Genomic DNA, 230,686 nt, shown 5'->3' with positions numbered 1-230,686 from the left:
AACATTGCAACTTTGTCTAAAAAACATACAATAAATGTATCTTATAGATACATTGGCATATTTATCAACTTGAAATATATAGAAAAAATTATTCTCCTTGCTAGTGTGCTGAGTGATCCTGTACTGCCTTCCACTGAGTTCCCTCGGCTTTTTATTGGTGCTAAAGGGGGCTATCAATGGGCTTCAGATGACACTTATAATCACTCATACCCCAATGGGTCTATTTGGGGGATCTATAGTGGATTGCAGCTTTCTCCTGCTTGGAATTGGGATGTAGGCTATCAATATCATGATGACTTAAAGACGGGTATCACATCGTTCAATGCTAAAACTTGGTTGATTGAAAGTGCCCTACGTTACGATTGGCATCTACAAGACAACCTGAGTCTGTATGGTCGACTTGGTGCTGTTTATTGGGATATGGAAAAAACGCACCTTTCGTCAGGTAAGCTCGATGCGACGGACTTCTCTCCTCTTGGTGAGGTGGGGGTGAGTTATAACCTTACTCCTAGTCTTCGGTTATCAGCAGGCTACCAATATATTGATAGTATAGGCAAATCAAACACAGGAAAATACGATAGCTACGTTGCTTTGATGAGTTTTGCTTATACCTTTGGGCATACAGTTCAATCAGCGCTAGCCGAAGCTGATCCTGTTGTTGAAAATATTTCAGCATCTGGTGAAAAAGCAGTCGATAGTGAGTCATTACCTCAAACATGGATCTTTGCTACAAAAAATATCGTGGGCGGTTTTGATTTTGATGTTATCAAGCTCAGCGATGATTTTGTCCAATCATTAACCTTGGTTGCTTCAGTACTAAACACTTACCCTCAAGCTCAAGTGGTTATTGTAGGGCATACCGATTCAACAGGTTCTGAAGTTTATAACCAAGCTTTATCAGAACGACGTGCTCAATCGGTGGTGAGCCAGCTTATTGATTTAGGAGTGGCTCCGGAGCGGCTTGAGTGGCGGGGTGAAGGTGAATCTCATCCAGTTGTTGATAACACAATAGCGGAGGGAAGAGCTCAAAATCGCAGAGTTGAAGTCACTATCCCTAGTTTTCAGTTTAACTAAATAGAGGTTATTTTATCGTAAACAAAATGAATAAAAGTATCTTTGTATTAATGGCATTGATGCTGTTAGCTGGTTGTAATTCAGAAGGGGCATTCAGTTCGGTACCAGTAGACACAACAGTGACTGAAATTGTGGTGACACCCTCACCTGTTTCTGTGTTAAATGGTAGAACGCAGCAGTTGGTCGCGATGGCAAAATACGATGATGGAAACGAAGAGGATGTGAGTAATTCAGTTACGTGGGAGATAGTTGGAGACCCAACAATCGCAGACGTGTCCTTTTCTGGTTTACTAACTGGTAATGTTAAAGGTGGTACCGAGCTTACAGCCACCAAGGATGGCATCACCAGCAATACAGTAAATGTTACTGTTTGTGACTTAGCAGGCGCATGTATTGATATCTTTGATACAGGTAGTGGGAAATTATTTACCAACTCTCCATCAGTGGCTTACGTAGATAGTATCGGTGGAAGTGCAAACAATGGTACCAATAATGAAAACGGAAGTTTCGGCCCAGCTGGTACTTTCTACCTATTCAACTGGGCTAATGCAAACGCACTGTGTACCACCTATAATGCTCAGAGTATTGAAGGGCGAAATAACTGGCGCCTAGCAACGAGAGATGAGTTAAAAGTGGAGCTGTTCGATGTATACGGCAATATGTTTTCCGCGCGCGGTTGGCCGACCTTCGTCTATTACTGGTCGGTGACACCTAATGGTGTTGACTATTACGCAGTGAGCCTTCTTGATGGTCTCATCGGCAGCAATGGTCCTACTATCACGTTATACGCGTCCTGCGTCTCGGATCCTTAATGTTTAAATTTTAATTTTAATTTTGAAGAGTCAGAGTCACATCCGGCACTTTTTAAGAGCAGGCAAGTGAATATTGAAGATAAATTATCATTGTTTGCAAATAGTCAAAGTGTTGTTGGCAGTCAAAGAGGGTATGTTCGTGTGTTTCTAAGAGTAATCGCTCAATAGGTATCCAAACAGGACCAATGACCGACATTGAAGGTGTTAAGGAAAACGGTCAAAAAGTTGAACGGAAGAGAGGTGCTGTATGGGGGACTTCCTATTGAATCATTAAAAAAGGCCGGAATCGATGTGGGTACTGACTCCGCTGTTTTACTTGAGCAGAGCATCACTCGAATTTACAACCTTGACCATACTAGCCTCCAATGCTTTTGATCTACATTGAGGCTAGTAGGTTATTCAGAGCTTATAAATCTATAGTCTAGCTTTCCATAAAAAGATCTACATGGTAACAAACTCTTCTGAGCCTGTTGGGTGGATGGCGACAACAGAATCAAAGTCTGCTTTGGTCGCGCCCATTTTCATAGCCACGCCAAAGCCTTGTATCATTTCATCAACCGTAAAGCCGATACCATGTAAACCAACGACTTTTTCATTGTCACCAGCACAAATGAGCTTCATCTTACATGGCTGACGATGCTTAGTGACAGCCGTATACATGGCAGTAAAGCCCGATGTGTATACCTTGATATTGTCTTTACCATATTTTTGCTCGGCTTCTTGAGTCGTAAGGCCTATAGTACCAATCGGTGGGTGGCTAAATACTACGGTAGGGACTAAATCATAATCCATCTTAGCGTTAGGCTTGTTATTAAATAGACGCTCTGAAAGCTGTCTGCCTGCCTTGACCGCAACAGGGGTAAGCTCTATGCCTCCTTCCATAATATCGCCAACGCAGTAGATACTCGGAACATTGGTTTGTTGGTATTCATCTACCTTAATGTAACCAGCTTGGTTGGTTTCTACACCTGTTGCCGCAAGGTTAATTGCATCTGTTGCTGGATGGCGACCGATTGCCCAAATCAGAGTATCGACATTGTGTGTTTTACCGTTCTCTAGGTGTAATGTTAGGCTGCCATCGGCTTCTTTAACCACTTCTTTAGGCACAGAATGAGTATGTAGAGTAGGCCCCTCAGCTTGCATGACCTCTACTAAAGTTTCTATGATCATAGGGTCAAAGCTTCGTAGTGGAGACTCTTTACGACAGAAAAGGTGAGTCTCGGTGCCAAGAGCATGCAAGACACCTGCAATCTCTACTGCAATATAGCCAGCACCAATAACAGCAACACGCTTAGGTTGCTCATTTAGCTCGAAGAAACCATTGGAGTCGATGCCATGCTCTGCTCCTTGAATATTAGGGATGGTTGGGCGACCACCAACTGCAATAAGAATGTGATCGGCGGTGTAATGCTCACCATTAACTTCTACGGTTTTTGCATCAACAAACTTTGCAAACCCTTTGATGACTTGGATTTTGTTATTGCCCAGAACGCGATCGTAAGACTGATGGATTCGGCCAATATACGCTTGTCTGTTTTCAACTAGTTTACTCCAGTTGAAGCCTTTAACATTGACATCAAAGCCATAGTCTTCAGCGTAGAGGTTGATTGCTTCAGCGACTTGGGCGCCATGCCACATAACTTTTTTCGGCACGCAGCCAACGTTGACGCATGTACCGCCTAAATCTTGAGCCTCTATAAGTGCAACTTTGGCACCATGCATTGCTGCTCGGTTTGCTGATGCAATGCCACCACTACCACCACCGATACAGATATAATCAAAATGAGTCGCCATTTATTTCTCCAATTATTGCGGGAGAGGTGCTTAGTAAAACTTATGTTCACTGCTTAGTGCCCGCATTTTTTCATTATCTATGATATGGAGGATAGATTGGCTGAACTCAATCTATCCAGTCTAAATTTTCTTCAGCCATGAATGTTGAAGAGAGGTAAACTGCCTAATATTACTCTGGCACAATCCAATTTACCTTGAAGTGACCAGTTACCGGTGCAATGGATTCTTTAAGGAAGGGAAGAATAGCCTGCATTTGACTTTCAAGTTTCCATGGTGGATTAATGACAATCATACCTGATGCTGTCATACCATGTTCGCTAGTGTCCGCTGCTACGCCCAGTTCAATTTGTAGTATCTTACGAATCCCCAAGCCTTCAAGAGCATCTATCATATCTTCAATATCACAACGATTGACTACTGGATACCAGATAGCAAATATACCTGTTGCCCAGCGCTTGTAACTGTGATGAATTGCTTGTACTACGTCGCGATACTCTTTGGCTAACTCATAAGGTGGATCGATGAGTACTAGACCACGACGTTCTTTAGGGGGAAGGCTCGCTTTAAGACGTTTAAAGCCGTCTTCTTTATAGATGCTGACTTGTCGGTCACGAGCAAACTCTTGTTCAAGAAGTGGGTAATCACTTGGGTGAAGTTCGCTTAATACCATGCGATCTTGCTGGCGAAGGTGCGTGCGTGCGACGCATGGTGAGCCTGGGTAATAACGAAGATTTTGGTCGTTATTAAGGACCTTGATTGCGTCGAGATAGCTTTGCAGTTCTTCTGGTATATCGGTTTGCTGCCAGATTCGTGCGATACCATGTTTATATTCCCCTGTTTTTTCCGCCCATTCGTGGGTTAAGTCGTAGCGCCCAACACCAGAATGAGTATCATGGTATACAAAGGGCTTATCTTTTTGCTTGAGGGCATTGAGAATTAGGCTTTGAACGATATGCTTTAGGACATCGGCATGATTGCCAGCGTGAAAACTGTGGCGATAACTTAGCAAAATAACACTCTCTAATGGGTCAAGGTTCGGAATATTTTAATCTTGCTAGTATACGTTACTATTGAAAATTGCTGAACCTACCTATATTTACTATTTTATACCCAGTCAGAGCTCAATATGACAGAGCCGTCAGTCCGCTTTTGCCAATAAAAAAGGAATACTTATGCCTAATCCTCTTCTCAGTTTTACTGATTTGCCACCTTTTTCCCAAATCAAGCCAGAGCATGTTAAACCCGCAGTTGAGCAAGCTATTGTAGATTGCAGAGCAAAAATCGAGCAAGTATTAGCAGGTAATAGTTCTCCAAGTTGGGAGAATATTGTTGAACCAATTGAGGAAGTGGATGATCGCCTAAGCCGTATTTGGTCTCCTGTGAGTCATATGAATTCTGTAGTTAACAGCGATGAGTTACGCGAAGCTTATGAAAGTTGCCTGCCCCTTTTGTCCGAATACGGGACATGGGTCGGTCAGCACAAAGGTTTATTTGATGCTTATAAAGCGATCAAGGCTAGTGCCGAATTTTCTGGGCTTACTCAAGCGCAGAAAAAAACTGTGGTAGATTCTTTGCGCGATTTTGAGTTATCAGGTATTGGGTTGCCTGCTGATGAGCAGCATCGCTATGGCGAGATAAGTAAGCGTATGTCTGAGCTAGGGTCTAAGTTTTCCAACAATGTGCTTGATGCGACTATGGGATGGACAAAGCACGTAGTGGACGAACAAGATCTAGCGGGTATGCCTGAGTCTGCCCTTGCTGCGGCTAAAGCGGCTGCACAAGCTAAAGATTTGGACGGTTATCTACTAACACTAGATATTCCTTCTTACCTACCAGTGATGACCTATTGTGATAATCAGGCTTTGCGTAAAGAGTTGTATGAAGCCTATGCGACGCGCGCTTCAGATCGTGGTCCAAACGCAGGTGAATGGGACAATACAGAAGTTATCAATGAGCAGTTAAAATTGCGCTATGAGATTGCGCGTATGTTGGGTTTTAATACTTTCAGTGAAAAATCTTTGGCGACAAAGATGGCGGAAAATCCTGCTCAGGTCTTGAGTTTTCTTAATGATCTTGCCAATAAAGCTAAACCCCAAGGTGAGCGAGAAGTTGAAGAATTGCGCCAATTTGCCAAAAACGAATACGGTGTAGAAGATTTTGAACTGTGGGATATTACTTATTACAGTGAAAAACAAAAGCAGCATTTGTTCCAGATTTCTGATGAGGAGCTACGTCCTTACTTTCCTGAGCATAGAGCGATCAGTGGTCTCTTTGAAGTCTTAAATCGTGTGTTTGGCATGAAAGTGATAGAGCGCGAAGGGGTCGAAACTTGGCATGAGTCAGTGCGTTTTTTCGACATATTTGATGCGAATGACAAACTGCGCGGCAGTTTTTATCTCGACTTATATGCACGCGAACATAAGCGGGGTGGAGCTTGGATGGATGAGTGTCGTGTCCGTCGTATTAATTCACAACAAGAATTACAATCCCCTGTTGCTTATTTGACTTGTAATTTCAGTCGTCCGGTGGGGGATAAGCCTGCATTATTCACTCACAACGAAGTCGTAACGCTCTTTCATGAATTTGGCCATGGAATTCACCATATGTTGACTCAGGTTGAAACAGGAGCGGTGTCAGGGATTAATGGTGTGCCTTGGGATGCGGTCGAGCTACCAAGTCAGTTTTTAGAAAACTGGTGTTGGGAGCAAGAGGCATTAGCATTTATCTCTGGTCATTATGAAACAGGTGAGCCGTTACCTAAAGAGATGCTCGATAAGATCTTAGCAGCGAAAAACTTCCAATCAGCGATGTTTATTTTGCGTCAATTAGAGTTTGGTCTGTTTGACTTTACGCTTCATACCCAGTTTGATCCAGACGTCGGTCCTAAGGTTCTAGAAACATTGGCTGAGGTGAAAGCTAAGGTCGCTGTTTTACCGAGTTTGGAGTGGAATAGGTTCTCGCACAGTTTTAGCCATATCTTTGCTGGTGGTTATAGTGCGGGGTATTATAGCTATCTATGGGCAGAAGTGCTTTCGTCAGATGCTTTCTCTCGCTTTGAAGAAGAGGGAATATTTAACACTGAAACTGGTCAGAGCTTCCTTAGTAATATTTTAGAGATGGGAGGTAGTGAGGAACCTATGGAGCTATTTAAGCGCTTTCGTGGCCGAGAGCCACAAATTGATGCCTTGCTCCGCCACTCAGGTATTGAAGCGTAGTTTTTAATTTGGCAAACAACAACGCCCTCCAGTTGAGGGCGTTATTGTTTTTAGCACTTATTCCTGAAATTTGTTTTTGATCAGCTTGTCGGCAGAAATTGGGCCGGGGCCCCAAACCACCACCACTAATATCATTAACCCCCACAGTTGATGATCATAGAAACCTTTTTCCCATAACAGTGGATAAGAGACGACCGCAATGATATTGAATACAAATAATATCGATGCCATTGGGCGAGTTAGTAAGCCTAAAGTGAGGAAGGTGGGTAGAATTAGCTCGGCGGCAGTTCCCATATAAGCGGCTAATTCCCATGGTAAAATGGGAACCTGATATTCGTATTCAAACAAATAAAGCGTGCTATCCCATGAAGCAATTTTTGTTAGACCAGAGTTGAAAAACACCCATGCTACCCATAGCCGGCAAAATAGAAGTAGGAGAGGAACAAACAGATACTGTGCTCTGGCGACTAGTGTATCGTAGTGCTTGATTATTTTGCTTATAGACTCGGGCATAGTCGTTATCCTTACTAGTATGGTGCGAGCGTAAACCCGCTAATCAATTGGTTCTCAAGTAGTGCCTCTAGGTAGGCAAGATGTGTTTGTGGGATCCGCTCTAATGTGTGGCCTGTTCTCAGATATTCAACAAGTTCAAATGACGTTTTATCGAGTCCCATTGTCCAGCATTGTCCATCGTATTGACTAATAATGATTCCTTGCTCTGCCTGATTGATATTCAGTTGTGTAAAATTGTTAGCGCTAATGGCTAGGCGTAGTGAGAAAACAGCATATTGCGATTGAAAGGTTAGGGCGCTTGGTGAAAGCCGAAGTCGGACATTAGCTTGTTGCTTTGCAGTGAGATTTGCTAATTGTGCTATTGGTTGTGAGTGCTTGTCTGGGTCTGTTTGAGCCAAGGTTTGAGCAGAAGCATCAACCTGCCACTCAAAACAAGCGACATCTTGGATATACGGCACTGCCTCTATAACCTTGGTGAATTTTGCTATGCTGGTTGAGAAATGTTCGCCATAGTGACTCACGTCGCCTGAATTTAGTGGACACTCGAGAATATGATGACGAGCAAGTTGGGCGAAACATTCTTCTCCCACCAAAGCATGTACCATTGGGTAGGTGGCTTGAAGTACATCACTTAAACCAATTATAAAGTTGTTGCGATAGATTTGGATATATTCATCAGCAGTGAATTTATCACTGCTGATATGGCATCTATCACTAGATGCCTGATATTGAAGTGCTTGGGCAAAGCTTTGTTGTAAGTCAGCAAGAGTTGGCGTCATGAAGCTTTTCTCCCTGCTGGTGTGTCGATCTGCATCAACCTATGACTGGCTTTTTGACACTCATTTAATAAGGTTTCGGGCTCGGGAATATCTAGATCCCACTCAATTAGGGTGTGACGTTGACCGTGAAGAGCTAGCCAGTGTTCAAAAAGTGCCCATACATCGTCACACACAGGTTGGCTATGGGTATCTATCCAAATTTCACCTTTTGCAAGTTGTTTGATAGTAAATCCAGCCAAGTGAATTTCATCGACTTTATCTGCTGGGATACCTTGAATGTATTCTAGGCTATCAAAACCATGGTTAAATGCTGAAACATGGATATTATTTAGGTCAAGTAAAAGCCGACACTCTGTGCGTTTTTGTACTTCAGCAAGAAACTCCCATTCGGCAATCGTGGAGTGGGAAAATTTGACATAGCTTGATGGGTTTTCGATCAGTAATGGCCGTTTAATATATTCTTGTACATCGAGTACATTACGACAGAAGATCTCCAGAGCTTCCTCAGTATAGGGTAAAGGAAGCAGATCATTGAAGTAATGGCCTCCACGTTGACTCCAGCTAAGATGATCGGAGACCAGAAAGGGCTGCGTTTCATCAATGAGCATTTTAAGTTGCTTGAGATGATGTGAGCTGACAGGCTCTATACTGCCAAGGGATAACCCTATGCCATGGCAGCTAATTTGATAGCTATCCATAAGTGTACGTAGGTGTTGCCTAGCTGGAGAATGAGGCTGAAAATAGTTTTCACTATGGATTTCCAGCCAAGATAAGGTTGGTTTGTTGGAAATAAAGTAATCGATATGAGGTGAGCGTAATCCCACCCCTACCTTGTGATGGTAGTTGTCTTTATTCACTCATCCTTCCTTTGTGAGCGGATAAGGTTAAGGCGACTCGCTAATGCTTGCTTTAGTCGCCCCTAGTGATTAAGAAGACTGGGTACTGCTACCCACAAGTTTATCGCACAGACCTTTTGGAACCACTATAAAGGCGTCTTTCTGGTTGTCTTCTTTCGAGGTGCCTGCACACGAACTAGATTTGGTTGCACAATCGTTCTTTCCGGCTTTTGATACGCCGTAGCACTTCTCTTTTTCTGCTGCAATAGCAGGGGTCGCTGTCAATGCAGTTGCACCTAGAGCAACAAGGCTAGTTACTGCAGCAGTGATGGCAAAATTTGTTTTCTTCATAGTATTTTCCTCAGACTTTTCCTTTCTCAGTGAATACCTAAGTTACCCTGTCTAAAACATCCTTTAGTCGTGGGTTAAGATATTTTTCATAAGCTAATTCATAAGCTTGCTCAACTTAAAGGATAGAAAAAACATCGTAAAACTTTCAAAAAAACGTCAAAAAAAAACATCTGCATCATATTTTTTTATTAAGTCATTGTTTTTGATGGTATTATTTGAATCTGTTTTTGTGGTTAATATTCTGAACTCAATATGATGTTTAGGTTATAATTACTTTTCATGTATAGATAACCAGTGGCTGAACTCTAATGGACCCCTCTTTACTTCTCGATGGCCTTAATGATAAGCAGCGCCAAGCTGTTGCTGCTCCACTTGAAAACTTATTGGTTCTTGCTGGAGCCGGAAGTGGTAAAACTCGAGTATTGGTACACCGAATCGCGTGGCTAATGTCGGTTGAGCAAGTTTCACCTTTTTCAATTATGTCGGTAACTTTTACCAACAAAGCAGCTGCTGAAATGCGTGGTCGTATCGAAGACTTAATGATGGGTAGTGCCACGGGGATGTGGAATGGTACTTTCCATGGTATCTGCCATCGAATTTTGCGCGCGCATTATCTTGATGCTGAGTTACCGGATGATTTTCAGATTATGGACAGTGATGATCAGCAGCGCCTTCTTCGCAGGTTAATAAAAGCACAAAACTTGGATGAGAAGCAGTGGCAGGCAAGACAGGTCGCTTGGTGGATAAACGGTAAAAAAGATGAAGGTTTGCGACCCAGTCATATTGATACATACCGCGATCCTGTTACTCAAACTTATCTTCAGCTTTATAGTGCGTATCAAGAAGCATGCGACCGTGCTGGTTTAGTTGATTTTGCTGAGATTTTGCTGCGATCTCATGAGCTCTTACGTAACAAAAAACATATACGTGAGCACTATCAGGCACGTTTTAAACACATTCTAGTCGATGAGTTTCAAGATACCAATAATATCCAGTATGCATGGTTGAGAATGATGGCAGGGCCAGAATCGAACGTTATGATAGTGGGTGATGACGACCAATCCATCTATGGTTGGCGTGGGGCAAAAATCGAAAATATTGAAAAATTTACCCGTGAATTTTCAAGTGTTAATACGATACGTTTGGAGCAAAATTACCGCTCGACTAAAACTATCCTCCAAGCCTCAAATGCTTTAATTGCCAACAATACTGAGCGCATGGGTAAGGAATTGTGGACAGAGGGTTTGGCGGGAGAGCCTATTTCAGTTTATTCGGCATACAACGATCTGGATGAAGCTCGCTTTGCAGTTAATAAGATTAAAGATTGGCAAGAAAAAGGCGGGGCGTTGAATGATGCAGCTATGTTGTATCGTAATAATGCGCAGTCACGAGTGCTGGAAGAGGCACTCATTCAGGTGGGCTTGCCTTACCGTATCTATGGTGGAATGCGATTCTTTGAACGCCAGGAGATCAAAGATGCATTGAGCTATTTACGTTTGATGGCTAACCGTAATGATGACGCAGCATTTGAAAGAATAGTGAACACACCGACTCGTGGCTTGGGTGACAAGACGTTAGAGACATTACGTTTTGCGGCTAGAGACAGAGGTTGTACTATGTGGGATGCTAGCGTTGCTCTGTTAGAAGAAAAAGTGCTTGCAGGTAGGGCTGCTATCGCACTTGGGCGTTTTGTCGAACTGATTAATGCACTGGAAGATGATACTTGTGAAATATCACTTCATATTCAAGCCGATCATGTAATCAAATATTCTGGCTTATATGCTATGTATGAGCAGGAAAAAGGTGAGAAGTCCAAAGCTCGTATCGAAAACTTAGAGGAGTTAGTAACAGCGACTCGTCAATTTGAAAAGCCCGAAGAAGCAGACGATATGAGCTTGTTGACGGCATTTCTAACTCATGCTGCATTGGAAGCTGGTGAGGGGCAAGCTGATGAATTTGAAGATGCGGTTCAGTTAATGACTTTGCACAGTGCCAAAGGGTTAGAGTTTCCACTGGTATTTATGGTTGGAGTGGAAGAAGGGATGTTTCCAAGTCAAATGTCAGTTGAAGAGGCTGGCCGGCTGGAAGAGGAACGCCGCTTATGTTATGTAGGTATGACACGGGCCATGCAAAAGCTCTATATCACTTATGCTGAAATGCGTCGTTTATATGGCCAAGATAAGTTCCACAAACCATCACGATTTATTCGTGAATTGCCAGAAACCTGTGTGGATGAAGTTCGGATGAAGGCGCAGGTGAGTCGTCCTACTAGTTCGGGCAGATTCAGCTCTAAAATAGTGAAAGAAAGCTTTAATGAGACTGGCTTTAGTTTGGGGGCGCGTGTCAAGCATCCAAAATTTGGAGAAGGGACCATCATCAATTTTGAGGGGAGTGGTCATCAAGGTCGTGTACAGGTTGCCTTTAATGGTGAAGGCATCAAATGGCTGGTAACGGCATACGCTAAACTAGAACAATTATAATACTAAAAGAAAAACCCCGAGGGCTTTCGCCCATCGGGGTTATAGTCTTACTCGCAGCAATCCAGCTACTAAAAGGTGCTCCATGCATCAAATCCTTGATAGTATGCTGATGTCCTTCAGCTCAGTCCCTTCATCGCCATCCTAGCGGTGTCCTTGACCCTATCCTGGTCCGCTAACTATCCTAGCTAGCTCGCATCGCCTATTCCTTAAGCGGTATCCATTTTCTTTCCCTAGTAGTAACCATCCTAGTTACTATTTTGAGTCCGTTCAATGTCCAATTTGCTATCCATGCCGACTGCTTATCTTAAGTAGCCGAATCTTCATCCTGAAGATAACCAATTCCTTGGTGTTTCCTGTTCCGTGTCAGCATCCTTCCGACAGAGTTCATATTACGACGCCCAAAATATTCCTCAAGGTTAACTTGTCTATTCTCTGCTAATGGAAAGTGGTTAAAAATAGAGCAAATTCTTTTCTAACAGCTAGTTATATTACTCTAATTTTAATAATCTCATTAAAAAATAGATGTTAGCTCACTGCCTTGTAAGAAATATCTCACAAGGTGGCGGGCAGATTATTGCTACTGCCCGATTGCTGTTCCTTCGCGTCTTGGGTCGGCGGCCCCCTCTAATTGTCGGCTATTGATTAAGATGGCATGAAGGCCCGAATTTAAGTCTCCAATACTGACATCAAAGCCCATCCTTTCTAGATCTGATTTCATCTCCTCTGCCGAGGTGCCTTGTTCAATATCAAGCGTGCCAAAACGGTTCAATATGTGAGGTTGATTAATTGCTTGCTGAATATCCATGCCCCATTGAGTATGAGCAATAATGGCTTGGGCAACGTAACCTATAATGCGACTTCCGCCTGGGGAACCAATGGCCATATAGGGTTTGCCATTTTCCATTATTATGGTGGGAGCCATAGAAGATCGAGGGCGTTTACCGGGTTCGAGGCGATTTGCGATAGGGTTGCCGTCATTGTGGGTGCTGAATGAGAAATCGGTTAACTCATTATTGAGTATAAAGCCGTTAGTCATGAGACGTGAACCGAAGGCATTTTCGACTGAAGCTGTCATGGATACTACATTTCCGTCTTTATCGACAATATTGAAGTGACTTGTCGAGGGGAGTTCAATGGATTCATCAGGGCTTTGTTGACTTGCGTAGTTCCAAGGAGGAGAGCCTGCTGATGCTCTTTCTAATGCTTTCCCAGGCGTTATTAATTGGGCGCGCTTTTTTAGATATTCTGCATCAACTAAACCTTGGGTTGGCATAGGGACAAAGTCTTCATCTGCCATATACATACCCCTGTCAGAAAATGCTAAAAGGGATGCATCAGCAATGACTTGCCAGGATTTAGCATTGTTTGGTCCCCATCCTTTTAGGTCAAATTCTTCTGTCATGGTTAAAATCTGATTGACCGTTAGTGCGCCAGAAGCTGGTGGGCCCATACCACAAATCTCGTAGCTTTGGTAAGTGGAACAGACTGGCTGGCGTTGCTTAACTTTATAAGTTTCGAAGTCTTCTTGGGCAAGCACCCCAGGGTTACCTTGAGCTGATTTGACGATATTCACAATATCTTCAGCAATTTTGCCTTTGTAGAAAGCGTCAGCACCTTTTTTTGCAATGGCGGTCAGTGTATCGGCATAAGCTGGATTTTTTAGCAATACACCTTGTTTTTTCGCTGAGCCGTCAGGGTTAAAAAAATAAGCTTTTGTCTCGGGGAAGCGAGAGAGACGTTTGGCATCTTTAGCGATTAGAGTGGCAAGCCTTGGACTGATAGAAAAACCATCCAAGGCTACTTTAATTACAGGCTCAAATAGTTGTTCCCATTTTAGCTTTCCATATTTTTGGTGTGTTTCCCACATCAGTTTTACTACGCCAGGAGTTCCGACAGAGCGCCCGCCGACTACTGCGTCATAAAATTGCAGCGGCTTGCCATTTTTATCTTGGAACAGTTGTGGTGTGGCCGCGAGAGGTGCGGTTTCACGCCCATCATAAGTGGTAAGTTTCTTTTTCTTTGCATCCCAATATACAAGAAATGCACCACCACCGATCCCTGATGACTGTGGCTCAACTAGGCCCAGCATGAGTTGAGTGGTGATCATGGCATCGATGGCGTTACCACCTTGTTTGAGAATATCAGCGCCAGCTTGAGTTGCGAGTGGGTTCGCAGTCGTTACCATCCAGTCTCTGGATTTAACCAGCTGTTTTTGTTCTAAACCACTACTTTCTTCGGGAGCAACAGAGTCCGCTGCTTGATCAGCAATGGCAGAAATAGAGGTGAATAATAGACATGTCGCTAGAAATGGGTGTTTCCACTGCATCTTGTACTCCTTGTAAACTATGCGGTGACAGAGTGGCAGTGGAACAGTTTGGAGTCTAAGGATTTGTTACAAAAATGTAATCTCGAATCAATTTTTTTATTAAATTAACATTAAACCAGAGATGGACTGCCAAAGAATACTAGTGCCTATTACTGTGAATATCACCCCACATAACCCATCAATATAAAAGGCCATCGCTTGCACTTTACCTTGCATGCGTTTGGTTGATAGCGCCCATGCAAGCAATGAAAACCATATTAAAGATAGCCCCCACAATATGACCAGTGCCATTCCTTTACCCGTAAGAGACATATGAGGCGGAACTAAGCTGGACATCAGGCTAATAAAGAAAACCAGTGCTTTAGGGTTGAGTATATTGGTTGATAGACCTTGAGAGAATGCTTGGCGTTTATTGCTCAGTAGTACACCTTTGTTTGCTTGCCTTGGGTGAGGTTTAGGATTATTTTTTGCTCTCCAACATCCATTAAGAGCACTGTAACCAAGATAAACTAAGTAGCTACCTCCGATTAACTGTAATCCAGCAAATAAGTCTGGCTGTTGGTGGACCAGATAGCTAATTCCAGTCAGGCTCAAAATCGAATGAAGGAGTATGCCAAATGAAAGTCCTAACGCTATATAGAGTCCTGTCTGGCGTCCATGGCGTGCAGCATTTTGGACCACCAAAGCAAAATCAGGCCCAGGGCTCATTAGGGCGATAAAATGAACACTAGCGAGTGTTGTGAGGATAGTGATTTCGTTCATTGTGATACTCATTGATTAATATGAGCTCATTTTGCCTTGAGGAGAATAGTAATGATTGTAAATTATTAACACTGAAGCTTAGAAGGTGAAATGCCATAAGTTGATTTAAAGGTCTTGCTAAAATGTGCTTGATCATAAAAACCAATTTGGTGAGCGACTTTGGTGCCACATACGCCAGTTTTAAGTAGTTTTAATCCATGTTCGAGCCTTAAACGACTGAGCCAAGCATAAGGTGTTAAACCCATTTTAGCTTTAAAGTGGCGCTGAAACTGAGTGGGGCTGAGTCGGCATAACTGAGATAAATCTTCAAGCCTTACGGGTTGCGCTAAATTTTCCAGTAAATACTCCTTTAGTGATGAAATTGATTGATTTCCAAGTAGTACGACGTTTTTTTGCCGTACCGCACCATAATGACTAAATAACTGCTCAAAACCTTCATAAGGCAAACAGTCTTTTGCCAACTGGCTTAGGTCATTTTTGCTCAGTAATTGATGGAGTTTAACGAGATGTGTGAATAAGCCTGAGTCAGAGATTACGAATTGGTTAAATCGAACTTGGTCACTGTCATTCTTGAGTTCTGCGAGATCATTAAACCATTTGGGTTCAATAGAAAACACCCTAACTTGATAACCATTATCATGAATTGACCTCCCGTCATGCAATTCATCGGGTGGCATAATAACGACCTGGCCATGGCCAACGGTATGATTTGTGCCGTGATAGCAAAACTTTTGTTGACCGCTAGTGATTAAACCAATGTGAAAGTCGAGGTGGTAGTGCCTTCGAAAGGCGAACTTTTTATAGTGGGCTTTAATTAGGCCTATCTTTTCATTTTGTGTTGTGAGGTAATTTACCTTATCCATGATGACGACCTGTATCAAACTTAACCGACTTTATATTTATTCTTATCATTTGTCTTGTAAAAAAAGATCACTAGTATGATTCGACGCTGGCGAAGTTTAAGGTTTTGTTACGCGTGAGCGTTTATTATTTGTTAGTCCATCGAAACTGAAGACCACTAAAGCACCCCAGATGAATGCAAAGGTAATGGCTTTATCAGTGGTAAAAATTTCGCCGTATACTAGGACAGCAAGCAAAAACATTAGGCTGGGGCCGATGTATTGGAAAAAACCTAGAGTTGACAGTTTGAGCCTAGTCGCGGCGCCAGTGAAACACAGCAGAGGCAGTGTGGTGACGATTCCTGCCGCGATTAGTAATATATTTAAAGTTAATGAATTGAGTGCAAAATCAGAAGTGGGAGAATCTGCAATCCACAACAGATAAATTGCAGCTGCGGGTAGCATTACTAGGGTTTCAATAAATAATCCTGTTTGTGCATCTAGGCTAACCTTTTTGCGCAGTAGTCCATATAGACCAAAGGTAAAGGCGAGTGCAATGGCGACCATGGGCACAGATCCAAAGGCGATCAACTGAACTGCAACACCGCAAGTCGCCAATGCGACTGCAAACCATTGTAACTTGCGCAGGCGCTCTCCTAAAAATAACATTCCAAGTACCACATTGAGTAGGGGGTTGATGTAATACCCTAGACTGGCATCTAACATATGGTTGGAATTGACTGCCCAGATAAAAATCAACCAATTAACTCCAACAAGCAAAGCCGTAGAAATTAAATACAACATTTTACTCTTGGAGCGGCTTACATCCCTTACACCACGCCAGCGACGACCGAAGTGCAGTAAGACAGTAAGAAGAACGAATGACCAAACGACACGATGACTGAGGATTTCTAGCGGTGAAACTTGGCTGATGGCTTTAAAGTAAATAGGTGCAATGCCCCACATGGTATAGGCACCGATGGCGAGAAGCACGCCTTGCCTTGATTGCTGTTCTGTTGTCATTGATGTTCGTCCAGCTACTGATTCTTATTATAGTAATCATTCAGTATACGAGTGGTAGTGTCTATCATCTAGTGTTGGATTATCTTTTGCACTGATTTGGTAGTAATTTGCAGTTTTATTCGTATTCGAACACTACTACAATGTGCGCTTTACATTTCGCTATATTTCCTAACTGAGACTCCAATGACCGCGACGCTGTTTGCTCAACAATCTGATCCTGCAATCACACCTGAAAAGGTCTTAGAGGATGTGTTTGGTTATAAATCATTTCGTGATGGTCAAAGGGAAGTCATTGATGCTGCTGCCGCAGATCAAGATTGCATTGTCATTATGCCGACCGGGGGAGGTAAGTCACTTTGTTATCAAATTCCAGCTTTGGTACGTGAAGGGTTAACTTTGGTGATATCACCTCTGATTTCATTGATGAAAGACCAAGTTGATCAGCTGAAAGCCAATGGGGTAGTGGCGGAATGTATTAATTCGACTATGCCACGGGAAGAGCTGATTAATGTCTATAATCGGATGCAATCTGGCGAGCTAAAGTTGGTGTATGCCTCGCCTGAGCGAGTTCTGATGCGTGACTTTGTTGAGCGACTTGGAGCTCTATCATTATCAATGATCGCTGTTGATGAGGCACATTGCATTTCCCAATGGGGGCATGATTTTAGACCAGAATACGCTTTGTTGGGGCAATTAAAACAGCAATTTCCTGATGTGCCATTTATGGCTCTCACCGCGACAGCCGATGAGGCAACTCGCAATGACATTACGCATAGATTACAACTTCAAGAACCTCATATTTATTTGGGCAGTTTTGATCGCCCTAACATTCGCTATACCTTGATAGAAAAACACAAACCTATCTCACAGATTATTCGTTTCGTTGCTGGACAAAAAAATCAGTGTGGCATCATTTATTGTGGTAGCCGTAAAAAAGTAGAAATGGTGACCGAAAAACTGTGTAACAACCATGTTCGTGCTGCGAGCTATCATGCAGGTTTGGATACCGATGAGAGAGCCTATGTTCAGGAGGCTTTTCAGCGTGATGATATACAAATAGTGGTTGCCACAGTGGCTTTTGGTATGGGTATCAATAAGCCGAATGTACGTTTTGTTGTTCATTTTGATATTCCGCGCAATATCGAGTCTTACTATCAGGAAACTGGCCGAGCAGGACGAGATGGTTTGCCAGCAGAGGCTATGATGCTGTATGACCCGGCAGATATGAGCTGGTTGAGAAGGATGCTGGATGAAAAAGACGAAGGCTCGCAAAAACAAGTCGAAAGTCATAAGTTAAATGCGATGAGTGCTTTTGCTGAAGCGCAGACATGCCGACGTCAAGTGCTACTTAACTATTTTGGTGAATACAGTGATATGCCATGTGGTAATTGTGATATCTGCCTTGATCCACCTAAACATTTTGATGCAACCGAACAAGCACGTAAAGCAATATCTTGTGCTTACCGAGTGAATCAGAATTTCGGTATTAGCTATGTAGTTGAAGTGTTACGTGGTATGCAGAATATTCGAATTCGAGAAAATGGGCATGATAAACTTTCGACCTATGGTATTGGTCGTGAAAATAGTCATGACTATTGGGTCAGTATTATTCGTCAATTAATACATAAAGGTATGTTGTCGCAAAACATTACTCGTAATTCGACTCTTCAATTGACTGAAGAGGCTCGCCCACTATTACGTGGTGATATGAACTTAGAGTTGGCCGTTCCAAGGCTTGATACTGCTGCGAGAACGGCTAAATCAGAGAAGCTGACGAGTAAGAATTACGATAAGAAGTTATTTGCTAAATTGCGTAAATTACGTAAGTCGATTGCAGATGAAGATGGGTTGCCTCCATATGTTGTATTTAGCGACGCGACATTAATCGACATGGCGGAAATTTTACCCACGTCATACGGCGAAATGTTGGCTGTTAATGGTGTTGGTCAGCGTAAGCTGGAGAAATATGCCGATCCATTTTTAGATTTAATTCAGGAGCATGTGTCCTACCATGGCTAACGTAAAAAATGAATTTGGTCTACTGGAATACCAGCAACAACAAGGGCGACTTATTCTTCGAGTGCCGAGTTTTGACTTCGATAGCTTCCCTTTAGTGGGAGAGCGTTTATTGAAACAGCTTTCTGCAACTTTGATAGAAAAACAGTGGGATGCAGATATTCATTCTTGGTTAATTGATTTTGAAGGTTGCCAGTTATTGCTAAAGTCTGAGCATTATAGTGAGAGTGTGTGGATGGAAGCTTTGGTTATTCAAGATAGTAAAGAAGAATTGGATTATCTTGCCAGCTTATTTAAGTGCGGTTTCTAAATTGACTAACGAAGCTTTTGCTAACTATTGCAGCATGAGGTGGTTAATGTATAATCCTCCGCCGCGATAATTATCAAGTTTAATACCTTTAAATATTAATATAGCAGCGGCTTATTTTTATTATTGAAGGTGTTTTATTTAATAACTGTCGGAGTTGATTGTTAATATTATTGGTAAGAGTCCAAAATTATTGGGTTCTATTTGGGTTCCCTCACCCCAAAATCAAATTAAAAAGGTATCTTATGAGTAGTTTTTCTGTAGCTCAGCAGCGTAAAGCGCTTCTTCTGTTGGTTTTATTTCATCTAGCCATTATTGCTTCTAGTAATTATTTGGTTCAGCTTCCATTTACCGTTTTTGGCTTCCATACAACTTGGGGGGCATTTACTTTCCCATTTATTTTCCTAGCTACAGATCTGACGGTACGTATTTTTGGTGCCCAGTTAGCACGTAAGATTATCGGCTGGGTAATGCTACCGGCTCTTGCGGTTTCTTATGGGTTATCCGTGCTTTTCTTTGAAGGGCAGTTCCAAGGTTTTGCCCATTTGGGTGAATTTAATTTGTTTGTTGCACGTATTGCGATTGCCAGCTTTATGGCGTATTTACTTGGACAAATATTGGATATCTACGTTTTTAATCGCTTGCGCCAGATGAGGCAGTGGTGGATAGCGCCTACCTGTTCAACATTACTTGGTAATGCTCTCGATACAGTAGCCTTTTTCTCGATAGCCTTTTATCAAAGTCCTGATCCTTTTATGGCAGAGCACTGGGTAGAAATTGCACTTGTGGACTACGGTTTTAAATTGGTTATCAGTTTAGGGCTGTTTGTGCCTATATACGGTGTGTTATTGAACTACTTGGTAAAGAAGATTACTGCTATTCGGCCCGAATTTAGAGTTGTTGGTGCGAACTAAGAATAGGTAGAAATTGAAGGGCCCAGTCATATTGTACTGGGCTTTTTAATTTTTAGTCAGTGATAATGGTTAGTGGCCAGCTAAGATCGCTTTGCCTATTGGCTTCCATTTCGAGTTCAGCAGCGGTCAGGGGGTTAGCCTTACACCATTGAGAAGATAGCGTAATCGTTATTTTATCCCCTCGTGACTCAAGTGAAATACTAGGTTCTAAGTCAGGGCTGCGTCGATGTGAAAGTAAGATCGACAAACGTAGTATGCGTAGTATGCGCTTTGCACTGCTATCTGACACAGCGTGCTGCTGTGGCAAAGTAGTCAGATTATCTCGATAGCGGCGCGTTATTTCGCTGAGGAGTTGTTTTTGTGCGCGTGTATAACCTGGTAATTCCAAGTGCTTTAACAAGTATGCACTGTGCTCTCCACCCTCTTTGAAGTCAATAGTTAGGCCGATTTCATGTAACCTTGCGGCCGTTTCTAGTATTGCGATTCCGAGGGCCTCGGGGATCCAGTTTTTCTCACATTGACTCAGTAATTTATTGGCCAAATTAGCTACCTGTTCACCATATGCAGTATCCAGCTGGTAACGACTTTGCACACTGGCTATGGTGCGAGCTTGAATGTTATCTTGCTTGAGCTCATCAAGCATTTCATACACTAAACCTTCACGCAATGCCCCGCCAGATAGCGTCATAGAATCAATGTTAAGTAACTCAAAGATGGCGATAAGAATCGAAAGCCCGCTTGGGAAAACTAGCGCTCTTTCTAGTGTGAGGCCTTCAATTTCTAGTTCTTCTAAATGATTCGTCAGCATGGCTTGTTTTTGTAGGCGCTTGAGCTTGGTATGAGTGATTACTTCATCCATGCCTTGTGCGAGCATAATTTCTTGTAATGCTTGCACTGTACCTGAAGCTCCGACACATACATCCCAGCCAATTTTTGTATATTGCTTTAGTACAGGCTTTAGCTTTTTTTTAGCTGCTGCTATAGCACTCTCAAAGTTTTCTGCAGAAAGTTGGCGATCTTTAAAGTGACTTTCTAACCAAGTTACACAGCCCATTTTTAAACTATGGAGTACTTTAGCTTCAAAACCTTGTCCTATTATTAGCTCGGTACTAGCCCCACCAATATCAACGACTAAGCGACGTCCACAACCACCGGAGGTGTGGGCAACACCTTTATATATAGTGGCAGCTTCCTCCTCTCCATTAATGACATCTATGTGATAACCGAGTATTTGACTGGCATGATCAAGGAAAACGTCTGCATTAGTTGCGGTTCGCAGAGTAGCGGTAGCGACAATACGAATGTTTTGTTGGTGAATATCTTGAAGGCGTTCAGCAAAAAGATTCAGACAGTCCCATCCCCTATGCATTGCCTCTTGGCTCAAACGGTTGTTTTCGTCTAACCCTGCAGCTAGACGTACTTTACGTTTAATTTTTGCCATAGTTTGTATGCTGCCATTTATATGACGCACAACCAGCATATGAAAACTGTTCGACCCTAGGTCAATGGCTGCATAAAGTGGGGATGAAGCTTCTGGTCTCATAGACGGCCCTAAGAATCTTTATTTTGATGCTGACGAGAGCGGTTATTTGAACGGCGATTGTTTGAGCGTGAACCACCTGTATTAGTGCGGCGTTGCTGTGTTCGATTTGAACGCATGCGAAGTGGTGCCGGCAGATCTTGAATCAAGGCTGATGCGTCATATTCAGAAACAGGGATCGTATGATCTATGTATTCTTCGATTGCAGGAAGGTTGATAGCGTATGCTTCACAGGCGAAGCTGATCGAATGGCCACTTTCACCAGCACGGCCAGTACGACCAATACGGTGGACATAATCTTCACAATCGTCAGGTAAATCATAATTAAATACATGAGTTACCAGCGGAATATGAAGTCCCCTAGCGGCTACGTCAGTTGCTACAAGTAGATCAACTTCACCACGTGTGAATTGGTCAAGAATTCTCTCACGCTTTTTCTGTGGTACATCACCAGTAAGCAATCCCACTCGATGCTGATCAGCAGCAAGATGCCCCCAGATGGATTCACATTTGTGTTTGGTGTTGGCAAACACTATGGCACGCTCAGGCCAGTCTTCTTCAATCAGTGTTTGTAGAAGTGGCATTTTATCTTCATTTGATGGATAGAAGAGTTCTTCTTGAATACGATGTCCTGTTTTTTGTTCTGGCTCCGCTGCCAGATGTTCAGGATTATGCATGTGTTCAAAGGCGAGTTCTTGAACTCGATAAGATAGAGTCGCTGAAAACAGCATATTAAGGCGTTCTTTAGGCTCTGGCATTCCACGGAATAGAAAGCGTATATCTTTAATAAAGCCAAGATCAAACATGCGATCGGCTTCATCAAGGACAACGACCTGAATGTTCCTCAGATTAAATACGCGTTGCTTATAGAAATCGATAATACGACCTGTGGTGCCGATTAGTATGTCAACACCCTGTTCGAGTTTGGACAGTTGTTTGTCGTAACTTTCGCCGCCATAAGCCAATGCAGCTTTGATGCCCGTGGTCGCAATCAAGGACTCGGCATCGTTATATATCTGTATAGCAAGTTCTCGAGTCGGAGCCATGATGATAGCTCGCGGTTGTGTTGCCTTGCGTCCTTCATGTTCAGGGGTGTTGAGTAAGTGGTGGAAAGTAGCAGCCAGAAAAGCTAGAGTTTTTCCTGTTCCAGTTTGAGCCTGACCTGCGATGTCTTGGCCGGTGAGCAGTACCGGCAACGCCAAAGCTTGAATAGGGGTACAAAACTCGAACCCTTTTTTATCCAAACCTTCAATAACTTGGGGGTGTAAACCCAAATCGGCGAATTTTTGCTCTGTGATGTGCGTCTTTTTCATAGCTATAGAATATCAGCTTAAGCTTGCAATACGAAGGTAAATACATTCCAATAGGACATCTAAATACTGGTTATCATCTAACCAAGCTTAAAAAACACATTGGAGTGTAAGATGAGTGATAAGATTTTGCAGCTAACTGATGACGAATTTGAAAACGATGTGATCAAGGCTGCAGGCCCAGTTCTTGTTGATTTTTGGGCAGAATGGTGTGGTCCATGTAAAATGATTGCACCTATTTTGGACGAAATCGCAGATGAGTACGAAGGCAAACTCACTATCGGTAAACTAAATATCGACCAGAATGCAGGTACTCCACCCAAATTTGGTATTCGTGGTATTCCGACCTTATTACTTTTTAAGGATGGTGGAGTGGCAGCAACTAAAGTGGGTGCATTGTCTAAAACTCAGCTTAAAGAATTTTTAGACGCAAACCTTTAAGCGGTTCCTGCGATAAGGCCGTGCATTGTAACTGATGCACGGTTTTGGTTTTGAATATCAACAAAATCTAGACTAGGCTAGTATTTAGTGTTAAATTGTTGCACGTTAAATAAACAAGTTTCTCTTCTTGGTCGATCCTGTGACCAAATTCATCTTAACTAAATAACAGATCCTATTTTGACTAAACAAGTATCCACCACCATGAATCTAACAGAACTTAAGAATAGACCTGTGTCTGATCTTGTAAAACTGGGCGAAAGCTTGGGCCTTGAAAACCTAGCCCGCTTGAGAAAACAAGACATCATCTTCGCTATCCTAAAAGCACACGCGAAAAGCGGTGAAGATATATTTGGCGACGGGGTTCTGGAAATACTTCAAGACGGCTTTGGCTTTTTGCGCAGTGCAGATAGTTCCTACTTGGCAGGCCCAGATGACATTTATGTTTCCCCGAGTCAGATCCGTCGTTTTAACTTACGTACTGGTGATTCAATCGCCGGTAAGATTCGTCCACCTAAGGATGGTGAGCGATACTTTGCTTTATTAAAAGTCAACACGGTTAATGATGACAAGCCAGATAACGCTCGCAACAAAATTCTGTTTGAAAACCTAACACCATTGCATGCTAATGAGCGTATGGTGATGGAGCGTGGTAATGGCTCGACAGAAGATATTACAGCGCGTGTGCTAGATCTTGCTTCACCTATCGGGAAAGGCCAGCGTGGATTGATAGTCGCTCCGCCAAAAGCTGGTAAGACAATGCTGTTGCAAAATATCGCTCAGAGTATTGCTTATAATCATCCTGAATGTGAACTCATGGTGCTTCTAATTGATGAGCGTCCAGAAGAAGTTACTGAAATGCAGCGTTTGGTAAAAGGTGAAGTTATTGCTTCCACTTTTGATGAGCCGGCATCACGCCACGTTCAAGTTGCAGAGATGGTGATTGAAAAAGCTAAACGTCTTGTTGAACATAAGAAAAATGTGATCATTTTGCTAGACTCAATTACTCGTTTAGCTCGTGCATACAACACGGTAGTCCCTTCGTCTGGTAAAGTCTTGACGGGTGGTGTGGATGCCAATGCGTTGCATCGACCTAAGCGCTTTTTCGGTGCGGCTCGTAATGTTGAAGAGGGTGGCAGTCTAACGATTATCGCAACAGCCTTAGTAGACACTGGTTCTAAGATGGATGAGGTTATCTACGAAGAGTTCAAAGGCACAGGTAATATGGAGTTGCATTTGAATCGTAAGATTGCGGAAAAACGAGTATTCCCTGCTATTGACTTTAACCGTAGTGGTACTCGTCGCGAAGAGCTTCTTACCAAGACTGATGAGCTACAGAAAATGTGGATTCTGCGTAAAATTGTTCACCCTATGGGAGAAATTGACGCAATGGAGTTTCTCATTGACAAGCTTGCGATGACAAAAACCAATGATGAATTTTTTGATGCGATGCGGCGTCAATAATAATTAGTAACCTTAAACGCCATCGACATTGTCGGTGGCGTTTTTGTTTGCATTATCGTTTGATAAGTCGCACAATGAGGGAGAATGTTAAGAGGAGGTTAACATGCAACAAGGAATGTTGTCTTCGGTTCTCCTATGTACATCTTTATTTATTGGAGCTCCTAGTGCATTTGCAACGGAAATGCAGCCAAAACAAGTCGAGCTGTTAATTGATAATCAACAGATTAATCAAAAGGTGGCCGAACTGCTTCAGTCTGCCACCCAAGGCAATGCCGACTCACTCAATTTTGCTCTTGAAAGAATGGCCCTCCCCCAACAAGAGGTTGCCAGATACCTACTCTTAAAGAAAATGGAAGCTCAGAATGTTCCTTTGACACCTAGTATGTCTTTGTTTGTCGAGCAGCAAAAAAGTATGGCTCCTGCCTATCAGGTATTGGACCGAGGTGAAGGGTATGAATTTTCAATTCCAGCCTTTAACTATCCAGCGATCGCTAGTCGTATACTTAAACGGTGGAAGCAAGATGCTTTAGCTCTAGACTTTGTGCATCATGCAGAGCGAGGAGAGCTAAGTTTGAAATCCTGGTTATCAGGTGATGAATATCAACTCCAAGTAAGAGAAGCTTTATTTTTACGTGAGCTTAGTAGCTTATCTTCAGAAGCAGTTGAGGGCTTAGTATCCCAATTGACCGATGAAACGATCACCAGTTGGCTCCCGTCCTCCCAGATTATGGTCCATTTAGCACAGACAAGTAGGAGTCCAGAAGTCTATAAATTGTTGTGGCAAATGAGAGCGGATTATCACAGCCAAGTTGAGCTAAGTAGACTAGCGGAGCTTGGCGATGCATTTTCTGTTTCGCAGATTATGAGTGCATCTTATAACCCTAGCCTAAAAGAACAAGCAATTAAGGAATTGGCTCGTATCAAGCCAATGACAGAGAAAGTAAAAAAATTTTTAGTGGCTAGAATGACCTTACATGATGAAGTGTCTTTGGTCGCTACTGAGCTAGCCAACCAAGGTTATTCACCTTGGCTTAAGGAGCTTGCTAATCGTAACCCTCAAGTCCGAAGCCATGCTATTTTGAATGCTTTATCACAATAGTATTAACCTTATTAAAAAGAGGGATCGTCATATCCCTCTTTTTGTTATACTGCCTTCAGTTTAATCAAATCACAGCAGTTCTATGATTTTAAGGGATTTACGCGATTTTATTGTTTACCTTGAACAGGAAGGAAAGCTCAAACGTATTTCTGAGCCTGTTGATCCACATTATGAGATGACCGAGATTAGTGACCGCACTTTGCGTTCTGGTGGGCCAGCGCTACTGTTTGAAAATCCAATTGGTTATAACATCCCCGTACTAACAAACCTTTTTGGCACAGCTGAGAGGGTGGCAATGGGTATGGGCAGAAAAGATGTTATGGATTTGCGGGACGTGGGTAAATTGCTGGCTTATTTAAAAGAGCCAGAGCCTCCAAAAGGTTTTAAGGATGCCCTGAAAAAAATTCCCGTTTTCAGGCAGGTTCTTAATATGCCAGTGAAAAGGTTACGTAACGCTAAGTGTCAGCAAGTAATTTGGCAAGGTGATGAGGTTGACCTTGATAAAATTCCAGTGATGAGCTGTTGGCCGGATGATGTAGCACCTTTATTAACTTGGGGATTGACTATCACCCAAGGACCACTTAAGAAACGACAAAATCTTGGTATTTATCGCCAGCAAAAACTTAGTAAGAACAAAGTGATTATGCGTTGGCTTGCTCATCGTGGCGGAGCGCTTGATCTTAAAGATTGGGTGTTATCGAATCCAGGTGAGTTTTTCCCCGTTTCTGTGGCTTTTGGTGCTGATCCTGCCACCATCTTAGGCGCTGTGACACCAGTACCTGATACCTTATCGGAATATGCATTTGCTGGCTTGCTGCGTGGAAGTAAAACCGAGGTTGTGAAGTCTGTTAGTAATAACCTGGATGTTCCTGCAAGTGCAGAAATTGTGCTTGAGGGATACATAGACCCAAATGAATATGCAGATGAAGGTCCGTATGGAGACCACACCGGTTACTACAATGAAAAAGAAAAACATCATGTCTTTACCGTTACCCATATGACTATGCGTAAAGAACCGATATATCACAGTACTTATACTGGTCGCCCTCCTGATGAACCTGCAGTACTAGGCGTAGCATTAAACGAAGTTTTTGTCCCTATTTTACAAAAGCAATTTCCTGAAATTGTGGACTTTTATCTGCCACCTGAAGGTTGCTCCTATCGTATGGCTGTAGTGACAATGAAGAAACAATACCCAGGGCATGCAAAGCGCGTGATGATGGGTGTTTGGTCTTTCCTTCGTCAATTTATGTATACCAAATTTGTACTTGTCTGTGATGAACATGTTAATGCTCGTTGTTGGGATGATGTAATTAATACCATGTGTGAACATATGGATCCTGTTGGTGATACGTTAATAATAGAAAACACTCCAATAGATTCGCTTGATTTTGCTTCGCCTGTTGTCGGATTAGGTTCAAAAATGGGGTTGGATGCCACCGTCAAATGGGATGCAGAGAGTTCTGACTGCTCAGAATTACAATCTTCAGTACAAGAAGTCATTACACAAGAACAGTTATTTCAACTACGAGAAGCTTTCCCTGAAATCGTAGACATTGAGATGCCCGATTCCGGTGGTGTAGGTCGCTTTGTGATTGTTTCCATGCATAAGACACACGCGATGCAATCTCAAACTGTTCTCAGTGGAGTGTGGAAATTTCTTCAACAATATACGGATGCTAAGTTTGTCATCCTTTGTGATGATGATGTTAATGTTCGTGATTGGAACGATATTATATGGGCTATTACAACTAGAATGGATCCAGCACGCGATACTTCACTTGTTGATGCGCAAAATGGGCTTAGTTCAAAATTAGGCTTAGATGCAACAAAAAAATTTATAGGTGAGGTTCAGCGAGAGTGGGGGATTCCAATTCAGAAGGATCTTAGCTTGGTAGCGCAGGTTGATGCAAAATGGAGTAAGCTCGGTATATTGTGATGATGGTTTTATCATTAACTTTCTATTTTGTGAGTACTGATAGACAAGTATGATCAGAGTTTCGCTAGTTCGAGAGTCAGCATAAAAATAAAAAATGGCGTGTAACTTGTTAAAACTATGCGCAGAGTAATTAAGAGACCTACTTAGACAGGTAGGTTAGAGGAATATTATGACTATCCAATGCAAAGTAAAGTCTATTGAGCCTTTAGCTTGTAACACTTATCGAATTCTTTTACACCCAGAAACCCCTGTAGCGTTTAAAGCTGGACAATATTTAACAGTGGTGATGGGAGAAAAAGATAAACGTCCGTTTTCTATAGCAAGTAGCCCTTGCCGTCATCAAGGTGAGTTAGAGCTTCATATTGGTGCCGCTGAACATAACGCGTATGCGATTGAAGTTGTCGATGAGATGAAAAAAGCACTGGATAATGACACGGAAATTAATATTGAAGCGCCACATGGTGAAGCTTGGGTAAGAGAAGACAGCGAGCGACCACTGCTTTTAATTGCTGGAGGGACTGGCTTTAGTTATGTACGTTCAATCTTAGATCATTGTATTGCGCAAAATAAGGTTAATAATATCTATCTCTACTGGGGAGCTCGTGATGAGTGTCAGTTATACGCAATGGAAGAGCTTAATGATATTGCAAGTAAGTATGTGAATGTTCAATTTGTTCCAGTTGTTGAGCAAGCTAATTCTAACTGGACAGGGAGGCATGGAAATGTCTTGGCTGCAGTTGTTGAAGATTTTGAGTCCTTAGCTAACTATGATATCTATATTGCGGGTCGTTTTGAAATGGCAGGAGCAGCGCGAGAGCAGTTTACCCAAAATAAAGGAGTAAACAGAGAGCGGATTTTTGCTGATGCTTATGCCTTTATATAGTGTTGAACTATTTTTGAGCGTGATTATAAGGTTTTAGCCTTTTTTTTTATGGTTTTGGTGGTAAAATAACCGAACGATTCATTTTGCCTATTTTTAGGATAATAAATGCTTGCGTGACAGCTATATCTCCCTATAATGCGCATCCACTGACACGGCATGAGCTACGGCGATTTTAGCCAGTGTCGGTGAGGTAGAAATCAGCAAAAAAAATTAATTTAAAAAAGTGTTTGACTCTTTAAATTATATCGCTAGAATTCACCTCCGCTTTGAGAAGTTAATACATCAAAGCGCTGCTCTTTAACAATATAAACCTATCAATCTGTGTGGGCACTCGTTGATGATAATCCAAAAATGATTCTATTGAATCACTTTAGGTATCAATGAACTGAGTGACCAATACAAATAACGACTTTCTCTTGTAGAAAGGCATTATTTGGCACAGTCAATTCATTATCGTTCTGTTCCTATTTATTTAAGAAGAGAACGATAATAGCTTTAGAATTACATGTTTCTGTTTATTTTCGAATAAGCGGTAAATATTAGTTTTGAAGTCAGTATTCATTGAGCCCAATCCTATTTAGTTAGGAAATCAAAACTTTAAATTGAAGAGTTTGATCATGGCTCAGATTGAACGCTGGCGGCAGGCCTAACACATGCAAGTCGAGCGGAAACGAGAAGTAGCTTGCTACTTCGGCGTCGAGCGGCGGACGGGTGAGTAATGCCTGGGAAATTGCCTTGATGTGGGGGATAACCATTGGAAACGATGGCTAATACCGCATAATGCTTTTGTTTGTAATGAACGGAAGCCAAAGAGGGGGACCTTCGGGCCTCTCGCGTCAAGATATGCCCAGGTGGGATTAGCTAGTTGGTGAGGTAATGGCTCACCAAGGCGACGATCCCTAGCTGGTCTGAGAGGATGATCAGCCACACTGGAACTGAGACACGGTCCAGACTCCTACGGGAGGCAGCAGTGGGGAATATTGCACAATGGGCGCAAGCCTGATGCAGCCATGCCGCGTGTATGAAGAAGGCCTTCGGGTTGTAAAGTACTTTCAGCAGTGAGGAAGGTGGATGTGTTAATAGCGCATTCATTTGACGTTAGCTGCAGAAGAAGCACCGGCTAACTCCGTGCCAGCAGCCGCGGTAATACGGAGGGTGCGAGCGTTAATCGGAATTACTGGGCGTAAAGCGCATGCAGGTGGATGATTAAGTCAGATGTGAAAGCCCGGGGCTCAACCTCGGAATAGCATTTGAAACTGGTCATCTAGAGTACTGTAGAGGGGGGTAGAATTTCAGGTGTAGCGGTGAAATGCGTAGAGATCTGAAGGAATACCAGTGGCGAAGGCGGCCCCCTGGACAGATACTGACACTCAGATGCGAAAGCGTGGGGAGCAAACAGGATTAGATACCCTGGTAGTCCACGCCGTAAACGATGTCTACTTGGAGGTTGTGGCCTTGAGCCGTGGCTTTCGGAGCTAACGCGTTAAGTAGACCGCCTGGGGAGTACGGTCGCAAGATTAAAACTCAAATGAATTGACGGGGGCCCGCACAAGCGGTGGAGCATGTGGTTTAATTCGATGCAACGCGAAGAACCTTACCTACTCTTGACATCCAGAGAAGCCAGCGGAGACGCAGGTGTGCCTTCGGGAGCTCTGAGACAGGTGCTGCATGGCTGTCGTCAGCTCGTGTTGTGAAATGTTGGGTTAAGTCCCGCAACGAGCGCAACCCTTATCCTTGTTTGCCAGCGAGTAATGTCGGGAACTCCAGGGAGACTGCCGGTGATAAACCGGAGGAAGGTGGGGACGACGTCAAGTCATCATGGCCCTTACGAGTAGGGCTACACACGTGCTACAATGGCGCATACAGAGGGCGGCCAACTTGCAAAAGTGAGCGAATCCCAAAAAGTGCGTCGTAGTCCGGATTGGAGTCTGCAACTCGACTCCATGAAGTCGGAATCGCTAGTAATCGTGGATCAGAATGCCACGGTGAATACGTTCCCGGGCCTTGTACACACCGCCCGTCACACCATGGGAGTGGGCTGCAAAAGAAGTAGGTAGTTTAACCTTCGGGAGAACGCTTACCACTTTGTGGTTCATGACTGGGGTGAAGTCGTAACAAGGTAGCGCTAGGGGAACCTGGCGCTGGATCACCTCCTTATACGATGATTATTTTTGATGAGTACCCACACAGATTGATGGTTTATAGATTTTAAAGACGATACTGGGTCTGTAGCTCAGGTGGTTAGAGCGTTCGCCTGATAAGCGAGAGGTCGGTGGTTCAAGTCCACTCAGACCCACCAATCTTCATCCCAGAAGAGTTGGCATACAGTATCACACCTGATGGGGCTATAGCTCAGCTGGGAGAGCGCCTGCCTTGCACGCAGGAGGTCAGCAGTTCGATCCTGCTTAGCTCCACCATCTTTAAATGCATTTGCAATAGTGCACTTAAACATGGTTCTTAATTAGAATCTTGCTCTTTAACAATTTGGAAAGCTGACGAACAATAACCGTGATTGGTTGTTGTTCAAATAAAAGTTCTCAAATCCTAATGATTCTTTTTAACGAAAGAATGATTGGGTACCAACACACATTCAAGTGTTCTTGGAAACACCACAATTCGTTGTGGCGTTTATATTTGAGTCCGGCAAAATCGAACGCTGTCTCGCTCATTCAAATAATGAGACAGCAACTTTGGTTGTTTAATTAACAACACCAACTGAGCAAGACTCTTTGGGGTTGTATGGTTAAGTGACTAAGCGTACACGGTGGATGCCTTGGCAGTCAGAGGCGATGAAAGACGTAGTAACTTGCGATAAGCCCAGATTAGGTAGTAACAACCGTTTGAGTCTGGGATGTCTGAATGGGGAAACCCACGTGCATAAGCACGTATCATTAACTGAATACATAGGTTAATGAGGCAAACCGGGGGAACTGAAACATCTAAGTACCCCGAGGAAAAGAAATCAACCGAGATTCCGAAAGTAGCGGCGAGCGAAATTGGATTAGCCCTTAAGCTTTACACGCGTTAGACGAACAGCCTGGAAAGGCCGACAATAAAGGGTGATAGTCCCGTAGTCGACGACGTGTGTTCAGTGAAATCGAGTAGGACGGGACACGTGATATCCTGTCTGAATATGGGGGGACCATCCTCCAAGGCTAAATACTACTGACTGACCGATAGTGAACCAGTACCGTGAGGGAAAGGCGAAAAGAACCCCTGTGAGGGGAGTGAAATAGAACCTGAAACCGTGTACGTACAAGCAGTAGGAGCACCTTCGTGGTGTGACTGCGTACCTTTTGTATAATGGGTCAGCGACTTATATTCAGTAGCAAGGTTAACCATCTAGGGGAGCCGTAGAGAAATCGAGTCTTAACTGGGCGTCGAGTTGCTGGATATAGACCCGAAACCAGGTGATCTAGCCATGGGCAGGTTGAAGGTTGAGTAACATCAACTGGAGGACCGAACCGACTAATGTTGAAAAATTAGCGGATGACTTGTGGCTAGGGGTGAAAGGCCAATCAAACCTGGAGATAGCTGGTTCTCCCCGAAATCTATTTAGGTAGAGCCTCGGACGAATACTACTGGGGGTAGAGCACTGTTAAGGCTAGGGGGTCATCCCGACTTACCAACCCTTTGCAAACTCCGAATACCAGTAAGTACTATCCGGGAGACACACGGCGGGTGCTAACGTCCGTCGTGGAGAGGGAAACAACCCAGACCGCCAGCTAAGGTCCCAAAGTATAGCTAAGTGGGAAACGATGTGGGAAGGCTTAGACAGCTAGGATGTTGGCTTAGAAGCAGCCATCATTTAAAGAAAGCGTAATAGCTCACTAGTCGAGTCGGCCTGCGCGGAAGATGTAACGGGGCTAAGCTATACACCGAAGCTGCGGCAATACAGTTTACTGTATTGGGTAGGGGAGCGTTCTGTAAGCCGTTGAAGGTGTGCTGTAAGGCATGCTGGAGGTATCAGAAGTGCGAATGCTGACATGAGTAACGATAAAGGGGGTGAAAAACCCCCTCGCCGGAAGACCAAGGGTTCCTGTCCAACGTTAATCGGGGCAGGGTAAGTCGACCCCTAAGGCGAGGCCGAAAGGCGTAGTCGATGGGAAACGGGTTAATATTCCCGTACTTCTTACAATTGCGATGGGGGGACGGAGAAGGCTAGGTGAGCCTGGCGACGGTTGTCCAGGTTCAAGTGCGTAGGCTTGAGAGTTAGGTAAATCCGGCTCTCTCCAAAGCTGAGACACGACGTCGAGCACCTACGGGTGTGAAGTCATTGATGCCATGCTTCCAGGAAAAGCCTCTAAGCTTCAGATTGTAAGAAATCGTACCCCAAACCGACACAGGTGGTCGGGTAGAGAATACCAAGGCGCTTGAGAGAACTCGGGTGAAGGAACTAGGCAAAATGGTACCGTAACTTCGGGAGAAGGTACGCTCTTGTCGGTGAAGTCCCTTGCGGATGGAGCTAACGGGAGTCGCAGATACCAGGTGGCTGCAACTGTTTATTAAAAACACAGCACTGTGCAAAATCGTAAGATGACGTATACGGTGTGACGCCTGCCCGGTGCCGGAAGGTTAATTGATGGGGTTAGACTTAGGTCGAAGCTCTTGATCGAAGCCCCGGTAAACGGCGGCCGTAACTATAACGGTCCTAAGGTAGCGAAATTCCTTGTCGGGTAAGTTCCGACCTGCACGAATGGCGTAATGATGGCCACGCTGTCTCCACCCGAGACTCAGTGAAATTGAAATCGCTGTGAAGATGCAGTGTACCCGCGGCTAGACGGAAAGACCCCGTGAACCTTTACTACAGCTTGGCACTGAACATTGAGCCTACATGTGTAGGATAGGTGGGAGGCTTTGATATGTGCACGCCAGTGTGCATGGAGCCATCCTTGAAATACCACCCTTGTATGTTTGATGTTCTAACTTAGACCCATTATCTGGGTCAAGGACAGTGCCTGGTGGGTAGTTTGACTGGGGCGGTCTCCTCCCAAAGAGTAACGGAGGAGCACGAAGGTGGGCTAAACACGGTTGGACATCGTGTGGTTAGTGCAATGGCATAAGCCCGCTTGACTGCGAGAATGACAATTCGAGCAGGTGCGAAAGCAGGTCATAGTGATCCGGTGGTTCTGTATGGAAGGGCCATCGCTCAACGGATAAAAGGTACTCCGGGGATAACAGGCTGATACCGCCCAAGAGTTCATATCGACGGCGGTGTTTGGCACCTCGATGTCGGCTCATCACATCCTGGGGCTGAAGTCGGTCCCAAGGGTATGGCTGTTCGCCATTTAAAGTGGTACGCGAGCTGGGTTTAGAACGTCGTGAGACAGTTCGGTCCCTATCTGCCGTGGGCGTTGGAAGATTGAAGGGGGCTGCTCCTAGTACGAGAGGACCGGAGTGGACGAACCTCTGGTGTTCGGGTTGTCATGCCAATGGCATTGCCCGGTAGCTAAGTTCGGAATCGATAACCGCTGAAAGCATCTAAGCGGGAAGCGAGCCCTAAGATGAGTCTTCCCTGACCCCTTGAGGGTCCTAAAGGGTTGTTCAAGACTAGAACGTTGATAGGCAGGGTGTGTAAGCGTTGTGAGGCGTTGAGCTAACCTGTACTAATTGCCCGTGAGGCTTAACCATACAACACCCAAAGGGTTTTGTTGTGGACTCAAAGTAGAACATTGAATGTGTAGAGAACGCTCTTTAAAGAGTAAGCAGCTTTCCAGATTTTGACCGGTTGCGAGTGCGCAGCGGGTCACCTAATTTGCTTGGCGACCATAGCGTTGTGGACCCACCTGAACCCATGCCGAACTCAGAAGTGAAACACAATAGCGCCGATGGTAGTGTGGGGTCTCCCCATGTGAGAGTAGGACATCGCCAGGCTTTTATTTCGACTTGTCTTTATAGACGAGTCACCATAAAGCTTTTAAAACTAAGAGTTTTATGTTGACTTCAATAGTCAGTCGCGTATTATACGCGTCCTGCTTATGACCCAAAAGGAACTAAGCAACGCTCTTTAACAAACTAAACCTATCAATCTGTGTGGGCACTCGTTGATGATAATCCAAAAATGATTCTATTGAATCACTTTAGGTATCAATGAACTGAGTGACCAATACAAATAACGACTTTCTCTTGTAGAAAGGCATTATTTGGCACAGTCAATTCATTATCGTTCTGTTCCTATTTATTTAAGAAGAGAACGATAATAGCTTTAGAATTACATGTTTCTGTTTATTTTCGAATAAGCGGTAAATATTAGTTTTGAAGTCAGTATTCATTGAGCCCAATCCTATTTAGTTAGGAAATCAAAACTTTAAATTGAAGAGTTTGATCATGGCTCAGATTGAACGCTGGCGGCAGGCCTAACACATGCAAGTCGAGCGGAAACGAGAAGTAGCTTGCTACTTCGGCGTCGAGCGGCGGACGGGTGAGTAATGCCTGGGAAATTGCCTTGATGTGGGGGATAACCATTGGAAACGATGGCTAATACCGCATAATGCTTTTGTTTGTAATGAACGGAAGCCAAAGAGGGGGACCTTCGGGCCTCTTGCGTCAAGATATGCCCAGGTGGGATTAGCTAGTTGGTGAGGTAATGGCTCACCAAGGCGACGATCCCTAGCTGGTCTGAGAGGATGATCAGCCACACTGGAACTGAGACACGGTCCAGACTCCTACGGGAGGCAGCAGTGGGGAATATTGCACAATGGGCGCAAGCCTGATGCAGCCATGCCGCGTGTATGAAGAAGGCCTTCGGGTTGTAAAGTACTTTCAGCAGTGAGGAAGGTGGATGTGTTAATAGCGCATTCATTTGACGTTAGCTGCAGAAGAAGCACCGGCTAACTCCGTGCCAGCAGCCGCGGTAATACGGAGGGTGCGAGCGTTAATCGGAATTACTGGGCGTAAAGCGCATGCAGGTGGATGATTAAGTCAGATGTGAAAGCCCGGGGCTCAACCTCGGAATAGCATTTGAAACTGGTCATCTAGAGTACTGTAGAGGGGGGTAGAATTTCAGGTGTAGCGGTGAAATGCGTAGAGATCTGAAGGAATACCAGTGGCGAAGGCGGCCCCCTGGACAGATACTGACACTCAGATGCGAAAGCGTGGGGAGCAAACAGGATTAGATACCCTGGTAGTCCACGCCGTAAACGATGTCTACTTGGAGGTTGTGGCCTTGAGCCGTGGCTTTCGGAGCTAACGCGTTAAGTAGACCGCCTGGGGAGTACGGTCGCAAGATTAAAACTCAAATGAATTGACGGGGGCCCGCACAAGCGGTGGAGCATGTGGTTTAATTCGATGCAACGCGAAGAACCTTACCTACTCTTGACATCCAGAGAAGCCAGCGGAGACGCAGGTGTGCCTTCGGGAGCTCTGAGACAGGTGCTGCATGGCTGTCGTCAGCTCGTGTTGTGAAATGTTGGGTTAAGTCCCGCAACGAGCGCAACCCTTATCCTTGTTTGCCAGCGAGTAATGTCGGGAACTCCAGGGAGACTGCCGGTGATAAACCGGAGGAAGGTGGGGACGACGTCAAGTCATCATGGCCCTTACGAGTAGGGCTACACACGTGCTACAATGGCGCATACAGAGGGCGGCCAACTTGCAAAAGTGAGCGAATCCCAAAAAGTGCGTCGTAGTCCGGATTGGAGTCTGCAACTCGACTCCATGAAGTCGGAATCGCTAGTAATCGTGGATCAGAATGCCACGGTGAATACGTTCCCGGGCCTTGTACACACCGCCCGTCACACCATGGGAGTGGGCTGCAAAAGAAGTAGGTAGTTTAACCTTCGGGAGAACGCTTACCACTTTGTGGTTCATGACTGGGGTGAAGTCGTAACAAGGTAGCGCTAGGGGAACCTGGCGCTGGATCACCTCCTTATACGATGATTATTTTTGATGAGTACCCACACAGATTGATGGTTTATGTAGTTTAAGAGAAAGAAGATATCCCAATATCTTCAACTTAGTGTCCCGTTCGTCTAGAGGCCTAGGACACCGCCCTTTCACGGCGGTAACAGGGGTTCGACTCCCCTACGGGATACCATTGGGTCGTTAGCTCAGTTGGTAGAGCAGTTGACTTTTAATCAATTGGTCGCAGGTTCGAATCCTGCACGACCCACCATTCTTCACCACGAAGAAGTAAAACTCTGTGGGCGATTAGCTCAGTTGGGAGAGCACCTGCCTTACAAGCAGGGGGTCACTGGTTCGAGCCCGGTATCGCCCACCATTCTCTAAGTATTTTTGCGTTTCAATTTCTATTACCGCCACCGTTAAACGTATGTGGTTGTAATTATTGACGTCGATAGTATTTAGACAATGTAGTTTCCACTAGGAAGATACATCGCTCTTTAACAATTTGGAAAGCTGACGAACAATAACCGTGATTGGTTGTTGTTCAAATAAAAGTTCTCAAATCCTAATGATTCTTTTTAACGAAAGAATGATTGGGTACCAACACACATTCAAGTGTTCTTGGAAACACCACAATTCGTTGTGGCGTTTATATTTGAGTCCGGCAAAATCGAACGCTGTCTCGCTCATTCAAATAATGAGACAGCAACTTTGGTTGTTTAATTAACAACACCAACTGAGCAAGACTCTTTGGGGTTGTATGGTTAAGTGACTAAGCGTACACGGTGGATGCCTTGGCAGTCAGAGGCGATGAAAGACGTAGTAACTTGCGATAAGCCCAGATTAGGTAGTAACAACCGTTTGAGTCTGGGATGTCTGAATGGGGAAACCCACGTGCATAAGCACGTATCATTAACTGAATACATAGGTTAATGAGGCAAACCGGGGGAACTGAAACATCTAAGTACCCCGAGGAAAAGAAATCAACCGAGATTCCGAAAGTAGCGGCGAGCGAAATTGGATTAGCCCTTAAGCTTTACACGCGTTAGACGAACAGCCTGGAAAGGCCGACAATAAAGGGTGATAGTCCCGTAGTCGACGACGTGTGTTCAGTGAAATCGAGTAGGACGGGACACGTGATATCCTGTCTGAATATGGGGGGACCATCCTCCAAGGCTAAATACTACTGACTGACCGATAGTGAACCAGTACCGTGAGGGAAAGGCGAAAAGAACCCCTGTGAGGGGAGTGAAATAGAACCTGAAACCGTGTACGTACAAGCAGTAGGAGCACCTTCGTGGTGTGACTGCGTACCTTTTGTATAATGGGTCAGCGACTTATATTCAGTAGCAAGGTTAACCATCTAGGGGAGCCGTAGAGAAATCGAGTCTTAACTGGGCGTCGAGTTGCTGGATATAGACCCGAAACCAGGTGATCTAGCCATGGGCAGGTTGAAGGTTGAGTAACATCAACTGGAGGACCGAACCGACTAATGTTGAAAAATTAGCGGATGACTTGTGGCTAGGGGTGAAAGGCCAATCAAACCTGGAGATAGCTGGTTCTCCCCGAAATCTATTTAGGTAGAGCCTCGGACGAATACTACTGGGGGTAGAGCACTGTTAAGGCTAGGGGGTCATCCCGACTTACCAACCCTTTGCAAACTCCGAATACCAGTAAGTACTATCCGGGAGACACACGGCGGGTGCTAACGTCCGTCGTGGAGAGGGAAACAACCCAGACCGCCAGCTAAGGTCCCAAAGTATAGCTAAGTGGGAAACGATGTGGGAAGGCTTAGACAGCTAGGATGTTGGCTTAGAAGCAGCCATCATTTAAAGAAAGCGTAATAGCTCACTAGTCGAGTCGGCCTGCGCGGAAGATGTAACGGGGCTAAGCTATACACCGAAGCTGCGGCAATACAGTTTACTGTATTGGGTAGGGGAGCGTTCTGTAAGCCGTTGAAGGTGTGCTGTAAGGCATGCTGGAGGTATCAGAAGTGCGAATGCTGACATGAGTAACGATAAAGGGGGTGAAAAACCCCCTCGCCGGAAGACCAAGGGTTCCTGTCCAACGTTAATCGGGGCAGGGTAAGTCGACCCCTAAGGCGAGGCCGAAAGGCGTAGTCGATGGGAAACGGGTTAATATTCCCGTACTTCTTACAATTGCGATGGGGGGACGGAGAAGGCTAGGTGAGCCTGGCGACGGTTGTCCAGGTTCAAGTGCGTAGGCTTGAGAGTTAGGTAAATCCGGCTCTCTCCAAAGCTGAGACACGACGTCGAGCACCTACGGGTGTGAAGTCATTGATGCCATGCTTCCAGGAAAAGCCTCTAAGCTTCAGATTGTAAGAAATCGTACCCCAAACCGACACAGGTGGTCGGGTAGAGAATACCAAGGCGCTTGAGAGAACTCGGGTGAAGGAACTAGGCAAAATGGTACCGTAACTTCGGGAGAAGGTACGCTCTTGTCGGTGAAGTCCCTTGCGGATGGAGCTAACGGGAGTCGCAGATACCAGGTGGCTGCAACTGTTTATTAAAAACACAGCACTGTGCAAAATCGTAAGATGACGTATACGGTGTGACGCCTGCCCGGTGCCGGAAGGTTAATTGATGGGGTTAGACTTAGGTCGAAGCTCTTGATCGAAGCCCCGGTAAACGGCGGCCGTAACTATAACGGTCCTAAGGTAGCGAAATTCCTTGTCGGGTAAGTTCCGACCTGCACGAATGGCGTAATGATGGCCACGCTGTCTCCACCCGAGACTCAGTGAAATTGAAATCGCTGTGAAGATGCAGTGTACCCGCGGCTAGACGGAAAGACCCCGTGAACCTTTACTACAGCTTGGCACTGAACATTGAGCCTACATGTGTAGGATAGGTGGGAGGCTTTGATATGTGCACGCCAGTGTGCATGGAGCCATCCTTGAAATACCACCCTTGTATGTTTGATGTTCTAACTTAGACCCATTATCTGGGTCAAGGACAGTGCCTGGTGGGTAGTTTGACTGGGGCGGTCTCCTCCCAAAGAGTAACGGAGGAGCACGAAGGTGGGCTAAACACGGTTGGACATCGTGTGGTTAGTGCAATGGCATAAGCCCGCTTGACTGCGAGAATGACAATTCGAGCAGGTGCGAAAGCAGGTCATAGTGATCCGGTGGTTCTGTATGGAAGGGCCATCGCTCAACGGATAAAAGGTACTCCGGGGATAACAGGCTGATACCGCCCAAGAGTTCATATCGACGGCGGTGTTTGGCACCTCGATGTCGGCTCATCACATCCTGGGGCTGAAGTCGGTCCCAAGGGTATGGCTGTTCGCCATTTAAAGTGGTACGCGAGCTGGGTTTAGAACGTCGTGAGACAGTTCGGTCCCTATCTGCCGTGGGCGTTGGAAGATTGAAGGGGGCTGCTCCTAGTACGAGAGGACCGGAGTGGACGAACCTCTGGTGTTCGGGTTGTCATGCCAATGGCATTGCCCGGTAGCTAAGTTCGGAATCGATAACCGCTGAAAGCATCTAAGCGGGAAGCGAGCCCTAAGATGAGTCTTCCCTGACCCCTTGAGGGTCCTAAAGGGTTGTTCAAGACTAGAACGTTGATAGGCAGGGTGTGTAAGCGTTGTGAGGCGTTGAGCTAACCTGTACTAATTGCCCGTGAGGCTTAACCATACAACACCCAAAGGGTTTTGTTGTGGACTCAAAGTAGAACATTGAATGTGTAGAGAACGCTCTTTAAAGAGTAAGCAGCTTTCCAGATTTTGACCGGTTGCGAGTGCGCAGCGGGTCACCTAATTTGCTTGGCGACCATAGCGTTGTGGACCCACCTGAACCCATGCCGAACTCAGAAGTGAAACACAATAGCGCCGATGGTAGTGTGGGGTCTCCCCATGTGAGAGTAGGACATCGCCAGGCTTCAAATTACCTTATTTAAGACAAGTATCTTAGATAATACTACGCTGATATAGCTCAGGTGGTAGAGCGCATCCTTGGTAAGGATGAGGTCCCCAGTTCGAGTCTGGGTATCAGCACCAAAAGAATTTTGCTTGGCGACCATAGCGTTGTGGACCCACCTGATTCCATGTCGAACTCAGAAGTGAAACACAATAGCGCCGATGGTAGTGTGGGGTCTCCCCATGTGAGAGTAGGACATCGCCAGGCTTTTAAATTTAGATGTAGAGTCTAACCAGTGTGGAGCGGTAGTTCAGTTGGTTAGAATACCGGCCTGTCACGTCGCGGGTTCGAGTCCCGTCCGCTCCGTCAATTTTTCTCAACCCCAGCAGCAATGCTGGGGTTTTTTGTATCTTCCATCTTAAACTAGTATGTACTCGAATATGAGACTTTTATCTTTCAAGTCGCCTTTGTACTTTAAGGTCATAGCTAACTTGAAAGTATCCTTTGTCTGCGTTTAGTCAGCAGCTTCTATATACATAATCACGGTTTAAACCTTTTTGTACTGAACCGAATATTGCACCGCTATAACTATATTTAGTACAAAAAGCCGGCCATATGGTCGGCTGAAATTATCTTAGATAAATAGAATTAAGCTTGTACTAATGTGAGTGCTTTTTTGGAAACTTCCCGGGCTGCTTGAGGCATGTTTTGTTTCTCCAGTGCGTCAGCTAGATAGGCGTAGTCAGATAAACTAGAACGAATTGATAGTGCTCTCTCAAGGTGCTGCTGTGCTTTAGACCAGTTTCCCTTTCTTAAATGAAATTGTGCAAGAGCACTATGAGCAGAGGCGTTACCAGCATCTTTTTTTAATATATCATCTAGAAATGTCATGATCGGGTGGGGATCTGATAAGTTCATATCCGGTAACAAGGTATAAAGACTGCTGTTAGGGTGTTTCTTCAAATGTTCTTTTACTAGAGTAAAAGCATTGCTGTCAGACTTACGAGATATAAGCTGTTTAGCACAACACTCAACCAGATGAGTATCGTTTTTTAACTTACGTGGCAAGCTGTTCCAGTATGAAGTCACACCGTCGCTACCTTGTTGCTGCGATATTTGTTCAATTAATCCGCATTGAGCTTGACGGGTGAGAAGCATGCGCTCTTCTTTTGAGATGACGTTGTTTTTTTCTAGCTCAGGTAAACTGTCAAGCAACGGCTGCCACATATTAAGTTCAGTACGTATTGTTTTGAGTAAAGTCAGAGCAACTTGGTTATTGGATTGATTGGATTTTAATTCACAAAGAGTTTCAAAAGCAGCACTGAAGTTTTTTTCTGCGACTTGCTGTTTTGTATATGTGAGGGCAACCGCCAGCTGTGAGTTTTCTTGTTCAGAAGCGAGCTTCAGATACTGTTCTCGCTTTTGCTTATCGCCCATCCCATGTGCGGCTTCAGAAGCAACTAAGTAGCACAATAGAGGCATGTCATGATGGTTAGCCCAGTGAATTACCTTTTTCTCTGCTGATTTAAAATCCCCCTCAAGCAGCTTTATTATGCCTTCATTCGTAAAACGACGAGCTCGTCTTACTTTCCGAACTGAAAAATAGTTCCAAGTTGCAAAGCTGGTATATAGCGTTTTTTTTATCAGAAATTCTAAGCCAAAGAGTATACCTATACCAGCAAGTACCAAGATAATCAGTGTAGTTACGCTCATTTCTATGGTTTTATCTGCGATGGAAATCAGCACGTACCCTTGTTGGCCTGTGTATTGTGTCCCTACGAAAAGTCCTGACCCTAAAATAACGAACAGAAAAGCCAATCTAAACATTATTTACCCTCCGTTATCAAAGTGGTAACTTCTCGACGAAGACGTTCACGAATCACATCTGATAGAATTTTCTGAGTTTCTAGTTTAACAGGGTAATCCACTTGAATGTTTTGTTTGCTCAGCAGCTCTAGTGCATTGTTAAATTCAGTAACTGTATTGGACTCCTGATTGAAGAAAGTAATGGACCATGTGTCAGCAGTGGCCAAAGCTATTGAATAGATTTCTTGTTGCTCTATATAAACGGCTTTGATGGCGGTCTCAAGTTTAGATTTGATATTTTCTTTCAGATAAAAGTGCTGCTGTGGTGAAAGTAGAGGAATAACATTTCCATCTCGGACGCGGAATGTAACAAAATTTTGTGAAAAGTCTTTAAGTGATGTAGTTAGGTTGCTTTTCCAGTCATTAATATCTTTTGAGACGTCAGGCTGCTGTTTTTTTGCAGAATCTGGAAGAATAGCATTAGCCAGAGGTAGATTATCTACTTGTTGCTGTAACGCAGTAATCCTTAATACTAGGCCATCCCTATCTATTATCGGGATGGCTTTCAGCTTTATTATATCATTTGCAAGAGATTGCCGAAGTGGAACCAAGTTGGGATCATTAAGTGTTGCTATGCGTTGGTCTGCACTTTCCATTAGTTCAGTTGCACTAACAACATCGTGTTCTAGGAACAACTTACGGCCAGCCAACTTTACTAGGTAATCAGATTCTGCAAGTAACCAGTCATCAGGTCGTCGCCCTTTTACTTCAGCCAATGCTAGTTGCAAGCTATCAATACTTCTTTGTTGCTGAGCTAAGCGAGTCTCAGTTTTGTGCGAGGCTGCTTCTGTGTTTGATTCTGCAGTTTCTTTACTAGCAAGGATCTCTTGCTTTATTGATGATTTAGTCTGCTGTAATTCAGTTTGCAAGGTGCTGATTTGTGTTTGATATTGAGTGCTCTGATGCTCTACATATAAAAGAACGCTACTTGGCAATAATATGGAAAGAGCGATGGCTAGGAGGCCAAGCTTTGCACCATGCTGGGTTGTTTTCTTGGGTTTGGTGTTACTTGTTATTGCTTCTGTTACCGGCTCCTCTTTGATATCTTTTCTATCCTCTTGTTGTGATTGAGGGTTTGTTTCAGGTTCAATGGAGTTATTTTTATTCTTGCTTGTCATTGCATGTGGTCCTGTTCTATTTTGGTTGCAGAGCAGCCAGTAAATCCTTATTAGAAGCACTACCTGTATTGATTACATCGAGAAAACCTAACAGTTTAGCTTGGTTTGCAATTCGTTGACTTGGAACAAAGAGCCGCAGCTTAAATATCCAGTCTGTTTGTGGCTGAGTCAGTTGAGATACAAAGTGGTTTAGTTGACCTAGGCTGGTAATCACTATCTGTTTGATATGGTTACTTTGCCAGTTAAGTAGTTCAACATTGGGGTCAAAAGCCAGACTATCTCTTTTATATACTTCGAGATAGCTAACGTGCGCAGCTCGCTTTAACAGTGTGCTATAGATAAGTTCACGACCACCATTACCTCGAAGAATAATAATATTCTTATTTTTTGTGCGTTTAAGTTGTTTAAGTTGAAGCAGGTGCTCGCTATCTGCAACATCAGGGTAGTGTACGTTTTGTTGGCTGAGTTTGCTTAATACATGTGCTGTTTTTTGACCGATCGCAATGTAGGTTGCTGTATTGGGCCACTCACCATTGAGCGCTTGTTGAGAAAATGTGACGGCGTGCTGGCTAACAGCGATGATAATATCGACATTGGCCAGACTTTTTCTAATACAGGAAAAATCATTTCCAGGTGAAATTTTTAATAGAGGGAAGTGAAGAGCCTTTATACCAGTGGCGTTTAACTGCTGGCAAAGAGCTTGACCTTGTTCACCTGGGCGAGTGATCAATACGGCCATGGTTTTACTCTTGTTCCGCGTATAATTTGGTTAGAATACCACGAGCCCCACGGTCTAATAACTGATGCGCGAGTGTAACACCAAGTGTTACTGCCTCTTTTCGTGAACCTCTGATTTCACCACGTACTATTTTTGAACCATCAGGTTCTCCGACTAAGGCTCTTAACCAAAGTTCATCATCCTCTAGCAAAGAATAACTGCCGATTGGTACTTGACAGCCTCCTTCTAACGTTAAGTTCATTGCACGCTCACACATGACCTTGTCATAGGTGTCTTGGTGATTTAGTGGTTCAAGAAGTCGTATCAGTCGCTCATCGTTCAAGCGGCATTCAATACCGACGGCTCCTTGACCAACTGCTGGTAGAGACTGTTCAGGTTCAATTAAATCGCGGATTCGTTCCTCTAGATTCAGACGTTTTAGGCCTGCAGCAGCTAAAATGATTGCATCATACTCGCCAGAATCGAGTTTACTTAATCGGGTGCCTACGTTGCCTCTTAATTCGTTAATGTTTAAATCAGGGCGATATTCCTTGATTTGGCATTGACGGCGTAAACTACAGGTACCAACAATCGCTCCTTGAGGAAGTTGGTCTATATTGTCGTATTTATTCGATACAAAAGCATCTCTGGCATCTTCACGCTCACAAATGGTTACCAATCCTAAACCTACAGGAAACTCTACAGGGACATCTTTCATTGAGTGTACGGCGAGATCAGCACGATCTTCTAAAATGGCAACTTCGAGTTCTTTTACAAATAAGCCTTTACCACCAACTTTTGCTAAAGGAGTATCTAAAATTACATCACCTTTAGTTACCATAGTGATGAGTTCAACCTCTAATCCCGGATGTGCGGCTTGTAGGGCGTCTCTTACATAGTGAGCTTGCCAAAGTGCAAGTGGGCTCTTTCGTGTGGCTATTCGAATGGGAGTTGATTGTGTCATATTGGTTTTTGGTTCGAAGTTTAGATGTTTTAATCCTACCACTCTAAGGTAAAAAGTCTTACTGCTAGATCTTGGAATTATTGATTCGTTTTCGGCTAGCATATTATATTCAATATAGTGTGACTTTGATCTCATTTATAAGTTGAGCTATTGTTACTAAAGAGAGATGCGTACCACACTATGACGCAAGTATATTGATTAACAAAACAATGTTAATGAGGTCATACCTTTCTTTACCTATGGGAATAAAAATGTTAAATTGATCACGTTTTGTTAGTGCTATAGAATACTTTGTCGTCAAGGCACCGTTAGGAATTAACAAGGATTTTACCTTGCAGGCTTACACAAAGACACTTATTGATAGACTTGATATTTCAAACCAGCAGCGCGTAGAGCGGGCTCTGGCATTAATGGATATACAAAGTCAGCACGTGTTTCATTTAATTCCAACGTTACTGCATTTCAATCATCCCTCCATCCCTGGTTACTGCGATTCTGATGTCCCTTTTGGTGTTTATGATCTTGAGTTCAATATGGTTCAGCAACAGTTTGTTGAAGATACTGAATTGACCATAGGTCAGGTTTTAAGCACATGTTGTGAACCTGCAATCTTAGCGCTATATACTATGGGTAGCACCTCGTCCATCGGCCAAAGCACTTCCAGCGATTTGGATATTTGGGTTTGCGTTTCACCTGATATGAACTGTGAAAATAGAGGACTCTTAGCAAATAAATGCTTGCTAATTACTGAATGGGCTCAAAACCAGGGCGTTGAAGCAAATTTCTTTGTTATGGATGAAAAGCGTTTTCGCACTAACCATTCCGAAGTAATGACGGGTGATAATTGTGGTTCATCTCAACACTTATTACTTCTTGATGAGTTTTATCGTTCAGCTGTTCGTCTCGCAGGGCAAAAGCTATTATGGCAAATCGTGCCTCCTGAAATGGAAGAAAGTTACGATGAATACGTTAGTGACCTTTGTCGGCAAGGCTGCATTGACTGTGCTGAGTGGATTGACTTTGGACAGTTAAACCGTATTCCAGCTGAGGAATATTTTGGTTCAAATTTGTGGCAGTTATATAAAAGCATTGATTCGCCATATAAGTCTGTTTTAAAAGCTATTCTACTTGAGGCTTATTCATGGGAATACCCACAGACCCAACTGCTAAGTATTGATACAAAACGCCGATTCTTTACTCATGAGCCTGATCTGTATGGTATGGATGCCTACTATCTGATGCTAGAAAAAGTTACCCGATATCTTGAACGTATTGGTGATGATGCTCGACTTGATTTGGTTAGACGTTGTTTCTATCTTAAAACACATGAAAAACTATCACGTGAACCTGGAGTTGGTTCTGTAGTTTGGCGTCGAGAGGTACTAAGTGATCTTATTCAGCAATGGGGGTGGGATAACGATGTGCTCATTGAACTCGATGATCGTCGTAACTGGAAAGTAGAGCAGGTACAGGTCGTACATCATGCATTACTTGATGCACTTATGTTGAGCTATCGCAACCTCATTCAGTTTGCCCGTCGAAATGACATTACTTCTGCTATCAGTCCGCAAGACATCAGTATTCTAGCTCGAAAGCTTTACGCTGCTTTTGAGGTATTGCCAGGTAAAGTGACCTTGCTTAACCCTCAAATTTCTCCTGACCTGCATGAGCCTGATTTAAGTTTTATTGAAGTGCAACCAGGGCGGACAAATAAAGCTGGTTGGTATTTGTACAAACAGCCGCTGCAACCAGAGCGCATTATTGGCCAGTCATTTCTTGAGCATAATGAGTATCTCAGTAAGTTGGTTGCTTGGTCATTCTTTAATGGCTTGATTACGGAATCTACTCGCTTACATTCTGTAGTTCGTGATGCTCATCTTGATATAGACAAGTTTTATCAAATGGTGAGTGATTTACGTAATACGTTTTCGTTACGAAAACGTTGGCCGACTATGCAGGCTTTAGCTAGTCCGTGTGAGATTAGTCAGTTGGCAATGTTCATTAATTTGGAGGATGACCCTACAGCTAAACTCAGCGGCCGTTCACTTAAAGTTGATTTGAAATCAACCGATATTTTTAGCTTTACAGATGAGCAAATATGTCTCGTTGGTAGCGTGGACTTAGTATATCGTAATTCTTGGCATGAAGTCCGTACCTTGCACTTTAGGGGCGAAACTGCCATGTTGGACGCGCTCAAGACCGTTCTAGGAAAGATGCATCAAGATGCACTGCCACCTGAGTCTGTCGATGTTTTCTGTTATAGCAAGAACTTACGTGGAGTAATGCGCAATATGGTTTATCAGCTGCTAGCTGAGTGTATTGACTTACGCCTTAAACCGATTGAGCAAGAGAAGCGTCGTCGCTTTAAGACATTGCGTATTGCTCAACAAACGTATGGGCTATTCTTTGAGCGCCGAGGTGTGTCAGTACAGATGCTTGAAAACTCTGTCGATTTTTATCGAAGTATATCAATTAGTAAACTCAAGGGCTCACCGTTGTTGGCGCTGGATAAAGAACAAGATTTTCAGTTACCGCAAATTGTTGATTGTTATGCGAGTGAAGGTTTAATTCAGTTCTTTTTTGAAGATAGTGACCTGGGTTTTAATATCTACGTACTGGATGAAGTAAATCGTGTCGAAGTTTATCATCAATTTAGTGGTCTGAAGGATGAGATGATTGCTAGCGTTAATAGCTTTTACACATCGATAAAAGATGATAATCAGTTACCTACTCAACTTATTAATTTTAATCTCCCACAATACTACCAAATTGTTCATCCACTCGAAGGTGAGTCTTACATTGTGCCTTATCGTAATGATGGGACAAACTATTCTAAACCTAGCCGGGCTGTCAACGCGTAGTAGCCTGCTGGTATTCTGAATCAAACTCCAGAAATGCCAACAGACTTTAACTTGCTAGATCCACTCTATTTCTTCGCTGCAGTGTTTTTCACATTCTTGTCTCACCATAGTGATAAGCTCTTCGCCTGTCCTTGAACAGATCCAATTACTGTCAACTAGAGAGAAATGAAAACCTCCCGATTTGGAAGCTATCCATATTTCTTTCATCGGTTCTTGACGGTTGATGATTATCTGGCTTCGATCTTCAAATTCTAGAGTCATCACATTGCCGGAGGCTTCATAGTCAATGTCTGCCCCTGAATCATCTATCATTTCTTCGATGATTTGCATTTGAATATCTACTAACTGATGAAATTCAGTATCGTTCATCTTGTTACCCTATTGCTTTTCTAGAATGTGGTGCGATTATAGGGGGCATTGAAAGATTAATCACGACACAATGCATGAAAAAATTACTAGTTGCTTTATTTGTTTTAACTGTTCTTGGCTTGACTGCTTGTGGTCAAACTGGACCTCTTTATATGCCTGAAGATGTGCCTCATAATGAGCAGCCTTCACAACAATAATTATTTTAATAAGGGATCTCATTTTGGATTACTTTAACTATCAAGATGATGGCCAGTTATGGGCCGAAGGTGTACCACTGACGAAGTTAGCAGAGCAGTATGGGACTCCTCTCTATGTTTACTCGCGGGCGACATTTGAACGTCATTGGAATGCGTTTGATAAGTCTGTTGGAGAACATCCACATCTGGTCTGTTATGCCGTGAAAGCTAATTCGAATATAGGAGTTCTTAATACTCTAGCGCGTCTTGGCTCCGGATTTGATATTGTATCGGGTGGTGAATTAGAACGTGTTATTGTAGCAGGTGGAAACCCTAATAAGGTCGTTTTTTCGGGAGTAGGTAAGACTGCTGACGAAATGAAGCGTGCCTTAGAGCTGGGTATTAAGTGCTTCAATGTTGAGTCTGAGCCAGAGTTAGAAAAACTTAATCAAGTTGCAGGTGAGTTAGGGGTCAAAGCGCCTATCTCGCTACGTATTAACCCAGATGTTGATGCGAATACTCACCCTTATATATCGACGGGTTTGCGTGATAACAAGTTTGGTATCGCTTTTGACAGAGCTCCAGCAGTGTATAAATTTGCCCAAAGTCTTGAACACTTAGACATCAAAGGTATTGATTGCCATATTGGTTCTCAGCTCACAGATATTGAACCTTTTATCGACGCAACAGATCGCTTACTGGCATTGATTGATGATCTTAAGGCTCAAGATATACATATTAAACATCTTGACGTCGGTGGTGGCTTAGGCGTTATTTATCGTGATGAATTACCACCTCAGCCATCAGATTATGCGAAAGCACTGTTGGGAAGACTGAAAAATCACCAAGATTTAGAGCTGATATTTGAACCTGGTCGAGCAATTGCTGCTAATGCGGGTGTATTGTTAACTAAAGTGGAATTCCTTAAGCACACTGAACATAAGAATTTTGCCATTATCGATGCAGCGATGAATGACCTAATGCGTCCAGCCCTATATCAAGCATGGCAAGATATTGTGCCTGTTGTTCCACGAACTGGTGAAGCAGTAAATTATGATTTGGTTGGCCCAATCTGTGAAACAGGAGATTTCCTTGGTAAAGACAGGTCTTTAGTCCTAAAGGAGAATGACTTATTGGCAGTGCGCTCAGCGGGTGCTTATGGTTTTGTTATGTCTTCCAATTATAATACCCGAGCGCGAGCTGCTGAAATTATGGTTGACGGCGGCAATATGCATTTGGTGCGTCAGCGTGAGGAGTTATCGAGCTTGTGGGCACTAGAGAATATTCTTCCGGAGTAATTTAAGTCTTATGCATTTCCATTTTTCTAAAATGCATGGTTTGGGTAATGACTTTATGGTTGTTGATTGTATTACCCAAAACATTTTCTTCTCTCCTGATTTGATCCGTCGTTTGGCTGATCGCAATACAGGAGTTGGTTTTGATCAGCTTTTGATAGTCGAAGCACCTTACGACCCAGAAACTGATTTTCACTATCGAATCTTTAATGCCGACGGCAGTGAAGTCGAGCAGTGCGGTAACGGTGCCCGCTGCTTTGCTCGTTTTGTGCGCATGAAAGGATTGACCAACAAGTTCAGCATCAGTGTTAGTACCAAAAAAGGCAAGCTGACGCTAAATATTGAAGATGACGATCAAGTGACGGTAAATATGGGAGTGCCTGAGTTTGAACCGGGCAAGATCCCTTTTAAAGCGAAGCAAGTTGAGAAAACTTATATATTGCGCCTAGATGATCACACGTTATTTTGTGGTGCTGTCAGTATGGGGAATCCACATGTCGTGACAGTTGTACCAGACACTGAGACAGCAGACGTGGAAACTCTAGGCCCATTACTAGAGTCACATGAACGCTTTCCAGAGAAAGTTAATGCGGGTTTTATGCAGGTTGTGAACCGCAATGAAGTAAATCTGAGAGTATTTGAACGTGGTGCAGGGGAAACTCAGGCTTGTGGTAGTGGGGCATGTGGTGCAGTTGCAGTTGGGATTATGCAAGAGCTACTTGATGAAACGGTGCAAGTGAATCTGCCAGGTGGTTCATTAAAAATCAGTTGGAAAGGACAGGGTAAACCATTGTTTATGACAGGTCCTGCCTGCCATGTTTTCGATGGTCAGCTAAGCTGTTAAGAGAATAAACTGTTAAAGGTATCAATGTGTCACAGTTTGAAGCGGATGCACTAACCTCTGAGGTTGTTGCAAACTACTTACGCGAACATCCTGATTTTTTTACTAAGCGCGGCGACTTAGTCGATAGTCTTGCTTTACCTCATCACGAGGGTCAGGCAGCCATCTCTCTAGTTCATTTGCAAATGAAAAGGCAACGTCAGCGTATTGATGAATTGGAAGAAGAAATTAGCACTTTAATGTCGTTGGCAAAAAGTAATGATCGTACTTTTCACGAATTTATGTCGCTTGAGGAGAGTATTCTCAAGTGTGATTGCTTAATATCTGTTATCAAAACGATCGAAGATGCGGCGAAGTTGATGGGTTTAGTGGCCTATTTTCGTTTGTTAGGGACGCAGCCGGGATATTATTCACTCGACAAAAATGGTTATCAACGTTTTGCTACTAACTACCTTAATGGTAAAAGTGCTTATTTAGGTCGTTTACGTAAAGCGGATCAAGTTTTATTGCTAGGTGATGGAGCACGAGCTCCCGAGATGGGATCTTATGTAATTTTGCCTCTGAAAAAGAAGTCACTCCAAGGTATTTTAGTGTTCTCTAGTAGTGATGGTGGGCATTTTCAACCCGATATGGATACCTTATTTTTGAGACACCTTACTTTAGTGCTGTCTCACCTAGTTGATACACTACCATGGAAAGGCCAGACGTATGAAAGAGTTAGTCACTCCTCTTCCCAGTAGTTTACAGAGCCCATTAGATCGCTTCTACGAGTATTTAAGAAGTGAAAAAGGGTTGAGTCTTCATACCCAACGTAATTATAAACAGCAACTTGAAACCATGGCGCAGCACCTAGTTTCTATGGGGATAAAAGATTGGGATCAAGTTGATGCTGCTTGGGTTCGACAGCTTGCAAGTAAGGGTATGCGTAATGGCATGAAAGCGAGTAGTCTTGCGACTAGGTTATCCTCGCTACGGAGTTTTTTTGATTTTTTGATTTTACGTGGTGAACTGACTGCCAATCCGGCCAAAGGTGTTTCAGCGCCTAGAAAGCAAAGGCCATTACCGAAAAACCTTGATATTGATGAAGTGAGTCAACTACTTGATGTAAATGAAGATGATCCATTGGCTATTCGTGATCGAGCCATGATGGAGCTTATGTATGGCTCTGGTCTTCGATTAGCAGAGGTGGTCGGTATTAACATCCGCGATCTGAGTTTGTCGTCGGGTGACATTCGCGTTATGGGTAAAGGAGATAAAGAACGTAAAGCTCCATTTGCGGGCATGGCCAAAGAATGGGTAACTAAATGGCTCAAGGCACGTGGAGCGATAGCAAATGCTCAAGAACCTGCCCTATTTGTTTCTAAACTTGGGGGCAGAATTTCTCATCGTAGTGTACAAAAGCGTTTGGCTGAGTGGGGACAAAAGCAGTCTGTTGCTAGCCATATTAGCCCACATAAATTACGTCATTCATTTGCGACTCATATGCTCGAGTCGAGCCAAAATCTGAGAGCGGTTCAAGAATTATTAGGTCATGAGAATATTTCAACCACTCAGATATACACCCATCTCGACTTTCAGCACTTAGCTGATGTTTACGATCAGGCCCATCCAAGAGCCAAGAAAAAAGAGGGCAATTGATGAGGTTTTTTCGCCCATTAGCTGCTATTCATGCCATGACTTTCGATTTGGATGACACATTATACGATAATCGTCCAGTTATTAAACGGTTAGAAACCGAGTTTGCTTTATGGCTACATAAGTTTCACCCGATTTCCACTACCCAGCCAATGAGCTGGTGGCGTAAGCTTAAAAACGAGCTTGTTAGAGCAGATAGTTGGTTAGCCAACGATCTCTCGCTATGGCGCTATAAGCAGATTGAAACTGGCCTGTACCGCCTTGGATATAAAGAAGAACAAGCAAAACAGGCGGCGGAAGAAGCAATGCAGCAAGTACGTCACTTACGTAGTGACTTTGAAGTACCTTGGCAAACTCATCAGGTCATGGAAGAGCTTGCCAAATGTATTCCCTTAGTGGCGATTACTAATGGCAATGTTGATGTGGAACGTATTGGCTTAGCAAACTATTTTTCTCTCATACTTAAGTCGGGGCGAGATGGTTATGCCAAACCCCATTGTCAGCTGTTTGATAAAGCAGTTGAACATCTTCAACTACCACCTAGTATGGTGCTGCATGTTGGTGACCATTTACTTAGTGATGTACAAGGAGCGAAAAATAGTGGTCTAAAGGCCTGCTGGTTTAATGATCAATGTAGTTTGCTAACAAAGCATGGCAGTGCTCGAATTCTACCTGATGTCGAGATATCGAGTTTGACTGAGCTTTCTTTACTAATTAATCCTCACTCTAAATAGTTCAAACGAGTTAAAGCGAAGTCTACCCAGTACGCAAATTTATTATTTGAGCTGGTGGCCGCTTTTGTCTGCGTAGAAAGCCTTGCTGTAATGGATGAGAAACTGATGTAGCTGAACAGCAGATTCTGCATAACCTAAGCATCGAATAATTTCTGCACCTACCTCGAGAGTGCATAGATTGCCGAACTTTTGATTGCGACGAAGGTGGTAGCTCGATGCTATGTCAGCATCCAAACTAACCTTTGGTATATCCTGTAGCCAAGGGCTTTTACGCAACATTTTATTAGCTTCTTGCCATGTACCATCGAGAATTATAAATAAAAGAGTAGTGTTTTTTATTTGACCTCCGTTGTGGATAGCTTTGTTTATTAATTGACTCTGTTGCCCTGGAAATAGCACAAATGCTTGATAGCTAGGATCCGATATCAACGCCGACAACTTGGAGCAGGGCTGTTTTCTTTTCCAGATATGCTGGCTGGCAGACTTAGTAGATTTGAGTAACCATTGGCCGGTATTTGTTTCTCGCCCCTGCTCATTTTCATGCATTAAGAGTGCAATGTGAGCATTAATCTCAATCAATGGTATGTGGTCACATATGCAGTTATATTTTAGCCCGCACTCTAGACAAGAGGAGATCATATTAAAGTGTGATGCCTCCTTGGTGGGGTGTCAGGCCATCAGAGAAAAGTTGAATTGGACTGATCTCATCATAGCTGGCAACAGGTGCATTACTTGGGTTGAGAGGGTAATGGCTACCATCAAATTTTAAAGTGTGTTGATTAGGGGTCGCACCACCACCACTGACAAACATTACGAAATCGCGCCAATCATGATGACTTTTCACTCCTAAGTTTAAAGGGGTTTGTACCAATGTTATCCGGCTATTGAATTGCCATTTTTGATTGATGTTGCTGAAAATCAATAGAGTGCATCCACCTGAACCGCACCAATCTAGTTGTGCTAATAACTCTTTTTGTCCATCAGCGTTGAGATCATAAGTGAGCCAGCGGTAACGAGTACCGGAGGAATCTTGATTGGTATTTGCAAAGTATGTTCTCAACGCTTCATCAACCATAGGATTAAATTCAGCACTGGAGCGGATTTTGTTGATGTCTGGTGAAATTTGTTTAGTAGGGTTTGTTGCTACTACTTTGTAAAGCTTCAGTCCACCATTAGTAATGTCGTAGATTATGTTGCCAACTTTTTCTTGTGTTGCACTTAACTGGTTTACCCCATCCTTGGTATAAATACGCTCAGAACGTAGTGATTGACCTTGTAAGTGAGTGCTCACAACTTGAACTTGCTGGTTATTAATTTGTTGCCAAAAGCCTTTCTCTACCGTGTCTTCAGTGCCATTTTGGTAGCTATAAATTGTGTTAGCAGTATGGTCGGGGCTTAATCTTAGTGTGACACTAAAAGGCGCGCCAGTATTTGATTCTGCTTGATAGGTGGATGCCCAATTTAAGGATGTATCCTGATTTGAAAGTGTCGCGCAGCCGTGAAGGTTCTTATCATGATGTTTGAGCGTTGAAGTCCAGCCATAGAGGCTATCACTCATGTTATCGGTACAGCTTTGCTGGTTAAGTTCTAGCTCCCCATTGCTTAATGTGTAGCGACGACGATCATCTTGCAGTTTGCTTGATAGTAAATCTAGGTTTTCCGGTTGGGTATTTATTCCACTGAACTTCAATGTATTTTTTTGAAATTCTATTGACCAAAAAGGCTCATTACCAAATGCTCTAGTGGGTTGAGTTGGCTGATTACAGCGTTTGGGATTTTCAGCTGTTAGAAGATTAATTTTTTCGACTACAAAGCGTGCGCCATAGTTTGCAGCAAATCCTTTATTGCCAGTAGTTTCAAGGTGACCTATTACTTCACCATATAAGGGCGCATAAGGGGAACGGACTAGCGTCATTCCTTGTTGAAAACGGTCTTCTGGCATATCTAGCCAATACTGTTGTTGACTTCCACATGGTGTAATAGAGCGGACTTCTTTACCAAGAACAACTTCACCACGAATAACAAAGGATTGAGGTTGGATTGAGGAAGGATTACTTAGTGAAGCTAATGGTGCACTCGGGTGGCTAGATTGGAAACTGGAACAAGCTTGCAGTAGCAAAGCTATAGTGAGTACCACTGGGTTTCTTAACGCCTTCATGGTATATCTTCCTCATAGTAAATCATTTGGGCGTCATTATGTCATATTGGCTATTCAAAACTGAACCAGACACTTTCTCTATTGACACACTTCGCACACAAACTACTTCTTGTTGGGAAGGCGTACGGAATTATCAAGCTCGAAATATGATCCGAGATCAAGTCAAAGTTGACGACTTAGTCCTAATTTATCACTCTTCATGTAAACATGTAGGGGTGGTTGGTATTGCCAAAGTAATTAAGCAGGCCTATCCGGATCATTTTGCTTTTGATCCTGAGAGTGCATATTTTGACCCTAAATCGTCTGTCGATAATCCACGCTGGTTTATGGTGGATATTGAGTTTGTTAGGAATATGGAGCTTTTTATCCCTTTATCTGAAATGAAAGCAATGCCAGAACTTGACAATATGCCTTTAGTAAAACGTGGTAACCGCCTATCAATCATGCCTGTAAGTGAGCTTGAATGGCAGGCGATATTGAGCAAAGAGAAGAGCTCTTCGTAATCAGTAGCAGTACAGGACTTTTTATTTTAGAACAAATGTGTATGAAGATAGTGAGCTACAGCATCATTTGCATTACTGCCGATCACTTCGTTGTCAGGTAGTGCCTCTTTCACCTTATCATGAGCGGTTTCCATAACAAGGCCTTTTCCAGCCATAGAAAGCATTTCGACGTCATTCATACCGTCACCAAATGCAATACAGTTCTCAAGAGTTAGGTTGAGAGAGTTTGTGACGACTTTGAGTGCTTCACCTTTAGAAACTTCTGCCGCCATGACTTCTAAGCACCATGGTGTAGAAAAGGCAATATTGAGTTTTCCTGCAAATTTCTCATTCAGTTGCTGTTCAAATTTAACTAAATGTTCATGATCTTTATCTGGATGAGTGAAGAAGACTTTTGCAATGCCATCAGTGGGTGCTGTTTGAGAATCAAAACTTTTGAAAGCAAAGCCTGACTCGTTATGGAATGCTGCAAGAGCGTCGTTATCACGATCTAGCAGCCAACTTTCATCTTTATACATGTTGATGAAAATATCAGGGTCCTGACGTATCACATCAATCACTGGTTGGATTAGAGTGGAAGGAATATTATTACTGTACATCAGGTTGTCGTTTTTATCATGGACTCGAGCACCGTTAGAAGTGATCATATAGGCTGGTATTCCGACTTGGCTGCGAATACCAGCAACATCGACATGATGACGGCCTGTTGCAAAAATAAAGGTGTAGCCCTTGTGATGTAGCTCTTTTAATGTTCTTTTGGAGAACTCGCTTAGTTTATGATTTGGGGCTAGCAAGGTGCCATCTAAATCAGAGGCGACGAGTTGAAAAGGGTTCTCTTTGCGTATTTCTGTCATATCATCCTCATGATTTATTCGATACTACGAAAGTTTAAGGTCTCCATTCTATCCCAATGTTTAAGATGAAAAGAGGGTAAAGATAAGTTTGAGTTTTTTCCTAGTTTATCAATAGAGGTCGAAGAAAGTGAGCATTGTGTCTAGCGCTTGGTTTCTGTATTCATCTTTTTCAAATAAAATTTCGTGACGCGAGTGATTAATATGTTTTAACACGCAGTTGAAATTATTTTTGGCCAGCTTTTTGAAGAATGTGCTCTGATCATGATTTGAAACGATTTTGTCATTGCCTGCTTGTAGCAGCAGCAGTGGGATCTTAATGTGCCTGGCCATAAGATGACATTTCTTAGCTGCCATCAGTCCTTGCCAGACCCAACGATTACTGGCTCCACCAATTTTAAGTTCTGGCTTTTGCTCGTAAAGATTTCTGAACCATTGATAGCGCGTATAACTTTGAGTGAGAAAGTTGTTTTCAAAGGGTTTGGGGTAATAATCTTGTTGGCCAGGTGCAAAAGAAGGCTGCGTTGATAGTGCTGTCATAATCTGAGCAAAAGGAATGGCAATAAGTTTAAGATGCCAAGGTAAATTAATGCCAAACATAGGTGCACTAAGTGCAACTGCAGAAAATGGATGGTTTGGATAAGTTTGTAGGTAACGGGTCGCTATGTTTCCTCCCATCGAGTGCCCCATCAAATAGCAACGTTCGTACGGTTCTAGATTGAAGTGCTGCATTAGGTGATGTAAGTCATGAACATAGTCGTCAAACTCTTCTACATAACCCATTTGTATGTCATCAATCAAGCGATCAGATAAGCCCTGACCTCTATGATCGAACGAGTAAATATTATAGCCCTGTTGGAAAAGATCATAGAAAAGTTCCTGATATTTCCAAGTACATTCAATACGACCATTTACTAGCACGATTGCTTTGTGATGCTTAGCGGATGTGAGTTTTATCCAAAACAGTTGAGTTTTATCAAAGGATTGAACGAAACCTTCCTCACGTCTTGACCAAAATTGAGCAATATGGCTATTGATTGCTTGCTCAAAATTCAACTCTTGGGTATAAGAGGATTGAATATTTAAGACTGATTTATTCATGATCTTGGGCCTACTATCGATACGAATAAAATGGATAAGTCTAAATTATGTGTGGCCAAGGCCGTTTAGTCGAGGAGAAAATACAGTGGATATGCATGTTTGGTTCGCCTATGTAGTAACAGCGGTTGTGTTTAGTCTGGCTCCAGGTTCAGGTACAGTAAATTCTATCAGTAACGGTATCTCATATGGAACTCGTAAGTCACTATTAGCGGTTGCTGGATTACAAGTTGGTCTAGCGATACACATTATGCTGGTAGGTATAGGTATTGGTACTTTAGTTGCACAGTCAGCAGCAACTTTTGCTGTTATAAAATGGTTTGGAGTAGGATATCTGATTTGGCTTGGAGTACAGAAATGGCGAGATACATCTTCGTTGGTTGCTCAGGCAGGTGGCGAAGTCCTACCTGCCCATGTGCTAATGCGCAAGGCCGTACTGATCAATCTAACTAATCCTAAATCTATAGTTTTTTTAGTAGCACTTTTTCCTCAGTTTATTGATCCTGCAGGAGATCAGCTTGGTCAACTATTAGTGTTAGGTGTAACGACTGTAATCATCGACTCGATTGTGATGATAGGATATACCTCTTTAGCTGCACAGATGGCACGCTTTATTCGCTCTGATAAAATCATGCGCAAGCTTAATAAATTATTTGGCTCCATGTTTATATTCTGTGGAGCATTATTAGCTGTTGCGAAAGCCTAAGTGGCTCTGGGGTAAGTAGCTAATGCGTGATACTTATGTGGCCCGTCAGCCCATTTTTAATGCAAAAAGACAAACTTTAGGGTACGAGCTGCTGTTTCGTGATGGTGAACAGAACTCTTATCCTGCTCATATTGAGTCCAACCGAGCGACGTATCGGTTAATCGTCGAGAATTTTTTGTCCCTCGGGGTTAACCCCGCGCTGGTTCAATCGCGAAGTTTTATTAATTTTCCTCATAAAAGCTTGTTAAGGCGCTTGCCTCTAACTTTGCCTAGAGACAAAGTTGTGATTGAAGTTTTGGAAACGTGTTCTCCTACTGATGAATTATTTGAAGCGATTAAAGAAATTAGTCTCGCTGGGTATATCATTGCTTTGGATGATTTTGTTTACAGCCAAGACTGGGAGCGCTTTCTACCGTTTATTCAGATTATCAAACTTGACATTATGGCAATGGGCTTAGAGGTGGCGTGTGAGTTTGTTAAGCTGCATAAATCTCGTGGCAGTAGGCGCAAATTTTTGGCCGAGCGAGTTGAGACTGAGCAAGATTTTTTAACCGCTCGCTCTGCAGGTTTTACCTTTTTCCAAGGCTATTTTTTTAGTAAACCTGAGATGATAAAGCAGCGCTACATCAGTCCTGAGCAGATTATTGCGATGGAGCTACTGAGTGAGGTTTGTAAAACAGATGTCGACTTCCAAAAAGTTGAAGCAATCGTTGCAAAAGATGTCGCTTTATCTTACCAGTTACTGCGCTTTGTTAATACAATGTCTGAAAGGCTAGAAGTGACAATATCTTCGTTTCGTCAAGCTTTAGTGTATCTTGGGGAAGATAAGCTGCGTATTTTTGTTTCACTCGCTGTGGCCTCTTTTATTTCATTACAAAAGCCTAAAGAGCTTTACAATGTATCTCTTCAGCGCGCGCAATTTTGCCAACTTATGGCTCGTGATAACCCGTTCAATCAGTTTCAAGAACAAGCATTCCTGATTGGTCTTTTCTCAACATTAGATGCTTTACTGGATCTTCCTTTGGAAGAGTTGGTTCGACAACTTCCTCTTAACCATTCGATAGAAAAAGCCTTATTAGAGCGGCAGGGGCCATATGGGATTTTGCTCAACCTAGAAGAGTGTTATGAGAAAGCGGATTGGCTTGGAATGCAGAAAGCTTGTCAGCAACTTAATTTATCAGTTGATGAGGTTATGCCTCGTATTTCTGAGGCTCAGCGCTGGAGTAGAGACATCCACCGCCTCATCTAAAGAACCAACGATATTATTCCGTGAACTTTTTATGACACTGCTACTCTATGATTGATCTTTGTTGGATTTTAAATAAATATATTCGCATATTCATATAAGGTTATATTTGTATGTTGCCGCATCAATTTTTTAAATTGCTCTCTGATGAAACTCGAGTGCGTTGTGTATTGTTAATTGAACGTGAGCAGTGCTTGTCGGTGGGTGAGTTGACAGAGGCTCTTCAGGAAAGTCAGCCAAAGATTTCTCGCCATCTTGCTCAATTGCGCTCGAATGGAATTTTAGTTGATATTCGTCAAGGGCAATGGGTTTTTTATCGATTCAGCAAGGACCTACCAGGTTGGATGAGAAAGTTAATAGACAATCTGGTTGCTTCTCAGTGCTTAGCAGACATGTACCAGAAAGATGTTGAGAGACTTAATGCAATTTCTGGGCGACCGGTTTGCTGTCAGGGGATGTAATATTAAAAAGGATAGAGTAATGACAATTAAGGTTGGAATTAATGGATTTGGCCGGATTGGACGTTTGGCTTTACGTGCTGCATTTGATTGGAAAGAAATTGAGTTTGTACTGATTAATGATATTGCGGGTAATGCACAAACACTGGCACATCTATTGGAGTTCGACTCAGTACAAGGTCGATGGCATCATGAAGTGAAAGCGCAAGATGATCATATTGTAGTCCAAGGGCAAAGTATTAAATCAAGGCAAGAGGAAGATATCGATGCCATTGATTGGTCTGGTTGTGATGTTGTTATTGAAGCGACAGGTAAGCATCGCAATGCTTCCTTTCTCGATAAATATTTAGCCCAAGGTGTAAAGCGAGTTGTTGTTTCGGCCCCGGTAAAGGGTGGGGATGTTGCCAACATTGTGGTTGGTGTTAACGATCACATTTTTGATCCAGAAAAACACCGAGTGGTTACTGCTGCGTCATGTACGACCAATTGCATCGCTCCTATTGTAAAAGTGATTCATGAGACGTTGGGTATAGAGAGGTCCTCCTTTACCACTATTCACGATTTGACCAATACCCAGACGATACTTGATGCACCGCATAAAGACTTACGGCGTGCAAGAGCTTGCGGTATGAGTCTAATCCCGACGACCACTGGTAGTGCTACGGCTATTATTGAAATATTTCCAGATCTGAAAGGTAAAATTAATGGTCATGCTGTTCGGGTTCCACTTGCGAATGCATCATTGACCGACATTATCTTTGAGGTCAATCGTGATACAACCCCTGAGGAAGTGAATGGCCTACTAAAAGATGCATCTAAGGGAGAATTGAACGGTATTTTAGGCTTTGAAGAGCGCCCTCTTGTGTCGATAGATTATAAAGGTGATCAGCGTTCTAGCATAGTTGATGCCCAATCTACAATGGTGGTCGGTAAGCGGATGGTTAAAATTTATGCTTGGTATGATAACGAAATGGGTTATGCGACTCGTACTGCTGAGTTAGTGCGCAAAGTCGGCCTTGTGTAAATGAAACTTAGATGAGGCATTTTCTATGATTGTAAATTTATCCAAGAATGTACGTCAGTACATCTTGGTGACGTTTAACTACTGGAATTTCACCATTACAGATGGAGCATTAAGAATGCTGGTGGTGCTATATTTCCACGATTTAGGATATAGCACACTAGAAATTGCCTCCTTGTTTCTCTTCTACGAGTTTTTTGGTGTTGTAACTAATTTAGTTGGTGGTTTTCTAGGGGCTAGGCTTGGTTTAAATAAAACCATGAACCTTGGGCTAGCGATGCAGATAATTGCTTTGAGTATGCTTGCTGTGCCCAATGCCTGGCTAACTATCTCTTGGGTTATGTTGGCTCAAGCTTTGTCTGGCATTGCTAAAGATCTTAACAAAATGAGCGCAAAGAGTTCTATCAAGTCGTTGGTACCTGATGAACAGCAAGGTGCGTTATATAAGTGGGTAGCGATTCTGACTGGCTCTAAAAATGCCTTGAAAGGTGTTGGTTTTTTTATGGGTGGCCTGTTGCTTTCTCTGATTGGCTTTAAATATGCTGTGATCTTGATGGCAAGTGTCTTAGCTCTGGTTTTGATGGGTAGTTTGTATGGTCTAGAAAGTGATTTGGGTAAGGCGAAGAGTAAACCTAAGTTTAATGAAATTTTTTCCAAATCACGTTCGATTAATATTTTATCTGCTGCTCGGATGTTTTTATTCGGTGCAAGAGATGTTTGGTTTGTTGTGGCTTTACCTGTTTATTTAGGAAGTGTATTTGGTTGGGATCACTTATGGGTTGGTGGTTTTTTAGCAACTTGGGTGATCGCCTATGGTTTCATGCAAGGTTTAGCGCCAAAAATTACCGGTCGAGCTCACCATAAGGCTCCGGATGGTACCTCAGCGTTGTTTTGGGTTAGTTTATTGGCACTGATTACTGCAGGCGTTGCGTTTGGGGTGGAAATGAATTGGCAGCCAGAGCTGGTTATAGTGGTTGGTTTGTTGATATTTGGTGCTGTGTTTGCCGTCAATTCGTCTCTTCATTCCTACTTGATAGTAAGTTATGCCAAAGGTGATGGCGTGTCTTTGGATGTTGGTTTTTACTATATGGCCAATGCGATGGGTCGGTTAATTGGCACAGTGCTTTCTGGCTGGATATTCCAAATATCAGGCTTGGCGGCTTGTTTGTGGGTTTCGTTTGTTTTTATTGTTTTAGCAACGTTAATCTCTATTCAGCTGCCGACAAAAAATAAGGAAGTAGCTGCTTAGGAGAAATACAGTTCTATGACTAAAAGCTGACTTAGGCTATATCTTAGGCCACTGCTTTATTGCTAAATTGAAAGTCTCAAATGGTTAATCTGAACAATAGGGTTTGAGTATGAGTAGAAAATGGCTAAGAAGAATATGCTACAGGTGGTCAAATAATGAGCTAATGCTTGGTAGTAAAGTGGAGGAACTTATCACCTTGGTAGGTAAGTACGCCCCTATCGCCAGGATTTATGGCGTGGAAGTAGTGGGCTCCAATCTGAAACTCACGTCTTGGTCCTATGAGCCCTTTCTGTACATATATCCAATATTGTTGTTCCTCTAGTCCGACATCGTGTACTGATGGATAAAATACTTGCTTGTCGATAACCACAACATGAGCTGTTTGTTCTGGTGCATTGTATTCTTGAATATGCTTGATGTAGAACCGACTAAATAACCAGCCGCTGGCGATAATGCCTGTAGCAAGGATACAAAACAAAATTAGTGGCATAATCTTTTCCTATTGTAGCTTAATCCTTTGAATTATCAGGTTAGTGTAATTCTAATTCGATGTTAGGTTTGTACCTTTCATGAGACAGCGGTTTGCTTTATCTGTTTATGTGGAATTCTTCGAGGTATATCACATGCTGACAACTTTTTTTTCCGTATCCTGATATGGTTAACCTTTGATTCATATGGATTATTTGCTTGTGTAAGAGATGTTGGGTTATATGTAATGGTGGTTACTGGTCGTTTGAGTTGGTTGGATGCTGATTTTGTGCGCTAAATTTATTGGCGATGGAGGGAGTTATGTCTGATATCGAGAAAGTAGTAACACGGACACGGAAAATTGAAACGCTGCTTCGCATACAATATCACGCTGAAGGTAAGGGTTTGCACCAGTTGGTTACGAGTTGTGAGGAACGTTTACCACATGATGTGATTGGAAAATTGCGTTATATCGCAACTATCCGTAATAAAATAGTACATGAAGAAGATTATAAGCTGGAGAGTTGTAGAGATTTTCTAGTTGTGTGTGATGAATGTGAGAAGGAACTGACACCGAGAAGCAGTCGTTTTATTTGGAGGGCTGCGATTACCTTAATGACACTGATTACGTTAGCTGCGTTATTTTTCTATTATGCCCACTGGGATACTTTGTCCAAGCATCTATAGTTAAAGCCATGAATTTGCAACTTTTCACCCTATGGTAAAAGTGTGTTGTCTGTTGAATAAATGGCCTATGTTTGGTTGTAAAATTATCATAAAACAAAAAAGGGACGCTTTGCGTCCCTTTTTTGTTTTATGATATGGTTTAGTACATCATCGGCAGCGTCATTAGGCCAACAACAACCGCGATCATTACAAGTCCTTGTTTTTGTGAGGAAGTAATCATAACCCTGCTCCTTTAAATTGATGTTTTAATCTATACATTTAAGAATAGCAGTATTTTTGCACTTTGATCAAGTATTTATTTTCATAAAGCTCAAAAGTTAATGTTTATGTGGCCAAAAATAACAATATAAAACGTATTTTAGGGATTTTGGTTGTTATTTTTAAGCTGTTCGTATCTTGTTCAGTTTGATGATTTTTGTTTTTATCTATATGTTTTTATGTGATTTTTTATTATTACATTGTTGGGTTTTTTTAGGTTTATAGTGGTTTATGTGTGATATATTCAATTAAATGTCAGAGTTGAGTAAATGATATGATTACACTGGTTTTTGTCTGATTTTCTTCACTATAGTTTATTATTTTGTTTTAAAAGTGTTTTAAAATACTAGCCAATACATTTCTGGCTAATAATTATACAGCGTAATTTATTTTAAGTATATGATTTTTAATGTGATTTATTTCCTTCTTGGTGATTTTATAATGATTCCATAATGCTTTGTTTGTTTCGTTAGATAATTGTGTAGAACTAATAAAACATTAAGTTATCTACTCTCTGATTCAAAGTGGTATATCGTAAGTGGTATAAGCTAAGCCTAATCAAGATCGAAATTTTGCTTTTCATTTCTGGACATCTTTGCGCTCCTGCCTAAACTGGCGTCTCAGTTTAGAATAGGGGGAAGCATGTGGAGCTGGCTTTCAGTTGCGTTATCAGGGTTTATTAGCATTAGTGCTAATGAAGGCAGTCAGTACAGGCTCGCGGCAGTATTTAAAGCATTATCCCTTCTTATGCTAGCGCTAATACTCTGGACTCAGAGCGGTGTGGATAGTGTGTCTGTATGGTGGGTAACGCTTGGCATAGGGGTTTCTATCCTTGCAGACGTTCTCTACATTTATAAGCAAAAGAAAAAACTGTGTTTTTCTGCGTTTATCTTAGCGCAGCTTTGTTACAGTACTGCTTATTGGCTGATGCTTTCGGGTGGAATGGTTTGGTGGTTACCCGCTATGTTGTTAGCCATTGGTATTGTTGTGTTCTTTCTCATGCTACCAAAAATTGATCGTGTAATCTTTCCTGTTGTAATCATGGGGATGGTTTTGTTTCAATTTAATTGGGCAGCAGGAGAGGTATGGTTAATGGCAGGAACCATCGCTAGTATTATGGGTTTTATAGGGACGCTGACATTAACACTTTCTGCAGTTTTACTGGCAATACACGATTACAAGCACTCTTTTCTATATGGCCGTTATCTGATCTCTGGCAGTTACCTGTTGGCCCACTCATTAATTGTCTCTTCTTTGATCTCGTAAAATCAATGATTTAGCTATCAATACTAGATGTTACTTTTGACAGGTTTTTGGTTGAATGATATTGGCAGTGCCATAAATTGTAGTGGAGTAATAGTATTGAAAATATCAATATTCTATGGTGATTTTCTTGCAATAAATATAGTGCTCAGGCTAAATAAGTGCGCTTTCACTACTTTGCCTTTGGAGACTAATTAATGGAAATTCTTTCTGCTGCGACCATGTTGTTCCTCATTATGGATCCGCTTGGCAATCTTCCTATTGTGTTATCCATACTAAAGCACCTAGACCCGAAGCGTAGGCGCAAAGTTTTGATGCGAGAGCTGTTTTTTGCGCTAATTATACTGATGCTGTTCCTGTTTGCAGGTAAGGCTATTTTGAGTTTCCTTCATGTTCAGCCTGAGACTTTAAGTATCTCTGGAGGGATCATTTTATTTATCATTGCGATTAAAATGATTTTTCCAAGTGCAGGGAGTATTACAGGGTTAGCTGCTGGTGAGGAGCCGTTCATTGTACCCATGGCTATTCCTATGATTGCTGGGCCTTCTGTTATTGCGGCTTTGCTACTTTTGTCAACACAACACCCTAATAAATTAATAGAGTTGTCAGCCGCTGTGATGCTAGCTTGGGGAGCAACATTTTTAATTCTTATGTTTTACGGTTTTTTCCACCGTATTTTGGGAGAGCGCGGGCTTAAAGCGATAGAGCGCCTGATGGGACTAATGTTGGTGATGATTTCTACACAGATGTTTCTCAACGGAGTGAAAAGTTACCTCGGTTAATATTTAATCCGCCGCTCTATATAAGCGGCGGTTTTAATTTTATCTACATCATGTGCTTGCGACGAATATCTAGCAGAGCGAATATTCCAAATATCAAAATTGACCATTTTTCCCAGCGAGTCATTTCAATCTTGTCACCAAATGCGCCTATGAAGATAGCTGATTGTAAGCCATGCATCATGAACAAAAAGGCAGTTAAAATATACAGGGCAATTGCTGCTTTACCTGGAAATGGCATAAAAAAGTTTAGCAGCAGGATAAACCATACAAAGCCAATCGCGGCTTTGGCCAATAGTAGTAGTACTTTCATAGCATTCTCTTTTCGTCTTGTATTCTTGTATATAGTCGATAGCTTACTTGCCCCGCATATTTCTCGCGGTGTAAATGCCAATTGCTTGGAATTCCTTCTAATATAAGCTCTTTTTCTGTTTCAATGTAAATCATGGCATCACTTGCCAGCCAACCATTATCTTCTAGAAGACAGACTGTCTGTTTAAGTAGATTTTTATGAAATGGAGGGTCAATAAATACTATATGATGTGGTATGCCTGGCTGTTGTAGGTACTGAATAGTATCACTTTGTACGGCTTTAAGGTTGGTTGCATTTAGCGATGAGATGTTCTTATTTAATTGTTCGAAAGTGCTTTGGTTTAGCTCGATCATGGTGACTTCTTTTGCCTGTCGTGATGCCGCCTCAAAGCCTAAGGCGCCTGAGCCTGCATATAAATCTAGGCATTTTGCCTGGGGGATATCCTGGGCTATCCAGTTGAACAGAGTTTCTTTTACTCGGTCAGTGGTCGGGCGTAGCCCTTCTGCATTATGAACTGGCAATTTGCGCCCTCTCCATAATCCACTAATGATCCGAACAAAGCCGGATGAAGACTTTTTTTGTGATGTGTTTTGCTGGCGACGTTGTACCATAGATTTTTTGACCGCTAATAAAGTGATACTATACCCAGTCGCTCAGTGAGTTCGAGCTGAGTAAAACCCAAATTTGTTGATGACAAAGTGTATACCATCACCATGGTGCTGAAAACTTTTCACTTTGTTGTCATTTTTCTTTTCGTAATCGGGACAATACCCGATGAAAAGTGTCAGAGTAAATTAAGACAATCTAGGATATCCCCAGATGACGGAAAAAAAGAAACGCGGATTACTTTCTTGGCTTGGTTTTGGTGAGGAAGAGCAAGATAACCAGTCGCTCCATCAACACAAGTCACAGGACGTTGCTGAAGCCGTTGAAGAAGTAAAGGTTATTGAAGAATCTGTGCAAGATACCCAGATTCCATCAGCAGAAGAGTTTGAGTCACCACAAGAGAATAAAGTGATTGAGCAACAAAAGCCTACAGAAAGTTTTTTTGCTCGCTTAAAACGTAGTTTGGCTCGTACTAAAGCAAACATAGGAGCTGGTTTTTTTGGTTTATTTAAAGGAAAGCAGATCGATGATGAGCTATTTGAGGAACTGGAGGAGCAGTTGCTGATTGCTGATGTGGGTATGGATACCACACTAAAAATCATTGCAAATCTAACTGAAAAGGCTTCTCGTCAAGAGCTTAAAGATGGTGAAGCATTGTATAGCTTGCTTAAAGATGAGATGGCTGGAATTTTATCAAGTGTTGAAAAGCCACTTGAGATTGATACTGAAAAAACACCGTATGTGATTTTGATGGTAGGCGTCAATGGGGTCGGCAAAACGACAACAATTGGCAAGCTAGCGAAGCAATTTCAGTCTCAAGGTAAGAAAGTGATGCTTGCTGCAGGAGATACGTTTCGTGCCGCGGCTGTCGAGCAGCTACAAGTATGGGGTGATCGTAACCAGGTCCCCGTTGTGGCTCAGCATACAGGTGCCGATAGTGCTTCGGTGATTTATGATGCTATTGAGTCTGCCAAAGCAAAAGGGTTTGATGTAGTTATTGCTGATACGGCAGGACGATTACAAAATAAAGCTAACTTGATGGAAGAGTTACGAAAAATTGTTCGTGTAATGAAGAAAGTTGATGAATCTGCACCTCATGAAATTATGCTGACATTGGATGCTGGTACAGGCCAGAATGCGATCAGCCAAGCAAAGCTGTTTAGCGATGTGGCACCCCTGACAGGTATTGCCTTAACTAAGTTAGACGGCACAGCAAAAGGAGGCGTTATTTTCGCTCTTGCGGATCAATTTCAGATTCCGATTCGATATATTGGTGTGGGAGAAAATATTGATGATTTACGCCCATTTGAGACTCAGGAGTTCATAGAAGCATTATTTAGCCGCGAAGATTAGGTTTAGTAAGAGGAATGACGAGTGATAAAGTTTAAGCAAGTAAGTAAAGCATATCGCGGCGGTAGACAAGCCTTGCAGAAAGTTGATTTCCACTTGCGTCGTGGGGAGATGGCGTTTCTCGGTGGCCATTCTGGTGCTGGTAAAAGTACCTTACTTAAACTGATTTGTGCTATTGAGCGTCCAACCGATGGAAAAATCAGTTTTAATGATCACGAGATCACTCGCATTCCTAGCAAAGATATTCCTTTTCTACGCCGTAATATTGGCATCGTTTTTCAAGATCATCGGTTGCTAATGGATCGTTCTGTGTTTGATAATGTTGCACTGCCGATGCGTATAGAGTCTATTTCTGAAACAGATATTAAGCGGCGGGTATCAGCGGCTTTAGATAAAACAGGTTTGCTTGATAAAGTCAAATGTTTACCAAGCCAGTTATCTGGCGGTGAACAGCAGCGAGTTGGTATTGCGCGAGCGGTGGTCAATCGTCCTACTTTACTTCTGGCTGATGAGCCAACAGGTAATTTGGATCCTGATTTATCCAATCGTGTCGTAAAGTTATTTGAAGAGTTTAATCGTGCTGGTGTGACAATATTACTCGCCACGCATGATACTGGACTAGTTAATACTCGTCCTCAGTATCGCCATCTTGAGCTGAATCAGGGTTTTCTTAGTGAGGTAGAAGATTATGCCTAACGTACGCAATAGGAAAGCCGTAAAAGTTCGTGCTCAAAGCCGTATTAAGCGTGATAGCTTTTTTGCGGTACATATTAAGCAGGCCAGAGCATCATTTTCTCTGATGTGGTCTCGTCCGTTAGGTAATGTACTCACGCTGGCGGTGATTTCTATGGCCCTAGCCATGCCTACAGCATTGTATGTGTTGGGTAAGAATTTATCCGCAGCTTCTGTTAATGTCACCAGTCCATCTAAAGTTAGTGGATACATACGCGAACAGACTCCTGAAGCTCGGGTTATGGTACTGAAAGATAAACTGGAAAGTATGGATCAAGTTCTTACGGTGGAATACATATCTCCTCAGCAAGGCCTTGAGGATTTGAGTCAGTATTCTGGTTTTGAGCAAGCTATTTCGTTATTAGATGATTATGCTTTACCGGGTGTATTAATAGTGACGCCCAGTGTTAAAGAAAATTATGAGATTAAGCAGTTGGCCGCTGCAATTGCGCAAGAAGAGGAAGTGACAGACGTTCGCTTAGACGAAGACTGGTTAACTCGACTTGATGCGATAAAGAACCTTGTTTGTGGGATTGTGATTACTTTATCGGTACTCATGTTGGGCTCGGTGTTTTTAATTGTTGGAAATACCCTTCGTTTCAATGTGCTGGCTAATAAAGAGGAAATACAGACCATGAAGCTGATAGGGGCAACTAACAGTTTTATTTTGAGGCCGTATTTATATTCTGGTATGTGGTTTGGTTGTTTAGGTGCATTGACGGCTTGGATTTTAACCGTGATTATTACCGTTGTTCTTAATAGTAGTGTTGAAAAATTAGCCCTATTGTATGATAGCCAATTTAGACTCGTTGGTTTGAGTTGGGACGAAAGCCTATTACTATTAATGCTGGGTGCTTTTCTTGGCTGCTTGGCTGCAAAGGTGTCAGCTCTGCGTCACCTCAAAGAAATTGAACCTGTTTAAACCCTTGCTGTCTCATGAAAAGGAAGGCACAGAGTGCCCCTTTTACTTGTATCAATGAAAGGTTTATGCATAATAGCTCTGATATGCTTGAATATTACGCATATCAGATTCAAAATAGTGGATTTAAACCAACCCCCAGATCCTGTGTTAATGAGGAAATGAATGACTAACCAAGCGTATCCAATGGCTGTAGTTACACAAGATAGTTTAGATAGTTATATCCGTACAGTGAACAGTTATCCCATGCTGACTGCTGAAGAGGAACGTGAACTTGCAGAGCGACTACATTATGACGGTGAAATCGAAGCGGCTAAAGGCCTGATTCTTTCGCATTTACGTTTTGTTGTGCATGTAGCTCGAGGTTATTCTGGTTATGGCCTACCAATGGCAGACTTAGTTCAGGAAGGAAATATTGGCCTGATGAAAGCGGTTAAGCGTTTTAACCCTGAAGTTGGTGTTCGTCTTGTATCATTCGCGGTACACTGGATTAAGGCAGAAATTCACGAATATGTCTTGCGTAACTGGCGTATAGTGAAAATAGCAACGACTAAAGCCCAACGTAAGCTTTTCTTTAATTTGCGCAAATCTAAAAAGCGTTTGGGGTGGTTTAATAATGGTGAGGTGGAAACTGTCGCCAAAGAGCTCGGGGTTGAGCCTTCAGAAGTGCGAGAAATGGAATCTCGTCTTGCTGCTCAAGATGCCGCCTTCGAAATGCAAAACGACGATGATGATACTGGTATCTCTTATACAGCACCTATGTTGTACCTTGAAGATAAGGCATCAGATGTGGCAGATAATGTCGAAGCTGCAAATTGGGAAGCGCATACCAACCACAGATTAAGCTTAGCTTTATCCAGTCTTGATGAACGTAGTCAGCATATCGTGCGGTCTCGTTGGTTAGAAGATCACAAGTTAACACTGCAGGATCTGGCAGAAACATACAATGTTTCTGCAGAGCGCATTCGTCAGTTAGAGAAGAATGCGATGAAAAAGCTTAAGGTTGCTGTCGGAGATTTCTAGGCAAGAATAGGCAGTTACTTTAAATTAGCTGAGATCGTAAGGTCTCGGCTTTTTTGTTTTTTTGGGATCAATAAATCATTTAGAGGTGAGGTTACTGGATCGAATTTTGCCGACCTTCCTGTGGGTAACTCTGTGATGAATTTATTCGCTTGGTGTAAAAAAGGCGTGTGAATAAAGGCTTCATGGCCAATTTCAGAATGGGGATATTTATATGATCCACACAGAAAGGTAAGGATCATCACTATATGTTGTGGATCGAACCTTTGCCAGATACCTTATCAACGCAATCCACAGATTTATCCACAATCGATAAAGAAACGATCAATAGTGGATAACCATATTGACATAGTGTACTTGTTTAACACTGGATAGGTTACAATGGATTGCAAAATTGATGTTTTAAAAGAGGCAGTAAAATGGATCAGTTTCAGCATATCGATGTCCTAGGAGCTCAGGCGCTATTAGAGCAGGGCGAGACACGATTGGTAGATATTCGCGATCTTCAGTCTTTTTCTGTCGCTCATCCACAGAAGGCCTATCACTTGACCAATGAAACTATGGGTCAGTTTATGGATGAAGTAGAGTTTGAGCAGCCTGTGTTAGTTATATGCTACCACGGAGTCAGTAGCCAGGGAGCTGCGCAATATTTAGTTAATCAAGGCTTTGAGCAGGTATATAGTGTTGATGGCGGATTTGAAGCTTGGCAACGTGCCCTGTTACCTGTTGAATCTAATTTATAGTAGTAGTAAACATGATAAGACTCACAGCACTTTCCAGCCCTCGTATGGGGCAAGCTTTTATTGATTACATGGCTTCTCGTCAAATTAATATTCAGATGATGCCAGAAGGTAATGATTACTTTTCCTTGTGGCTTGCAGATCCTCAACACCAAGTAGAAGTTGAGTCAGAGTTACAACGCTTTCTGAATAACCCTAATGACAGCCGCTACCAAGCTGCATCTTGGGATATGGCAGAAAGCCGCACCAATCGTTTTCATTATCAGTCACCCTCAATGATATCAATGCTCAGGGCAAAAGCAGGCCCAATTACTTTGTCTGTAATGGCTCTTTGCGTTGTGATTTTTTTCTTGCAGCAGTTTGGTGCGGGACGAATGATTTTTTCGGCGCTTCACTTCCCGGCTTTAGCGGGGCAGGAATGGCAATTGTGGCGTTGGATTAGCCATGCCCTATTGCATTTTTCCATTGTCCACATTGCTTTTAATTTACTCTGGTGGTGGCAGCTAGGCGGGGACATTGAACAGAGGCTTGGCTCGGGTAAATTGATCCAGCTATTTTTTGTATCCGCAGCACTTTCTGGTGCTGGGCAATATTGGATGGAGGGGGCTAATTTTGGAGGCCTGTCAGGAGTCGTTTATGCGCTAGTTGGCTATCTCTTTATCTTAGGGTACAAAGCGCCTCACCTTGGACTAAGCATACCTAGGCCTATTGTCGGGTTTATGTTGGTATGGCTAGTATTAGGTTTTGTTCAACCTTTTATGGCAATAGCCAACAGTGCACATTTGGTTGGCTTGGTTTCAGGTGTTCTGCTTGGCTTAGTTGATTCCCAGCGAATGAAAACGTCAAGTGACTAATGCTGCTCTGAAGTTTTCGTGGCTACTGGTAAAGATACTTAGTGAATAGTAAATCGGCAATCACTGTACGCCCTGTTTCGGGTAATAAAATCGCATTTAAGCGCTCAACTAAGGTTTTACGTAAATCCTCGCGTCCTGCCAGAGATGTGATGGTATCGGCAGATTGCTTACCTAGTAGCTCTATTACAGCATCGCGTATGAGCGGTTGGTGCTGCTCTATTACTGACAAATCAGTGCTATTGGCTACCATTATATCAATGCGAACCTGAATATAACCGAGCTTTTTCCCCTTGGTATAGAAATTAGTGGTGAGGTCTGGCTCAAGAGTAAAATAAGCTAACTTGTCTTCACCTGATTCTTCCGCTAGTAAAGGAAGGCTGGACAATATGCTCAATGTGAAAAATAATTGGAATAAGCAACGTTTAATCATATGTCTGTCTTTTCTTTCTTCGAATCATGATACTAGAATCGCCTGACTCTTGTTACAATGGAAATCTTTTTGAGAATTATGTACTGAGCACTCACCGAGTGGCTTACAACAAAGTCATATTCTCTAGTGACTGGCGATAAAGCTACTTATTGAATACTAGTATGAATCAATCTACTTCGCTTTATTTATCTGCTCTTAGTCAAGTAAATTGGCAGGATTGTGATAAATTTAACTTTCCGACTCAAATTTCAAAAAATTGGTTGTTAGAGCAGGGCTCACTATCGCGTTTATTGGCACAACATTGCCAAACATTGAGTGTCGATTTACAGCACAATAAATTTGTTAGGGCTGAAAAACTCAATGTTCAAGAGGTTGAGCTTCTTGAGCGAGAGCCTTGTTTATTAAGAAAAGTGGTGCTCAAGGGAGACTCTTGCCCTTGGGTGTTGGGTCGAACCCTAATTCCGCAATCATCAATGGCGGGACAACCATTTAATTTAGAGCACCAAGGTGAGACGCCTCTTGGACTGACGATATTTAGTGCGAATGATGTTAAGCGCGATGCTCTAAAGGTTGGCTGGGCAATAACTAAATATGGTGACTTCTTAGCCCGCCGATCTCGTTTGTGGATAAACCAGAAGCCTATTTTAGTTGCTGAGTTATTTTTACCAAGTGCGCCAATATACGATGAGGAGATAAAGTAAATGATGTCTGCAAGAGCACATGCCTATTGGCAGCTCATGCGTATGGACAAGCCGATTGGAACATTGCTTTTGTTATGGCCAACACTTTGGGCTCTTATTGTTTCAGCGCAAGGACTACCAGACCTTAAGGTTTTGTTGGTATTTATGCTTGGTGTAATATTTATGCGTTCAGCCGGATGCGTTATTAATGACTTTGCTGATCGTAAAGTAGATGGTCATGTGAAACGGACTCACCAAAGACCGTTACCTTCAGGTCGAGTGAGTTCTAAAGAGGCGTTAGGGTTATTTATAGCGTTGTCTATATCGTCTTTTTTATTAGTAATGACGATGAACACACTCACTATAAAACTTTCTTTTATTGCTCTGTTACTTGCATTTATTTATCCTTTTATGAAGCGCTATACCCACTTCCCTCAGTTATTTCTTGGGTTGGCTTTTAGCTGGTCAATTCCTATGGCGTGGGCAGCTCAAGCTAATGAATTGCCTGTTATGGTTTGGTATATCTTTTCTATCAATGTAGTTTGGACTATTGCGTATGACACTCAGTATGCAATGGTTGATAGAGATGACGATCTGAAGATTGGTATTAAATCAACGGCAATTTTATTGGGTCACTTTGATAAGTTAATGATTGGCCTATTGCAATTGATTACTATGGCGATGTTGATTGCTTTGGGTTGGTGGTACGAACTTGGTATAAGCTACTGCTTGGGTTTGGTGGTGGCTGGAGGCTTGTTTATTTTTCAGCAATACCTGATCCATAACCGTCAGCGTGATGAGTGCTTTCGAGCTTTTTTGAACAACAATTATGTAGGTATGGCTATTACAGTGGGTCTATTGATTGAGCTTTGGTGAAGGCTTTTAAATGAAAGAAGGCAACCTGCTAAGGAAGCCTTCTTTGATCACTTAATTAGATGAGTATTTACTGTGTTTGATTTACCGAGGCTTGGCAAATACTCTCTTTTATTGTTAAGCATACCTCTGGAGAAAGCATTGAATACAGCAGCTCAGCCAAAATTTTGCTCTTTTCTTGATCACAGTGACCGTTGCTATCTAAATAGGCGTGCTGCTTTAGAGTTGTAAACATGGATGTAAACACACCTTTATCGAAAAACTCAGGGGCATTGATACCATGTAGGCGTCCTAATCTTTGGGCGATTTCCTGACTCTTTTTCTCCAAATCTCCCTTGTTGAGGCCAGAGTAAGCAGGCAGTAGGTTGAGTGTAATTGCGTAACGTTGTAGGGTTTCTGTAATGGTACGACCTAGTAGCATTAGCATCTGAATATTATCTTGCCTTAGCGACACGTTTTGTTTGCCATCGACCATTACCAAACCCAAACGAGCAATTTCCTCAATATAAGACTCAGTAATATCACCTAACTGAACCTCTTCCAAACTAAGAAACAATTCTTGCTTTAAAAATGGATAAATTAATCCTACGTTAGTTTTTATTTTCTTTAAACTCAGTTTCTGATGACGGATGAGCATCTGAGCAATCAAAGATGGAATCGCAAATAAGTGGATAATATTATTGCGGTAATAGGTCATCAGAACTGACTGGTTACGATCGAGAGAGACCACATCCCCCATACTGTCAGAGTCAATAACAAATTTATCTAATGACTCGGCATGGCAAACTAACTCTTCAGCATCCTCATCTGGCATGGTGAAGGTTGAAGAATAAGGCACATTTTTTAGTAGTGCTAAGTAGCAATCTACTTGTTTGATCAAGCTATCTCTTGATAGAGCGCGTTGACGTGAAGCAAGCAAAGCTGTGGCACAGAGAGTCAAAGCGTTTGTTGCAGCTGCGTCGTTGATATGTGTCATCACTTTATTTGCAAGTACATTGACGATAGGATTTATCCATTGTGGTTTATTACTTCCTATCGGGTCTATATCTTGCGTCCATTGTGGAACATTATCATTGAGGTACTGATTTAAGAGAATTGGCTCGCCAAAATTTACGTAACCTTGACCAAAGTTGCGTAGCTTTCGGATGGTTCGCAATACCAGACCTGCATTCTCCTTTTCTTTACGCTTTCCCCTCAGCTCCTTAGCATAAGTACTGACCTCCATGACATGCTCGTAGCCAATGTATACAGGCACAAGAGTAACAGGACGATTTAAACCGCGAAGCATGGCTTGAATTGTCATGGCCAGCATTCCTGTTTTGGCTTGTAATAGGCGGCCTGTTCGTGAACGTCCTCCTTCGCTGAAATACTCTACCGAATATCCTTTCGAAAATAATTCAGCCAGATATTCACGAAAGATAGTTGAGTAGAGTTTATTACCCTTAAAGCTACGGCGAATAAAGAAAGCCCCCCCACGGCGGAATATGGGGCCCGCTGGAAAGAAATTTAAATTAATACCTGCAGCAATATGTGGTGGGACCATCCCCTCTTGGTACAAGACGTAAGAAAGTAGTAAATAATCCATGTGGCTGCGATGACATGGTACATAGACGATCTCATGGCCATCTTGAGCAAGTTTACGTACTATTGAAGCATTGTTGATATTTAAACCCTGATAAATACGGTTCCATAGCCAACTGAGTATGCGATTGCTTTTTTTTATGACTGAGTATGAGAAGTCTGCGGCAATTTCATCCATTATCCCCTGTGCTTCTTCTCGAGCCTTTTCGAGTGAGATGTTTTTGGCTTTAGCTGTATCCTCAATTGTTTTGATTATCGCTTTTGAGCGCATGAGGCGGTTAAATAGTGCTTGTCTATTGGGTAAGTTTGGCCCAGATGTAGCCAATTTTTGGCGTGAAAAGTGAATACGGGCGACCCGAGCTAGTTTGTGAGCAATTGATTCATCGGTACCGTGTGAATCTGCCATGTAGCGAAGAGATACGACAGGGCTAATGCGAACAAGACAGTCACGACCGTATTTTATTACAGCAAGAGCTTTCTCTGGTCCATTTAATGCCTGTAAATAAGGGGTCCGCTGAGATTCTTTACCAGGTTTTCTTCCCCATAATACTGACGTGGGAATAACCTGAACATCTAGCTCACTATCAAATTTATGTTGCTCTAAAAGTTCAGAAAAGAGAGAAATAGATTCGTTGGGGACATTATGATCGTTACCCATCACAGTTTGACGCGAAGAGATAAACACATACCTTCTGAACGATTTACCATTGATTTCAACTGGTGTGAATAGATTAGGTAAACCTAAATGGGTAATTTGAGTATGTAGGGTGAGCAAATCAACACTGGAGCGATAAGGCAGCGCGTAAATAATGGGTTTTTCTAGATCAATTCCGTGATCTTCAACGGGATTAGATGGAATCGTTGTTCCTCTTACCAGCATTGATAAAGGCAATTTTAATAATGCACTTGATAGTGATTGTCTTGAAGACATAAGGTTTTTAGCCTCTAAAAACAGATAAATCGCATAAGCCGTGTTCAACTTCAATATCTGAAGTTGAGGTTTTGCCAACGCTGACTTTTTTGGGGCAGTAAGGATACCAGAAACTGGTCGAACCTTTTACCGTAAATTGAACGTAAACTCGCCGATGTCACTTAATATTTTACCTGCTAAATATTTACGGTGAGCTTTGTTACCAATGCCATTATGGCTTGATGCTTTAAGAAAGCGCGAACCTTATTTTATTGCACCTACTATTTTTGAAGGGGAAGTCTGTGCCACGAAAAACGCTCCATGGGTTTAAACGAATTAGAAATGCTACTCGTTACTCTTGCCAGGGATTACGCGCAGCCTTTAGTGATGAGCCAGCTTTTCGGGAAGAGGTGGCTTTAAGTGTTGTTATGATCCCAATAGCACTGTTACTCGATATTACTCAACTTGAGCGCATTTTACTGGTGGTAAGTGTCGTCTTAGTTCTAGTGGCCGAGCTTTTTAATAGTGCTATCGAAGCGGTAGTTGATCGGATTGGGCAAGAACATCACCCTTTATCTGGCCAAGCTAAAGATATTGGATCTGCAGCCGTGATGGTGACCATGCTATTGACAGCTTACGTGTGGGTAGAAGTATTGTTTTTGTAGTCAAAAGGTTAACTCAATCAAAAAAACATCAATTGACTTTTCATTTAAGCAGTTACTGGATATACTCACAGTTAACTGTATAAAAAGACAGGTTACTTATGAAGCCACTAACGCCACGCCAGCAACAAGTATTTGATCTTATTAAGAGCAAAATTGCAGACACGGGTATGCCCCCAACACGTGCTGAAATTGCCCGAGAACTTGGTTTTCGTTCGGCTAATGCAGCAGAGGAGCACCTCAAAGCTTTAGCTCGTAAACAGGCTATTGAAATTATCCCTGGAGCGTCTAGAGGTATTCGTATTTTACTACAAGCTGCTAATGAAGAAACTGGATTGCCTCTTATAGGGCAGGTTGCAGCTGGAGAGCCAATTCTCGCTCAGGAGCATGTTGAGACACACTACCAACTGGATCCAACGATGTTCAAGCCACAAGCAGATTTTTTATTGCGTGTTAATGGTGAAAGTATGAAAGATATCGGAATTATGGACGGTGACCTATTAGCCGTTCATAAGACGCAGGATGTCCACGATGGTCAGGTCGTTGTTGCCCGTGTGGATGATGATGTCACCGTCAAGCGTATTGAGCGTAAAGGTTCTACGGTACTATTGCATGCAGAAAATGAAGAGTTTGCGCCAATTAAGATTGATTTGACTTGTCAACACTTAGCTATTGAGGGTTTGGCGGTAGGTATCATTCGTAATACTGACTGGATGTAGTCACTTCTGTATTAGCCTGCATTCATGTATGAATAAATACTTATATGTATACTTTGTGGTTTTGCTTTATTAATTTTAACTGAGACTTATTCTCAATTAGTTGAGTTTGTGATTGATATTCATTATCATCTATATTCTAGTAATGGAAGGAAGATGATCATGGTTGCTAAACAAAAAGCTACAACGCATCGTTACCAAATTCCAGCTCATCTGCTTCAGCCACTGTGGCTGCGTAGTCGAGAAAGCTTGATTGATAATGGTTTAGTGTATGATCCGATAGCAGCCATTGCTTGTAAGCGTTGTCAGCTTGCCCCTGAGTGTATGACTGGTGATATTGATCAAAAGCAGCTTCTTCATGCCACTCTAACTCAGATCTGTGATGAACGAGTAAAACATTTTATTTCTCAGTACCCCGATGGTTGGATTATTAACGTTGGCGCGGGTTTAGATACGCGCTTTTATCGTGTAGATAACGGCCGCTGCCATTGGATTGAGTTGGATGTAACAGAGAACTTAATTTGGCGTCAGAAGTTGTTCCACAAAAGTGAACGTTACCAGCATATTTGCGGTCATGTTGATGATTTGTCTTGGCTTGAACAACTTCCTATATCAGAGCAGTGCCCCGTTTTGATTGTGTGTGAACAAGCATTACTTGATTGCAGTGAAAAGCAAGTTGGAAAATTTATTCAGGCTTTGGGTTGCCATTTTTATTCGGCAATGGCCTGTGTGGTTTTAGCAGGAGATAGGACGTCGACTAAGTTAGGAAAAAAAATGGGCTCAGCTGGATACAGTCACGGCTATGTGTCGCCGGGAGACTCGGCAATAAATTATCTTCCTTGGGCCCGTTGGGTAAAAACCTTCTCTCCGTTAGACAGATATTGTGGTCGTTGGAAGTTTTGGCAACGCTGGTTGACCAAGTTTAGTACTCTTAAACACAGATTAGTGCCTGTTGTCGTTCAGCTCCGTTGGTAATCCAGCTACAATTCCCACTCTTCATTTTTGATGAGTGGATGACATGCGACTATTAAACATACTTTCCGATAAGAGCCTACATAAGCAAGTGCTATTACTTGCTATTCCCATGGTGCTTTCCAATATTACAGTTCCCTTACTTGGATTAGTTGATGCCGCTGTTATTGGCCATTTGGAACATGCTTGGTATCTAGGTGGAGTCGCTCTTGGTAGCACAATGATCAGTGTGACTTTTTGGCTTCTGGGCTTTTTGCGTATGTCTACTACAGGGCTTACGGCCCAATTTTATGGAGCTCAAAATACTAAGCAGCTTGCTTTAGTTCTTACCCAAGGTCTTTTTATGGCCTTAAGCTTTGCTTTAGTTTTTATCATTATTCATCCGTTTATTGCTGATTTTGTTTTTTCAATGAGTAGTGCTAGTGACCAAGTGAAATACTATGGTGAGCAGTATTTTTCAATTCGAGTATGGAGTGCTCCCGCTGCCTTAGTTAATTTTGTATTATTGGGTTGGTTGTTGGGTACCCAAAATGCTCGATCTCCAATGTGGATGGTAATTGTTGTTAACTTAACTAATATTTTTTTGGATGTGTTTTTTGTCATTGGATTGGGCTGGAAAGTTGAGGGGGCTGCTCTAGCTTCGGTCATTGCAGACTACAGTGGTATGATGTTTGGTCTTTGCTGTGTTTGGAAAACTTGGCATAAAAAACAGCTACCTGCACTTTCGTTATTACTCAGAGATACTTCTCATGGCCTGAGTCGATTCGTCAGGTTAAATCGTGATATTTTCCTACGATCTCTGTGTCTACAAGCGGCTTTTACCTTTATGACTTTTCGAGGCGCAAGCTTTGGTGATGATATTGTAGCGGCTAATGCGGTATTGATGAGCTTTCTAATGATCATTTCCTATGGAATGGATGGCTTTGCTTATGCTATGGAAGCTTTAGTGGGTAAAGCGATAGGCGCAAAAGATAGATTACAGCTGAGTCGTTCTTTAGTGGGGACCTTTTTCTGGAGCTTGCTCATTTGTATTGGGCTCACCATGTTGTTTGGTTTTTTTGGCGCTTCAATGATTGGTTTTATTACTGATATTCCTGAGGTGGTTGATATCGCTAAGGTATACCTTCCTTGGCTGGTGGCTATGCCGTTAATTTCCATGTGGTGTTTTTTGTTTGATGGGATTTTTATTGGTGCTACAAAGGGTAGAGAGATGCGCAATAGTATGTTTGGTGCCATGTGCGTTTTTTTTGGTTGCTTTTATTTATTTTCAGATATTGGCAATCATGCTTTGTGGTTGGCGATGCTGAGCTTTATGGCAATGCGAGGAGCTACTTTGGCCGTGATTTTTTATCATCAATGGCGGCAACAACATTTTTTAGTTGTATAAATAACAGCCGCAACAATTACTGCGGCTGTTATTAACCAGCATCTAGAATAAGCGATTTAGACCATTAAGTGCAGCTACGCGATAGGCCTCAGCCATAGTCGGGTAGTTAAAGGTGGTGTTAACGAAATACTCGATAGTATTTGCTTCGCCTTTTTGTTCCATGATGGCTTGACCGATGTGGATAATCTCAGCCGCGCGCTCACCAAAGCAATGAATACCTAAAATTTCTTTGGTTTCTCGATGAAATAAAATCTTCAAGCTACCTATATCTTTACCTGCAATTTGTGCTCGTGCTAGGTGCTTGAAAGAAGAGCGTCCTACTTCGTAGGGGATCTTAGCGGTAGTTAGTTCTTGCTCTGTTTTTCCGACAGAACTTATTTCTGGAATGGTGTAAATACCGGTAGGGATATCTTCAATAAGGTGGCTATCTGCTTGTCCTTTCTCAATCGCTTGTGCAACAAATCTTCCTTGGTCATACGCTGCACTGGCAAGGCTTGGGTAACCAATAACATCACCAACAGCGTATATATGTGCGACATCGGTCTGGTAATTACTGTCGACATTTAATTGGCCTCTCGAATCGGCATTTAGTCCTGCTGCTGATAAATTTAGTTTATCGGTATTGCCTGCACGCCCATTGGCAAAAAGCAAGCAATCTGCTCGCATTTTTTTACCTGATTCCAAGTGGATAATCACGCCTTGGTCAGTTCCCTCGATTTTCTCGTAAGTTTCGTCATTTCGGATCACGACACCGCTGTTCCAGAAATGGTAGGACAGGGCGTCGGACACTTCATTATCAAGGAAAGACAGTAGTCGATCCCGGGTATTAATAAGGTCCGTTTTCACTCCAAGTCCACGGAATATAGAGGCATACTCACAACCGATTACACCTGCTCCATAAATGATAATATGGCGTGGGTCATGACTTAAACTCAGGATGGAATCACTGTCGTAGATGCGGTCATGCATAAAATCAACATCTTTTGGCTGGTACGGGCGCGAGCCTGTAGCGATAACAAATTGATCTGCACTGTAGAGTTCTTCCGAGCCATCTAATTGAGTGACAGCAATAGTGTGTTTATCCGTGAAACGTGCGGTGCCAAAGATTAATGAGCATTGGTTGCGGTCATAAAAACTTTGTCGTAGGCGGGTCTGCTTATCAATTACAGACTTAGCATGGCTTAGGATATTAGAAAATGTGGAGTGGAGACTGGTGTTGTTATGACAAAAAAGTGGGTTACTATTGAATTCAATAATTCGACTGACAGCATGGCGAAGCGATTTTGAGGGTATTGTTCCCCAATGCGTACATCCGCCTCCGACGCTGGTTTCTTTTTCGACTATGGCGACATTGAGCCCCGCTTTGGTGAGTCCCATTGCAGCCCCTTCTCCTCCAGGGCCACTACCAATAACAATTACGTCAAAGTGGTTACTTTCCGCCATAACTTTTCCTTGGTTATACTGTTTTAACATTGCTCTATCGAGATTTTAACTGATTTCTCGATAATGCACACGTATTGAAGCCTTTGAGTAGAGGTGAAGAGCAGAATATGGCACTTTTGACATTTGTATATAATTATATCGCTAAATTAGTGTTAAATAATTGAAAAAACGAAATAACTGGGTTTAATTGTCCTGCAGTGATTAAAGGTAGTGATTTTGGTTTATGCCTTTGTACTAATCATTGTATATTTGATAACGAGCAAATAAATCAATAACAAGTAGATGATAATCATGGGAATCCGAGCACAGCAAAAAGAAAAAACGCGTCGTTCATTAATTGATGCTGCGTTTAGCCAGCTTAGCGCTGAGCGAAGTTTTTCAAATTTAAGCTTACGAGAAGTTGCCCGTGAAGCAGGGATTGCTCCAACCTCCTTCTATCGCCATTTTAAAGATATGGATGAGCTAGGCTTAACTATGGTTGATGAGGGCGGTCTATTACTTCGTCAGTTGATGCGCCAAGCTCGGCAAAGGATTGTAAAAGAGGGGAGTGTCATACGGACTTCTGTGGAGACTTTTATGGAGTTTATTGATAACTATCCCAATGTATTTCGTCTACTACTGCGAGAGCGGTCCGGGACGTCTTTTGAGTTTCGTGCTGCTGTGGTAAGAGAAATTCAGCATTTTGTTGCTGAGTTGACGGAGTATCTTATTGGCACTCGAATGTCTCGTGATGAAGCTTATGCTCAGGCTGAGATGTCAGTCACGCTGGTATTTAGCTCAGGTGCTGAGGCTTTAGATTTAGAGCATGATGAGCGTGATGAATTAGCGGAGCGACTTATCGTGCAGTTGCGTATGATAGCCAAAGGTGCTTTATGGCACCGTAAAGAACGAGAACGTAACCGATTAAAAGGTGGAATAACTTAATGTCGAATGAAATAAATCAATCTGATCGTGGCTCTGAAAAGAAAACACTGGTCTTAGCCCTTATTGCGGGGATGTGTGGTGATGCTCTATTGTCTTGGATGACAATGAGTGAGGTGCCTTTCTCTATTTTCCCGCTGGTTGCACTAGTGCTTTCTGTGCAGGCGTTATATCAAGAGTACCTCCGCAGTCCGGTCTCTGAGGATATTCCACTCGTCGGGCTAGCGTGTTTTTTCGTTGGAGCTTTTGGCCATTCTGCGTTTATCAAAGCTCAGTACCCTGATGCAGGGTCTAATTTCTTTGCCATTGTTATATCATTACTACTATTACTCTGGATTGGTAAAAAATTGGGTTTTATGGAGCGCTCTACCCGGGCTGAGTAATGCTATAAAAATAAAAACGAGCTCAAATGGCTCGTTTTTCTTGGGTATGATGCAGTTAATCAAGCTTTTCGTTCAAGCATGACTCCCGCTTCCATATGATGAGTGCATCGAACTGTGATACCTTTAGGTGATTGGTGAACGCCTTAAGCCAACTAATAAAGAGCGACTGCACCTCAGGCCGATTGAGCTCGCATCGTTGGATGTCAGGTTGGTAGAACTATTGATGCTTGAAGTTGAAATACAAAGCCACATCAACACTCTCAGCTTCTGGTGTGGGGTAATCAAAAGAAGCGATAAACCGCACTTCCCAAGGCTCATTAGTGTTAGCTCGTTCAAGCTGTACCTCTATGGGCTGTATCCCGCTTCGGTTGCGATAGAAGCTTGCGACCTTTAGATTAAGCGCCACTCGTTTTGTTTCGGTGGGAATGTCATATTGCTCAATCAAGAGCTCGACAAGCTGGTGGAATAGGTCGAGTACTCGCAAATCAACCAGTGCTAAAGCATCCTTTAAACGCTCTGTAATGCGTCTATCAGCTTGTGATGGGTTGGAATCACCCGATGGATGGTTATGAGTAAAAATCACTGCTGAGACGTTTTTCTCAAGTACCAGCTTTACCACTTCTCGTGGATACACTGAAGCACTGTCCACCGTGCCAAAGAACAACTCATTGAATTCAATCATCTGATGTTGGTTATTAAGCAACATCACCCCAAAGACTTCCCTCTCATATTCTCCTAGCTTGCAGCTTAGAAAGGCTTTCGTGTCATTCGGACGTGTAAAGGCATCCCCGCTTACTAATTGATCTGCTTTATGCCATTTTTAGGACACTTGAACCTCTGCCTCTGCCAGATTGTTTACCAGTAGGATATTAGTCTCTTTTCCCACAAATAGCGCTTGCCTCAAGTTAGTGTTTTAGCTAATTTATATAAATTAGCTAAAAGTATGTAACTGTATGCAAATCAAAGGCACAACAACATGACCGAGCAAGCCATTTTCGACAGCATCAAGCAAGCCTTAAATGATGCCCCTCGCAATCAATATACCGCAGAAATGCACCTGCAAATGATCAAGTATGCTGATGACTTAAAAAGCATCACTGCGAAAGAATTCTGTGAAGGCGTAGGCTTAAAAAGTAGCTTCGGGACTGAATTTTCCAAAATGCGCAACCTAACTACTCGCTTAAAAGCGGCTGGCTTAAATACAACACAACTGTAACTGCCCAATTCTCATCAAGGTTTTCAACTAAGGTTTCTAAAGTAATGGCCATTAAAAAAACAGAACTCTATTCATCTCTTTGGGCAAGCTGTGACGAACTGCGTGGTGGTATGGATGCCAGCCAATACAAAGATTACGTACTGACCATGTTGTTTATGAAGTACGTATCAGACAAATACAAAGGTGACCCTTACGGCATGATTGTGGTGCCAACAGGTGCCAGCTTCGATGATCTGATTGCGCTTAAAAATGATAAAGAAATTGGCGACAAAATTAACAAAATCATTGCCGCCCTTGCCGAAGAGAATGATTTAAAAGGCGTGATAGACGTAGCCGACTTTAACGATGAAGATAAACTTGGCAAAGGCAAAGAGATGGTTGACCGTCTTACTAAGCTGGTGGGTATTTTCCAAGGCTTAGACTTGTCAGATAACCGCGCTGATGGTGACGACCTACTAGGCGATGCTTACGAATATCTAATGCGTCACTTTGCGACAGAATCGGGTAAATCTAAGGGCCAGTTCTATACGCCTTCAGAAGTATCTCAAATTCTAGCTAAAGTGGTAGGCATCACTAAGGACACCCCACAAGATGCGACAGTGTATGACCCTACTTGTGGTTCAGGCTCTCTACTATTAAAAGCCAGTGATGAGGCACCACGCGGTTTATCTATCTTTGGTCAAGAGATGGATAATGCCACCAGCGCATTGGCGCGTATGAACATGATTTTGCATAACAATGCGACGGCTAAAATCTGGAAAGGTAACACCCTTGCTGACCCGCAATGGAAAGACGCCGCAGACAAGTTAAAAACATTCGATTTCTCCGTTGCCAACCCTCCGTTTTCTAATAAAAACTGGACTAGCGGTTTAAACCCAAAAGACGATCTGTTTAAGCGCTTTTTTTGGGGGACACCACCAGAAAAAAATGGTGATTATACTTTCTTGCTGCATATACTTACCAGTCTAAAAAGCACAGGTAAAGGTGCGGTGATCTTGCCGCATGGGGTGTTATTCCGTGGTAATGCTGAAGCTGATATTCGTGAAAACCTAATCAAGCAAGGCTACATAAAAGGTATTATTGGTTTACCTGCAAACCTGTTCTACGGTACGGGCATTCCTGCTTGTATTATTGTTATCGATAAAGAGCATGCTCGAAAAGTGACCGCAGATCCTGAGGGGGCAATGCAAGGCCGTTCAATCTTTATGATTGATGCTAGTAAGGGCTTCATTAAGGATGGCAATAAAAACCGCCTGCGTAGCCAAGACATTCACAAAATCGTAGATGTGTTTAATAAGGGCTTAGAGCTAGAGCGTTTTAGCCGCTTAGTTAGCGTTGATGAAATCGCCAGCAATGACTATAACCTCAATATCCCCCGTTATATTGACTCAAGTGAGCCAGAAGATCTACACGATTTAAGTGCCCACCTACAGGGCGGTATCCCAAATACAGATATCGATGCCCTAGAGCATTTTTGGCAGGTATTCCCTAATATTCGCGCCACCTTGTTTGAATCGGCCCGAGCTGGCTATAGCCATGGCCTAGTGGAAGCGAGCAAGGTTAAAAGTAGCATTCTGGCTCATCAAGAATTTAAAGACTTCGCTAATAGTAGCTTACTACCGTTTAAAGCATGGGTTAAACAGGCAGCGTTAACGGAGATATCTCTAGGTGACAGCCCTAAAGAATTGATTCATGAAATTTCAGAGCAACTACTAACGGGTTACGCCAACAGCGAACTGCTGAGTAAATACGATATTTATCAAATATTAATGGATTACTGGGCAGAGTCCTTTCAGGACGATGTCTATGTGTTGGTACAAGATGATTGGATTGCGGGTAAAGTACTGCGTGAACTGGTGGCCGTTCAAGGCGAAAAGCTCAAAGAAACACCAGATTTAGTTATCACCAAGAAAAAATATAAAGCTGAGCTAATCCCGCCAAGCCTCATTGTGGCCCGCTATTTTGCTGATAAACAAACAGCGATTGACGAACTACAAGCCAAACAAGACGCGGCGACTCAAGCGCTAGAAAGTTACCTAGAGGAACAAGGAGCAGAAGACGGTTTATTGGTGGAAGCTATTAATGATAAAGATAAAATCACCAAAGCGAGCGTAGCCGCAAGAACCAAGCTCGCAACTGATAGCGAAGAGCTCTTAGTACTGAAGCAAGCGACTAAACTGTTCAATGCCGATACTGCCGCTAAGAAGGCAATGAAAACTGCGCAAGAAGCGTTAGATTTAGCTGTATTTGGACAATATCCAAAACTAAGCATTGATGAAATAAAAAGCCTGATAGTGGATGATAAATGGTTATCTACCCTGCAAGCTAATATTGTTGCTGAGATTGAGCGCGTAACCCAGCAAATGGCTAACCGTGTTAAACAGCTAGAAGAGCGTTACAGCGCACCATTGCCAACACTCACGAATTCGGTTGATGAATTGAGCGATAAAGTAGCAGGCCACCTCAAAGCCATGGGATTGGAGTGGACGTTATGAGTTCACTTCAAGTAATACCTGAAGGGTATAAACAGACTGAAGTAGGGATCATTCCTGAAGATTGGGATGTCAAAATATTTGGTCAGGTAATGAATATAAGGCACGGTAAAGATCAAAAATCAGTGCAAGTTACAGATGGCTTGTATCCAATTTTTGGAACTGGTGGGCAAATGGGTACCACGAATACCCCTCTTTATGACAAGCCTTCTGTATTAATTGGTCGAAAAGGAACAATCAATAAGCCAAGGTTTATGGATACTCCATTTTGGACAGTTGATACATTATTTTATTCAGAAGTATCTAGTAAAGACTCTGCAAAGTTTATTTATTATAAATTCTGCATGATTGATTGGATGCAATACAATGAAGCTTCAGGTGTGCCAAGCTTAAATGCAAGTACTATCGAGAGTGTTTTCAATTCATTTCCTAAACTAGAAGAACAAACTGTCATCGCCAATGCTTTGTCTGATGTTGATGCGCTATTAGCCGAGTTGGAAAAGCTCATCGCCAAAAAACAAGCGATTAAAACTGCCACCATGCAGCAACTGCTGATAGGCAAGACTCGTTTGCCACAGTTTGCGACTTATACTGATGGAGAAAAGCAAGGGCAGACTAAAGGTACTAAACCAAGCGAGCTAGGTGAAATTCCTGAGGACTGGGATGTTGCTAGGATGGGAGATATTTCAAATGTTAACCAAGGGTTACAGATAGAAATTGAACAAAGAAAATCATACCAGTCAGAAATATCTAAGCCTTATATAACAATTCAGTCACTAAAATTAACAGAGCCGACAGAGTTCATTGATGAGTACTCCTCAGCCGTCTGCTGTGTGGAAGATGAAATTCTCATGACTAGAACAGGTAATACAGGAATAGTTGTAACTGGTGTTACAGGTGTTTTTCACAACAACTTTTTTAAGATTGTTTACCAAAAATCCAAATTAAATAAGGATTTTTTTGTATGCTTTTTACGTTCTTCAGATTCAAAAAAACGTATATTGGATAAAGCAGGGACAAGTACAATCCCTGACTTAAACCATAATGATTTTTATTCATTACCAATTATATTACCCTCGAAAAACGAACAAACCGCCATCGCCACTATTCTCTCCGATATGGATGAAGAGATTCAGGCACTAAAGCAACGCTTATCTAAAACCCGTCAAATCAAACAAGGCATGATGCAAGAGCTTCTGACGGGCAAAACTCGCTTGCCGTTTGAAAAGACTAATATGAAATCGCAAGGAGAGCCCCATGCCGACTGAGCAAAGCCTAGCGCAGCTACAAGCGCTATTGCGTGAGCTGTGCCACTTGCCAAACGAAACTGAGTGGGTGGAGTTTAAACATAATAATGCCGATGCGCCGATGGTGGGGGAGTATATCTCTGCTTTGGCCAATTCGGCAGCCTTGCTCGGTAAGCAGTCTGCTTACATTGTGTGGGGAGTAGATGATAAGACTCAAGAAGTTATTGGTACGGACTTTAAGCCTGCTAGCGCGCGTCATAAGCAGCAAGAATTAGAAAGCTGGTTGCTGCAAAAAACCGCCCCTAAAATCCATTTTCAGTTTTATACGTTCGAAAGCGCCAATGAAAAACCCGTAGTGATTTTAGAAATACAAGCCGCCAGCCATACTCCGGTGCAGTTTGATGGCACCGAGTACATTCGCGTGGGCTCGTACAAAAAGAAACTGCGTGAGTTTGCTGAGAAAGAGCGCGAGCTATGGCGTGTTTTTGACAAAGTCCCGTTTGAGCAACAAGCGGCAACTGAAAATAGCAGCGCTGAAGAAGTGTTGCAACTGCTCGATTACCCTGCTTATTTTGAGTTAACGGGTCAGCCATTACCGGAAGGACGCGATGGTATTTTAGCGGCCTTACAAGCAGATAGATTGATAAGTAAAACCGACAGTGGTCACTGGAGCATTGCTAACGTAGGGGCTATTTTGTTTGCTAAAAAGCTACAAAGTTTTCAGCACCTTGGCCGCAAAGCCGTTCGCCTTATTCATTACCGTGGCAATAGCCGTGTTGAAACCGTGCGAGAGCTGGTGGGTAATAAAGGTTATGCAGCAGGCTTTGAGGGCTTGATTGACACCATTAAAACGTTACTCCCTGCCAATGAAGAGATAGGTAAAGCCTTTCGCAAAGAAGTACCAATGTATCCAGAGCTGGCTATTCGTGAGCTGGTGGCCAATGCCATTATTCACCAAGACTTCTCACTAACGGGCACAGGCCCAATGATAGAGCTATTTGATACTCGTATGGAGATAACTAATCCGGGCATACCGCTGGTGGATACAGATCGGTTCATAGACTCACCGCCACAAAGCCGCAATGAAATGCTGGCCTCGTTTATGCGCCGTATCAATATCTGCGAAGAACGCGGCACGGGTATTGATAAAGTTATATTTCAAACTGAGTTGTATCAATTGCCCGCCCCCATTTTTGAAGTTACTGACAGGCATACACGCACAGTGTTATTTGGTCATAAGCCGTTTGCAGAGATGGATAAAGAAGATCGTATTCGCGCTTGTTATCAGCATTGTTGTTTACGTTATGTAAGCCGTGAACATATGAACAATGCCTCTTTAAGAGAGCGCTTTGGTATCGAAACCAAAAATAGCGCCACAGTGAGTCGAGTGATTAAAGATGCAGTAAGTAGCGGACTGGTTAAGCCTTATGATCCTGAAGCAGGAGCAAAAGCGATGCGTTATGTACCGCATTGGAGCTAATTTGCTTGATCGTTGCTTGATAAAATAACAATAACTTCTCGATTACTTGCTTTATTCTTGCTTAAGTGGTTGATTTGTAGGGTTGTAATTTGCTTGATCGTTGCTTGATAGCCATTTGCTAGAAAGGGTTTGATAGAAAGGAATGAATGGATGAGTACTGTAGGCCAAAAAGAGCGTGCAACCCAAGATCGCGTAGTTCGATTTTTTCGGGACCAGTTAAAGTATGACTACCTAGGAAACTGGGAGTACCGCGAAGGTAACCGCAACGTTGAAACTAATCTACTAAGCAGTTGGTTAAAAAAGCGTGGCATACCTGAAGCATTGATCGCACGTACTTTACGTAAGTTGGATATGGCCGCAGCACTGGGTGAAGGTAAAAAGCTTTACGACGCCAATAAAGAAGTCTATCGGTTACTCCGTTATGGCGTTAAAGAGAAAGAAGGTGCAGGTGAGCTAAATCAGACGGTATGGCTAATTGACTGGGAAGACATCGAAGCGAATGATTTTGCTATAGCAGAAGAGGTGACAGTAAAAGGCGAACATAAAAAACGACCTGATATTGTACTGTATGTAAATGGTATTGCCTTGGGTGTGATTGAGCTTAAGCGTTCGTCTGTAACTGTGAGTGAAGGCATTCGACAAAACCTCGATAACCAGAAAAAAGCCTTTATTCGTAACTTCTTTACCAGCATGCAGCTAGTCATGGCAGGTAATGATACCCAAGGTATTCGTTATGGCACCATCGAAACCACAGAGAAATACTATCTAGAATGGAAAGAACCAAGCAGTGATACCGCTCTACCACAGGGTGGTATTACGGCTGATACCATCTTAGATACTCATCTAGCACAACTGTGTGACAAGAAGCGCTTCTTACAGCTAATTCATGATTTTATTGTGTTTGATGCAGGGGTTAAAAAGACCTGTCGCCACAATCAGTTCTTTGGAATTCAAGCGGCTAAAAAGCATGTGAACTCCCACTCAGCTAACAAGCAAGGTGGGATTATTTGGCATACCCAAGGTTCAGGAAAAAGCTTAACCATGGTGTGGTTGGCTAAATGGATTAGAGAGAACGTTAGTGACTCTCGTGTACTTATTATTACTGACCGTACAGAATTAGACGAACAGATTGAGACGGTATTCTCTGGTGTTGATGAAGAGATCTATCGTACTAAAAGTGGCCGTGATCTTATTGCCACCTTAGGTGAGCCTAATCCATGGCTGCTGTGCTCGTTAGTGCATAAATTTGGTCGTAATGGTGAAGACGATAACGAAGAAAGTGAAGCAGCTACGACTGAATATATTGAATCGCTATCTAGTAGCGTGATGAGTAACTTTGCCGCTCAAGGGAAGTTATTTGTGTTTGTGGATGAATGCCATAGAACTCAGTCAGGCAAGCTGCATTGCGCGATGAAAACCATTTTACCTGATGCGATGTTTATTGGTTTTACCGGGACACCGCTGATGAAGAAGGATAAGAAAAAGTCCTTAGAGGTATTTGGCCCTTATATTCACACCTATAAATTTAACGAAGCGGTAGAAGATGGTGTGGTACTCGATCTACGTTATGAAGCGCGTGATATTGATCAGCATTTAACGTCACAGAAAAAGGTCGACCAATGGTTTGAAGCTAAGACTAAAGGTATTTCTAACCTCGCGAGGATGCAGCTTAAGCAGAAGTGGGGCACCATGCAGAAGGTGCTGTCGAGTAAATCTCGCTTAGAACAGATTGTTAGCGATATCTTGATGGATATGGAGTTAAAACCAAGGCTAATGGATGGCCGAGGCAATGCAATGCTGGTGTGTGCCAGTGTGCATCAAGCTTGTGTAGTGTATGACTTATTTAGCAAAACTGATTTAGCGGGTAAGTGTGCCATTGTTACCAGCTATCAGCCAGTAGCGGGCTCAATTAAAGGTGAAGAGTCGGGAGAAGGCTTAACCGAGAAATTATTTAAGTACGACACCTACCGGAAGATGTTGGCAGATTATTTTGAACAAAGTGAAGACGATGCGGCAAAACGTGTAGAAGAGTTTGAAAAGTTGGTGAAGAACCGATTCATCAAAGAGCCCGGACAAATGCGTTTGCTTATAGTTGTAGATAAGCTGCTAACGGGTTTTGATGCGCCTTCAGCTACCTACCTTTACATTGACAAAAGCATGGCTGATCACAACCTGTTCCAAGCTATTTGCCGCGTAAACCGTCTTGATGGTGAAGATAAAGAATATGGCTATATTATCGATTATAAAGATTTATTCCGCTCTTTAGATAAAGCGATTAAAGACTACACCGCAGAAGCGTTTGATGGTTACGACCAAGATGATGTCGCAGGTCTGCTTAAAGATCGTCTAGTGCAGTCTCGTGAAGATTTAGACAATGCGTTAGAAATGGTTCGTGCCTTGTGTGAACCTGTAAAAACGCCACGTGATACAAAAGATTTTATCCATTACTTTTGTGGAGAGTCGGGTGTTGAACCCACTGATATCGATGAGCGATCAGAAAAAGAAGCACTCCGTTTAACCTTGTATCAAGCAGTAGCTAAGCTTTTAAGGGCATACGCCAACTTGGCTAATGAGATGGAGCAAGCGGGTTATTCACCTACTGAGGCCAACAGTATCCGGCAAGAAGTTATCTACTTTGAGAAGGTACGTGACGAGGTTAAGTTAGCCAGTGGCGACTTGCTGGAAATGAAGCGCTTTGAACCTGCGATGCGCCATCTTCTGGATATGTACATTCGTGCTGATGATAGTGAATTACTCATGGACTTTGAGGAATTAGGCCTCATTGATTTAGTGGTGAATAACAACGGTGAAGGGTTAGATTCATTACCTAAAGACCTACGCGAGAATGAAGAAGCGATGGCTGAGGCTATTGAGAACAATGTGCGCAAAACGATTGTGGATGAAAACCCAATCAACCCGAAATATTACGATCAAATGTCGTCATTGTTAGATGAGATTATTAGACAGCGCCGCGAAAAAGCGCTGAACTATCAAGAATACCTTGAGCAGATCAGAGAGTTGGCGAAAAAAGTGGTAAACCCTAGCGGTAATCGTAGCGCAAGTTATCCTGATTCTGTTGATACAGCAGCTAAGCAATCACTGTATGACAACTTGGGTAATGATGAAGTGCTGACAGCCAAAATTGATACGGCTGTACGCTACACTAAAAAAGCCGATTGGTTAGGTGACCGCTTTAAAGAGCGTGAAATAGCTAACGCTATTCGCGAAGAAACCAAAGGCTATGACGTTGATATTGTGGAAGTGATGGAGCGAGTGAAAGCACAGAAGGAATATCATTAATGTCGGTAACAGGCAGTGAAGATATTCTTATTGGCGGTATAGAGGTTCAAGTCAATCGTAAGGCGATTAAAAACTTACACCTAAGTGTATTGCCTCCTCAAGGGCGTGTACGTTTGTCCGTTCCACACGGGACAGGTGAGCAAGCAATCCGTCTGGCCATTATTAATAAGTTAGCTTGGATAAAGCAACAGCAGGCCGATTTTGCTGCCCAGCCTCGCCAATCAACTCGAGAAATGGTGAGCGGTGAAAGTCATTACCTTTGGGGTAAACGCTATCGACTGAATATTGTTGATACCTTGGGTAAGCATGCTGTGATAGAAAAAGGCGTAACTAAACTAGAGCTAGCGGTAACAAAAAATACCAGTGTTGATAATCGCCTTAAGTTGCTTAATGGTTTTTATCGCAAGCGAATGCAAGAATCTATCGCTAGGCTACTCCCTCATTGGCAAGCGAAGCTAGGAGTTGAATCAAATGATATCGGCATTAAGAAGATGAAGACCAAGTGGGGAAGCTGCAACATACAAGCAAAAAGGTTGTGGCTTAACCTAGAGCTGGCTAAAAAGCCACCAGAGTGTATGGAGTACATATTGGTGCATGAGCTAGTCCACTTAATTGAACGCCACCATAACGAGCGCTTCAGAGCCATTATGGATAAAAATATGCCTGACTGGCGTGAGCGCAGAAACTTACTTAATAGCTTGCCTTTGGCTTATGAGGATTGGAGTTATTAGTAGCAGAGTTCAAGTCAGAGTTCGTTGTTCGGTCTTAGTGGTAGTACTAGGAGTTACTATGATCACTTATCAGACAGGTAATACTTTGCATGTTCAGCCGTCATTAACACCGCAAATACGGTAGGCGTGATGGGGAAAGGTTTAGCTCTGTAATTTAAAAAAGCACTTCCTGATAACTTTAAAGTTTATAAGAACGCATGTGATGATAAATCTCTCGTAATAGGGCAAGTATTATTCGTACCTCTAAACTCAATCAATACACCATTTTATGTGATTAATTTTCCAATCAAAACACATTGGAAAGGTAAATCGAAGTTTGGAATTATCTAAATCAAGAAGGCTGCCAAAGGCAGCCTCTTTTATATACCCACTTAACTTTACCCTTTTCGGGCTTTAATCTGTATGTAGAGATCTCTTTATTACTTCAGAATCTTTGAGCGTTTAAATTGTCCCCGTACCCAGAGTGGTTTTTGGGATGTTAAGGCTTGCAATTATCCCTTATTTAATGCGCTCTAAGAATACACCCGCTTCCATATGATGAGTGTATGGGAACTGATCAAACAGTGCAAAACGCGTGACTTTGTGTGTGGTGGACAAGACATCTAAATTATCTTTCAGAGTATCAGGGTTACAGGAAATATAAATAATACGCTGATAACTTTGCACCATTTTACAGGTGTCTACATCCATGCCAGCTCTTGGCGGATCGACAAAAATCGTATTGCAGTCGTAGCTTTTTAAATCCACTCCTGCATCTTTGAGGCGGCGAAACTCTCTTTTTTCTTCAATGGCTTGTGTGAATTCTTCTGCCGAAAGGCGCAAGATTTGTACGTTATCAATTTTATTTGCCGCAATGTTATATTGGGCTGATTCAACGGACGGTTTGGCAAGTTCGGTCGCCAGTACACGTCTAAAGTTTTGCGCTAGAGCCAATGAAAAATTACCGTTGCCGCAATACAGTTCAAGTAGGTCACCCTGACTGTTATTGGTGCAATCTATCGCCCACTCCAACATTTTCTCTGCCACCTTACCATTAGGTTGAGTAAAGCTGTTTTCTACTTGTTGATATAGATATGGCTGCCCATTTACGTTTAGCTTTTCGATAACATAATCACGATCGAGGACAACTTTCATTTTTCGTGCTCGTCCAATGATATTTAGTTGGTAGCCTTTGTCGATTAAGTGTTGTTTGAGTGCTTTTGCGTTTTCAGTCCACTTTTCATCAAGTTGGCGGTGATACAGAAGCGATACTAGGATTTCACCGCTCAGCGTTGATAGGAAGTCAACTTGAAATAGCTTACGACGCAGGGAATCATTCGCTTTCATGGCGTCAATTAGTAATGGCATCACATCATTAATCAAACGACTGGCGGCTGGAAACTGATCAACACGATACTTTTCACGAGTTTCCTGATTGAACATGATGTAGTAAAGATCATCACCCTCATGCCAAACACGAAATTCAGCGCGCATTCGATAATGCTGGCTTTCAGATTCAAACACCTCTAGCTTTGGCATTTGGTAACAAGCGAACATTTGTTGAAGACGCGTTTTTTTTTCAATCAATTGTTCTTGGTAGCCTTGTGGGTTTACGTCAAGATTCGCCATGCTTTTTACCTTAGGTTGTTGCCCGTTGAGGTTGTATTTCATTTAAGAGCGCAGATTTTATTCAATCTCAGCGTTATGTCCAGTCTCATTCCAGATATGCTTTAAACATTATGGGTCAATTGCTTTTTATCTTAGGGGATTAGCGGGTGTTATAAATCGATAATATAAGTGGACAAAATATCAATTGATTAATAACATCATCGCCAAGCTGGTGCTTTCTAGATGTATAGATGGCTGAGAAAGGGAATCTGGTGCAAATCCAGAACTGACGCGCAGCGGTAAGAGAGAACGAAAACTCCAATGACACTGAATGAGACATCATTTGGGAAGTCGAGTGATTAGGTAGCATGTCCATGCTCTTGAGTCCGAATACCTGCCAGCAGCTGAGCAGTGGTATTGGAGTGTAATACTTCAAGCTCGGTAGGACTTACGCGATTTAGGAAATATAACAATGAACCGAACGATTTTAGCGATGGCAATAGCATCGCTGCTTCCCCATGCCTCCCTTTTATCTGCCCAAGAACAAGCTGTTGATGACACTATGGTTATTTTGGCAAAAAGTGACTTTAACAACTCGATAGAAGACATCCCTTCTAATATAACGGTTATTAACTCAAATGATATAGCGGCGAGTGGAGCTAAGAGCCTTGATACTTTATTGCGAGCTAGAGCTGGCATTCAAATTTCTGACACAAATAGTGGACCTTCATTTGCTATGCGAGGTTTTAGTGGTGGCCAGGCTTCAAGTAATACCCTTATCCTTGTCGACGGCCGTCGTTTAAACAAACTAGATCTCTCAACGCCGCAAATTAGCTCTATTCAAGTCTCTCAGATTGAACGGATAGAAATTTTGTCAGGCAGTGCAGGTGTATTATATGGCGATCAAGCGGTTGGCGGGGTTATTAATATCATCACTAAAGAGAACAAGGAAGATGAAGGCAATATTTCGCTAAGTATGGGAAGTTTTGATTCTTTAGCTGGGGCAGTCGATATATCTAAAAAATTAACTGATAGATGGAGCTTATTTCTGAGTGCTAATCAGGACAATACTGACAATTACCGCGAACACAATCGGCGGGAATCTGGCATGTTACTGGCCCGCATTAATTATGCTAAAGATGATACAAAGTTTTACACAGAAGCAAGTTATTACGACAATAACCGCGAGACCCCAGGATCTCTAACCAAAGAGCAATATGATCAAGATCCAACCCAATCCATCTCGTTTTCTCCGACAGATTACAGCCATGAAATAACGAAAGCTTTACGTATCGGCTATCAATTTAATCCAAGTGACTCTTGGCTATTTAGTACAGACATTATATATGACAACACCACAGGTTCTGGTATTGCTTGGGGAGGCGAGAAAAGTAGCTCAGGCAAGCAATTGGTAGGTTCAGTCACCGTAGAAAAGCAATTACTAAATGACTCTGGTCAGGGGAACATTCTCATCGGGTTTGAAGGAGCTGAACGAGACCTGGCTTATAAAGTTTCTAGTACAGATCGAGAACTTGAACAACAGATGTTAAGCGCTTATGGGCAGCTTAACCTGCCCATTGTCGTAAATCTTACCCTAACAACAGGTGCGCGCTATAGTCGTGTAACCGACAGCATTTACGATGTGGCTGTTTACCCGGATGAAGAGAAGTTACCTGAAAGTCAAGATGCCTATGAGCTAGGCTTTAACTATAAGCTTAGTGAATCACAGCGATTGTATCTGAGAGGTGAGAGTAACTTCAGGTTTGCCAAGATTGATGAACAAGCTTATACCTCTCCTGGTGTCATGGGGCTAAAGCCTCAAACTGGCAAATCTATCGAGGCTGGCTGGGGGTTAATCAAAAATGATTTTAGTGTCAAGGTAGATGTATTTAACCTTCGATTGGAAAATGAAATAGTATATGACCTCAGTGCCCCGAAACCAATTGGTGGTTCATTCGATGGTGCTAATGTTAATGCTGATAAATCCGAGCGTAATGGTGTGAGTGTCAGTGGTGATGTGTATATTCAGCAAGATGTCCAACTCGGCATGGAATACAGTCTAGTTGACGCTGAATTTACCGCTGGTGAGTATGAGGGGAATAAACTTCCTTGGGTTTCTCGCAGCAGTGGTCGTATTTTTGCGACTTATGATATTAACTACAATTGGCAATTCTTTGTGGAGGGCGTTTATACCGGCACACGTTACAAAGATGGCGATAAATCGAATAGTCTTGATAAGTTGCCTGCATATTGGCTAGGAAACACTGCGCTTAATTTTACGCAAGATGTTTGGTCAGCAAGTCTTCGAGTCGATAATCTGCTTGACGAAAAGTTTCCTGTCAGTGTTAACAGTTCGGGAGCATATTACCCTGGTGATGGCCGTAAAGTGATACTGACTGGTACCTACAAGTTTTAATAAAACTGGAAACCGCTTTCGGGTGGTTTTGTTTAGTTATTACTAGCCAAATCGACGATACCTATTCTCACCCATTTAACGAAAAGATTGCCAAATTAAGCTTAGTGAGTATGATTGGCCAATCGAATAGTGTGGGTTACAAAGTGTCGCAACAAACAAAAATCCTAATTTTTGACTCTGGGGTCGGCGGGCTTTCTGTATTTAAAGAGATAGAAGCAAAACTGCCAGCGCTCAACTACTTCTACATTTTTGATAATGCCGCTTACCCATATGGCGAGCTAGGGCATGATACCCTCATTGCGCGTGTTGAGACGCTGGTGTGTCAGTATGTGGAAAAGCTCGCTATCGATCTGGTTGTTATTGCTTGCAACACGGCTAGCACTATTGTTTTACCTACTTTACGGGCTAAATTATCCATTCCTATAGTGGGTGTTGTGCCAGCTATAAAACCTGCGTCTAATCTTGCCAATAAAGCGGTTGGTCTGATTGCGACACCAGCAACTGTTACTCGTGAGTATACCCAAGACTTAATCAGAGATTTTTCTAAAACTAAACCAGTGGAGTTGTTAGGCTCGACTTTATTGGTTGATATGGCTGAGGAAAAACTGCGTGGGCGAGAGTTATCACACCTTGAGCTACAACAAGCTCTAGAGCCAATAGCAGGTAAGATAGATGTTGCAGTCTTGGGTTGTACTCATTTTCCTCTTATTAAAGAAGAAATCCAAAATGTATTGGGCGAGCACGTATTACTTGTTGACTCGGGAGAGGCAATAGCTCGTCGAGTACTAGAATTACTTGGGCAAAGAGCAGAAAGGGATTATAGAGGGCAACGTGAAATTTATTCAACAGCTCCTCCGTATGAAGAAGGAGCGCTGAATATTATGCTGAAAAAACTAGGGTTTAGTCCAGTTCAGCTTGAGATTTTGGATCGTTAGCGACTCGCACTTTCAAAGTGCGTTGCATATAATCCTTTTCATTCAATCCTTCTATAGTTTTGGCAACATCAGTTGCTGCCATTACAACAAAGCCGAAGCCTCGTCTTTTACCGGTCCTCTTATCCTTCATAAGGCGCACAGCAAAGACTTCGCCATGTTTGGCGAATAAGTCTTTAACGTGTGACTCATTGGCCTTGTATGGCAAATTACCGACATATAAGGTTTTGGTTGTTGCGTCATGACTGATTGCTGCTTCAGCTGAGGTGTTTGAAAACCTAATAACAAGAATGGAAACAAAAACACCAACAACAAAGCTGAGTGCAGGGTGAATATCAACCTGTGAAAATATGATTCCACCCAATATAACTAAGGCGACAATCATTAACATTGATTTATTTGAACTCATATTGGGATACAACTTCGTAAATTAAGAATTAAATGCCTAAGCATTATTGACATAGACACACAGATCTTACGTATATGGTTGCTGTTTTGCCAACCTATTGGTGTGACGTGATTCAAATGTTGCAATTTTATCCTAAGCAAATGGTGACTTGGTCTATTTTTGACCAAACGATCAACAAGTGATAAAAAACACTTGTGATATTTATTATCACCCATATAATGCCGCCTCACCAACTAGGAGTGCAAGCAGTACTTCAAATTGGTAAAACTAGAGCAAAAATTATGAAAAAAATCTTGACTCTAGATAATGGAAGCGTATTATACGCATCCCTAACGACAATGCTTAACAGGTTGTTAGTAAAGCTCTTTAACAATATAAACCTATCAATCTGTGTGGGCACTCGTTGATGATAATCCAAAAATGATTCTATTGAATCACTTTAGGTATCAATGAACTGAGTGACCAATACAAATAACGACTTTCTCTTGTAGAAAGGCATTATTTGGCACAGTCAATTCATTATCGTTCTGTTCCTATTTATTTAAGAAGAGAACGATAATAGCTTTAGAATTACATGTTTCTGTTTATTTTCGAATAAGCGGTAAATATTAGTTTTGAAGTCAGTATTCATTGAGCCCAATCCTATTTAGTTAGGAAATCAAAACTTTAAATTGAAGAGTTTGATCATGGCTCAGATTGAACGCTGGCGGCAGGCCTAACACATGCAAGTCGAGCGGAAACGAGAAGTAGCTTGCTACTTCGGCGTCGAGCGGCGGACGGGTGAGTAATGCCTGGGAAATTGCCTTGATGTGGGGGATAACCATTGGAAACGATGGCTAATACCGCATAATGCTTTTGTTTGTAATGAACGGGAGCCAAAGAGGGGGACCTTCGGGCCTCTTGCGTCAAGATATGCCCAGGTGGGATTAGCTAGTTGGTGAGGTAATGGCTCACCAAGGCGACGATCCCTAGCTGGTCTGAGAGGATGATCAGCCACACTGGAACTGAGACACGGTCCAGACTCCTACGGGAGGCAGCAGTGGGGAATATTGCACAATGGGCGCAAGCCTGATGCAGCCATGCCGCGTGTATGAAGAAGGCCTTCGGGTTGTAAAGTACTTTCAGCAGTGAGGAAGGTGGATGTGTTAATAGCGCATTCATTTGACGTTAGCTGCAGAAGAAGCACCGGCTAACTCCGTGCCAGCAGCCGCGGTAATACGGAGGGTGCGAGCGTTAATCGGAATTACTGGGCGTAAAGCGCATGCAGGTGGATGATTAAGTCAGATGTGAAAGCCCGGGGCTCAACCTCGGAATAGCATTTGAAACTGGTCATCTAGAGTACTGTAGAGGGGGGTAGAATTTCAGGTGTAGCGGTGAAATGCGTAGAGATCTGAAGGAATACCAGTGGCGAAGGCGGCCCCCTGGACAGATACTGACACTCAGATGCGAAAGCGTGGGGAGCAAACAGGATTAGATACCCTGGTAGTCCACGCCGTAAACGATGTCTACTTGGAGGTTGTGGCCTTGAGCCGTGGCTTTCGGAGCTAACGCGTTAAGTAGACCGCCTGGGGAGTACGGTCGCAAGATTAAAACTCAAATGAATTGACGGGGGCCCGCACAAGCGGTGGAGCATGTGGTTTAATTCGATGCAACGCGAAGAACCTTACCTACTCTTGACATCCAGAGAAGCCAGCGGAGACGCAGGTGTGCCTTCGGGAGCTCTGAGACAGGTGCTGCATGGCTGTCGTCAGCTCGTGTTGTGAAATGTTGGGTTAAGTCCCGCAACGAGCGCAACCCTTATCCTTGTTTGCCAGCGAGTAATGTCGGGAACTCCAGGGAGACTGCCGGTGATAAACCGGAGGAAGGTGGGGACGACGTCAAGTCATCATGGCCCTTACGAGTAGGGCTACACACGTGCTACAATGGCGCATACAGAGGGCGGCCAACTTGCAAAAGTGAGCGAATCCCAAAAAGTGCGTCGTAGTCCGGATTGGAGTCTGCAACTCGACTCCATGAAGTCGGAATCGCTAGTAATCGTGGATCAGAATGCCACGGTGAATACGTTCCCGGGCCTTGTACACACCGCCCGTCACACCATGGGAGTGGGCTGCAAAAGAAGTAGGTAGTTTAACCTTCGGGAGAACGCTTACCACTTTGTGGTTCATGACTGGGGTGAAGTCGTAACAAGGTAGCGCTAGGGGAACCTGGCGCTGGATCACCTCCTTATACGATGATTATTTTTGATGAGTACCCACACAGATTGATGGTTTTGAAGCGCAAGCTTCGAGCTATTTTGCTCTTTAACAATTTGGAAAGCTGACGAACAATAACCGTGATTGGTTGTTGTTCAAATAAAAGTTCTCAAATCCTAATGATTCTTTTTAACGAAAGAATGATTGGGTACCAACACACATTCAAGTGTTCTTGGAAACACCACAATTCGTTGTGGCGTTTATATTTGAGTCCGGCAAAATCGAACGCTGTCTCGCTCATTCAAATAATGAGACAGCAACTTTGGTTGTTTAATTAACAACACCAACTGAGCAAGACTCTTTGGGGTTGTATGGTTAAGTGACTAAGCGTACACGGTGGATGCCTTGGCAGTCAGAGGCGATGAAAGACGTAGTAACTTGCGATAAGCCCAGATTAGGTAGTAACAACCGTTTGAGTCTGGGATGTCTGAATGGGGAAACCCACGTGCATAAGCACGTATCATTAACTGAATACATAGGTTAATGAGGCAAACCGGGGGAACTGAAACATCTAAGTACCCCGAGGAAAAGAAATCAACCGAGATTCCGAAAGTAGCGGCGAGCGAAATTGGATTAGCCCTTAAGCTTTACACGCGTTAGACGAACAGCCTGGAAAGGCCGACAATAAAGGGTGATAGTCCCGTAGTCGACGACGTGTGTTCAGTGAAATCGAGTAGGACGGGACACGTGATATCCTGTCTGAATATGGGGGGACCATCCTCCAAGGCTAAATACTACTGACTGACCGATAGTGAACCAGTACCGTGAGGGAAAGGCGAAAAGAACCCCTGTGAGGGGAGTGAAATAGAACCTGAAACCGTGTACGTACAAGCAGTAGGAGCACCTTCGTGGTGTGACTGCGTACCTTTTGTATAATGGGTCAGCGACTTATATTCAGTAGCAAGGTTAACCATCTAGGGGAGCCGTAGAGAAATCGAGTCTTAACTGGGCGTCGAGTTGCTGGATATAGACCCGAAACCAGGTGATCTAGCCATGGGCAGGTTGAAGGTTGAGTAACATCAACTGGAGGACCGAACCGACTAATGTTGAAAAATTAGCGGATGACTTGTGGCTAGGGGTGAAAGGCCAATCAAACCTGGAGATAGCTGGTTCTCCCCGAAATCTATTTAGGTAGAGCCTCGGACGAATACTACTGGGGGTAGAGCACTGTTAAGGCTAGGGGGTCATCCCGACTTACCAACCCTTTGCAAACTCCGAATACCAGTAAGTACTATCCGGGAGACACACGGCGGGTGCTAACGTCCGTCGTGGAGAGGGAAACAACCCAGACCGCCAGCTAAGGTCCCAAAGTATAGCTAAGTGGGAAACGATGTGGGAAGGCTTAGACAGCTAGGATGTTGGCTTAGAAGCAGCCATCATTTAAAGAAAGCGTAATAGCTCACTAGTCGAGTCGGCCTGCGCGGAAGATGTAACGGGGCTAAGCTATACACCGAAGCTGCGGCAATACAGTTTACTGTATTGGGTAGGGGAGCGTTCTGTAAGCCGTTGAAGGTGTGCTGTAAGGCATGCTGGAGGTATCAGAAGTGCGAATGCTGACATGAGTAACGATAAAGGGGGTGAAAAACCCCCTCGCCGGAAGACCAAGGGTTCCTGTCCAACGTTAATCGGGGCAGGGTAAGTCGACCCCTAAGGCGAGGCCGAAAGGCGTAGTCGATGGGAAACGGGTTAATATTCCCGTACTTCTTACAATTGCGATGGGGGGACGGAGAAGGCTAGGTGAGCCTGGCGACGGTTGTCCAGGTTCAAGTGCGTAGGCTTGAGAGTTAGGTAAATCCGGCTCTCTCCAAAGCTGAGACACGACGTCGAGCACCTACGGGTGTGAAGTCATTGATGCCATGCTTCCAGGAAAAGCCTCTAAGCTTCAGATTGTAAGAAATCGTACCCCAAACCGACACAGGTGGTCGGGTAGAGAATACCAAGGCGCTTGAGAGAACTCGGGTGAAGGAACTAGGCAAAATGGTACCGTAACTTCGGGAGAAGGTACGCTCTTGTCGGTGAAGTCCCTTGCGGATGGAGCTAACGGGAGTCGCAGATACCAGGTGGCTGCAACTGTTTATTAAAAACACAGCACTGTGCAAAATCGTAAGATGACGTATACGGTGTGACGCCTGCCCGGTGCCGGAAGGTTAATTGATGGGGTTAGACTTAGGTCGAAGCTCTTGATCGAAGCCCCGGTAAACGGCGGCCGTAACTATAACGGTCCTAAGGTAGCGAAATTCCTTGTCGGGTAAGTTCCGACCTGCACGAATGGCGTAATGATGGCCACGCTGTCTCCACCCGAGACTCAGTGAAATTGAAATCGCTGTGAAGATGCAGTGTACCCGCGGCTAGACGGAAAGACCCCGTGAACCTTTACTACAGCTTGGCACTGAACATTGAGCCTACATGTGTAGGATAGGTGGGAGGCTTTGATATGTGCACGCCAGTGTGCATGGAGCCATCCTTGAAATACCACCCTTGTATGTTTGATGTTCTAACTTAGACCCATTATCTGGGTCAAGGACAGTGCCTGGTGGGTAGTTTGACTGGGGCGGTCTCCTCCCAAAGAGTAACGGAGGAGCACGAAGGTGGGCTAAACACGGTTGGACATCGTGTGGTTAGTGCAATGGCATAAGCCCGCTTGACTGCGAGAATGACAATTCGAGCAGGTGCGAAAGCAGGTCATAGTGATCCGGTGGTTCTGTATGGAAGGGCCATCGCTCAACGGATAAAAGGTACTCCGGGGATAACAGGCTGATACCGCCCAAGAGTTCATATCGACGGCGGTGTTTGGCACCTCGATGTCGGCTCATCACATCCTGGGGCTGAAGTCGGTCCCAAGGGTATGGCTGTTCGCCATTTAAAGTGGTACGCGAGCTGGGTTTAGAACGTCGTGAGACAGTTCGGTCCCTATCTGCCGTGGGCGTTGGAAGATTGAAGGGGGCTGCTCCTAGTACGAGAGGACCGGAGTGGACGAACCTCTGGTGTTCGGGTTGTCATGCCAATGGCATTGCCCGGTAGCTAAGTTCGGAATCGATAACCGCTGAAAGCATCTAAGCGGGAAGCGAGCCCTAAGATGAGTCTTCCCTGACCCCTTGAGGGTCCTAAAGGGTTGTTCAAGACTAGAACGTTGATAGGCAGGGTGTGTAAGCGTTGTGAGGCGTTGAGCTAACCTGTACTAATTGCCCGTGAGGCTTAACCATACAACACCCAAAGGGTTTTGTTGTGGACTCAAAGTAGAACATTGAATGTGTAGAGAACGCTCTTTAAAGAGTAAGCAGCTTTCCAGATTTTGACCGGTTGCGAGTGCGCAGCGGGTCACCTAATTTGCTTGGCGACCATAGCGTTGTGGACCCACCTGAACCCATGCCGAACTCAGAAGTGAAACACAATAGCGCCGATGGTAGTGTGGGGTCTCCCCATGTGAGAGTAGGACATCGCCAGGCTTCAAATTTAGACATACAGTCTAACCAGTGCGGAGCGGTAGTTCAGTTGGTTAGAATACCGGCCTGTCACGCCGGGGGTCGCGGGTTCGAGTCCCGTCCGCTCCGCCAATTCTTCTCAACCCCAGCAGCAATGCTGGGGTTTTTCTATTTTGCCTTACAAAAAGCTAAGATTATTCTAAGTTCTTGTGAACATATTTTTGGATAAAAGGCACAACTTCAGATTCAAACCATGGATTACGCTTTAGCCAAAGAGTATTGCGAGGTGAAGGGTGAGGTAGGGGTAGGTAATCCGGAGCCCATTTATGCCATGAACGAACGGTTTCAGTCAGGGTTCTTGGCTTATCTTTTAAGTAATGAGCTTGAGCATATTGCCCGACTAGTAGTGTCATACTGATATTGGGCAATAGCTTTAAAACATCATCGTGCCATAGTGGGGCGCATTCTTTTCGGGGTGGAAGGTCACCACCTTTGCCCTTACCTGGGTAACATAGCCCCATCGGCATGATGGCAATTTTATTTGCGTCATAGAAAGTCGATGCTTCAATATTCAGCCAGCTCCTTAACCTATCGCCACTTGGATCATTCCATGGTATTCCCGTCTGGTGAACTTTTGTACCAGGCGCTTGGCCTATGATCAGTAGTTTTGCCTTGCTACTGGCTTGAATAATAGGTCTAGCACCAAGAAGTAAATCTGGCTCACATAATCTGCATTGACGAATTTCGTTTAGAAGTGCTTCAAGCATTAATAGCCTTTTGTTAAATCAACTTGGTTAATTAATGCGAAACCATCACGCCAGCGTTGATAATTCTCCGCAAAAATCCCTATAACCTTGTCGGGAAAGCTAAGGGCGGCAATGTGTGGTGTGATTGTGATATTTGGATGGTGCCAGATTGGATTGGATTCATCTAATGGTTCTTGTTCGAATACATCAAGAAACGCGTGTTGAACTGAGCGGTTTTGAAGTGCGCCAATTAGCCCATTTTCGCAGACAGCATTGCCACGTCCGACATTAAATAACAAAGCAGAGGTACATTGAGATAAGCTGTTTTCATTCAATATATGGTATGTTTGAGGTGTACTGGGTAGTGTATTAACTATGATATCAGTCCGCCTCAGTACACTATTTAACTCTTGGATGTGATAGGTTTCATCAAATGGAGAGTTAATCGCGGGTATACCACTGCGATTGATGCCGATAATCTTAATGCCAAACGCTTGAGCTACTTTTGCTAAATGACTTGCTATAGAGCCGGTACCGAGTGTCAGCATGGTTAGGCCGTCTAGGGTACTATAGTTTTTGGGCTGCCAACGAGAATGACACTGCGCTTCTCGATAATGGGGTAAATGACGAAAGTGCTGAATCAAATAACCGAACACATATTCTGAAATTTGTTGGCCAAATATTCCTTTAACATTAGTGAGCAAGAAGTTATCACTTGTAGTTGATGCTAGTGCATCAACACCAGCATATACAGATTGAATCCACTCAAGAGATGGGAAATCATCTAGAATATGAACGGCCAGCGGCGGAGAGGCGAGTAGGATGCTCGCCTCGCAAGGTTTGTCTGTTATTTCTAACTCTGGCAGGTCTAGCTCAGCCATTAGCTTTTGGTAAACCTCGTTATGTTCAGTAAGTAAATAAACTTTATTGGTCATTTTCTTCATCAGCTTGGCTTTTTTCCACTTTGGTTATCAAGTAAACTTCGACAGTCCATTTCTGAACCAATGAGTCCTTATGCTACAGAACCCTCTCCAACTTCGACTTGAGAAGTTAGAACCATGGAAGCAGATTACCTTTATGGCGTGTCTGTGTGAACGTATGTACCCTAATTATGCGATGTTTTGCGACAGTACACAGTTTTCAGAATCTCGAATCTATCGGGATATTCTTGATAGCGTTTGGGAGCAGCTAACGGTAAAGAGCGCTAAGGTTAACTACGAACGTCAATTGGAGAAGCTAGAAGAGATCATTCCTAGTTCAGAAGATTTTGAGTTTTATGGTGTTTTTCCTGCCATTGATGCTTGTGTGGGGTTATCTACGCTACTACATGGCTTGCTTGATCGTGATGATTTATTTGAGAGTATGCAAAAGGTGAGTCAGCTGTCTGTACAAACAGTTGCCGATCTTGAACAGGCTCAAACTAACATTGAAGTGACCAATGAAAACCAAAAGGATAATCAGGCAGTCAGTGATGAATGGGATGTGCAATGGGCTATTTTTCGGCCATTGAAAGATGCACAGGAAAGAGATATTGATCTAATTAAAGACTTGCGACTTGAGCTGAGAGAAGAAGGCATCAGTAATATTGGCTTGTCCGTTTAAAAGTAAATAGGGGCTCTCAAGCCCCTTGCAACTACCTTTCGGCATCGTTTTTGTCATTTAAGGAGGTGGTGTAGTCATCCTCATCTTTATTTTCGATAACACCATGTTCGGTTTTCCACTTTTCCCAGCGTTCAAAGGCAAGCTGCTGCATGTTTGGTGCCCTATCTGCTTCATCAATGATTTGTTCGCCAACTAGATGCTCGAAAATGTCTTCTAAAGTTAATATACCTTGAACTGTGCCATATTCATCGACAATCATCGCTAGATGAAGTCTTCTGGCCATCATCTGTTCAAAGGCTTTCGGTAATGACAAGGTGTTGAGAAGGACGTGGACAGGTCGCATTACAGACCCTAATTGTTTATTACCACCGCCAATTTGTTGTAATTTAAACATCTCTAAGCGATGAACAAATCCCAGGATGTTATCTTTTGATTGACTGTATATCAGAGGTCGAGAGAATGGTGTGTCATTATACTGAGAGAGAAATTGATCAATCGTTATTTCTGCCTCTACGCGAAACACAACTGGTCTAGGTGTCATTACTTGGGTAACCAGAACGCCTTGAATGCCGAGTAAATTACTTAGGATTTTAGTTTCACCTTCAGCAAACTCACCGCTCTCTTTGGCTAGAATCGCCATAGCTGATAGCTCTTCTCGCATTTTTGGTATCTGATGGCCACTTGCTAAACGCTTGGTGATTTGTTCAGAGAACCAGACAAATGGTGTTAGAACCCAAATCATCCAGCGCAGCATTATGGCTGTTAAAGGAGCTAATTGACGCCAGTATGTAGCGCCCAAAGTTTTGGGGACAATCTCTGAAAATATGAGAATTCCTAGAGTTAAAACACCAGAGAATACGCCTAACCACTCACTTCCAAAAACTACTGTCGCCTGAGCGCCAGCACTGGCTGCTCCAATAGTATGAGCAATTGTATTGAGAGTTAGAATGGACGCTAGAGGTCGATCGATGTCTTTCTTTAATTTAGAAAGCTTATCTGCGGTTGGATGTTCTCGCTGGCGTAGCTGTGCGATGTAGCTGGGTGTAATACTAAGTAGAACCGCTTCAAGTACTGAGCAGATAAAAGATATGCCAATTGCAATTGAGACATATATGGTTAGCAGTAACATAAATTTCCTATGGTGATTGATATAGTCAAAAGACCATAAAGTGATGGTTCAAGATTTTAGTTTTCTATTGGTATAAGTTTTATCCGCATATAGTGACTTCAATTGTGAAGTCTAATAACAATTTCCAGAAAATCTTACAGTATCTAATGATTTTTCTGTAAATATCGAAAGGTATTTCCTATGTGAGTATTTTATATTCGTCTCAGCCCCCACCATGTCAGGCTTTGTAAGGAGCTTTTATTCTATAAATGAGACTGTCTAAGCTCGAAAACAAGTAGTGTAAAAGGAGACGAAGGTAACAAATTGTGAGTTAATACTCATATTATGGTTAAAAGTACGTCATTAAAGCGAAAGATCGCTTACAAACCTTTGCCAGATAGGGCATTTATGTTTTAGAGTGAGCTGAATTCGATAACCTATAAGAAGGGAAACCTAATGAACAAGACCCAATTAATCGACTTTATTGCAGAGAAAGCAGATTTATCTAAAGCTCAAGCGAAAGCTGCTCTTGAAGCAACTCTCGATGGAGTGACCGATGCGCTTAAAGAGGGTGACCAAGTTCAACTAATTGGTTTTGGTACATTTAAAGTAAACCACCGTGCAGCTCGTACTGGCCGCAACCCTAAAACTGGTGCTGAGATTCAAATCGCTGCGGCGAACGTTCCGGCATTTGTTGCAGGCAAAGCCCTGAAAGATGCTGTAAAATAATTTATAATGCGCCAAGGTAGTCTTCTGTCTTGGCGCAACATAGTCATGAAAAATTTTTTACTCACTTCTCTAATCACTTCTCTAATTCTTGGGTGCTCTTCTAGTTCGCCGGTGCCTAATCAAGACCAATACTCGTATTATACTGGCGGAAAAAGTGCTGGAGATGCAACTAGCTTATATTGGTACACTGAAAAGACAGCTTCACCGAGCTCTGCCGCTGATTATGTTACAGCGGGAGATTACGGTTGGTATCATAGTGATTATCGTTGGTCTCAGGGTAAACTCAGAGAGATGATTCGAGAGGGCGAGCAATTAAAAGATGGTAGCCTAGTAAAATATCGTGTTCATATCCGCTTTAATAAAGATGGAGAGGCTATTTATCAGCAGTACCGTCTTGATGGAAAAATATTGCCGATTAAGCCTGAAGAACTGATGCGCTATGTAGATGAAGCGCAAAGAGCCGCGAGTGTGGCCAAAGCCCAAGACAAAAAAGGTTTTAGATTGATTCAAGGGTTTTGGGACGGTGCTCATTTTGAGACATGCGCTGGCAAAAGCTACGATCACTTAGAGTTTAATCAGACATTACCATCATTTGTGGTGAATCGTTTAGCTGATGTAGAGAACTATGTTGCATTTGTTGGCTCTAGAAGAAAAGACCTGGTGGTGGTCGAAGAGCTATTGCTTTTATCTGGTGAAGAGCATGCCTGTATTGAACGTCCTAATTTGTTGGAAGACTAGCATTGCGTATATTTAAAAAGGCGCCCGCGGCGCCTTTTCAGCTCAGTTGTGAGCTATGAATTTTCGCGATCTATCGCTCTGTAGCCGATATCACTGCGATAAAACATACCTTCCCAGCTAATTCCCTTTGCTAGTTCGTATGCTTGCCTCTGAGCCTCTAAGACGCTATTTCCTAATGCAACAGCGCAGAGGACTCTCCCTCCATTAGTGACGATTTCACCTGCATCATTTCGGGCTGTGCCAGCGTGAAATACTTTCTGGCCCACAAGCTGTTCATTTGGTAAGCAAATGACATCACCCTTCGCATATTCTAGTGGGTAGCCACCGGCGGCCAAGACGACGCCAATTGATGCGCGAGGGTCCCACTTAGACTCAGCTTCATTGAGTTTTTCATTGATAGCGGCTAGACATAGCTCGACTAGATCTGACTCCATTCGCATCATAATGGGTTGTGTTTCTGGATCACCAAAACGACAGTTGTACTCAATCACTTTTGCTGTGCCTGCCTTATCTATCATCAAACCTGCATATAAAAAACCAGTGTATGGATGCCCCTCTTCCTTCATTCCATGTACGGTTGGGTAGATAACTTCTTGAAGAATACGCTCATGGATTTCTGGCGTGACAACGGGGGCAGGAGAATAAGCGCCCATACCACCAGTATTAGGGCCAGTATCTTTTTCACCGACACGCTTGTGATCTTGGCTGGTTGCCATTGGTAGAACATTCTTACCATCGACCATGACAATAAAGCTTGCTTCTTCGCCATCGAGAAACTCTTCGATAACAACGCGGCTGCCTGCTTGACCAAAGGCATTGCCAGCGAGCATGTCTTTAATGGCATTTTCAGCCTCCTCCAGAGTCATGGCAACAATGACCCCTTTGCCAGCAGCAAGTCCGTCTGCTTTTACCACAATAGGAGCGCCTTGTTGACGTACATAATCTAGTGCTGGCTCAATCTCTGTAAAGTTTGCATAGGCTGCTGTTGGGATGTTATGACGAGCAAGGAAGTCTTTGGTGAAAGCTTTAGAGCCTTCCAGCTGAGCTGCTGCTTGGGTTGGGCCAAAGATAGGTAGGTGAGCTTCACGAAAAGCATCGACGACACCAATGACTAAAGGTCCTTCAGGTCCGACAATGGTGAGTTCAATTTTTTTCTCTTGCGCAAAGGCGACCAACTCAGAAATGCTTTCGACGTCAATATTCACATTTTCTAGCTTTGGTTCTTGTGCTGTACCTGCGTTGCCGGGTGCAACATATACGACTTCAACACTTGAATTTTGTGCTGCTTTCCAAGCTAGAGCGTGTTCACGCCCACCTGAACCAATAATTAAAACTCGCATATTCAAAATTCCTTAATCTCAAAATATCGTTTATTTAAGTCGAGGCGCTAAAGCTAGATTAGATATATACCCAGAGTATTGCCATAGCGCCAATCTTAACGAGAAACTAGTGGCGGAAGTGACGCATTCCAGTGAAAATCATCGCCATTTCGTGCTCATCCGCAGCGGCAATTACTTCATCATCACGCATGGAGCCACCGGGTTGTATCACACATTTAATGCCAGCTTCTGCTGCGGCATCTATACCATCACGGAATGGAAAAAAGGCATCTGATGCCATAACACAGCCTTCTACTTGTAGGTTTTCATCAGCGGCTTTAATTCCAGCAATTTTTGCAGAGTAAACACGGCTCATTTGTCCTGCGCCAACACCTATGGTCATATCGCCTTTGGAATAAACGATCGCATTTGATTTTACATATTTGGCGACTTTCCAGCAAAACAGTGCGTCTTTGAGTTCTATATCAGTTGGTTGGCGCTTAGAAACTACTTTTAGGTCATCTAGGTTTACCATCCCTTGGTCCCTGTCTTGAACAAGCAAGCCACCATTGACGCGCTTAATGTCAAGGCCTGTTGTCTTGGATGACCACTGACCGCATTCAAGTAAACGAACGTTTTTCTTTGTTGAAATGACTTCAATAGCTGGTGCGGAAACGGAAGGTGCGATGATAACTTCAACAAACTGACGCTCAACGATAGCAGCTGCGGTATCGGCATCTAACTCTCGATTAAATGCTATGATGCCACCAAATGCTGATGTTGGATCTGTTTTATAAGCACGGTCATAAGCTTCCAGAATATTGCCACCTAATGCTACACCGCATGGATTGGCGTGCTTGACGATAACACAGGCTGGTTCATCGAACTCTTTTACGCACTCAAGAGCTGAGTCTGTGTCCGCGATATTATTGTATGACAGTGCTTTACCTTGGATTTGATGAGCAGTTGAAACTGAGGCTTCTTCAGGGGTTGCTTCTATATAGAAAGCGGCTTCTTGGTGGCTGTTTTCCCCGTAACGCATATCTTGTTTCTTAATTAACTGTTGATTGAAAGTTCGTGGGAATTTTGATTTTTTGTCAGCTTTTTTTCCTTCATCATCAAGCGTGGAAGCGCTGTGAGATGGAACCATAGTGCCAAAGTAGTTGGCAATCATGCCATCGTATGATGCGGTATGCTCGAATGCTGCAATGGCGAGATCAAAACGTGTATCAAGCGTTAGAGATTTGTTGTTGGCATCCATTTCTGTGATAACACGTCCATAATCATGAGCATTAACTACAATGGCTACATCTTTGTGGTTTTTAGCCGCTGAACGGACCATGGTAGGGCCACCAATGTCGATATTCTCAACAGCGTCAGCGAGAGTGCAGCCTTGTTTGGCAACGGTTTCAGCGAACGGGTAAAGGTTGACGACAACAATGTCGATAGGTTTGATGTCGTGTGTTGCCATTACGTCATCATCTTGGCCGCGACGACCGAGTACGCCACCGTGAACTTTTGGGTGAAGCGTTTTAACACGACCGTCCATCATTTCTGGAAAGCCCGTGTAATCTGATACTTCAGTTACAGAGATGCCATTTTCTGTTAATAGACGAGCAGTGCCGCCAGTTGATAGTAGGTCAATACCTCGGTCTGTAAGAGCTTGGGCAAACTCAATAATACCGGTTTTATCTGATACGCTGATTAATGCGCGGCGAATCGGACGAGCGTTAGTCATGCTTCTACTTCCTCAAAATCACAGAGTTAATACGTTTGGTAAAGATATTTGCCAAAAGTGAATGTGTTCTTATGCTTTTCTTACAATCAGGCATTAAATTCAAGCGTTAAGATAGCAGTCATTTTTGGTAAAAACCTTACCCAAATTAGTTTTTATCCTTTCCAAGTTGAAGTGCGCATATTCTAACTAATTTATTACAAAAAAGCTCGCGCAATCGTTTGGCATGGGTGAGATTATTATAAAAATGACGTACTTTTATATGAAAATTAATTGAATAGTTAATAAGGGTCGCTATGTTTCAGATAGGAGAGCTTGCAAAACGCTGTAGTGTGACAACAGATACACTGCGCTTTTATGAAAAGAATAACCTCATTAAACCGATTGGCCGCAGTGAGTCTGGCTATCGCTTGTATAACGAAGAGAATCAGAAGCAAGTTGGATTCATACTGAAGGCTAAAGATTTGGGCTTGAGTCTTGATGAGATTCGGGAGTTGCTTGAGATTAATTTGGAAGCGACGGAGCACAGCTGTGCTGAAGTGAAAGCGATTACTACGGCTAAACTCATACTCATTGATGAAAAAATTGCTGAGTTAACCCGGATCCGTGGTGCTCTCAAGAAAATCAATGATGCGTGCTGTGGTCATGTGGATGATGATGCGAGTCATTGCTCGATTTTAAGTGCCTTAGCCAGTGAGAAATAACCTTAGTAAGCTACTAAACAGCTGGCTGATTTTGGAAACTATTCAGCTCACTTAGCATTGTTTTCATCCAACCTTTTTTGCAAAAGATTCCTACACTTTTAGTTAGTTGTGTCAATTTAAACGTTACAGGAGTGTTGGTTGAGTAGGATAAAAAATCGAGGGGGTAAGGATGAACCTTTATGGCAAACTATTGAATTCGAATGTATATTTTTGTGTATTGTTGGTGACTTTTATACTGGCTGGGTGTACAGGTAGCAACGGTCAATTAAGGGTTGTTGAAGAGCATCCGGATCTTGATTACGAATTAACAGGTGTGCCGTTATTGTTTTTTGGCTTCGGAACAAGTACGCCGATTACCCCTGAGCTTAGCCTTACCGCTGCTCATGTTGCTAAACTCAATTATGACAAGGTGGTTGCCTATCACCCTCAATGCGACATTGCGCTAGTTGAGTCGAGAAATACACTTAGTCATCAGCCTAAGTTTGGCTTGGTCTATCCACGTCAAAGTGTTGAAACATATGGTATGAGCCCGGGTGGTAATGTGCTTAAAGGAGAGGGTTTTTATCGCCTAGATTTGACGTTAGTCGACTCGCGCTATTTTGATAACTGCCCTGCAAGTGTTATGGATGCACCTGTTCAAGATGGGATGAGTGGTGGTGGAGTATTCAATCAAGATGGTGCATTGGTTGGGATTATTGCAGCGAGAGCAAATCCGTCAAATATTCAGTTGGTAAACGGTGAGCCTCACGGGCTGGATAGGATTAGTATTTTCGTGGCATTAAATTTTGTTCGAGGCTGGCTCGACAGCGAAATAGAAAATTACTACGGTGAGAACTATGTAGCTATGGAATGGCAAGAGTCACAAGATACGCTTTTAGTTAAAGGAAACTGATCTTGTTTGGTAAAAAAACCGCGAATACATCGCGGTTTTTGCATATTCTAATCAACATAACGAACGGATTAGTTCATGCCGTATTTTTTTAGTTTCTTGCGAAGAGTGCCGCGGTTGATGCCCATCATAGTTGCCGCGCGAGTTTGGTTACCACGAGTGTACTGCATGATGGTGTCCAATAGGGGTTGTTCAACTTCGGCTAGAACTAATTCGTATAGCTCTGTGACTTCTTGACCATTGAGCTGGGCCAAGTAGTTTTTGAGAGATGCTTTAACAGAGTCGCGTAAAGGCTTCTGAGTAATCTGGTCTTGGGATGTTACTGTAGTTACTGTTAAGGCTTCTGAAGTCAGATTTTGTTCGAACATATTCGGTCTAGCTCTTCTCTAATTATGATGCAACGTTATCAAAATAACCTTCTAATGCTTCAAGTTGTAGCTGTGCTACATCGATAGCATTGAAGGTACGGCGAAACTCACCTGCTTGTTCATGTTCTTTTAGGTACCAACCTACGTGCTTTCGCGCGATACGTGGACCTAAATACTCACCATAGAATGTATGTAGAGCATTAACATGACCAAGCAAGATGCCTTTAACTTCCGAATTTGGAAGCTCAGGTATCGTGGTGCCGCTTTCCAAAAAGTGTAGGATTTCCTGAAAAATCCATGGTCGTCCTTGGGCTGGACGTCCAATCATTAATGCGTCTGCGCCAGTGTACTCCAGCACATACTTTGCTTTCTCAGGGCTATCGATATCACCGTTAGCGATAACCGGAATTGAGATTGCTTGTTTAACCGCTTTAATGCTGTCATATTCGGCCTGACCTTTGTACATACAGACTTTAGTGCGCCCATGGAGCGCTAGAGCTTGTATGCCGCAGTCTTCGGCTAATTTCGCGATTTGGACACAGTTTTTGTTATCTGGGTCCCAGCCAGTACGGGTTTTTAGTGTCACAGGGACATCTACTGCATTGACTACCGCTTTGAGAATATCTTGAATGATATCTGGATGGCGAAGCAATGCAGATCCGGCTAGCTTTTTATTCACTTTTTTAGCAGGGCAACCCATGTTGATATCAATGATTTGTGCACCATTTTCAACACTGAACTGAGCAGCATCAGCCATCAGTTGAGGATCTGCTCCTGCAATTTGTACAGAGCGAATGCCCGATTCGCCTTGATGTACCATACGCTGTTTCGATTTAGATGTTTTCCATAGCTTGGGGTTTGACGACATCATTTCACTGACAGCCATTCCCGCACCATAGCGGAGGCATAACTCACGAAAGGGCCTATCAGTCACGCCAGCCATCGGGGCAACGATAAGATTATTCTTGAGTTGATGAGTTCCGATTTTCAAAACACTTAATCACAGTTCTAAACCAGCAAGGGCGCGCATTTTACGCATTTTTTCACGCTGTGAAAAGACTAATATTTGAGCATTTACAAATTGTTTTTGCAAATTGCCTAAAAATCAATCAATTAACCCTCAAAGTCTTATTTAAACGAATTTTTGACCAGAAATACGGCACCATTCATTTTGTTCTTTTATAGGTTCAATAGCGAATGAATCATGGTAGTAGGTAGCTACGTCTTGAGCTTGAGTATCAAGTACGCCAGACATGGCAAGTTTTCCGCCTGATTTCACGAGAGAAGTAATCACAGTGGAAAGCTCACGCAGTGGTGTAGCTAAAATATTTGCCACAACCACATCGGCCACTAAACCTTGTGGCTGCTCTTGGGGAAGAAAGACTTCTAGTTTATCTGCAACTCCATTGCGCTCAGCGTTATCTTTTGAGGCAAGTAGGGCTTGTGGGTCGATATCAATCCCAATGACTTTTTCCGCGCCTAACTTTATTGCCGCTATAGCGAGGATCCCTGATCCACAGCCAAAATCAATCACAGTCTTGCCTGATAAATCTAGGTTTTCTAACCACTCAAGGCATAGAGCAGTGGTAGGGTGGGTGCCAGTACCAAATGCAAGCCCTGGATCTAACATGACATTCACCGCGTTGGGTTCAGGGACTTCACGCCAGCTTGGACAAATCCATAGCCGCTGACCAAACTTCATTGGATGAAAGTTATCCATCCATTCGCGTTCCCAATCTTTATCTTCAAGTTGCTCGATTTTGTAGGCGAAATCTTCTGCTAGAAGGTCACTTAGCTTGATTTGTTTAAGAATCTGCTTGGTGTCGGAGTTAGCATCATAAAGGGCTAGGATATCGGTATCTCCCCAAAGACGAGTTTCCCCTGGAAGCGGTTCAAATACAGGGGTGTCTTGTGCGTCTAAGAAAGTTACAGATAGCGCTCCCGTATCTTCCATTAACATATCACCAATTTGTTCCGCGTTATTATTGGTCGCGTTGAGCTTAATTTGAATCCAAGGCATGGGCTGTCCGATATGATTAGCTGTGGTCTAAGAAGACGGAGTCTATCACGATCTTCCATTGGTATAAAAAAGTAGTATTTAATAAGCTCTTTGATTGTTTTTGGTTGATTCGGATAGGCTGCCTAGCACGAAAGTGACGAAACCGACTATTAATGTTGGGACGATAGCGTGAACACCAAATAGGTTAGGTTTTAAGGCAGACAAGCTGATGTAGCATGTCAAACCACTTACCATTGAAAAAAGAGCTCCTCGAGCTGATGCTTTTTTCCAATATAAACCAAGTACCAATGGCCACAGGAAGACCACTTGCATGCCACCAAATGCAAGTAGATTAAGCCAAATGATCATATCCGGCGGATTGGTTGCAGCAACAAAAACCAAGGTAGAAAAAATACCAGTGATCCACAATGATAGTCTAGATAATTTTCTGTCTGAGTGTGGCTCTTGAGTAGCGTTAGGATTGATGTAATTGAGATATAAATCTTTTAGTAAAGTAGCTGAAGCCTGAATCAATTGGGAGTCAATTGTTGACATGATGGCAGCCATAGGACCGGCTAAGAAAACACCTGCAACCACTGGAGGTAATACCGTTATCATCAAGGTTGGCATAATTTGGTCAGGGCTTGCAATATCTGGTACTAAGGCTCTGCCAAGTGCTCCTGAAAGGTGCATCCCGAGCATAAGGAATGCCACCATGGCAGTGCTGATTACCATGCCACGATGAAGAGATTGGCTAGAGCTATAAGACATGCACCTAACTGCAGCATGCGGTAAGCCGATTACGCCAAAACAAACTAATATCCAGAAGCTGAGCATAAAAGGTTGATTGAGAAAATTATCGGGTCCATAAGGGGTGATGAGGTTAGGATCGATGTGGTGTAAATCGGTGACCAACTCACCTAGGCTGCCACCCGCGTGGATAATGCCGACAAGTAAAGCGATTGTACCAATGATCATCATGATCCCTTGTACCGCATCTGTCATTACTACGGCACGAAAGCCTCCAATAGTTGTATACAAACCTACAGTGATTGCAAAGATAGTCAAACCTTGTAAGTAACTCAGTCCTGTAACGGTTTGAAGTAAGCGGGCTGCACCGACAAACTGCACCACCATGATGGCAAAAAAAGCGAGTAATAGTGTCAATGAGGCTAATATAACTACAGCACGATTACGATAACGAGCATATAACATATCGTTGAGAGTTAGCGCATTGTGACGCCTTGCTTCAATAGCAAATTTTTTGCCCAACACGCCTAATGTCAACCATGCTGCGGGTAGTTGAATCATGGCGAGTAAAACCCAGCCAAGGCCCATTTTATAAGCGGCTCCCGGTCCACCAATAAATGAACTTGCACTTGCGTAGGTTGCCGCGAGAGTCATGGCTAGGACAAAGCCACCCATACTTCGGTTGCCAAGGAAGTAGTTACTGAGAAAGTTCTGTTTATTTTTGCTCTGGGATTGGCTATAGAAAGCAAGAGCAAAGACACTAACAAGATAGATGACTAGTGGGATAATCAGCTCACTATTCATGGTTTTCTTCCTCTTCGGTACTAAAAGACATATCTTGATAGATGTATCTAACCATCAATGCGCACAACGCAGTAAAAATGAGCGGCCCAATGACACAAGAAAATAGAAACCACAAAGGTAACCCCCAGTAGAGATCAGGTAGTGTCGCTTTAGGTAGATTAGGAAAAATGAGATAAGCAGATGCGTACCACCAAACAAAATAAGCTAAGGCAAGATATACTGCCCACCTAGCTTCTCTGTAAGCCTGTTGGTAGCGATCAGACAAGGTTTTCATCACTTTAATCCAGTTGAGTTAACAATTTACGCTAAGAATTGGAGTATAAGTTGCTTGTTAAAGCATTATACAAAGGCGGTATTGTGGCAAAACTGGCAGTGGAGTTCCACCAAGTAAAGAAGAAATAAAAATAGGCAGCATCTGCTGCCTATTTTACGAACTAGAGACTTACTTTGTGCTTATTGTAGGCCGAGTTTCTTTTCTAGGTAATGAATGTTGGCGCCACCATGCTGGAAGTTCTCATCATTCATGATACTTTCTTGTAGAGTAACGTTGGTTTTAATGCCTTCAACAATGATTTCACCTAATGCATTCTTCATCCGGGCAATCGCGACATCACGATTTTCACCGAAGGTGATCAACTTCCCGATCATTGAATCGTAGTGTGGAGGTACAGTATAACCACTATATATATGAGATTCCCAACGCACACCCATACCGCCAGGTGCATGGAAGCGTTCGATTTTACCTGGTGATGGTAGGAAACGTTCAGGATCTTCCGCATTAATACGACACTCTATAGCATGACCTCGAATTTTGATGTCATCTTGAGTAAATGATAGTGGTTGACCTGCGGCAACACGCAATTGTTCTTTGATAAGGTCAACACCAGTAACCATTTCGGTAACTGGGTGCTCTACCTGAATACGTGTGTTCATCTCAATGAAATAGAACTCACCATTTTCGTATAGGAACTCAAATGTGCCAGCACCTCGATAGCCAATCTCAAGACAAGCTCGAGTACAGCGCTCACCAATGTATTTGCGCATTTCCGCAGTAATTCCAGGTGCTGGTGCTTCTTCAACGACTTTTTGGTGGCGACGTTGCATAGAGCAATCACGTTCACCCAAGTGAATAGCGCCACCTTGGCCATCGGCAATAATCTGTACTTCAACATGACGTGGGTTTTCAAGGAATTTCTCCATATAAACAATGTCATTGTTGAATGCAGCTTTCGCTTCAGCTTTGGTCATTGCAATGGCTTCGACTAGTTCACCTTCTGAACGAACAACTCGCATACCACGACCACCTCCACCACCAGAGGCTTTAATGATTACGGGATAACCGATGCGTTTAGCATGTGCTTTGTTAGCCGATTCATCCTCATTCAGAGGACCATCGGAGCCCGGAACACATGGCACGCCAGCTTTTTTCATTGCAGTGATCGCAGAAACCTTATCTCCCATAATGCGGATAGTTTCAGCTTTTGGGCCAACGAATATAAAGCCGCTACGCTCAACTTGCTCGGCGAAATCTGCATTCTCCGATAAGAAGCCGTAGCCTGGGTGGATTGCCACGGCACCGGTAACCTCAGCGGCTGAAATAATACGTGGAATATTTAGGTAGCTGTCGATACCACGAGCAGGGCCAATACAGATAGCCTCATCGGCAAGAAGAACGTGTTTTAGATCACGGTCTGCTGTTGAATGTACGGCAACAGTTTTGATACCTAGCTCTTTACATGCGCGAAGAATACGCAGGGCGATTTCGCCTCTATTCGCGATGACTAATTTATCTAACATAAGAGATAGCCTCTATTATTCGATAACAACAAGTGGTTGGTCGAATTCAACTGGTTGACCGTCTTCGACTAGAATCGCAGTAACGACACCAGATTTGTCGGCTTCAATTTGGTTCATCATTTTCATCGCTTCGACAATACATAGTGTCTCACCTGCTGAGACTGATTGACCAATTTCGATGAATGACTTCGCATCAGGACTTGGAGCTCGATAGAAAGTACCAACCATTGGAGAAAGGACATGATGCCCTGTAGGTATTGCAGCTTCTGGAGTAGCAGGTGCTGGTTGAGCCGGTGCTGGGGCTGCTGGCATTGCAACAGGTGCTGGAGCTGCATATTGCATCGGAGCAGGTTGAAAACCTACGCCATTGCGACTAATGCGTACCGACTCTTCACCTTCAGAGATTTCTAGCTCAGCAATGCCAGATTCTTCAACTAACTCGATAAGCTTTTTGATTTTACGGATATCCATCTTTTCTTTCTCTTTCTTTCATCTTGTGAATAAGACAGCTCATTTAGAGCTGCAGAGTGTGTTATGTAAAGTTACTTTGTTTGTAGAGCTTTTATTGCTGCAGACAAAGCAAATTCATAGCCCTGTGCACCTAAGCCACAAATCACGCCTTGTGCCTTATCGGATAGATAAGAATGATGGCGAAAAGGCTCTCGAGTGTGCACATTGGACAAATGTACTTCAATGTATGGGATTGAAACGCCGAGCAAGGCATCTCTTAGCGCTACACTGGTGTGTGTAAAAGCGGCAGGGTTGATAATGATGAAATCAATCTTGTCCAAAGACTCATGAATTTTCTCTATCAACTCATATTCTCGATTTGATTGCAGATGCTCCAGCTCAATGCCAACAGAATGAGCTTGCTTGACCAATGTGTCGATAATTTGTGATAGGGTTTGAGAACCGTAGTGATTTGGCTCACGTAGTCCTAACAGGTTCAAATTTGGACCATTTAAGACAAGAATGCGTAATTTGGCTGTCATTGTGCTGCTATCTTCCTACTTCATGAGATTAAACGGAATTTTCCCATAATATTGTCGATTCAGTATGAATATTTTGTAAAAAATCATACTGAGTCTTTAAAATAGAAACAGATTATAGCTAATTCAGAGCATTTAGCAGCAAATTACTGGTCTAATCTCCTAATGTGAAATCGATGAACTGTTATCAAGCTAACAAATTTTACTACTTTGATTTGGACTTCAATGTAATAGATAGGTTCCGATGAATAAAAAACCGCCACAATTGTGACGGTAGTAACTTATTTGAATGTATTCTGATACAAAAATACAAACTCATGTAGGTAGGGTATATAAAATAAGCGTTCTACGTATCAATCACGACCCAATTCATGCAATTTGTGCTTTTTCAGCGATCAACTTGTCAACAACGCTAGGGTCGGCGAGTGTTGAGGTGTCACCGAGGTTGTTGGTATCTCCTGTTGCTATTTTACGTAGTATTCGTCGCATGATTTTACCGGAGCGAGTTTTAGGTAAAGAATCTGTCCAGTGTAATACATCTGGAGTAGCAATTGGCCCTATCTCTTTGCGAACCCAATCTTTGACTTCTTTATGCAATTGCGCACTTGGAAATTCCCCATCATTGAGGGTGATATAGGCATATATTGCTTGGCCCTTTATGTCGTGTGGTATACCTACAATGGCTGCTTCAGCAATCTTATCGAATGCCACTAGAGCTGATTCGATTTCTGCTGTTCCCATTCGGTGTCCCGACACGTTCAAGACATCATCGACACGGCCTGTTATCCAGTAGTACCCATCTTCATCACGTCGTGCGCCATCACTGGTAAAATACATCCCTTTAAATGTTGAGAAGTAAGTCTGTTCGAAGCGATCATGGTCGCCATATACGGTACGCATTTGGCCAGGCCAAGAATCTAGGATCACCAGATTACCCTCCGCAGCGCCTTCGATGATATTACCTATGTTGTCTACTAAGGCTGGCTGAACTCCAAAAAATGGGCGGGTAGCCGAACCGGGTTTGAGTTTAGTGGCCCCAGGTAGTGGGGTAATCAAAATTCCCCCAGTTTCGGTTTGCCACCAGGTGTCGACAATTGGAGATTGGCTATTGCCAATGGTTTTGTAGTACCACTCCCAAGCTTCGGGGTTTATTGGTTCACCGACAGAACCCATAATACGCAAGCTGCTACGCGAGGTGTCTTCTATCGCCCCATTACCTTTTGCCATTAGTGCACGAATCGCTGTTGGCGCGGTGTAAAGGATGTTTACTTGGTGTTTGTCGACAACTTGGCTCATACGATTGGTATTTGGGTAGTTAGGTACACCTTCAAATAGGATCGTTTTAGCGCCATTGGCAAGTGGTCCATATATGAGATAGGTATGACCTGTTATCCAACCAATATCTGCGGTACACCAAAAATTTTCGCCTGGCTGGTAGTCGAACACATACTTGAAAGTCATGGTGGCATAAACCAAATACCCCCCAGTCGTGTGAAGAACGCCCTTGGGTTTGCCTGTTGAACCAGATGTATAAAGGATAAATAGTGGATCTTCGGCATTCATTTCTTCAGGAGGGCAGTGATCAGAAACGGCCGCGGTTGCTTCGTGCCACCACACGTCGCGATCGTGGTGCCAATCAATTGCTCCTCCCGTTCTTTTCAGCACCAATACTTTCTCTATAGTTTTTACGTTGGGGTTTGCTAACGCCTGATCAACATTTTTCTTGAGAGGGACCGCTCGCCCGCCACGAACCCCCTCATCAGCAGTAACGACCACTTTAGCATCTGAGTCTATAATTCGGCCTGATAGTGCTTCGGGTGAAAAGCCACCAAATACGACAGTATGTACGGCGCCAATACGTGTACAAGCTAGCATGGCAACTGCCGCTTCTGGTACCATTGGCATATAAAGACACACCACATCTCCTTTGCCAACTCCTTGTGCTTTTAGAGCATTAGAGAAACGGCATACTTGCTGATGTAGTTGATTGAATGTCAGTGATGTGTCTTCGTAAGGGTCATCACCTTCCCATATAATGGCAATATCGTTCCCACGTTTGGCAAGGTGGCGATCGATACAGTTTACTGAGACATTAAGTGTGCCGTCTTCAAACCATCTTATATCTACGTGACCAGTATCAAATGATGTGTTCTGTACTTGAGTGAAAGGTTTTATCCAATCGACGATTTTACCATGCTCTCCCCAAAAGGCCTCTGGATCTGCCACTGACTGCTGGTACATAGAGAGATAGGTATCATTATTCGCATGGGTTTTTTTCTCTATGTGCTCTTTTACCGGATAAATGTGGGCTTCACTCATGGTTATTCTCCTTGGGCTCAGTTCATTTCGAATTGAGCAAATGTCCGTTTAAAATGCTATCTAGTCGCTGAAAACCACTATAGCTATCACTTTCTAGTAGTTGGGCTAATTCGACAATTAGACTTTAGGATGAGAAATTAGACACTAGAGCTGATAGTTTTTGATGTTTGATTCTGGCTTTGAATACAAATGTACTTGTTGTAGTGAATATGAGTAAACGGCGCTCAATATGGAGAGTGCTTAAGAATAAGTCATATATACGGAAGTATATCCTAGCAATATTCCCTTTTATTACATGGATAAACAGGGATAATGTCGCATCAGTTTTTATATGCTTTGCGAGGTTTTCATGTCGACCACTTCTCCTTTCAACTGGATATCTCAGTATTTTGCCGGATTTTTCTTTGCTTACGGTGTGTATTTGCCTTTTTGGGCACTATGGTTTGAGGATCAAGGAGTTTCTGCAACCGATATAGGTTTGTTGGTCGGTATTGGTTTTGCCACTCGTTGTGTTGCTAACATTTTGATTACCCCACGTATCCACAAGGTTGAAGATCTCATGCCTGCACTGCGTTGGTTAAGTGTGGCTGCGCTCATATTTGTTGTATTCCATTTCTTTGCCACCGGTAGCTTTTGGCTAATGGCACTGGCTACAGTGTTATTCAACTTATGTTTCGGGCCAATAGTGCCGCTTTCCGATGCAATGGCTAATTATTATGCTCGCATAAAAATGATTGACTACGGCCGGACTCGACTTTGGGGTTCCATTGCTTTTATTGTTGGCTCAACGGTTGTCGGATATCTAGCGGCTGAGTTTGGCAGTGAGATGATTTTGTATACCGCAGCAGTGGGAATGTTATGTTCAATTTTACTTGGAATGCGCAATATTCATCCTACACCGAAAACGGTAGAAGAAGGAGCCACATCTCGACCTAAGCTAGGAGAAGTGCTTAAAGATAGCTCGGTTGTTAAATTTTTGACCTTAGTTGCGCTGATTCAGGGCAGTCACGCTGCGTACTATGGTTTTAGCGCTATTTACTGGAAAGAAGTTGGGCATGCTGAAGATATGATTGGCTATTTATGGAGCCTAGGAGTAGTCGCAGAAGTGGCAGTTTTTGCTCTGAGCAAGCGACTTTTTACTGGTTGGTCACTGAGAACTCTTTTTGTTGTTGCTTCAATTGGTGTAGCTGTTCGATGGGGGCTTACTGCCTCAACGACAGCACTTTCATGGCTTATTCTAATTCAGCTTTTGCATGGCGTGACCTTTGGTATCGCACACATTGCCGCCATTCAATATATCCAACACTCTGAAGTGAATAGAATGGTCGCATTACAGGCTTTGTACAATGCAATTCCACTTGGTGCCGTAATCGCTTTATTGACTGCTTTGTGTGGCTGGGGGTATGAATATTGGGGGCCTAATGTTTTCTGGGCCATGGCTGGAATGGGAATTGTTGCGTTATTTATACGTGTGGAGCCTACTCGTGGCCACTGTTCAGTTATGGAGACTAAAACACACAATTGAATCACAATGAATTGAGTTAAATTGCTATACCGAGTTAAATAGAACCTCGCCCTTAGGGGGAGGTTTTTAATTTTTGGTATTTAACTGGATAATCAGATACGTAAGGAAAGCAGATGCAAGGCTGGCAGGTGATCACAGTATCATTGATGTACCTCGGGCTCCTATTCATCATTGCATGGTATGGTGACCGCAAGTCCAATTGGTTGTCTGGTTGGCGCCCTATAATCTACAGCCTATCAATTACAGTATATTGCACCTCTTGGATTTTTTATGGCACGGTTGGACAAGCGAGTGTTAACCCTTGGTCTTTTATACCGCTTTATCTTGGGCCTATCCTCGTTTTTACTCTTTTATGGCGAGTATTAGCTCGTCTTTTGATTACTGCTAAACGCGAAAATATTACTTCAATAGCCGATTTTATCGCTGCTCGTTACGGTAAATCTCAAAAGTTAGCAATAGTGGTTACCCTTATTGCTGTGATCGGTATTTTGCCTTATATCGCTCTTCAATTTCGAGCGATTACTATGGGGCTTGAGCTTATTTCTCCTCAACTATCTAAAGCCATTGAAAATCAAGGAGTGGATATATCTTGGTTTGTTGTAGCTGCTTTGGCTGTGTTTACTATCTTGTTTGGTACTCGTTATATAGATAATACCGAGCATCATCGTGGTTTGATGAAGGCGATTGCTTTTGAATCTGTGATAAAACTAGTTGCTTTTCTCACTGTTGGTTGTTTTATTGTATTTATCTCTCTCGAGCGTAGTGATATCCAATTGCTCTCTATTGCAGAGAAAACTTATCATTCGCCAAACTTTGCAACGTTTCTGATTCATACCTTACTTACTATGCTGGCAATACTTTGTTTACCACGTCAGTTTCATAGCATGGTGGTGGAAAATGAACGAGCTAAAGATTTAAAAACGGTTCGCTGGGTTTTCCCTATTTATTTGCTGCTTATGGCTGTATTTGTTTTACCGATAGCATGGGTTGGACAAGGCGTTATTAGTGGTATAAGTCCAGATACCTACATGATTAGCTTACCAATGGCATTAGGCGCTGAACATATTGCTCTAATAGCATTTCTTGGTGGAACTTCAGCCGCTTGTGGGATGGTGATTGTTTCAATGATTGCTTTGGCTATTATGATGTCGAACGATCTGGTTATTCCACTTATGCTTCGTTGGACAAAATTGGCTCAGCGCAGGCATCACCATTTTTCTAAGTTGTTATTGATGATCCGGCGTGTTCTCATCGTGGTACTTTTTCTTGGTGCGTGGGGGTTCTATCATGTTCTAGGAAATACGCATTCTTTGTCGACGATTGGTTTTCTGTCATTTGCTGCTGTTGCTCAGTTTGCTCCTGCAATATTAGGAGGTATGTACTGGCGCAAGGGTAATCGTAAAGGCGTATATGCTGGTTTGGGCTTTGGGTTTGTCGTTTGGCTTATTACCCTGCTAAGCCAAACTCCAGCAATGCTAGCTGATGAGGCAAGTCGTGAGTTTGTGACTTGGCTTGTTACTCCACCAGGGCTTTTTATTGCTTTCAATATTGAGAGTGCAGATTGGGGTATGTTAATTAGCCTATTATTGAATGCGTCCTGTTATGTCTTAGTCTCCTTGGTTACACGAACTAGTTTAAGTGAACGATTACAATCTGGTGTATTTATCGGCTCTCCGACAGTAGAAAGTGACAATATCAGTCTCTATCAGAGTAAAGTAACTATCGGTGAGCTTGAAATGTTAGCAGCACGTTTTGTTGGTAGTCAGCGTGTTCGAACAGCGTTTGACCAATTTTTTGAGCAGCACAATCAGCATGCTACACCGAGCAACCAAGCCCCAGCAGGCTTAATTCGTCATACAGAAAGAGTATTGGCAGGTGTGTTTGGGACGTCTTCAGCTAAGTTGGTTTTATCTTCTGCTCTGCAAGGTCGGAATATGCAGTTGGAGGAAGTTGCAACCATAGTTGATGAGGCATCTGAGCTATATGACTTTAGCCGTGGATTACTTCAGGGAGCAATTGAACATATTGGTCAAGGAATTGCTGTGGTTGATAAGCAGCAGCGGCTGGTGGCGTGGAATCAGCGCTATCTTGAATTGTTTACCTTTCCGCAAGGTTTTATCCAAGTTGGCAGGCCTATTGCCGATGTTATTAGTCATAATGCTGAGCAGGGATTGTGTGGTCCTGGCGATCCAGTAGAGCATGTTCGCCGTCGCTTGTATCATCTTAATCAAGGCACGAAACATACGTCTTCAAGAGTTCGTCCTGATGGAAGGGTCATCGAGGTGCAAGGGAACCCCATGCCAGGGGGTGGGTTTGTGATGAGCTTTTCTGATATTACGGCTTTCCGTGATGCTGAAAAAGCATTACAGCAAGCCAACGAGAGTTTAGAGGAACGTGTTCATCAACGAACTCGTGAACTAGAACAATTGAATAAGTGTTTGGTGACTGCAACGCAACGCTCTGAGCTTGAATCAAAGTCGAAATCGCGCTTTCTTGCAGCGGTAAGTCATGATTTGATGCAACCGCTCAATGCTGCTCGTTTATTCGCTTCGTCATTATCTGAAACAGCTCAAGAGGCAGAAGCTCAGCGTTTGTCGAGACACATTGAAACCGCACTGGAAGCGGCAGAAGACTTGATTGGTGATTTGCTGGATATTTCAAGGTTGGAATCGGGCAAGCTAGATGTCAACGTATATAGTTTTGCGGTCAATGACGTACTATCAAATCTCAATGTTGAATTCAGCGCCCTTGCCAAGCAGCAAGGGATAAGCTTTGAAATGGTGCCAAGTAAGTTAGTTGTGTTGTCCGATCCCAAATTGCTGCGAAGAGTGGTACAGAATTTTCTAACTAATGCTTTTCGGTATAACCCTAAAGGTAAAGTTGTTTTGGGGGTAAGGCTTGCTGGTTCTAAAGCCAGAATTGAGGTATGGGACAACGGCGTCGGAATTGCTTTAGATAAGCAGCAAGAAATATTTGAGGAATTTAACCAAGGTAGCCAGGTTCGTTCAGAGCAAGGCCTTGGTCTTGGGCTCGCTATCTCAAAAGGCATTGCTCATGTTCTGGGGCATGATATATCCATGCGCTCATGGCCTGAACAAGGTAGTGTATTTTCAATTACACTCAGCCGCGGTCAGCAAGTGTTTAATCAGCAGCCAGATAGCCAGTCTCAGCTGGAATCGTCTCTATATGATATTAATGTTTTGTGTGTAGACAACGAGCCTGACATTTTGATCGGTATGGAAAACCTACTTCAACGCTGGGGGTGTAATGTTCGTACTGCCAGTGATCTTTTTTCAGGTTTAAAATGTCTTGATCAAGATTGGAAGCCGGATGTAATTATGTCGGATTACCGGCTTGATAATGGCAGAACTGGTTTGGAGGTTTTACAACAATGCCGGCTGAGACTGGGTAATCAATTTGAAGGTATTATTATTAGTGCAGATAGAACGAATGACATGATGGATGGTCTTTGTTCTAACGGCTTTCATTTTATTCCCAAACCAGTAAAGCCTCTAAAACTGAGAACGTTGTTAAATCGAATATCTACAAAGGAAACGATGACCTCATAAATGAAGATATCATGATCACTTTGTAAATAAGGTTTCGTATTTAATAAACGCCATTTGAGTTTCACCATAGTATAAGGTGCCTTCAGCCTTTACAACCACTCGCAGCCAACTGCTTGGTGAAGTCGGTTTGGGTAAACTAATGGACCAGTTTTTCCCAGTTTGGTCTCGAGGTTGCATTTCAAGAGGAGGAATATTTAGTTCTTGGCTATCGACCAAAGAAACCTTTATGTCGTCAACGGCATATTCTGCATGAAGTGAAAGTTCGAGCTGATTATTTACCAGTTTTTCAGAACGAAACCTAATCTTAAAGTCGCCATTCTCCATATTACACAGTCCACTGGTGTAGCGACAGTTCGATTGACTTATCATCTTATAGCTCTGACCTTTTTTCGCAGCATGAGGCTTTTCACTAACGGCTATATCAGCGGCGAAATAAGCGATAATTGAGAGAATAGGGGCTATTATAAGGGCAACAATAAAGTGCTTGTTTCTTAACATCTTGGTTTCCTGTTGGCGAAGCTAAAGCCTAAGGTAACGAAATATAGTCGCGGAAAGAAGCCCCCTATGTGTGCATTCATAGAGGGGGCATTATTTAGTGATCAAGAGCTTTACTAACACCTGTAGGTATTCGGATATTCTCGACTAGATCTTTAACTTCTTGAGGTGTCTCGGCCGTGATCTTAGATACTACGAAAGCTACACCAAAGTTAAATACGGCTCCGATAGCACCAAAGGCATTAGGCTCTATACCCAAAAACCAGTTACTGCCCCAGCTTTGTAAGTACTTCCAGTCAGCGACAAATAAGATCCCTTTGTGCTGAAAAACGTAAAAGAGCGTAATCGTAATTCCTGTAATCATTCCGGCAATAGCACCCTCTTTATTGATGTTTTTACTGAAGATACCCATCATCAATGCAGGAAAAATAGAGGATGCTGCGAGGCCAAAGGCTAGGGCCACTGTCCCTGCGACAAACCCTGGAGGATTAAGACCAAGATAGCCTGATATTGCAATAGCGGCTGCCATTGAAACTCGACTAATAAGTAGCTCTTTTTGTTCTGATATGTTGGGATTAATGACTCCTTTGATGAGATCATGTGATATAGATGATGATATAGCCAGTAGTAGACCCGCTGCTGTTGATAGCGCAGCGGCTAAGCCGCCCGCGGCGACTAACGCAATCACCCAGTTAGGTAGTTTTGCAATCTCTGGATTGGCTAATACCATGATGTCTTGATCTACTCTCAGCTCATTGGTTGCTGAATTTGAGGTGTACTGTATATTGCCATCGCCATTTTTATCATCAAAACCTAGTAGGCCGGTTTTTTCCCAGTTTATAAACCAATCGGGGCGTTCATCGTAGGCAAGGTTTTGTCCAGAGCTTGGGGTAACCGTATCCATGAGATTTAACCTTGCCATTGCAGAGACTGCTGGCGCAGTTGTGTACAAAATGGCGATGAATACTAGGGCCCAACCTGCTGAAGTGCGAGCATCTCTTACTTTGGGGACGGTAAAGAAGCGGATGATAACGTGAGGTAGGCCTGCCGTACCTATCATAAGAGACATGGTATAGACGAACATATTGAGGGTATCGCCTCTTACCTGAGTGGTGTATTGGCTAAAGCCTAATTCAGTGACTACCTGATCAAGACGGTCAAGTAGATATACATCAGTGCCAGACATTGTGCTGCCAAGGCCAATTTGAGGTATAGGGTTGCCCGTTAATTGAAGTGATATGAAAATTGCAGGTATGGTATAGGCTAAGATAAGTACGCAATATTGAGCGATCTGTGTGTAAGTAATGCCTTTCATCCCGCCTAAAACCGCGTACATAAACACAATACACATACCGATCAGTAGACCAGTGGAGTAATCCACTTCCAGAAACCGACCAAAAGCAATGCCCACACCTTTCATTTGGCCAATTACATAAGTCACCGATGCGATAATTAAACAGACAACAGCAACAATTCGGGCGGCATTAGAATAGAAACGCTCTCCTAAAAACTCGGGAACAGTGAATTTACCGAATTTACGCAGGTATGGCGCTAATAGGAGAGCTAATAGTACATAGCCTCCAGTCCATCCCATTAGAAATACCGAACCACCGTAGCCCATAAAAGCAATTAGACCAGCCATGGAAATAAAGGAAGATGCAGACATCCAGTCGGCGGCTGTCGCCATACCGTTAGCAATGGGGTTTATTCCTCCACCTGCGACATAAAACTCTTTTGTTGACCCTGCTCGTGCCCAGATTGCGATACCAATATAGAGGATAAAGGTGGCACCAACGATAAGATAAGTAGTAGTTTTCAGATCCATCTAAGTTATTCCTTATTCGTCGACGTTAAACTCACGGTCTATCTGTCGCATTTTCCATGCGTAAAAAAAGATGATGGCGAGGAATGAATAAATGGAGCCTTGCTGAGCGAACCAGAATCCCAGCTTATATCCACCGATCTGAAATTGATTAAGTTGGTCGACAAATAAAATACCGCAACCAAATGAAACAAAAAACCAGATGACCATTAAACTAACCATCAATTTTACGTTCTTATTCCAATAGGCTTTGGCTCGTTCTTGACTTTCAAATGCCATCACTGCCTCCTTACGATTGGTTGTTAATGAAATGTTTCATCAGATACCTTACCAAGTGCAGTGTAGGAGTGCTTTTCAACTTTAGTCTTGTTTGAAAAACAAAAAAGCACCTTTATTACAGGTGCTTATGATTGTTTCTGGAATGATTGAGAGTATTTTATGAATGTTAGCTAAGACCAAAGTCTAATGGCTGGTTAAAATGGCATGAATAATTATCCAAGGTAAAAATCTTTTATACCTAACAACAAGTTATTTAATGCGACCGCCGCAAGAATCAGCCCCATAACTCTACTGATAATGGCTGCGCCAACATTGCCTATCCACTTTTGAATATGAGTTGCACCTAGCAGTAATATTAAAGTGATTAATAGCACACCAATCATAACGGCTGCTGTCATTAACTGGTCAGCGACAGCGTATCTATGATTATCGGTAAGCATCACAATCGCCATCATGGCCCCAGGAGATGCAATCGAAGGTATTGCTAAGGGGTAAACAGCGAGATCAGCCAAGTCAGAATGGCTGACTTCTTCAGATATTTTTGTTTCTTGTTCGGGTTTAGATTCACCGAATATCATGGTTAGCGCAAACAGTAACAACACAAGACCACCTGCAGCTTGGAAAGCAGGTAAGGGAATTTGCATTGCGTCGAGTAACAGTTGCCCTACAAGTAGGAAAAAGAGTAACACTCCAGCTGAAATTGCCACTGCTTTTAGTGCCACTAAGCGGCGTTGCTTTACTGTGAGGTGTTGAGTTTGAGAAAGATAAACTGGTACAGAACCGATTGGGTCGATCACAGCCCAGAGTACGACAAATTGAGTGAATAATACGCTAAGCAATATATTGACTCCCAGAGTTGGTGAAACAGAGGGATGAATATGTTGATCATATGATCAACGTGAGTATCTTAGCAGATAAATAACACCAATAGTGAAAAAACACTAAGAATATTCATATTCCAGCTGTTGGAGCAAAATAACTGCCTGAGTTCTATTTTTTACATTTAACTTACGAAAAATTGCTGTCATATGGGCTTTTATTGTGGCTTCAGAGACATTTAACTCATAGGCGATTTGTTTGTTTAGCAGGCCATCGGATAGCATTGCAAGGACTTTGTTTTGTTGTGGGGTTAAAGTCGCGATTTTATTAGTCAATTCACTGCTAAATACATTGTCAGTGGTGCCTTCAGGGAAGAAAGGCTCACCATTGAGCACCTGCGTCAATGCTTTTATAAGTTCACGCATATCGCTAGATTTTGGGATAAAGCCAAATGCACCATGGTTTTTGACTTGTGTGATCACCGAAGGTTCTTCACTGGCAGAAATAACCACTATTGGTAAGTCTGGATATTCTGCACGCAATTGTATCAGTCCGGACAAGCCGTTTGCGCCGGGCATTTTGAGGTCTAGTAGTAGTAAATCAGGATCCTGTTCATTATTTAGAACAGCGAGCAAACCATCAAGAGAATCGGCCTCAACCAGATTGGCTCCACTGATCGCCATATGTACCGACTGAAATAGTGCATTACGAAATAACGGATGGTCATCAGCGATAATAATGGTGTAGGTTGAATCCATATGGTTTGATCGTATCAATTAAAAGTGGGCTTAGGCGAATTATTGTCGGCTTTGAGGGTGTGAACAATGTCTATACATAAAAACTCTGAACTATATCGGGTTTTCTGCATAATCCTCAATATTACTGGGCTAGACCGCCAGTTATGCAACTGGCGGTAAGCTGTTTTAGAAGTTTACAAGCGATGAGTATCAATATGCTGCAAAAAAGGCTCGGCTGGTATAAATCCGGTAATTCTTGCACTGGGTATATGTTGCCCGTCAGCACCCCAGAACTCGATGGTAGGAAGTCCAAGTACATTCATTGCTTTTAACAGTTCTATGTCTTGCGGTTGACTTTTAGTTACATCGGCTTGGAGTAACACAAAGTTTTTCAACTTATTTTCAACATCTGCTTGATGGAAGGTGTATTTCTCAAACTCTTTACATGCCACACACCAATCTGCATAAAAATCGAGCATAACAGGTTTGCCGGCCAGCTTTGCTTGCTCAAGCTGACTGTTCAGATCATCTATTGTTGCTATGCGTGTGAACCGAATATTTGGTTGTGATTGTTCAATATTATTACCAAACCAATAATTGAAGGCAGGCTGTGCAGACGCCAAAAGGCCGAGTACAGCGATGATTCCAATTATACTTTGTTTCCAGCCACCTAGTGGTAATGAACTTTTGACATGGTAGAGCCAGCCAAATGCCATGAGCCCAAGTATTGACCATAATCCGGTAGCCCAAGTTTCTGGGAGAATACGTTCAAGTAGAAATATTGGGGCGGCAAGGAGAATAAAGCCAAAAAGAGTTTTGATTTTATCCATCCAGTTGCCCGCTTTGGGCAGAAGTTTGTTGCCAAATACGGCGACTAACATCAGTGGGATCCCCATGCCTAAAGCCAGTGCATAGAGTGCCACTCCTCCTGTCACTAAATCGCCACTTTGAGCGACATAAAGTAAGGCTCCTGACAGCGGGGCGGTTGTGCAAGGTGAGCAGACAAGGCCTGAAATTGCACCCATAGCAAATACACCCAGTGAGCTACCACCTTGCTGTTTGTTACTTAAGTTATTAAGCCAAGTTTGAACACTGCTTGGCAGTTGAATCGTGTAGGCACCAAACATCGACAGTGCCAAAGCAACAAACATGACGCTTAAGCCAACTAGAATATATGGGTGTTGCATTGCTGCTTGAAATTGTAAGCCAGCTGATGCCACAACTAGTCCAAGTAAGGTATAGGTTAATGCCATGCCTTGAACATAAATAAAGGCGAGTCCTAATGCTCTGGCATGGTTTAGCTTTCCGCTTCCTAGCACAATACTAGTGAGGATGGGGTACATGGGTAATACACACGGGGTGAAAGCTAGTCCAATTCCTAGAGCCAAGAAAAGCAAAGGTGTCCACCAGTTATCGCTAAGGCTTGTCGCCAAATTTGATTCCTGCGAAGCCAATGGTGACGCGTTTAAGCTGGTCTTTGCAGGGGCTGAGTTCTCTTGGCTTTTTGAGCTGATGTTATTTGTGTTTGGAGATTCAAAAGAGGTTAAGTCGACAACGCGAGTTTCAGGAGGGTAACAGAACCCTGCTTCAGCACATCCTTGATATTGAACAATCAAGCGAGCCCCGTCCTGATAGTCAGCTAGAGGTACCTCAACAAATAATGGTGTGGTGTAGATATTGACGTCACCAAAAAATTCATCTTTATGTGGTGTGCCTTCTTCCATCTCCAGATTATCGAGTCTAATGTTTTCGCCACTGACGGATAACTTATGTTGATAGAGGTAGTAACCTTGCTTGACTTGCCAATCGAGGTAAACACGATTGCCTTGTTGATAGGCATTGAAAGGAAAAGCCTCATCGACAGGAACAAAGCTATTACTTTGGTTGCCAAAGCTGGGTATAGATTTGGACTGTTCAAAAAGTGCCATAGTGGGCGTAGAAAAAACAGTCAGATAAAGCAAAACAAGCGATAAAATGGCACGCATACAAAAGTCACTTAAGTCAAATTTTGAATCATTTTAACTCAATCAGACAGAGAAAAGCGGCATTAAGTTTCATGCCAGGTCAAATATTCATTTTTGTTAGGGAATTAGGCTATCCCTAATCTAGAACGAACGACTTTTTCACAGTCATCAATATACTTTATGTCTTTTGGGATGACTAACACGGTATCGTTACCCCCGACAGTACCAAGGATGTCAATGTGTGGATCTATGTCTACTAGTCGAGCCACTAATTGAGCACTACCAGGGTGAGTTTTTACCACGACCATGGATTGATTATGAGTAACAAATTCAATTTGAGAAGAAATGGAAGATTCAATACGAACTGGGGCTGTTTCTACAGTGATGCAATAGACTTTTCTACCACAGGCATTCTGTACTTTGATTACCCCTAATTGTGACAACAAGCGCGACACTGTGGATTGGCTAATTCCTACAAAACCAAAATCGACTAGAGCTTCCCGTAGATCATTTTGTGTTGAGAAACTTTGCTGTTGGAGCAGCTTTTTACAGGCGGTGACTAGGGTTTTATCTTCAGTTTCTTCAACTGACATTGGGCTTAGAGTTTCACTCATGGGAACTCCTCAAAAAGCATAACGTAAAGGTTTTTTATCCTTGCGACTTATGGCGCTTCAGTCCGTTGAAATGCCTTTAAATAAAATAGTGCCACTTCTATGGTGGCTTTGATGTTTGGACATATTACCATCAAATAAAATGCGGCTTTTTGAAAGGGATCACCAAACAAAAAACTGATTTTAGGTGACATATTTGTTAGTGAGTTAAGAAGTGCTGTTTTAGTCGAGTGATTTGAACTAACGAGTTTGTGATATTGTTGTTTTCTCTAACTAGAGGCTGTGCTTCGAGCTATGAAGTACGAGCCTCTCTGGGTAACTAAATGTATACGAAAATTAGCCTATTTTGCTAAAAAGCTAGTCGCCTAAAGTTGCGACCATCACCGCTTTAATGGTGTGCATGCGATTTTCTGCCTCGTCAAAGACAATAGAGAACTCTGACTCAAGAACCTCATTGGTGACTTCACATCCGTTTTTGAGCTGTGGATGTTCATTTGCCAGTTGTTTGCCAACCTTAGTATCCTCGCCGTGAAATGCAGGTAGACAATGCATAAATTTAACATTTGGGTTTTGAGTCGCTTTAAGCATTTCCATGTTAACTTGATATGGTAGCATTAGCTTGATACGTTCTGCCCACGCTTCTTTAGCTTCTCCCATCGATACCCAAACGTCTGTATACAAGAAGTCACAATCTTGAACGCCTTCGGTAATATTCTCAGTTAAAGTAATTTTGGCTCCTGTGGATTGCGCAATTTCACGGCATTGTGCAACTAAGTTGTCCTGTGGCCAAAATTGTTGTGGCGCAACAAGGCGAATATCTATACCCATTTGAGCGGCTCCAACCATAAGAGAGTTGCCCATGTTATTGCGAGCATCTCCCAGGTAGGCAAATTTAAGCTCTTGTAGTTGCTTACCACGGCCATGCTCAATCATAGTGAGGAAATCGGCGAGAATTTGGGTTGGGTGAAATTCATTGGTTAATCCATTCCAAACAGGTACGCCTGCATATGCTCCTAACTCCTCAACAATCTCTTGGCCAAAGCCTCTATATTCAATACCATCGTACATACGTCCTAGTACGCGAGCAGTATCTTTCATCGACTCTTTATGGCCGATTTGCGATCCCGTTGGTCCTAAATATGTGACTTGTGCGCCTTGGTCAAAGGCGGCCACTTCAAAAGCACACCGAGTTCGCGTCGAAGTTTTTTCAAAGATCAGAGCGATGTTTTTCCCTTTTAGCCGCGGTTGCTCGTAGCCGTTATATTTCGCTTTTTTTAGCTCAATTGAGAGATCTAATAGGTGTTGGATTTCTTTTGGAGTAAAATCGAGAAGTTTTAGGAAATTGCGGTTACGTAGATTGAAAGCCATGATGTATTCCTTTTTGTTCGACGCGCTCGATGTTGTTAAACCCAAGAGGCGCAAAGTTAAGATATTTATTTTTAAGGTAATGTTGATCCAACAACTCAATTAACCTTGGGTGATGTAGGTACCAGCTTGACCCTGAAGTATGCGCAAGCCATCCTTTAGAGCCCCAATACCCACAACTTTTCCTCCTTGCCTAATAAATTCACATGAGGCTTGGATTTTCGGTCCCATGGAACCTGCATCAAATTGATATTGGCTTAGCTCGTTTGGGTCTGTACTGCGCAATGGATATTGAGTCGCTTGGCCCCAGTTGAGGTATACGGCATCGGTATCAGTTAAGATAAGTAGAGCATCAGCGTGTAATTGTTTTGCTAGTAGCGCCGCTGACATGTCTTTATCAATAACAGCCTCGACGCCAACTAAGAGGTTGTTTTCATATTTGACAGGAATACCTCCGCCACCAGTACAAATCACTAAGTGACCAGCATTTATAAGGCTGGTAATTGCTTGATGCTCGATGATCCCGGTTGGTCTAGGGCTAGGAACAACGCGGCGAAAATGTTGGCCATCAGGTTTGATAGTCCAGTTATATTTTTCGGCTAGTTCGCGAGCCTCATTTTGACTGTAGATTGGCCCTATAGGCTTAGTGGGGTTTAAAAAAGCAGGGTCGTCTGGATCAACTGTTATTTGAGTTAGCATGCAAGTAGCGTTGATATTTGGCATTTGGTTTTTAAATTCCTGCATTAACATGTAGCCAATCATACCTTGCGTTTCGCTGCCTAACACATCAAGAGGATAGGGTGCAACTTGTTTGTATTCTAGGCCTTGCAATGCGAGTAACCCAACTTGAGGACCATTTCCATGCACAAGTATGACCTTATAATGCTGGGCAATTTCGCAGATTGCTTTGACTGCAACCTGTACGTTGTGACGCTGAATGCCTGCTTCTAAAGGTTCACCCCGACGAAGTAAGGCATTACCACCGAGTGCAATGACGACAGTTTGTTTATTCATAACTTTTGTCTCCTAATATATACATAGCTAGACCTTAGGGCCTATATACCATCACGCTCAACAGGACAGCTCATACAGCGAGCCCCACCACGGCCTCGGCCAAGCTCGTCACCTGGCACAGGCAAAACAGTAATACCTGCCTTATCGTATTTTTCATTGGTGTAGGTATTACTCTGATAACCAATCACGACTCCAGGTTTGATGGTGAGAACATTATTGGCATCATTCCATTGTTCTCGCTCGGCATTGAAATTGTCACCTCCCGTGGTGATAAGGTTCAGTTGGTTGATGCCAAGAGCTCGCTCTATGGCATGGACAAAATAGTTCTCTTGTTTGAAATTAACTCTGCCAGATTCATCCCCAGTCAATTGCCAACACTTGATATCCTTGCGCATCACCTCTGGGTAGACTGAAAACGTATCTTCGCGCATATGCGTCATTACTGTATCTAAGTGCATGCAAGAGCGGTGTTTTGGTAGCTCCATGGCAATAATTTGTTTTGCTTGGTTGTGTTTAAATAGCTGTGAGGCTAAATGCTCAACTCCCTGAGCTGTTGTTCGTTCAGACATACCAATTAGGACAGCGCCCTTGCCGATGACTAAAACGTCTCCGCCTTCTATGGTTGAGTTGTCATACTGGCTTTCTTCGTCACCAAAGTATTTGATGAAACTCTGGTCAGCAAATTTTGGATGCCAGCGATAAATAGCTCTGAGGTGATTGGTTTCACGTTGGCGTGCGGGTTTTGCCATTGGGTTAATAGAAACGCCACCATAAACCCAGCATGAGGTATCTCTGGTAAATAGATGATTGGGCAGTGGCTCAATAATAAAATCTGTTGCTTGATGAAGGCGTTGCATCATTGAAGAGGATTGAAATGGCACCTCAGTATATGACAACCCACCAGTGAGTATTTTTGCCAGTTCTAAGTTGGAGAGATCTCTTAAGTAGCTGCAAACATCTCTGGCAAATGTATGTCCTAAGCGGTAGCCGGACACTTGCCGAGATAGTAGCCAATTTTTTGCTTCTGACACCTGCAGCGTTTCAGCGAGTAGGTCGGTAAGAAATAGCACCTCAACATTTTGTTCGGCTAAAGTTTGGGTAAATACATCGTGCTCTTTTCCGGCACGCTCTACTGCGAGTACATCGTCAAATAATAAATCATGGCAATTGGAAGGGGTTAAATGAGTTAAAGCGCGTTTAGGTCGGTGAACGAGAACGCGGCGCAACTGGCCAATTTCGGAGCCTACGTATAAGTTATTCATGCTCAACTCTCTTTTGATAAGTTCTAGAATTTTTTGCTCTTAGAACGGCGTGATTTTTTGTTTAGCTGAAACTTATACTACGCCTGTCATTAGGTTATTCTTGGAAGGAGGTCACAGTTCATATTTTATATATTATTGTTGATTATCTAAGTGTTTAACAATATCTATGCATATGTTTCATGTTTGTTAACTCGGTGGATATACATATATGTGGGAACTTTATTCAGGATCTTAATTCTCATGTTAATTAGAGCTTCTTAATTGGAAATAATATTCACCTGAATGAAGGTTAAAATTTAAAATAAAAAATTAACTTATTCATAATCTATTACTAGATAATTAATTTTTTTGGTTATTGCTAATTTTGCTAGCTAACATTTTATCTGTAAATTGAATTTAGATCACATTACTTCTTAATGAAAATATCGCTATAAACTATCTGCAACGTTGAATGTCGTTATAAGAAAAGCCGCATAATGCGGCTTTGTCAGGTCTAGTACCTAGCTCAGATAATGGCACCGAGACTTATCATGGCTACACAAAATAGCGTGAGAATAGCGAGTAATGGAGCAACCCATTTTATCCAGCGAATATAAGGGACTCGGGCGATAGCTAGCCCTCCCATGACAACTGCTGAGGTAGGAGTAATTAAGTTCACTAGGCCGGACGCTGATTGGTATGCGGTAATGACAAGATCTCGACCCACTCCAGCAAAATCAGCGAGTGGCGCCATTATTGGCATGGTTAGTACCGCTAAACCTGAAGTGGAAGGAACCAGGAAGGACAATAAAATTTCTAAAAAGAACATCATATTAATAAACGCAACAGAAGATAAACCTGTCACCGTTTGCTCTGCGGAAAAAAGAATGGTGTCAGTAATCATTCCTTTATCCATCACGACGACGATACCACGAGCAATACCAATAATGAGTGCTACGCCAAGTAAGTCACGCGCGCCGTCAATAAAGCTGTTGACAAAGTTTTCTTCGCTCATACGTGCAACCAAGCCAACTAAAATGGCAGCAGCTAGAAACATGGCTGAAATCTCTGCCATCCACCAACCTGCAATTGAAACGCCATATATCATCACTGCGAAGGAGGCACCAAATATCAACAGAATAGTTTTACGACGACCAGTAAACTCCAGAGGTTCCCCTGTTTGATTAGTTAGAAAGCGCTGTTTGTTTTCCTCATATTTATCATATACGATCGACTTAGTTTGATCGTTCCTCACCAGACGAGCATAACGCATGACATAAGCGACACATATTAGCCAGCCAATTACTAACATGGCTACACGTAATAAAATACCATCAGTAAATGGAATACCGGCAGCATTGGCAGCTATGACAGTAGCAAAGGGGTTAATTGTTGAGCCAAGAACACCAACCCCGGCTCCAAGTAATATGGTTGCAGCGGCCACAACAGGGTCAAAACGAGCGGCCATCATTACGGGAACTAGCAGGGAATAAAAAGGCAGCGATTCCTCTGCCATACCATAGACAGTGCCGCCAGCGGCGAACAAAGCCATGAGGATTGGGATCATCATGGCTTCACGACCATGTAAAGCACGGGTGACACGTTCGATACCTGCGTCAATTGCTCCTGTATTGGTGACAAGGCCAAGAAATCCACCCATGACTAAGATAAACAAAGACACATCAATGGCTGCTGCCTGATAACTTTCATGATCGTAAAAACCATCAATGGGGGCGAGGAATATATCAATAATCCCCTGAGGGTTTGCCGCGACAGTTTGATAAGTGCCCGTAATGGGTACTTCACGGCCTAAATCTTGGTTCATTGCGCGCTGATATTGCCCCGCTGGAATAATCCAAGTAAGAACAGCAACTAGCGCGATTAGTATAAAGAGTATGGTGTAGGCTGACGGGAACTTGAGTTTGGCAAAAAAACCTTCTTTTTTCTCAGTTGGTTTAGGCTGTGTCGTCATGATGTTCTCCTGACTTCTATTTTATAAATAGTAAATAGAAGTGAATCAAAGCGGGCATGCTTTTAATGATATTAAGCTATAAAAAATTGATTCTATTTTAATTAATATTAGAGTTTTTGGCTTTGTTATTCTTCACAAAAGCATTATTTATTTAGTGTCATTAAATTTTAATATGTGTTCTATAAAGTTATTTTAGTGTTTTATATGATGGGTAAGGTTATTGTTATAATGATAAGCGCGTTGTTATTTAATATGAATTTTTAATATTAAGTTTATCTTTTTATCTCAAAGTGTAGAGCTAGTGAAAGTGATTTTTATTATGGAGGCTTTGTATAGCCTCCATTTTTTTATTGACTAAATCAGTAGCCCACCAAAAAAGAAAGCCAGTGCAACGGCAGAAATGATAGTAACAACGCCAGGAATAAAGAACGGATGATTAAAGATATAGCGACCGATGCGCGTTGATCCTGTGTCATCCATTTCCACTGCGGCGAGGAGTGTTGGATAGGTAGGTAAGACAAACAGGGCGCTCACTGCGGCAAATGATGCAACAGCGGTGAGCGGTGTAACCCCTATTGCTAGCGCTGCTGGCATAAGAGCGACAGTTGTTGCTCCTTGAGAGTAAAGTAGCATCGAGGCGAAAAAGAGTACTATGGCTAACATCCATGGGTAATCTGCCACAAGCACGCCTGCTACTTCTTTGATGCCATCAACATGTGCGTTAACGAATGTTGAGCCCAGCCAAGCAACACCAAGAACGCAGACACATGCTGTCATGCCAGACCTAAAAGTCGCAGCGCTAGGTATTTTTGAGGCATCTACTTTGGTGAAAAGGACTATTGCGCCCGCTGCGGTTAGCATGACGGCCATAATGGCTTCATTACGGCCTAGAGCAGGGTCGGTAATCAAACCCACCGATGTTGAGATAGCGGCTGCATAGCAAACAACGAATGCAATGGCGATTAGGAAAATGTAGGTGGCAGTTTTAGCGGTTGGTAATATGTCACGCTGTTTGTCTGGTGCCAACTTAATCAGACCTTGCTCTAAACGTTGCTGATAAATGGGATCGTCTTTTAGCTCACTGCCCATGAAGTTGGCGACAAATGCACCTATCATACAAGCAATGAAGGTAGCCGGAATGCATACGGCAAGTAAGGTCAGGTAATCCACTCCTTTTGGCGCGAGCATTGATGAAAAAGCGACTACGGCTGCGGATATAGGGGAGGCTGTAATGGCTATCTGCGAAGCGACAACGGCAATTGATAGTGGTCTAGATGGACGAATCCCTTGACCTTTAGCCACCTCGGCTATGACAGGTAGAGTTGAAAAAGCGGTATGGCCTGTTCCAGCCATTAGTGTCATTAGGAATGTCACAACAGGAGCATAAAAAGTGATTCGCTCTGGGTGTTTACGAAGAAAGTTTTCTGCCAGTTGAACTAACCAATCCATGCCCCCTGCAACTTGCATCGCTGCAATGGCAGTAATCACTGACATGATGATCAGAATAACATCAACAGGAATATAGGCCTGACTAGTTGGTACGCCGAGAAAAAAGGACAAAGCAATAACGCCAGCACCGCCCGCAAAGCCAATGCCAATACCACCAATTCTTGCTCCCAGATATATGAAAAGTAGGACAACGAATAGTTCAACCATAACCATGATAGTTACCTCGTATATATTTTTAATTCTTTATGTCTGAATACTTAAAAGAAAATAATTCAGGTAATTAGAGATTGATAGCATTAAACCATTCTAGAGGTGTGGATTAAAATTTAATGCCTAAAAAAGGGCCTCATCTAGGCCCTAAATAATTCTGCTTATTGGTAACGTTTGGCTTTGTACTGGGGGTTCATGAAGTTTTCGACGTTGAGGATCTCGTCGAGTTCTTCTTCACTGAGAAGGCCTCGCTCAAGTACCACTTCTCGAACGCTCTTGCCGGTTTCTGCGCATATTTTGCCGACAATATCGCCTTCATGGTGGCCAATATATGGATTGAGGTAGGTGACAATACCAATCGAATTGTAGACGTATGCTTCACAAATTTCTTTATTTACTGTGATGCCATCAATGCATTTGTCGCGCAGGTTGATACATGCATTCGACAGCAAAGAAATGGATTCAAACATGCTTTGAGCAATCACAGGCTCCATTACGTTGAGCTGTAATTGGCCGCCTTCTGCTGCAAAAGATATGGTATTGTCGTTACCGAGAACTTTAAAGCAAACTTGGTTGACCACTTCAGGCACTACAGGGTTGACTTTCGCGGGCATGATTGACGAGCCTGCTTGTAGCTCAGGTAAGTTGAGTTCATTGATGCCGGTGCGAGGGCCAGAAGAAAGCAAGCGAAGATCATTACAGATCTTAGACAGTTTAACCGCTAGACGTTTAAGTGCGCCGTGGGTCATCACATAAGCGCCGCAGTCAGAGGTTGCTTCAATCAGATCTTCTGCGGGAACGACATTTATCCCAGTGACTTGTGCTAAATGCTTAACTGCTAATTTTTGATAGCCTTGGGCTGCATTTAAGCCAGTGCCTATTGCGGTCGCACCTAGGTTTATTTCAAGCAATAGCTTAGAGGTGTATTCAAGAGCGCGGATCTCTTCATTTAGTGTCACAGACCATGCATGGAACTCTTGGCCAACAGTCATAGGAACAGCGTCTTGAAGCTGAGTCCTACCCATTTTCAGGATATCTTTAAACTCTTTACTTTTAAGTGCAAATGCGCCTTTTAAGTATTCTATTGCTTCAATAAGTGTCTGGACGCTATTGTAAACCGCAATACGGAAACCCGTTGGGTAGGCACAGTTGGTCGACTGACTCTTATTGACGTGATCATTAGGGTTAATAAATTGATATTGCCCTTTTTCTTTACCCATGAGCTCTAGCGCTACATTGGCAATGACCTCGTTGGTATTCATATTGACAGAGGTGCCAGCTCCTCCTTGAAACACATCCGATGGGAACTGATCCATGCATTTTCCTGTATCTAGGATCAAATCACACGCTTGGACTATGTATTGCGCGATTTCTTTAGGCAGGACATCAAGCTCGCTGTTTGCAAGCGCTGCTGCTTTCTTAGTCATCACCATGCCACGGACAAATTCAGGTACATCTGAAATGGTGACGTTAGAGATATTGAAGTTTTCAATGGCGCGCAGGGTATGAATGCCGTAATAGGCGTCTGCTGGGACATGTCGCTCGCCAAGAAGATCTTCTTCAATACGAGTTGCATTGGCAGGGTGTAAGGTATCAGTTAGGGTGGCCATTATAGGATCCTTAGATAATTATTCTGATGATAAATACAAATGCTCGCCATTCTGCAATTTAAGAATCCATTCGTCAGAGTTTTTGGCTGTAAAATACGTCCTGACTTCTGTGGCTCATGATACTTCACTCAGCGGATAAAAATAGTATCTTGATCACCTTTTTTATTTTTGGCTAGCTGAATACTTTTACACAATAAATATTGCTCAAATCGTTAGGTCGCTATGAATTTTTTCGCTTTAGTTTGAGCTTAGGTAAGCTTTGCGCTTACACTGGTCCCAACAAAGGAGGGCATGTGTTTGCTATCGTATTCTTAATATTCGTATTGATTCCTGTTATCGAGATTAGTCTGTTTATCTCGGTTGGAGGCTATTTTGGTTTATGGCCAACAATTGCAATGGTCTTTTTGACTGCATTTCTTGGTGCCTCTCTGGTACGTAGCCAAGGCTTACAAACACTACTTTCTGTGCAAAACCGTCTTCAGCAAGGAGAGCTACCAGCGCAACAAATACTTGAAGGGGTGCTGCTTGCGGTTGCTGGTGTATTGCTTTTTATTCCTGGCTTTCTAACTGATGCACTCGGTATGATAGTGCTATTACCTGCTCCTCGTCGAGCTTTGGCAAAATACCTGATGACTAAAATGGTGGTAAAATCAGCCGCGGGTTTTGATGGTCATTTTGAACAACGTAGCGATAATGATGGTCATACTTTTGAAGGTGAATATCAACGTAAAAATGATGACGATAGTAACCATTTGAATAAGCCATAGAGACCGCCTGGGCGTGTTTTCCTTGCGCCCATTTTACGATTGAACTTTCCTTCTATTTGAGTTGGAGCGATTATCCCCCCGATCCTCAATTTGCAACAAGCATTTCAATCCAATTTAAAGTTTGACGTTTATTCAAATATTCATCTTACCTATGAGATCAAAATCTCAATGTCATTGAATTTTGTTTTTAGTTTCATAAAAAACATCAACACTGGTCGAGCTTTATAAGTCTTTTCTCAACAGGAAAAGGGAATTGAAACGCGCTTTCTAAACCCTACATAGCAAAGGAAGCGATGCAAGGTGGACAGAATGAAACAAAAACTAACTCCTACCCTACTTGCAGCAATGGTCGCAAGTGTTCTCTCTACGCCAGCAATGTCTGAGATTATCATTTCTCAATACGTCGAAGGTAGCAGTAATAATAAAGCCATTGAAATTGCCAACACAGGTAATAGTCAGGTGTTACTTAATGGCTACAGTTTGGCCAAATCTATCAATGGTCGTGGCCAATGGGATAGCCAGCTGCCATTGGACGGTAAAGTCATACAGGCTAAAAGCGTCTTAGTGATTGGTCATTCGCAATCAAGCGATGACATTAAAAACGTCAGTAATTTTCTAGAAAAGGATGTGCTTGGCTTTAACGGTAATGATCCGATTGCCTTGCTTAAAAATGGTCAAGTACATGATGTAATCGGTGATATGGGCGGAAGTGATTTTGCAAAAGACGTCACTTTGACGCGCAGCCAAGATGACTTTTCTCCTTCTTCTCGTTATCAAGCTTCAAATTGGCTAGAGTTAGATAAGAATGACATTCAAGGTTTGGGTGAGCTTAATGGCGGTCAAGCGCCAGAGCCGTTTGCTTGCGAGCAAGACGGTCAGGACCCAGTCTTTACCTCAATTCATGACATTCAAGGTGCAGGCGATTCTTCTCCTTTACTCGATAAAGGTGCCTTCATATCTGATGAGGAAGTGTATGTACAAGGTGTAGTCAGCGCCGTCACCAGCGGCCTGACTAAGGGGTTTTATCTACAAGCGCTTAACGATGATGGTAACCCTAAAACCTCAGAAGGCCTGTTTGTTGAAACCAATCAATCTCAGTCTGAGCTTAAACCAGGCGATCTAGTCTGCGTTAAAGGTAAAGTGCAGGAAAACTATCAGCAGACTCAGCTAAAAGCAGGTAAAAACACTTGGGTTAAGCAGGGTGAGCAAACTCCCCCAGTTGCAACAGGTATTGATATTTTTGCCGATGATACCAGCTTTGAGCAAACGCTAGAGCGCTATGAAGGTATGTTGGTTAAGACAAGTGCTAGTCTTGATATGCGAGTCACGCGCACCTTCGGCTATGATTATGCGGCTAAGCGCAATAATATGGTGTTAGCACAAGGGAGCATCAATATGCACCCAAACCAACTCTTTGCCGCAGGCTCAGAGAAGGCCAAGCAGCAAAGTATTGATAATAGTCAGCGGCGATTGTTTATTGAATCTGACAACAAAGCGCCAAATGGTATTATCCCTTATTACCCTGACTTTGGTCTCACTGACGTTGATCAAGATGGCTCGACCGAAGATTATATTCGCATTGGCGATACCATTGTTGGCATTGAAGGCGTACTGAGTTATAGCTATGGAGACTATCGTTTAATTGCGACCAATCGTGTAACCAATGAAAACTTTATTCGCCGCTACCCACGTACTCAATCACCAGAGGTTAAAGAAAAGGGTGATTTGAGAATCGCGACCTTTAACGTGCTTAACTATTTCAACTCCCCCTTTGGTGGAGACAATAACCCAAATGGGGGCAACCGAGGCGCTAAGACCTATGCTGAGTTTGAAATTCAGCAAGCCAAGATTGTTAATGCCATTTTGCGCCTTGATGCCGATATTATAGGTTTAATGGAAATTGAAAATAACGGCTTGGGAGAAAATGGCGCGATTGGCCAGCTTGTAGAGCAGTTGAATCAGCATATCGACAACAAAAAAGATCGCTATAAGTTTGTTGCTATTGATAGCAATGGCGACAAAACCATCGACAAAAACGATTATATTGGTACTGATGCCATTACCACAGGGGTCCTTTATCGCACGAGAGTGGTCAAGCTCAAAACACCGCGTGTAATTGAAATGCCAAGCCAACAAGCCCCACAAGTGCTTGATGACGATGGTAAGGTCATTGAAGATGGTAAGAATTACCAGCGTAATGCACTGGCTCCAACTTTTCAGGTCAAAGATACCGATAAATTGATAACCGTTGCGGTCAATCACTTCAAATCAAAAGGTTCCAAATGTTGGGAAGACGCTGCGCCAATCGAGCAAGGTGGGCAAGGTGGGCGAGACCCTGACAAGCAAGGTGCGTGTGAAAACTTCCGAGTTTCAGCGGCGGTTGCCTTGGGGGATACACTGAAAAACATTAAAGGCCACAAGGTGATATTGGGTGACTTGAATGCTTATGGTAAAGAAGACCCCATGCTGGTGCTGACCGATTATAGCCAAAAGCAATATGGCAAAGTGATTAAAGCGGCGCGCAATACCTATATTGGCGGCGCTGAGCAGGTTGGCGATCAGGGTGAGGTTATTCATCACAGCTATGGCTACATTAATGCGATTGCTGCTAAGCACCCAAATAATTGGAGCTTTTCATACAATGATGAAGTAGGCGCGCTCGATCATATTTTGATTAGTCCAAGCCTTGAAGAATATATGGCCGATGCCACTGAGTGGCATATTAATGGCGGTGAATCGACTCTGTTTGAATACGGTGACAGATACACAGGCGATTTGCCAAAATATACCGATCACTTTCGCTCGTCAGATCACGACCCTGCGGTGCTTGAGTTAAAAATGGCTGGCTCATTTGGTTTTGGTGCTGTCTTATCTTTATTTGGCCTAGCCCTATGGCGCAGACGTAAATAGCTGAATGGAGGCCATATTAGAGCTTATATTAAAATAGAAACCGCCACTGCAAACAGTGGCGGTTGATGTTATGAATCGTAAATATTGGTGGGTGTTTCGGTTTCGCAGCGCTCTAAATCATAGTCTAGCGTTATCGCGCCTTTGCCTCTTCTAGCCGCTCTTAACACCATGCCGCGCTCTAAATACCAACGTAAGTCTTCACATGCTAGGCGGTAGGTTAACTCTTTCGAACGAGCAGGGCTCCAGCGATAGTTTCCTGATATATAGCGGGAATAATAGATAACGCCGTTGTCTAACACTTTAAAGTTTTCTGCATCTTTGAAATTCTTTTTCGCTTCATCGATGGTTTCTTGCGAGGCCGTGGTGTGGATATTTTCAACTGGGGTGGTTTGGCAGGCACTTAATATGAAGGTTGAAAGTCCAGCCACTGCAATATGTTTTAGTTTCATTTATAGTTCTCGTTTATTTAATAACAATCTTATTTGATAACAACCATGTTAACTTTTTAATAAGCGGCAAATTATAGAGATATCAATTATCAATAGGTAGTAATTGTTATATAAATGTGCGATAAGTCATTTCTTTACTGAGCGACGATTTAACCAGGCCTTATGTGCTAAGCCTTTTTCTCTTGCTTTGTCGAGTTAATCCTTGCCTTTCGGCTTTGGTAATGCACAATACCGCCTCATATATGCGATTTATCAAAACTGTTTAAGAGCTATGCTGCTGATCATCGATAATTACGACTCCTTTACCTACAACTTGTATCAGTACTTTTGCGAGTTGGGCGCAGAGGTAAAAGTGGTACGTAACGATGAACTTAGCCTTGAAGAAATTGAAGCGCTTAACCCCACTCATTTGGTGATATCACCAGGTCCATGTACGCCAAATGAAGCAGGTATCTCACTCAGTGTGATTGAGCATTTTGCAGGTAAATTGCCAATTTTGGGCGTTTGCTTAGGCCATCAAGCAATTGCGCAAGTTTTTGGCGGAGAAGTGGTGCGTGCACGTCAGGTGATGCACGGTAAAACATCTGCCATTTGCCATAATAACCGCAGCGTATTTACCCAACTCAATAATCCACTCACGGTCACTCGTTACCACTCGCTGGTGGTCAAAAATGACAGTTTACCCGATTGTTTTGAGCTGACCGCATGGACAACGCGAGAAAATGGTTCAATGGATGAAATCATGGGCTTTCAACATAAAACCCTGCCTATTGAGGCGGTTCAGTTTCATCCTGAGTCAATTAAAACAGAACAAGGCCACGAGCTACTGGCTAATTTCTTACGTCGATGAGTGATTTATCTCCAGCTAAATTCTGATAGTGATCACTTTTCTAACATTTTTTTCATATTTCATCCTGCGAATATGTTGTGAAAAACTATTCGTCGTCTCTTTGGTGCCCAACGCTCCAACCTTGTTATCACTATGTTTAACGACAGCTTATGTTAGCTATAAGAATATATTGCTTCATAAAAGCAGTGACTTAGTGCATAAATACTCAATGTAAGTGAAGAGACGTCTTTTCATAGTCGAATAAAAAGAATAATTCACTATTGAAATGGTTAATTAAATGTAAATACAATGCCGTAATTGCTTATATGCAAAACAAAATGTGCTTTCCTTAATAAGGAAGCAAGGATGCAAAAATTGCCCGGCATGCGGTATCGAGAGGGAATGTGCAATGACAGTTGAAAATAAAGTAGAACGCGGTTTGTTTGATGAGGTCATGGTACCTTGTTATAACCCAATGGAAATAGTGCCTGTCAAAGGTGAAGGTGCTCGCGTTTGGGATCAGCAAGGTAAAGAGTACATTGACTTTGCTGGTGGTATCGCGGTGAGCTGTCTTGGACACTGCCACCCTGCGATGGTAAGCGCCTTGACCGAACAAGGTCAAAAGCTTTGGCATCTTAGTAATGTGATGACCAATGAACCAGCTCTTCGTCTGGCGAAAAAACTCACCGAAAAGAGTTTTGCAGAGAAAGTGTTTTATGCCAACTCAGGAGCAGAGGCAAACGAAGCAGCGCTTAAGCTTGCTCGTCGTTACGCTGCCGATAAATTTGGTCCAGAGAAGTCTGAAATTATCGCCTTTAAACAGGGCTTTCATGGGCGTACTTTCTTTACCGTTACTGTAGGTGGACAAGCGGCATATTCTGATGGTTTTGGTCCAAAACCGGGTGATGTAACCCATTTACCATACAATGACATTGAGACCTTACGTGCTCATATTTCAGATCGCACTTGTGCGATTATGATGGAGCCTCTACAAGGTGAAGGCGGTATCATCTCGCCAACAGATGAGTTTGTACAAACGGTCCGTGAACTGTGTGATAAGCACAATGCTCTGCTTATTTTTGATGAGGTGCAAACAGGCAACGGCCGTACAGGTCATTTTTATGCTTATCAAGGCCTTGGCGTAACCCCCGATATTCTTAGCACAGCAAAATCACTTGGTGGCGGCTTCCCAATTGGCGCTATGCTGACGACGACCGCGCTTGCTGAGCACCTGAAAATTGGTACTCATGGTTCGACTTATGGCGGTAACCCGCTAGCATGCGCAGTGGCTGAAGCTGTGGTGGATATTGTTAGTGATCCAGAAACACTTAAAGGTGTTGCTGAGCGCGAAACATGGTTTAGAGATGGCTTAAATAAACTCAACGAAAAATATCAGATGTTTGCTGAGATTCGTGGTAAAGGTTTGTTGCTTGGCGCTGCGCTAAATGATGAGTGGCAAGGCCGTGCTCGTGATGTATTAGTTGCTGCAGGTAAAGAAGGTTTGATGATTCTGGTAGCTGGCACTAATGTTGTGCGCTTTACCCCATCACTAGTGATCACTAAGCAAGAAGTAGAGCAAGGATTATCAAGGTTAGATAAAGCTTTAGCGACGCTTAGTAAATAATTAAAACCCATGGAAGATAGGCTCTTAAAGTCGATCTTCCTTTTCCGGTTCCACACATTATGTATTCCCAACGCTAAGACGATACTCAGATCTTAATTAAATATAACCTGTTGTGAATACCACTTGGCTGCGATGAAAAAATTTAGCAGTAAGTCGATGATAAGTGGTACTGGCACATGCATCAGGAGGGAATATCGATGCTAGTTGTTCGCCCGATAACAATGTCGGATTATGATGCTTTGCATACATGCGCTGTCGAATCTGGACATGGATTCACATCACTTCCGGTTAATGAAGAATTGTTGACCAATCGAATTACACATTCCGAATACAGCTTCAGTAAACCCAACGTGATTGAGCCCGGTGACGAAGGTTACTTGATGGTTGGTTTTGATAGCGACAGCGGTGAAGTAGCTGGATGTACGGGTGTTGAAGCTTCTATTGGTTGGGATGTGCCATTTTACTCTTATCATATCAGTACCATAGTTCATTCTTCACCTAAGCTTGATGTTAATAACGTAGTTAAATTGCTGACTTTTGGTAACAACTACACAGGTTGTAGTGAGATTTGTACTTTATTTCTAAGGCCCAGCTTTCGCGGCGGATTGAACGGTCGGTTAATGTCAAAGTGTCGTTTTTTGATGATGGCCGAGCACCCACATCGTTTTTCTAACACGGTATTTGCCGAAATGCGCGGCGTGTCTGATGACGAAGGTAACTCACCATTTTGGCAATGGTTACAAGAGCACTTTTTCTCCATCGATTTCACTATGGCGGATTATTTAACAGGCATTGGTAAGAAAGGCTTTATTGCTGATCTTATGCCTAAACTGCCGATTTACATTAATTTGCTCAGTAAAGAGGCTCAGGCAGTTATAGGGCAAGTTCATGAAAATACCAAACCTGCACTGCGCTTACTTGAAAAAGAAGGCTTCACTTGCCGCAACTATGTAGACATTTTCGATGGTGGTCCTTCGGTTGAGTGTGATGTGCGTAATATTGAGTCTGTCCGTCATTCCTTCCGTGCAAAAGTAACAATTTCCGAGCACTCTAGCTCGCAAGATTACCTGATTTCAAATACTTCTTTTGAGCATTTTAGAGCGGTGGCGACTAAGGCTGCGTATGATCAGGCCTCTGAGTCTGTAATTTTATCTCCGGAAGCGGCTGAGGCTTTGCAAGTTAAGCAAGGCGACTATGTTCGCATGCTGGCCCAGTAATTGAGAGGAATGACAATATGACACATTGGATTGCGGGTGAATGGCTTGTTGGGCAAGGCGAAGCGATGAGCTCCACAAGCCCATATAACAACGAAGTTATTTGGCAAGGTGACAGTGCCTCGCCTGAACAGGTTGAATCTGCTGTTAATGCGGCTCGAGCTGCATTTACAAGCTGGAAGAAAAGTACCTACGCTGAACGTGAAGCAATAGTGCTCGATTTTGCCGAAAAATTGAAACAGAACGGCGAACAAATCGCTGAGATTATCGCTAAAGAAACGGGTAAACCCTTATGGGAGACCAGAACGGAAGTGGCGGCAATGGCTGGAAAAATAGCCATCTCAATTCGTGCGTACCATGACCGTACCGGTGAAGTGCAGCGTGAAGCTGCTGGCAATCATATTGTTTTACGTCATCGTCCCCTAGGTGTATTGGCCGTATTTGGTCCTTATAATTTCCCGGGTCACTTACCAAATGGACACATTGTTCCCGCGTTATTAGCCGGCAATACAGTGGTCTTTAAGCCATCGGAGCAAACACCATTGACAGGTGAGTTCGCGATGAAGTTATGGCAACAAGCAGGTCTACCTGCTGGTGTGATTAACTTGGTTCAAGGCGCTAAGGAAACAGGCGTTGCACTCGCTGAGTCAAAAGGCATTGATGGCCTTCTATTTACTGGTAGCGCTAATACCGGTCATATTCTCCATCGTCAATTTGCAGGTCAACCGGACAAAATGCTAGCTCTAGAAATGGGCGGCAATAACCCCATGGTAATTTCTGAGCAATACGGGGAGCTAGATGCGACGGTGTACACCATTATTCAATCGGCGTTTATTAGTGCAGGCCAACGTTGTACATGTGCGCGTCGTCTCTATATACCGGTCGGCGAGAAGGGTGACGTATTGATCAGTAAATTGCTTGAAGCGACGCAGAAGATTCTTGTTGGTCAACCATTTGCTGAACCAGCTCCCTTTATGGGGCCACAGATTTCAAAAGCAGCAGCGGACTTTATTCTTCAAGCTCAATCAAATCTGGTCAAATTGGGTGGGCAAAGCTTATTAGAAGCAAAAGCGGGTGAAGCTGCGTTTGTCACGCCGGGTATCATAGATGTAACGTCAATTGCTGAGCTACCTGATGAGGAATACTTCGGCCCTTTACTTCAGGTGGTTCGATATCAAGGCTTAGAGAAAGCCGTTGAGTTAGCCAATGACACGCGTTTTGGTTTGTCGGCAGGTTTAGTTTCAACCGATGGTGATGAATGGGACTATTTTGTGGATAACATTCGTGCTGGTATTGTGAATCGTAATCGCCAGCTTACTGGTGCAAGTGGTGATGCCCCATTTGGTGGGCCCGGCGCGTCAGGTAACTTGCGCCCTAGCGCGTATTACGCTGCTGATTATTGTGCATACCCTATGGCGTCAATGGAAGGTGGTGAAACTGTCTTACCTGCAACACTTAGTCCTGGTGTGGAGCTATAAATCGTAAAGAGATCCCACTTACTTTAGGGATGATAAAGGCTTGCTGAATCGACTTATCAGTGAGCCTAATTCCAACTAGATAACCCGACAAGGAGGCGTTATGACGCCAGAGGTTTTGTTTCAGTCGTTATGGAATGACTATATTCAACGCTTGTGCCCTTCTGCAGATAAAGTTCACCAACTGTTGCAAGAAAGTGAACCACTTATCAACGATCATATCGCATTGCGCACGTTTAACTTAAGCCCAGTAAGCATGGAAGTCATAGCTCAACCTTTTATTGATATAGGCTACGTTCCGTGCGGTGATTATCAGTTTGAGGCGAAAAAATTGGTTGCTAAGCACTATGAACACCCTGATCCCAATCAACCTAAAGTGTTTATTAGCGAGTTAAAAGTAGAAGAGTGCTCCCTAGAGTTACAAAATATAGTAATCAAATTAGTTAAACAAGTGGATGCTAATCAGCTAAGTGGTCATGAATTTTTATCCGCTGGACGTCTTTGGGAACTGAGTTTTGAAGACTACCAGCAATTAGCAAAAGAGAGTGAATACGCATCTTGGCTTGCAGCTCATGGTTATGGTGCAAATCATTTTACCGTTAGTGTCAATCAACTTGATGCATTTGAGGAAGCTAAACAAGTTAATGATTACCTTCGTCAAGCAGGCTTTAAAATTAACGAGTCGGGTGGTGAGATTAAGGGGTCACCTGAAGTTTTGCTTGAGCAGTCCTCGACTATGGCGGATAAAGTGCCAGTTTCTTTTACAGAGAGCACTCAAACAGTCCCTGGCGGCTTTTATGAGTTCGCAAAGCGTTACCCAATGAATAACGGGGAGCTGTACCCTGGATTTGTTGCTGCATCGGCAGATAAAATTTTCGAAAGTACCAATAACGAGTCATGAACGGGAATCAAAATACTGAAAAAAAAGGCGCCATTTGAGGCGCTTTTTTCTATTTTGCCACACTCAGCCAATATTGATCTGGAATAGAGCGAGTCTCTTCACTCAGGTGGGGGTTATCTATACTAAATGCTTTTCTGCTTGTTATACCGGCTTGTTCAAAGGTTTTTTTCACTAGAGGTGCTTGTTCAAAGAATTCAACAAAGGAACCGTCTTGGTATGAAGCCTCAAATGCTTTTTTTAGCCTTTCTGCCACTTCTGGGCTTTTAGGGCTAACAAAGAGCAACATGGGAAAGCGGTAAATCAGCATCAGTGTGTCATCAACCACTAAGTTGGTTAATTGGCTGCGCTGGGCAACTTCACTATAGGGTTCAATAACAGCTCTAGGGAATAAATCAGTACGCTCGCTATCAACAATGCGGAAAATATTATCAAAGCTTGGGACTTCTCTGACTTTAAATCCACCCGATTTTAAGACTTTGACATCTGCCCAGCCTTGGCCCTGTATTATGCCGAGCTTACGCAATTCTTCTATGTTGTTTATGGTCCCCAATTTGGCTGCAGTAGTTTTGTTAGTGATAAAAATACGGTGACCGAGTAGCCCTCGAAAAACAGGGTAGCGAATAGGGATTAGCTCTTGCTCCAGAGTCTTATCTGCACCTAGCCAGTCAATGGTGATTTTACCATCTTTAAGTAGGTTAACTTTACGAGATTGGGAATCAACAGGCGTTTTGTAAGGTTGGAGTAAAATGCCTTCACCTGATTTATCGACAAGAAATTGAATGAGGTTAATAGCGTAGCGATCGAGTTCTGAACCTTCTCGAGGTATAGGGTGAATTATGGTGGTTTGGGCAACTGCCAGTGACGAAATAAGACTGCAAACCAGTAACAGCTGAGAAATAAGTCTTGTTAGCATGAGTCTATCCTGTTTGAAATTTACGGTTAAAATTCAAACTAAGGTTAGAATAGAGCAAGGTAATTAACAAACTTGAAATTTAAGCCGAGCTAATTTTAACTCGGCTTAAGATTTAGATTGCTGGTTATCGAGTGCCGTATACGACGATCGTTTTACCATGTGCTGAAATTAGATTTTGCTCTTCCAACATCTTCAAGATACGACCAACCGTTTCACGTGAACAGCCAACAATCTGGCCAATTTCTTGGCGAGTAATCTTGATCTGCATGCCGTCTGGGTGTGTCATTGCATCAGGCTGCTTAGCTAGATTTAGTAGTGTCTGCGCAATGCGGCCAGTTACATCCAAGAAAGCAAGGTCACCCACTTTTTGGCTGGTCACTTGCAAGCGACTCGCCATCTGTGAAGATAGGCGCATTAGGATATCAGGATTGACTTGAATAAGTTGGCGGAATTTCTTGAACGAAATCTCCGCTACTTCACAAGGCGACTTAGCTCTAACCCATGCTGTACGCTCTTGGTCTTCTTCGAACAAACCAAGCTCACCGATAAAGTCACCTTGGTTTAGGTAAGACAGTATCATTTCCTTGCCTTCTTCGTCTTTGATAAGTACCGCAACTGAACCTTTGACTATGTAGTAAAGCGTCTCCGCTTTCTCACCAGCATGGATCAATGTGCTCTTAGATGGGTACTTATGAATATGACAGTGTGAAAGGAACCATTCTAATGTTGGATCAGTTTGAGGTTTACCTAGAACCATAATATCTCACTTCCTCTGCAGGGTACGCTTGCTACTTTCCATGTTTTAGCTAAGCCTTGAATCAAGACCTACTAGGATAAGAGCACTTTACAAATGCTGCAAGCCATCTTTGTTTCTGTTTCAAATAGTATCTTTTTTTTGAATTGATTTCTTGATTTTAATCGCCTGTGATTGGTTATTTCGTACGCAAAAATGTGCACATGATCACGGTATGAAAAGTAATCGTGTATCTAAAGTAAGTCTTAACCAATTTTTCCGGTTTCAATTAATTGTTGAAGTATCGGACGAACAATTAACTCAACAGCAAAACTCATCTTTCCTCCAGGTACAACGATGGTATTGTGTCGCGACATAAATGAGCCGTCTATCATTGCCAGCAAGTAAGGGAAATCAACATTTTTAATACCACGTAGACGGATAACAACAAAACTTTCATCAAGGCTCGGGATCCCCTTGGCATTGAGTGGATTTGAGGTATCGACGGTCGGTACTCGTTGGAAGTTAATATGAGTTCGAGAAAATTGAGGAGTGATGTAGTTTAGGTAATCATCCATCGAGCGTACGATCGAGTCCATCACTGCTTCTCGGGAATGACCTCTATCACGGGTATCTCGAACAAACTTTTGAATCCACTCAAGATTGACGATAGGTACCATGCCAATTAGAAAGTCAACATGCTGCGCGACGTTAATATCACCATCAACGACACCACCATGTAAGCCTTCATAAAACAATACATCAGAGCTTTCTGGAAGCTCTTGCCATGGAGTAAATGTGCCCGGCATTTGATTGAATGGGACCGCTTCATCAAAGGTATGGAGATAACGGCGGATTTTACCAATGCCGTCATTACCATATTTACGGAAAAACTCTGCCAAAGTAGGAAAGTCATTTGCTTGAGGCCCAAAGTAGCTAATATGCCGCCCTTGCTCTCTGGCTTTGCGAATTTCAACGTCCATTTCGGGGCGCGTAAAGCGGTGGAAGCTATCACCTTCAACCCAAGCGGGTTTAACCTTCATCATGTTGAACATCTTGCGAAAAGCTTCGGATGTAGTTGTAGTTCCGGCACCTGAAGAGCCAGTAACGGCGATAACTGGATGTTTTGCTGACATGCCAACCCTTGTCTATGAATAACTGTCCATTGTTGCAGTTCACTATAACATGCTTTGTTAAGGCAGCACTGTATGCTGTGCTCTAAAAAGAAAATTTTTGTTTGAGCTGGATATCAACTGTATCGTGAAGTTCCGAGAACACCACAACGGCTTCTCCAGATTCGAGTTGGTGTTTAATTTGGTCAATTTTGTCTTGTAAAGGTACCTCGGATGTTCCGTAATCGGTACCTTCACGGAGTACGAATTCTTGAATTAAGTTAGCTAGAGTTTCGGGAGCAATTTGTTGCCAAGGAACGATCATAAATACCTCTTTCTTTTATGTTCGATGGTGTGTAATGCATTATGTAGATAAAGCCCAACTTTGATAGTAAGCAGGCAGTGCCTCTTCAAGCCAGAACTTAGGTCTTATAGCGCTTCCGGTTACAAAGCCGACATGACCGCCCTGCTCAAATAATCGATAGTCGATGTTGCTAGGTAATGCATATTTAGGTATCACTGCCTCTGTCATAAAAGGATCGTCTTTCGCATGGATGATTTGCAAGGGAAGACGAATGTCCTTAAGTTTGTGAATGCCAGAGCAGCGCTGATAATAGTCTTGCGCACCTTTAAAACCATGTAATGGTGCTGTGATTAAATCATCAAATTCATAAAGCTTGGTTACACGTTTAATGCTTTGGTAAGAAACGTCTAACTCGCCTTTAATTAGGTGATGTTTTCGCAGTGCATTTTTTTTCAATGAAGCAAGTAAGTAGGTTTTGTAGATTTTTGAAAATCCTTGTTCGATGCGCGCAGAGCAAGCCGATAGGTCTAAAGGTGCTGATATAATTGTTGCAGCAGAGATAATAGGCTCTTTGTTATATTGCGCGAGGTAATTCGCCAACATGTTACCTCCAATTGATATGCCGACTGCAACTTTTGTCTGATTAGGAAGCTGGAGGTTTATATGCTCAAGGAAATAGCGCGCATCTTCTACCTCACCTGAATGATAGCTACGTGCATTGCGGTTGGGCTGGCCGCTGCAACCGCGAAAGTGCATCATCACGGATAACCAACCTTGCTTGGCAAAAGCATGCATTAAACCATTGGCGTATGGGCTATAAAAACAACCTTCTAGGCCATGAAAGAGAATAAAAATTGGTTTTTTTTGTGCTTGTGCAGTTTGCCAGTCTTCGCTCCATGCGAGGTCTATGAAATCATTATCTTGAGTATCAAATCGTTGCCAGATTGGCTCAAATAATGCCTTTTTCCGGATAAAGCGAGGGACTAACGTCTGCAGGTGTGGATTGGATAAACCTTTGGCTGCAGTGAAATTTGTCATAGCAACTCCTATTGATGAGTAAGGTCATCTATTGGCTGAGCAAACGCTTGGTGTAAGTGTTCCCCCCCGAGTTGACGACAATACCTTAATGTCAGAGGATCTTTTTTATTATGCAATAACGTTATACTGTTGATGCAGTCAACTAGGTCAGATTGTTGCTGCTTTTCAAGCTGTAGTTCAAACTGGAGTGATTCACGATACAAGGTCTCAGGAATATGAAACTTAAGCTTGCGTCGTAAATCTCGGTAGCTGTGTAGCAAGGTTTCAGAGCGACCTAGACACTGCTCGACTTTATGCCAATCTTCGTCAAGGAAAGTGGCTTGCTGTTCATCGAGCCATTTAAGCAGCAGGAGAAGGTTGACGTTGCCTTTGAACTGGTTTTGTAAAATGAGGCACGCATCTTTTACTTCCCTGACGCTATAATATTGCAAGCTAAATTGCCACAGGCGTTCTAAAGTTAGGGACACTGATACGTGCTTTGAGCTCATTGGCTATTAAACTCCTGTTCCATGTTTTCTAGTTCTTCTTGTTGTGCCATCCATTCTAACTCGATGTCTTCAAGTTCCATTTTGGCTTGGCTCTGACTCGTTAATACTTGATTAAGTTTAGCTTTATTTTCCAACTCATACAGTGCGCTATCGGATAATTCTAATTCTGCTTGGCTGAGTGCCGAGCTTAAACTATTCATTTGAGCTTCTAATTTGGTCAAGGCTTTGCGAATAGGTGCTGTTTGTTTACGTAGTTCAGCTTCACGACGCTTTTGTTCTTTTTTTGCGGCAGCGCTGTTAGCGGTGTTTTTTTCTGGTAATTGGGCCTGTGTTTCGCGACGTTCGGCTTTTTGTTGTTCAGTTAGCCATTTGTAGTAATCGTTAAGGTCTCCGTCAAAAGGCGCAGCCTGTCGGTCATGTACTAGATAAAGATCGTCGGTGGTCGCACGCAGTAAATAACGATCGTGAGACACTATCACCATCGCCCCTTCAAAGGTCTGCAGGGCAAACGTTAATGCTTGACGCATATCGAGGTCTAAGTGGTTGGTAGGCTCATCAAGCAGCAGTAAGTTGGGTTTTTGCCATACAACCAGAGCCAAAACCAAGCGAGCTTTTTCTCCCCCAGAAAATGGTGCAACTGGGTCTAGGGCTTTATCACCCTGAAAACCAAAGCTGCCCAGATAATTGCGTAGTTCAAGTTCATTTTTGTCCGGCGCTATCTGCATCATGTGCTGCATAGGCGTTTCTTGTGGGTGAAGTGTTTCCAATTGGTGCTGGGCAAAATAGCCAATTTTCACCCCTTGTGAGTAGGTGAGATTGCCACTTTGGGGGGCTAGTTCTCCCGATAATAGCTTGATAAGTGTCGATTTGCCCGCCCCATTTCGGCCCAGCAAGCCGATACGGCTACCTGGTACAAGGTTGAGACGAATTTTTTCTAGGATCAGGTTGTCATCATAGCCTGCTGAGACTTCATCCATCATGATGATTGGATTGGGTAGCGCATTGGGTTGGCGAAACTCAAAGCTGAAAGGGTTATCGAACTGCGCTGGCAGGACCTGCTCCATTTTCTCTAGAGCTTTAATTCGGCTCTGAGCCTGACGCGCTTTCGAGGCTTTGTAGCGGAAACGGTCAATGTAACTTTGCATGTGTGCCATTTGCTTTTGTTGCTTCTGATACATGGCTTGTTGGAGAATCAACTTCTGCGCCCGTTGGGTTTCGAAGGACGAATAGTTACCTGTGTACTCATTGAGGTGCTGATTCTCAACATGAATAATACGGTTAACGACTGGGTCTAAAAAGTCTCGGTCATGGGAAATTAAGATTAGAGTTCCAGGGTAATTCTGCAACCAGCGTTCTAGCCACATTACAGCATCAAGATCTAAATGGTTGGTTGGTTCATCAAGTAGTAATAAGTCTGAGCGGCACAGCAGGGCTTGGGCGAGGTTTAAACGCATTCGCCAACCACCGGAAAATTGGGTTAGGTTCCAGTTCATCTGTTGCTGAGAAAACCCAAGGCCATCGAGTAGCTCAGCGGCGCGGGCACGGATGCTGTAGCCACCGATGGTTTCTATTTTTCCATGCAACTCGGCAACTAGAGTTCCATTATCGTCCTGCTCGGCTTTGGCAAGCTTGACTTCCAGACCGCGGTATTCACGATCACCGTCAATGACATAATCCAAAGCTTGTCGTTCTATTGCAGGGGTTTCTTGAGCGACCCATGCTAATTCCCAATGAGAAGGGCAACTGAAGTTACCGGCATCAATAGAGAGTTCGTTTTTAATCAGTGCAAATAGGGTTGATTTGCCGCAACCATTTTTACCCACTAAGCCAATTTTATCGCCTGGGTGAATGGTTGCTGAGGTATTATCCAGTAAGGCTTTACCACCCCGAAGTAGTTGGATATCAGAAAAGGTAATCATAGTTTTACGCTTTATTGTTTATTATTTAATAGTTCTCTTATCGCGTCGAATAGTAGGAGGAATGAGATAAAATGTCGATCATTGCGTTATGCTTAACAACAACGTATAACAAACTCATACTGATAAAAACTCTCTTATGTCTTGAGAATAAAAGGATGACTGCTTAAAACATGGCGGTAAATGATTTAAACACTGACTTTCCCGAAGTCGCAAAAGTTCTGGTGATTTATGCTCATCCTGAATCACACGGTTCGGTTGCGAACCAAGTTATGATCAAAAAGATCGCTTCGCTTGAACAGGTCACCGTGCGTGACTTATATGCCTACTATCCTGATTTTTTCATCGATGTTGATGCGGAGCAGCAACTCCTTTTAGAGCACGATGTAATTGTATTCCAGCACCCTCTCTATATGTATTCTTGTCCAGCATTACTTAAAGAGTGGATGGATAGAGTATTAGCAAAAGGCTTTGCCTACGGCAAAGGAGAGGCTCTGAAAGGTAAGTATTGGCGCAGCATAATTACCACTGGCGGTAATGAAGAAGCTTTTTGTAGTGAAGGGTATAACCGATACCCCTTGTCTGAAATACTTCAACCTTTTGAGTTGTCAGCGGCCTTGTGCCAAATGCATTGGATTGAACCTTTGGTGCTTTACTGGGCAAGGAATATTTCTGAGGTAGACCGCTATCAACACGCTGAAAATTATTGCCGTTGGCTACTCAATGTGACCACAGATTTGGCTACCAGTATTGATATCAAAGGAGACCCGCTTGGCACTTGAAAGTGATTTCTTACAAAGCAGCGTGATTTTTTTGACCGCTGCGGTTATTGCGGTGCCTCTCGCTCAGCGGTTAGGACTGGGTTCAGTTCTTGGTTATTTGTTAGCTGGAGTAGTAATTGGTCCTTGGGGCTTTAGCTTAATCAGTGACGTTGAAGCCATTTTGCACTTTGCCGAATTTGGCGTGGTACTGCTGCTGTTTCTGATAGGTTTGGAGTTAAATCCCAAAAAATTGTTGCAGATGAAAGGGCCAATTTTAGGGCTTGGTGGAGCTCAGGTTGTTATTTCAACTGCAGCTATAAGTATAGTGGCCTACTTTTTTGGGCTCAGTTGGCAAACAAGCTTAGTCATAGGTATGGGACTGGCACTTTCCTCGACGGCTATTGCCCTAAAGGTGATAGAAGAGCAAGGGTTGGCTGGTAGTGAAACTGGTCAATCTGGCTTTGCTGTACTTTTGTTTCAAGATATTGCTGTTATCCCCATGTTGGCGATTTTGCCTATTTTGGCGGGTAACACTGTGGGTAATTGGTCTGATGCTATTTGGATGTTGTGCGGCGTAGTAGGGTTGCTGGTAGGTGGGCATTTCCTGCTACGTCCTTTGTTTCGCTATGTCGTTTTAAGTGGTGTACGAGAGCTATTCACTGTTGCTGCTTTATTGCTAGTTATTGGTATTGCTTTATTGATGAAGCACCTTGGCCTATCCATGGCGTTAGGTACTTTCCTTGCTGGAGTACTGCTTGCTGAAAGTGAATACCGACATGAGTTAGAGATTGCGATTGAACCTTTTAAAGGGTTGCTGCTTGGTCTGTTCTTTATCGCTGTTGGTATGGCGGTTAATTTGGGCTTGTTGGCGCTAGAGCCACTAAACGTATTGGCCGCAGTATTTGGTCTGGTTGTAATTAAAGGTTTGATTCTGTATTTCCTTGCAAGATTATCTGGCGGGCGGCCCAAAGTACGTAGCAAGATGGCAGCAATTTTGAGCCAAGGTGGTGAATTTGCATTTGTTATTTTTACTGCGGCGAGTAAAGAAGGGTTGATTGCTCCTGAGCAAAATGCCTTCTTATTGGTTGTGGTGAGTTTGTCCATGGTGACTACACCTCTGCTTTTGATGGCTCAAAGTAAGTGGTATGCACGGGGGTTAAACTTTGATGAGTCAGGGCTAAAGCACAGTGATGTTGTTAATCGACAACCTCGTGTGATTATTGCTGGTTTCGGTCGTTTTGGTCAGATTATTGGTCGTTTAATGTATGCCAATAAAATACGGGTCACGGTATTGGAAAGTGATGCCAGCCAGATTCACTTATTGAGAAAATATGGATATAAAGTATTTTATGGTGATGCAACCCAGCTTGATTTGTTAAGAGCAGCAGGGGCGAATAAAGCTGAAGCCATGGTGATATGTACTGACTCGCCAGAAGAGATCATGAAAATTGTTGAGTTATGTAAATATCACTTCCCGAACCTTAAACTCTTTGCTCGTGCGAGAAGCCGAGTTGAGGCCTACCAGTTGATTGGCCATGGTGTCGAAAATTACTCTCGCGAAACTTTCTTAGGTGCATTGGACCTAGGGCGTCAAGCTTTGGTTGAACTTGGTATGCATCCTTATCAGGCTAAACGAGCGGAAGCTCACTTTAAAAAGCTTGATCATGGCATGTTGAAAGAGTTACTTCCTCAGCACCATGAAGATAAGCAACTGGCGATGAGAGCTAGGGAAGCCCGCAAAGAATTGGAAGAAATCTTTGGTCGGGAAATGGAAAGAGATCAACAATCAAAGAACTTTTGGGATTAACTCCAAACCCTCTTTGCCCTACTAGCGTAAAAGTATCGTTAGAGGAGTTTATGGGTGATGTATTGGAATGAAAAAAATGAAAAAAAGATTTATTGCAGGTGCTAGTTGTCCTAAGTGTTCCCAGCAGGATACTTTGCGTTGGTGGATAGAGAATAATATTGAGTTAGTCGAATGCGTTGAATGTGAATATCAAGAACAACGTAAGCCACAGGTTGTCGAAAAAACTGAACACGCACAACAAGAGATGATCGGAATTTTTAAGCCAGATTAATTGAGTTTCTGTAATTGATCCCCATAATAGCGGCATAGAAAACGTTAAATCGGAGCAATTATTTGCTCCGTTTCTTTATCTCCTTGGAGTCATTATGAAAATTGAAAAGAATGTGGTAGTGAGCCTAGCTTATCAAGTAAAGCTAGAAGATGGTGTAGTTGTTGATCAGTCGACAACAGAAGCGCCACTCGATTACTTGCACGGCAATAGTAACCTGATCACAGGACTTGAAACAGCTCTTGAAGGTAAAGAAGCAGGTGCTCAGTTTTCGGTAACAGTTTCCCCTGAAGAAGCCTATGGTGAGCATAACGATGGACTTGTACAGCGTGTACCTGCAAACGTATTCCAAGGTGTTGAGCAAATTGAAGTAGGCATGCGCTTTCTAGCAGATACTGACCAAGGCCCTATTCCAGTCGAAGTGACGGAAGTGGATGGTGATGATGTCGTGGTTGATGGCAACCATATGCTAGCCGGACAAATACTGACATTTGATGTTGAAGTCGTGGCAATTCGTGAAGCCACTGCGGAAGAAATTGAACATGGTCATGTTCATCAAGCTGATGGTAGCTGTGGTAGCCATGATCACGATCATGCTGAAGATCATGATGACTGTTGTGGTGGCGGTAGCTGTAGTAACTAATCGCAGTATAATTTCCTGAGCAGTGTGTTTAGGTTACTAATTTTAAGCGCAAGATTAAGAGATTAACTTGCGCTTTTTGTTTATCTCAGGTGTGATGAAAAGCAAATATAAACGACAGGAGTACAACGTGACTAAACCATTCTCAATGGCCATTCACGCCGGTGCTGGTACTATTTTACGTGAGCAGATGTGTGAAGAGTTAAGCTCAGATATTCGTAATGAACTCGAAAAGTCGGTTCGCGTTGGTCATGAGATTCTTACTCATGGCGGTGATGCAATGGATGCAGTGGTTGCAGCTGTTAAAGTACTTGAAGACTCAGTTCATTTTAATGCAGGGCGTGGTTCAGTATTGACCGATAAAGAAATCGTTGAGATGGATGCCTCTGTAATGCATGGTAAAGAGGCTAATGCTGGCGCAGTGGCTGGCGTGCGTCATATTCGTAATCCGGTTGAGCTGGCGCGCGATGTGATGGAACGCAGTCCGCATGTGTTACTTATTGGTGATGGTGCAGAAGAGTTTGCTTTTGAGCAAAAGCATCAATACACAGAACAAGATTATTTTGTTACCGACCGTCGCTATGACCAATTGCAGTCGATGAAACAAAAGGGTTTATTCGCCTTATCTGAATCTAAGTATCCTGATGATAACAAACATGGCACTGTGGGTGCTGTTGCGTTAGATCAACTTGGCAATCTCGCTGCCGCAACTAGCACTGGAGGGGTTACCAATAAAAAATATGGTCGAGTAGGGGATTCTTCCATCATTGGCGCAGGTACATTTGCAGAAAATGGTAATGTTGCCCTGTCAGCGACAGGCATGGGTGAATACTTTATTCGTAAAACTGTAGCCAGTGATATTGCGGCTCGTATGCGTTATCTAAAAGAAGATGTGCGCACCGCAAGTGAAGCTGTAATCCAAGGTGAATTAAAGCTGATGGGAGGGGAAGGTGGCGTGATTGCTATTGATAGTAAGGGAGCCATTCACTTCGCCATGAACAGCAGTGGAATGTATCGCGCAAGTATCGGCCTTGATGGTGCATTAGTGGTCAAGATCTACGCTGACGAATAGGTCTTAAATTATGTTTAATGCTAGTGCTCACAAGGGGTTAACGCTTGATAACCTACCTGTAATTAAAAAATGACTGCAACGAATGTAATTCGGTGCTAGAATCCATTTTTAACTAGCTATCAGACTTGGAAAGATGGGAAATAACGTTGTCGTTCTGGGCACCCAATGGGGTGACGAAGGTAAAGGTAAAATTGTAGACCTTTTAACTGAAGATGCAAAATATGTGGTTCGCTATCAAGGCGGTCACAACGCAGGTCACACTCTTGTCATTGACGGTGAAAAAACCGTTCTTCATTTAATTCCATCCGGTATTCTTCGCGATAACGTAAAGTGTGTTATCGGCAACGGCGTCGTTTTGTCGCCAGAAGCATTATTGAAAGAAATGAAACCACTTGAAGAGCGTGGCATTCCAGTACGCGAGCGTCTTTTCGTTTCTGAAGCTTGTCCTCTCATTCTTCCTTACCACATTGCTATTGACAACGCGCGTGAAATTGCTCGTGGTAAAAAAGCAATTGGTACAACAGGTCGTGGTATCGGCCCGGCTTACGAAGATAAAGTTGCTCGTCGCGGTTTGCGTGTTGGTGATCTTTTCGATAAAGATGTCTTTGCTGAGAAACTTAAAGAAGTGATGGAATTCCATAACTTCCAGCTAGAACACTTCTACAAAGTAGACACTGTTAGCTATGAAGCCGTTCTTGAACAATGCATGGGTTACGCTGAATTATTGACTTCAATGGTGATCGATGTAACTGACGAACTTGATGCAGCCCGTAAACGTGGCGATAAGATCATGTTTGAAGGTGCACAAGGTACTTTATTAGATATCGACCACGGCACATATCCATACGTAACCTCCTCAAATACTACTGCTGGTGGTGTGGCTGCAGGTTCTGGTTTTGGTCCTCGTCATATCGGCTACATCCTTGGTATTACTAAGGCTTACTGTACCCGTGTTGGTTCTGGTCCATTCCCAACCGAACTTTACGATGGTCAAGACAAGCAGGACCCTGTTGGTAAGCATTTAGGTGATGTGGGCCATGAGTTTGGAGCAACGACTGGTCGTCTTCGCCGCACAGGTTGGTTTGATGCTGTTGCTATGCGCCGTGCGATCCAAATTAACTCGCTAACTGGTATATGCTTGACTAAGCTAGACGTTCTTGATGGTCTTAAAGAAATCAAGATCTGTACTGGTTACAAGATGAAAGATGGCTCTGTTTTAGAAGTGTCGCCAATGGCGGCTGAATCTTTTGAAGCAGCGACACCAATCTACGAAACAATGCCAGGTTGGTCTGAAACTACCTTTGGTGCAAAATCTTTAGAAGTGCTTCCCAAAGCTGCTCTTGATTACATTAAGCGTATTGAAGATCTGACAGGCGTACCTGTAGACATAATCTCTACAGGACCAGATCGCAACGAAACCATTATTAAGGTGCATCCTTACCAAGTTTAAGTTTGCGCGTTATGAAAGATTATAAAAACCAGCATGAGAGTGCTGGTTTTTTTATGTTTGATGGGTGGTGATTATCTATACTTAGGTGTGGCAACTTTTTGCCAGTCTTCGGCGATTTTGATTAAAGACTTATCTGCTGTTGCCGATACAGGATTTAAGATGGCTGATTATAAAGTCAATCTTGAGTTCATAGGCGCTAGGCGGCGTCACTGTCTTGGTAAGACAGATAAACACATTATCGAAGTCAAAGAGTGCAGACAATGAAGCTAAGAAAGTTAGCTGCTTCGATGGTATTACTGTTTGGGACTTCTGCGGCTGTTGCCAATGAGTATACCGATATTGGTAACCCGATACCCATATATACCGAAGCTGAACTAATAAAACTAATTAATGAAAATAAGCACCTAGAGCAAGTTAAGGCCGATAATTGTCAGATCGTCGAAGACATTGTTGCCCGAGCAACTCGAATAAGTTTACCTTCATACGAGTTTTTGTATGGTGATATGCTGGCGTGGGGAGTTTGTGTTGAACAAGACGTTGAGCTTGGTTTGTACTACATCGAAAATGCGGCTCATCAGGGCTTGCCTGCTGCTCTTGAGCAATTAGGACGTTACTATTCTCGTGGTACATTGGTGCAACAAGATAAAGAGCGAGCGATCCCTTACCTAAGGGAAGCGGCCGCCATGGGTAATCTTAAAGCCAGAATTCACTTAGCGGAATTGTTGCTGCGAGATTATGGTAGCCCGCTTGACTATGAAGATGCTTATCGCTGGCTCTATGTTTCAGTCACCGCTGATCAGCGAACCCACAAACGGATTTCCGTCTTGCGTCAAGGGCTGGAACGGCGTATGCCGCAAAATATCATTGCTAGAGCGAAAAAACGAGAAACGCTCTGGTAGCCAACTTGCTTAACTGACACCTGACTGCACTCAGGCTCAATTTGCTAAAAGTCATTAGCAAGTTTATCCTAAATAATCAAGCGGTTTCCTTATTAATTAAGTTATTAATTCTGAGCTGGCGAAGAAAAATCGCTACCATGGATGACTATTACAAAATCTCCAAAGCCACCACTGTTATAAGAATTCTGAACCTAATAGTGAGAGGCATATTGCACTGATCCATATAAAAGATGCTGCTTTAGTGAGTTTGATAAAGCGGCTTATTGTAATACTCTACACTTCTCACCATTTACATTCAAAAACTCTACCAATGAGTCTTAAGCTATGAAAATAGCATGACAATTTAGCATTTTGACCTAACTCTCCTGTAGCTTAGTAAGTGAGTCGGATATACTAGCTTTAAATACCTCCCTTGTAGAATTAGGCGTGCCTATGTCAGAACAGACTCCAAACGACCCTTTTGCCGAACGCGAATCCGAGAAATACGACAATCCGGTCCCCAGCCGTGAATTTATTCTCGAGTTTCTTGAGAAAGCAGGCACGCCACTCAATCGTAACGATTTGTTTGAAGCCCTGCATTTAAAAGGTGAAGAGCAATATGAAGGATTGCGCCGCCGACTCAGAGCGATGGAAAGAGATGGTCAGTTGGTGTTTACTCGTCGCCAATGCTATGCCGTGCCTGAAAAATTGGAAATGATTAAAGGCTATGTGATAGGTCATAAAGACGGTCATGGCTGGGTTCGCCCTGAAGGCAGTGTTGGTAAAGAAAAGGATGTTTTACTGCCTCATCATCAGATGAAAAACGTGCTTCATGGCGACTTTGTATTGGTGCAACCAACGCAAAACTCAAAACGAGGTAAAACTGAATGTCGTTTGGTGCGCGTGCTGGAAGAAAAGCAAGGGCAAATCGTTGGCCGCTTCTTTATGGAATATGGGTATTCTTATGTGGTACCTGATGATTCAAGGCTCAGCCAAGATATTTTGATCCCCAACGAATTACGTGCTGGTGCTCGTATGGGTAATGTGGTGGTGATTGAAATTACTGACCGTGACTCTCGCGCTCGTGGCATGACAGGTAAGGTGGTTGAAGTATTAGGTGAGAATATGGCACCCGGTATGGAGACTCAGATTGCCATTCGTACCCACCAAATTCCTCATCAGTGGCCAGAAGAAGTTGATGAGCAAATCTCGGGTTTGGGGGAAGAGGTGCCGGAAGAGGCCAAGCAAGGACGAGTGGATCTACGTGAATTACCGTTAGTGACTATCGACGGTGAAGATGCGCGAGATTTTGATGATGCTGTCTACTGCGAGGCGAAAAAAAGTGGTGGCTGGCGGCTTTGGGTAGCGATTGCTGATGTTAGTTATTATGTGCGTACTGATTCGGCACTAGATAAAGAAGCTATCAATCGTGGTAACTCGGTTTACTTCCCATCGCAAGTCGTCCCTATGCTGCCTGAAGTGCTGTCTAATGGCCTTTGTTCACTCAACCCACAGGTTGATCGCCTGTGTATGGTATGTGAGATGATGGTCTCTGAGTCAGGCCAGCTATCTGGCTACACGCATTATGAAGCGGTAATGAACTCTCATGCCCGTCTTACCTATAATAAGGTGCATCATATTCTTGAAGGTGATGAAGAATTGCGTCAAAGGTATGAACCTTTGGTGCCTCATCTTGAAGAGCTGCACAAAATGTATAAGGTGCTTAAGAAAACGCGCGATCATCGCGGTGCGATTGAGTTTGAGACTGTCGAAACCAAATTTATTTTTAATGCAGAACGTAAAATAGAGAGCATTGAGCCTGTGATTCGTAATGATGCGCATAAAATCATCGAAGAATGCATGATTTTGGCCAATATTGCCTCTGCGTCTTTAGTTGAAAAAGCGAAAGAGGCGGCTTTGTACCGGATCCATGAATCTCCCGGTGAAGAACGCTTAATGGGCTTTCGTGACTTTTTAAGTGAGCTTGGCCTTGATTTAAAAGGTGGTCTTGTGCCTTCACCGACCGATTATGCGGAATTGATCCGCCAGATTGGCGAGCGTCAAGACAAAGAGCTTATTCAGACCATGTTGCTGCGGTCGATGAAACAAGCGGTTTACAACGCCGATAACCGTGGTCACTTCGGGTTGGCCCTTAAACGTTACGCGCACTTTACCTCGCCGATTCGTCGTTATCCTGATCTCTTATTGCATCGCGCAATCAAATACCTTATTGCAAAGGAAAATGGCACGCTTAAAGATCGCTGGACGCCGACTGGTGGCTACCATTATTCCTTCGATGACATGGATTTTTATGGTGAGCAGTGTTCTATGACTGAGCGACGCGCCGACGATGCAACCCGAGAAGTTTCTGACTGGTTGAAATGTGAGTACATGCAAGATCACGTTGGTGAGGAGCTTGAAGGGGTTATTGCTAACGTAACAGGTTTTGGCTTTTTTGTGCGCTTGACTGAGTTACACATAGATGGCCTAGTGCATATTTCGAACCTTGCTAATGATTACTATCAATTTGATCCAATTGGTCAAAGACTTATCGGTGAAAGTTTTGGCGCAATTTATCGTCTTGGTGATGCGGTTAAAGTGAAAGTGCTGTCGGTAAACCTTGATGATAGGCAAATAGACTTTGAATTAGTTGAAACAAGCCGTAAGCTACGCGGAAAAGGTAAAACGACCAAGAAGCGTGCAGCAGAAGCTCAGCAGAAAGCTAAGGCAAAAAAGAGTGCTGCCGAAAAGGGTAAGCGCAGTGGAAGCAAAGCTAAGCCAGTAGTTGAGCCGACAAAAAGACCAGATGAAGCTCATAGTGAAGGGAAAGGCAGCAAAGCGTCGAAGAAACCTGAAAATAAAGCAGCGAAGAAAAAGCCACGTAACAAAGCCAAAAAGGCTCGGGCTAAGAAACACTAATCGGAAAAATTAATGAGTAATGAATTTATTTATGGCATTCATGCCGTAAAAGCGGTGCTTGCAAAAGAACCAGAGCGTTTTGTTGAAGCTTTTGTTTTAAAAGGTCGTCAAGACGATCGGCTGATGCCGATTATCAATCAGCTGCAAATGTGTGGTGTCTCTATTCAGCAAATGACACGTAAGACGCTGGATGATAAAGCCTGTGGTGCTAATCATCAGGGGATCATGGCAAAAGTTAAACCAGCTAAACAACTCAATGAACATGATTTAGACGATATTATTGCTCAGCATGACAACCCGCTGTTGTTGGTTTTAGACGGGGTTACCGATCCGCATAACTTAGGCGCTTGTCTACGTAATGCCGATGCTGCTGGTGTTGCGGCTGTGATTGTGCCTAAAGATAAGTCAGCAAACATTACCGCGACAGTAAGTAAAGTGGCTTGTGGCGCCGCTGAAAGTGTGCCACTTGTTCGTGTCACTAACCTAGCGCGTACTATGCGAGCTTTGCAAGAGCATGGTGTTTGGTTTGTCGGCACAGCTGGTGAAGCCAAGCATGATATTTATCAAGCTAAATTAACTGGTCCACTTGCTATTGTAATGGGTGCCGAAGGCGATGGTATGCGACGCTTGACTCGTGAAACCTGTGACGATTTGATAAAAATTCCTATGGCGGGCAGTGTGTCTAGTTTGAATGTGTCAGTTGCTTCAGGGGTTTGTTTATTTGAAGCAGTACGTCAAAGACTAGCTCAATTAGTTTAAGTGGTTCAAGCGCAGATGGCTTGCCTATCTGCGCTTTGTTTTTTCGGCAAGAATAATTATCACTATTTGATTTTATAGCCGTTTAATTTTCAAACAACACTTGCATGTCAATTTGCTATCTGTATAATGCAGCGCACTGGTTAATCCAGTTGTGAACCAATGAGTAACGAGGAGCTGAATTGTCGTTAAGATTTTTCAGGTAATGTAAACTCAGCTTATGTTCGCAGTTAATACAATTAACTATCTTTTCTTCGGAAAAACTATCCCCAGAGGTGACTCTGGTATATAGGGATGGTTAATCGAAAATTAACTGACAATGCGTCCTAATCTTGGATGCTACGGTTTCACATAAATCAATCGACATTCTCTCGGCTATTCGAGTATGAGTGGCGATATTGTTTGTGTAATTTTTAATTTTGGAGCTCTGTCTCATGCAGAACCAACGTATCCGTATCCGCCTAAAAGCTTTCGATTACAAACTAATCGATGCTTCTACAGCGGAAATCGTTGAAACAGCCAAGCGCACTGGCGCACAGGTTCGTGGTCCGATCCCACTGCCTACTCGTAAAGAGCGTTTCACAGTTCTTATCTCTCCACACGTTAACAAAGATGCTCGTGATCAGTACGAAATTCGTACTCACAAACGTCTAATCGACATTGTTGAGCCAACAGACAAAACTGTTGATGCTCTAATGCGTCTAGACCTTGCTGCGGGCGTTGACGTACAAATTAGCCTAGGTTAAGGGAGATTAGAAGAATGATTGGTCTAATCGGTCGTAAAGTGGGTATGACCCGCGTATTTACTGAAGAAGGCGTTTCTATTCCAGTAACTGTTGTTGAAGTTGAAGCTAACCGTGTTTCTCAAGTGCGTACACTTGAAACAGACGGCTATGCAGCAATTCAGGTAACAACTGGTGCTAAGAAAGCTAACCGCGTAACTAAACCAGAAGCTGGTCACTTTGCTAAAGCAGGTGTAGAAGCTGGTCGTGGTCTTTGGGAATTCCGTTTGGAAAACGGTGAAGAGTTTGAAGTTGGTGCAGAACTAACTGTTGAACTATTCAACGAAACTAAGAAAGTAGACGTTACTGGTACTTCTAAAGGTAAAGGCTTCCAAGGCGTTATTAAACGTTGGAACTTCTCTACTCAAGATATGACTCACGGTAACTCATTGTCTCACCGTGCTCCTGGTTCTATCGGTCAATGTCAGACTCCAGGTCGCGTATTTAAAGGCAAGAAAATGGCAGGTCACATGGGTGCTGAGCGTGTAACGACTCAGAACCTAGAGATCGTACGTGTCGACGCTGAGCGCAACCTGCTTCTTATTAAAGGTGCAGTCCCTGGCTCAACTGGCGGTAACGTGATCGTTAAACCAGCTATTAAAGCATAACGTCTCAGGAGTAAGTAATGGAACTAATGGTTAAAGGTGCTGATGCACTAACTGTTTCCGAAACTACTTTCGGACGTGAGTTTAACGAAGCTCTTGTACACCAAGTAGTTGTTGCATACGCAGCAGGTGCTCGTCAGGGTACACGTGCTCAAAAAACACGTTCAGAAGTTGCTGGCGGTGGCGCTAAGCCATGGCGTCAAAAAGGTACTGGCCGTGCACGTGCTGGTACAATTCGTAGCCCAATCTGGCGTACAGGTGGTGTTACTTTTGCTGCGAAACCACAAGATCACAGCCAAAAAGTAAACAAGAAAATGTACCGCGGTGCTATGAAAAGCATTCTTTCTGAGCTTGTTCGTCAAGAGCGTTTAATCGTTGTTGATAACTTCTCAGTAGAAGCGCCAAAGACAAAAGAGCTTGTAGCTAAGCTGAAAGAGCTTGAGCTAACTGACGCGCTTATCGTGACTAGTGAAGTAGATGAAAATCTATTCCTAGCTGCTCGTAACCTATACAAAGTTGACGCACGTGATGCTGCTGGTATTGATCCAGTTTCTCTAATCGCGTTCGACAAAGTTGTAATGACTGCAGCAGCAGTTAAGCAAGTTGAGGAGATGCTAGCATGATTACTGAAGAGCGTATCCTAAAAGTTCTACGTGCTCCACATGTCTCTGAAAAAGCAACTATGGCAGCTGAAAAAGCGAACACTATCGTTTTTAAAGTCGCTAAAGATGCAACTAAAAAAGAGATCAAAGCAGCTGTAGAGAAGCTATTTGAAGTTGAAGTTAAATCTGTAAATACTCTTATTAATAAGGGTAAGACCAAACGTCAAGGTCTACGCCAAGGTCGCCGCAGCGATGTTAAAAAAGCGTATGTTACTTTGAAAGAAGGTCAAGATCTTGACTTTGCCGGCGGCGCGGAATAACAGGAGTAGTTGAGAAATGGCTATTGTTAAATGTAAGCCGACTTCCCCTGGTCGTCGTCACGTTGTTAAAGTTGTTAACGCTGACCTACACAAGGGCAAGCCGTACGCACCTCTTTTAGAGAAAAACTCTAAAAATGGTGGTCGTAACAACAACGGTCGTATTACAGTACGTCACATCGGTGGTGGTCATAAACACCATTACCGTGTTATTGATTTTAAACGTACTAAAGACGGTATCCCAGCGAAAGTTGAACGTCTAGAATACGATCCAAATCGTAGCGCTAACATCGCTCTAGTTCTGTATGCAGACGGTGAGCGTCGTTACATCCTAGCACCTAAAGGTGTTGCTGCTGGTGATGCTATCCAGTCTGGTGCAGATGCACCAATTAAAGCTGGTAATACACTACCAATGCGTAACATCCCAGTAGGTTCAACTGTACACAACGTTGAGCTTAAGCCTGGTAAAGGTGGTCAGTTAGCTCGTTCGGCTGGTGCATATGCTCAAATCGTCGCTCGCGACGGTGCATACGTTACTATCCGTCTACGTTCTGGCGAAATGCGCAAAGTACTTTCTGAAGGCCGTGCAACAATCGGTGAAGTTGGTAACTCTGAGCATATGCTACGTGAACTTGGTAAAGCTGGTGCTAGCCGCTGGCGCGGTGTTCGTCCAACCGTTCGTGGTGTTGTGATGAACCCAGTAGACCACCCACACGGTGGTGGTGAAGGCCGTACTTCTGGTGGTCGTCACCCAGTTTCACCATGGGGTCAGCCTACTAAAGGCTTCAAGACTCGTAAGAACAAACGCACTGACAAGTACATCGTACGTCGTCGTAATAAGTAATCTATTTAAAGAGGAATCGCCATGCCACGTTCTCTCAAGAAAGGTCCATTTATCGACCTACACTTGCTGAAGAAGGTAGAGAAAGCGGTGGAAAGCGGAGACAAAAAGCCTATTAAGACTTGGTCCCGTCGTTCAATGATCATCCCTACGATGATCGGTTTGACCATCGCTGTCCATAATGGTCGTCAGCACGTACCAGTATTTGTAACCGACGAAATGATCGGTCACAAACTGGGCGAATTTGCACCAACTCGCACTTACCGCGGTCATGTCGTGGATAAGAAAGCTAAGAAGCGTTAAGGAGTAGATGATGGAAGCACTAGCTAAACATAACTTTGCTCGCATTTCGCCTCAGAAAGCTCGCTTAGTCGCGGATCAAATCCGTGGTAAATCAGTTGACCAAGCTCTAGAAATCTTAACTTTCAGCAACAAAAAAGCTGCTGATCTAGTGAAGAAAGTTCTTGAGTCAGCTATCGCGAACGCGGAGCACAACGAAGGTGCAGATGTTGACGACCTAAGTGTCGCAAAGATCTTCGTAGATGAAGGCCCTATCATGAAGCGTATTATGCCTCGTGCTAAAGGTCGTGCGGATCGTATCTTGAAGCGTTCAAGCCACATCACTGTTATCGTAGCAGACGCTTGAGACTAGGAGAGTAAGCAATGGGTCAGAAAGTACATCCAAATGGTATTCGTCTTGGCATCGTTAAGCCTTGGAATGCTACATGGTTTGCTAATACCAAAGATTTCGCTGACAACCTAGACGGCGACTTCAAGGTACGTCAGTTCCTTACAAGTGAACTGAAAAAAGCGTCTCTATCACGCATCGTTATCGAACGTCCTGCTAAGAGTATTCGTGTGACTATTCACACTGCTCGTCCAGGTGTTGTAATCGGTAAGAAAGGTGAAGACGTTGAGAAGCTACGCGCAGCTGTAGCTAAAATTGCAGGTGTACCAGCGCAAATTAACATCGCTGAAGTACGTAAACCTGAACTAGATGCACAACTTGTTGGTGACAGTATCGCGTCTCAACTAGAGCGTCGTGTTATGTTCCGTCGTGCGATGAAGCGCGCGGTTCAAAATGCAATGCGCCTAGGTGCTAAAGGTATCAAAGTGGAAGTAAGTGGTCGTCTTGGCGGCGCTGAAATTGCACGTTCTGAGTGGTATCGTGAAGGCCGTGTGCCTCTACACACTCTACGTGCTGACATTGATTACGCAACTTCTTCGGCTCACACTCAATACGGTGTAATCGGCATTAAAGTTTGGATCTTCAAAGGTGAGATCCTAGGCGGCATGCCAGCAGCTAACGCTGTAGAGCCTAAAGGCGATAAGCCTAAGAAGCAGCGCAAAGGCCGTAAGTAAGGAGTCGACAGATGCTACAACCTAAACGTACTAAGTTCCGTAAGGTTCAGACAGGTCGTAACCGTGGTCTAGCTAAAGGTACTGAAGTAAGCTTCGGCGAATTCGGCCTTAAAGCAACTGGCCGTGGTCGTCTAACTGCTCGTCAGATCGAAGCGGCACGTCGTGCAATGACACGTCACGTTAAGCGTCAAGGTAAAATCTGGATCCGTGTGTTCCCAGATAAGCCTATCACAGAAAAACCACTTGAAGTTCGTCAGGGTAAGGGTAAAGGTAACGTTGAGTACTGGGTAGCCCAAATCCAACCTGGAAAGGTAATGTACGAAATGGGTGGTATACCTGAAGAATTGGCACGTGAAGCGTTCCGCTTAGCGGCTCGTAAGCTGCCTTTCAAGACTACATTTGTAACTAAGCAGGTGATGTGATGAAAGCACTAGATCTACGCGAAAAGAGCGTTGAAGAGCTTAATTCTGAGCTTTTGGGTTTGCTACGCGAACAGTTTAACTTGCGTATGCAAGCTGCAACTGGTCAGCTACAGCAGACTCATACTCTGAAAGCTGTACGCCGTGATATCGCACGTGTGAAAACTGTTTTGACTGAGAAGGCAGACGCATAATGAGCGAAGTAAAACGTACTCAACAAGGTCGTGTTGTTAGTGACAAGATGGATAAGTCTATCACTGTTGCTATCGAGCGCATGGTTAAACACCCAATTTACGGCAAGTTCGTAAAGCGCACGACTAAAGTACACGCACATGACGAAAACAACGTTTGTGGCTTAGGCGACAAAGTTGAAATCGCAGAGTGCCGTCCACTGTCTAAGACTAAGTCTTGGGCATTGGTAAAAGTTGTAGAAAAGGCGAAGGTTTAACTTCGTTGATTCTATAAATAAAACGGCTCCAAGAAATATTTTGGGGCCGTTTATTTTTTGACTACCCAATTACATAAAAGGGTGGTACAATTCGCGTCCCTTTTAAAGAGGCAGCCCGACCCGTGAGGGTCTAGTTTTTTTTATATTTAGCGGAGCACTAACATGATCCAAATGCAAAGTATGCTGGACGCAGCTGATAACTCAGGCGCACGCAGCGTAATGTGTATTAAGGTTCTGGGTGGCTCTCATCGCCGTTATGCACACATCGGTGACGTTATCAAAGTTACTGTTAAGGAAGCAATTCCTCGCGGTAAAGTTAAAAAAGGTGACGTTCTGAAGGCGGTGGTAGTTCGCACCCGTAAAGGCGTACGTCGTCCTGACGGTTCTGTCATTCGCTTCGACCGAAATGCTTGCGTATTGTTAAATGATAACACTGAGCAACCAATCGGTACACGTATCTTTGGTCCTGTGACACGCGAACTTCGTGGCGATAAGTTCATGAAGATCGTTTCACTGGCTCCAGAAGTTCTGTAAGGAGCACGTAGAAATGGCAGCTAAAATCCGTCGTAATGACGAAGTAATCGTTCTTGCTGGTAAAGATAAAGGCAAGAAAGGTAAAGTAACTAAGGTTCTGGCAACTGGTAAAGTTTTCGTTGAAGGCATTAACCTTGTTAAGAAGCATCAAAAACCGGTTCCCGCTCTAAGTATCCAAGGTGGTATTGTCGAGCAGGAAGCAGCAATTGATGTTTCTAACGTGGCAGTTTTTAACACGGCTACTGGTAAAGCAGACCGTATCGGTTTCCGTTTTGAAGATGGTAAGAAAGTTCGTTTCTTTAAATCTAATGGCGAAACTGTTTCTAACTAATAGAGTAATTTGGAGTTCTACTATGGCGAAACTGCATGATTACTACAAGTCGTCTGTAGTCGCTGAGCTTACCAAAGAGTTCAGCTACACAAGCGTCATGCAAGTCCCTAGAATTGATAAAATCACCCTAAACATGGGTGTTGGTGAAGCAATCAACGATAAGAAACTGCTAGAAAATGCAGCGTCAGACATGGCAACGATCTCTGGTCAAAAGCCACTTGTCACTAAAGCGCGCAAATCTGTTGCAGGTTTCAAAATCCGCGAAGGCTACCCTATCGGTTGTAAAGTAACCTTGCGTGGCGAACGTATGTGGGATTTTCTTGAGCGTCTTATTAATATCGCTCTTCCACGAGTACGTGACTTCCGTGGTGTTAGCGCTAAGTCTTTTGACGGTCGCGGTAACTACAGCATGGGCGTTCGCGAGCAAATTATCTTCCCGGAAATCGACTTTGATAAAGTTGATAGAGTACGCGGTTTAGACATCACTATTACGACGTCTGCTGGTACTGATGAGGAAGGCCGTGCTCTGCTGGCTGCCTTTAACTTCCCATTCCGTAAGTAAGGTGAAGGGTTACTGTTATGGCTAAAAATTCAATGAAGGCACGTGAAGTAAAGCGTGCAAAGCTAGTAGCTAAGTATGCTGAAAAGCGTGCAGCGCTAAAAGCTATCATCAGCGATGTAAACGTATCTGAAGAAGATCGTTGGAACGCAGTTCTAAAATTGCAAACTCTTCCACGTGATTCAAGTGCATCACGTCAGCGCAACCGTTGTAACCAAACTGGTCGTCCACATGGTTACTTACGTAAGTTCGGTCTAAGCCGTATCAAAGTTCGTGAAGCTTGCATGAAAGGCGAGATTCCTGGACTTCGTAAGGCTAGCTGGTAATTGCCACTTAATCATTTGGAGTAAATCATATGAGCATGCAAGATCCGATTTCGGATATGCTGACCCGCGTTCGTAACGGTCAGGCAGCAAACAAAGTTGCTGTTAAAATGCCTTCTTCAAAGCTTAAAGTTGCAATTGCTGCACTACTGAAAGCTGAAGGTTACATCACTGAATTCGCTGTTGAAGGCGAAGTAAAACCTGAGCTAGAAGTTACTCTTAAGTACTTCCAAGCTAAACCAGTAATTGAGCAACTTAAGCGTGTTTCTCGTCCAGGTCTACGTGTTTACAAGAAGAAAGATGATCTTCCTTCTGTAATGGGTGGTCTTGGTGTTGCTGTCGTTTCAACTTCCAAGGGTCTGATGTCAGACCGTGCTGCACGTAAAGCAGGTCTTGGCGGTGAAATCATCTGCTACGTAGCCTAATAGGAGTAGAATATGTCTCGTGTTGCTAAGGCACCTGTCGCTATTCCAGCTGGCGTAGAGGTGAAACTAAACGGCCAAGAAATCACTGTAAAAAGTGCGAAGGGCGAACTGTCTAGTATTGTCAACAATGCTGTAGTTGTTGCTCAGGAAGATAACAACCTAACTTTTGGTCCAAAAGAAGGTGTTGCTAATGCATGGGCTCAGGCAGGTACTGCTCGCGCTCTAGTAAACAACATGGTTGTTGGTGTTACTGAAGGCTTTACTAAGAAGCTAACTCTTAAAGGTGTTGGTTACCGTGCTGCTATCAAAGGCAAATCTGTATCTCTAACATTAGGCTTCTCACACCCTGTTGAGCACGAGTTGCCAGAGGGTATTAAAGCTGAATGTCCAAGCCAAACTGAGATCATTATTACTGGTTGTGATAAGCAACAAGTAGGTCAAGTTGCAGCTGACATTCGTTCTTACCGTGAGCCTGAGCCATATAAAGGCAAAGGTGTTCGTTACGCAGATGAAAATGTGCGTACTAAAGAAGCTAAGAAGAAGTAGGGTAACACTATGGATAAGAAAGCATCTCGCATCCGTCGTGCTACACGTGCGCGTCGTAAGATTGCAGAACTGGGTGCAACTCGCCTAGTAGTACACCGTACTCCTCGTCACGTGTACGCTCAGGTTATCGCATCAAATGGCTCTGAGGTTATCGCAGCAGCTTCTACTGTAGAAAAAGCGATCCGTGAGCAAGTAAAGAACACTGGTAACATCGATGCAGCAAAAGCAATAGGTAAAGCTATTGCCGAGCGCGCGCTAGAAAAAGGCGTAGCGTCAGTTGCATTTGATCGCTCTGGTTTCCAATACCACGGTCGAGTAGCGGCGCTAGCAGAATCTGCTCGCGAAGCTGGTCTGAAATTCTAAGGTAGGGTTGGAAGATGGCTAAAGAACAACAAGTTCAAGCGAATGATTTGCAAGAAAAGCTAATCGCAGTTAACCGTGTATCAAAAACGGTTAAAGGTGGTCGAATCATGAGCTTTACTGCACTAACAGTAGTTGGTGACGGTAACGGTCGTGTAGGTTTCGGTTACGGCAAAGCCCGTGAAGTACCTGCTGCGATCCAAAAAGCAATGGAAAAAGCACGTCGCAATATGACGACGATCGCTTTAAACGAAGGCACTCTTTTCCACCCGGTAAAAGGTCGCCACTCGGGCTCTAAAGTTTACATGCAGCAGGCTGCAGAAGGTACGGGTGTTATCGCAGGTGGTGCGATGCGTGCAGTACTAGAAGTAGCAGGTGTACATAACGTACTATCTAAAGCATACGGTTCTACGAACCCTATCAACATCGTTCGTGCTACGATCGATGCGCTAGGTAGCATGAAGTCGCCAGACATGGTTGCTGCTAAACGTGGTCTAACTGTTGAATCTATTTCGGAGTAAGAACACGATGGCAACTATTAAAGTTACTCAAACTAAAAGCTCAATCGGTCGCCTACCTAAGCACAGAGCGTGCTTAAAGGGTTTGGGCCTTCGTAAAATCAACCATACAGTAGAACTTGAAGATACGCCGTGTATACGCGGTATGATCAACAAAGTTTTCTACATGGTTAAAGTTGAGGAGTAATCAGAATGCGTTTGAATACTCTATCACCGGCTGCGGGTTCTAAGCCTTCTGCGAAGCGCGTAGGTCGTGGTATCGGTTCTGGCCTTGGTAAAACCGGTGGTCGTGGCCACAAAGGTCAAAAGTCACGTTCTGGCGGCAGTGTTCGTCCAGGTTTTGAAGGCGGTCAAATGCCTCTCAAACAGCGTCTACCTAAGTTCGGTTTCACTTCTCGTAAGAGTTTAGTGTCTGCTGAAGTTCGTCTAGCTGAGCTAGCGAAAGTAACAGGTGACGTCGTTGATCTAAACAGCCTTAAAGCTGCTAACGTCATCACTAAGAACATCGAATTTGTTAAAATTGTTCTTTCTGGTGATGTTAAGAAAGCTGTGACTGTTAAAGGTCTACGTGTGACTAAAGGCGCTAAAGCTGCAATCGAAGCTGCAGGCGGTAAAATCGAGGAATAATCTCGAGGAAAGAGGTACAGATGGCTAAAAAACCAGGACAAGATTTTCGTAGTGCTCAGAGCGGCTTAAGTGAACTGAAGTCGCGCTTATTATTCGTAATCGGTGCACTTTTAGTATTCCGAGCGGGCTCTTTTGTGCCGATTCCTGGTATTGACGCGGCTGTACTTGCCGATTTGTTCGAACAGCAAAAAGGTACCATCGTGGAAATGTTTAACATGTTTTCCGGTGGTGCCCTTGAGCGTGCATCTATATTAGCGTTGGGCATCATGCCGTATATTTCGGCATCGATTGTTGTCCAACTGCTAACTGTAGTTCATCCAGCGTTAGCTGAACTCAAGAAAGAGGGTGAAGCAGGCCGTCGTAAGATCAGCCAATATACGCGGTATGGCACGCTTGTACTTGCAACTTTCCAAGCTATTGGTATTGCAACTGGCTTACCAAACATGGTCGATAATCTGGTTGTTATCAACCAAACCATGTTTACGCTAATTGCTACCGTAAGTTTAGTAACCGGTACCATGTTTTTGATGTGGCTAGGTGAACAAATTACAGAGCGCGGAATTGGTAACGGTATTTCGATACTGATATTTGCAGGTATTGTTGCTGGATTGCCTTCAGCAATCGGTCAAACAATCGAGCAAGCGCGTCAAGGTGAATTGCATGTACTTCTTCTGCTGTTGATTGTTGTGTTGTCTTTTGCAGTGATCTACTTCGTTGTTTTCATGGAGCGTGGTCAACGACGGATTGTCGTTAACTATGCGAAACGTCAACAAGGACGTAAGGTCTTTGCTGCACAAAGCACACACTTGCCACTTAAAATTAATATGGCAGGTGTTATTCCGGCAATCTTTGCATCTAGTATTATACTGTTTCCAGGAACACTGGCGCAGTGGTTTGGTCAAAATGGTGAGAGTAGCACGCTTGGTTGGTTAACTGACGTGTCTTTGGCTCTTAGCCCAGGTCAACCTTTATATGTAATGCTTTATGCAGCGGCGATTATTTTCTTCTGTTTCTTCTATACGGCGTTGGTATTCAACCCAAGAGAAACAGCAGATAACCTGAAGAAGTCTGGTGCATTCGTACCCGGCATCCGCCCAGGTGAGCAGACAGCGAAATATATAGATAAAGTAATGACGCGTTTAACCCTTGCGGGTGCGTTATACATTACCTTTATCTGTCTGATTCCAGAGTTCATGATGGTCGCGTGGAACGTACGTTTCTACTTCGGCGGTACATCACTACTCATTGTTGTAGTGGTTATCATGGACTTTATGGCACAGGTACAGACTCATCTGATGTCTCAGCAGTATGATTCTGTGTTGAAAAAGGCAAACCTGAAAGGCTACGGCCGTTAAATCGGGTTTTATTTACGGAGTTTAGCAATGAAAGTTCGTGCTTCCGTTAAAAAAATCTGCCGTAACTGTAAAGTTATCAAGCGTAACGGTGTCGTTCGCGTGATTTGCAGTGAGCCAAAGCACAAACAGCGCCAAGGCTAATAAGCAGAAATTTTTACTTGAAATATAAGGTAGCGTTGAGTATATTGCTCGGCCTACCTTTTGCGTGCAAAAGAAGTAGTATTCCGCAGCGTATCCATAACGGGCTTTGCTGCGGCTAATTCTTTTATAGAAACACTTAGGAGTGAATAATGGCCCGTATAGCAGGCATTAACATTCCTGATCAAAAACATGCTGTAATCGCCTTAACCGCGATCTATGGAATCGGCAAAACTCGATCTCAAGCTATTTTAGCTGATCTGGGTATTGCTGAAAGTGTTAAGATCAGTGAACTAACTGAAGAGCAGATCGATCAACTGCGTGATGGTGTAGCTAAGTACACTGTAGAAGGTGATCTTCGTCGTGAAGTATCAATGAACATCAAGCGTCTAATGGACCTTGGCTGTTACAGAGGTCTTCGTCATCGTCGCAGTCTACCACTACGTGGACAGCGTACTAAAACCAACGCTCGCACCCGTAAGGGTCCGCGTAAGCCGATCAAGAAATAATCGGGAAGGTAGAGTACAATGGCTAAACAACCAACTCGCGCTCGTAAGCGCGTACGCAAGCAAGTTGCAGATGGCGTTGCGCACATCCATGCTTCTTTCAACAACACAATCGTAACTATAACTGACCGTCAAGGTAATGCTCTCGCATGGGCTACCGCAGGTGGTTCAGGTTTCCGTGGTTCTCGTAAATCTACTCCGTTCGCGGCACAGGTAGCTGCAGAGCGTTGTGCTGAAATGGCGAAAGAATACGGTCTAAAGAACTTGGAAGTTATGGTTAAGGGTCCAGGTCCAGGTCGTGAATCTACGGTTCGCGCACTGAACGCTGCTGGTTTTCGCATCACAAATATTGTTGATGCTACACCAATCCCTCATAACGGTTGTCGTCCACCTAAGAAACGTCGTGTATAACGTTTTTTAGATTACTGGAGAAAGATCATGGCAAGATATTTGGGTCCTAAGCTGAAGCTTAGCCGTCGTGAAGGCACTGACTTATTTCTTAAGTCTGGTGTTCGTGCGATCGATACCAAGTGTAAAATTGATAACGCACCAGGTGTACACGGCGCTCGTCGCGGTCGTCTATCTGAGTATGGCGTTCAGCTTCGTGAGAAGCAAAAAGTACGTCGTATGTATGGCGTTCTAGAAAAACAATTCCGTAACTACTATAAAGATGCAGCGCGCCTTAAAGGCAACACTGGTGAAAACCTACTTCAGCTTCTTGAAGGTCGTCTTGATAACGTAGTTTACCGCATGGGCTTTGGTGCAACTCGCGCAGAAGCTCGTCAGCTAGTTAGCCACAAAGCTATCCTAGTTAACGGTAAAGTTGTAAACGTTCCTTCTTTCAAGGTTGCGGCTGATGACGTTGTTTCTATCCGCGAGAAAGCTAAACAGCAATCTCGTATAAAGGCAGCTCTAGAAGTTGCTGAACAACGTGAAAAACCAACTTGGATTGAAGTAGATGGTGGTAAGATGGAAGGTATGTTCAAGCGTTTGCCTGAACGTTCAGACCTATCTGCTGACATCAACGAACAACTGATCGTCGAGCTTTACTCTAAGTAAGGTTAAACTAAAGAGAGGACACAATGCAGGGTTCTGTAACAGAATTTCTTAAGCCACGTCTTGTTGACATTGAACAAGTTAGCACGACACACGCAAAAGTAACTCTTGAGCCATTGGAGCGTGGCTTTGGTCACACTCTAGGTAATGCACTTCGCCGTATTCTTTTATCTTCTATGCCAGGTTGTGCTGTAACAGAAGTGGAGATTGAAGGCGTTCTACACGAATACAGTACTAAAGAAGGTGTGCAAGAAGATATTCTTGAGATTCTTCTTAACCTGAAAGGTTTGGCTGTACGCGTTGCCGAAGGCAAAGATGAAGTGTTTATTACGCTGAATAAATCAGGCTCGGGCCCTGTGGTTGCAGGTGACATCACCCATGATGGTGATGTAGAGATCACTAACCCTGAACACGTTATTTGTCACCTAACGGATGGCAATGCTGAGATCGCAATGCGTATCAAGGTAGAACGTGGTCGTGGTTACGTTCCAGCTTCAGCTCGTATCCATACTGAAGAAGATGAGCGTCCTATTGGTCGCCTACTGGTTGACGCTACGTACAGCCCAGTAGACAAGATAGCTTACTCTGTTGAAGCCGCTCGTGTAGAGCAGCGTACAGACTTAGATAAGCTTGTCATCGATATGGAAACGAACGGTACTTTGGACCCTGAGGAAGCTATCCGTCGCGCAGCTACAATTCTAGCTGAGCAATTGGATGCATTCGTAGATCTACGTGATGTACGAGTTCCTGAAGAGAAAGAAGAGAAGCCAGAATTTGATCCGATCCTACTGCGTCCTGTAGACGATCTTGAACTAACAGTTCGCTCTGCTAACTGTCTGAAAGCAGAAGCGATTCACTACATCGGTGATCTTGTACAGCGTACTGAGGTTGAGCTACTTAAAACGCCTAACCTTGGTAAAAAATCTCTTACAGAGATTAAAGACGTACTTGCATCACGTGGTCTATCTCTAGGTATGCGCCTAGAAAACTGGCCACCAGCGTCTATCGCTGAAGATTAATCGATACTAGTTAGAAGGATTAGGTCATGCGCCATCGTAAGAGTGGTCGTCAACTCAACCGCAACAGCTCACATCGCAAAGCGATGTTCAGCAATATGGCTAGCTCTCTAGTACGTCATGAAGTTATCAAGACTACTTTGCCAAAAGCAAAAGAGCTGCGTCGCGTCGTTGAGCCTTTGATTACACTAGCTAAGACTGACAGCGTTGCTAACCGTCGTCTAGCATTTGCACGTACTCGTGACAACGAAGTAGTTGCAAAACTATTTAACGAACTAGGTCCACGTTTTGCTGCTCGTCAGGGCGGTTACACTCGTATCCTAAAAGCTGGCTTCCGTGCTGGCGATAAAGCTCCAATGGCTTACATTGAGCTTGTAGATCGCCCAGCTGCTGAAGAAGCTGCTGAGTAATCAGTTCGTAATAACGAAAAAGCCGAGCATTTGCTCGGCTTTTTTGTTTTAAAAAAACAATATAAAAAGGCGACCCTTGGGTCGCCTTTTTGCTAGTTCTGCTGGATTTAAAGGATATCCAATAGCTCTACTTCAAATACTAGAGCTGCATATGGAGGAATAGCAGCGCCTGCGCCACGTTCGCCATAAGCAAGATCTTGAGGAATGTAGAGTTTCCATTTAGAGCCAACAGGCATCATTTGAAGAGCTTCAACCCAACCTTTAATAACGCCAGTTACAGGGAACTCTGCAGGTTGACCACGAGAAACTGAGCTGTCAAATACAGTGCCGTCTGTTAACTCACCATGGTAGTGAACGCGAACTTGCTTGTCTGAAGTTGGAATTTCACCTGTACCTTCAGTCATGATTTCATACTGAAGACCTGACTCTAATACGGTGATTTCTGGGCGTAGTGCATTATCTTTTAGGAATACTTCACCGTCAGCAGCTGCTACTTTAGCCGCCTCTTGACGTGCAGATTCAGCTCGCTGGTGCATGTCTTGAAGTGCAGAGTTAATGTCATCAATTTCAATCGCTGGCATGTCACCAACAAGTGCAGTTGCAATTCCTACTGCAATTGCGTCTACGCTCAGACCTTCTAGACCAGAAGTGGCTAGTTGCTGACCCATTTGTAGACCAATGCCGTAACTTGCTTTTTGCTCTACTGTTTCAAATGTAACCTCAGACATGGTGTCTCTCTATATTTAGTTTATTTAAGGGCCACAGGATACCAGTAATAGTAGCGGGATGAAATGGTGCTAAGATTTGACGAGAAGAATGCCCTTAATGTGAGAGTTAAGTCTGATTTTTTTGTCTCAAATAGCAATTTTAACCTGTACATTACCTAACACATTGAAAATCTCTATACTAGAGTGCGCTTCGTTTTTATACTTATAGCCGTGGACCTTATGGAGAGCCCGCCCAATGAACCGCAGAAAGAAAAAACCTAAACAGGTAGATTATATTGAGTTAGCCCAACAAAAGATTTCACAGGTTGATTGGAAAGTTAAGGCTGGTAATGTCAAAGACCTTTGGTTGATATTACCTAAACTCCATCAGCGAGCTTTGATGGTGCTTGTGCCAGTTGTTTTTATCTTATTTTTCGTTCCAATATCTGAGTCGCCATTAGTGTCTGAGTCAGTCAATGAAGTACCAAATGCTAAGCAGCGTGTACAGGTAGATATTAATACAACTGGACTTAGCGAGCAGAACTCCCAGCAGCAGAAAGGTGTAAAGTCTGCGGTATGGCAGGAATACACAGTTGAAAAGGGCGATACACTAGCTCAAGTTTTTCGTAACAACGATTTGGCGATGGCTGATCTCAACGCTCTGGTACGTGTTGAAGGAAATGATAAACCACTGAGCCAGATTAAAGCAGGTCAGCAGGTTAGATTTAAACTTGCCGAAGATGGAAAACTGGATATTCTACAACTTGAGAAAAGATCCAAGTCTGTGATGTTTTTTCGTTTGTCTGATGGTGGGTTTGGCCGCAGTAAATAGTGCCGGATTACTTATTTGTGAAAAATTTGACTTAGGTTAGTTGATTATGAAGGTAGAGAACTGCGTTTTATAGGCAGTAAAGGCAGAATAATGCATAGAATTCCCAGGGTGGTGAGCCAATCAGGGATCTCGTCAAACCACCAAACTCCAAATGCAGTAACAAAAATCAAGCCGGAATACTCTGCCATGCCTATTTCTCCGGCAGGTGCTTTTCGGTACGCTAGCACGGCTAATCCGTTGTAGATCAAGATAAAAATTGCACCGGCTGCAATGAGATTAAATTCTTTAAAACTGATAGGTTGCCAAAATATGACCGCGAGTATTGCGGCAATGGGAAGTGAGAAAAGTGAAGTCCAGAATAGTGTGCTTATCATCGATTGTTGATTTGGTAGCTTACGGGCAGAAACATTAAATAACGCCAATGTGGTTGCAGTCGTGAGTGCAAACAGAGATACCCACTGAAATTGGGAAGGTCTGAGAACTATCAAGACACCAATAAAACCCAGTAGTGTCGCTAAGACTTTACTGCTGGGAGGTGTTTCTTTCATCATCAAGACAGAAATGGGCAGCATAAGTAGTGGCGCGGCATAAAATACCGCATTGGCACTGGCCAGAGTCATTTGGGTAATGGCAACGACCATGCAGCCGCTACCAATTAACACCAGATGGGCGCGAAATAGATTTAACCATGGTGCATGCAATTGACGAACTTGCGCGGTTTCCCTTCGCCAAAAAGGGTAAATTATTGCTACCGAAATCAGTTGACGAATAAAGATGTACTGCAGAGGTTGAACACTACCGTCAAGGATTTTCACCATTACATCTGATAACGATGCGCTTAGGTTACCAGCGATTAAAAGCCAGAGCGCGAACGTTTGTGGTGATATCTTGTTCATCTTTTTTGACTAAGCTTCATATCTATGTGGGGAATACCATCTTCGAGGTAGGTGTTAGATGTGCGTTCAAAGCCGTGTTGATTATAATAACTTTCCAAGTGGGCCTGAGCGCCTATTTCAATATCTTCATTTGGCCACAGTCTATGACTCTCTGTGATGGCTTTTTTAATCAGGCTATGGCCTAGACCCGCACCGCGATGAGTTTTCGCTGTAGCGACTCTTCCTATGTTTACCGATTGATAACAGACATTTTGTGGCAGTAATCGTGCGTATGCAATTAGCTCGCCATTTATAGATCCCAGTAGATGATGGACATGGCTATAACAATCTTTCTCATCCAATTCGGGGTAAGGACATGCTTGCTCAACAACAAACACATCAACTCTTAATTTAAGGACCTGATAAAGTTGCTTGGTAGTCAGTTGTTCAAAAGTTAGGAGTTGCCAAGAAATCATAATCTGCCTTATTGAATATCACTGTGAAAATTGAGCTTACAAGGTTAGTTTGAAAGTCACATTAACCATTGTTAATCTTGCTGACGTTTTTTTATCCGGCTTAAGCTAATTGGGGTAATACCCAAATAGGCGGCGATATGGTAGTCGGTTAACCTATGCGGTAGGTGAGGGTAATGCTGGCAGAAAAGTTCGTAACGTTCTTTAGGAGTATACAGCAACATAAAACGCTCTTTGTTTTCCTTATACATTAACTGTGTTTCCAGCAATTTTAAGTAAATACGGTGTCTATTATCTCTCCAGTCATCCAGAGTTTTGATTGGCAGGGAAAATAAAACACATGATGTAAGAGATTCAAGCAAGTAAGGAGAAGGTTGTCGCTGGATTAAGCCTTCAAACCCAATGATCCAATCTTCTTCCCAATAAAACTCTTTGCTGAACTCTTTTCCTTTATCCGTTAAATAGGCGGAATGGCACACTCCCTCGATCAAGAAAAAAATTTCTTCAGCTACTTGACCTTGATTAAGCAATACATGCCTTGTGGGTAGCTCTATCAACTTAGCACAGTCGATGAGTTGGTTAATGTCGTGTTCGCTAAATCCCGTATCGGCAAGTTGTTGTTTGAAATTTTTAATCGGGTCCATTTGGTTGACTACATTAATGCTCTTTCCTGCATTCTACTCTATTGGCAAAGATAGAGTAGGATGTTTGTGTGGTGAAGAAAAAGCCTCGATGTTGGCACGACATTTTATTTGAAATAAATAATTTAGCGCTGCATATCAATCTGATAAACGGCAAAGCCGACATCATCTGTCGCGACCTGCTTCATTGGGTATTGCTGATTGCTTTTAATAAATACCTCTGCTTTTTTGCTAGGAGAAGTTTCAAAGCGAATATCGAGCGCTTTATCTGCTGAGATGGGCGCAAACCGCCAGTTGTTATCTGCTTTTGGCTTAAATTCACCTTGCTCTTTGCTCACGCGAGTAATGTAGCTGGCAATGATAGAACGATTTTCATCTGGTGAGTCAAAGGCGATGAAATTGCTGCCTGTTCCTGGGAATTTATCGCTATAGGCACGGTAGTTATTGGTTGCAATTAGGAAATCTTGGTTCATGTCTAATGGTTTACCTTGGAAGGTTAAGCCAGTAATACGCTGCGTATCAGGGTTTAGTAGTTTACATTCTCCGTCATATTTAGCAGGCTGAGTTACATCAATCTGATAGCTAACACCATCAATAACATCGAAGTTGTAGGTACGAATTTCATCCCAGTTAATCAATTGCTGAGGTTGATTGGATTGGAGGTCTATTTGGTTAAATTGCCCCGCGCTGCATTCAAGCCAATTTTTCACTTGCTGACCTTTGACCTTCAATGCGACCAAGGTGTTTGGGTAGAGGTATAAATCTGCGGCATTACGGAAAGTCAGTTGTCCTGATTCTACTTCAGTGAAGTTAGCCGGATCGTTTTTACGCCCACCGACTTTAAACGGAGCAGCAGCAGAAAGCACAGGAATGCTTGATAAGTCAGGATCACCTTGGATAAAGCGTTCTACATAATCTTTTTGTGCCAAATTGACAATTTGTATTGTCGGGTCGTCTTGTACCAGCGCAAGATAGCTGTACATGACATCGCTGGCTTTACCAATGGGTTGGTTAACAAAATCGCGGGTTCCTTTGTGAGCAGATTTTAGTACTTTGACCATTTCTGGATCCGCTTTGGCGAGCGAATTATTCTTGTTCTGGTCGAAAATAGGGCGAGCTTGCGTCTCACCTTTTACAACCTGCCACTGACCATTTTGTTGTTTAAGTTCAAGATCGATAACGCCTACATGGCTACCCCAACGTCCAGGCATAACTGAAGCGACTCCATTGATTGTGCCTTTTTGGTTATCTACTCCAGGAATGTTATCAAAGCCTTTTCCGGGGAAAACAGCATGTGAATGTCCGAAAGCTATGGCGTCAATGCCTTCTACTGCCGCTAGGTAGTATGTTGAGTTCTCTGCACCTTGTCTGTAAGGGTCGGAAGAGATACCTGAATGAGGTATGGCAACAATGACATCTGCGCCTTTTTTCTTCATTTCTGGGATAAGTGTTTGGGCAGTTTGTTTGATGTCTTTGGTAAAGACCTTATCCTCTAAATTTTTCTTATCCCAAACTATGATTTGTGGTGGAGCGAAACCAATATAACCAACTTTTATTTGATGTTCTGCACCATCGATATCTTTAAAAGTATGAGGTTTTATGATGTAGGGTTTGAAGTAGTGCTGGCCTGTTTTTTTATCAAATACGTTAGCATTGATGTAGGGAAAATCAGCGTCGTTGATGGTTTCTTGTAAAAAATCAAGGCCGTAGTTAAATTCATGATTGCCAATGTTACCAACATCATAATCGAGTAGATTCATAGCCTTGTAGGCAGGGTGAATCTCGCCAGGCTTTATCCCTTTTGCAGCCATATAGTCGCCCATTGGGCTGCCTTGGAGTAAATCTCCATTATCGACTAGGACACTATTCTCTACTTCCGCCTGAGCTTGTTTCACTAAAGTCGCTGCGCGAGTTAGGCCAATTTTTTGGCTCGGTTTATCTTTGTAATAATCGTAGTCCATCAAATTGGTGTGAATATCTGTGGTTTCCACAATGCGTAACTTGATGGTATCGGCCATAGCTGGGCCTGAGGTAGTCAGCATGCCGCTCAATACGGCCAACGCAAGGGAATTGACTGCGACTTTCATTGTTATTAGCTCCGGTAGCGTTAATTTCAAACCAAGCATAATTTAGCAAAAGCTTGTGCAATGGATATTTCAATCACTAGTGAAGTGTGATGTGGAGTCAGGGATTTTACTCTGTTTTGTCTGTCAGATCGCATCTAGATTCCATGGCTAGGACAAAGCAGCGGCCTTCTTATTGCTAAATGATATAAAAAATAAAATTTTAGAATTTCAAGTAATATAACTGTGGGGCCATAATGCGTTCAAAGACAGGCAAGGAACAGCATGATGGCGGGCAAGGATACGATTTCTCAATTTCCCATTAACAACGTAAGAAAGTCAAATAACCCAAAGGCTCTATATGGAGCGGGGCAAAGTACTTTGCGTGCCGGAGAGGTAGCGTTAATAGGTGCTGGTCCTGGGGATCCTGAGCTTCTGACCCTCAAAGCGCTGCGTTTTATACAGCAGGCAGATGTCGTGTTGTACGACTATCTGGTTTCCGATGACATTCTGGCCTTGATTCCGAGTGACACCATATTGGTGTGTGTTGGTAAACGTGCTGGTCATCACAGCGTTTCTCAGGAAAAGACCAATCAACTATTAGTTGATTTTTCCCAGCAAGGGTATCGCGTTGCAAGAATAAAAGGGGGAGACCCGTTTGTTTTTGGCCGTGGAGGAGAAGAGCTAGAAGTGCTAGCTGATGTAGGTGTTGCTTTTCATGTTGTGCCTGGTATTACGGCTGCTGCTGGTGCCACGGCTTATGCTGGAATTCCCCTCACGCATCGTGATTATGCTCAGAGTGCGATGTTTATCACTGGCCATCTTAAGGCGGATCGAGATGGCATGGATTGGTCTACGTTAGCGCGTGGTAATCAAACCTTAGTGATTTATATGGGATTAATGAAGTCGGAATACATTCAAGGTCAATTGATAAAGCATGGCCGTGCGCCTGACACACCTATAGCGATTATTGAACATGGTACTCAAGCCTGTCAGAAAGTTTTTACTGGTCAACTGTCTGAGTTAGCGATTCTCGCTCAAGATGCGAAGTCGCCGTCTTTGATTGTTGTTGGCGAGGTAGTCTCTTTGTCACGAAAACTGGCATGGTTTGGTGAGCAAGAAAGCTTGCTACCACAGCGACAATTCGCCTAACGATTATTTATTAACCTCTATCAGCTGCTCATGATGAGCTGCAAAGGAAGCACTAACATGGATCAACAAGGTTTAACTCATCTTAGGCAGCTCGAAGCCGAGAGTATTCACATCATTCGAGAAGTGGCGGCAGAGTTTGATAACCCGGTAATGATGTACTCTATCGGCAAAGATTCTTCAGTCATGTTGCATCTTGCCCGCAAGGCTTTTTACCCAGGAAAAATCCCCTTCCCTTTACTCCATGTCGACACTGACTGGAAGTTTAAGGAAATGATCACGTTTCGTGATAAAACGGCCGAAAAATATGGCTTTGAGCTTTTGGTTCATAAGAACCCTGAAGGTTTAGCCATGGGGATTAGTCCATTTGAGCATGGTTCATCTAAGCACACTGATATTATGAAAACACAGGGCCTCAAGCAGGCGCTTAACCACTACGGTTTTGATGCAGCTTTTGGCGGTGCAAGACGCGATGAGGAAAAATCACGAGCCAAAGAAAGAGTGTATTCCTTCCGCGATAAGAACCATACGTGGGATCCGAAAAATCAACGTCCAGAGTTATGGCGTACTTATAACGGTCAGATCAACAAAGGAGAAAGCATACGTGTGTTTCCCCTATCTAATTGGACTGAACTGGATATCTGGCAATACATCTATCTAGAAAACATCGACATAGTTCCTCTGTATTTTTCAGGCAAACGCCCCGTTGTAGAGCGTGATGGCATGCTGATCATGGTGGATGATGAGCGAATGAAACTTGAATCTGGTGAAGTGGTTGAAGAGAAAAATGTTCGTTTTCGTACTCTGGGGTGCTACCCACTGACTGGTGCAATTGAATCTGAGGCCAAAACTTTAACTGGCATCATTGAAGAAATGCTGGTTGCTACGTCGAGTGAAAGACAGGGACGTGCGATCGATCGCGATCAGTCGGGATCGATGGAGCTAAAAAAACGCCAAGGTTATTTCTAAAAGGATCGAAGGAAAGATTATGAACAGTGCAGTGGAAACTCAATTGGCAGAGCTGGGAATAGAAGGTTACTTGACTCAGCATCAACAGAAATCATTACTCAGATTTTTAACCTGTGGCTCGGTTGATGATGGAAAAAGTACTTTAATTGGCCGCTTACTCCATGATTCAAAGCAAATTTACGAAGATCAGTTAGCGGCGGTTCATGCAGATAGCCAGAGGGTTGGTACGACCGGAGAACGGCCAGATTTAGCTTTGTTGGTTGATGGCTTGCAGGCAGAACGAGAGCAGGGCATCACTATTGATGTGGCTTATCGCTATTTCTCGACTAAAAAACGTAAATTTATTATTGCTGATACACCTGGACATGAACAGTACACACGTAATATGGCGACGGGTGCTTCTACTTGTGATCTGGCTGTAATATTGATTGATGCACGTAAAGGTGTACTGGATCAAACTCGGCGTCACTCTTTTATCGCTAATTTACTTGGATTGAAACACTTTATTGTTGCTGTCAACAAAATGGACTTGGTCGAATACTCACAGCTGCGCTTTGAAGAGATTCGTGATGACTACGTAGCATTTGCCAATAAGCTGCATGGTGAAACAGACATACACATCTTACCGCTTTCTGCATTGGAAGGGGACAATGTGGTTGAAGCTAGTAAAAACCTCAGTTGGTTTGACGGCCCCTCTTTATTAGATCTTTTGCAAAATGTTGATGTGAATCAGGCAAAAGAGCACAGTGAATTTCGTTTCCCAGTGCAATATGTCAATCGACCTAATCTCGATTTTCGGGGCTTCTCCGGTACTGTTGCTTCGGGCTGCGTGAAAGTTGGTGACATCATCAAAGTTCTGCCATCAGGTAAAATTTCTCAGGTGACACGCATTGTAACTTTCGATGGGGACTTACCACAGGCACAAGCCGGTTTAGCCGTGACACTCACACTTGAAGACGAGATTGATATTAGCCGTGGTGATTTGATTGTATTGGAGCATGCCAAGGTTGAGCTTAGCCAGCGTTTATCGGCAGACGTCGTTTGGATGACGGAACAACCTTTGGCGGCTGGTCGAGATTATGATATCAAAATTGCTGGTAAGAAAACCATAGGTCATGTGGAGACCATTTGTCACCAATACGATATTAATAACTTGTCCAAGCATGAGGCTCAGTCATTACCACTGAATGGCATTGGTCTTTGTGAGTGGAGATTCAACGAGTCGATTGTGGTCGATGGTTATGATGCAGTGCAAGATAGTGGTGGCTTTATCATTATTGATCGCTTAACCAACGTAACAGTAGGTGCAGGCTTGATTCGTGGGGTATTAAGTGAGCGAGAGCCTTCTCCGAATGAGCGAATGGGTGCATTTGAAAATGAACTGAAAGCGTTAATTCTTAAGCATTTCCCCGAGTGGGACGCCAAAATTTAACTAAATAAGTAGGAAAGTATGATGTGGCAACAGGGATTTGTGTTAGCTGTATTACTAGGCATAATTACTTGCCTTATTGCCACACGTGTCAAGCCGAGCTTTATTTTCGCAGGGGCGGCTTTTATTGCTTTTCTGGCAGGGATGATAGAGCTAAGTGATGTGGCTACAAACTTTACAAACTCTTCGCTGTTGACCTTAGTTTTGTTGATACTGGCATCCAGCGCGCTTGAAAAAACCCGCTTGATAAGCTGGGTAAGTCGTTTATTATCCTCAGGTAAGCTGGGTACAGTTATCGCTAAACTTGGTCTGTCGACAGCATTTTTATCGTCTTTTACCAATAATACAGCTGTGGTGGTTGCCTTGATTGGTGCTATCAAACGCAACCCTACTCATGCTCCATCTAAGCTACTGATCCCTTTATCTTATGCTGCGATACTTGGTGGTACTCTCACCTTGATTGGTACTTCAACCAATCTTATCATTAATAGCTTTGTTGAAGATGCAGGACTACCAAGTCTTGGCTTTTTTGCGCCAACAGCTATTGGATTAGCAGTACTGGTTGCAGGTCTTGTGGTACTCATTCCGCTAAGTTATTTTTTACCTGTCAATGGCACGCAACATGAGGACGAGTTGCCTTATTTTCTCGAAGCGATTGTTGAGCCCAATTCACGCTTAGTTGGCAACAGTATTAGTGATAATAAACTGCGAGATTTGCGCAAGCTATTTCTTGCTGAAGTCATAAGAGAGGGTGAAACAATGCCTTCCGTTGAACCGGACTTTGTGTTGCAAGCAAAAGATAGGTTGCTGTTTTGTGGGGATATTGAAAGTGTTGCTACTTTGCAAGAAATTCGAGGTCTTAGATTATTTGGCCAACACCACCTTAACGGTCAAAGTCTAGTCGAAGTGGTGGTCAGCTCATCGGCAAGCGTGTGCAATAAAACCTTAAAGTCTAGCCAGTTTCGCGAGCATTTTGATGCGGTTGTCGTCGCTATTCGTCGTGGTCATGAGCGATTGCGCGGTGGCCTTGGTAATATCGAGCTTAATGCCGGAGATACTTTAGTTCTGGTGCCAGGTAAGCGGTTTGAGCAAGAACGTCAAGCGCAGAATAAAGAGTTTGTATTGGTCAATGATCTTGATTCTAGCGCTCGTCTTGATAGTCATAAATCCAGGATGGTGTTGCTTGGATTTTCTGGGGTGATAGTAGCGGCTTTATTAGGTGAATTATCTCTGATTAAAGGGCTATCTTTATTTTTAATTGTCTCGCTATTGAGTGGCGTTATTCAATTAGGTGAGCTGAGGCGGCGGTTCCCGCTCGACATTGTTGTTATTGTTGGTTCTGCGCTCTCGATTGCGCAACTGATGCTGTCTTCCGGTCTCTCAGCCACCTTTGGCGACATGTTTATCGCTACATTTAATGGTTGGGGGGTATTTGGTGCTTTGGTTGCGACTTACTTTTTTACCCTGATACTGACAGAATTGGTTACCAATAATGCTGCGGCTGCACTTGCTTTCCCTCTTGGCTATAGTATGGCGTTAGGATATGGGGTCGATCCTATGCCTTTTATTATGGCGGTATTGTTTGGTGCTAGCGCGAGCTTTATATCGCCTTATGGCTATCAGACGAACTTACTGGTTTACAGCCTAGGCCACTACAAATTGGCCGACTATATCAGGGTTGGTATCCCGGTTTCTTTGGTGTACTCATTATTAGTATTGACTTTAATTCCTAAATTCTTTCCATTTTAAAGGACGTGACAATGACAACCCAGTTGCAAGCCCAAGATCTTGATATTACTTGGCATCAACACAAAATTGATAAAGTATTTAGATCTCAAATCAAGCAGCATAAGCCAGTAGTGCTCTGGTTTACTGGTTTATCGGGCGCGGGAAAATCAACCATCGCAGGGGCTTTGGAAAAGACTCTTGCTGAACAGGGCTACCACACTTATCTTTTAGATGGTGATAATGTCCGACATGGGTTGTGTAGTGATCTTGGTTTTTCACAGCAAGATAGGCGAGAGAATATTCGCCGTATTGGTGAGTTGGCAAAACTGATGACAGATGCGGGCTTAATTGTGTTATCAGCTTTCATTTCGCCCTATCGAGAAGAACGTCAGCTTGTTAAAGAGTTGCTTCCTGATGGGGAGTTTCTTGAAGTGTATATTAATACCTCTTTGCAAGTATGTGAGCAGCGAGATCCTAAGGGGTTATACAAAAAAGCTCGAGCAGGTCAAATCGCCAATTTCACAGGTATTGATTCTGACTATCAAGCGCCCATTGCGCCGGATATTGATTTACTGGCCGGAGAAAAATCGATTGAGGTACTGGTGGCAGAATGCTTACGGGTACTAAAAGCACGTAATATTATCGCTTAAAATAAAAAAGCTTCCATTTGGTGGAAGCTTTTTTATAGCAAAGAATTACTCGAAACAGATCTCTATAAATGCGTTACCCCATTCAGAGGTGAAAGGCATGATGATGATAGCGCCTTCACATTTGTGTCGAATAGTGTGTCCTTTTCCAGAGACTACGATAGGTGTCGCCATATCAAAATCAAAGCCACTTTCAGAAAGAATACGTTTAGCTCCGCCTGCCACCATGTTGGTTATTTCGCCGACCATATCAGTGACTTCGTCATTTAGGCCGTTAGGACGTTCGCCCAACATATTTTGCATAATTTCTAGGGCAAGACCTTCATCAAATGTAATTGACATTGAGCCGCGAGTCGGCTGACCAACCATACCAATTAAACCAGAAACATCACCTCGAGCAATTTCGTCTTTCTTGACTCGAGGCTTTTGAGGCTTTAATTCGAGAGAAGCCATTGTTTTTAGCACATTCATCAAAGAGGCTAAAAACGGGTTTATAAATTCGGCGCGCATTATCATGGTGTAATATTATTCCGTCTGTCCAGTTGAACATGACTGACAAATACCGTGGGACTCTATCACATGATTTGTGATCGTAAATCCATGTTTTTCAGCGTTATTTGTCAGTAAAGTTATCAAACTATCCTCTTGAAGTTCAATAACACTGCTGCATTTATCACATATCAACAAATGTGAATAGTGTTTGTGAGCATTGCATGAGTTACATTGGATAAAGCTATTAGTTGATTCAACACGATGGATGAATCCTTGTTCTAGAAGAAAGTCGAGTGCGCGATATACTGTGGGTGGTTTCGCTTGTGGTTCACTCGCCTTTAGCTGTTCCAGTAACTCATATGCACTTGATGCTTTCGGGCTAGCACAGATCAATTCGAAAACCCTTTTCCTCTGAGGGGTAAGTCTCACTCCTCGTGCTGCACACATCTCTTCAATTTGTTTTATTAACTTGTGGTCCAAATTTTTCACCAATCACCATTGGACATAGTAATAATATACCATTTCTAGATGAATATCGTTTATCGAACAGTATTTCTGATAAAGCAGTCAGTGGTTAGATCCCGTTTTTGGTTTCTATAACTGCTTTTAACTCTATACGTTACCTTATTCCAATGTAAAACGATACTGCTAGAAGCGGAAGGGAGTGCTAACTTTATGGATTGGATTTAGTTACATCTCATGTTATAGAACAAAAAAAACGCATAAATAACTTTATTGTCATTAAATGAGCTATCTCTGTCGAGTCAACGAATGATGTAAATAATGATCTACATTGGTAATGGGTGGGGTTTTTACACTAAAAGGTGAGTGGAGAGGCAAATTCTACAATAGACAGAAAATTAGATATTTATATTCATTGTGTTTTGTTCTTTGTGTTTTAGGATAATCGTTCCTACGGGTGGTTTTAATGATTTTTATTTGCTTCATGGAACGGTGCTGGCCCCCAACTCACACATTTGGGTCAGCCATTTTTTCTGATCACCTGTGCTTAAGAGAGTTCACATTGAGGTTTGCGTATGAGTAAAATTATACACGCAGCTGAAAGTTTGACTCAATTCGAGAGGTACCATGGATATAGTAAGTACGATAAGAATTGATAATATATTTTGAACCATCTGCTCGTAATACTTCAAATAACTCCCAGTAGGATGTACCACTGTCGGCAGGTTGAGGTTGATAGCCAGATGGACAACTTAGTGCCAAAGCTTGTAAGTCTGATTCATTAACTCGAAAGACATTGAAGTATCGTCCATTTTCTTCAGTCACCCTTGCCCAGCGACCATAAATGATTGAGTAGTCATCATTGTGATCTAAATGCCATTCCCAATCACTACCATCGGCTAAACCACAATAGACGTACGTTGAGATTTGAGCCTGAGTCGACATCGCCATAAGTGCTGTAGTACAAGCAAGTAATTGTTTTATTTTCATTATATAAGACCGCGTGCATATTATAGAGTTTAACTATGGTTGGGCTTTTACGTGAAATATGGTGAGAATTTGACAGTAAACATTACAAATCAATCACTTATATTGTTTTTCTTTGTGCGTGATATACAGAAAATAACAAAAGAAACAGTTAGTAAACAATATGAGCTTGAGTTCATATTGTTTTTGCCGTATGTTTTGCTCATCCTTAATCGGGATATATGCACTATATGCATTCATGTTTGTCTTTTAACTCTGTACAACTTTGCTGGCCGTATTGATTACGGTCAGCTTTTTTTATTTTAGTACATTGATAGTTCAGCAAAGCCGCAAGAGTCGATGTCAATCACATAAAGCAGTCATTCGGTCTTGAGTATTTACTTTAATTCGGGAAATGATACGCAAAATACTGATGAAAAAGCTTAAATAAGCGACATATTTGTATCCACATACCAATATTGATTATGCTTACCTTGCCTCAAGGTAATTAGTATGTGATGGGTTGTTAATGAGACTTTAGCTGGCTTCTCCGTGCCAGCTTTTTTTTGCCTGAAATGAGGATCCTGTCTAAACACTTTAACTGCAAACTTAATCACCTTTTATGTCTAATTCCGTATTTTCTTTAGAGCTGAAGTAGTTGCTTTGAAGTCCTTGAACATTAAATCACTAACCAAATCATTTATCTAATTGAATCGACCAACTCATTGTAATCAATGGATAAACTCAAATGGAAATGGTACTTGTTATCACTTATATTATGCATCCCGGCACGCTGGGAAGGCGTGAGCTTAGTGTTCACAGAGTAATAGTAATTAATTTATAGGTCCAAAATGTTATCAGCTGTAAAACAGTCCCAAGAAACGTCATTTGACACGGCTAATCAAAAAAATGAAAGTAGAGAGGTTATCTCTATTGCAAAGGTGGAAAATACCAAGCGAGCAATAAAGCTACCTCAGACAACAGTTTTGAATCCTGATAGAAAAAATATTAGAGCTAATGTTGTGCGTCTGGATGACCGAGCATTATTGAAAAATGAAATACAATCCTTGAGTAAAGAATTTGATGTGCAAATAGCACGTCGTGGTTTTTCTTCATGGGAGTTAACCAGTGAGTTATATAACAAGATACGGGTATTTGATTCTCTGAAGTCACTCAAAGACTATTTACAAGGTAACTATTCTAGTGATAAATCGCTGGCATCAAACATAGAGCAGACATGGGATGTAGAAATAACTCGTTCATCAAACACAAACTACCCATGGAAAGTTAGCGGCGGTGCGCTGGAGCAAAGCTTTCGTTTCCCATCATTGGAAAAAATGAAGCAAGCTCTGCAAGGTGGTTTTTTGAAACACAGAGCGAAACATATGGTCGCTATGGAGAGAATGATAAGAGGTCGTGATGTTCATAATGTGACCTCTTTTACTCCAAACGAGTCGGGGCCAGTACTGGTTATTGATGGCGGTGACGACCTTGCTGTAAGTTTGGAGAATTCAGGTCTACCACGCTCTTTGGTTTTAGCTGCGCAAAGTACTCTTTTATACCCCGTCTTTGCTGGTGTAGTGTTTACTGGTTGGAAAGGGGCTAAGGAAGAATCAGATGAGACTCGTGAGGCTTTTACTGCTCTTATAGCTGAGCAAAATACGCTGAGAGAAGATATTGGCGGCGCAGTAATGGAGGCACTAAGTGATGAGTTAGTGCTAAAAGAGCAACTTATTAATGCCGTTGATAAAAACCAAATAGAAAATATCCAAAGTGCGCTACTTGAACAGCTCAAATTTAAGGCCAATGTACTAGAATCGGTCAAACCCATTTTAAAATCAGGTAAACAAGCCGACGGTGACCTTAAAACACTCACAGATAATATTGCCACGCTAAAACAGCTTAAGGAAGAATTATTTAGCCATAATCAGGTGATGAGCACTAAGGCAGATCTTGATATCACTGTACTTCCCGAGAATGTGCAAAAGCTGTTAACGACTAATAACCAAAGCCAGTTATTTGATCCGTCCTCACCAGAATGTCATGAATTTCTTCAGCAAGTTGCTAAATTTAAAGCCAATCAGGATGATAAAGTGGCCAAATTTGCTGATGCTTATGTGGCTTCTGCATTTACCGAATCTGGTCTAAGTGGCATGTATTGGGGCATGATTTCATTTGAGGCTAGAGCAACGATAGAGGCGCTGGCAGGTACTTCAGTGCAAACCTTGACTAATGCTTTGTCTCAAGTTGGTGATGCGTTTAATGTGGTAGGCCAAGCACAAATGGTGGTGGCTGGTTTAACTAAAACAGCGCTTGGAATCCATGAAGCTAAGTCTTTAAACGATTGGTTAGATCAGATCCGTGACTCAAAAGTATTAGATAGCTCGGATAAAGATCTAACAGAAGTTAAAGGAATTCTAAGTCAATTTAATCGTCATCAACGTAATGTCGTGATTGCAGAAACGCTCGGTAACTCAGTGCTTACTCTCGGACAGCTAGGTATGATACTTGGTGGACCTCTTGGGACAGGCATTGCGCCTGTGCTTTATGCTGGCGTTGGCGCGACTATTGGAGGGGTTGGATTAAGTCAAATCGCTGCTCAGTATTCCAACAAGGTATTTGAAGTCTCTGATGAGAAGTCAGACAAAGAGAAAGAGATCAGCCGCTGGTCTGAGCCCGGTAAAACCCCATTCGAAGTCATTCAACGCAGGATCAAAAAGCTCTATGAACTGAGCCAAGATCAAGCGCTACCAAAAGTGTGGCTAAACATCTTCCAAACCGCTGTTAAGAACCCAGACAAAAACGCCAGTGAGACTTTACAAGCTGCGGGTAAACCTTTGCTTAAATATGGTGAAGAGCATTCTGGGCATTACAGAAAGCTGTACCGCGAAGCTTTTGATAAGATCAATGCCGATAACTCGACGCTTGAAGTGATAGAAAAAGCAAAACAGGCGCTCAATAAGCAAGATAACTACACTGGCTTTTCTGCCTTTGTAGCGCAGCATATTGCCAAGCAGCAAAATATTGATATTCAGCCGCAAAATAAAAACGAGCGATTTGATCAGATTGATTCTTTGTTTAAGTTCGCCGAAGAGCAGGGCTTTGCCAATGATTTTGAACGTCGAATTGTAAAAAGATTAACCAGTAAAAACGGTTACCTTGGCAAGAAAGAGGGCAAAGTTGACTCGAGTGATTATATCAGTGTGATTGAAGCAAACAAATCTAAAAAGCCTTGGCAAATTCCTAACCCAATTGCGCCTGCGGTGAATTTATATCGCTTGGCTAAACAATTGATTAAGCCTATTGTTGGACGAGAGTTTATGTCGTCAGCGATCAATATCCCGGGAAACTGGGGCCATAAAGATACCTCGGTTTATGTATTTAATCGTGATAAGTTTTTAGCAGATTTAGAAAGCTCAAGTGATAATAGCGCTCATGTAGACGATGTGTGCCGTGCTATTTTCACCCCGCAAATGACCAGTGAGGTTAAAAATTGGGTTGGCAAGGACAATCGCCACGTGTTTGAAGAATCGATGCGCAAGATAGGCAAGCAAACACTACGTGATAATGTACTGCGCCCAATCGTCCACGGAGCGTCTGAGCAAATCAAACTCGCCGACCAAATCGAAAGCCTTCAGTAATACACGACCAGTTCTATTAATACACACATAATAGAGCTGGATGTAAGGTATTATCAAAGCAACAATCCACCTAACCTTGAAAGAGGTTAGGTGTTTTTTACAAGTTAAAAAAGCGCATTCTTTTTCTGAATTTTTTCGATTCTGCGTGTATAATCTGCCGATTATTTTTAACTACGATATTCACAATAAACCAGGTATAGGCGGTTTTCGTGTTTTTTTGTAGCCAATTTCTGTAGTGATTTACAGTCGTAAGATTTTGAGTAACACCTTATGAAACCTGACAATACCAGAAAATACGCCGCCAACCGATTTTCAATAGCACCTATGTTGGATTGGACCGATCGTCATTGTCGCTACTTTCATCGTTTGTTGACCGGTGAGTCTTTGCTCTATACCGAGATGATCACGACAGGGGCGATTATTCACGGTAAAGGTGACTTTTTGGCCCATAACCAAGAAGAGCATCCGCTTGCGCTTCAGCTTGGTGGTTCAAACCCACAAGACTTGGCCATTTGCGCTAAGCTTGCGCAGCAAAGAGGCTACGATGAGGTTAACCTCAATGTTGGTTGCCCATCAGATAGAGTGCAAAACGGTCGTTTTGGTGCTTGCTTAATGGCTGAACCTCAGCTGGTGGCAGATTGTATTGCCGCGATGCGAGATGTGGTAGATATCCCAGTGACAGTGAAAACTCGCATTGGTATCGATGAGCAGGACTCTTATCAATTTTTGAGCGACTTTGTATCGATTGTCGCTGACAAAGGGGGCTGTGAACAGTTTACTATTCATGCCCGTAAAGCGTGGTTATCTGGCTTAAGCCCAAAGCAAAACCGAGAGATCCCACCGCTGGACTATCCACGTGCCTATCAGCTTAAGCAAGACTTTGCCGATCTTAACATTGCCATTAATGGTGGTGTAAAAATGCTTGAAGAGGCAAAAGAACATCTTACGTATTTAGATGGTGTTATGGTTGGCCGTGAAGCGTACCAAAATCCTTACCTACTCGCTCAGGTTGACCAAGACATTTTTGGTTTGGATACGCCGGTGAAAAAGCGCACTCAAGTGGTGGAAGAGATGTACCCGTATATTGAGAAGCAGTTATCAAACGGCGCTTACCTTGGTCATATCACTCGTCATATGTTGGGCCTTTTCCAGAACATGCCAGGCGCGCGCCAGTGGCGCCGTTATATTAGTGAAAACGCCCACAAGCCAGGCTCTGGTGTTGAAGTCGTAGAAACGGCTTTGAGTAAAATTCCCCAAGAGCTGAATGTGTAAATATTACCTATTGATGACTAGAATGTGGTGAATTTCACCAGTTATGATTGTTTATTTAAAGAGCGCTGTATTCAGCGCTCTTTTTATTTCTATATAAATCAGATTCTTAAGTTTAAATATAAAACTTGGCGTAGTTTCTGCAATGTTACTGTTAACAAAGGAGAAAATGATGCTAGAACTGATCTTTATATTGGTTTTTATTGCCACCTTGCTGGTAACAGGCTTTACTATGCTAACTGTCTTCGCTGCTGCTGGCTTTGGTTTATTAGTGATGGCCTTATTTGGAATGGTCGGTGCTGTGTTTAAGCTCATTCCATACCTTATTGTCATTGCAATAGGTATTTGGTTTTTCAAAAATTACGTATGTAAACACCGCTAATTCGCGCAGGAATTTGACAATTCTCCGCCTACAGAATGTGTTATTATCGCTGCAACATCTTCATGGTAGATAGGCTCAGGAGTTCAAGAAATGAACAAAACAGCACTAGTAGCGATGACTGCAGTTGCAATGTCAATGGCAAGTTTTGCAGCGATAGCAGAGGATTCTGTGGTGGCAAAAGTGGGTGCTGAAGCGTGGTGGATAGAAACCGAAGTTAATGAAGTTGACCGCGATAAAGAAGTAACGCCCTCTATCTATGTAGCCATTGAGCACGACTTTAAATATGTCCCCAATGCTAGGTTAAGAACCACTGGTGTTGATAACGAATATATGGCGTTTGATAAGCTGGACTTAACTCTGTACTACCCTGTTTTAGAACATGATTTATTGTATTTTGATGCGGGTATTACGTTCAGTGACCTAAGTAATACCAAATACAAAAATGCTGATAATGGCCAAACAAAAGATTTTAATGAATTGTTATGGGCCTTTTATGGTTATGCAGAAATAACTGTGCCAGACACTAACTTTGATATCATTGGTGAAATGAATTTTGGTGACAGCAGCGGTATCAAGAGTACCGATCTTATGGCAGGGATGCAGTATCGTATGCCGATTAAAGACTCGACATTAACCTTTCGTGGTGGTTATCGCGTAATTGACCTTGAATCTGATGAGTTTAAAGCGACTACAACCAATACCATATTGGGTAAGCCTTTTATCATGGCTAACGGCTTTTTCATCGGAGCGGAATACAGTTTCTAGCCATTATTAAATTAAGATTAAGATAAATCAAAACGCTGCGTAATATCGCAGCGTTTTTTATTCCCATTAGTTATAACATGGTGGTTTTTATTAGCAGTTCTTTGTCCTGTAGGCCATGATTAATGGTGATCGTTATCATTAGTTATGGGAAGGATTCTTATGACGATAAATGAACTTAGAAATCTTTACCGAGAAGAACAGCTCGTTGAAGCCATTATTGAACCCTCGGCCCAGGAAGGAACTTGGATCGTTGAATTTCGTCATGCCCGTGGTGGTTTTGTTCTGCTTACCGATGTTCACGGTGAAGAGTGTCATTATCCAGATTTAGATCTAGCGTCGAAATCTGCCATGGCTGTTGGCTTTACTCAAGTTCGTGTAGAGGTAGATTGATCGCTTGCGATGAAAAAACAAGCTTTCTTTAATTCAAAAAGTTATAAAACATTCATTTCTATTCTTTCTTGTTATTAAAGAGAGTGGTTAATCTAACATAATGCAATGAATAGGGATGTCGAAACCATGTCTTTAAATAACAAGGTGCCACCTTCTGGGCTGGCGCCAGAACTACCGTCAATCGCTTCCCCCTTAAATGACCAACAGTTGAACTCGCTTCAGCAAACCATTTCAGAATTGTCACCACAGCAATTGTCATGGGTCAGTGGTTATTTTTGGGGATTATCTCAAGCTCAATTTTCTGAGCAAGCAGCATCAAGTGTTCAGGTTGCGTTGGCTGCCAAGCCTGCGGGGAAACTGAGTATTATTTTTGCTTCTCAAACTGGTAATGCTAAAGGTGTGGCTGAAGCGCTAGAAAGTGAGGCCGCCGCTCAAGGTATTGCCGTTCAGCTATACGACGCCAGTGACTACAAAGGTAAGCAGCTAGCCAAAGAAACCCATGTAATTATTGTTGCTTCGACCAATGGTGAAGGTGAAGCGCCGGATAATGCTATTGAGCTACACGAGTTTCTTCAATCGAAGAAAGCGCCTAAATTGCCAAATTTACAATATGGCGTAATTGCGTTGGGTGATTCGAGCTACGAATTTTTCTGCCAGACAGGAAAAGATTTTGACTCTTGCCTTGCAAAACTTGGCGCTAATTCCTTTATCGAGCGCATTGATTGTGATGTTGATTATGAAGCCGACGCAGTTAACTGGCGCCAAAAAGCATTAGAGCAGGTAAAACAAGACCTAGCATCGACCAACAGCGAAGCTCAAGTCGTGCAGTTGCCAATTGGTCAAGCCTCACCATCGCCTTACAATAAAAAACACCCTTACCCTGCCACATTGCTGACAAATCAGAAAATAACAGGTCGCCAATCTGGCAAGGATGTACGTCATATTGAGATTGATTTAGAGGGTTCGAGTTTAAGTTATCAGCCGGGAGACGCACTTGGTGTGTGGTTTGAAAATAGCTCTGACTTAGCCAATGCCATATTGGCCAAGGTGTCACTATCTGGCGTTGAAAGCATCGAGCTTGATGGCAAAAGCCTATCTATTCATAGCGCATTGGTTAGCCAGTTCGAAATCACCGCTGCTAATCCACAGTTTGTGGCTAAGTTTGCCGAGTATTCAGGGAGTAAAAAATTACTCAAACTGGCAGAAAACAAAGACAAGCTGCGTGAATACGCCAACCAGACCCAGATTGTTGATGTGCTCAATGAAAAGAAAACCCAATTATCAGCGCAAGAATTAGTGAGCATGCTGCGTCGCCTTACGCCACGTTTATATTCGATTGCATCGAGTCAAAGTGAGGTGGAGCAGGAGGTGCACTTAACGGTAGGTTTGGTTGAATATCAGCAAGGTGGTGAGCAACGTTTTGGTGGTGCATCGAGTTTTCTCAATTGTCGACTTGATGAAGGCGCAGAAGTGAAAGTATTTGTTGAGCATAATAACAATTTTAAGCTTCCAGCGGATGATAGTACTCCCATTATTATGATAGGGCCAGGGACAGGTATTGCACCATTTCGCAGTTTTATCCAAGAGCGTGATACTCGGGAGGCACAAGGTAAGAATTGGCTGTTTTTTGGCGATCGTACATTTACTCAGGACTTTCTCTATCAGTCTGAGTGGCAAAAGTATCTTAAATCTGGCGTGCTTAATCATCTTGATGTGGCATTTAGTCGCGATCAGAGCGAAAAAGTTTACGTTCAACATCGTATTTTGGATAAGGGTGAAGAAGTGTGGAGCTGGCTTGAGCAAGGCGCTTATATCTATGTTTGTGGTGACGCGTCGCGTATGGCAAAAGATGTTCATCAAGCCTTAATCCATGTCGTCGAACAATATGGAAAAAGATCGCGAGATGATGCCGAAGAATTTATTAATCAGCTACGCAAAGAAAAACGTTATCAAAAGGATGTCTACTAATGAGCACTTCAATAACCAATAATACTCAACTTTTATTAGGGGAAGAGCTGGGCCCTTTGGCGGACAATGAACGTTTAAAAAAAGAGAGTAATTTTCTGCGCGGTACGATCGAGCAGGAACTGCAAGATCCTATCACTGGTGGATTTACGGCTGATAACTTCCAGCTTATCCGGTTCCACGGTATGTATCAGCAAGATGATCGTGATATTCGTAATGAACGTGTAAAACAAAAACTTGAGCCTTTGCATAATGTGATGCTTCGAGCGCGTATGCCTGGGGGGATTATTTCACCGCAGCAGTGGCTAGCGATCGATAAGTTTGCGACTGAACATTCTCTGTATGGCAGTATTCGCTTAACCACACGCCAGACGTTCCAATTTCATGGTGTATTGAAACCCAATATTAAACTTATGCATCAAACGCTAAATAGCATTGGTATTGATTCTATTGCCACAGCGGGGGATGTTAACCGCAATGTGTTATGTACCACTAATCCGGTGGAGTCAGAACTTCACCAACAAGCTTATCAATGGGCTAAAAAGATCAGTGAGCACCTATTACCCAAGACCAAAGCTTATGCAGAAATTTGGCTTGATGGAGAAAAAGTAGAGACCACGGAAGACGACGAGCCAATTTTAGGTAATCACTATTTGCCCCGTAAGTTTAAAACTACAGTCGTCATACCGCCGCAAAATGATGTAGATGTTCATGCCAATGACCTAAATTTTGTTGCTATTGCTAAAGAAGGCAAGCTGGTGGGCTTTAATGTTCTTGTGGGTGGTGGTTTGGCCATGACTCATGGGGATACATCAACTTACCCTAGGCGTGCCGATGATTTTGGTTATATCCCACTAGATAAAACTCTTGATGTTGCTACTGCGGTGGTGACTACTCAGCGAGACTGGGGTAACCGGTCAAATCGTAAAAATGCTAAAACAAAATACACGTTAGATCGCGTTGGTAGTGATGTGTTTAAGGCGGAAGTAGAAAAGCGTTCCGGAGTGCTGTTTGCAAAGAGTCGACCTTACGAATTTACCGAGCGAGGGGATCGAATAGGCTGGGCTAAAGGCATTGATGGTAAGCACCACTTGACGCTCTTTATAGAAAATGGCCGCCTGCTGGACTACCCAAATAAGCCGCTCAAATCAGGTGTAGCAGAGATTGCTAAGATTCACCAAGGCGATTTTCGTATGACGGCCAACCAAAATCTTATTGTTGCTGGCATATCGAGTAAAGATAAAGCCCAAATAGAGAAAATCGCACTGTCGCATGGTTTGATGGATCAAACTGTTAGTGAGCAACGTAAGAATTCCATGGCTTGTGTGGCATTTCCAACTTGTCCTTTAGCAATGGCAGAAGCTGAGCGCTTTCTGCCTCAGTTTGTCACTGATGTAGAAAATATACTCGATAAGCATGAATTTCCTGAGCAAGACAACATTATTTTACGTGTTACAGGATGCCCAAATGGGTGTGGACGAGCTATGTTGGCAGAGATTGGTTTAGTAGGTAAGGCGCCAGGTCGATATAATTTGCACTTAGGCGGAAATCGTGGTGGAACGCGAGTACCTAAGATGTACAAAGAAAACATCACAGATAAACAGATATTAGAAGAAATCGATCATCTAGTTGGGCGCTGGTCGAGTGAACGCGAAGAAGGTGAGCACTTCGGAGACTTTACGATTCGCGCAGGTATTATTGATGAGGTGATAGTGTCTAAGAGGGATTTTTATGAATGATTCTGTTATTGAAAAGCCAGACTTAGATTATTTACTCAGTACAACAAAAACTGAGCAAACGCTAAACTTGGCGAAAATCAACGTTCAACTTGAAAAGCAAACTGCCCAGGAAAGGGTGAGTTGGGCCGTAGAGCACCTTGAAGGCGTGCATGCTATCTCATCGAGTTTTGGTGTTCAAGCGGCAGTAATGTTGCATCTTGTTACCCAAGTAAAACCGAATATCCCAGTCATACTCACCGATACGGGCTATCTATTTGCTGAAACTTATCAATTTATCGACGAGTTGACTGACAAGTTAAACCTCAATCTAAAGATCTACCGCTCGCTGCAAAGTACAGCTTGGCAAGAAGCTCGCCACGGTAAATTGTGGGAACAAGGGGTTGAAGGAATTGAGAAATATAACCGTATTAATAAGGTTGAACCTATGCGGCGAGCACTCAATGAGCTTAATGTAAAAGTTTGGTTTTCAGGGCTGCGCCGCGAACAATCGAATTCACGTGCACATTTACCGATATTATCTGTCCAAAATGGGGTATTTAAGTTTCTACCTATTATCGATTGGACTAATAAAGATGTGCACTATTACTTAGAAGAGTATCATTTGGGTTATCACCCTTTGAGAGATGAAGGTTATTTGTCTGTTGGGGATACACATACGACTCAGAAATGGGAACCTGGTATGAGTGAAGAGCAAACACGTTTCTTTGGTCTAAAGCGGGAATGTGGTCTTCATGATGATGAGAGTGATGGTTCAGGCATATAGTGAGCATTTATATATTCATTAAAGACTGCTTAAAGCGGTCTTTAATTTCATATGTTGAACTCGCACCTGTGGATAACTCTGTGAATATTACCTTTAAAGTCTATGGGTAAACTTGAATAAATAGAAGCTTGAATGAATATTAGGCACTTAGGCATTGTTTTTCCAGTTTTTTCAATTTACCTCTTGCTAATGTGATAGCGATCTCTATAATGCTTCCTCGTCGACAGGGCAAGGGCTCACAGCTCAATAAGCCATGTTGATAGGCCAAAAAAGAAATATAAAATAATTTAAAAAGTGTTTGACACTAAATTTTATATCGCTAGAATGGCCGACTCTTCTTTAAGAGTTAACGAAATCAAAGAAGAATTGCTCTTTAACAATATAAACCTATCAATCTGTGTGGGCACTCGTTGATGATAATCCAAAAATGATTCTATTGAATCACTTTAGGTATCAATGAACTGAGTGACCAATACAAATAACGACTTTCTCTTGTAGAAAGGCATTATTTGGCACAGTCAATTCATTATCGTTCTGTTCCTATTTATTTAAGAAGAGAACGATAATAGCTTTAGAATTACATGTTTCTGTTTATTTTCGAATAAGCGGTAAATATTAGTTTTGAAGTCAGTATTCATTGAGCCCAATCCTATTTAGTTAGGAAATCAAAACTTTAAATTGAAGAGTTTGATCATGGCTCAGATTGAACGCTGGCGGCAGGCCTAACACATGCAAGTCGAGCGGAAACGAGAAGTAGCTTGCTACTTCGGCGTCGAGCGGCGGACGGGTGAGTAATGCCTGGGAAATTGCCTTGATGTGGGGGATAACCATTGGAAACGATGGCTAATACCGCATAATGCTTTTGTTTGTAATGAACGGAAGCCAAAGAGGGGGACCTTCGGGCCTCTTGCGTCAAGATATGCCCAGGTGGGATTAGCTAGTTGGTGAGGTAATGGCTCACCAAGGCGACGATCCCTAGCTGGTCTGAGAGGATGATCAGCCACACTGGAACTGAGACACGGTCCAGACTCCTACGGGAGGCAGCAGTGGGGAATATTGCACAATGGGCGCAAGCCTGATGCAGCCATGCCGCGTGTATGAAGAAGGCCTTCGGGTTGTAAAGTACTTTCAGCAGTGAGGAAGGTGGATGTGTTAATAGCGCATTCATTTGACGTTAGCTGCAGAAGAAGCACCGGCTAACTCCGTGCCAGCAGCCGCGGTAATACGGAGGGTGCGAGCGTTAATCGGAATTACTGGGCGTAAAGCGCATGCAGGTGGATGATTAAGTCAGATGTGAAAGCCCGGGGCTCAACCTCGGAATAGCATTTGAAACTGGTCATCTAGAGTACTGTAGAGGGGGGTAGAATTTCAGGTGTAGCGGTGAAATGCGTAGAGATCTGAAGGAATACCAGTGGCGAAGGCGGCCCCCTGGACAGATACTGACACTCAGATGCGAAAGCGTGGGGAGCAAACAGGATTAGATACCCTGGTAGTCCACGCCGTAAACGATGTCTACTTGGAGGTTGTGGCCTTGAGCCGTGGCTTTCGGAGCTAACGCGTTAAGTAGACCGCCTGGGGAGTACGGTCGCAAGATTAAAACTCAAATGAATTGACGGGGGCCCGCACAAGCGGTGGAGCATGTGGTTTAATTCGATGCAACGCGAAGAACCTTACCTACTCTTGACATCCAGAGAAGCCAGCGGAGACGCAGGTGTGCCTTCGGGAGCTCTGAGACAGGTGCTGCATGGCTGTCGTCAGCTCGTGTTGTGAAATGTTGGGTTAAGTCCCGCAACGAGCGCAACCCTTATCCTTGTTTGCCAGCGAGTAATGTCGGGAACTCCAGGGAGACTGCCGGTGATAAACCGGAGGAAGGTGGGGACGACGTCAAGTCATCATGGCCCTTACGAGTAGGGCTACACACGTGCTACAATGGCGCATACAGAGGGCGGCCAACTTGCAAAAGTGAGCGAATCCCAAAAAGTGCGTCGTAGTCCGGATTGGAGTCTGCAACTCGACTCCATGAAGTCGGAATCGCTAGTAATCGTGGATCAGAATGCCACGGTGAATACGTTCCCGGGCCTTGTACACACCGCCCGTCACACCATGGGAGTGGGCTGCAAAAGAAGTAGGTAGTTTAACCCTCGGGAGAACGCTTACCACTTTGTGGTTCATGACTGGGGTGAAGTCGTAACAAGGTAGCGCTAGGGGAACCTGGCGCTGGATCACCTCCTTATACGATGATTATTTTTGATGAGTACCCACACAGATTGATGGTTTATGTAGTTTAAAGATGGGGCTATAGCTCAGCTGGGAGAGCGCTTCGCTGGCAGCGAAGAGGTCATCGGTTCGATCCCGATTAGCTCCACCAAGTTTCCTTCTAGGAACTCAGTGTCCCGTTCGTCTAGAGGCCTAGGACACCGCCCTTTCACGGCGGTAACAGGGGTTCGACTCCCCTACGGGATACCATCTTTAAATGCATTTGCAATAGTGCACTTAAACATGGTTCTTAATTAGAATCTTGCTCTTTAACAATTTGGAAAGCTGACGAACAATAACCGTGATTGGTTGTTGTTCAAATAAAAGTTCTCAAATCCTAATGATTCTTTTTAACGAAAGAATGATTGGGTACCAACACACATTCAAGTGTTCTTGGAAACACCACAATTCGTTGTGGCGTTTATATTTGAGTCCGGCAAAATCGAACGCTGTCTCGCTCATTCAAATAATGAGACAGCAACTTTGGTTGTTTAATTAACAACACCAACTGAGCAAGACTCTTTGGGGTTGTATGGTTAAGTGACTAAGCGTACACGGTGGATGCCTTGGCAGTCAGAGGCGATGAAAGACGTAGTAACTTGCGATAAGCCCAGATTAGGTAGTAACAACCGTTTGAGTCTGGGATGTCTGAATGGGGAAACCCACGTGCATAAGCACGTATCATTAACTGAATACATAGGTTAATGAGGCAAACCGGGGGAACTGAAACATCTAAGTACCCCGAGGAAAAGAAATCAACCGAGATTCCGAAAGTAGCGGCGAGCGAAATTGGATTAGCCCTTAAGCTTTACACGCGTTAGACGAACAGCCTGGAAAGGCCGACAATAAAGGGTGATAGTCCCGTAGTCGACGACGTGTGTTCAGTGAAATCGAGTAGGACGGGACACGTGATATCCTGTCTGAATATGGGGGGACCATCCTCCAAGGCTAAATACTACTGACTGACCGATAGTGAACCAGTACCGTGAGGGAAAGGCGAAAAGAACCCCTGTGAGGGGAGTGAAATAGAACCTGAAACCGTGTACGTACAAGCAGTAGGAGCACCTTCGTGGTGTGACTGCGTACCTTTTGTATAATGGGTCAGCGACTTATATTCAGTAGCAAGGTTAACCATCTAGGGGAGCCGTAGAGAAATCGAGTCTTAACTGGGCGTCGAGTTGCTGGATATAGACCCGAAACCAGGTGATCTAGCCATGGGCAGGTTGAAGGTTGAGTAACATCAACTGGAGGACCGAACCGACTAATGTTGAAAAATTAGCGGATGACTTGTGGCTAGGGGTGAAAGGCCAATCAAACCTGGAGATAGCTGGTTCTCCCCGAAATCTATTTAGGTAGAGCCTCGGACGAATACTACTGGGGGTAGAGCACTGTTAAGGCTAGGGGGTCATCCCGACTTACCAACCCTTTGCAAACTCCGAATACCAGTAAGTACTATCCGGGAGACACACGGCGGGTGCTAACGTCCGTCGTGGAGAGGGAAACAACCCAGACCGCCAGCTAAGGTCCCAAAGTATAGCTAAGTGGGAAACGATGTGGGAAGGCTTAGACAGCTAGGATGTTGGCTTAGAAGCAGCCATCATTTAAAGAAAGCGTAATAGCTCACTAGTCGAGTCGGCCTGCGCGGAAGATGTAACGGGGCTAAGCTATACACCGAAGCTGCGGCAATACAGTTTACTGTATTGGGTAGGGGAGCGTTCTGTAAGCCGTTGAAGGTGTGCTGTAAGGCATGCTGGAGGTATCAGAAGTGCGAATGCTGACATGAGTAACGATAAAGGGGGTGAAAAACCCCCTCGCCGGAAGACCAAGGGTTCCTGTCCAACGTTAATCGGGGCAGGGTAAGTCGACCCCTAAGGCGAGGCCGAAAGGCGTAGTCGATGGGAAACGGGTTAATATTCCCGTACTTCTTACAATTGCGATGGGGGGACGGAGAAGGCTAGGTGAGCCTGGCGACGGTTGTCCAGGTTCAAGTGCGTAGGCTTGAGAGTTAGGTAAATCCGGCTCTCTCCAAAGCTGAGACACGACGTCGAGCACCTACGGGTGTGAAGTCATTGATGCCATGCTTCCAGGAAAAGCCTCTAAGCTTCAGATTGTAAGAAATCGTACCCCAAACCGACACAGGTGGTCGGGTAGAGAATACCAAGGCGCTTGAGAGAACTCGGGTGAAGGAACTAGGCAAAATGGTACCGTAACTTCGGGAGAAGGTACGCTCTTGTCGGTGAAGTCCCTTGCGGATGGAGCTAACGGGAGTCGCAGATACCAGGTGGCTGCAACTGTTTATTAAAAACACAGCACTGTGCAAAATCGTAAGATGACGTATACGGTGTGACGCCTGCCCGGTGCCGGAAGGTTAATTGATGGGGTTAGACTTAGGTCGAAGCTCTTGATCGAAGCCCCGGTAAACGGCGGCCGTAACTATAACGGTCCTAAGGTAGCGAAATTCCTTGTCGGGTAAGTTCCGACCTGCACGAATGGCGTAATGATGGCCACGCTGTCTCCACCCGAGACTCAGTGAAATTGAAATCGCTGTGAAGATGCAGTGTACCCGCGGCTAGACGGAAAGACCCCGTGAACCTTTACTACAGCTTGGCACTGAACATTGAGCCTACATGTGTAGGATAGGTGGGAGGCTTTGATATGTGCACGCCAGTGTGCATGGAGCCATCCTTGAAATACCACCCTTGTATGTTTGATGTTCTAACTTAGACCCATTATCTGGGTCAAGGACAGTGCCTGGTGGGTAGTTTGACTGGGGCGGTCTCCTCCCAAAGAGTAACGGAGGAGCACGAAGGTGGGCTAAACACGGTTGGACATCGTGTGGTTAGTGCAATGGCATAAGCCCGCTTGACTGCGAGAATGACAATTCGAGCAGGTGCGAAAGCAGGTCATAGTGATCCGGTGGTTCTGTATGGAAGGGCCATCGCTCAACGGATAAAAGGTACTCCGGGGATAACAGGCTGATACCGCCCAAGAGTTCATATCGACGGCGGTGTTTGGCACCTCGATGTCGGCTCATCACATCCTGGGGCTGAAGTCGGTCCCAAGGGTATGGCTGTTCGCCATTTAAAGTGGTACGCGAGCTGGGTTTAGAACGTCGTGAGACAGTTCGGTCCCTATCTGCCGTGGGCGTTGGAAGATTGAAGGGGGCTGCTCCTAGTACGAGAGGACCGGAGTGGACGAACCTCTGGTGTTCGGGTTGTCATGCCAATGGCATTGCCCGGTAGCTAAGTTCGGAATCGATAACCGCTGAAAGCATCTAAGCGGGAAGCGAGCCCTAAGATGAGTCTTCCCTGACCCCTTGAGGGTCCTAAAGGGTTGTTCAAGACTAGAACGTTGATAGGCAGGGTGTGTAAGCGTTGTGAGGCGTTGAGCTAACCTGTACTAATTGCCCGTGAGGCTTAACCATACAACACCCAAAGGGTTTTGTTGTGGACTCAAAGTAGAACATTGAATGTGTAGAGAACGCTCTTTAAAGAGTAAGCAGCTTTCCAGATTTTGACCGGTTGCGAGTGCGCAGCGGGTCACCTAATTTGCTTGGCGACCATAGCGTTGTGGACCCACCTGAACCCATGCCGAACTCAGAAGTGAAACACAATAGCGCCGATGGTAGTGTGGGGTCTCCCCATGTGAGAGTAGGACATCGCCAGGCTTTTATTTCGACTTGTCTTTATAGACGAGTCACCATAAAGCTTTTAAAACTAAGAGTTTTATGTTGACTTCAATAGTCAGTCGCGTATTATACGCGTCCTGCTTATGACCCAAAAGGAACTAAGCAACGCTCTTTAACAAACTAAACCTATCAATCTGTGTGGGCACTCGTTGATGATAATCCAAAAATGATTCTATTGAATCACTTTAGGTATCAATGAACTGAGTGACCAATACAAATAACGACTTTCTCTTGTAGAAAGGCATTATTTGGCACAGTCAATTCATTATCGTTCTGTTCCTATTTATTTAAGAAGAGAACGATAATAGCTTTAGAATTACATGTTTCTGTTTATTTTCGAATAAGCGGTAAATATTAGTTTTGAAGTCAGTATTCATTGAGCCCAATCCTATTTAGTTAGGAAATCAAAACTTTAAATTGAAGAGTTTGATCATGGCTCAGATTGAACGCTGGCGGCAGGCCTAACACATGCAAGTCGAGCGGAAACGAGAAGTAGCTTGCTACTTCGGCGTCGAGCGGCGGACGGGTGAGTAATGCCTGGGAAATTGCCTTGATGTGGGGGATAACCATTGGAAACGATGGCTAATACCGCATAATGCTTTTGTTTGTAATGAACGGGAGCCAAAGAGGGGGACCTTCGGGCCTCTTGCGTCAAGATATGCCCAGGTGGGATTAGCTAGTTGGTGAGGTAATGGCTCACCAAGGCGACGATCCCTAGCTGGTCTGAGAGGATGATCAGCCACACTGGAACTGAGACACGGTCCAGACTCCTACGGGAGGCAGCAGTGGGGAATATTGCACAATGGGCGCAAGCCTGATGCAGCCATGCCGCGTGTATGAAGAAGGCCTTCGGGTTGTAAAGTACTTTCAGCAGTGAGGAAGGTGGATGTGTTAATAGCGCATTCATTTGACGTTAGCTGCAGAAGAAGCACCGGCTAACTCCGTGCCAGCAGCCGCGGTAATACGGAGGGTGCGAGCGTTAATCGGAATTACTGGGCGTAAAGCGCATGCAGGTGGATGATTAAGTCAGATGTGAAAGCCCGGGGCTCAACCTCGGAATAGCATTTGAAACTGGTCATCTAGAGTACTGTAGAGGGGGGTAGAATTTCAGGTGTAGCGGTGAAATGCGTAGAGATCTGAAGGAATACCAGTGGCGAAGGCGGCCCCCTGGACAGATACTGACACTCAGATGCGAAAGCGTGGGGAGCAAACAGGATTAGATACCCTGGTAGTCCACGCCGTAAACGATGTCTACTTGGAGGTTGTGGCCTTGAGCCGTGGCTTTCGGAGCTAACGCGTTAAGTAGACCGCCTGGGGAGTACGGTCGCAAGATTAAAACTCAAATGAATTGACGGGGGCCCGCACAAGCGGTGGAGCATGTGGTTTAATTCGATGCAACGCGAAGAACCTTACCTACTCTTGACATCCAGAGAAGCCAGCGGAGACGCAGGTGTGCCTTCGGGAGCTCTGAGACAGGTGCTGCATGGCTGTCGTCAGCTCGTGTTGTGAAATGTTGGGTTAAGTCCCGCAACGAGCGCAACCCTTATCCTTGTTTGCCAGCGAGTAATGTCGGGAACTCCAGGGAGACTGCCGGTGATAAACCGGAGGAAGGTGGGGACGACGTCAAGTCATCATGGCCCTTACGAGTAGGGCTACACACGTGCTACAATGGCGCATACAGAGGGCGGCCAACTTGCAAAAGTGAGCGAATCCCAAAAAGTGCGTCGTAGTCCGGATTGGAGTCTGCAACTCGACTCCATGAAGTCGGAATCGCTAGTAATCGTGGATCAGAATGCCACGGTGAATACGTTCCCGGGCCTTGTACACACCGCCCGTCACACCATGGGAGTGGGCTGCAAAAGAAGTAGGTAGTTTAACCTTCGGGAGAACGCTTACCACTTTGTGGTTCATGACTGGGGTGAAGTCGTAACAAGGTAGCGCTAGGGGAACCTGGCGCTGGATCACCTCCTTATACGATGATTATTTTTGATGAGTACCCACACAGATTGATGGTTTATGTAGTTTAAGAGAAAGAAGATATCCCAATATCTTCAACTTAGTGTCCCGTTCGTCTAGAGGCCTAGGACACCGCCCTTTCACGGCGGTAACAGGGGTTCGACTCCCCTACGGGATACCATTGGGTCGTTAGCTCAGTTGGTAGAGCAGTTGACTTTTAATCAATTGGTCGCAGGTTCGAATCCTGCACGACCCACCATTCTTCACCACGAAGAAGTAAAACTCTGTGGGCGATTAGCTCAGTTGGGAGAGCACCTGCCTTACAAGCAGGGGGTCACTGGTTCGAGCCCGGTATCGCCCACCATTCTCTAAGTATTTTTGCGTTTCAATTTCTATTACCGCCACCGTTAAACGTATGTGGTTGTAATTATTGACGTCGATAGTATTTAGACAATGTAGTTTCCACTAGGAAGATACATCGCTCTTTAACAATTTGGAAAGCTGACGAACAATAACCGTGATTGGTTGTTGTTCAAATAAAAGTTCTCAAATCCTAATGATTCTTTTTAACGAAAGAATGATTGGGTACCAACACACATTCAAGTGTTCTTGGAAACACCACAATTCGTTGTGGCGTTTATATTTGAGTCCGGCAAAATCGAACGCTGTCTCGCTCATTCAAATAATGAGACAGCAACTTTGGTTGTTTAATTAACAACACCAACTGAGCAAGACTCTTTGGGGTTGTATGGTTAAGTGACTAAGCGTACACGGTGGATGCCTTGGCAGTCAGAGGCGATGAAAGACGTAGTAACTTGCGATAAGCCCAGATTAGGTAGTAACAACCGTTTGAGTCTGGGATGTCTGAATGGGGAAACCCACGTGCATAAGCACGTATCATTAACTGAATACATAGGTTAATGAGGCAAACCGGGGGAACTGAAACATCTAAGTACCCCGAGGAAAAGAAATCAACCGAGATTCCGAAAGTAGCGGCGAGCGAAATTGGATTAGCCCTTAAGCTTTACACGCGTTAGACGAACAGCCTGGAAAGGCCGACAATAAAGGGTGATAGTCCCGTAGTCGACGACGTGTGTTCAGTGAAATCGAGTAGGACGGGACACGTGATATCCTGTCTGAATATGGGGGGACCATCCTCCAAGGCTAAATACTACTGACTGACCGATAGTGAACCAGTACCGTGAGGGAAAGGCGAAAAGAACCCCTGTGAGGGGAGTGAAATAGAACCTGAAACCGTGTACGTACAAGCAGTAGGAGCACCTTCGTGGTGTGACTGCGTACCTTTTGTATAATGGGTCAGCGACTTATATTCAGTAGCAAGGTTAACCATCTAGGGGAGCCGTAGAGAAATCGAGTCTTAACTGGGCGTCGAGTTGCTGGATATAGACCCGAAACCAGGTGATCTAGCCATGGGCAGGTTGAAGGTTGAGTAACATCAACTGGAGGACCGAACCGACTAATGTTGAAAAATTAGCGGATGACTTGTGGCTAGGGGTGAAAGGCCAATCAAACCTGGAGATAGCTGGTTCTCCCCGAAATCTATTTAGGTAGAGCCTCGGACGAATACTACTGGGGGTAGAGCACTGTTAAGGCTAGGGGGTCATCCCGACTTACCAACCCTTTGCAAACTCCGAATACCAGTAAGTACTATCCGGGAGACACACGGCGGGTGCTAACGTCCGTCGTGGAGAGGGAAACAACCCAGACCGCCAGCTAAGGTCCCAAAGTATAGCTAAGTGGGAAACGATGTGGGAAGGCTTAGACAGCTAGGATGTTGGCTTAGAAGCAGCCATCATTTAAAGAAAGCGTAATAGCTCACTAGTCGAGTCGGCCTGCGCGGAAGATGTAACGGGGCTAAGCTATACACCGAAGCTGCGGCAATACAGTTTACTGTATTGGGTAGGGGAGCGTTCTGTAAGCCGTTGAAGGTGTGCTGTAAGGCATGCTGGAGGTATCAGAAGTGCGAATGCTGACATGAGTAACGATAAAGGGGGTGAAAAACCCCCTCGCCGGAAGACCAAGGGTTCCTGTCCAACGTTAATCGGGGCAGGGTAAGTCGACCCCTAAGGCGAGGCCGAAAGGCGTAGTCGATGGGAAACGGGTTAATATTCCCGTACTTCTTACAATTGCGATGGGGGGACGGAGAAGGCTAGGTGAGCCTGGCGACGGTTGTCCAGGTTCAAGTGCGTAGGCTTGAGAGTTAGGTAAATCCGGCTCTCTCCAAAGCTGAGACACGACGTCGAGCACCTACGGGTGTGAAGTCATTGATGCCATGCTTCCAGGAAAAGCCTCTAAGCTTCAGATTGTAAGAAATCGTACCCCAAACCGACACAGGTGGTCGGGTAGAGAATACCAAGGCGCTTGAGAGAACTCGGGTGAAGGAACTAGGCAAAATGGTACCGTAACTTCGGGAGAAGGTACGCTCTTGTCGGTGAAGTCCCTTGCGGATGGAGCTAACGGGAGTCGCAGATACCAGGTGGCTGCAACTGTTTATTAAAAACACAGCACTGTGCAAAATCGTAAGATGACGTATACGGTGTGACGCCTGCCCGGTGCCGGAAGGTTAATTGATGGGGTTAGACTTAGGTCGAAGCTCTTGATCGAAGCCCCGGTAAACGGCGGCCGTAACTATAACGGTCCTAAGGTAGCGAAATTCCTTGTCGGGTAAGTTCCGACCTGCACGAATGGCGTAATGATGGCCACGCTGTCTCCACCCGAGACTCAGTGAAATTGAAATCGCTGTGAAGATGCAGTGTACCCGCGGCTAGACGGAAAGACCCCGTGAACCTTTACTACAGCTTGGCACTGAACATTGAGCCTACATGTGTAGGATAGGTGGGAGGCTTTGATATGTGCACGCCAGTGTGCATGGAGCCATCCTTGAAATACCACCCTTGTATGTTTGATGTTCTAACTTAGACCCATTATCTGGGTCAAGGACAGTGCCTGGTGGGTAGTTTGACTGGGGCGGTCTCCTCCCAAAGAGTAACGGAGGAGCACGAAGGTGGGCTAAACACGGTTGGACATCGTGTGGTTAGTGCAATGGCATAAGCCCGCTTGACTGCGAGAATGACAATTCGAGCAGGTGCGAAAGCAGGTCATAGTGATCCGGTGGTTCTGTATGGAAGGGCCATCGCTCAACGGATAAAAGGTACTCCGGGGATAACAGGCTGATACCGCCCAAGAGTTCATATCGACGGCGGTGTTTGGCACCTCGATGTCGGCTCATCACATCCTGGGGCTGAAGTCGGTCCCAAGGGTATGGCTGTTCGCCATTTAAAGTGGTACGCGAGCTGGGTTTAGAACGTCGTGAGACAGTTCGGTCCCTATCTGCCGTGGGCGTTGGAAGATTGAAGGGGGCTGCTCCTAGTACGAGAGGACCGGAGTGGACGAACCTCTGGTGTTCGGGTTGTCATGCCAATGGCATTGCCCGGTAGCTAAGTTCGGAATCGATAACCGCTGAAAGCATCTAAGCGGGAAGCGAGCCCTAAGATGAGTCTTCCCTGACCCCTTGAGGGTCCTAAAGGGTTGTTCAAGACTAGAACGTTGATAGGCAGGGTGTGTAAGCGTTGTGAGGCGTTGAGCTAACCTGTACTAATTGCCCGTGAGGCTTAACCATACAACACCCAAAGGGTTTTGTTGTGGACTCAAAGTAGAACATTGAATGTGTAGAGAACGCTCTTTAAAGAGTAAGCAGCTTTCCAGATTTTGACCGGTTGCGAGTGCGCAGCAGGTCACCTAATTTGCTTGGCGACCATAGCGTTGTGGACCCACCTGAACCCATGCCGAACTCAGAAGTGAAACACAATAGCGCCGATGGTAGTGTGGGGTCTCCCCATGTGAGAGTAGGACATCGCCAGGCTTCAAATTTAGACATACAGTCTAACCAGTGCGGAGCGGTAGTTCAGTTGGTTAGAATACCGGCCTGTCACGCCGGGGGTCGCGGGTTCGAGTCCCGTCCGCTCCGCCAATTCTTCTCAACCCCAGCAGCAATGCTGGGGTTTTACTTTTTCAGCTATAGGCTTTTGCCTCTTCTTCTATTGATATCTTCTTCGTTAACTGAATTATCTATTTATTACAGAAATATTCATAACTAATCTGAGGAAATTCTTGAGCACCTTCTGTATTATTTTATCAAATATTCGTGTTGATCATTAATAAATCACACAGCTTTTACACCAATATTGTGGTAATAAAATGAATACAAACATTATAAATTCAGTGAGTAACGTAATTCGTTCAAGTTTAGGACGCAATGTTTCTACAAAAGAGCTAAACGTTATATGCGTTAAACACGCCAAAACTGCAGATTTGGATGACAAACTTAGAGGTAGATTACTTCGAACTTTTGCGACAACAAATGATCAATCCAAAAAGAGCAAGATTAACGATAAATACAAAGAGATTAGCGCTGAGTACGAAGGGATTAAATCTAAGGCGGTGGAACTTAGGCCATTCGTATATTTGGCCAAAGCTCCTTACACAGGTTCATTACCTAAGTCTGAGGATATGGAAACTTGGGCAACAGATAGCGCTTATTTACAGTCACAGGGTAAAAATACTCCCCGGCAACTGGCGCTAGATATTTGCTCAAGTATAAAATCAATGCACTTAGGCAATGATGGTAAGCTTATATGCTCCAAATCTGGGCTAACAGCATTTATAGCAATTAATGAAAAATCCAAGCAAATCGTGATTTCTTTTGGTGGTACCACCAGTGGTGAAAAAAATAGCTCCAAACTAGGAAATAGAGCAATAGCTAATCTTGGTTATATTAATAAACAAAATATGGCCAATGCAATAAATGGTATTGGTAGGCATACTCCTAAAAGTTATTCTCAAGCCGCGACGCTTGCTGCTAACCTTAAAAGATTAGCTCCTAAAGGTTATAAAGTTATTACTGTAGGCCATTCTAAAGGTGCGGCAGAGGCAGAATATGCAGCATTGAGTAATGGTATAAGAGCGTATTGCTTTGCTAGTGCAGCCCTTAGTGATCATAACTATGAAAAGGCTATGAAAAAACACTATGGCGACAATTGGCAGTTGTCCCAAGAAGATGCGTCAGAAAAAATTGAGCATTGCTTCGTTAAAGGGGATATTATTCCTAAACTTGGCTTTGGTAAGCATTATGGGAAGATTACTTACATTCCATCTTTTGATGGAGTCAAGCCTATAGCGCATCATGATAAATTTGATGAGTATATTTTGGCTGCTTCTGAAAACACTAAGGCTTTTTAATTACAAGAATGATTATCTTAAATAAATATTCTATCACTTGGAATGAAGCGTTGCTATTAGCTAGAAAGGCTCTTTATAAGAGCCTTTCTAGCTTTTAAGGATAGATTAGCTTTTGTCTGAATCCATTTGTTTCTCTGCAAGCTTTGCTTTTTCAATCATTGGAGTGATTGTAGATCCTTGGACTAAAATGGAGAAAACCACCACAGAATAGGTCATGACGAGAATGATTTCCTTCACGTCGATAAGCTTGTCTTGAATAACCCAAATGCCTGAGGGAATAGAAAGTGCCATGGCTAAGGCTAATCCACCGCGTAGTCCACCCCAAGTGAGGATTTTGACTGACCAAGGGTTGTATTTTCGATGGCGCTTAAAGCCAATGTAAGCGCAGAATACACTTAAGTATCGAGCACCTAGTACTAGCGGGATTGAAAATGCCATTAGAATCCAATCTTCTTCATGGAACTCAAACAGTAACATGGACATACCGATCAAAAGGAATAAGACGCCATTTAAAAACTCATCGACGAGTTCCCAGAAATGGTCAAGGTGATCTTCGCTCTCTTTAGAAAAGCCAATAAATCGAGTCCAGTTACCGATCATTATTCCAGATACAACCATAGCTAACGGACCTGAAACATGTAAAACCTCAGCGAAAGCATATCCAGCTGTTGGTATGCCTATAGTCAGTAACAGTTCCATGGAATGATCGTCGGTTGAACTGATCAGGTAATGGAATAGCAGCCCAAGGGCAAAACCATATACAATGCCACCAATGGCTTCTTGCATGAAGAGTAAGGTGACGCTTCCTACTGTGGGAGTTTCAGCGCCAAAGGCTATAGTAAATAAAGTGACAAATATCACTAAGCCAAAACCATCATTAAAAAGTGATTCACCCTCAATCTGGGTTGATATTCTCTCAGGAGCGTCCAGTTTCTTAACTATTGCTAGGACTGCGATAGGGTCTGTTGGTGAGATAAGAGAGCCGAAGAGGAGACAGTATACTAAATCAAACTGAACACCGATAAGTTGGCAGAAACCATACAGGACGAAGCCTATGAAAAAGGTTGAGAATAAGGTTGCGCCTAGAGCAAGTATTGTAATTTCCCATTTCTGATTTTTTAGGTGAGGCAGTTTAATGCCTAATCCTCCAGCAAATAAAAGAAAGCCTAAAATACCTTTAAGGAGGAAGTCTTCAAAGTTAATGCTCGACACGGTCTTTGAGGCAATTTCACTCAAGTGAAACCAGTTGTTTTGTCCGGCGATTAGAATGAGAAGAGATAAAATCATTGAGCCAGCAGTGATAGCGATCGTTGTTTGCATCTTCCCTATCTTACTGTTTATAAAGGCTATAAGCATTGCAGCTGCAGATAAGAAACACAGAGTATAGTAAACCGACATTGAGATCTCAGAGTGTGACAAATTATGACTAAGAATTTTCTTCTCGACGTGATTAAATAGCAAACACTTTTTTGTCATTCTTAAGTGATATATTTAGGCTTTTAGCCATCTAGACATCTTTTTGTTCTGTGTTAGGATGGATAGATAATAAAAGGAACGAGGTTGTACTGTGGGAAGTGATGTAAGGCAACAGCTTGAAGCTCAGCTAAAAGAACGAATTTTGCTTATCGACGGTGGTATGGGAACCATGATTCAAGACCGCCGCCTTGAAGAGCTTGATTACCGAGGCCAACGATTTGTCGACTGGCATTGTGATCTTAAGGGTAACAATGATCTCTTGGTTTTGAGCCAACCTATGCTGATTAAAGAGATTCATGCTGAATATCTTAAAGCTGGGGCTGACATCCTCGAAACCAATACCTTCAACGCGACAACCATTGCTATGGCTGACTACGATATGGAAAGCCTTAGTGAAGAAATTAACTTTACTGCTGCCAAGCTTGCTCGTGAATCAGCTGATGAATGGACCGCAAAGAACCCAGATAAACCTCGCTTCGTGGCAGGTGTGTTAGGCCCAACCAACCGAACTTGTTCTCTATCCCCTGATGTCAATGATCCAGGTTATCGTAATGTTAGCTTTGACGAGTTGGTTGAAGCCTATTCTGAATCGACTCGTGCACTTATTAAGGGAGGGACAGACTTAATTCTTATTGAAACTATCTTCGATACGTTAAATGCAAAAGCGTGTGCATTTGCGGTTGAATCTGTTTTTGAAGAAATTGGTACCAGTCTACCGGTGATGATTTCCGGTACCATTACTGATGCATCAGGTCGTACCCTTTCAGGTCAGACGACAGAAGCATTTTACAATGCCCTGCGCCACGTTAAGCCTATCTCATTTGGATTGAACTGTGCATTAGGCCCCGATGAACTGCGTGAATATGTTGGTGAGATGTCTCGTATCTCAGAATGTAATGTTTCTGCTCACCCTAACGCAGGTTTACCTAATGCGTTTGGTGAGTATGATCTTTCTCCTGAAAATATGGCTGGGCACGTTAAGGAATGGGCTGAAAGTGGCTTCTTGAACTTAATTGGTGGTTGCTGTGGTACGACTCCTGAACATATTCGCCAGATGGCCGAGGCTGTTGAGGGTGTCACGCCGCGTCAATTACCAGATTTGCCCGTCTCTTGTCGTCTTTCTGGATTAGAGCCTTTGACGATTGCTAAAGAATCTTTGTTCGTGAACGTAGGTGAGCGGACTAACGTTACGGGTTCTGCTCGTTTTAAGCGCCTTATTAAAGAAGAGTTATACGATGAAGCGTTAAATGTTGCGCGAGAGCAAGTCGAGAATGGCGCTCAAATTATTGATATCAATATGGATGAAGGGATGCTAGACGCTGAGGCGTGTATGGTTAGATTCCTTAATCTGTGTGCTTCTGAACCAGAGATCTCAAAAGTCCCCGTTATGGTCGATTCTTCTAAGTGGGAAGTTATCGAAGCTGGACTGAAATGTATTCAAGGCAAAGGTATTGTTAACTCAATCTCTCTGAAAGAAGGCAAAGAGAAGTTTGTCGAGCAAGCTAAGCTAGTGCGTCGCTATGGCGCTGCCGTTATCGTGATGGCTTTTGATGAAGTAGGACAGGCTGATACTCGAGAACGTAAAGTCGAGATCTGTACTAATGCTTATAATATTCTTGTTGATGAAGTCGGCTTCCCGCCAGAAGACATTATTTTTGACCCGAATATTTTCGCGGTGGCTACCGGTATCGATGAGCACAATAACTATGCGGTTGATTTCATTGAAGCGGTAGGGGACATCAAACGCGATCTTCCTCATGCGATGATCTCTGGTGGTGTGTCGAATGTTTCATTCTCATTCCGTGGTAATAACTACGTTCGTGAGGCTATTCACGCGGTATTCCTATATCACTGTTTTAAAAACGGTATGGATATGGGCATCGTAAACGCTGGTCAGCTAGAAATTTACGATAATGTTCCAGAAGATCTGCGTGATGCGGTTGAAGATGTTGTACTTAACCGTCGTGATGACTCGACCGAACGCTTGCTTGATATGGCAACAGAATACTTAGAGCGAGCTGTTGGCAAGGTTGAAGATAAATCTGCTTTAGAGTGGCGAACCTGGCCTGTAGAAAAGCGCTTAGAGCACTCCCTGGTAAAAGGTATTACCGACTTTATCGTTGAAGATACCGAAGAAGCTCGTGTAAATGTCTCTCGTCCTATTGAGGTGATTGAAGGACCTCTAATGGACGGTATGAATGTTGTCGGAGACTTATTTGGTGAAGGGAAGATGTTCTTACCACAGGTTGTTAAATCTGCTCGTGTTATGAAGCAGGCGGTTGCGCACTTGGAACCCTTCATCAATGCCTCCAAAGAAGTCGGTGCGACGAATGGTAAGATTTTGTTAGCGACGGTTAAGGGAGATGTGCACGATATCGGTAAAAATATCGTTGGTGTTGTTTTGCAGTGTAATAACTACGAAATTATCGATTTGGGTGTAATGGTTTCTTGTGAAAAAATCCTTAAGGTAGCCAAAGAAGAAAACGTCGACATTATTGGTTTGTCAGGTCTTATTACCCCGTCACTCGATGAGATGGTCCATGTGGCAAAAGAAATGGAACGTCTTGATTTTGATTTGCCATTGTTAATTGGCGGTGCGACAACATCTAAAGCGCACACGGCGGTTAAAATTGAGCAAAACTATAAGCATCCTGTTGTTTACGTGAATAATGCTTCACGGGCGGTGGGTGTTTGTACCTCGTTGCTTTCTGATGAGTTGCGTCCGGCTTTTGTTGAAAAGGTCGATGCAGACTACGTGCGTGTCCGTGATCAGCATAACCGAAAAAAAACCAGAACCAAGCCAATCACACTTGAGCAAGCAAGAGCAAATAAAGTCGCTATCGACTGGGCAAGCTATACACCTCCAAGACCAGCTAGGCCCGAGGTCCATGTGTTCGATGATTTTGATGTTTCGACCTTGCGTCAATACATCGATTGGACTCCCTTCTTTATGACTTGGTCACTGGTGGGTAAATACCCTGCAATCCTTGATCATGAAGAGGTGGGTGAGGAAGCAAAACGTTTATTCAAAGATGCCAATGATTTACTGGATCGAGTAGAGAAAGAGAAGTTGCTTCAAGCGCGAGGCATGTGTGCTATGTTCCCAGCGAACAGTGTTGGTGATGATATTGAAGTGTATACCGATGAATCTCGTACCAAGGTTCTAAAGGTTTTACACAACCTTCGTCAACAAACAGAGAAACCTAAAGGCTTTAACTATTGCCTGTCTGATTACATCGCTCCAAAAGACAGTGGTAAAGCGGACTGGATTGGTGGCTTTGCGGTAACGGGTGGTATTGGTGAGCGAGAGCTGGCTGATGAATACAAAACGAAAGGCGACGACTACAACGCGATCATGATTCAGGCGGTTGCTGACCGATTGGCTGAAGCGTTCGCGGAATATCTACATAAAGAAGTGAGAAAGGACATTTGGGGTTACTCGCCAGATGAGGATTTGTCTAATGACGATTTGATTCGAGAGAAGTATCAAGGTATTCGTCCTGCTCCGGGTTACCCTGCCTGCCCAGAACATACAGAGAAAGGCACGTTGTGGGAGTTGATGGACGTTGAAAAAGCCATCGATATGTCACTAACGACGAGCTACGCTATGTGGCCAGGTGCATCTGTATCTGGTATGTATTTCTCCCATCCTGATGCACGATACTTTGCTATTGCACAGATTCAACAGGATCAAGTGGAGAGCTACACTAAGCGTAAAGGTTGGAGTAACTTAGAAGCAGAAAAATGGCTAGGTCCAAATATGAATTAGTGTTTTAAGAAATGCTTGAAAAGCACAGTGTTATTTACTGTGCTTTTTTAGCTAATTATCGCTTATTATATCATTAGAGTAGCTAGGCCGAGAAAGACTGAAAGGCCAATGATGTCTGTTATAGTTGTCAATGCCATTCCACCTGCTAGAGCAGGATCAATTTTCATCTTTTTCAGCAAAATAGGTATTGTTACACCAGCAATGCCAGCAACCAGTAAATTGGTTAGCATGGCCGCAGAGATAATGCCTCCTAGCATCCAATTCCCCTTCCAGGCAACAACAATTCCGCCTATGATCAGTGCCCACATGATGCCGTTTACTAGGCCAATGGCGGCTTCTTTCATAAGCAGCTCACGCTTATTCGCATCACCGATATGACCAAGGGCGAGGCCACGGATCACAAGAGCGACTGTTTGGTTGCCCGCCACTCCTCCCATTGAGGGAACTATGGTCATAAGAACTGCAATTGCAGCCATTTGATCTAATGTAGCCTCGAACATATTGGATACAGAAGCTGCTGCTAATGCCGCTAGTACATTGGCACCAAGCCAGATACTGCGTTTGCGTGCCGACTTGACTACAGGAGCAAAGGTATCCTCATCATCATCCATTCCTGCCATACTCATCATCGAATGTTCAGCGTCTTCACGAATAACATCGACTACGTCATCAATGGTAATTCGACCGACGAGATGATGATGCTCGTTAATAACAGGAGCAGATACCCAGTTTCGACGTTCAAATAGGCTAGCGATATCAGAGTCACTCATAGTGACCTCAATCGCTTCATCTGCATCTGCCATTACTTCACTAACTTTGATGTCAGACTGTGTAGTAACCAAGGTGGTAATGGGTAATTGGCCTATAAGCCGGCTATCTTCATCAATGACATAAAGTGCATCGGTTGCTTCTGGTAATTCTCCTTTGATACGCAAGTAGCGCAGGACAACATCTACGTCAACATCACCACGAATGGTGATGACGTCGGTGTTCATTAGTCCACCAGCTGTATCTTCAGGATAGGATAGTGCGGTTTCGACACGTAAGCGGTCGGAGATATCCATCTGTGAAAGAACTTCACGTGAGACGTTATCAGGCAAGCTACGAAGTACATAGGCCACATCATCTGTGTCCATGCCTTCTGTTGCCTCAGCGAGCATCTCAGGTTCCATTTTGGAAACCAAAGCATCTTTGACGTCTTCACTGAGTTCATCAAGGATCTCACCGTAATCTTCAGGATCGGTGAGCTGCCAAAGAACATCTCGACTTTTTCGAGGAGAGGCTTCTAGCAGATGGGCAATATCTTCTGGTTCCATGTCATGAAGTTGTCGTCTGACATGAACAAATCGACCATTTTCTAGAGCTTCTGAAACTTCTTGGAGGGCTTGGTGAGCTTGATCGAATTCAATTTGCTCTGCCATCTTTATCCCCCTGATTCTATAAGCTTACAATATGTCGAATAGTAACTTAATTTTAGTGTTTATTTAATAAGTTAATACAAAGGGAATGATTTTTCTTTTATTGGGAGAGAGAAAATTATTCGGTTTCCTCAAATTTATCTTCAATGAGGAGGCAGACAGCATCTAGTGCTGGTCTAGCATCGTTACCTTCGGCAGTAATTGTGACGTGTTCACCTTGCGAAGATTCAAGCATCAGCAGTCCCATAACACTATCGGCGGTTACTTCTTTTCCTTCATGATTTTGTATTGTGAGTATTACATCAAAAGATTGGGCGAGTTCGACAAGTTTTACCGCAGCACGAGCATGAAGCCCTAATCTATTTTGGATGAGGACAGTTCTACTCTTTTGTTGCATGGGTTATTCCTTGTGAGTTTTTTCTAAGCTAACGTGACGAATTTGCACCTGATGGCCCATTTGGGCAAAATATTCGCCTATTTGTTGGGCTAGGTAAACAGACCGATGTTGACCGCCTGTACAACCGATAGCAACAGTCAAGTAGCTACGGTTATTTTTTTCGAGTAAAGGCAGCCAATTTTCAATAAATGTTGCAATTTGTTCTTTTAAATCCATTACATCTTGATGGCTTTCTAAAAAAGCTTTGATTGGAGCATCAAGCCCTGTCATTGGACGCAATGCTGGCTCCCAATGTGGATTAGGTAAAAAGCGTACATCAAAGACGTAGTCAGCGTCGTTAGGGAGGCCATACTTATAGCCAAAAGATTGAAACACCATGACGAGGTCTTTACGTTCACGGCCTTCAATACGCATTCTCACCATCTCACTTAGTTCATGTAATGATTTATGACTGCTATCAATCACTAAGTCAGCATATTCTTTGAGGGGCGATAGAATACAGCGTTCTTTTTCAATCGCTTGTTCTAAAGAGGTATTTTCTTGGCTGAGTGTTAACGGGTGGATACGCCGAGTTTCACTATAGCGTTTAAGTAGGGTGTTTTTCTGGGCATCCAGAAATAAGACGCTCACATCAGAAGACTTTTTCAGTTTGGTCAGAACATTGGTGAGCAAATTAGGCTCGGTTGGCAAGTTACGTATATCAATACTAACAGCGACATTTTGCTTACTGGACTTTACGCATTTTACAAATCTATCTAACAGGTCCACGGGTAAATTGTCAACGCAGTAATATCCCATATCTTCTAGGACACG

At 43.4% G+C, this 230,686-nt stretch carries 195 protein-coding genes, 13 tRNA genes, 16 rRNA genes, 1 pseudogene and 1 riboswitch (1 of these 226 cut by a window edge); of the genes and pseudogenes, 147 read left to right on the top strand and 78 right to left on the bottom strand.

What is annotated here, in order from left to right:
• Positions 1-69 precede the first annotated feature (69 nt).
• Positions 70-1,074, top strand: coding sequence for an OmpA family protein (locus OCV27_RS14335; protein WP_245986674.1), 1,005 nt, complete (start codon positions 70-72; stop codon positions 1,072-1,074).
• A 26-nt stretch (positions 1,075-1,100) separates the two neighbouring features.
• Complete coding sequence (locus OCV27_RS14330; protein WP_125320136.1) at positions 1,101-1,886, top strand: Ig-like domain-containing protein; 786 nt, start codon at positions 1,101-1,103, stop codon at positions 1,884-1,886.
• A gap of 441 nt (positions 1,887-2,327) precedes the next feature.
• Here OCV27_RS14330 and gorA read toward each other — a convergent pair whose 3' ends face one another.
• Complete coding sequence (gene gorA / locus OCV27_RS14325) at positions 2,328-3,680, bottom strand: glutathione-disulfide reductase (RefSeq protein WP_125320137.1); 1,353 nt, start codon at positions 3,678-3,680, stop codon at positions 2,328-2,330.
• A 169-nt stretch (positions 3,681-3,849) separates the two neighbouring features.
• A complete protein-coding gene (locus OCV27_RS14320) occupies positions 3,850-4,689 on the bottom strand; it encodes a 23S rRNA (adenine(2030)-N(6))-methyltransferase RlmJ (RefSeq protein ID WP_125320138.1) in 840 nt (279 codons plus the stop codon).
• A gap of 163 nt (positions 4,690-4,852) precedes the next feature.
• Between OCV27_RS14320 and prlC the strand changes: the two genes are divergently transcribed.
• Positions 4,853-6,895, top strand: coding sequence for an oligopeptidase A (gene prlC / locus OCV27_RS14315; protein ID WP_125320139.1), 2,043 nt, complete (start codon positions 4,853-4,855; stop codon positions 6,893-6,895).
• A 57-nt stretch (positions 6,896-6,952) separates the two neighbouring features.
• On the opposite strand, the gene OCV27_RS14310 is transcribed toward prlC, so the two are convergent.
• The 4 genes from OCV27_RS14310 to OCV27_RS14295 all read right to left on the bottom strand — a co-directional run bounded on the left by OCV27_RS14310 (position 6,953) and on the right by OCV27_RS14295 (position 9,374).
• The gene (locus OCV27_RS14310) at positions 6,953-7,408 is read right to left on the bottom strand and encodes a DoxX family protein (protein WP_125320140.1); all 456 of its coding nucleotides are present in this window, start codon (positions 7,406-7,408) and stop codon (positions 6,953-6,955) included.
• A 14-nt stretch (positions 7,409-7,422) separates the two neighbouring features.
• Positions 7,423-8,187: an HvfC/BufC N-terminal domain-containing protein gene (locus tag OCV27_RS14305; protein WP_125320141.1), complete on the bottom strand. Its 765-nt coding sequence runs from the start codon at positions 8,185-8,187 to the stop codon at positions 7,423-7,425.
• Positions 8,184-9,044, bottom strand: a complete 861-nt coding sequence (gene bufB / locus OCV27_RS14300) for an MNIO family bufferin maturase (RefSeq protein WP_125320142.1) — start codon at positions 9,042-9,044, stop codon at positions 8,184-8,186. Before bufB ends, OCV27_RS14305 begins: the two co-directional genes overlap by 4 nt.
• Before the next feature lie 69 nt (positions 9,045-9,113).
• Complete coding sequence (locus tag OCV27_RS14295; protein ID WP_125320143.1) at positions 9,114-9,374, bottom strand: BufA1 family periplasmic bufferin-type metallophore; 261 nt, start codon at positions 9,372-9,374, stop codon at positions 9,114-9,116.
• Positions 9,375-9,682: 308 nt separating this feature from the next.
• Here OCV27_RS14295 and uvrD point away from each other — a divergent pair, with 308 nt between their 5' ends.
• Positions 9,683-11,854 (top strand): DNA helicase II, encoded by a 2,172-nt coding sequence (uvrD, locus tag OCV27_RS14290; RefSeq protein ID WP_125320144.1) that lies wholly within the window; start codon positions 9,683-9,685, stop codon positions 11,852-11,854.
• Between the two features lie 577 nt (positions 11,855-12,431).
• Here the strand turns inward: uvrD and ggt are convergent.
• The 4 genes from ggt to rarD form a co-directional block, all read right to left on the bottom strand.
• A complete protein-coding gene (ggt, locus tag OCV27_RS14285; protein ID WP_125320145.1) occupies positions 12,432-14,180 on the bottom strand; it encodes a gamma-glutamyltransferase in 1,749 nt (582 codons plus the stop codon).
• A 99-nt stretch (positions 14,181-14,279) separates the two neighbouring features.
• Entirely contained in the window at positions 14,280-14,942 is a 663-nt protein-coding gene (locus OCV27_RS14280; protein WP_125320146.1) for a LysE family translocator, read from the bottom strand.
• A 65-nt stretch (positions 14,943-15,007) separates the two neighbouring features.
• Positions 15,008-15,805: a helix-turn-helix transcriptional regulator gene (locus OCV27_RS14275; RefSeq protein WP_125320147.1), complete on the bottom strand. Its 798-nt coding sequence runs from the start codon at positions 15,803-15,805 to the stop codon at positions 15,008-15,010.
• Positions 15,806-15,901: 96 nt separating this feature from the next.
• On the bottom strand, positions 15,902-16,804 hold the full coding sequence (gene rarD / locus OCV27_RS14270) for an EamA family transporter RarD (RefSeq protein ID WP_125320148.1): 903 nt from the start codon (positions 16,802-16,804) through the stop codon (positions 15,902-15,904).
• Positions 16,805-16,987: 183 nt separating this feature from the next.
• On the opposite strand from rarD, the gene recQ reads away from it, so the two are divergent.
• The 3 genes from recQ (at position 16,988) to OCV27_RS14255 (ending at position 20,041) form a co-directional block, all read left to right on the top strand.
• The gene (gene recQ / locus OCV27_RS14265) at positions 16,988-18,823 is read left to right on the top strand and encodes an ATP-dependent DNA helicase RecQ (RefSeq protein ID WP_125320149.1); all 1,836 of its coding nucleotides are present in this window, start codon (positions 16,988-16,990) and stop codon (positions 18,821-18,823) included.
• Complete coding sequence (locus OCV27_RS14260) at positions 18,816-19,130, top strand: DUF3630 family protein (RefSeq protein ID WP_185759740.1); 315 nt, start codon at positions 18,816-18,818, stop codon at positions 19,128-19,130. The genes recQ and OCV27_RS14260 overlap by 8 nt, the downstream gene beginning before the upstream one ends.
• A 242-nt stretch (positions 19,131-19,372) precedes the next feature.
• A complete protein-coding gene (locus OCV27_RS14255; protein WP_125320151.1) occupies positions 19,373-20,041 on the top strand; it encodes a 7-cyano-7-deazaguanine/7-aminomethyl-7-deazaguanine transporter in 669 nt (222 codons plus the stop codon).
• 52 nt (positions 20,042-20,093) lie between these two features.
• Here OCV27_RS14255 and gppA read toward each other — a convergent pair whose 3' ends face one another.
• Positions 20,094-21,584 (bottom strand): guanosine-5'-triphosphate,3'-diphosphate diphosphatase, encoded by a 1,491-nt coding sequence (gene gppA, locus OCV27_RS14250; protein WP_125320152.1) that lies wholly within the window; start codon positions 21,582-21,584, stop codon positions 20,094-20,096.
• 8 nt (positions 21,585-21,592) lie between these two features.
• A complete protein-coding gene (rhlB, locus tag OCV27_RS14245; protein WP_125320153.1) occupies positions 21,593-22,894 on the bottom strand; it encodes an ATP-dependent RNA helicase RhlB in 1,302 nt (433 codons plus the stop codon).
• Between the two features lie 111 nt (positions 22,895-23,005).
• Between rhlB and trxA the strand changes: the two genes are divergently transcribed.
• The 18 genes from trxA (at position 23,006) to rrf (OCV27_RS14155) (ending at position 40,694) form a co-directional block, all read left to right on the top strand.
• Positions 23,006-23,332: a thioredoxin TrxA gene (trxA, locus tag OCV27_RS14240; RefSeq protein ID WP_125320154.1), complete on the top strand. Its 327-nt coding sequence runs from the start codon at positions 23,006-23,008 to the stop codon at positions 23,330-23,332.
• 201 nt (positions 23,333-23,533) lie between these two features.
• Entirely contained in the window at positions 23,534-24,793 is a 1,260-nt protein-coding gene (rho, locus tag OCV27_RS14235; RefSeq protein ID WP_125320162.1) for a transcription termination factor Rho, read from the top strand.
• 103 nt (positions 24,794-24,896) lie between these two features.
• A complete protein-coding gene (locus OCV27_RS14230) occupies positions 24,897-25,892 on the top strand; it encodes a hypothetical protein (RefSeq protein ID WP_125320155.1) in 996 nt (331 codons plus the stop codon).
• Positions 25,893-25,974: 82 nt separating this feature from the next.
• Complete coding sequence (gene ubiD / locus OCV27_RS14225; RefSeq protein WP_125320156.1) at positions 25,975-27,831, top strand: 4-hydroxy-3-polyprenylbenzoate decarboxylase; 1,857 nt, start codon at positions 25,975-25,977, stop codon at positions 27,829-27,831.
• A gap of 169 nt (positions 27,832-28,000) precedes the next feature.
• Entirely contained in the window at positions 28,001-28,714 is a 714-nt protein-coding gene (fre, locus tag OCV27_RS14220) for an NAD(P)H-flavin reductase (protein WP_125320157.1), read from the top strand.
• A 599-nt stretch (positions 28,715-29,313) separates the two neighbouring features.
• Positions 29,314-30,871, top strand: a 16S ribosomal RNA gene (locus OCV27_RS14215).
• 65 nt (positions 30,872-30,936) lie between these two features.
• Positions 30,937-31,013: transfer RNA gene (locus tag OCV27_RS14210), tRNA-Ile, on the top strand.
• A gap of 42 nt (positions 31,014-31,055) precedes the next feature.
• Positions 31,056-31,131 (top strand) — tRNA-Ala (locus OCV27_RS14205).
• A gap of 324 nt (positions 31,132-31,455) precedes the next feature.
• Positions 31,456-34,345 (top strand): 23S ribosomal RNA (locus OCV27_RS14200).
• Positions 34,346-34,472: 127 nt separating this feature from the next.
• Positions 34,473-34,588: ribosomal RNA gene (gene rrf, locus OCV27_RS14195) — 5S ribosomal RNA — on the top strand.
• Positions 34,589-35,023: 435 nt separating this feature from the next.
• Positions 35,024-36,581: ribosomal RNA gene (locus tag OCV27_RS14190) — 16S ribosomal RNA — on the top strand.
• 89 nt (positions 36,582-36,670) lie between these two features.
• Positions 36,671-36,746 (top strand) — tRNA-Glu (locus OCV27_RS14185).
• Between the two features lie 2 nt (positions 36,747-36,748).
• A tRNA-Lys gene (locus OCV27_RS14180) sits at positions 36,749-36,824 on the top strand.
• 29 nt (positions 36,825-36,853) lie between these two features.
• A tRNA-Val gene (locus tag OCV27_RS14175) sits at positions 36,854-36,929 on the top strand.
• 386 nt (positions 36,930-37,315) lie between these two features.
• A 23S ribosomal RNA gene (locus OCV27_RS14170) occupies positions 37,316-40,205 on the top strand.
• Positions 40,206-40,332: 127 nt separating this feature from the next.
• Positions 40,333-40,448: ribosomal RNA gene (gene rrf / locus OCV27_RS14165) — 5S ribosomal RNA — on the top strand.
• A gap of 43 nt (positions 40,449-40,491) precedes the next feature.
• Positions 40,492-40,567: transfer RNA gene (locus OCV27_RS14160), tRNA-Thr, on the top strand.
• A gap of 11 nt (positions 40,568-40,578) precedes the next feature.
• A 5S ribosomal RNA gene (gene rrf / locus OCV27_RS14155) occupies positions 40,579-40,694 on the top strand.
• The 16S, 23S and 5S rRNA genes sit together here with 6 tRNA genes alongside, the layout of an rRNA operon.
• A 381-nt stretch (positions 40,695-41,075) precedes the next feature.
• Here the strand turns inward: rrf (OCV27_RS14155) and OCV27_RS14150 are convergent.
• From OCV27_RS14150 to hemC, 4 genes are read right to left on the bottom strand one after another with little or no spacing between them, the layout of a single operon-like run.
• Entirely contained in the window at positions 41,076-42,254 is a 1,179-nt protein-coding gene (locus tag OCV27_RS14150; RefSeq protein WP_125322419.1) for a heme biosynthesis protein HemY, read from the bottom strand.
• The gene (locus tag OCV27_RS14145) at positions 42,254-43,411 is read right to left on the bottom strand and encodes a uroporphyrinogen-III C-methyltransferase (protein WP_125322418.1); all 1,158 of its coding nucleotides are present in this window, start codon (positions 43,409-43,411) and stop codon (positions 42,254-42,256) included. The genes OCV27_RS14150 and OCV27_RS14145 overlap by 1 nt, the downstream gene beginning before the upstream one ends.
• Positions 43,412-43,427: 16 nt before the next feature.
• Complete coding sequence (locus OCV27_RS14140) at positions 43,428-44,150, bottom strand: uroporphyrinogen-III synthase (RefSeq protein WP_125322417.1); 723 nt, start codon at positions 44,148-44,150, stop codon at positions 43,428-43,430.
• 4 nt (positions 44,151-44,154) lie between these two features.
• Positions 44,155-45,093 carry a hydroxymethylbilane synthase gene (gene hemC / locus OCV27_RS14135; protein WP_125322416.1) on the bottom strand — a complete coding sequence of 313 codons (939 nt, stop codon included), beginning with the start codon at positions 45,091-45,093 and terminating at the stop codon, positions 44,155-44,157.
• A 332-nt stretch (positions 45,094-45,425) separates the two neighbouring features.
• On the opposite strand from hemC, the gene OCV27_RS14130 reads away from it, so the two are divergent.
• Positions 45,426-47,954 (top strand): class I adenylate cyclase, encoded by a 2,529-nt coding sequence (locus tag OCV27_RS14130; RefSeq protein WP_125322415.1) that lies wholly within the window; start codon positions 45,426-45,428, stop codon positions 47,952-47,954.
• A 54-nt stretch (positions 47,955-48,008) separates the two neighbouring features.
• On the opposite strand, the gene cyaY is transcribed toward OCV27_RS14130, so the two are convergent.
• The gene (cyaY, locus tag OCV27_RS14125) at positions 48,009-48,323 is read right to left on the bottom strand and encodes an iron donor protein CyaY (protein ID WP_125322414.1); all 315 of its coding nucleotides are present in this window, start codon (positions 48,321-48,323) and stop codon (positions 48,009-48,011) included.
• Positions 48,324-48,397: 74 nt separating this feature from the next.
• On the opposite strand from cyaY, the gene lptM reads away from it, so the two are divergent.
• Genes lptM through yigB form a run of 6 tightly spaced genes read left to right on the top strand, consistent with a single transcriptional unit; the run spans position 48,398 to position 53,004 of the window.
• Complete coding sequence (lptM, locus tag OCV27_RS20885) at positions 48,398-48,520, top strand: LPS translocon maturation chaperone LptM (protein ID WP_420919470.1); 123 nt, start codon at positions 48,398-48,400, stop codon at positions 48,518-48,520.
• A 23-nt stretch (positions 48,521-48,543) separates the two neighbouring features.
• Positions 48,544-49,797, top strand: coding sequence for a diaminopimelate decarboxylase (gene lysA / locus OCV27_RS14115; protein ID WP_125322413.1), 1,254 nt, complete (start codon positions 48,544-48,546; stop codon positions 49,795-49,797).
• 10 nt (positions 49,798-49,807) lie between these two features.
• Complete coding sequence (gene dapF, locus OCV27_RS14110) at positions 49,808-50,638, top strand: diaminopimelate epimerase (protein ID WP_125322412.1); 831 nt, start codon at positions 49,808-49,810, stop codon at positions 50,636-50,638.
• A 26-nt stretch (positions 50,639-50,664) separates the two neighbouring features.
• Positions 50,665-51,375: a DUF484 family protein gene (locus OCV27_RS14105; RefSeq protein ID WP_125322411.1), complete on the top strand. Its 711-nt coding sequence runs from the start codon at positions 50,665-50,667 to the stop codon at positions 51,373-51,375.
• Positions 51,344-52,273, top strand: a complete 930-nt coding sequence (xerC, locus tag OCV27_RS14100) for a tyrosine recombinase XerC (protein WP_125322410.1) — start codon at positions 51,344-51,346, stop codon at positions 52,271-52,273. The genes OCV27_RS14105 and xerC overlap by 32 nt, the downstream gene beginning before the upstream one ends.
• A complete protein-coding gene (gene yigB, locus OCV27_RS14095; RefSeq protein WP_125322409.1) occupies positions 52,273-53,004 on the top strand; it encodes a 5-amino-6-(5-phospho-D-ribitylamino)uracil phosphatase YigB in 732 nt (243 codons plus the stop codon). The genes xerC and yigB overlap by 1 nt, the downstream gene beginning before the upstream one ends.
• A gap of 42 nt (positions 53,005-53,046) precedes the next feature.
• Here the strand turns inward: yigB and OCV27_RS14090 are convergent, their stop codons facing one another.
• On the bottom strand, positions 53,047-53,643 hold the full coding sequence (locus tag OCV27_RS14090) for a tRNA-uridine aminocarboxypropyltransferase (RefSeq protein WP_125322408.1): 597 nt from the start codon (positions 53,641-53,643) through the stop codon (positions 53,047-53,049).
• Between the two features lies 1 nt (position 53,644).
• Positions 53,645-55,162 (bottom strand): COG3650 family protein, encoded by a 1,518-nt coding sequence (locus tag OCV27_RS14085; RefSeq protein WP_125322407.1) that lies wholly within the window; start codon positions 55,160-55,162, stop codon positions 53,645-53,647.
• A 38-nt stretch (positions 55,163-55,200) separates the two neighbouring features.
• On the opposite strand from OCV27_RS14085, the gene OCV27_RS14080 reads away from it, so the two are divergent.
• Positions 55,201-55,665 carry an EVE domain-containing protein gene (locus tag OCV27_RS14080; RefSeq protein WP_125322406.1) on the top strand — a complete coding sequence of 155 codons (465 nt, stop codon included), beginning with the start codon at positions 55,201-55,203 and terminating at the stop codon, positions 55,663-55,665.
• A 26-nt stretch (positions 55,666-55,691) separates the two neighbouring features.
• Here the strand turns inward: OCV27_RS14080 and OCV27_RS14075 are convergent, their stop codons facing one another.
• Positions 55,692-56,519, bottom strand: coding sequence for a Cof-type HAD-IIB family hydrolase (locus tag OCV27_RS14075; RefSeq protein ID WP_125322405.1), 828 nt, complete (start codon positions 56,517-56,519; stop codon positions 55,692-55,694).
• A 108-nt stretch (positions 56,520-56,627) separates the two neighbouring features.
• Positions 56,628-57,617: an alpha/beta fold hydrolase gene (locus OCV27_RS14070; RefSeq protein ID WP_125322404.1), complete on the bottom strand. Its 990-nt coding sequence runs from the start codon at positions 57,615-57,617 to the stop codon at positions 56,628-56,630.
• 85 nt (positions 57,618-57,702) lie between these two features.
• On the opposite strand from OCV27_RS14070, the gene rhtB reads away from it, so the two are divergent.
• From rhtB to arsJ, 5 genes are all read left to right on the top strand, one after another.
• A complete protein-coding gene (gene rhtB / locus OCV27_RS14065; protein WP_125322403.1) occupies positions 57,703-58,320 on the top strand; it encodes a homoserine/homoserine lactone efflux protein in 618 nt (205 codons plus the stop codon).
• Positions 58,321-58,342: 22 nt separating this feature from the next.
• Positions 58,343-59,569 (top strand): EAL and HDOD domain-containing protein, encoded by a 1,227-nt coding sequence (locus OCV27_RS14060; protein ID WP_125322402.1) that lies wholly within the window; start codon positions 58,343-58,345, stop codon positions 59,567-59,569.
• Between the two features lie 110 nt (positions 59,570-59,679).
• Positions 59,680-60,027 (top strand): metalloregulator ArsR/SmtB family transcription factor, encoded by a 348-nt coding sequence (locus tag OCV27_RS14055; protein ID WP_125322401.1) that lies wholly within the window; start codon positions 59,680-59,682, stop codon positions 60,025-60,027.
• Between the two features lie 19 nt (positions 60,028-60,046).
• Positions 60,047-61,048 (top strand): ArsJ-associated glyceraldehyde-3-phosphate dehydrogenase, encoded by a 1,002-nt coding sequence (locus tag OCV27_RS14050; protein WP_125322400.1) that lies wholly within the window; start codon positions 60,047-60,049, stop codon positions 61,046-61,048.
• A 25-nt stretch (positions 61,049-61,073) separates the two neighbouring features.
• Positions 61,074-62,294 (top strand): organoarsenical effux MFS transporter ArsJ, encoded by a 1,221-nt coding sequence (arsJ, locus tag OCV27_RS14045; RefSeq protein ID WP_125322399.1) that lies wholly within the window; start codon positions 61,074-61,076, stop codon positions 62,292-62,294.
• A 160-nt stretch (positions 62,295-62,454) separates the two neighbouring features.
• Here arsJ and OCV27_RS14040 read toward each other — a convergent pair whose 3' ends face one another.
• Positions 62,455-62,784, bottom strand: coding sequence for a DUF2500 domain-containing protein (locus OCV27_RS14040; RefSeq protein ID WP_125322398.1), 330 nt, complete (start codon positions 62,782-62,784; stop codon positions 62,455-62,457).
• 299 nt (positions 62,785-63,083) lie between these two features.
• Between OCV27_RS14040 and OCV27_RS14035 the strand changes: the two genes are divergently transcribed.
• The 3 genes from OCV27_RS14035 (at position 63,084) to OCV27_RS14025 (ending at position 65,752) form a co-directional block, all read left to right on the top strand.
• Positions 63,084-63,449: a DUF4145 domain-containing protein gene (locus OCV27_RS14035; protein WP_125322397.1), complete on the top strand. Its 366-nt coding sequence runs from the start codon at positions 63,084-63,086 to the stop codon at positions 63,447-63,449.
• A gap of 900 nt (positions 63,450-64,349) precedes the next feature.
• Positions 64,350-64,973, top strand: a complete 624-nt coding sequence (locus OCV27_RS14030; protein WP_125321493.1) for a lysoplasmalogenase — start codon at positions 64,350-64,352, stop codon at positions 64,971-64,973.
• A 194-nt stretch (positions 64,974-65,167) separates the two neighbouring features.
• The gene (locus OCV27_RS14025; protein ID WP_125321491.1) at positions 65,168-65,752 is read left to right on the top strand and encodes a YhgN family NAAT transporter; all 585 of its coding nucleotides are present in this window, start codon (positions 65,168-65,170) and stop codon (positions 65,750-65,752) included.
• 43 nt (positions 65,753-65,795) lie between these two features.
• Here OCV27_RS14025 and OCV27_RS14020 read toward each other — a convergent pair whose 3' ends face one another.
• Both OCV27_RS14020 and rsmD read right to left on the bottom strand, forming a co-directional pair.
• Positions 65,796-66,062 (bottom strand): DUF1145 domain-containing protein, encoded by a 267-nt coding sequence (locus OCV27_RS14020; protein WP_125321489.1) that lies wholly within the window; start codon positions 66,060-66,062, stop codon positions 65,796-65,798.
• On the bottom strand, positions 66,059-66,673 hold the full coding sequence (gene rsmD / locus OCV27_RS14015; protein WP_125321487.1) for a 16S rRNA (guanine(966)-N(2))-methyltransferase RsmD: 615 nt from the start codon (positions 66,671-66,673) through the stop codon (positions 66,059-66,061). Before rsmD ends, OCV27_RS14020 begins: the two co-directional genes overlap by 4 nt.
• A gap of 208 nt (positions 66,674-66,881) precedes the next feature.
• Here rsmD and ftsY point away from each other — a divergent pair, with 208 nt between their 5' ends.
• From ftsY to glpG, 6 genes are all read left to right on the top strand, one after another.
• Positions 66,882-68,021, top strand: a complete 1,140-nt coding sequence (ftsY, locus tag OCV27_RS14010) for a signal recognition particle-docking protein FtsY (protein ID WP_125321485.1) — start codon at positions 66,882-66,884, stop codon at positions 68,019-68,021.
• A 21-nt stretch (positions 68,022-68,042) separates the two neighbouring features.
• Positions 68,043-68,714: a cell division ATP-binding protein FtsE gene (gene ftsE, locus OCV27_RS14005; protein WP_125321483.1), complete on the top strand. Its 672-nt coding sequence runs from the start codon at positions 68,043-68,045 to the stop codon at positions 68,712-68,714.
• On the top strand, positions 68,707-69,672 hold the full coding sequence (gene ftsX / locus OCV27_RS14000; RefSeq protein WP_125321481.1) for a permease-like cell division protein FtsX: 966 nt from the start codon (positions 68,707-68,709) through the stop codon (positions 69,670-69,672). Before ftsE ends, ftsX begins: the two co-directional genes overlap by 8 nt.
• Before the next feature lie 162 nt (positions 69,673-69,834).
• Complete coding sequence (rpoH, locus tag OCV27_RS13995; RefSeq protein WP_125321480.1) at positions 69,835-70,692, top strand: RNA polymerase sigma factor RpoH; 858 nt, start codon at positions 69,835-69,837, stop codon at positions 70,690-70,692.
• 416 nt (positions 70,693-71,108) lie between these two features.
• Entirely contained in the window at positions 71,109-71,432 is a 324-nt protein-coding gene (glpE, locus tag OCV27_RS13990) for a thiosulfate sulfurtransferase GlpE (protein ID WP_125321478.1), read from the top strand.
• A gap of 11 nt (positions 71,433-71,443) precedes the next feature.
• On the top strand, positions 71,444-72,283 hold the full coding sequence (gene glpG, locus OCV27_RS13985) for a rhomboid family intramembrane serine protease GlpG (RefSeq protein WP_125321477.1): 840 nt from the start codon (positions 71,444-71,446) through the stop codon (positions 72,281-72,283).
• Between the two features lie 22 nt (positions 72,284-72,305).
• On the opposite strand, the gene OCV27_RS13980 is transcribed toward glpG, so the two are convergent.
• Positions 72,306-72,713, bottom strand: coding sequence for a flagellar basal body-associated protein FliL (locus OCV27_RS13980; RefSeq protein WP_125321475.1), 408 nt, complete (start codon positions 72,711-72,713; stop codon positions 72,306-72,308).
• 161 nt (positions 72,714-72,874) lie between these two features.
• On the opposite strand from OCV27_RS13980, the gene OCV27_RS13975 reads away from it, so the two are divergent.
• Together OCV27_RS13975 and ubiA are read left to right on the top strand one after the other, a co-directional pair.
• Positions 72,875-73,414 carry a chorismate lyase gene (locus OCV27_RS13975; protein ID WP_125321473.1) on the top strand — a complete coding sequence of 180 codons (540 nt, stop codon included), beginning with the start codon at positions 72,875-72,877 and terminating at the stop codon, positions 73,412-73,414.
• Entirely contained in the window at positions 73,415-74,269 is an 855-nt protein-coding gene (ubiA, locus tag OCV27_RS13970; protein WP_125321471.1) for a 4-hydroxybenzoate octaprenyltransferase, read from the top strand.
• Between the two features lie 67 nt (positions 74,270-74,336).
• On the opposite strand, the gene plsB is transcribed toward ubiA, so the two are convergent.
• The gene (plsB, locus tag OCV27_RS13965; protein WP_125321469.1) at positions 74,337-76,778 is read right to left on the bottom strand and encodes a glycerol-3-phosphate 1-O-acyltransferase PlsB; all 2,442 of its coding nucleotides are present in this window, start codon (positions 76,776-76,778) and stop codon (positions 74,337-74,339) included.
• Between the two features lie 281 nt (positions 76,779-77,059).
• On the opposite strand from plsB, the gene OCV27_RS13960 reads away from it, so the two are divergent.
• The 4 genes from OCV27_RS13960 to dinF all read left to right on the top strand — a co-directional run bounded on the left by OCV27_RS13960 (position 77,060) and on the right by dinF (position 80,494).
• Positions 77,060-77,422 carry a diacylglycerol kinase gene (locus OCV27_RS13960; RefSeq protein WP_125321467.1) on the top strand — a complete coding sequence of 121 codons (363 nt, stop codon included), beginning with the start codon at positions 77,060-77,062 and terminating at the stop codon, positions 77,420-77,422.
• Between the two features lie 98 nt (positions 77,423-77,520).
• Positions 77,521-78,138 (top strand): transcriptional repressor LexA, encoded by a 618-nt coding sequence (lexA, locus tag OCV27_RS13955; protein ID WP_125321465.1) that lies wholly within the window; start codon positions 77,521-77,523, stop codon positions 78,136-78,138.
• A gap of 159 nt (positions 78,139-78,297) precedes the next feature.
• Positions 78,298-79,110, top strand: coding sequence for a class I SAM-dependent methyltransferase (locus OCV27_RS13950; RefSeq protein WP_125321463.1), 813 nt, complete (start codon positions 78,298-78,300; stop codon positions 79,108-79,110).
• 43 nt (positions 79,111-79,153) lie between these two features.
• On the top strand, positions 79,154-80,494 hold the full coding sequence (gene dinF, locus OCV27_RS13945; protein WP_125321462.1) for an MATE family efflux transporter DinF: 1,341 nt from the start codon (positions 79,154-79,156) through the stop codon (positions 80,492-80,494).
• A gap of 42 nt (positions 80,495-80,536) precedes the next feature.
• On the opposite strand, the gene sthA is transcribed toward dinF, so the two are convergent.
• Positions 80,537-81,937, bottom strand: coding sequence for a Si-specific NAD(P)(+) transhydrogenase (gene sthA, locus OCV27_RS13940; RefSeq protein WP_245986738.1), 1,401 nt, complete (start codon positions 81,935-81,937; stop codon positions 80,537-80,539).
• Positions 81,938-82,228: 291 nt separating this feature from the next.
• On the opposite strand from sthA, the gene fabR reads away from it, so the two are divergent.
• Positions 82,229-82,861: an HTH-type transcriptional repressor FabR gene (fabR, locus tag OCV27_RS13935; RefSeq protein WP_420919469.1), complete on the top strand. Its 633-nt coding sequence runs from the start codon at positions 82,229-82,231 to the stop codon at positions 82,859-82,861.
• The gene (locus tag OCV27_RS13930) at positions 82,861-83,241 is read left to right on the top strand and encodes a YijD family membrane protein (protein ID WP_125321458.1); all 381 of its coding nucleotides are present in this window, start codon (positions 82,861-82,863) and stop codon (positions 83,239-83,241) included. Before fabR ends, OCV27_RS13930 begins: the two co-directional genes overlap by 1 nt.
• A gap of 217 nt (positions 83,242-83,458) precedes the next feature.
• On the opposite strand, the gene OCV27_RS20820 is transcribed toward OCV27_RS13930, so the two are convergent.
• Both OCV27_RS20820 and OCV27_RS13920 read right to left on the bottom strand, forming a co-directional pair.
• Positions 83,459-83,647: a DUF2787 family protein gene (locus OCV27_RS20820; RefSeq protein ID WP_420919490.1), complete on the bottom strand. Its 189-nt coding sequence runs from the start codon at positions 83,645-83,647 to the stop codon at positions 83,459-83,461.
• A 63-nt stretch (positions 83,648-83,710) separates the two neighbouring features.
• Positions 83,711-84,049: pseudogene (locus tag OCV27_RS13920) on the bottom strand (JAB domain-containing protein); the annotation flags it as partial.
• A 168-nt stretch (positions 84,050-84,217) separates the two neighbouring features.
• Between OCV27_RS13920 and OCV27_RS13915 the strand changes: the two are divergent.
• The 6 genes from OCV27_RS13915 (at position 84,218) to OCV27_RS13890 (ending at position 93,707) form a co-directional block, all read left to right on the top strand.
• Positions 84,218-84,457, top strand: a complete 240-nt coding sequence (locus OCV27_RS13915; RefSeq protein WP_017086799.1) for an HTH-like domain-containing protein — start codon at positions 84,218-84,220, stop codon at positions 84,455-84,457.
• Positions 84,458-84,501: 44 nt separating this feature from the next.
• Entirely contained in the window at positions 84,502-86,952 is a 2,451-nt protein-coding gene (locus tag OCV27_RS13910) for a type I restriction-modification system subunit M (RefSeq protein ID WP_125321456.1), read from the top strand.
• Positions 86,949-88,217, top strand: a complete 1,269-nt coding sequence (locus OCV27_RS13905) for a restriction endonuclease subunit S (protein WP_125321454.1) — start codon at positions 86,949-86,951, stop codon at positions 88,215-88,217. The genes OCV27_RS13910 and OCV27_RS13905 overlap by 4 nt, the downstream gene beginning before the upstream one ends.
• Positions 88,207-89,676: an ATP-binding protein gene (locus OCV27_RS13900; RefSeq protein ID WP_125321452.1), complete on the top strand. Its 1,470-nt coding sequence runs from the start codon at positions 88,207-88,209 to the stop codon at positions 89,674-89,676. The genes OCV27_RS13905 and OCV27_RS13900 overlap by 11 nt, the downstream gene beginning before the upstream one ends.
• Before the next feature lie 150 nt (positions 89,677-89,826).
• A complete protein-coding gene (locus OCV27_RS13895; protein ID WP_125321450.1) occupies positions 89,827-92,976 on the top strand; it encodes a type I restriction endonuclease subunit R in 3,150 nt (1,049 codons plus the stop codon).
• Complete coding sequence (locus OCV27_RS13890; RefSeq protein ID WP_125321448.1) at positions 92,976-93,707, top strand: M48 family metallopeptidase; 732 nt, start codon at positions 92,976-92,978, stop codon at positions 93,705-93,707. The genes OCV27_RS13895 and OCV27_RS13890 overlap by 1 nt, the downstream gene beginning before the upstream one ends.
• A gap of 498 nt (positions 93,708-94,205) precedes the next feature.
• Here OCV27_RS13890 and trmA read toward each other — a convergent pair whose 3' ends face one another.
• The gene (gene trmA, locus OCV27_RS13885) at positions 94,206-95,315 is read right to left on the bottom strand and encodes a tRNA (uridine(54)-C5)-methyltransferase TrmA (RefSeq protein WP_125321446.1); all 1,110 of its coding nucleotides are present in this window, start codon (positions 95,313-95,315) and stop codon (positions 94,206-94,208) included.
• Positions 95,316-95,507: 192 nt separating this feature from the next.
• Positions 95,508-95,710: riboswitch (cobalamin riboswitch) on the top strand.
• Positions 95,711-95,766: 56 nt separating this feature from the next.
• Between trmA and OCV27_RS13880 the strand changes: the two genes are divergently transcribed.
• Both OCV27_RS13880 and murI read left to right on the top strand, forming a co-directional pair.
• Positions 95,767-97,710, top strand: a complete 1,944-nt coding sequence (locus tag OCV27_RS13880) for a TonB-dependent receptor family protein (RefSeq protein ID WP_125321444.1) — start codon at positions 95,767-95,769, stop codon at positions 97,708-97,710.
• Positions 97,711-97,820: 110 nt separating this feature from the next.
• A complete protein-coding gene (gene murI, locus OCV27_RS13875; RefSeq protein ID WP_125321443.1) occupies positions 97,821-98,645 on the top strand; it encodes a glutamate racemase in 825 nt (274 codons plus the stop codon).
• Here murI and OCV27_RS13870 read toward each other — a convergent pair.
• Positions 98,611-99,051, bottom strand: coding sequence for an RNA recognition motif domain-containing protein (locus OCV27_RS13870; RefSeq protein WP_125321441.1), 441 nt, complete (start codon positions 99,049-99,051; stop codon positions 98,611-98,613). The two genes, murI and OCV27_RS13870, sit on opposite strands and share 35 nt — an antisense overlap.
• A gap of 668 nt (positions 99,052-99,719) precedes the next feature.
• Between OCV27_RS13870 and OCV27_RS13865 the strand changes: the two genes are divergently transcribed.
• The 4 genes from OCV27_RS13865 (at position 99,720) to OCV27_RS13850 (ending at position 104,857) form a co-directional block, all read left to right on the top strand.
• Positions 99,720-101,277, top strand: a 16S ribosomal RNA gene (locus OCV27_RS13865).
• A gap of 339 nt (positions 101,278-101,616) precedes the next feature.
• Positions 101,617-104,506: ribosomal RNA gene (locus tag OCV27_RS13860) — 23S ribosomal RNA — on the top strand.
• 127 nt (positions 104,507-104,633) lie between these two features.
• Positions 104,634-104,749 (top strand): 5S ribosomal RNA (gene rrf, locus OCV27_RS13855).
• A gap of 31 nt (positions 104,750-104,780) precedes the next feature.
• Positions 104,781-104,857: transfer RNA gene (locus OCV27_RS13850), tRNA-Asp, on the top strand.
• Between the two features lie 62 nt (positions 104,858-104,919).
• On the opposite strand, the gene OCV27_RS13845 is transcribed toward OCV27_RS13850, so the two are convergent.
• Both OCV27_RS13845 and OCV27_RS13840 read right to left on the bottom strand, forming a co-directional pair.
• Complete coding sequence (locus OCV27_RS13845) at positions 104,920-105,492, bottom strand: uracil-DNA glycosylase family protein (RefSeq protein WP_125321499.1); 573 nt, start codon at positions 105,490-105,492, stop codon at positions 104,920-104,922.
• Positions 105,492-106,415, bottom strand: a complete 924-nt coding sequence (locus OCV27_RS13840; RefSeq protein ID WP_125321500.1) for a D-2-hydroxyacid dehydrogenase — start codon at positions 106,413-106,415, stop codon at positions 105,492-105,494. Before OCV27_RS13840 ends, OCV27_RS13845 begins: the two co-directional genes overlap by 1 nt.
• Positions 106,416-106,485: 70 nt before the next feature.
• Here OCV27_RS13840 and OCV27_RS13835 point away from each other — a divergent pair, with 70 nt between their 5' ends.
• The gene (locus OCV27_RS13835) at positions 106,486-107,073 is read left to right on the top strand and encodes a YjaG family protein (RefSeq protein WP_125321502.1); all 588 of its coding nucleotides are present in this window, start codon (positions 106,486-106,488) and stop codon (positions 107,071-107,073) included.
• Between the two features lie 31 nt (positions 107,074-107,104).
• On the opposite strand, the gene OCV27_RS13830 is transcribed toward OCV27_RS13835, so the two are convergent.
• Entirely contained in the window at positions 107,105-108,202 is a 1,098-nt protein-coding gene (locus tag OCV27_RS13830; RefSeq protein WP_125321504.1) for a CNNM domain-containing protein, read from the bottom strand.
• A 435-nt stretch (positions 108,203-108,637) separates the two neighbouring features.
• On the opposite strand from OCV27_RS13830, the gene hupA reads away from it, so the two are divergent.
• Together hupA and OCV27_RS13820 are read left to right on the top strand one after the other, a co-directional pair.
• A complete protein-coding gene (gene hupA / locus OCV27_RS13825) occupies positions 108,638-108,910 on the top strand; it encodes a nucleoid-associated protein HU-alpha (RefSeq protein ID WP_021707210.1) in 273 nt (90 codons plus the stop codon).
• A 45-nt stretch (positions 108,911-108,955) separates the two neighbouring features.
• Positions 108,956-109,648 carry a DUF1481 domain-containing protein gene (locus OCV27_RS13820; protein WP_185759785.1) on the top strand — a complete coding sequence of 231 codons (693 nt, stop codon included), beginning with the start codon at positions 108,956-108,958 and terminating at the stop codon, positions 109,646-109,648.
• 53 nt (positions 109,649-109,701) lie between these two features.
• Here OCV27_RS13820 and purD read toward each other — a convergent pair whose 3' ends face one another.
• Entirely contained in the window at positions 109,702-110,988 is a 1,287-nt protein-coding gene (purD, locus tag OCV27_RS13815; RefSeq protein WP_125321508.1) for a phosphoribosylamine--glycine ligase, read from the bottom strand.
• Positions 110,989-111,094: 106 nt separating this feature from the next.
• The gene (purH, locus tag OCV27_RS13810; RefSeq protein WP_125321510.1) at positions 111,095-112,705 is read right to left on the bottom strand and encodes a bifunctional phosphoribosylaminoimidazolecarboxamide formyltransferase/IMP cyclohydrolase; all 1,611 of its coding nucleotides are present in this window, start codon (positions 112,703-112,705) and stop codon (positions 111,095-111,097) included.
• Positions 112,706-112,998: 293 nt separating this feature from the next.
• On the opposite strand from purH, the gene zntR reads away from it, so the two are divergent.
• Both zntR and OCV27_RS13800 read left to right on the top strand, forming a co-directional pair.
• On the top strand, positions 112,999-113,406 hold the full coding sequence (gene zntR / locus OCV27_RS13805) for a Zn(2+)-responsive transcriptional regulator (RefSeq protein ID WP_125321512.1): 408 nt from the start codon (positions 112,999-113,001) through the stop codon (positions 113,404-113,406).
• 169 nt (positions 113,407-113,575) lie between these two features.
• The gene (locus OCV27_RS13800) at positions 113,576-114,298 is read left to right on the top strand and encodes a serine protease family protein (protein ID WP_125321514.1); all 723 of its coding nucleotides are present in this window, start codon (positions 113,576-113,578) and stop codon (positions 114,296-114,298) included.
• A gap of 68 nt (positions 114,299-114,366) precedes the next feature.
• On the opposite strand, the gene fis is transcribed toward OCV27_RS13800, so the two are convergent.
• The 9 genes from fis to acs all read right to left on the bottom strand — a co-directional run bounded on the left by fis (position 114,367) and on the right by acs (position 123,321).
• On the bottom strand, positions 114,367-114,663 hold the full coding sequence (fis, locus tag OCV27_RS13795) for a DNA-binding transcriptional regulator Fis (protein WP_000462885.1): 297 nt from the start codon (positions 114,661-114,663) through the stop codon (positions 114,367-114,369).
• A gap of 22 nt (positions 114,664-114,685) precedes the next feature.
• Complete coding sequence (gene dusB / locus OCV27_RS13790) at positions 114,686-115,654, bottom strand: tRNA dihydrouridine synthase DusB (protein WP_125321516.1); 969 nt, start codon at positions 115,652-115,654, stop codon at positions 114,686-114,688.
• Positions 115,655-115,795: 141 nt separating this feature from the next.
• Positions 115,796-116,683 carry a 50S ribosomal protein L11 methyltransferase gene (gene prmA / locus OCV27_RS13785; protein ID WP_125321518.1) on the bottom strand — a complete coding sequence of 296 codons (888 nt, stop codon included), beginning with the start codon at positions 116,681-116,683 and terminating at the stop codon, positions 115,796-115,798.
• A gap of 78 nt (positions 116,684-116,761) precedes the next feature.
• On the bottom strand, positions 116,762-118,216 hold the full coding sequence (gene panF, locus OCV27_RS13780) for a sodium/pantothenate symporter (protein WP_125321520.1): 1,455 nt from the start codon (positions 118,214-118,216) through the stop codon (positions 116,762-116,764).
• On the bottom strand, positions 118,209-118,490 hold the full coding sequence (locus OCV27_RS13775) for a YhdT family protein (RefSeq protein WP_125321522.1): 282 nt from the start codon (positions 118,488-118,490) through the stop codon (positions 118,209-118,211). Before OCV27_RS13775 ends, panF begins: the two co-directional genes overlap by 8 nt.
• Positions 118,491-118,669: 179 nt before the next feature.
• The gene (gene accC / locus OCV27_RS13770; RefSeq protein WP_125321524.1) at positions 118,670-120,013 is read right to left on the bottom strand and encodes an acetyl-CoA carboxylase biotin carboxylase subunit; all 1,344 of its coding nucleotides are present in this window, start codon (positions 120,011-120,013) and stop codon (positions 118,670-118,672) included.
• Positions 120,014-120,028: 15 nt separating this feature from the next.
• Positions 120,029-120,484, bottom strand: a complete 456-nt coding sequence (gene accB, locus OCV27_RS13765; RefSeq protein WP_125321526.1) for an acetyl-CoA carboxylase biotin carboxyl carrier protein — start codon at positions 120,482-120,484, stop codon at positions 120,029-120,031.
• 71 nt (positions 120,485-120,555) lie between these two features.
• Positions 120,556-121,005 (bottom strand): type II 3-dehydroquinate dehydratase, encoded by a 450-nt coding sequence (gene aroQ / locus OCV27_RS13760; RefSeq protein WP_125321528.1) that lies wholly within the window; start codon positions 121,003-121,005, stop codon positions 120,556-120,558.
• 366 nt (positions 121,006-121,371) lie between these two features.
• Positions 121,372-123,321, bottom strand: a complete 1,950-nt coding sequence (gene acs / locus OCV27_RS13755; protein WP_125321530.1) for an acetate--CoA ligase — start codon at positions 123,319-123,321, stop codon at positions 121,372-121,374.
• A gap of 349 nt (positions 123,322-123,670) precedes the next feature.
• Here acs and OCV27_RS13750 point away from each other — a divergent pair, with 349 nt between their 5' ends.
• Together OCV27_RS13750 and OCV27_RS13745 are read left to right on the top strand one after the other, a co-directional pair.
• Complete coding sequence (locus OCV27_RS13750; RefSeq protein WP_125321532.1) at positions 123,671-124,846, top strand: 3-phenylpropionate MFS transporter; 1,176 nt, start codon at positions 123,671-123,673, stop codon at positions 124,844-124,846.
• Between the two features lie 113 nt (positions 124,847-124,959).
• Positions 124,960-128,415: a PAS domain-containing hybrid sensor histidine kinase/response regulator gene (locus OCV27_RS13745; RefSeq protein WP_125321533.1), complete on the top strand. Its 3,456-nt coding sequence runs from the start codon at positions 124,960-124,962 to the stop codon at positions 128,413-128,415.
• Positions 128,416-128,430: 15 nt separating this feature from the next.
• Here the strand turns inward: OCV27_RS13745 and OCV27_RS13740 are convergent, their stop codons facing one another.
• The 13 genes from OCV27_RS13740 to aspA form a co-directional block, all read right to left on the bottom strand.
• Positions 128,431-128,913 (bottom strand): hypothetical protein, encoded by a 483-nt coding sequence (locus OCV27_RS13740; protein WP_125321535.1) that lies wholly within the window; start codon positions 128,911-128,913, stop codon positions 128,431-128,433.
• 94 nt (positions 128,914-129,007) lie between these two features.
• Positions 129,008-130,735, bottom strand: coding sequence for a sodium:solute symporter family protein (locus tag OCV27_RS13735; protein ID WP_125321537.1), 1,728 nt, complete (start codon positions 130,733-130,735; stop codon positions 129,008-129,010).
• Between the two features lie 12 nt (positions 130,736-130,747).
• The gene (locus OCV27_RS13730) at positions 130,748-131,011 is read right to left on the bottom strand and encodes a DUF4212 domain-containing protein (protein WP_125321539.1); all 264 of its coding nucleotides are present in this window, start codon (positions 131,009-131,011) and stop codon (positions 130,748-130,750) included.
• Between the two features lie 212 nt (positions 131,012-131,223).
• Complete coding sequence (locus tag OCV27_RS13725; protein WP_125321541.1) at positions 131,224-131,850, bottom strand: MarC family protein; 627 nt, start codon at positions 131,848-131,850, stop codon at positions 131,224-131,226.
• A gap of 102 nt (positions 131,851-131,952) precedes the next feature.
• Positions 131,953-132,588 carry a response regulator gene (locus tag OCV27_RS13720; RefSeq protein WP_125321543.1) on the bottom strand — a complete coding sequence of 212 codons (636 nt, stop codon included), beginning with the start codon at positions 132,586-132,588 and terminating at the stop codon, positions 131,953-131,955.
• 173 nt (positions 132,589-132,761) lie between these two features.
• Complete coding sequence (locus tag OCV27_RS13715) at positions 132,762-134,552, bottom strand: protein-disulfide reductase DsbD (RefSeq protein WP_125321545.1); 1,791 nt, start codon at positions 134,550-134,552, stop codon at positions 132,762-132,764.
• Between the two features lie 104 nt (positions 134,553-134,656).
• Positions 134,657-135,145, bottom strand: coding sequence for an arginine repressor (locus OCV27_RS13710; protein WP_125321547.1), 489 nt, complete (start codon positions 135,143-135,145; stop codon positions 134,657-134,659).
• 354 nt (positions 135,146-135,499) lie between these two features.
• Positions 135,500-136,510: an ornithine carbamoyltransferase gene (locus OCV27_RS13705; protein WP_125321549.1), complete on the bottom strand. Its 1,011-nt coding sequence runs from the start codon at positions 136,508-136,510 to the stop codon at positions 135,500-135,502.
• 99 nt (positions 136,511-136,609) lie between these two features.
• Positions 136,610-137,521, bottom strand: coding sequence for a carbamate kinase (gene arcC / locus OCV27_RS13700; protein WP_125321551.1), 912 nt, complete (start codon positions 137,519-137,521; stop codon positions 136,610-136,612).
• 41 nt (positions 137,522-137,562) lie between these two features.
• A complete protein-coding gene (gene arcA, locus OCV27_RS13695; protein ID WP_125321553.1) occupies positions 137,563-138,783 on the bottom strand; it encodes an arginine deiminase in 1,221 nt (406 codons plus the stop codon).
• Positions 138,784-139,288: 505 nt separating this feature from the next.
• Complete coding sequence (locus OCV27_RS13690) at positions 139,289-140,734, bottom strand: YfcC family protein (RefSeq protein ID WP_125323468.1); 1,446 nt, start codon at positions 140,732-140,734, stop codon at positions 139,289-139,291.
• Between the two features lie 354 nt (positions 140,735-141,088).
• A complete protein-coding gene (locus OCV27_RS13685; RefSeq protein WP_125320772.1) occupies positions 141,089-142,396 on the bottom strand; it encodes an anaerobic C4-dicarboxylate transporter in 1,308 nt (435 codons plus the stop codon).
• Between the two features lie 158 nt (positions 142,397-142,554).
• On the bottom strand, positions 142,555-144,003 hold the full coding sequence (gene aspA / locus OCV27_RS13680; protein ID WP_125320771.1) for an aspartate ammonia-lyase: 1,449 nt from the start codon (positions 144,001-144,003) through the stop codon (positions 142,555-142,557).
• A 293-nt stretch (positions 144,004-144,296) separates the two neighbouring features.
• Between aspA and OCV27_RS13675 the strand changes: the two genes are divergently transcribed.
• Both OCV27_RS13675 and OCV27_RS13670 read left to right on the top strand, forming a co-directional pair.
• Positions 144,297-144,770, top strand: coding sequence for an FxsA family protein (locus OCV27_RS13675; protein ID WP_125320770.1), 474 nt, complete (start codon positions 144,297-144,299; stop codon positions 144,768-144,770).
• A gap of 309 nt (positions 144,771-145,079) precedes the next feature.
• A complete protein-coding gene (locus tag OCV27_RS13670) occupies positions 145,080-147,680 on the top strand; it encodes an ExeM/NucH family extracellular endonuclease (protein ID WP_125320769.1) in 2,601 nt (866 codons plus the stop codon).
• A 68-nt stretch (positions 147,681-147,748) separates the two neighbouring features.
• On the opposite strand, the gene OCV27_RS13665 is transcribed toward OCV27_RS13670, so the two are convergent.
• On the bottom strand, positions 147,749-148,129 hold the full coding sequence (locus OCV27_RS13665) for a hypothetical protein (protein ID WP_125320768.1): 381 nt from the start codon (positions 148,127-148,129) through the stop codon (positions 147,749-147,751).
• A gap of 271 nt (positions 148,130-148,400) precedes the next feature.
• Between OCV27_RS13665 and OCV27_RS13660 the strand changes: the two genes are divergently transcribed.
• The 5 genes from OCV27_RS13660 (at position 148,401) to OCV27_RS13640 (ending at position 154,172) form a co-directional block, all read left to right on the top strand.
• On the top strand, positions 148,401-148,979 hold the full coding sequence (locus OCV27_RS13660) for an aminodeoxychorismate/anthranilate synthase component II (protein WP_125320767.1): 579 nt from the start codon (positions 148,401-148,403) through the stop codon (positions 148,977-148,979).
• Between the two features lie 388 nt (positions 148,980-149,367).
• Complete coding sequence (locus OCV27_RS13655) at positions 149,368-150,582, top strand: aspartate aminotransferase family protein (RefSeq protein ID WP_125320766.1); 1,215 nt, start codon at positions 149,368-149,370, stop codon at positions 150,580-150,582.
• Between the two features lie 197 nt (positions 150,583-150,779).
• Positions 150,780-151,799, top strand: coding sequence for an arginine N-succinyltransferase (gene astA / locus OCV27_RS13650; protein ID WP_125320765.1), 1,020 nt, complete (start codon positions 150,780-150,782; stop codon positions 151,797-151,799).
• Positions 151,800-151,816: 17 nt separating this feature from the next.
• Positions 151,817-153,274, top strand: a complete 1,458-nt coding sequence (gene astD, locus OCV27_RS13645) for a succinylglutamate-semialdehyde dehydrogenase (protein ID WP_125320764.1) — start codon at positions 151,817-151,819, stop codon at positions 153,272-153,274.
• A gap of 100 nt (positions 153,275-153,374) precedes the next feature.
• A complete protein-coding gene (locus OCV27_RS13640) occupies positions 153,375-154,172 on the top strand; it encodes a DUF1338 domain-containing protein (protein ID WP_125320763.1) in 798 nt (265 codons plus the stop codon).
• Positions 154,173-154,221: 49 nt separating this feature from the next.
• Here the strand turns inward: OCV27_RS13640 and OCV27_RS13635 are convergent, their stop codons facing one another.
• The 7 genes from OCV27_RS13635 to OCV27_RS13605 all read right to left on the bottom strand — a co-directional run bounded on the left by OCV27_RS13635 (position 154,222) and on the right by OCV27_RS13605 (position 160,679).
• Positions 154,222-155,085, bottom strand: a complete 864-nt coding sequence (locus OCV27_RS13635) for a type 2 periplasmic-binding domain-containing protein (protein ID WP_125320762.1) — start codon at positions 155,083-155,085, stop codon at positions 154,222-154,224.
• Positions 155,086-155,209: 124 nt separating this feature from the next.
• Complete coding sequence (gene crp, locus OCV27_RS13630; protein WP_009602948.1) at positions 155,210-155,842, bottom strand: cAMP-activated global transcriptional regulator CRP; 633 nt, start codon at positions 155,840-155,842, stop codon at positions 155,210-155,212.
• 242 nt (positions 155,843-156,084) lie between these two features.
• The gene (locus OCV27_RS13625; protein WP_125320761.1) at positions 156,085-156,954 is read right to left on the bottom strand and encodes a phosphoribulokinase; all 870 of its coding nucleotides are present in this window, start codon (positions 156,952-156,954) and stop codon (positions 156,085-156,087) included.
• An 82-nt stretch (positions 156,955-157,036) separates the two neighbouring features.
• Positions 157,037-157,255: a YheU family protein gene (locus OCV27_RS13620; RefSeq protein ID WP_125320760.1), complete on the bottom strand. Its 219-nt coding sequence runs from the start codon at positions 157,253-157,255 to the stop codon at positions 157,037-157,039.
• A 39-nt stretch (positions 157,256-157,294) separates the two neighbouring features.
• Positions 157,295-158,272, bottom strand: a complete 978-nt coding sequence (locus OCV27_RS13615; protein ID WP_125320759.1) for a hydrolase — start codon at positions 158,270-158,272, stop codon at positions 157,295-157,297.
• An 8-nt stretch (positions 158,273-158,280) separates the two neighbouring features.
• The gene (locus tag OCV27_RS13610) at positions 158,281-158,760 is read right to left on the bottom strand and encodes a TIGR02444 family protein (protein WP_125320758.1); all 480 of its coding nucleotides are present in this window, start codon (positions 158,758-158,760) and stop codon (positions 158,281-158,283) included.
• Positions 158,757-160,679 (bottom strand): ABC transporter ATP-binding protein, encoded by a 1,923-nt coding sequence (locus OCV27_RS13605; protein ID WP_125320757.1) that lies wholly within the window; start codon positions 160,677-160,679, stop codon positions 158,757-158,759. Before OCV27_RS13605 ends, OCV27_RS13610 begins: the two co-directional genes overlap by 4 nt.
• Positions 160,680-160,849: 170 nt before the next feature.
• Between OCV27_RS13605 and kefG the strand changes: the two genes are divergently transcribed.
• The 38 genes from kefG to rplQ all read left to right on the top strand — a co-directional run bounded on the left by kefG (position 160,850) and on the right by rplQ (position 185,307).
• Positions 160,850-161,458, top strand: a complete 609-nt coding sequence (kefG, locus tag OCV27_RS13600; protein ID WP_125320756.1) for a glutathione-regulated potassium-efflux system ancillary protein KefG — start codon at positions 160,850-160,852, stop codon at positions 161,456-161,458.
• Positions 161,448-163,244, top strand: a complete 1,797-nt coding sequence (gene kefB, locus OCV27_RS13595) for a glutathione-regulated potassium-efflux system protein KefB (RefSeq protein WP_125320755.1) — start codon at positions 161,448-161,450, stop codon at positions 163,242-163,244. The genes kefG and kefB overlap by 11 nt, the downstream gene beginning before the upstream one ends.
• Before the next feature lie 67 nt (positions 163,245-163,311).
• Positions 163,312-163,515 carry a YheV family putative zinc ribbon protein gene (locus OCV27_RS13590; RefSeq protein WP_420919468.1) on the top strand — a complete coding sequence of 68 codons (204 nt, stop codon included), beginning with the start codon at positions 163,312-163,314 and terminating at the stop codon, positions 163,513-163,515.
• A 94-nt stretch (positions 163,516-163,609) separates the two neighbouring features.
• On the top strand, positions 163,610-164,155 hold the full coding sequence (gene slyD, locus OCV27_RS13585; RefSeq protein WP_125320753.1) for a peptidylprolyl isomerase: 546 nt from the start codon (positions 163,610-163,612) through the stop codon (positions 164,153-164,155).
• A 127-nt stretch (positions 164,156-164,282) separates the two neighbouring features.
• The gene (locus OCV27_RS13580) at positions 164,283-165,224 is read left to right on the top strand and encodes an isoaspartyl peptidase/L-asparaginase family protein (protein WP_125320752.1); all 942 of its coding nucleotides are present in this window, start codon (positions 164,283-164,285) and stop codon (positions 165,222-165,224) included.
• Between the two features lie 133 nt (positions 165,225-165,357).
• Entirely contained in the window at positions 165,358-166,674 is a 1,317-nt protein-coding gene (locus OCV27_RS13575) for an adenylosuccinate synthase (RefSeq protein WP_125320751.1), read from the top strand.
• A gap of 33 nt (positions 166,675-166,707) precedes the next feature.
• Complete coding sequence (locus tag OCV27_RS13570; RefSeq protein ID WP_125320750.1) at positions 166,708-166,938, top strand: hypothetical protein; 231 nt, start codon at positions 166,708-166,710, stop codon at positions 166,936-166,938.
• Positions 166,935-167,573 carry a flagellar protein MotX gene (gene motX / locus OCV27_RS13565; protein ID WP_125320749.1) on the top strand — a complete coding sequence of 213 codons (639 nt, stop codon included), beginning with the start codon at positions 166,935-166,937 and terminating at the stop codon, positions 167,571-167,573. The genes OCV27_RS13570 and motX overlap by 4 nt, the downstream gene beginning before the upstream one ends.
• A 432-nt stretch (positions 167,574-168,005) precedes the next feature.
• The gene (gene rnr / locus OCV27_RS13560; RefSeq protein ID WP_125320748.1) at positions 168,006-170,471 is read left to right on the top strand and encodes a ribonuclease R; all 2,466 of its coding nucleotides are present in this window, start codon (positions 168,006-168,008) and stop codon (positions 170,469-170,471) included.
• Positions 170,472-170,483: 12 nt separating this feature from the next.
• Positions 170,484-171,230, top strand: coding sequence for a 23S rRNA (guanosine(2251)-2'-O)-methyltransferase RlmB (gene rlmB / locus OCV27_RS13555; protein WP_125320747.1), 747 nt, complete (start codon positions 170,484-170,486; stop codon positions 171,228-171,230).
• 431 nt (positions 171,231-171,661) lie between these two features.
• Positions 171,662-171,973 carry a 30S ribosomal protein S10 gene (gene rpsJ, locus OCV27_RS13550; RefSeq protein WP_001181007.1) on the top strand — a complete coding sequence of 104 codons (312 nt, stop codon included), beginning with the start codon at positions 171,662-171,664 and terminating at the stop codon, positions 171,971-171,973.
• A 14-nt stretch (positions 171,974-171,987) separates the two neighbouring features.
• Positions 171,988-172,617, top strand: coding sequence for a 50S ribosomal protein L3 (gene rplC, locus OCV27_RS13545; RefSeq protein ID WP_125320746.1), 630 nt, complete (start codon positions 171,988-171,990; stop codon positions 172,615-172,617).
• A 17-nt stretch (positions 172,618-172,634) separates the two neighbouring features.
• Positions 172,635-173,237: a 50S ribosomal protein L4 gene (rplD, locus tag OCV27_RS13540; RefSeq protein ID WP_125320745.1), complete on the top strand. Its 603-nt coding sequence runs from the start codon at positions 172,635-172,637 to the stop codon at positions 173,235-173,237.
• Positions 173,234-173,536, top strand: a complete 303-nt coding sequence (gene rplW, locus OCV27_RS13535) for a 50S ribosomal protein L23 (RefSeq protein WP_125320744.1) — start codon at positions 173,234-173,236, stop codon at positions 173,534-173,536. The genes rplD and rplW overlap by 4 nt, the downstream gene beginning before the upstream one ends.
• Positions 173,537-173,552: 16 nt before the next feature.
• On the top strand, positions 173,553-174,377 hold the full coding sequence (gene rplB / locus OCV27_RS13530) for a 50S ribosomal protein L2 (RefSeq protein WP_076589823.1): 825 nt from the start codon (positions 173,553-173,555) through the stop codon (positions 174,375-174,377).
• 21 nt (positions 174,378-174,398) lie between these two features.
• Entirely contained in the window at positions 174,399-174,677 is a 279-nt protein-coding gene (gene rpsS, locus OCV27_RS13525; RefSeq protein WP_042485188.1) for a 30S ribosomal protein S19, read from the top strand.
• A gap of 10 nt (positions 174,678-174,687) precedes the next feature.
• Positions 174,688-175,020 carry a 50S ribosomal protein L22 gene (gene rplV / locus OCV27_RS13520; protein WP_125320773.1) on the top strand — a complete coding sequence of 111 codons (333 nt, stop codon included), beginning with the start codon at positions 174,688-174,690 and terminating at the stop codon, positions 175,018-175,020.
• Positions 175,021-175,037: 17 nt separating this feature from the next.
• On the top strand, positions 175,038-175,736 hold the full coding sequence (gene rpsC, locus OCV27_RS13515) for a 30S ribosomal protein S3 (RefSeq protein WP_005471060.1): 699 nt from the start codon (positions 175,038-175,040) through the stop codon (positions 175,734-175,736).
• 11 nt (positions 175,737-175,747) lie between these two features.
• On the top strand, positions 175,748-176,158 hold the full coding sequence (gene rplP, locus OCV27_RS13510) for a 50S ribosomal protein L16 (RefSeq protein WP_114787360.1): 411 nt from the start codon (positions 175,748-175,750) through the stop codon (positions 176,156-176,158).
• Positions 176,158-176,349: a 50S ribosomal protein L29 gene (gene rpmC, locus OCV27_RS13505; protein ID WP_125320743.1), complete on the top strand. Its 192-nt coding sequence runs from the start codon at positions 176,158-176,160 to the stop codon at positions 176,347-176,349. The genes rplP and rpmC overlap by 1 nt, the downstream gene beginning before the upstream one ends.
• Entirely contained in the window at positions 176,349-176,603 is a 255-nt protein-coding gene (gene rpsQ / locus OCV27_RS13500; protein ID WP_125320742.1) for a 30S ribosomal protein S17, read from the top strand. Before rpmC ends, rpsQ begins: the two co-directional genes overlap by 1 nt.
• A gap of 162 nt (positions 176,604-176,765) precedes the next feature.
• Entirely contained in the window at positions 176,766-177,137 is a 372-nt protein-coding gene (rplN, locus tag OCV27_RS13495) for a 50S ribosomal protein L14 (protein WP_004410450.1), read from the top strand.
• Between the two features lie 13 nt (positions 177,138-177,150).
• Positions 177,151-177,468 carry a 50S ribosomal protein L24 gene (rplX, locus tag OCV27_RS13490; RefSeq protein WP_125320741.1) on the top strand — a complete coding sequence of 106 codons (318 nt, stop codon included), beginning with the start codon at positions 177,151-177,153 and terminating at the stop codon, positions 177,466-177,468.
• A 22-nt stretch (positions 177,469-177,490) separates the two neighbouring features.
• The gene (gene rplE / locus OCV27_RS13485; protein ID WP_125320740.1) at positions 177,491-178,030 is read left to right on the top strand and encodes a 50S ribosomal protein L5; all 540 of its coding nucleotides are present in this window, start codon (positions 177,491-177,493) and stop codon (positions 178,028-178,030) included.
• 17 nt (positions 178,031-178,047) lie between these two features.
• Positions 178,048-178,353 (top strand): 30S ribosomal protein S14, encoded by a 306-nt coding sequence (gene rpsN, locus OCV27_RS13480; RefSeq protein WP_125320739.1) that lies wholly within the window; start codon positions 178,048-178,050, stop codon positions 178,351-178,353.
• 29 nt (positions 178,354-178,382) lie between these two features.
• Positions 178,383-178,775 (top strand): 30S ribosomal protein S8, encoded by a 393-nt coding sequence (gene rpsH, locus OCV27_RS13475; RefSeq protein ID WP_125320738.1) that lies wholly within the window; start codon positions 178,383-178,385, stop codon positions 178,773-178,775.
• Between the two features lie 12 nt (positions 178,776-178,787).
• Positions 178,788-179,321 (top strand): 50S ribosomal protein L6, encoded by a 534-nt coding sequence (gene rplF / locus OCV27_RS13470; protein ID WP_125320737.1) that lies wholly within the window; start codon positions 178,788-178,790, stop codon positions 179,319-179,321.
• 9 nt (positions 179,322-179,330) lie between these two features.
• Positions 179,331-179,684 carry a 50S ribosomal protein L18 gene (gene rplR, locus OCV27_RS13465; protein WP_125320736.1) on the top strand — a complete coding sequence of 118 codons (354 nt, stop codon included), beginning with the start codon at positions 179,331-179,333 and terminating at the stop codon, positions 179,682-179,684.
• A 14-nt stretch (positions 179,685-179,698) separates the two neighbouring features.
• A complete protein-coding gene (gene rpsE, locus OCV27_RS13460) occupies positions 179,699-180,202 on the top strand; it encodes a 30S ribosomal protein S5 (protein ID WP_125320735.1) in 504 nt (167 codons plus the stop codon).
• 7 nt (positions 180,203-180,209) lie between these two features.
• A complete protein-coding gene (rpmD, locus tag OCV27_RS13455) occupies positions 180,210-180,386 on the top strand; it encodes a 50S ribosomal protein L30 (protein ID WP_125320734.1) in 177 nt (58 codons plus the stop codon).
• Positions 180,387-180,391: 5 nt separating this feature from the next.
• Complete coding sequence (gene rplO / locus OCV27_RS13450; protein WP_125320733.1) at positions 180,392-180,826, top strand: 50S ribosomal protein L15; 435 nt, start codon at positions 180,392-180,394, stop codon at positions 180,824-180,826.
• Positions 180,827-180,846: 20 nt separating this feature from the next.
• On the top strand, positions 180,847-182,181 hold the full coding sequence (gene secY / locus OCV27_RS13445) for a preprotein translocase subunit SecY (RefSeq protein ID WP_125320732.1): 1,335 nt from the start codon (positions 180,847-180,849) through the stop codon (positions 182,179-182,181).
• Positions 182,182-182,208: 27 nt separating this feature from the next.
• The gene (gene rpmJ, locus OCV27_RS13440; RefSeq protein ID WP_000868186.1) at positions 182,209-182,322 is read left to right on the top strand and encodes a 50S ribosomal protein L36; all 114 of its coding nucleotides are present in this window, start codon (positions 182,209-182,211) and stop codon (positions 182,320-182,322) included.
• 149 nt (positions 182,323-182,471) lie between these two features.
• Positions 182,472-182,828, top strand: coding sequence for a 30S ribosomal protein S13 (gene rpsM, locus OCV27_RS13435; RefSeq protein WP_053309509.1), 357 nt, complete (start codon positions 182,472-182,474; stop codon positions 182,826-182,828).
• An 18-nt stretch (positions 182,829-182,846) separates the two neighbouring features.
• Entirely contained in the window at positions 182,847-183,236 is a 390-nt protein-coding gene (gene rpsK / locus OCV27_RS13430) for a 30S ribosomal protein S11 (protein WP_001118870.1), read from the top strand.
• A gap of 27 nt (positions 183,237-183,263) precedes the next feature.
• The gene (gene rpsD / locus OCV27_RS13425) at positions 183,264-183,884 is read left to right on the top strand and encodes a 30S ribosomal protein S4 (protein ID WP_125320731.1); all 621 of its coding nucleotides are present in this window, start codon (positions 183,264-183,266) and stop codon (positions 183,882-183,884) included.
• 23 nt (positions 183,885-183,907) lie between these two features.
• Entirely contained in the window at positions 183,908-184,900 is a 993-nt protein-coding gene (locus tag OCV27_RS13420) for a DNA-directed RNA polymerase subunit alpha (RefSeq protein WP_076589806.1), read from the top strand.
• Between the two features lie 26 nt (positions 184,901-184,926).
• Positions 184,927-185,307 carry a 50S ribosomal protein L17 gene (gene rplQ / locus OCV27_RS13415; RefSeq protein WP_005383141.1) on the top strand — a complete coding sequence of 127 codons (381 nt, stop codon included), beginning with the start codon at positions 184,927-184,929 and terminating at the stop codon, positions 185,305-185,307.
• 107 nt (positions 185,308-185,414) lie between these two features.
• On the opposite strand, the gene OCV27_RS13410 is transcribed toward rplQ, so the two are convergent.
• Positions 185,415-186,035, bottom strand: coding sequence for a BamJ family beta-barrel-assembly machinery protein (locus tag OCV27_RS13410; RefSeq protein WP_125322360.1), 621 nt, complete (start codon positions 186,033-186,035; stop codon positions 185,415-185,417).
• Positions 186,036-186,270: 235 nt separating this feature from the next.
• On the opposite strand from OCV27_RS13410, the gene OCV27_RS13405 reads away from it, so the two are divergent.
• Positions 186,271-186,846, top strand: coding sequence for a LysM-like peptidoglycan-binding domain-containing protein (locus OCV27_RS13405; RefSeq protein ID WP_125322361.1), 576 nt, complete (start codon positions 186,271-186,273; stop codon positions 186,844-186,846).
• A gap of 44 nt (positions 186,847-186,890) precedes the next feature.
• Here OCV27_RS13405 and OCV27_RS13400 read toward each other — a convergent pair whose 3' ends face one another.
• The 4 genes from OCV27_RS13400 to cpdB form a co-directional block, all read right to left on the bottom strand.
• Positions 186,891-187,733 carry a DMT family transporter gene (locus OCV27_RS13400; RefSeq protein WP_185759805.1) on the bottom strand — a complete coding sequence of 281 codons (843 nt, stop codon included), beginning with the start codon at positions 187,731-187,733 and terminating at the stop codon, positions 186,891-186,893.
• A 5-nt stretch (positions 187,734-187,738) separates the two neighbouring features.
• Positions 187,739-188,197 (bottom strand): GNAT family N-acetyltransferase, encoded by a 459-nt coding sequence (locus OCV27_RS13395; protein ID WP_125322363.1) that lies wholly within the window; start codon positions 188,195-188,197, stop codon positions 187,739-187,741.
• 71 nt (positions 188,198-188,268) lie between these two features.
• A complete protein-coding gene (locus tag OCV27_RS13390) occupies positions 188,269-188,838 on the bottom strand; it encodes a Crp/Fnr family transcriptional regulator (protein ID WP_125322364.1) in 570 nt (189 codons plus the stop codon).
• A 122-nt stretch (positions 188,839-188,960) separates the two neighbouring features.
• The gene (cpdB, locus tag OCV27_RS13385) at positions 188,961-190,922 is read right to left on the bottom strand and encodes a 2',3'-cyclic-nucleotide 2'-phosphodiesterase (protein WP_125322365.1); all 1,962 of its coding nucleotides are present in this window, start codon (positions 190,920-190,922) and stop codon (positions 188,961-188,963) included.
• A 264-nt stretch (positions 190,923-191,186) separates the two neighbouring features.
• On the opposite strand from cpdB, the gene cobA reads away from it, so the two are divergent.
• Genes cobA through cysC form a run of 5 tightly spaced genes read left to right on the top strand, consistent with a single transcriptional unit; the run spans position 191,187 to position 196,823 of the window.
• Positions 191,187-192,050: a uroporphyrinogen-III C-methyltransferase gene (gene cobA, locus OCV27_RS13380; protein ID WP_125322377.1), complete on the top strand. Its 864-nt coding sequence runs from the start codon at positions 191,187-191,189 to the stop codon at positions 192,048-192,050.
• A 57-nt stretch (positions 192,051-192,107) separates the two neighbouring features.
• Positions 192,108-193,016, top strand: coding sequence for a sulfate adenylyltransferase subunit CysD (cysD, locus tag OCV27_RS13375; RefSeq protein WP_245986790.1), 909 nt, complete (start codon positions 192,108-192,110; stop codon positions 193,014-193,016).
• Positions 193,017-193,035: 19 nt separating this feature from the next.
• Positions 193,036-194,448, top strand: coding sequence for a sulfate adenylyltransferase subunit CysN (gene cysN / locus OCV27_RS13370; RefSeq protein WP_125322366.1), 1,413 nt, complete (start codon positions 193,036-193,038; stop codon positions 194,446-194,448).
• Between the two features lie 21 nt (positions 194,449-194,469).
• Positions 194,470-196,194 carry an SLC13 family permease gene (locus tag OCV27_RS13365; RefSeq protein ID WP_125322379.1) on the top strand — a complete coding sequence of 575 codons (1,725 nt, stop codon included), beginning with the start codon at positions 194,470-194,472 and terminating at the stop codon, positions 196,192-196,194.
• A gap of 11 nt (positions 196,195-196,205) precedes the next feature.
• A complete protein-coding gene (gene cysC / locus OCV27_RS13360; RefSeq protein ID WP_125322367.1) occupies positions 196,206-196,823 on the top strand; it encodes an adenylyl-sulfate kinase in 618 nt (205 codons plus the stop codon).
• A gap of 45 nt (positions 196,824-196,868) precedes the next feature.
• Here the strand turns inward: cysC and OCV27_RS13355 are convergent, their stop codons facing one another.
• From OCV27_RS13355 to OCV27_RS13345, 3 genes are all read right to left on the bottom strand, one after another.
• Complete coding sequence (locus OCV27_RS13355) at positions 196,869-197,330, bottom strand: chemotaxis protein CheX (RefSeq protein WP_125322380.1); 462 nt, start codon at positions 197,328-197,330, stop codon at positions 196,869-196,871.
• A 15-nt stretch (positions 197,331-197,345) separates the two neighbouring features.
• Positions 197,346-197,804, bottom strand: coding sequence for a zinc uptake transcriptional repressor Zur (gene zur, locus OCV27_RS13350; protein ID WP_125322368.1), 459 nt, complete (start codon positions 197,802-197,804; stop codon positions 197,346-197,348).
• A 555-nt stretch (positions 197,805-198,359) separates the two neighbouring features.
• Positions 198,360-198,764: a hypothetical protein gene (locus OCV27_RS13345; protein ID WP_125322369.1), complete on the bottom strand. Its 405-nt coding sequence runs from the start codon at positions 198,762-198,764 to the stop codon at positions 198,360-198,362.
• Between the two features lie 827 nt (positions 198,765-199,591).
• Between OCV27_RS13345 and OCV27_RS13340 the strand changes: the two genes are divergently transcribed.
• The 21 genes from OCV27_RS13340 (at position 199,592) to OCV27_RS13240 (ending at position 222,813) form a co-directional block, all read left to right on the top strand.
• Complete coding sequence (locus OCV27_RS13340) at positions 199,592-202,381, top strand: hypothetical protein (protein WP_125322370.1); 2,790 nt, start codon at positions 199,592-199,594, stop codon at positions 202,379-202,381.
• A gap of 270 nt (positions 202,382-202,651) precedes the next feature.
• Positions 202,652-203,653, top strand: coding sequence for a tRNA dihydrouridine(20/20a) synthase DusA (dusA, locus tag OCV27_RS13335; protein WP_125322371.1), 1,002 nt, complete (start codon positions 202,652-202,654; stop codon positions 203,651-203,653).
• 169 nt (positions 203,654-203,822) lie between these two features.
• Positions 203,823-204,032 (top strand): envelope stress response protein PspG, encoded by a 210-nt coding sequence (gene pspG / locus OCV27_RS13330; RefSeq protein ID WP_125322381.1) that lies wholly within the window; start codon positions 203,823-203,825, stop codon positions 204,030-204,032.
• A 90-nt stretch (positions 204,033-204,122) separates the two neighbouring features.
• Positions 204,123-204,797 carry a TIGR04219 family outer membrane beta-barrel protein gene (locus tag OCV27_RS13325; RefSeq protein ID WP_125322372.1) on the top strand — a complete coding sequence of 225 codons (675 nt, stop codon included), beginning with the start codon at positions 204,123-204,125 and terminating at the stop codon, positions 204,795-204,797.
• A gap of 159 nt (positions 204,798-204,956) precedes the next feature.
• On the top strand, positions 204,957-205,187 hold the full coding sequence (locus OCV27_RS13320) for a hypothetical protein (RefSeq protein WP_125322373.1): 231 nt from the start codon (positions 204,957-204,959) through the stop codon (positions 205,185-205,187).
• Positions 205,188-205,313: 126 nt separating this feature from the next.
• Positions 205,314-207,155, top strand: coding sequence for an assimilatory sulfite reductase (NADPH) flavoprotein subunit (locus OCV27_RS13315; protein ID WP_125322374.1), 1,842 nt, complete (start codon positions 205,314-205,316; stop codon positions 207,153-207,155).
• On the top strand, positions 207,155-208,891 hold the full coding sequence (cysI, locus tag OCV27_RS13310) for an assimilatory sulfite reductase (NADPH) hemoprotein subunit (protein WP_125322375.1): 1,737 nt from the start codon (positions 207,155-207,157) through the stop codon (positions 208,889-208,891). The genes OCV27_RS13315 and cysI overlap by 1 nt, the downstream gene beginning before the upstream one ends.
• The gene (locus OCV27_RS13305; RefSeq protein ID WP_125322376.1) at positions 208,884-209,654 is read left to right on the top strand and encodes a phosphoadenylyl-sulfate reductase; all 771 of its coding nucleotides are present in this window, start codon (positions 208,884-208,886) and stop codon (positions 209,652-209,654) included. Before cysI ends, OCV27_RS13305 begins: the two co-directional genes overlap by 8 nt.
• 675 nt (positions 209,655-210,329) lie before the next feature.
• A 16S ribosomal RNA gene (locus OCV27_RS13300) occupies positions 210,330-211,887 on the top strand.
• Between the two features lie 59 nt (positions 211,888-211,946).
• A tRNA-Ala gene (locus OCV27_RS13295) sits at positions 211,947-212,022 on the top strand.
• 22 nt (positions 212,023-212,044) lie between these two features.
• Positions 212,045-212,120 (top strand) — tRNA-Glu (locus OCV27_RS13290).
• 324 nt (positions 212,121-212,444) lie between these two features.
• Positions 212,445-215,334 (top strand): 23S ribosomal RNA (locus tag OCV27_RS13285).
• 127 nt (positions 215,335-215,461) lie between these two features.
• Positions 215,462-215,577, top strand: a 5S ribosomal RNA gene (rrf, locus tag OCV27_RS13280).
• Between the two features lie 435 nt (positions 215,578-216,012).
• Positions 216,013-217,570: ribosomal RNA gene (locus tag OCV27_RS13275) — 16S ribosomal RNA — on the top strand.
• An 89-nt stretch (positions 217,571-217,659) separates the two neighbouring features.
• A tRNA-Glu gene (locus tag OCV27_RS13270) sits at positions 217,660-217,735 on the top strand.
• Positions 217,736-217,737: 2 nt separating this feature from the next.
• Positions 217,738-217,813: transfer RNA gene (locus OCV27_RS13265), tRNA-Lys, on the top strand.
• 29 nt (positions 217,814-217,842) lie between these two features.
• Positions 217,843-217,918, top strand: a tRNA-Val gene (locus tag OCV27_RS13260).
• Between the two features lie 386 nt (positions 217,919-218,304).
• Positions 218,305-221,194 (top strand): 23S ribosomal RNA (locus OCV27_RS13255).
• 127 nt (positions 221,195-221,321) lie between these two features.
• Positions 221,322-221,437 (top strand): 5S ribosomal RNA (gene rrf / locus OCV27_RS13250).
• Positions 221,438-221,468: 31 nt separating this feature from the next.
• A tRNA-Asp gene (locus tag OCV27_RS13245) sits at positions 221,469-221,545 on the top strand.
• 227 nt (positions 221,546-221,772) lie between these two features.
• Positions 221,773-222,813 carry a Tle-like phospholipase domain-containing protein gene (locus OCV27_RS13240; RefSeq protein WP_125323238.1) on the top strand — a complete coding sequence of 347 codons (1,041 nt, stop codon included), beginning with the start codon at positions 221,773-221,775 and terminating at the stop codon, positions 222,811-222,813.
• Between the two features lie 105 nt (positions 222,814-222,918).
• On the opposite strand, the gene OCV27_RS13235 is transcribed toward OCV27_RS13240, so the two are convergent.
• The gene (locus tag OCV27_RS13235) at positions 222,919-224,289 is read right to left on the bottom strand and encodes a cation:proton antiporter (RefSeq protein WP_420919467.1); all 1,371 of its coding nucleotides are present in this window, start codon (positions 224,287-224,289) and stop codon (positions 222,919-222,921) included.
• A gap of 91 nt (positions 224,290-224,380) precedes the next feature.
• Here OCV27_RS13235 and metH point away from each other — a divergent pair, with 91 nt between their 5' ends.
• On the top strand, positions 224,381-228,058 hold the full coding sequence (metH, locus tag OCV27_RS13230; RefSeq protein WP_125323240.1) for a methionine synthase: 3,678 nt from the start codon (positions 224,381-224,383) through the stop codon (positions 228,056-228,058).
• A 65-nt stretch (positions 228,059-228,123) separates the two neighbouring features.
• On the opposite strand, the gene mgtE is transcribed toward metH, so the two are convergent.
• From mgtE to rapZ, 3 genes are all read right to left on the bottom strand, one after another.
• Positions 228,124-229,479 carry a magnesium transporter gene (gene mgtE / locus OCV27_RS13225; protein ID WP_125323241.1) on the bottom strand — a complete coding sequence of 452 codons (1,356 nt, stop codon included), beginning with the start codon at positions 229,477-229,479 and terminating at the stop codon, positions 228,124-228,126.
• Positions 229,480-229,594: 115 nt separating this feature from the next.
• Positions 229,595-229,873 carry an HPr family phosphocarrier protein gene (locus OCV27_RS13220; RefSeq protein WP_125319960.1) on the bottom strand — a complete coding sequence of 93 codons (279 nt, stop codon included), beginning with the start codon at positions 229,871-229,873 and terminating at the stop codon, positions 229,595-229,597.
• Positions 229,874-229,876: 3 nt separating this feature from the next.
• A protein-coding gene (rapZ, locus tag OCV27_RS13215) for an RNase adapter RapZ (RefSeq protein ID WP_125319959.1) crosses the window boundary here: on the bottom strand, positions 229,877-230,686 show its 3' portion. It continues 54 nt past the right edge of the window; only the last 810 of its 864 coding nucleotides appear in the window; its start codon lies off the right edge, out of view; its stop codon occupies positions 229,877-229,879.

This window comes from Vibrio pectenicida (assembly GCA_024347015.1).
In the GTDB taxonomy this organism is placed as follows: domain Bacteria; phylum Pseudomonadota; class Gammaproteobacteria; order Enterobacterales; family Vibrionaceae; genus Vibrio; species Vibrio pectenicida.
This window is presented reverse-complemented; position numbering and strand designations above follow the sequence as displayed.

What these genes read in the sequence shown, in the direction of transcription:
- OCV27_RS14330 (WP_125320136.1), top strand. Translation starts at nt 1,101, where the DNA reads ATGAATAAAAGTATCTTTGTATTAATGGCATTGATGCTGTTAGCTGGT.
- gorA (WP_125320137.1), bottom strand. Translation starts at nt 3,680, where the DNA reads ATGGCGACTCATTTTGATTATATCTGTATCGGTGGTGGTAGTGGTGGC.
- prlC (WP_125320139.1), top strand. Translation starts at nt 4,853, where the DNA reads ATGCCTAATCCTCTTCTCAGTTTTACTGATTTGCCACCTTTTTCCCAA.
- OCV27_RS14310 (WP_125320140.1), bottom strand. Translation starts at nt 7,408, where the DNA reads ATGCCCGAGTCTATAAGCAAAATAATCAAGCACTACGATACACTAGTC.
- OCV27_RS14305 (WP_125320141.1), bottom strand. Translation starts at nt 8,187, where the DNA reads ATGACGCCAACTCTTGCTGACTTACAACAAAGCTTTGCCCAAGCACTT.
- OCV27_RS14295 (WP_125320143.1), bottom strand. Translation starts at nt 9,374, where the DNA reads ATGAAGAAAACAAATTTTGCCATCACTGCTGCAGTAACTAGCCTTGTT.
- uvrD (WP_125320144.1), top strand. Translation starts at nt 9,683, where the DNA reads ATGGACCCCTCTTTACTTCTCGATGGCCTTAATGATAAGCAGCGCCAA.
- ggt (WP_125320145.1), bottom strand. Translation starts at nt 14,180, where the DNA reads ATGCAGTGGAAACACCCATTTCTAGCGACATGTCTATTATTCACCTCT.
- OCV27_RS14280 (WP_125320146.1), bottom strand. Translation starts at nt 14,942, where the DNA reads ATGAACGAAATCACTATCCTCACAACACTCGCTAGTGTTCATTTTATC.
- OCV27_RS14275 (WP_125320147.1), bottom strand. Translation starts at nt 15,805, where the DNA reads ATGGATAAGGTAAATTACCTCACAACACAAAATGAAAAGATAGGCCTA.
- rarD (WP_125320148.1), bottom strand. Translation starts at nt 16,804, where the DNA reads ATGACAACAGAACAGCAATCAAGGCAAGGCGTGCTTCTCGCCATCGGT.
- recQ (WP_125320149.1), top strand. Translation starts at nt 16,988, where the DNA reads ATGACCGCGACGCTGTTTGCTCAACAATCTGATCCTGCAATCACACCT.
- OCV27_RS14260 (WP_185759740.1), top strand. Translation starts at nt 18,816, where the DNA reads ATGGCTAACGTAAAAAATGAATTTGGTCTACTGGAATACCAGCAACAA.
- OCV27_RS14255 (WP_125320151.1), top strand. Translation starts at nt 19,373, where the DNA reads ATGAGTAGTTTTTCTGTAGCTCAGCAGCGTAAAGCGCTTCTTCTGTTG.
- gppA (WP_125320152.1), bottom strand. Translation starts at nt 21,584, where the DNA reads ATGAGACCAGAAGCTTCATCCCCACTTTATGCAGCCATTGACCTAGGG.
- rhlB (WP_125320153.1), bottom strand. Translation starts at nt 22,894, where the DNA reads ATGAAAAAGACGCACATCACAGAGCAAAAATTCGCCGATTTGGGTTTA.
- trxA (WP_125320154.1), top strand. Translation starts at nt 23,006, where the DNA reads ATGAGTGATAAGATTTTGCAGCTAACTGATGACGAATTTGAAAACGAT.
- rho (WP_125320162.1), top strand. Translation starts at nt 23,534, where the DNA reads ATGAATCTAACAGAACTTAAGAATAGACCTGTGTCTGATCTTGTAAAA.
- OCV27_RS14230 (WP_125320155.1), top strand. Translation starts at nt 24,897, where the DNA reads ATGCAACAAGGAATGTTGTCTTCGGTTCTCCTATGTACATCTTTATTT.
- ubiD (WP_125320156.1), top strand. Translation starts at nt 25,975, where the DNA reads ATGATTTTAAGGGATTTACGCGATTTTATTGTTTACCTTGAACAGGAA.
- fre (WP_125320157.1), top strand. Translation starts at nt 28,001, where the DNA reads ATGACTATCCAATGCAAAGTAAAGTCTATTGAGCCTTTAGCTTGTAAC.
- OCV27_RS14150 (WP_125322419.1), bottom strand. Translation starts at nt 42,254, where the DNA reads ATGTTTAGATTGGCTTTTCTGTTCGTTATTTTAGGGTCAGGACTTTTC.
- OCV27_RS14145 (WP_125322418.1), bottom strand. Translation starts at nt 43,411, where the DNA reads ATGACAAGCAAGAATAAAAATAACTCCATTGAACCTGAAACAAACCCT.
- OCV27_RS14140 (WP_125322417.1), bottom strand. Translation starts at nt 44,150, where the DNA reads ATGGCCGTATTGATCACTCGCCCAGGTGAACAAGGTCAAGCTCTTTGC.
- hemC (WP_125322416.1), bottom strand. Translation starts at nt 45,093, where the DNA reads ATGACACAATCAACTCCCATTCGAATAGCCACACGAAAGAGCCCACTT.
- cyaY (WP_125322414.1), bottom strand. Translation starts at nt 48,323, where the DNA reads ATGAACGATACTGAATTTCATCAGTTAGTAGATATTCAAATGCAAATC.
- lptM (WP_420919470.1), top strand. Translation starts at nt 48,398, where the DNA reads ATGAAAAAATTACTAGTTGCTTTATTTGTTTTAACTGTTCTTGGCTTG.
- dapF (WP_125322412.1), top strand. Translation starts at nt 49,808, where the DNA reads ATGCATTTCCATTTTTCTAAAATGCATGGTTTGGGTAATGACTTTATG.
- xerC (WP_125322410.1), top strand. Translation starts at nt 51,344, where the DNA reads ATGAAAGAGTTAGTCACTCCTCTTCCCAGTAGTTTACAGAGCCCATTA.
- yigB (WP_125322409.1), top strand. Translation starts at nt 52,273, where the DNA reads ATGAGGTTTTTTCGCCCATTAGCTGCTATTCATGCCATGACTTTCGAT.
- OCV27_RS14090 (WP_125322408.1), bottom strand. Translation starts at nt 53,643, where the DNA reads ATGATCTCCTCTTGTCTAGAGTGCGGGCTAAAATATAACTGCATATGT.
- OCV27_RS14085 (WP_125322407.1), bottom strand. Translation starts at nt 55,162, where the DNA reads ATGAAGGCGTTAAGAAACCCAGTGGTACTCACTATAGCTTTGCTACTG.
- OCV27_RS14080 (WP_125322406.1), top strand. Translation starts at nt 55,201, where the DNA reads ATGTCATATTGGCTATTCAAAACTGAACCAGACACTTTCTCTATTGAC.
- OCV27_RS14075 (WP_125322405.1), bottom strand. Translation starts at nt 56,519, where the DNA reads ATGACAGAAATACGCAAAGAGAACCCTTTTCAACTCGTCGCCTCTGAT.
- OCV27_RS14070 (WP_125322404.1), bottom strand. Translation starts at nt 57,617, where the DNA reads ATGAATAAATCAGTCTTAAATATTCAATCCTCTTATACCCAAGAGTTG.
- OCV27_RS14060 (WP_125322402.1), top strand. Translation starts at nt 58,343, where the DNA reads ATGCGTGATACTTATGTGGCCCGTCAGCCCATTTTTAATGCAAAAAGA.
- OCV27_RS14055 (WP_125322401.1), top strand. Translation starts at nt 59,680, where the DNA reads ATGTTGCCGCATCAATTTTTTAAATTGCTCTCTGATGAAACTCGAGTG.
- OCV27_RS14050 (WP_125322400.1), top strand. Translation starts at nt 60,047, where the DNA reads ATGACAATTAAGGTTGGAATTAATGGATTTGGCCGGATTGGACGTTTG.
- arsJ (WP_125322399.1), top strand. Translation starts at nt 61,074, where the DNA reads ATGATTGTAAATTTATCCAAGAATGTACGTCAGTACATCTTGGTGACG.
- OCV27_RS14040 (WP_125322398.1), bottom strand. Translation starts at nt 62,784, where the DNA reads ATGCCACTAATTTTGTTTTGTATCCTTGCTACAGGCATTATCGCCAGC.
- OCV27_RS14035 (WP_125322397.1), top strand. Translation starts at nt 63,084, where the DNA reads ATGTCTGATATCGAGAAAGTAGTAACACGGACACGGAAAATTGAAACG.
- OCV27_RS14030 (WP_125321493.1), top strand. Translation starts at nt 64,350, where the DNA reads ATGTGGAGCTGGCTTTCAGTTGCGTTATCAGGGTTTATTAGCATTAGT.
- OCV27_RS14025 (WP_125321491.1), top strand. Translation starts at nt 65,168, where the DNA reads ATGGAAATTCTTTCTGCTGCGACCATGTTGTTCCTCATTATGGATCCG.
- OCV27_RS14020 (WP_125321489.1), bottom strand. Translation starts at nt 66,062, where the DNA reads ATGAAAGTACTACTACTATTGGCCAAAGCCGCGATTGGCTTTGTATGG.
- rsmD (WP_125321487.1), bottom strand. Translation starts at nt 66,673, where the DNA reads ATGGTACAACGTCGCCAGCAAAACACATCACAAAAAAAGTCTTCATCC.
- ftsY (WP_125321485.1), top strand. Translation starts at nt 66,882, where the DNA reads ATGACGGAAAAAAAGAAACGCGGATTACTTTCTTGGCTTGGTTTTGGT.
- ftsX (WP_125321481.1), top strand. Translation starts at nt 68,707, where the DNA reads ATGCCTAACGTACGCAATAGGAAAGCCGTAAAAGTTCGTGCTCAAAGC.
- rpoH (WP_125321480.1), top strand. Translation starts at nt 69,835, where the DNA reads ATGACTAACCAAGCGTATCCAATGGCTGTAGTTACACAAGATAGTTTA.
- glpE (WP_125321478.1), top strand. Translation starts at nt 71,109, where the DNA reads ATGGATCAGTTTCAGCATATCGATGTCCTAGGAGCTCAGGCGCTATTA.
- glpG (WP_125321477.1), top strand. Translation starts at nt 71,444, where the DNA reads ATGATAAGACTCACAGCACTTTCCAGCCCTCGTATGGGGCAAGCTTTT.
- OCV27_RS13980 (WP_125321475.1), bottom strand. Translation starts at nt 72,713, where the DNA reads ATGATTAAACGTTGCTTATTCCAATTATTTTTCACATTGAGCATATTG.
- OCV27_RS13975 (WP_125321473.1), top strand. Translation starts at nt 72,875, where the DNA reads ATGAATCAATCTACTTCGCTTTATTTATCTGCTCTTAGTCAAGTAAAT.
- ubiA (WP_125321471.1), top strand. Translation starts at nt 73,415, where the DNA reads ATGATGTCTGCAAGAGCACATGCCTATTGGCAGCTCATGCGTATGGAC.
- plsB (WP_125321469.1), bottom strand. Translation starts at nt 76,778, where the DNA reads ATGTCTTCAAGACAATCACTATCAAGTGCATTATTAAAATTGCCTTTA.
- lexA (WP_125321465.1), top strand. Translation starts at nt 77,521, where the DNA reads ATGAAGCCACTAACGCCACGCCAGCAACAAGTATTTGATCTTATTAAG.
- OCV27_RS13950 (WP_125321463.1), top strand. Translation starts at nt 78,298, where the DNA reads ATGGTTGCTAAACAAAAAGCTACAACGCATCGTTACCAAATTCCAGCT.
- dinF (WP_125321462.1), top strand. Translation starts at nt 79,154, where the DNA reads ATGCGACTATTAAACATACTTTCCGATAAGAGCCTACATAAGCAAGTG.
- sthA (WP_245986738.1), bottom strand. Translation starts at nt 81,937, where the DNA reads ATGGCGGAAAGTAACCACTTTGACGTAATTGTTATTGGTAGTGGCCCT.
- fabR (WP_420919469.1), top strand. Translation starts at nt 82,229, where the DNA reads ATGGGAATCCGAGCACAGCAAAAAGAAAAAACGCGTCGTTCATTAATT.
- OCV27_RS13930 (WP_125321458.1), top strand. Translation starts at nt 82,861, where the DNA reads ATGTCGAATGAAATAAATCAATCTGATCGTGGCTCTGAAAAGAAAACA.
- OCV27_RS13915 (WP_017086799.1), top strand. Translation starts at nt 84,218, where the DNA reads ATGACCGAGCAAGCCATTTTCGACAGCATCAAGCAAGCCTTAAATGAT.
- OCV27_RS13910 (WP_125321456.1), top strand. Translation starts at nt 84,502, where the DNA reads ATGGCCATTAAAAAAACAGAACTCTATTCATCTCTTTGGGCAAGCTGT.
- OCV27_RS13905 (WP_125321454.1), top strand. Translation starts at nt 86,949, where the DNA reads ATGAGTTCACTTCAAGTAATACCTGAAGGGTATAAACAGACTGAAGTA.
- OCV27_RS13900 (WP_125321452.1), top strand. Translation starts at nt 88,207, where the DNA reads ATGCCGACTGAGCAAAGCCTAGCGCAGCTACAAGCGCTATTGCGTGAG.
- OCV27_RS13895 (WP_125321450.1), top strand. Translation starts at nt 89,827, where the DNA reads ATGAGTACTGTAGGCCAAAAAGAGCGTGCAACCCAAGATCGCGTAGTT.
- OCV27_RS13890 (WP_125321448.1), top strand. Translation starts at nt 92,976, where the DNA reads ATGTCGGTAACAGGCAGTGAAGATATTCTTATTGGCGGTATAGAGGTT.
- trmA (WP_125321446.1), bottom strand. Translation starts at nt 95,315, where the DNA reads ATGGCGAATCTTGACGTAAACCCACAAGGCTACCAAGAACAATTGATT.
- OCV27_RS13880 (WP_125321444.1), top strand. Translation starts at nt 95,767, where the DNA reads ATGAACCGAACGATTTTAGCGATGGCAATAGCATCGCTGCTTCCCCAT.
- murI (WP_125321443.1), top strand. Translation starts at nt 97,821, where the DNA reads ATGATTGGCCAATCGAATAGTGTGGGTTACAAAGTGTCGCAACAAACA.
- OCV27_RS13870 (WP_125321441.1), bottom strand. Translation starts at nt 99,051, where the DNA reads ATGAGTTCAAATAAATCAATGTTAATGATTGTCGCCTTAGTTATATTG.
- OCV27_RS13845 (WP_125321499.1), bottom strand. Translation starts at nt 105,492, where the DNA reads ATGCTTGAAGCACTTCTAAACGAAATTCGTCAATGCAGATTATGTGAG.
- OCV27_RS13840 (WP_125321500.1), bottom strand. Translation starts at nt 106,415, where the DNA reads ATGAAGAAAATGACCAATAAAGTTTATTTACTTACTGAACATAACGAG.
- OCV27_RS13835 (WP_125321502.1), top strand. Translation starts at nt 106,486, where the DNA reads ATGCTACAGAACCCTCTCCAACTTCGACTTGAGAAGTTAGAACCATGG.
- OCV27_RS13830 (WP_125321504.1), bottom strand. Translation starts at nt 108,202, where the DNA reads ATGTTACTGCTAACCATATATGTCTCAATTGCAATTGGCATATCTTTT.
- hupA (WP_021707210.1), top strand. Translation starts at nt 108,638, where the DNA reads ATGAACAAGACCCAATTAATCGACTTTATTGCAGAGAAAGCAGATTTA.
- OCV27_RS13820 (WP_185759785.1), top strand. Translation starts at nt 108,956, where the DNA reads ATGAAAAATTTTTTACTCACTTCTCTAATCACTTCTCTAATTCTTGGG.
- purD (WP_125321508.1), bottom strand. Translation starts at nt 110,988, where the DNA reads ATGCGAGTTTTAATTATTGGTTCAGGTGGGCGTGAACACGCTCTAGCT.
- purH (WP_125321510.1), bottom strand. Translation starts at nt 112,705, where the DNA reads ATGACTAACGCTCGTCCGATTCGCCGCGCATTAATCAGCGTATCAGAT.
- zntR (WP_125321512.1), top strand. Translation starts at nt 112,999, where the DNA reads ATGTTTCAGATAGGAGAGCTTGCAAAACGCTGTAGTGTGACAACAGAT.
- OCV27_RS13800 (WP_125321514.1), top strand. Translation starts at nt 113,576, where the DNA reads ATGAACCTTTATGGCAAACTATTGAATTCGAATGTATATTTTTGTGTA.
- fis (WP_000462885.1), bottom strand. Translation starts at nt 114,663, where the DNA reads ATGTTCGAACAAAATCTGACTTCAGAAGCCTTAACAGTAACTACAGTA.
- prmA (WP_125321518.1), bottom strand. Translation starts at nt 116,683, where the DNA reads ATGCCTTGGATTCAAATTAAGCTCAACGCGACCAATAATAACGCGGAA.
- panF (WP_125321520.1), bottom strand. Translation starts at nt 118,216, where the DNA reads ATGAATAGTGAGCTGATTATCCCACTAGTCATCTATCTTGTTAGTGTC.
- OCV27_RS13775 (WP_125321522.1), bottom strand. Translation starts at nt 118,490, where the DNA reads ATGAAAACCTTGTCTGATCGCTACCAACAGGCTTACAGAGAAGCTAGG.
- accC (WP_125321524.1), bottom strand. Translation starts at nt 120,013, where the DNA reads ATGTTAGATAAATTAGTCATCGCGAATAGAGGCGAAATCGCCCTGCGT.
- accB (WP_125321526.1), bottom strand. Translation starts at nt 120,484, where the DNA reads ATGGATATCCGTAAAATCAAAAAGCTTATCGAGTTAGTTGAAGAATCT.
- aroQ (WP_125321528.1), bottom strand. Translation starts at nt 121,005, where the DNA reads ATGACAGCCAAATTACGCATTCTTGTCTTAAATGGTCCAAATTTGAAC.
- acs (WP_125321530.1), bottom strand. Translation starts at nt 123,321, where the DNA reads ATGAGTGAAGCCCACATTTATCCGGTAAAAGAGCACATAGAGAAAAAA.
- OCV27_RS13750 (WP_125321532.1), top strand. Translation starts at nt 123,671, where the DNA reads ATGTCGACCACTTCTCCTTTCAACTGGATATCTCAGTATTTTGCCGGA.
- OCV27_RS13745 (WP_125321533.1), top strand. Translation starts at nt 124,960, where the DNA reads ATGCAAGGCTGGCAGGTGATCACAGTATCATTGATGTACCTCGGGCTC.
- OCV27_RS13740 (WP_125321535.1), bottom strand. Translation starts at nt 128,913, where the DNA reads ATGTTAAGAAACAAGCACTTTATTGTTGCCCTTATAATAGCCCCTATT.
- OCV27_RS13735 (WP_125321537.1), bottom strand. Translation starts at nt 130,735, where the DNA reads ATGGATCTGAAAACTACTACTTATCTTATCGTTGGTGCCACCTTTATC.
- OCV27_RS13730 (WP_125321539.1), bottom strand. Translation starts at nt 131,011, where the DNA reads ATGGCATTTGAAAGTCAAGAACGAGCCAAAGCCTATTGGAATAAGAAC.
- OCV27_RS13720 (WP_125321543.1), bottom strand. Translation starts at nt 132,588, where the DNA reads ATGGATTCAACCTACACCATTATTATCGCTGATGACCATCCGTTATTT.
- OCV27_RS13715 (WP_125321545.1), bottom strand. Translation starts at nt 134,552, where the DNA reads ATGCGTGCCATTTTATCGCTTGTTTTGCTTTATCTGACTGTTTTTTCT.
- OCV27_RS13710 (WP_125321547.1), bottom strand. Translation starts at nt 135,145, where the DNA reads ATGAGTGAAACTCTAAGCCCAATGTCAGTTGAAGAAACTGAAGATAAA.
- OCV27_RS13705 (WP_125321549.1), bottom strand. Translation starts at nt 136,510, where the DNA reads ATGGCTTTCAATCTACGTAACCGCAATTTCCTAAAACTTCTCGATTTT.
- arcC (WP_125321551.1), bottom strand. Translation starts at nt 137,521, where the DNA reads ATGAATAAACAAACTGTCGTCATTGCACTCGGTGGTAATGCCTTACTT.
- arcA (WP_125321553.1), bottom strand. Translation starts at nt 138,783, where the DNA reads ATGAATAACTTATACGTAGGCTCCGAAATTGGCCAGTTGCGCCGCGTT.
- OCV27_RS13690 (WP_125323468.1), bottom strand. Translation starts at nt 140,734, where the DNA reads ATGACGACACAGCCTAAACCAACTGAGAAAAAAGAAGGTTTTTTTGCC.
- OCV27_RS13685 (WP_125320772.1), bottom strand. Translation starts at nt 142,396, where the DNA reads ATGGTTATGGTTGAACTATTCGTTGTCCTACTTTTCATATATCTGGGA.
- aspA (WP_125320771.1), bottom strand. Translation starts at nt 144,003, where the DNA reads ATGGCCACCCTAACTGATACCTTACACCCTGCCAATGCAACTCGTATT.
- OCV27_RS13670 (WP_125320769.1), top strand. Translation starts at nt 145,080, where the DNA reads ATGAAACAAAAACTAACTCCTACCCTACTTGCAGCAATGGTCGCAAGT.
- OCV27_RS13665 (WP_125320768.1), bottom strand. Translation starts at nt 148,129, where the DNA reads ATGAAACTAAAACATATTGCAGTGGCTGGACTTTCAACCTTCATATTA.
- OCV27_RS13660 (WP_125320767.1), top strand. Translation starts at nt 148,401, where the DNA reads ATGCTGCTGATCATCGATAATTACGACTCCTTTACCTACAACTTGTAT.
- OCV27_RS13655 (WP_125320766.1), top strand. Translation starts at nt 149,368, where the DNA reads ATGACAGTTGAAAATAAAGTAGAACGCGGTTTGTTTGATGAGGTCATG.
- astA (WP_125320765.1), top strand. Translation starts at nt 150,780, where the DNA reads ATGCTAGTTGTTCGCCCGATAACAATGTCGGATTATGATGCTTTGCAT.
- astD (WP_125320764.1), top strand. Translation starts at nt 151,817, where the DNA reads ATGACACATTGGATTGCGGGTGAATGGCTTGTTGGGCAAGGCGAAGCG.
- OCV27_RS13640 (WP_125320763.1), top strand. Translation starts at nt 153,375, where the DNA reads ATGACGCCAGAGGTTTTGTTTCAGTCGTTATGGAATGACTATATTCAA.
- OCV27_RS13635 (WP_125320762.1), bottom strand. Translation starts at nt 155,085, where the DNA reads ATGCTAACAAGACTTATTTCTCAGCTGTTACTGGTTTGCAGTCTTATT.
- crp (WP_009602948.1), bottom strand. Translation starts at nt 155,842, where the DNA reads ATGGTTCTAGGTAAACCTCAAACTGATCCAACATTAGAATGGTTCCTT.
- OCV27_RS13625 (WP_125320761.1), bottom strand. Translation starts at nt 156,954, where the DNA reads ATGTCAGCAAAACATCCAGTTATCGCCGTTACTGGCTCTTCAGGTGCC.
- OCV27_RS13620 (WP_125320760.1), bottom strand. Translation starts at nt 157,255, where the DNA reads ATGATCGTTCCTTGGCAACAAATTGCTCCCGAAACTCTAGCTAACTTA.
- OCV27_RS13615 (WP_125320759.1), bottom strand. Translation starts at nt 158,272, where the DNA reads ATGACAAATTTCACTGCAGCCAAAGGTTTATCCAATCCACACCTGCAG.
- OCV27_RS13610 (WP_125320758.1), bottom strand. Translation starts at nt 158,760, where the DNA reads ATGAGCTCAAAGCACGTATCAGTGTCCCTAACTTTAGAACGCCTGTGG.
- OCV27_RS13605 (WP_125320757.1), bottom strand. Translation starts at nt 160,679, where the DNA reads ATGATTACCTTTTCTGATATCCAACTACTTCGGGGTGGTAAAGCCTTA.
- kefG (WP_125320756.1), top strand. Translation starts at nt 160,850, where the DNA reads ATGGCGGTAAATGATTTAAACACTGACTTTCCCGAAGTCGCAAAAGTT.
- OCV27_RS13590 (WP_420919468.1), top strand. Translation starts at nt 163,312, where the DNA reads ATGAAAAAAATGAAAAAAAGATTTATTGCAGGTGCTAGTTGTCCTAAG.
- slyD (WP_125320753.1), top strand. Translation starts at nt 163,610, where the DNA reads ATGAAAATTGAAAAGAATGTGGTAGTGAGCCTAGCTTATCAAGTAAAG.
- OCV27_RS13575 (WP_125320751.1), top strand. Translation starts at nt 165,358, where the DNA reads ATGGGAAATAACGTTGTCGTTCTGGGCACCCAATGGGGTGACGAAGGT.
- OCV27_RS13570 (WP_125320750.1), top strand. Translation starts at nt 166,708, where the DNA reads ATGAGAGTGCTGGTTTTTTTATGTTTGATGGGTGGTGATTATCTATAC.
- motX (WP_125320749.1), top strand. Translation starts at nt 166,935, where the DNA reads ATGAAGCTAAGAAAGTTAGCTGCTTCGATGGTATTACTGTTTGGGACT.
- rnr (WP_125320748.1), top strand. Translation starts at nt 168,006, where the DNA reads ATGTCAGAACAGACTCCAAACGACCCTTTTGCCGAACGCGAATCCGAG.
- rlmB (WP_125320747.1), top strand. Translation starts at nt 170,484, where the DNA reads ATGAGTAATGAATTTATTTATGGCATTCATGCCGTAAAAGCGGTGCTT.
- rpsJ (WP_001181007.1), top strand. Translation starts at nt 171,662, where the DNA reads ATGCAGAACCAACGTATCCGTATCCGCCTAAAAGCTTTCGATTACAAA.
- rplC (WP_125320746.1), top strand. Translation starts at nt 171,988, where the DNA reads ATGATTGGTCTAATCGGTCGTAAAGTGGGTATGACCCGCGTATTTACT.
- rplD (WP_125320745.1), top strand. Translation starts at nt 172,635, where the DNA reads ATGGAACTAATGGTTAAAGGTGCTGATGCACTAACTGTTTCCGAAACT.
- rplW (WP_125320744.1), top strand. Translation starts at nt 173,234, where the DNA reads ATGATTACTGAAGAGCGTATCCTAAAAGTTCTACGTGCTCCACATGTC.
- rplB (WP_076589823.1), top strand. Translation starts at nt 173,553, where the DNA reads ATGGCTATTGTTAAATGTAAGCCGACTTCCCCTGGTCGTCGTCACGTT.
- rpsS (WP_042485188.1), top strand. Translation starts at nt 174,399, where the DNA reads ATGCCACGTTCTCTCAAGAAAGGTCCATTTATCGACCTACACTTGCTG.
- rplV (WP_125320773.1), top strand. Translation starts at nt 174,688, where the DNA reads ATGGAAGCACTAGCTAAACATAACTTTGCTCGCATTTCGCCTCAGAAA.
- rpsC (WP_005471060.1), top strand. Translation starts at nt 175,038, where the DNA reads ATGGGTCAGAAAGTACATCCAAATGGTATTCGTCTTGGCATCGTTAAG.
- rplP (WP_114787360.1), top strand. Translation starts at nt 175,748, where the DNA reads ATGCTACAACCTAAACGTACTAAGTTCCGTAAGGTTCAGACAGGTCGT.
- rpmC (WP_125320743.1), top strand. Translation starts at nt 176,158, where the DNA reads ATGAAAGCACTAGATCTACGCGAAAAGAGCGTTGAAGAGCTTAATTCT.
- rpsQ (WP_125320742.1), top strand. Translation starts at nt 176,349, where the DNA reads ATGAGCGAAGTAAAACGTACTCAACAAGGTCGTGTTGTTAGTGACAAG.
- rplN (WP_004410450.1), top strand. Translation starts at nt 176,766, where the DNA reads ATGATCCAAATGCAAAGTATGCTGGACGCAGCTGATAACTCAGGCGCA.
- rplX (WP_125320741.1), top strand. Translation starts at nt 177,151, where the DNA reads ATGGCAGCTAAAATCCGTCGTAATGACGAAGTAATCGTTCTTGCTGGT.
- rplE (WP_125320740.1), top strand. Translation starts at nt 177,491, where the DNA reads ATGGCGAAACTGCATGATTACTACAAGTCGTCTGTAGTCGCTGAGCTT.
- rpsN (WP_125320739.1), top strand. Translation starts at nt 178,048, where the DNA reads ATGGCTAAAAATTCAATGAAGGCACGTGAAGTAAAGCGTGCAAAGCTA.
- rpsH (WP_125320738.1), top strand. Translation starts at nt 178,383, where the DNA reads ATGAGCATGCAAGATCCGATTTCGGATATGCTGACCCGCGTTCGTAAC.
- rplF (WP_125320737.1), top strand. Translation starts at nt 178,788, where the DNA reads ATGTCTCGTGTTGCTAAGGCACCTGTCGCTATTCCAGCTGGCGTAGAG.
- rplR (WP_125320736.1), top strand. Translation starts at nt 179,331, where the DNA reads ATGGATAAGAAAGCATCTCGCATCCGTCGTGCTACACGTGCGCGTCGT.
- rpsE (WP_125320735.1), top strand. Translation starts at nt 179,699, where the DNA reads ATGGCTAAAGAACAACAAGTTCAAGCGAATGATTTGCAAGAAAAGCTA.
- rpmD (WP_125320734.1), top strand. Translation starts at nt 180,210, where the DNA reads ATGGCAACTATTAAAGTTACTCAAACTAAAAGCTCAATCGGTCGCCTA.
- rplO (WP_125320733.1), top strand. Translation starts at nt 180,392, where the DNA reads ATGCGTTTGAATACTCTATCACCGGCTGCGGGTTCTAAGCCTTCTGCG.
- secY (WP_125320732.1), top strand. Translation starts at nt 180,847, where the DNA reads ATGGCTAAAAAACCAGGACAAGATTTTCGTAGTGCTCAGAGCGGCTTA.
- rpmJ (WP_000868186.1), top strand. Translation starts at nt 182,209, where the DNA reads ATGAAAGTTCGTGCTTCCGTTAAAAAAATCTGCCGTAACTGTAAAGTT.
- rpsM (WP_053309509.1), top strand. Translation starts at nt 182,472, where the DNA reads ATGGCCCGTATAGCAGGCATTAACATTCCTGATCAAAAACATGCTGTA.
- rpsK (WP_001118870.1), top strand. Translation starts at nt 182,847, where the DNA reads ATGGCTAAACAACCAACTCGCGCTCGTAAGCGCGTACGCAAGCAAGTT.
- rpsD (WP_125320731.1), top strand. Translation starts at nt 183,264, where the DNA reads ATGGCAAGATATTTGGGTCCTAAGCTGAAGCTTAGCCGTCGTGAAGGC.
- OCV27_RS13420 (WP_076589806.1), top strand. Translation starts at nt 183,908, where the DNA reads ATGCAGGGTTCTGTAACAGAATTTCTTAAGCCACGTCTTGTTGACATT.
- rplQ (WP_005383141.1), top strand. Translation starts at nt 184,927, where the DNA reads ATGCGCCATCGTAAGAGTGGTCGTCAACTCAACCGCAACAGCTCACAT.
- OCV27_RS13410 (WP_125322360.1), bottom strand. Translation starts at nt 186,035, where the DNA reads ATGTCTGAGGTTACATTTGAAACAGTAGAGCAAAAAGCAAGTTACGGC.
- OCV27_RS13405 (WP_125322361.1), top strand. Translation starts at nt 186,271, where the DNA reads ATGAACCGCAGAAAGAAAAAACCTAAACAGGTAGATTATATTGAGTTA.
- OCV27_RS13395 (WP_125322363.1), bottom strand. Translation starts at nt 188,197, where the DNA reads ATGATTTCTTGGCAACTCCTAACTTTTGAACAACTGACTACCAAGCAA.
- OCV27_RS13390 (WP_125322364.1), bottom strand. Translation starts at nt 188,838, where the DNA reads ATGGACCCGATTAAAAATTTCAAACAACAACTTGCCGATACGGGATTT.
- cpdB (WP_125322365.1), bottom strand. Translation starts at nt 190,922, where the DNA reads ATGAAAGTCGCAGTCAATTCCCTTGCGTTGGCCGTATTGAGCGGCATG.
- cobA (WP_125322377.1), top strand. Translation starts at nt 191,187, where the DNA reads ATGGCGGGCAAGGATACGATTTCTCAATTTCCCATTAACAACGTAAGA.
- cysD (WP_245986790.1), top strand. Translation starts at nt 192,108, where the DNA reads ATGGATCAACAAGGTTTAACTCATCTTAGGCAGCTCGAAGCCGAGAGT.
- cysN (WP_125322366.1), top strand. Translation starts at nt 193,036, where the DNA reads ATGAACAGTGCAGTGGAAACTCAATTGGCAGAGCTGGGAATAGAAGGT.
- OCV27_RS13365 (WP_125322379.1), top strand. Translation starts at nt 194,470, where the DNA reads ATGTGGCAACAGGGATTTGTGTTAGCTGTATTACTAGGCATAATTACT.
- cysC (WP_125322367.1), top strand. Translation starts at nt 196,206, where the DNA reads ATGACAACCCAGTTGCAAGCCCAAGATCTTGATATTACTTGGCATCAA.
- OCV27_RS13355 (WP_125322380.1), bottom strand. Translation starts at nt 197,330, where the DNA reads ATGCGCGCCGAATTTATAAACCCGTTTTTAGCCTCTTTGATGAATGTG.
- OCV27_RS13345 (WP_125322369.1), bottom strand. Translation starts at nt 198,764, where the DNA reads ATGAAAATAAAACAATTACTTGCTTGTACTACAGCACTTATGGCGATG.
- OCV27_RS13340 (WP_125322370.1), top strand. Translation starts at nt 199,592, where the DNA reads ATGTTATCAGCTGTAAAACAGTCCCAAGAAACGTCATTTGACACGGCT.
- dusA (WP_125322371.1), top strand. Translation starts at nt 202,652, where the DNA reads ATGAAACCTGACAATACCAGAAAATACGCCGCCAACCGATTTTCAATA.
- pspG (WP_125322381.1), top strand. Translation starts at nt 203,823, where the DNA reads ATGCTAGAACTGATCTTTATATTGGTTTTTATTGCCACCTTGCTGGTA.
- OCV27_RS13325 (WP_125322372.1), top strand. Translation starts at nt 204,123, where the DNA reads ATGAACAAAACAGCACTAGTAGCGATGACTGCAGTTGCAATGTCAATG.
- OCV27_RS13320 (WP_125322373.1), top strand. Translation starts at nt 204,957, where the DNA reads ATGACGATAAATGAACTTAGAAATCTTTACCGAGAAGAACAGCTCGTT.
- OCV27_RS13315 (WP_125322374.1), top strand. Translation starts at nt 205,314, where the DNA reads ATGTCTTTAAATAACAAGGTGCCACCTTCTGGGCTGGCGCCAGAACTA.
- cysI (WP_125322375.1), top strand. Translation starts at nt 207,155, where the DNA reads ATGAGCACTTCAATAACCAATAATACTCAACTTTTATTAGGGGAAGAG.
- OCV27_RS13305 (WP_125322376.1), top strand. Translation starts at nt 208,884, where the DNA reads ATGAATGATTCTGTTATTGAAAAGCCAGACTTAGATTATTTACTCAGT.
- OCV27_RS13240 (WP_125323238.1), top strand. Translation starts at nt 221,773, where the DNA reads ATGAATACAAACATTATAAATTCAGTGAGTAACGTAATTCGTTCAAGT.
- OCV27_RS13235 (WP_420919467.1), bottom strand. Translation starts at nt 224,289, where the DNA reads ATGACAAAAAAGTGTTTGCTATTTAATCACGTCGAGAAGAAAATTCTT.
- mgtE (WP_125323241.1), bottom strand. Translation starts at nt 229,479, where the DNA reads ATGGCAGAGCAAATTGAATTCGATCAAGCTCACCAAGCCCTCCAAGAA.
- OCV27_RS13220 (WP_125319960.1), bottom strand. Translation starts at nt 229,873, where the DNA reads ATGCAACAAAAGAGTAGAACTGTCCTCATCCAAAATAGATTAGGGCTT.